At 47.0% G+C, this 230686-nt stretch carries 223 protein-coding genes, 4 riboswitches and 1 other annotated feature (1 of these 228 running past the window's edge); of the genes, 119 read left to right on the forward strand and 104 right to left on the reverse strand.

Annotated elements, in window-relative coordinates:
- Positions 1-233 precede the first annotated feature (233 nt).
- The 7 genes from EXG77_RS00095 to dnaA form a co-directional block, all read right to left on the reverse strand.
- The gene (locus EXG77_RS00095; RefSeq protein WP_023469869.1) at positions 234-1277 is read right to left on the reverse strand and encodes an HD-GYP domain-containing protein; all 1044 of its coding nucleotides are present in this window, start codon (positions 1275-1277) and stop codon (positions 234-236) included.
- Positions 1278-1379: 102 nt separating this feature from the next.
- Positions 1380-3992 carry a DNA gyrase subunit A gene (gene gyrA, locus EXG77_RS00100; protein WP_035395430.1) on the reverse strand — a complete coding sequence of 871 codons (2613 nt, stop codon included), beginning with the start codon at positions 3990-3992 and terminating at the stop codon, positions 1380-1382.
- A 27-nt stretch (positions 3993-4019) separates the two neighbouring features.
- Positions 4020-5933 carry a DNA topoisomerase (ATP-hydrolyzing) subunit B gene (gyrB, locus tag EXG77_RS00105; protein WP_200864062.1) on the reverse strand — a complete coding sequence of 638 codons (1914 nt, stop codon included), beginning with the start codon at positions 5931-5933 and terminating at the stop codon, positions 4020-4022.
- Positions 5934-5943: 10 nt separating this feature from the next.
- On the reverse strand, positions 5944-7098 hold the full coding sequence (gene recF / locus EXG77_RS00110; RefSeq protein WP_023469866.1) for a DNA replication/repair protein RecF: 1155 nt from the start codon (positions 7096-7098) through the stop codon (positions 5944-5946).
- A gap of 1 nt (position 7099) precedes the next feature.
- Entirely contained in the window at positions 7100-7321 is a 222-nt protein-coding gene (gene yaaA, locus EXG77_RS00115; RefSeq protein ID WP_023469865.1) for a S4 domain-containing protein YaaA, read from the reverse strand.
- Between the two features lie 162 nt (positions 7322-7483).
- The gene (dnaN, locus tag EXG77_RS00120; RefSeq protein ID WP_023469864.1) at positions 7484-8617 is read right to left on the reverse strand and encodes a DNA polymerase III subunit beta; all 1134 of its coding nucleotides are present in this window, start codon (positions 8615-8617) and stop codon (positions 7484-7486) included.
- 191 nt (positions 8618-8808) lie between these two features.
- Positions 8809-10200 (reverse strand): chromosomal replication initiator protein DnaA, encoded by a 1392-nt coding sequence (dnaA, locus tag EXG77_RS00125; protein WP_023469863.1) that lies wholly within the window; start codon positions 10198-10200, stop codon positions 8809-8811.
- 737 nt (positions 10201-10937) lie between these two features.
- On the opposite strand from dnaA, the gene rpmH reads away from it, so the two are divergent.
- From rpmH to EXG77_RS00165, 8 genes are all read left to right on the forward strand, one after another.
- A complete protein-coding gene (gene rpmH / locus EXG77_RS00130) occupies positions 10938-11072 on the forward strand; it encodes a 50S ribosomal protein L34 (RefSeq protein ID WP_012371910.1) in 135 nt (44 codons plus the stop codon).
- Between the two features lie 165 nt (positions 11073-11237).
- On the forward strand, positions 11238-11588 hold the full coding sequence (rnpA, locus tag EXG77_RS00135) for a ribonuclease P protein component (RefSeq protein ID WP_023469862.1): 351 nt from the start codon (positions 11238-11240) through the stop codon (positions 11586-11588).
- 104 nt (positions 11589-11692) lie between these two features.
- Entirely contained in the window at positions 11693-12547 is an 855-nt protein-coding gene (yidC, locus tag EXG77_RS00140) for a membrane protein insertase YidC (RefSeq protein ID WP_035395434.1), read from the forward strand.
- Between the two features lie 147 nt (positions 12548-12694).
- Positions 12695-14077, forward strand: coding sequence for a tRNA uridine-5-carboxymethylaminomethyl(34) synthesis GTPase MnmE (gene mnmE / locus EXG77_RS00145; protein WP_023469860.1), 1383 nt, complete (start codon positions 12695-12697; stop codon positions 14075-14077).
- A gap of 43 nt (positions 14078-14120) precedes the next feature.
- Positions 14121-16010 (forward strand): tRNA uridine-5-carboxymethylaminomethyl(34) synthesis enzyme MnmG, encoded by a 1890-nt coding sequence (mnmG, locus tag EXG77_RS00150; protein ID WP_029343026.1) that lies wholly within the window; start codon positions 14121-14123, stop codon positions 16008-16010.
- A gap of 5 nt (positions 16011-16015) precedes the next feature.
- On the forward strand, positions 16016-16732 hold the full coding sequence (rsmG, locus tag EXG77_RS00155) for a 16S rRNA (guanine(527)-N(7))-methyltransferase RsmG (protein WP_023469858.1): 717 nt from the start codon (positions 16016-16018) through the stop codon (positions 16730-16732).
- Between the two features lie 48 nt (positions 16733-16780).
- A complete protein-coding gene (gene noc / locus EXG77_RS00160) occupies positions 16781-17623 on the forward strand; it encodes a nucleoid occlusion protein (protein WP_035395437.1) in 843 nt (280 codons plus the stop codon).
- 38 nt (positions 17624-17661) lie between these two features.
- On the forward strand, positions 17662-18426 hold the full coding sequence (locus EXG77_RS00165; RefSeq protein ID WP_035395440.1) for a ParB/RepB/Spo0J family partition protein: 765 nt from the start codon (positions 17662-17664) through the stop codon (positions 18424-18426).
- 37 nt (positions 18427-18463) lie between these two features.
- Here EXG77_RS00165 and yyaC read toward each other — a convergent pair whose 3' ends face one another.
- Positions 18464-19081 carry a spore protease YyaC gene (yyaC, locus tag EXG77_RS00170; protein WP_034786343.1) on the reverse strand — a complete coding sequence of 206 codons (618 nt, stop codon included), beginning with the start codon at positions 19079-19081 and terminating at the stop codon, positions 18464-18466.
- Between the two features lie 183 nt (positions 19082-19264).
- Between yyaC and EXG77_RS00175 the strand changes: the two genes are divergently transcribed.
- The 21 genes from EXG77_RS00175 (at position 19265) to EXG77_RS00275 (ending at position 40021) form a co-directional block, all read left to right on the forward strand.
- On the forward strand, positions 19265-20194 hold the full coding sequence (locus EXG77_RS00175) for a mechanosensitive ion channel family protein (RefSeq protein WP_023469854.1): 930 nt from the start codon (positions 19265-19267) through the stop codon (positions 20192-20194).
- Complete coding sequence (locus tag EXG77_RS00180; RefSeq protein WP_023469853.1) at positions 20166-20354, forward strand: DUF951 domain-containing protein; 189 nt, start codon at positions 20166-20168, stop codon at positions 20352-20354. Before EXG77_RS00175 ends, EXG77_RS00180 begins: the two co-directional genes overlap by 29 nt.
- A 228-nt stretch (positions 20355-20582) precedes the next feature.
- Positions 20583-21683, forward strand: coding sequence for a redox-regulated ATPase YchF (gene ychF / locus EXG77_RS00185; RefSeq protein ID WP_023469852.1), 1101 nt, complete (start codon positions 20583-20585; stop codon positions 21681-21683).
- A gap of 120 nt (positions 21684-21803) precedes the next feature.
- A complete protein-coding gene (gene rpsF, locus EXG77_RS00190) occupies positions 21804-22091 on the forward strand; it encodes a 30S ribosomal protein S6 (RefSeq protein ID WP_023469851.1) in 288 nt (95 codons plus the stop codon).
- A gap of 23 nt (positions 22092-22114) precedes the next feature.
- On the forward strand, positions 22115-22633 hold the full coding sequence (gene ssb, locus EXG77_RS00195) for a single-stranded DNA-binding protein (protein ID WP_023469850.1): 519 nt from the start codon (positions 22115-22117) through the stop codon (positions 22631-22633).
- Between the two features lie 44 nt (positions 22634-22677).
- Positions 22678-22908 carry a 30S ribosomal protein S18 gene (gene rpsR, locus EXG77_RS00200; RefSeq protein WP_023469849.1) on the forward strand — a complete coding sequence of 77 codons (231 nt, stop codon included), beginning with the start codon at positions 22678-22680 and terminating at the stop codon, positions 22906-22908.
- Positions 22909-23042: 134 nt separating this feature from the next.
- Positions 23043-25028, forward strand: a complete 1986-nt coding sequence (locus EXG77_RS00205; protein WP_035395443.1) for a DHH family phosphoesterase — start codon at positions 23043-23045, stop codon at positions 25026-25028.
- The gene (rplI, locus tag EXG77_RS00210) at positions 25025-25468 is read left to right on the forward strand and encodes a 50S ribosomal protein L9 (protein ID WP_023469847.1); all 444 of its coding nucleotides are present in this window, start codon (positions 25025-25027) and stop codon (positions 25466-25468) included. The genes EXG77_RS00205 and rplI overlap by 4 nt, the downstream gene beginning before the upstream one ends.
- Positions 25469-25487: 19 nt before the next feature.
- Positions 25488-26840 carry a replicative DNA helicase gene (dnaB, locus tag EXG77_RS00215; protein WP_035395445.1) on the forward strand — a complete coding sequence of 451 codons (1353 nt, stop codon included), beginning with the start codon at positions 25488-25490 and terminating at the stop codon, positions 26838-26840.
- 210 nt (positions 26841-27050) lie between these two features.
- Positions 27051-28343 carry an adenylosuccinate synthase gene (locus EXG77_RS00220; protein WP_035395447.1) on the forward strand — a complete coding sequence of 431 codons (1293 nt, stop codon included), beginning with the start codon at positions 27051-27053 and terminating at the stop codon, positions 28341-28343.
- 440 nt (positions 28344-28783) lie between these two features.
- Complete coding sequence (yycF, locus tag EXG77_RS00225; RefSeq protein ID WP_023469844.1) at positions 28784-29491, forward strand: response regulator YycF; 708 nt, start codon at positions 28784-28786, stop codon at positions 29489-29491.
- Between the two features lie 2 nt (positions 29492-29493).
- Entirely contained in the window at positions 29494-31344 is a 1851-nt protein-coding gene (walK, locus tag EXG77_RS00230) for a cell wall metabolism sensor histidine kinase WalK (RefSeq protein ID WP_035395449.1), read from the forward strand.
- Entirely contained in the window at positions 31341-32657 is a 1317-nt protein-coding gene (gene yycH, locus EXG77_RS00235; RefSeq protein ID WP_035395451.1) for a two-component system activity regulator YycH, read from the forward strand. Before walK ends, yycH begins: the two co-directional genes overlap by 4 nt.
- A gap of 6 nt (positions 32658-32663) precedes the next feature.
- A complete protein-coding gene (locus EXG77_RS00240) occupies positions 32664-33500 on the forward strand; it encodes a two-component system regulatory protein YycI (protein ID WP_023469841.1) in 837 nt (278 codons plus the stop codon).
- A 10-nt stretch (positions 33501-33510) separates the two neighbouring features.
- Positions 33511-34302, forward strand: coding sequence for an MBL fold metallo-hydrolase (locus tag EXG77_RS00245; protein ID WP_023469840.1), 792 nt, complete (start codon positions 33511-33513; stop codon positions 34300-34302).
- Positions 34303-34408: 106 nt separating this feature from the next.
- Positions 34409-35698 (forward strand): S1C family serine protease, encoded by a 1290-nt coding sequence (locus EXG77_RS00250; protein WP_035395452.1) that lies wholly within the window; start codon positions 34409-34411, stop codon positions 35696-35698.
- A gap of 144 nt (positions 35699-35842) precedes the next feature.
- Complete coding sequence (locus EXG77_RS00255; RefSeq protein WP_023469838.1) at positions 35843-36004, forward strand: CxxH/CxxC protein; 162 nt, start codon at positions 35843-35845, stop codon at positions 36002-36004.
- Positions 36005-36076: 72 nt separating this feature from the next.
- Positions 36077-36556 carry a 23S rRNA (pseudouridine(1915)-N(3))-methyltransferase RlmH gene (rlmH, locus tag EXG77_RS00260; RefSeq protein ID WP_023469837.1) on the forward strand — a complete coding sequence of 160 codons (480 nt, stop codon included), beginning with the start codon at positions 36077-36079 and terminating at the stop codon, positions 36554-36556.
- A 58-nt stretch (positions 36557-36614) separates the two neighbouring features.
- Positions 36615-37571: a hypothetical protein gene (locus EXG77_RS00265; protein ID WP_035395454.1), complete on the forward strand. Its 957-nt coding sequence runs from the start codon at positions 36615-36617 to the stop codon at positions 37569-37571.
- Positions 37572-37634: 63 nt separating this feature from the next.
- On the forward strand, positions 37635-39269 hold the full coding sequence (dgt, locus tag EXG77_RS00270) for a dGTP triphosphohydrolase (protein ID WP_119182598.1): 1635 nt from the start codon (positions 37635-37637) through the stop codon (positions 39267-39269).
- 47 nt (positions 39270-39316) lie between these two features.
- Positions 39317-40021: a hypothetical protein gene (locus EXG77_RS00275; RefSeq protein WP_035395459.1), complete on the forward strand. Its 705-nt coding sequence runs from the start codon at positions 39317-39319 to the stop codon at positions 40019-40021.
- A gap of 75 nt (positions 40022-40096) precedes the next feature.
- Here the strand turns inward: EXG77_RS00275 and EXG77_RS00280 are convergent, their stop codons facing one another.
- Positions 40097-40336, reverse strand: a complete 240-nt coding sequence (locus EXG77_RS00280) for a hypothetical protein (RefSeq protein WP_023469834.1) — start codon at positions 40334-40336, stop codon at positions 40097-40099.
- Between the two features lie 15 nt (positions 40337-40351).
- Entirely contained in the window at positions 40352-40972 is a 621-nt protein-coding gene (locus EXG77_RS00285) for a DUF1524 domain-containing protein (RefSeq protein ID WP_029343013.1), read from the reverse strand.
- A 192-nt stretch (positions 40973-41164) separates the two neighbouring features.
- Between EXG77_RS00285 and EXG77_RS00290 the strand changes: the two genes are divergently transcribed.
- From EXG77_RS00290 to EXG77_RS00310, 5 genes are all read left to right on the forward strand, one after another.
- Entirely contained in the window at positions 41165-41362 is a 198-nt protein-coding gene (locus EXG77_RS00290; RefSeq protein WP_035395460.1) for a hypothetical protein, read from the forward strand.
- An 82-nt stretch (positions 41363-41444) separates the two neighbouring features.
- The gene (locus tag EXG77_RS00295) at positions 41445-42632 is read left to right on the forward strand and encodes a DUF4317 domain-containing protein (RefSeq protein ID WP_035395462.1); all 1188 of its coding nucleotides are present in this window, start codon (positions 41445-41447) and stop codon (positions 42630-42632) included.
- Between the two features lie 191 nt (positions 42633-42823).
- Positions 42824-43888 carry an alpha/beta hydrolase gene (locus EXG77_RS00300; protein ID WP_035395674.1) on the forward strand — a complete coding sequence of 355 codons (1065 nt, stop codon included), beginning with the start codon at positions 42824-42826 and terminating at the stop codon, positions 43886-43888.
- Positions 43889-43904: 16 nt separating this feature from the next.
- Complete coding sequence (locus EXG77_RS00305; RefSeq protein ID WP_035395464.1) at positions 43905-46664, forward strand: glycoside hydrolase family 3 C-terminal domain-containing protein; 2760 nt, start codon at positions 43905-43907, stop codon at positions 46662-46664.
- Between the two features lie 31 nt (positions 46665-46695).
- On the forward strand, positions 46696-47208 hold the full coding sequence (locus EXG77_RS00310; RefSeq protein ID WP_035395466.1) for a hypothetical protein: 513 nt from the start codon (positions 46696-46698) through the stop codon (positions 47206-47208).
- Positions 47209-47253: 45 nt separating this feature from the next.
- Here EXG77_RS00310 and EXG77_RS00315 read toward each other — a convergent pair whose 3' ends face one another.
- Together EXG77_RS00315 and EXG77_RS00320 are read right to left on the reverse strand one after the other, a co-directional pair.
- The gene (locus tag EXG77_RS00315) at positions 47254-48249 is read right to left on the reverse strand and encodes a tRNA-dihydrouridine synthase (protein ID WP_029343007.1); all 996 of its coding nucleotides are present in this window, start codon (positions 48247-48249) and stop codon (positions 47254-47256) included.
- A gap of 107 nt (positions 48250-48356) precedes the next feature.
- Positions 48357-49964, reverse strand: a complete 1608-nt coding sequence (locus EXG77_RS00320) for an FMN-binding glutamate synthase family protein (RefSeq protein WP_035395469.1) — start codon at positions 49962-49964, stop codon at positions 48357-48359.
- Positions 49965-50106: 142 nt separating this feature from the next.
- On the opposite strand from EXG77_RS00320, the gene EXG77_RS00325 reads away from it, so the two are divergent.
- Complete coding sequence (locus EXG77_RS00325; protein WP_035395470.1) at positions 50107-50601, forward strand: LURP-one-related/scramblase family protein; 495 nt, start codon at positions 50107-50109, stop codon at positions 50599-50601.
- A gap of 18 nt (positions 50602-50619) precedes the next feature.
- On the forward strand, positions 50620-51141 hold the full coding sequence (locus tag EXG77_RS00330; protein WP_035395473.1) for an NUDIX domain-containing protein: 522 nt from the start codon (positions 50620-50622) through the stop codon (positions 51139-51141).
- Between the two features lie 41 nt (positions 51142-51182).
- Here the strand turns inward: EXG77_RS00330 and EXG77_RS00335 are convergent, their stop codons facing one another.
- On the reverse strand, positions 51183-52406 hold the full coding sequence (locus EXG77_RS00335) for a sugar MFS transporter (RefSeq protein ID WP_035395475.1): 1224 nt from the start codon (positions 52404-52406) through the stop codon (positions 51183-51185).
- A gap of 222 nt (positions 52407-52628) precedes the next feature.
- Between EXG77_RS00335 and EXG77_RS00340 the strand changes: the two genes are divergently transcribed.
- The gene (locus EXG77_RS00340) at positions 52629-53603 is read left to right on the forward strand and encodes a PD-(D/E)XK nuclease family protein (RefSeq protein WP_052017071.1); all 975 of its coding nucleotides are present in this window, start codon (positions 52629-52631) and stop codon (positions 53601-53603) included.
- On the opposite strand, the gene EXG77_RS00345 is transcribed toward EXG77_RS00340, so the two are convergent.
- Complete coding sequence (locus tag EXG77_RS00345; protein WP_035395477.1) at positions 53595-54134, reverse strand: histidine phosphatase family protein; 540 nt, start codon at positions 54132-54134, stop codon at positions 53595-53597. The genes EXG77_RS00340 and EXG77_RS00345 overlap by 9 nt on opposite strands.
- A gap of 209 nt (positions 54135-54343) precedes the next feature.
- Positions 54344-54421: riboswitch (glycine riboswitch) on the forward strand.
- Between the two features lie 160 nt (positions 54422-54581).
- On the opposite strand from EXG77_RS00345, the gene EXG77_RS00350 reads away from it, so the two are divergent.
- Positions 54582-55949 carry an amino acid permease gene (locus tag EXG77_RS00350; protein WP_035395479.1) on the forward strand — a complete coding sequence of 456 codons (1368 nt, stop codon included), beginning with the start codon at positions 54582-54584 and terminating at the stop codon, positions 55947-55949.
- 40 nt (positions 55950-55989) lie between these two features.
- Here EXG77_RS00350 and EXG77_RS00355 read toward each other — a convergent pair whose 3' ends face one another.
- Positions 55990-57519 (reverse strand): cryptochrome/photolyase family protein, encoded by a 1530-nt coding sequence (locus tag EXG77_RS00355; protein WP_035395481.1) that lies wholly within the window; start codon positions 57517-57519, stop codon positions 55990-55992.
- 179 nt (positions 57520-57698) lie between these two features.
- On the opposite strand from EXG77_RS00355, the gene EXG77_RS00360 reads away from it, so the two are divergent.
- The gene (locus EXG77_RS00360) at positions 57699-59204 is read left to right on the forward strand and encodes a glycosyltransferase family 2 protein (RefSeq protein ID WP_035395483.1); all 1506 of its coding nucleotides are present in this window, start codon (positions 57699-57701) and stop codon (positions 59202-59204) included.
- A 193-nt stretch (positions 59205-59397) separates the two neighbouring features.
- A complete protein-coding gene (locus EXG77_RS00365) occupies positions 59398-60891 on the forward strand; it encodes a malate:quinone oxidoreductase (RefSeq protein ID WP_035395484.1) in 1494 nt (497 codons plus the stop codon).
- 45 nt (positions 60892-60936) lie between these two features.
- Here EXG77_RS00365 and EXG77_RS00370 read toward each other — a convergent pair whose 3' ends face one another.
- Positions 60937-61479, reverse strand: coding sequence for an ECF transporter S component (locus EXG77_RS00370; RefSeq protein WP_035395486.1), 543 nt, complete (start codon positions 61477-61479; stop codon positions 60937-60939).
- A 250-nt stretch (positions 61480-61729) separates the two neighbouring features.
- Between EXG77_RS00370 and EXG77_RS00375 the strand changes: the two genes are divergently transcribed.
- Complete coding sequence (locus tag EXG77_RS00375) at positions 61730-62299, forward strand: hypothetical protein (protein WP_023469817.1); 570 nt, start codon at positions 61730-61732, stop codon at positions 62297-62299.
- 43 nt (positions 62300-62342) lie between these two features.
- Here EXG77_RS00375 and ahpF read toward each other — a convergent pair whose 3' ends face one another.
- From ahpF to EXG77_RS00405, 6 genes are all read right to left on the reverse strand, one after another.
- Positions 62343-63872: an alkyl hydroperoxide reductase subunit F gene (gene ahpF, locus EXG77_RS00380; RefSeq protein ID WP_023469816.1), complete on the reverse strand. Its 1530-nt coding sequence runs from the start codon at positions 63870-63872 to the stop codon at positions 62343-62345.
- A 14-nt stretch (positions 63873-63886) separates the two neighbouring features.
- Positions 63887-64450, reverse strand: coding sequence for an alkyl hydroperoxide reductase subunit C (ahpC, locus tag EXG77_RS00385; protein ID WP_012371860.1), 564 nt, complete (start codon positions 64448-64450; stop codon positions 63887-63889).
- Between the two features lie 221 nt (positions 64451-64671).
- On the reverse strand, positions 64672-66072 hold the full coding sequence (gene gnd / locus EXG77_RS00390; RefSeq protein WP_035395489.1) for a decarboxylating NADP(+)-dependent phosphogluconate dehydrogenase: 1401 nt from the start codon (positions 66070-66072) through the stop codon (positions 64672-64674).
- Between the two features lie 20 nt (positions 66073-66092).
- On the reverse strand, positions 66093-67439 hold the full coding sequence (locus EXG77_RS00395) for a GntP family permease (RefSeq protein ID WP_035395491.1): 1347 nt from the start codon (positions 67437-67439) through the stop codon (positions 66093-66095).
- Positions 67440-67463: 24 nt separating this feature from the next.
- Positions 67464-69005: a gluconokinase gene (gntK, locus tag EXG77_RS00400; protein WP_035395493.1), complete on the reverse strand. Its 1542-nt coding sequence runs from the start codon at positions 69003-69005 to the stop codon at positions 67464-67466.
- The gene (locus EXG77_RS00405) at positions 68998-69714 is read right to left on the reverse strand and encodes a GntR family transcriptional regulator (protein WP_023469811.1); all 717 of its coding nucleotides are present in this window, start codon (positions 69712-69714) and stop codon (positions 68998-69000) included. The genes gntK and EXG77_RS00405 overlap by 8 nt, the downstream gene beginning before the upstream one ends.
- A gap of 182 nt (positions 69715-69896) precedes the next feature.
- Here EXG77_RS00405 and EXG77_RS00410 point away from each other — a divergent pair, with 182 nt between their 5' ends.
- The 3 genes from EXG77_RS00410 to mmuM all read left to right on the forward strand — a co-directional run bounded on the left by EXG77_RS00410 (position 69897) and on the right by mmuM (position 73343).
- On the forward strand, positions 69897-70814 hold the full coding sequence (locus tag EXG77_RS00410; protein ID WP_035395495.1) for a ketopantoate reductase family protein: 918 nt from the start codon (positions 69897-69899) through the stop codon (positions 70812-70814).
- Between the two features lie 36 nt (positions 70815-70850).
- Positions 70851-70952, forward strand: a riboswitch (SAM riboswitch).
- A 77-nt stretch (positions 70953-71029) separates the two neighbouring features.
- The gene (locus tag EXG77_RS00415; RefSeq protein ID WP_035395497.1) at positions 71030-72433 is read left to right on the forward strand and encodes an amino acid permease; all 1404 of its coding nucleotides are present in this window, start codon (positions 71030-71032) and stop codon (positions 72431-72433) included.
- A complete protein-coding gene (gene mmuM, locus EXG77_RS00420) occupies positions 72408-73343 on the forward strand; it encodes a homocysteine S-methyltransferase (protein ID WP_035395499.1) in 936 nt (311 codons plus the stop codon). Before EXG77_RS00415 ends, mmuM begins: the two co-directional genes overlap by 26 nt.
- A gap of 69 nt (positions 73344-73412) precedes the next feature.
- Here the strand turns inward: mmuM and EXG77_RS00425 are convergent, their stop codons facing one another.
- The gene (locus EXG77_RS00425) at positions 73413-73835 is read right to left on the reverse strand and encodes a MarR family winged helix-turn-helix transcriptional regulator (RefSeq protein ID WP_035395500.1); all 423 of its coding nucleotides are present in this window, start codon (positions 73833-73835) and stop codon (positions 73413-73415) included.
- 182 nt (positions 73836-74017) lie between these two features.
- Between EXG77_RS00425 and EXG77_RS00430 the strand changes: the two genes are divergently transcribed.
- Together EXG77_RS00430 and EXG77_RS00435 are read left to right on the forward strand one after the other, a co-directional pair.
- Positions 74018-74473: a CBS domain-containing protein gene (locus tag EXG77_RS00430; protein ID WP_035395501.1), complete on the forward strand. Its 456-nt coding sequence runs from the start codon at positions 74018-74020 to the stop codon at positions 74471-74473.
- A 26-nt stretch (positions 74474-74499) separates the two neighbouring features.
- Complete coding sequence (locus EXG77_RS00435; protein WP_035395502.1) at positions 74500-75738, forward strand: MFS transporter; 1239 nt, start codon at positions 74500-74502, stop codon at positions 75736-75738.
- 49 nt (positions 75739-75787) lie between these two features.
- Here the strand turns inward: EXG77_RS00435 and EXG77_RS00440 are convergent, their stop codons facing one another.
- On the reverse strand, positions 75788-76213 hold the full coding sequence (locus EXG77_RS00440) for a DUF1801 domain-containing protein (RefSeq protein ID WP_035395503.1): 426 nt from the start codon (positions 76211-76213) through the stop codon (positions 75788-75790).
- 85 nt (positions 76214-76298) lie between these two features.
- Between EXG77_RS00440 and EXG77_RS00445 the strand changes: the two genes are divergently transcribed.
- Positions 76299-76646, forward strand: a complete 348-nt coding sequence (locus EXG77_RS00445; RefSeq protein ID WP_035395505.1) for a hypothetical protein — start codon at positions 76299-76301, stop codon at positions 76644-76646.
- 66 nt (positions 76647-76712) lie between these two features.
- Here EXG77_RS00445 and EXG77_RS00450 read toward each other — a convergent pair whose 3' ends face one another.
- Positions 76713-77885: a M20 family metallopeptidase gene (locus EXG77_RS00450; RefSeq protein WP_035395507.1), complete on the reverse strand. Its 1173-nt coding sequence runs from the start codon at positions 77883-77885 to the stop codon at positions 76713-76715.
- Positions 77886-78024: 139 nt separating this feature from the next.
- Positions 78025-78855: an SDR family oxidoreductase gene (locus EXG77_RS00455; RefSeq protein WP_023469801.1), complete on the reverse strand. Its 831-nt coding sequence runs from the start codon at positions 78853-78855 to the stop codon at positions 78025-78027.
- 135 nt (positions 78856-78990) lie between these two features.
- Between EXG77_RS00455 and EXG77_RS00460 the strand changes: the two genes are divergently transcribed.
- Both EXG77_RS00460 and htpG read left to right on the forward strand, forming a co-directional pair.
- A complete protein-coding gene (locus tag EXG77_RS00460; RefSeq protein ID WP_035395509.1) occupies positions 78991-79860 on the forward strand; it encodes a hypothetical protein in 870 nt (289 codons plus the stop codon).
- An 82-nt stretch (positions 79861-79942) separates the two neighbouring features.
- Positions 79943-81805 (forward strand): molecular chaperone HtpG, encoded by a 1863-nt coding sequence (htpG, locus tag EXG77_RS00465; protein WP_035395511.1) that lies wholly within the window; start codon positions 79943-79945, stop codon positions 81803-81805.
- A 276-nt stretch (positions 81806-82081) separates the two neighbouring features.
- Here htpG and EXG77_RS00470 read toward each other — a convergent pair whose 3' ends face one another.
- From EXG77_RS00470 to EXG77_RS00485, 3 genes are all read right to left on the reverse strand, one after another.
- Positions 82082-83665 (reverse strand): Na+/H+ antiporter NhaC family protein, encoded by a 1584-nt coding sequence (locus EXG77_RS00470; protein WP_035395513.1) that lies wholly within the window; start codon positions 83663-83665, stop codon positions 82082-82084.
- Between the two features lie 110 nt (positions 83666-83775).
- Positions 83776-83954, reverse strand: a riboswitch (Lysine riboswitch).
- 92 nt (positions 83955-84046) lie between these two features.
- Positions 84047-84784 carry a hypothetical protein gene (locus EXG77_RS00480; protein ID WP_023469798.1) on the reverse strand — a complete coding sequence of 246 codons (738 nt, stop codon included), beginning with the start codon at positions 84782-84784 and terminating at the stop codon, positions 84047-84049.
- Positions 84785-84908: 124 nt separating this feature from the next.
- Positions 84909-85229, reverse strand: coding sequence for a heme oxygenase (locus EXG77_RS00485; protein WP_023469797.1), 321 nt, complete (start codon positions 85227-85229; stop codon positions 84909-84911).
- Between the two features lie 89 nt (positions 85230-85318).
- Between EXG77_RS00485 and EXG77_RS00490 the strand changes: the two genes are divergently transcribed.
- The 5 genes from EXG77_RS00490 to EXG77_RS00510 all read left to right on the forward strand — a co-directional run bounded on the left by EXG77_RS00490 (position 85319) and on the right by EXG77_RS00510 (position 90373).
- Positions 85319-85978: a cyclopropane-fatty-acyl-phospholipid synthase family protein gene (locus EXG77_RS00490; RefSeq protein ID WP_081637345.1), complete on the forward strand. Its 660-nt coding sequence runs from the start codon at positions 85319-85321 to the stop codon at positions 85976-85978.
- A 12-nt stretch (positions 85979-85990) separates the two neighbouring features.
- The gene (locus tag EXG77_RS00495) at positions 85991-86872 is read left to right on the forward strand and encodes an ABC transporter ATP-binding protein (protein WP_035395518.1); all 882 of its coding nucleotides are present in this window, start codon (positions 85991-85993) and stop codon (positions 86870-86872) included.
- Entirely contained in the window at positions 86869-87675 is an 807-nt protein-coding gene (locus EXG77_RS00500) for an ABC transporter permease subunit (RefSeq protein WP_035395520.1), read from the forward strand. The genes EXG77_RS00495 and EXG77_RS00500 overlap by 4 nt, the downstream gene beginning before the upstream one ends.
- A gap of 124 nt (positions 87676-87799) precedes the next feature.
- Entirely contained in the window at positions 87800-88873 is a 1074-nt protein-coding gene (gene rlmN, locus EXG77_RS00505) for a 23S rRNA (adenine(2503)-C(2))-methyltransferase RlmN (RefSeq protein ID WP_023469793.1), read from the forward strand.
- A gap of 63 nt (positions 88874-88936) precedes the next feature.
- Positions 88937-90373: a DEAD/DEAH box helicase gene (locus tag EXG77_RS00510; protein WP_035395523.1), complete on the forward strand. Its 1437-nt coding sequence runs from the start codon at positions 88937-88939 to the stop codon at positions 90371-90373.
- 21 nt (positions 90374-90394) lie between these two features.
- Here the strand turns inward: EXG77_RS00510 and EXG77_RS00515 are convergent, their stop codons facing one another.
- From EXG77_RS00515 to EXG77_RS00535, 5 genes are all read right to left on the reverse strand, one after another.
- Positions 90395-91711 (reverse strand): NAD(P)/FAD-dependent oxidoreductase, encoded by a 1317-nt coding sequence (locus tag EXG77_RS00515; protein WP_023469791.1) that lies wholly within the window; start codon positions 91709-91711, stop codon positions 90395-90397.
- Between the two features lie 76 nt (positions 91712-91787).
- Positions 91788-92423, reverse strand: coding sequence for a nitroreductase family protein (locus EXG77_RS00520; RefSeq protein ID WP_023469790.1), 636 nt, complete (start codon positions 92421-92423; stop codon positions 91788-91790).
- A gap of 52 nt (positions 92424-92475) precedes the next feature.
- Complete coding sequence (locus EXG77_RS00525) at positions 92476-93111, reverse strand: nitroreductase family protein (protein ID WP_035395526.1); 636 nt, start codon at positions 93109-93111, stop codon at positions 92476-92478.
- A 1-nt stretch (position 93112) separates the two neighbouring features.
- Positions 93113-93568: a MarR family winged helix-turn-helix transcriptional regulator gene (locus EXG77_RS00530; protein WP_023469788.1), complete on the reverse strand. Its 456-nt coding sequence runs from the start codon at positions 93566-93568 to the stop codon at positions 93113-93115.
- A gap of 154 nt (positions 93569-93722) precedes the next feature.
- Positions 93723-94388, reverse strand: coding sequence for a YitT family protein (locus EXG77_RS00535; protein WP_023469787.1), 666 nt, complete (start codon positions 94386-94388; stop codon positions 93723-93725).
- A 152-nt stretch (positions 94389-94540) separates the two neighbouring features.
- Between EXG77_RS00535 and EXG77_RS00540 the strand changes: the two genes are divergently transcribed.
- From EXG77_RS00540 to EXG77_RS00565, 7 genes are all read left to right on the forward strand, one after another.
- Positions 94541-95326 carry a DUF817 domain-containing protein gene (locus EXG77_RS00540; RefSeq protein WP_023469786.1) on the forward strand — a complete coding sequence of 262 codons (786 nt, stop codon included), beginning with the start codon at positions 94541-94543 and terminating at the stop codon, positions 95324-95326.
- 87 nt (positions 95327-95413) lie between these two features.
- Positions 95414-95812 carry a hypothetical protein gene (locus tag EXG77_RS16495; protein WP_035395528.1) on the forward strand — a complete coding sequence of 133 codons (399 nt, stop codon included), beginning with the start codon at positions 95414-95416 and terminating at the stop codon, positions 95810-95812.
- 5 nt (positions 95813-95817) lie between these two features.
- A complete protein-coding gene (locus EXG77_RS16500) occupies positions 95818-96516 on the forward strand; it encodes a DUF2325 domain-containing protein (protein ID WP_035395530.1) in 699 nt (232 codons plus the stop codon).
- A 63-nt stretch (positions 96517-96579) separates the two neighbouring features.
- Positions 96580-97218, forward strand: a complete 639-nt coding sequence (locus EXG77_RS00550) for a DUF975 family protein (RefSeq protein ID WP_035395532.1) — start codon at positions 96580-96582, stop codon at positions 97216-97218.
- Positions 97219-97331: 113 nt separating this feature from the next.
- A riboswitch (SAM riboswitch) is annotated at positions 97332-97434 on the forward strand.
- Between the two features lie 74 nt (positions 97435-97508).
- A complete protein-coding gene (locus EXG77_RS00555; protein WP_023469783.1) occupies positions 97509-98567 on the forward strand; it encodes an LLM class flavin-dependent oxidoreductase in 1059 nt (352 codons plus the stop codon).
- On the forward strand, positions 98564-99511 hold the full coding sequence (locus EXG77_RS00560; RefSeq protein ID WP_023469782.1) for a RimK family alpha-L-glutamate ligase: 948 nt from the start codon (positions 98564-98566) through the stop codon (positions 99509-99511). Before EXG77_RS00555 ends, EXG77_RS00560 begins: the two co-directional genes overlap by 4 nt.
- Positions 99512-99588: 77 nt before the next feature.
- Positions 99589-100056, forward strand: coding sequence for a hypothetical protein (locus EXG77_RS00565; protein WP_023469781.1), 468 nt, complete (start codon positions 99589-99591; stop codon positions 100054-100056).
- Positions 100057-100096: 40 nt separating this feature from the next.
- Here EXG77_RS00565 and EXG77_RS00570 read toward each other — a convergent pair whose 3' ends face one another.
- The 3 genes from EXG77_RS00570 to EXG77_RS00580 all read right to left on the reverse strand — a co-directional run bounded on the left by EXG77_RS00570 (position 100097) and on the right by EXG77_RS00580 (position 104159).
- Positions 100097-101977: a PhoX family phosphatase gene (locus EXG77_RS00570; RefSeq protein ID WP_035395534.1), complete on the reverse strand. Its 1881-nt coding sequence runs from the start codon at positions 101975-101977 to the stop codon at positions 100097-100099.
- A 114-nt stretch (positions 101978-102091) separates the two neighbouring features.
- The gene (locus EXG77_RS00575; RefSeq protein ID WP_052017072.1) at positions 102092-102472 is read right to left on the reverse strand and encodes an NUDIX domain-containing protein; all 381 of its coding nucleotides are present in this window, start codon (positions 102470-102472) and stop codon (positions 102092-102094) included.
- Positions 102473-102536: 64 nt separating this feature from the next.
- Entirely contained in the window at positions 102537-104159 is a 1623-nt protein-coding gene (locus tag EXG77_RS00580; RefSeq protein WP_023469778.1) for an ABC-F family ATP-binding cassette domain-containing protein, read from the reverse strand.
- 299 nt (positions 104160-104458) lie between these two features.
- Between EXG77_RS00580 and EXG77_RS00585 the strand changes: the two genes are divergently transcribed.
- The 4 genes from EXG77_RS00585 to EXG77_RS00600 all read left to right on the forward strand — a co-directional run bounded on the left by EXG77_RS00585 (position 104459) and on the right by EXG77_RS00600 (position 108678).
- Positions 104459-105328, forward strand: a complete 870-nt coding sequence (locus EXG77_RS00585) for a prohibitin family protein (protein WP_035395536.1) — start codon at positions 104459-104461, stop codon at positions 105326-105328.
- Positions 105329-105587: 259 nt separating this feature from the next.
- On the forward strand, positions 105588-106925 hold the full coding sequence (locus EXG77_RS00590; RefSeq protein ID WP_145981717.1) for a hypothetical protein: 1338 nt from the start codon (positions 105588-105590) through the stop codon (positions 106923-106925).
- A gap of 16 nt (positions 106926-106941) precedes the next feature.
- Positions 106942-107637, forward strand: a complete 696-nt coding sequence (locus EXG77_RS00595; protein WP_023469774.1) for a WxL domain-containing protein — start codon at positions 106942-106944, stop codon at positions 107635-107637.
- 21 nt (positions 107638-107658) lie between these two features.
- Positions 107659-108678, forward strand: a complete 1020-nt coding sequence (locus EXG77_RS00600) for a DUF916 and DUF3324 domain-containing protein (RefSeq protein WP_023469773.1) — start codon at positions 107659-107661, stop codon at positions 108676-108678.
- A gap of 38 nt (positions 108679-108716) precedes the next feature.
- Here the strand turns inward: EXG77_RS00600 and pepT are convergent, their stop codons facing one another.
- Entirely contained in the window at positions 108717-109952 is a 1236-nt protein-coding gene (pepT, locus tag EXG77_RS00605) for a peptidase T (protein ID WP_023469772.1), read from the reverse strand.
- Between the two features lie 109 nt (positions 109953-110061).
- Between pepT and EXG77_RS00610 the strand changes: the two genes are divergently transcribed.
- Complete coding sequence (locus EXG77_RS00610; RefSeq protein WP_023469771.1) at positions 110062-111060, forward strand: zinc-binding dehydrogenase; 999 nt, start codon at positions 110062-110064, stop codon at positions 111058-111060.
- Positions 111061-111144: 84 nt separating this feature from the next.
- On the opposite strand, the gene EXG77_RS00615 is transcribed toward EXG77_RS00610, so the two are convergent.
- On the reverse strand, positions 111145-112329 hold the full coding sequence (locus tag EXG77_RS00615; protein WP_035395540.1) for a class I SAM-dependent rRNA methyltransferase: 1185 nt from the start codon (positions 112327-112329) through the stop codon (positions 111145-111147).
- Between the two features lie 195 nt (positions 112330-112524).
- Here EXG77_RS00615 and EXG77_RS00620 point away from each other — a divergent pair, with 195 nt between their 5' ends.
- Positions 112525-113778, forward strand: coding sequence for a DNA cytosine methyltransferase (locus EXG77_RS00620; RefSeq protein ID WP_052017073.1), 1254 nt, complete (start codon positions 112525-112527; stop codon positions 113776-113778).
- Positions 113779-113821: 43 nt separating this feature from the next.
- On the opposite strand, the gene EXG77_RS00625 is transcribed toward EXG77_RS00620, so the two are convergent.
- Positions 113822-115540 (reverse strand): hypothetical protein, encoded by a 1719-nt coding sequence (locus EXG77_RS00625; RefSeq protein WP_035395542.1) that lies wholly within the window; start codon positions 115538-115540, stop codon positions 113822-113824.
- A gap of 40 nt (positions 115541-115580) precedes the next feature.
- Between EXG77_RS00625 and EXG77_RS00630 the strand changes: the two genes are divergently transcribed.
- Positions 115581-116399, forward strand: coding sequence for an HNH endonuclease (locus EXG77_RS00630; protein WP_052017074.1), 819 nt, complete (start codon positions 115581-115583; stop codon positions 116397-116399).
- 84 nt (positions 116400-116483) lie between these two features.
- Here the strand turns inward: EXG77_RS00630 and EXG77_RS00635 are convergent, their stop codons facing one another.
- From EXG77_RS00635 to EXG77_RS00650, 4 genes are all read right to left on the reverse strand, one after another.
- On the reverse strand, positions 116484-116930 hold the full coding sequence (locus EXG77_RS00635; RefSeq protein WP_119182619.1) for an OsmC family protein: 447 nt from the start codon (positions 116928-116930) through the stop codon (positions 116484-116486).
- 80 nt (positions 116931-117010) lie between these two features.
- Positions 117011-117943 (reverse strand): aldo/keto reductase, encoded by a 933-nt coding sequence (locus EXG77_RS00640; RefSeq protein WP_035395546.1) that lies wholly within the window; start codon positions 117941-117943, stop codon positions 117011-117013.
- A 13-nt stretch (positions 117944-117956) separates the two neighbouring features.
- Positions 117957-118847, reverse strand: a complete 891-nt coding sequence (locus tag EXG77_RS00645; RefSeq protein WP_035395548.1) for an aldo/keto reductase — start codon at positions 118845-118847, stop codon at positions 117957-117959.
- A gap of 86 nt (positions 118848-118933) precedes the next feature.
- Complete coding sequence (locus EXG77_RS00650) at positions 118934-119419, reverse strand: cupin domain-containing protein (protein ID WP_035395550.1); 486 nt, start codon at positions 119417-119419, stop codon at positions 118934-118936.
- 156 nt (positions 119420-119575) lie between these two features.
- Here EXG77_RS00650 and EXG77_RS00655 point away from each other — a divergent pair, with 156 nt between their 5' ends.
- From EXG77_RS00655 to EXG77_RS00665, 3 genes are all read left to right on the forward strand, one after another.
- A complete protein-coding gene (locus EXG77_RS00655) occupies positions 119576-119857 on the forward strand; it encodes a putative quinol monooxygenase (protein ID WP_023469763.1) in 282 nt (93 codons plus the stop codon).
- A 219-nt stretch (positions 119858-120076) separates the two neighbouring features.
- Entirely contained in the window at positions 120077-121480 is a 1404-nt protein-coding gene (locus EXG77_RS00660; RefSeq protein ID WP_035395552.1) for a YfcC family protein, read from the forward strand.
- A gap of 99 nt (positions 121481-121579) precedes the next feature.
- A complete protein-coding gene (locus EXG77_RS00665; protein ID WP_035395554.1) occupies positions 121580-122401 on the forward strand; it encodes a DUF1028 domain-containing protein in 822 nt (273 codons plus the stop codon).
- Positions 122402-122441: 40 nt separating this feature from the next.
- Here EXG77_RS00665 and EXG77_RS00670 read toward each other — a convergent pair whose 3' ends face one another.
- Entirely contained in the window at positions 122442-124079 is a 1638-nt protein-coding gene (locus tag EXG77_RS00670) for a glycosyl hydrolase family 28-related protein (RefSeq protein ID WP_035395556.1), read from the reverse strand.
- A gap of 141 nt (positions 124080-124220) precedes the next feature.
- On the opposite strand from EXG77_RS00670, the gene EXG77_RS00675 reads away from it, so the two are divergent.
- The 3 genes from EXG77_RS00675 to EXG77_RS00685 all read left to right on the forward strand — a co-directional run bounded on the left by EXG77_RS00675 (position 124221) and on the right by EXG77_RS00685 (position 127035).
- Complete coding sequence (locus EXG77_RS00675) at positions 124221-124988, forward strand: hypothetical protein (RefSeq protein ID WP_035395558.1); 768 nt, start codon at positions 124221-124223, stop codon at positions 124986-124988.
- Between the two features lie 128 nt (positions 124989-125116).
- A complete protein-coding gene (locus EXG77_RS00680; protein ID WP_035395560.1) occupies positions 125117-126100 on the forward strand; it encodes a YhdH/YhfP family quinone oxidoreductase in 984 nt (327 codons plus the stop codon).
- 68 nt (positions 126101-126168) lie between these two features.
- The gene (locus EXG77_RS00685; RefSeq protein ID WP_035395562.1) at positions 126169-127035 is read left to right on the forward strand and encodes a hypothetical protein; all 867 of its coding nucleotides are present in this window, start codon (positions 126169-126171) and stop codon (positions 127033-127035) included.
- Between the two features lie 105 nt (positions 127036-127140).
- Here the strand turns inward: EXG77_RS00685 and EXG77_RS00690 are convergent, their stop codons facing one another.
- The 3 genes from EXG77_RS00690 to EXG77_RS00700 all read right to left on the reverse strand — a co-directional run bounded on the left by EXG77_RS00690 (position 127141) and on the right by EXG77_RS00700 (position 130749).
- Positions 127141-128637: a M4 family metallopeptidase gene (locus tag EXG77_RS00690; protein ID WP_023469756.1), complete on the reverse strand. Its 1497-nt coding sequence runs from the start codon at positions 128635-128637 to the stop codon at positions 127141-127143.
- Positions 128638-128810: 173 nt separating this feature from the next.
- Positions 128811-129242 carry a GyrI-like domain-containing protein gene (locus EXG77_RS00695; RefSeq protein ID WP_023469755.1) on the reverse strand — a complete coding sequence of 144 codons (432 nt, stop codon included), beginning with the start codon at positions 129240-129242 and terminating at the stop codon, positions 128811-128813.
- 19 nt (positions 129243-129261) lie between these two features.
- Positions 129262-130749, reverse strand: a complete 1488-nt coding sequence (locus tag EXG77_RS00700; protein ID WP_035395564.1) for an HD-GYP domain-containing protein — start codon at positions 130747-130749, stop codon at positions 129262-129264.
- 256 nt (positions 130750-131005) lie between these two features.
- Between EXG77_RS00700 and EXG77_RS00705 the strand changes: the two genes are divergently transcribed.
- The 5 genes from EXG77_RS00705 (at position 131006) to EXG77_RS00725 (ending at position 136671) form a co-directional block, all read left to right on the forward strand.
- Entirely contained in the window at positions 131006-133396 is a 2391-nt protein-coding gene (locus EXG77_RS00705; RefSeq protein ID WP_035395567.1) for an immune inhibitor A domain-containing protein, read from the forward strand.
- A 274-nt stretch (positions 133397-133670) separates the two neighbouring features.
- Positions 133671-133871, forward strand: a complete 201-nt coding sequence (locus EXG77_RS00710) for a cold-shock protein (RefSeq protein ID WP_023469752.1) — start codon at positions 133671-133673, stop codon at positions 133869-133871.
- 119 nt (positions 133872-133990) lie between these two features.
- Positions 133991-134956 (forward strand): ring-cleaving dioxygenase, encoded by a 966-nt coding sequence (locus EXG77_RS00715; protein WP_023469751.1) that lies wholly within the window; start codon positions 133991-133993, stop codon positions 134954-134956.
- A gap of 78 nt (positions 134957-135034) precedes the next feature.
- Positions 135035-135334 carry a DUF3817 domain-containing protein gene (locus EXG77_RS00720; protein WP_023469750.1) on the forward strand — a complete coding sequence of 100 codons (300 nt, stop codon included), beginning with the start codon at positions 135035-135037 and terminating at the stop codon, positions 135332-135334.
- Between the two features lie 104 nt (positions 135335-135438).
- Positions 135439-136671, forward strand: coding sequence for a DEAD/DEAH box helicase (locus EXG77_RS00725; protein WP_023469749.1), 1233 nt, complete (start codon positions 135439-135441; stop codon positions 136669-136671).
- A gap of 66 nt (positions 136672-136737) precedes the next feature.
- Here EXG77_RS00725 and EXG77_RS00730 read toward each other — a convergent pair whose 3' ends face one another.
- The 3 genes from EXG77_RS00730 to EXG77_RS00740 all read right to left on the reverse strand — a co-directional run bounded on the left by EXG77_RS00730 (position 136738) and on the right by EXG77_RS00740 (position 139070).
- Positions 136738-137151 carry a DUF2231 domain-containing protein gene (locus EXG77_RS00730; protein WP_035395569.1) on the reverse strand — a complete coding sequence of 138 codons (414 nt, stop codon included), beginning with the start codon at positions 137149-137151 and terminating at the stop codon, positions 136738-136740.
- Between the two features lie 79 nt (positions 137152-137230).
- Positions 137231-138400: a cell wall metabolism sensor histidine kinase WalK gene (locus EXG77_RS00735; protein ID WP_035395571.1), complete on the reverse strand. Its 1170-nt coding sequence runs from the start codon at positions 138398-138400 to the stop codon at positions 137231-137233.
- Positions 138393-139070, reverse strand: coding sequence for a response regulator transcription factor (locus tag EXG77_RS00740; RefSeq protein WP_035395573.1), 678 nt, complete (start codon positions 139068-139070; stop codon positions 138393-138395). The genes EXG77_RS00735 and EXG77_RS00740 overlap by 8 nt, the downstream gene beginning before the upstream one ends.
- Before the next feature lie 101 nt (positions 139071-139171).
- Between EXG77_RS00740 and EXG77_RS00745 the strand changes: the two genes are divergently transcribed.
- The 3 genes from EXG77_RS00745 to EXG77_RS00755 are packed head-to-tail and all read left to right on the forward strand — an operon-like array spanning position 139172 to position 140948.
- Positions 139172-139480, forward strand: coding sequence for a hypothetical protein (locus tag EXG77_RS00745; RefSeq protein WP_023469745.1), 309 nt, complete (start codon positions 139172-139174; stop codon positions 139478-139480).
- 11 nt (positions 139481-139491) lie between these two features.
- Positions 139492-140382: an FAD:protein FMN transferase gene (locus tag EXG77_RS00750; RefSeq protein WP_035395574.1), complete on the forward strand. Its 891-nt coding sequence runs from the start codon at positions 139492-139494 to the stop codon at positions 140380-140382.
- Positions 140370-140948: a hypothetical protein gene (locus EXG77_RS00755; RefSeq protein WP_035395577.1), complete on the forward strand. Its 579-nt coding sequence runs from the start codon at positions 140370-140372 to the stop codon at positions 140946-140948. The genes EXG77_RS00750 and EXG77_RS00755 overlap by 13 nt, the downstream gene beginning before the upstream one ends.
- Positions 140949-140957: 9 nt before the next feature.
- Here the strand turns inward: EXG77_RS00755 and EXG77_RS00760 are convergent, their stop codons facing one another.
- The 4 genes from EXG77_RS00760 to EXG77_RS00770 all read right to left on the reverse strand — a co-directional run bounded on the left by EXG77_RS00760 (position 140958) and on the right by EXG77_RS00770 (position 144167).
- On the reverse strand, positions 140958-141743 hold the full coding sequence (locus EXG77_RS00760) for a S9 family peptidase (RefSeq protein WP_035395579.1): 786 nt from the start codon (positions 141741-141743) through the stop codon (positions 140958-140960).
- 132 nt (positions 141744-141875) lie between these two features.
- Positions 141876-143432, reverse strand: a complete 1557-nt coding sequence (locus EXG77_RS00765; RefSeq protein ID WP_023469741.1) for an ABC-F family ATP-binding cassette domain-containing protein — start codon at positions 143430-143432, stop codon at positions 141876-141878.
- Positions 143433-143463: 31 nt separating this feature from the next.
- Entirely contained in the window at positions 143464-143637 is a 174-nt protein-coding gene (locus EXG77_RS16385) for a hypothetical protein (protein ID WP_023469740.1), read from the reverse strand.
- An 86-nt stretch (positions 143638-143723) separates the two neighbouring features.
- On the reverse strand, positions 143724-144167 hold the full coding sequence (locus tag EXG77_RS00770; protein WP_023469739.1) for a hypothetical protein: 444 nt from the start codon (positions 144165-144167) through the stop codon (positions 143724-143726).
- Positions 144168-144314: 147 nt separating this feature from the next.
- Here EXG77_RS00770 and EXG77_RS00775 point away from each other — a divergent pair, with 147 nt between their 5' ends.
- The 4 genes from EXG77_RS00775 to EXG77_RS00790 all read left to right on the forward strand — a co-directional run bounded on the left by EXG77_RS00775 (position 144315) and on the right by EXG77_RS00790 (position 148229).
- Positions 144315-144644, forward strand: a complete 330-nt coding sequence (locus tag EXG77_RS00775; RefSeq protein WP_035395686.1) for a hypothetical protein — start codon at positions 144315-144317, stop codon at positions 144642-144644.
- Positions 144641-145864, forward strand: a complete 1224-nt coding sequence (locus EXG77_RS00780) for a glutathionylspermidine synthase family protein (RefSeq protein ID WP_023469737.1) — start codon at positions 144641-144643, stop codon at positions 145862-145864. The genes EXG77_RS00775 and EXG77_RS00780 overlap by 4 nt, the downstream gene beginning before the upstream one ends.
- Positions 145861-146496: an NAD(P)H-binding protein gene (locus tag EXG77_RS00785; RefSeq protein WP_023469736.1), complete on the forward strand. Its 636-nt coding sequence runs from the start codon at positions 145861-145863 to the stop codon at positions 146494-146496. Before EXG77_RS00780 ends, EXG77_RS00785 begins: the two co-directional genes overlap by 4 nt.
- Before the next feature lie 239 nt (positions 146497-146735).
- Positions 146736-148229 carry a peptide MFS transporter gene (locus tag EXG77_RS00790; RefSeq protein WP_023469735.1) on the forward strand — a complete coding sequence of 498 codons (1494 nt, stop codon included), beginning with the start codon at positions 146736-146738 and terminating at the stop codon, positions 148227-148229.
- A 44-nt stretch (positions 148230-148273) separates the two neighbouring features.
- On the opposite strand, the gene EXG77_RS00795 is transcribed toward EXG77_RS00790, so the two are convergent.
- Positions 148274-149530 (reverse strand): purine/pyrimidine permease, encoded by a 1257-nt coding sequence (locus EXG77_RS00795; protein WP_231681714.1) that lies wholly within the window; start codon positions 149528-149530, stop codon positions 148274-148276.
- Between the two features lie 173 nt (positions 149531-149703).
- On the opposite strand from EXG77_RS00795, the gene EXG77_RS00800 reads away from it, so the two are divergent.
- Entirely contained in the window at positions 149704-150399 is a 696-nt protein-coding gene (locus tag EXG77_RS00800) for an alpha/beta hydrolase (RefSeq protein WP_023469733.1), read from the forward strand.
- A gap of 108 nt (positions 150400-150507) precedes the next feature.
- Here the strand turns inward: EXG77_RS00800 and EXG77_RS00805 are convergent, their stop codons facing one another.
- The 5 genes from EXG77_RS00805 to EXG77_RS00825 form a co-directional block, all read right to left on the reverse strand.
- Entirely contained in the window at positions 150508-151443 is a 936-nt protein-coding gene (locus EXG77_RS00805; protein ID WP_035395581.1) for a carbohydrate kinase, read from the reverse strand.
- Positions 151430-152323, reverse strand: a complete 894-nt coding sequence (locus tag EXG77_RS00810; RefSeq protein ID WP_370448374.1) for a PRD domain-containing protein — start codon at positions 152321-152323, stop codon at positions 151430-151432. The genes EXG77_RS00805 and EXG77_RS00810 overlap by 14 nt, the downstream gene beginning before the upstream one ends.
- Positions 152324-152399: 76 nt before the next feature.
- Positions 152400-153812 carry a sucrose-specific PTS transporter subunit IIBC gene (locus tag EXG77_RS00815; protein WP_023469730.1) on the reverse strand — a complete coding sequence of 471 codons (1413 nt, stop codon included), beginning with the start codon at positions 153810-153812 and terminating at the stop codon, positions 152400-152402.
- A 169-nt stretch (positions 153813-153981) separates the two neighbouring features.
- Positions 153982-154785 carry an endonuclease/exonuclease/phosphatase family protein gene (locus EXG77_RS00820; protein WP_035395584.1) on the reverse strand — a complete coding sequence of 268 codons (804 nt, stop codon included), beginning with the start codon at positions 154783-154785 and terminating at the stop codon, positions 153982-153984.
- 86 nt (positions 154786-154871) lie between these two features.
- On the reverse strand, positions 154872-156482 hold the full coding sequence (locus EXG77_RS00825; protein ID WP_238987967.1) for a PTS transporter subunit IIBC: 1611 nt from the start codon (positions 156480-156482) through the stop codon (positions 154872-154874).
- Between the two features lie 314 nt (positions 156483-156796).
- Here EXG77_RS00825 and EXG77_RS00830 point away from each other — a divergent pair, with 314 nt between their 5' ends.
- Positions 156797-157078 (forward strand): helix-turn-helix domain-containing protein, encoded by a 282-nt coding sequence (locus tag EXG77_RS00830; protein WP_023469727.1) that lies wholly within the window; start codon positions 156797-156799, stop codon positions 157076-157078.
- 55 nt (positions 157079-157133) lie between these two features.
- On the opposite strand, the gene queF is transcribed toward EXG77_RS00830, so the two are convergent.
- The 9 genes from queF to EXG77_RS00875 all read right to left on the reverse strand — a co-directional run bounded on the left by queF (position 157134) and on the right by EXG77_RS00875 (position 163291).
- Entirely contained in the window at positions 157134-157622 is a 489-nt protein-coding gene (queF, locus tag EXG77_RS00835) for a preQ(1) synthase (RefSeq protein ID WP_023469726.1), read from the reverse strand.
- A gap of 13 nt (positions 157623-157635) precedes the next feature.
- Complete coding sequence (gene queE, locus EXG77_RS00840; RefSeq protein ID WP_023469725.1) at positions 157636-158352, reverse strand: 7-carboxy-7-deazaguanine synthase QueE; 717 nt, start codon at positions 158350-158352, stop codon at positions 157636-157638.
- Complete coding sequence (queD, locus tag EXG77_RS00845; RefSeq protein WP_023469724.1) at positions 158349-158804, reverse strand: 6-carboxytetrahydropterin synthase QueD; 456 nt, start codon at positions 158802-158804, stop codon at positions 158349-158351. The genes queE and queD overlap by 4 nt, the downstream gene beginning before the upstream one ends.
- Positions 158801-159457: a 7-cyano-7-deazaguanine synthase QueC gene (queC, locus tag EXG77_RS00850; protein ID WP_023469723.1), complete on the reverse strand. Its 657-nt coding sequence runs from the start codon at positions 159455-159457 to the stop codon at positions 158801-158803. Before queC ends, queD begins: the two co-directional genes overlap by 4 nt.
- Positions 159458-159628: 171 nt before the next feature.
- Positions 159629-160279, reverse strand: coding sequence for a bacillithiol biosynthesis deacetylase BshB2 (bshB2, locus tag EXG77_RS00855; protein WP_023469722.1), 651 nt, complete (start codon positions 160277-160279; stop codon positions 159629-159631).
- Positions 160276-160644, reverse strand: a complete 369-nt coding sequence (locus EXG77_RS00860) for a YojF family protein (RefSeq protein WP_023469721.1) — start codon at positions 160642-160644, stop codon at positions 160276-160278. Before EXG77_RS00860 ends, bshB2 begins: the two co-directional genes overlap by 4 nt.
- Positions 160645-160705: 61 nt before the next feature.
- On the reverse strand, positions 160706-161521 hold the full coding sequence (gene pdxK, locus EXG77_RS00865) for a pyridoxine/pyridoxal/pyridoxamine kinase (protein ID WP_023469720.1): 816 nt from the start codon (positions 161519-161521) through the stop codon (positions 160706-160708).
- A 131-nt stretch (positions 161522-161652) separates the two neighbouring features.
- Positions 161653-162657 carry an inorganic phosphate transporter gene (locus EXG77_RS00870; protein WP_023469719.1) on the reverse strand — a complete coding sequence of 335 codons (1005 nt, stop codon included), beginning with the start codon at positions 162655-162657 and terminating at the stop codon, positions 161653-161655.
- Positions 162658-162673: 16 nt separating this feature from the next.
- Positions 162674-163291, reverse strand: a complete 618-nt coding sequence (locus tag EXG77_RS00875; RefSeq protein WP_023469718.1) for a DUF47 domain-containing protein — start codon at positions 163289-163291, stop codon at positions 162674-162676.
- A 341-nt stretch (positions 163292-163632) separates the two neighbouring features.
- Here EXG77_RS00875 and cbpA point away from each other — a divergent pair, with 341 nt between their 5' ends.
- From cbpA to EXG77_RS00900, 5 genes are all read left to right on the forward strand, one after another.
- Positions 163633-164271: a cyclic di-AMP binding protein CbpA gene (gene cbpA / locus EXG77_RS00880; RefSeq protein WP_023469717.1), complete on the forward strand. Its 639-nt coding sequence runs from the start codon at positions 163633-163635 to the stop codon at positions 164269-164271.
- Positions 164272-164331: 60 nt separating this feature from the next.
- A complete protein-coding gene (locus EXG77_RS00885; protein ID WP_035395586.1) occupies positions 164332-165102 on the forward strand; it encodes a pyrroline-5-carboxylate reductase in 771 nt (256 codons plus the stop codon).
- Between the two features lie 210 nt (positions 165103-165312).
- Positions 165313-165870: a TetR/AcrR family transcriptional regulator gene (locus EXG77_RS00890; protein WP_023469715.1), complete on the forward strand. Its 558-nt coding sequence runs from the start codon at positions 165313-165315 to the stop codon at positions 165868-165870.
- Between the two features lie 14 nt (positions 165871-165884).
- Positions 165885-169136 (forward strand): efflux RND transporter permease subunit, encoded by a 3252-nt coding sequence (locus EXG77_RS00895; protein ID WP_035395588.1) that lies wholly within the window; start codon positions 165885-165887, stop codon positions 169134-169136.
- Positions 169137-169355: 219 nt separating this feature from the next.
- Positions 169356-170009: a C40 family peptidase gene (locus tag EXG77_RS00900; RefSeq protein ID WP_052017075.1), complete on the forward strand. Its 654-nt coding sequence runs from the start codon at positions 169356-169358 to the stop codon at positions 170007-170009.
- A 54-nt stretch (positions 170010-170063) separates the two neighbouring features.
- Here EXG77_RS00900 and EXG77_RS00905 read toward each other — a convergent pair whose 3' ends face one another.
- Together EXG77_RS00905 and EXG77_RS00910 are read right to left on the reverse strand one after the other, a co-directional pair.
- Entirely contained in the window at positions 170064-171017 is a 954-nt protein-coding gene (locus EXG77_RS00905) for a LacI family DNA-binding transcriptional regulator (RefSeq protein ID WP_023469712.1), read from the reverse strand.
- Between the two features lie 17 nt (positions 171018-171034).
- A complete protein-coding gene (locus EXG77_RS00910) occupies positions 171035-171295 on the reverse strand; it encodes a hypothetical protein (RefSeq protein WP_023469711.1) in 261 nt (86 codons plus the stop codon).
- Positions 171296-171466: 171 nt separating this feature from the next.
- Here EXG77_RS00910 and EXG77_RS00915 point away from each other — a divergent pair, with 171 nt between their 5' ends.
- Together EXG77_RS00915 and EXG77_RS00920 are read left to right on the forward strand one after the other, a co-directional pair.
- On the forward strand, positions 171467-171925 hold the full coding sequence (locus EXG77_RS00915) for a MarR family winged helix-turn-helix transcriptional regulator (RefSeq protein ID WP_023469710.1): 459 nt from the start codon (positions 171467-171469) through the stop codon (positions 171923-171925).
- 146 nt (positions 171926-172071) lie between these two features.
- On the forward strand, positions 172072-172704 hold the full coding sequence (locus tag EXG77_RS00920) for an NAD(P)H-dependent oxidoreductase (protein WP_023469709.1): 633 nt from the start codon (positions 172072-172074) through the stop codon (positions 172702-172704).
- A 403-nt stretch (positions 172705-173107) separates the two neighbouring features.
- On the opposite strand, the gene EXG77_RS00925 is transcribed toward EXG77_RS00920, so the two are convergent.
- Positions 173108-173833 (reverse strand): WecB/TagA/CpsF family glycosyltransferase, encoded by a 726-nt coding sequence (locus EXG77_RS00925; RefSeq protein ID WP_023469708.1) that lies wholly within the window; start codon positions 173831-173833, stop codon positions 173108-173110.
- 80 nt (positions 173834-173913) lie between these two features.
- Here EXG77_RS00925 and ung point away from each other — a divergent pair, with 80 nt between their 5' ends.
- Positions 173914-174573 carry a uracil-DNA glycosylase gene (gene ung, locus EXG77_RS00930; RefSeq protein ID WP_023469707.1) on the forward strand — a complete coding sequence of 220 codons (660 nt, stop codon included), beginning with the start codon at positions 173914-173916 and terminating at the stop codon, positions 174571-174573.
- Positions 174574-174623: 50 nt separating this feature from the next.
- Here ung and EXG77_RS00935 read toward each other — a convergent pair whose 3' ends face one another.
- Positions 174624-175454, reverse strand: a complete 831-nt coding sequence (locus tag EXG77_RS00935) for a Cof-type HAD-IIB family hydrolase (RefSeq protein WP_023469706.1) — start codon at positions 175452-175454, stop codon at positions 174624-174626.
- A gap of 139 nt (positions 175455-175593) precedes the next feature.
- Between EXG77_RS00935 and EXG77_RS00940 the strand changes: the two genes are divergently transcribed.
- The 6 genes from EXG77_RS00940 to EXG77_RS00965 all read left to right on the forward strand — a co-directional run bounded on the left by EXG77_RS00940 (position 175594) and on the right by EXG77_RS00965 (position 181365).
- A complete protein-coding gene (locus tag EXG77_RS00940) occupies positions 175594-176838 on the forward strand; it encodes a hypothetical protein (protein ID WP_238987903.1) in 1245 nt (414 codons plus the stop codon).
- 20 nt (positions 176839-176858) lie between these two features.
- Positions 176859-177551 carry a response regulator transcription factor gene (locus EXG77_RS00945; protein WP_023469704.1) on the forward strand — a complete coding sequence of 231 codons (693 nt, stop codon included), beginning with the start codon at positions 176859-176861 and terminating at the stop codon, positions 177549-177551.
- The gene (locus tag EXG77_RS00950; RefSeq protein ID WP_035395592.1) at positions 177548-178933 is read left to right on the forward strand and encodes a cell wall metabolism sensor histidine kinase WalK; all 1386 of its coding nucleotides are present in this window, start codon (positions 177548-177550) and stop codon (positions 178931-178933) included. The genes EXG77_RS00945 and EXG77_RS00950 overlap by 4 nt, the downstream gene beginning before the upstream one ends.
- Before the next feature lie 93 nt (positions 178934-179026).
- Positions 179027-179404, forward strand: a complete 378-nt coding sequence (locus EXG77_RS00955; protein WP_035395594.1) for a DUF1499 domain-containing protein — start codon at positions 179027-179029, stop codon at positions 179402-179404.
- Complete coding sequence (locus EXG77_RS00960) at positions 179401-180828, forward strand: NAD(P)/FAD-dependent oxidoreductase (RefSeq protein WP_029342906.1); 1428 nt, start codon at positions 179401-179403, stop codon at positions 180826-180828. Before EXG77_RS00955 ends, EXG77_RS00960 begins: the two co-directional genes overlap by 4 nt.
- Positions 180829-180831: 3 nt before the next feature.
- A complete protein-coding gene (locus tag EXG77_RS00965; protein ID WP_029342905.1) occupies positions 180832-181365 on the forward strand; it encodes a DUF420 domain-containing protein in 534 nt (177 codons plus the stop codon).
- Between the two features lie 42 nt (positions 181366-181407).
- Here EXG77_RS00965 and motB read toward each other — a convergent pair whose 3' ends face one another.
- The 3 genes from motB to EXG77_RS00980 form a co-directional block, all read right to left on the reverse strand.
- On the reverse strand, positions 181408-182175 hold the full coding sequence (gene motB, locus EXG77_RS00970; RefSeq protein ID WP_029342904.1) for a flagellar motor protein MotB: 768 nt from the start codon (positions 182173-182175) through the stop codon (positions 181408-181410).
- Positions 182150-182935 (reverse strand): flagellar motor stator protein MotA, encoded by a 786-nt coding sequence (gene motA, locus EXG77_RS00975; protein ID WP_023469698.1) that lies wholly within the window; start codon positions 182933-182935, stop codon positions 182150-182152. The genes motB and motA overlap by 26 nt, the downstream gene beginning before the upstream one ends.
- Before the next feature lie 98 nt (positions 182936-183033).
- Complete coding sequence (locus EXG77_RS00980; RefSeq protein WP_023469697.1) at positions 183034-183273, reverse strand: hypothetical protein; 240 nt, start codon at positions 183271-183273, stop codon at positions 183034-183036.
- A gap of 160 nt (positions 183274-183433) precedes the next feature.
- Here EXG77_RS00980 and EXG77_RS00985 point away from each other — a divergent pair, with 160 nt between their 5' ends.
- Positions 183434-184825 (forward strand): TrkH family potassium uptake protein, encoded by a 1392-nt coding sequence (locus EXG77_RS00985; protein ID WP_035395598.1) that lies wholly within the window; start codon positions 183434-183436, stop codon positions 184823-184825.
- 52 nt (positions 184826-184877) lie between these two features.
- Here EXG77_RS00985 and EXG77_RS00990 read toward each other — a convergent pair whose 3' ends face one another.
- Together EXG77_RS00990 and EXG77_RS00995 are read right to left on the reverse strand one after the other, a co-directional pair.
- Positions 184878-185942: an SDR family oxidoreductase gene (locus tag EXG77_RS00990; RefSeq protein ID WP_035395600.1), complete on the reverse strand. Its 1065-nt coding sequence runs from the start codon at positions 185940-185942 to the stop codon at positions 184878-184880.
- A complete protein-coding gene (locus EXG77_RS00995; RefSeq protein WP_035395602.1) occupies positions 185942-188077 on the reverse strand; it encodes an ATP-binding protein in 2136 nt (711 codons plus the stop codon). The genes EXG77_RS00990 and EXG77_RS00995 overlap by 1 nt, the downstream gene beginning before the upstream one ends.
- 342 nt (positions 188078-188419) lie before the next feature.
- On the opposite strand from EXG77_RS00995, the gene EXG77_RS01000 reads away from it, so the two are divergent.
- On the forward strand, positions 188420-188764 hold the full coding sequence (locus EXG77_RS01000; RefSeq protein WP_235147606.1) for a restriction endonuclease: 345 nt from the start codon (positions 188420-188422) through the stop codon (positions 188762-188764).
- 171 nt (positions 188765-188935) lie between these two features.
- Positions 188936-189412 (forward strand): hypothetical protein, encoded by a 477-nt coding sequence (locus tag EXG77_RS01005; protein ID WP_023469691.1) that lies wholly within the window; start codon positions 188936-188938, stop codon positions 189410-189412.
- Positions 189413-189458: 46 nt separating this feature from the next.
- On the opposite strand, the gene EXG77_RS01010 is transcribed toward EXG77_RS01005, so the two are convergent.
- Positions 189459-190082 carry a DUF1836 domain-containing protein gene (locus EXG77_RS01010; protein WP_023469690.1) on the reverse strand — a complete coding sequence of 208 codons (624 nt, stop codon included), beginning with the start codon at positions 190080-190082 and terminating at the stop codon, positions 189459-189461.
- A 116-nt stretch (positions 190083-190198) separates the two neighbouring features.
- Here EXG77_RS01010 and EXG77_RS01015 point away from each other — a divergent pair, with 116 nt between their 5' ends.
- Entirely contained in the window at positions 190199-190846 is a 648-nt protein-coding gene (locus tag EXG77_RS01015) for a diacylglycerol/polyprenol kinase family protein (protein ID WP_023469689.1), read from the forward strand.
- A gap of 3 nt (positions 190847-190849) precedes the next feature.
- On the opposite strand, the gene EXG77_RS01020 is transcribed toward EXG77_RS01015, so the two are convergent.
- The 3 genes from EXG77_RS01020 to EXG77_RS01030 all read right to left on the reverse strand — a co-directional run bounded on the left by EXG77_RS01020 (position 190850) and on the right by EXG77_RS01030 (position 194347).
- Complete coding sequence (locus EXG77_RS01020) at positions 190850-191710, reverse strand: M48 family metallopeptidase (protein WP_035395604.1); 861 nt, start codon at positions 191708-191710, stop codon at positions 190850-190852.
- Positions 191711-191883: 173 nt separating this feature from the next.
- Complete coding sequence (gene ald / locus EXG77_RS01025) at positions 191884-193008, reverse strand: alanine dehydrogenase (RefSeq protein ID WP_023469687.1); 1125 nt, start codon at positions 193006-193008, stop codon at positions 191884-191886.
- A 121-nt stretch (positions 193009-193129) separates the two neighbouring features.
- Positions 193130-194347, reverse strand: coding sequence for a CdaR family transcriptional regulator (locus tag EXG77_RS01030; RefSeq protein ID WP_035395605.1), 1218 nt, complete (start codon positions 194345-194347; stop codon positions 193130-193132).
- Positions 194348-194491: 144 nt separating this feature from the next.
- Between EXG77_RS01030 and EXG77_RS01035 the strand changes: the two genes are divergently transcribed.
- A complete protein-coding gene (locus EXG77_RS01035; protein ID WP_023469685.1) occupies positions 194492-195868 on the forward strand; it encodes a sodium:alanine symporter family protein in 1377 nt (458 codons plus the stop codon).
- 55 nt (positions 195869-195923) lie between these two features.
- Here the strand turns inward: EXG77_RS01035 and EXG77_RS01040 are convergent, their stop codons facing one another.
- The 4 genes from EXG77_RS01040 to EXG77_RS01055 form a co-directional block, all read right to left on the reverse strand.
- Positions 195924-196781 (reverse strand): sulfite exporter TauE/SafE family protein, encoded by an 858-nt coding sequence (locus EXG77_RS01040; protein WP_023469684.1) that lies wholly within the window; start codon positions 196779-196781, stop codon positions 195924-195926.
- Positions 196782-196895: 114 nt separating this feature from the next.
- Positions 196896-198452 carry a cation acetate symporter gene (locus EXG77_RS01045; RefSeq protein WP_023469683.1) on the reverse strand — a complete coding sequence of 519 codons (1557 nt, stop codon included), beginning with the start codon at positions 198450-198452 and terminating at the stop codon, positions 196896-196898.
- The gene (locus EXG77_RS01050) at positions 198449-198775 is read right to left on the reverse strand and encodes a DUF485 domain-containing protein (protein WP_035395606.1); all 327 of its coding nucleotides are present in this window, start codon (positions 198773-198775) and stop codon (positions 198449-198451) included. Before EXG77_RS01050 ends, EXG77_RS01045 begins: the two co-directional genes overlap by 4 nt.
- A gap of 263 nt (positions 198776-199038) precedes the next feature.
- Positions 199039-199686: a TVP38/TMEM64 family protein gene (locus tag EXG77_RS01055; RefSeq protein WP_023469681.1), complete on the reverse strand. Its 648-nt coding sequence runs from the start codon at positions 199684-199686 to the stop codon at positions 199039-199041.
- 238 nt (positions 199687-199924) lie between these two features.
- Between EXG77_RS01055 and EXG77_RS01060 the strand changes: the two genes are divergently transcribed.
- The gene (locus EXG77_RS01060) at positions 199925-200839 is read left to right on the forward strand and encodes a rhodanese-related sulfurtransferase (RefSeq protein WP_023469680.1); all 915 of its coding nucleotides are present in this window, start codon (positions 199925-199927) and stop codon (positions 200837-200839) included.
- A gap of 58 nt (positions 200840-200897) precedes the next feature.
- On the opposite strand, the gene EXG77_RS01065 is transcribed toward EXG77_RS01060, so the two are convergent.
- Both EXG77_RS01065 and EXG77_RS01070 read right to left on the reverse strand, forming a co-directional pair.
- Entirely contained in the window at positions 200898-201659 is a 762-nt protein-coding gene (locus EXG77_RS01065; RefSeq protein WP_238987904.1) for an alpha/beta hydrolase, read from the reverse strand.
- Between the two features lie 36 nt (positions 201660-201695).
- Positions 201696-203372, reverse strand: coding sequence for a GGDEF domain-containing protein (locus tag EXG77_RS01070; RefSeq protein ID WP_023469678.1), 1677 nt, complete (start codon positions 203370-203372; stop codon positions 201696-201698).
- 129 nt (positions 203373-203501) lie between these two features.
- Positions 203502-203719, forward strand: a binding site (T-box leader).
- 60 nt (positions 203720-203779) lie between these two features.
- Here EXG77_RS01070 and argS point away from each other — a divergent pair.
- Positions 203780-205462, forward strand: a complete 1683-nt coding sequence (gene argS, locus EXG77_RS01075) for an arginine--tRNA ligase (RefSeq protein WP_023469677.1) — start codon at positions 203780-203782, stop codon at positions 205460-205462.
- Positions 205463-205492: 30 nt separating this feature from the next.
- Positions 205493-206098, forward strand: a complete 606-nt coding sequence (locus EXG77_RS01080) for a hypothetical protein (RefSeq protein WP_035395610.1) — start codon at positions 205493-205495, stop codon at positions 206096-206098.
- 62 nt (positions 206099-206160) lie between these two features.
- Here the strand turns inward: EXG77_RS01080 and EXG77_RS01085 are convergent, their stop codons facing one another.
- The 3 genes from EXG77_RS01085 to EXG77_RS01095 form a co-directional block, all read right to left on the reverse strand.
- Positions 206161-206754, reverse strand: a complete 594-nt coding sequence (locus EXG77_RS01085) for a metallophosphoesterase (protein WP_035395612.1) — start codon at positions 206752-206754, stop codon at positions 206161-206163.
- 76 nt (positions 206755-206830) lie between these two features.
- The gene (locus EXG77_RS01090) at positions 206831-207244 is read right to left on the reverse strand and encodes a carboxymuconolactone decarboxylase family protein (RefSeq protein WP_023469674.1); all 414 of its coding nucleotides are present in this window, start codon (positions 207242-207244) and stop codon (positions 206831-206833) included.
- A gap of 91 nt (positions 207245-207335) precedes the next feature.
- Positions 207336-208214: a LysR family transcriptional regulator gene (locus EXG77_RS01095; RefSeq protein ID WP_035395614.1), complete on the reverse strand. Its 879-nt coding sequence runs from the start codon at positions 208212-208214 to the stop codon at positions 207336-207338.
- A 121-nt stretch (positions 208215-208335) separates the two neighbouring features.
- On the opposite strand from EXG77_RS01095, the gene EXG77_RS01100 reads away from it, so the two are divergent.
- Positions 208336-209121: a 3-hydroxybutyrate dehydrogenase gene (locus tag EXG77_RS01100; RefSeq protein WP_035395616.1), complete on the forward strand. Its 786-nt coding sequence runs from the start codon at positions 208336-208338 to the stop codon at positions 209119-209121.
- A gap of 109 nt (positions 209122-209230) precedes the next feature.
- Here EXG77_RS01100 and EXG77_RS01105 read toward each other — a convergent pair whose 3' ends face one another.
- Entirely contained in the window at positions 209231-209725 is a 495-nt protein-coding gene (locus EXG77_RS01105) for a YajQ family cyclic di-GMP-binding protein (protein ID WP_023469671.1), read from the reverse strand.
- Positions 209726-209836: 111 nt separating this feature from the next.
- On the opposite strand from EXG77_RS01105, the gene pulA reads away from it, so the two are divergent.
- Together pulA and EXG77_RS01115 are read left to right on the forward strand one after the other, a co-directional pair.
- Positions 209837-211843: a type I pullulanase gene (gene pulA / locus EXG77_RS01110; RefSeq protein ID WP_238987905.1), complete on the forward strand. Its 2007-nt coding sequence runs from the start codon at positions 209837-209839 to the stop codon at positions 211841-211843.
- Between the two features lie 182 nt (positions 211844-212025).
- Complete coding sequence (locus EXG77_RS01115; RefSeq protein WP_023469669.1) at positions 212026-212508, forward strand: site-2 protease family protein; 483 nt, start codon at positions 212026-212028, stop codon at positions 212506-212508.
- Positions 212509-212554: 46 nt separating this feature from the next.
- On the opposite strand, the gene EXG77_RS01120 is transcribed toward EXG77_RS01115, so the two are convergent.
- The gene (locus EXG77_RS01120; RefSeq protein WP_023469668.1) at positions 212555-212728 is read right to left on the reverse strand and encodes a YycC family protein; all 174 of its coding nucleotides are present in this window, start codon (positions 212726-212728) and stop codon (positions 212555-212557) included.
- A gap of 115 nt (positions 212729-212843) precedes the next feature.
- On the opposite strand from EXG77_RS01120, the gene EXG77_RS01125 reads away from it, so the two are divergent.
- The 3 genes from EXG77_RS01125 (at position 212844) to EXG77_RS01135 (ending at position 217006) form a co-directional block, all read left to right on the forward strand.
- Positions 212844-213638: a hypothetical protein gene (locus tag EXG77_RS01125; RefSeq protein ID WP_023469667.1), complete on the forward strand. Its 795-nt coding sequence runs from the start codon at positions 212844-212846 to the stop codon at positions 213636-213638.
- 69 nt (positions 213639-213707) lie between these two features.
- Complete coding sequence (locus EXG77_RS01130) at positions 213708-215798, forward strand: MMPL family transporter (RefSeq protein WP_035395620.1); 2091 nt, start codon at positions 213708-213710, stop codon at positions 215796-215798.
- Positions 215799-215890: 92 nt separating this feature from the next.
- On the forward strand, positions 215891-217006 hold the full coding sequence (locus tag EXG77_RS01135) for an NADH-dependent flavin oxidoreductase (protein WP_023469665.1): 1116 nt from the start codon (positions 215891-215893) through the stop codon (positions 217004-217006).
- Between the two features lie 420 nt (positions 217007-217426).
- On the opposite strand, the gene EXG77_RS01140 is transcribed toward EXG77_RS01135, so the two are convergent.
- The 8 genes from EXG77_RS01140 to EXG77_RS01175 all read right to left on the reverse strand — a co-directional run bounded on the left by EXG77_RS01140 (position 217427) and on the right by EXG77_RS01175 (position 225512).
- On the reverse strand, positions 217427-217993 hold the full coding sequence (locus tag EXG77_RS01140) for a 3'-5' exonuclease (protein WP_035395622.1): 567 nt from the start codon (positions 217991-217993) through the stop codon (positions 217427-217429).
- 108 nt (positions 217994-218101) lie between these two features.
- Positions 218102-219490: an MATE family efflux transporter gene (locus EXG77_RS01145; protein WP_035395624.1), complete on the reverse strand. Its 1389-nt coding sequence runs from the start codon at positions 219488-219490 to the stop codon at positions 218102-218104.
- A 150-nt stretch (positions 219491-219640) separates the two neighbouring features.
- A complete protein-coding gene (locus tag EXG77_RS01150; protein WP_035395627.1) occupies positions 219641-220714 on the reverse strand; it encodes a site-2 protease family protein in 1074 nt (357 codons plus the stop codon).
- 67 nt (positions 220715-220781) lie between these two features.
- Positions 220782-222053 (reverse strand): cell wall metabolism sensor histidine kinase WalK, encoded by a 1272-nt coding sequence (locus tag EXG77_RS01155; RefSeq protein ID WP_035395628.1) that lies wholly within the window; start codon positions 222051-222053, stop codon positions 220782-220784.
- A complete protein-coding gene (locus EXG77_RS01160) occupies positions 222050-222733 on the reverse strand; it encodes a response regulator transcription factor (protein WP_035395630.1) in 684 nt (227 codons plus the stop codon). The genes EXG77_RS01155 and EXG77_RS01160 overlap by 4 nt, the downstream gene beginning before the upstream one ends.
- Positions 222734-222752: 19 nt before the next feature.
- Positions 222753-223637 (reverse strand): hypothetical protein, encoded by an 885-nt coding sequence (locus EXG77_RS01165; RefSeq protein ID WP_035395632.1) that lies wholly within the window; start codon positions 223635-223637, stop codon positions 222753-222755.
- A 97-nt stretch (positions 223638-223734) separates the two neighbouring features.
- Positions 223735-224286 carry a maltose acetyltransferase domain-containing protein gene (locus EXG77_RS01170; protein WP_035395634.1) on the reverse strand — a complete coding sequence of 184 codons (552 nt, stop codon included), beginning with the start codon at positions 224284-224286 and terminating at the stop codon, positions 223735-223737.
- A gap of 341 nt (positions 224287-224627) precedes the next feature.
- The gene (locus EXG77_RS01175) at positions 224628-225512 is read right to left on the reverse strand and encodes an SDR family oxidoreductase (RefSeq protein ID WP_029342871.1); all 885 of its coding nucleotides are present in this window, start codon (positions 225510-225512) and stop codon (positions 224628-224630) included.
- A 131-nt stretch (positions 225513-225643) separates the two neighbouring features.
- Here EXG77_RS01175 and EXG77_RS01180 point away from each other — a divergent pair, with 131 nt between their 5' ends.
- On the forward strand, positions 225644-226126 hold the full coding sequence (locus EXG77_RS01180; RefSeq protein ID WP_023469657.1) for a VOC family protein: 483 nt from the start codon (positions 225644-225646) through the stop codon (positions 226124-226126).
- Between the two features lie 210 nt (positions 226127-226336).
- Here the strand turns inward: EXG77_RS01180 and EXG77_RS01185 are convergent, their stop codons facing one another.
- Complete coding sequence (locus EXG77_RS01185) at positions 226337-227686, reverse strand: FAD-dependent oxidoreductase (RefSeq protein WP_035395637.1); 1350 nt, start codon at positions 227684-227686, stop codon at positions 226337-226339.
- A gap of 411 nt (positions 227687-228097) precedes the next feature.
- Between EXG77_RS01185 and EXG77_RS01190 the strand changes: the two genes are divergently transcribed.
- Positions 228098-228715 carry a YitT family protein gene (locus EXG77_RS01190; protein ID WP_035395640.1) on the forward strand — a complete coding sequence of 206 codons (618 nt, stop codon included), beginning with the start codon at positions 228098-228100 and terminating at the stop codon, positions 228713-228715.
- Between the two features lie 99 nt (positions 228716-228814).
- Positions 228815-229381, forward strand: coding sequence for a GNAT family N-acetyltransferase (locus EXG77_RS01195; RefSeq protein WP_035395641.1), 567 nt, complete (start codon positions 228815-228817; stop codon positions 229379-229381).
- A 72-nt stretch (positions 229382-229453) separates the two neighbouring features.
- Here EXG77_RS01195 and EXG77_RS01200 read toward each other — a convergent pair whose 3' ends face one another.
- On the reverse strand, positions 229454-230686 hold the 3' portion of the coding sequence (locus tag EXG77_RS01200; protein WP_035395643.1) for a hypothetical protein. It continues 144 nt past the right edge of the window; 1233 of the gene's 1377 nt are visible here — the last part of the coding sequence; its start codon lies beyond the right edge, outside the window; its stop codon occupies positions 229454-229456.

Below are 230686 nucleotides of genomic sequence, written 5' to 3' on the forward strand. Positions count from 1 at the left end.
CGTCCGCGCCTGTTTTGGCGACTCAATTAGAATACCAAGTCTGAAACAAGAAGTCAACAACTTTTTTGAAATTGTTTTTTTCGTTTGTTTCAAGCGCTTGTCGTTGTTAAGGACATGTAATAATATATCATGCGTTTTATTATTGTGCAACACTTATTTTAAAATTGTTTTTAAAATCATGAACAAGCCTCTTGAACCTTACGATTCCGGCTCAAGAGGCTACGTATTTCCTATTAATCCATCAACTGAATGATGCTATGTTGCCGTTCTTCCATTAAATCAATGACTATCATCCGTCCTTGTTCTTCATATGAAATAACAGGTCGATCAAAAATTGTATTCTTTCGAACGATCGTTGCAATCTTTCCATTACTCATCAGGACACGATCACCGACTTCGATTGGTAAGAGTAACTGTCCGAGCAATAGGACATACTTCGAGCAATATTGCATCGGTCGTGCTTTTAAATGACGGTATGCATCAAACGGTGTATATGCTTCTCGATATGGACGCCAACTTGTCATCGCAGCAAAGACATCTGCCACAATAAAAAGTCGACTATGATCCGTAATCTTATCTCCCTTTACCTTTAAAGGATAACCCGTTCCATCTAGTCGTTCATGATGTTGAACAATCAAGCGATTGACCGTATCTGAAATGATCGTCTCCTTTTGCAATGCTTGATATGCCATTGCGGGGTGCCGGTGGAAGATTTCTTGTTGCATTGCTTCATAGCGTTTCGTATGACGCCATTCCATGATTCGCGCGAGACCGTAGTCAGCAAAATAAGAAGCTGTCCATAACTCATGGATTAATTTCCGATCTTTTCCGACTGCTTCAGCAAGCATTTGCGCAATTGCCCCTCGATAGATGGCATGTCGAACTGTATAAGCTTCCGTTCCTCGCTCGAGGAAGAATGGTAAGACATCTTGTCTCGTAATCCGTTCTGGAACGGACTGTTTGACCCAGCTCAATGCTTCATACACATTCGGCTTTATTCCCTGTTCCCATGACATGAAGACTTTATTGTAAGAACGAATGAATGCTTCAAACGGATTTTCTGTATGAGCCGCTACGGTTTCAGTTTGCGCCTCCTCGCTCTCGATTAAATCCGGTCGATCTTCGATGACGACTTCTTTAATCAAAAATCGTTGAATCCGCCGTAACTCATCCGTTCCTATCTTTTTACCTGCTTCTACGATTGGATGATCTGTATGTAAATAGATGGGTTCCGTTAAACGATCCCCGATGCGTAATTGATTACTTGCCACTCGCATATCGTTTCGTCTCCTTTTTTATTTTATTTTCTTTCTATACTATATATGTAGATAAAAGCAGCAGAGTAGTATCACTCTGCTGCTTCCTTGCTGATGTCTTACTTACTCTTCCGCTTCTTCTGAAGCATCCGATTCGACTACATTCTCTTCAGACACGATATCAGTGTCTTCTTCCATTTCATCAGTCTCTTCGCGTTTCAGTTTGGCAACCGTTGCAACACGGTCACCTTCTTCAATTCGAATGACCTTCACCCCTTGGGTATTCCGGCCGACACGTGAGATGTATTGCGAGTCTGTCCGAATGACGATCCCGCTCTCTGTCATGATCATGATGTCATCATCGACATCAACGATTCGCATGGCAACGATTTGACCGACGCGTTCTGTCACCTTACTCGCGATCAATCCTTTACCACCACGAGACTGGCTACGGAACTCGGTCATCGGTGTCCGTTTACCGAATCCTTTTTCCGTAATGACAAGAACATCTTGGGCATCACGTGCAAGTTCCATCCCGACGACGAAATCGTCTGGACGTAACGTCATCGCTTTGACACCACGAGCGCCACGTCCCATCGAGCGGACATTCGTGATTGGGAAACGAATCGCTTTCCCACTTGTTGAAACAGCAAAGACTTCATCGTCCGTCGATGCGAGACGAACCGATGTCAACTCGTCGTCTTCAAACAATCGAATCGCGATCAAACCGTTTTTGTTGATCCGTGCGTACGCAGACAACGGTGAACGTTTGACGCGTCCTTTACGTGTCATGAAGATCAATGATTTTTGCTCATCTTGAACGACTTCTTCCGTTTCGAGCGTTTCTTCCGTCTCTTCAATCTCTCCCTCAATCACCTCGACAGGTGCTTCAGTTGCTTGTTGCTCCTCGAGATAACGTTTGAAGTTGACTGGAATCATCGTCTCGACCTTTTCGTCGCGTTCGATTTGGATGAGGTTGATGATCGGTACACCTTTTGATGTCCGGCTCATCTCCGGTACTTCATATCCACGAATCCGGTAGACTTTTCCGCGGTTCGTAAAGAATAGGATCGTATCATGAGTCGAACAAGATAAGAGACGCGTGACGTAATCCTCGTCATTCGTTCCGATTCCTTGAACCCCACGTCCGCCGCGGCGTTGTGTCCGGTACGAATCCGTCGTCATCCGTTTGATATAGCCACTGCTTGTCAACGTGATGATGATATCCTGTTCCGGAATCAAATCTTCGTCTTCGAATTCGATGTGGTCCATGCGGATTTCCGTCCGACGTTCGTCGTTGAAACGTTCTTTCAACTCCTCGAGCTCTGTCCGGATTAAATCAAGCAAGACTTCCTCACTCGCAAGGATGCGGTTCAGTTCCGCGATCAATTGCATGATTTCGTCATACTCTGCTTCGATCTTCTCCCGTTCAAGACCTGTCAGGCGTTGCAAGCGCATATCAAGAATCGCTTGTGATTGTTTCTCGGATAACGCAAAACGCTCCATCAACTGTTCACGTGCTGCGTCTGCTGTCCGGTTCCCGCGGATGATTTGAATGACTTCATCCAAATGATCGAGTGCAATCCGTAGACCAGCGAGTAAGTGTTCACGTGCTTCTGCTTTTTCGAGATCGAACTGTGTCCGACGACGCACGATTTCTTTTTGATGCTCGAGGTAATGATAAAGCATTTCCTTGAGCGTCAATGTTTTCGGACGTCCGCCGACGATCGCAAGCATATTGACACCAAACGTCGTTTGCATCGACGTCTGTTTATACAAGTTATTTAAGATGACGCTCGCATTGGCGTCACGACGAACTTCCATGACGATGCGCATACCGCGGCGATCTGACTCATCCCGTAAATCGGTGATGCCTTCAATCTTTTTCTCGCGAACGAGATCGGCAATCTTTTCAACGAGGCGGGCTTTATTGACCTGATAAGGCAGCTCCGTCACGATGATCCGTTCCCGGTCTTTTTTCGTCTGTTCGATTTCAGCTTTCGCACGGACGATGATTGAGCCACGTCCTGTCTCATAAGCGCGACGAATCCCGCTCCGACCAAGAATTTCACCAGCTGTCGGGAAATCAGGTCCCGGAATGTGCTGCATCAGTTCTTGGATCGTGATTTCTGGATCGTGCGACAAGGCTAAGACACCATCGATGACTTCGCCAAGCTGATGTGGTGGAATGTTCGTTGCCATCCCGACCGCGATCCCGCTCGAACCGTTGACGAGTAAGTTCGGGAAGCGTGACGGTAAGACTTCCGGTTCGCGTTCCGAACCATCGTAGTTATCTTTGAAATCGACTGTGTTTTTGTTGATATCGCGAACGATCTCCATCGCGATTTTTGACATACGAGCTTCGGTATATCGCATCGCAGCCGCCGAGTCCCCATCGACAGACCCGAAGTTTCCGTGTCCATCGACGAGTTCGTAACGGTAGCTGAAGTCTTGCGCCATGCGGACCATCGTGTCATAGACGGCAGAATCCCCGTGCGGGTGATACTTACCGATGACTTCCCCGACGATACGGGCAGACTTTTTATGTGGTTTATCGGCACGAATACCGAGGTCGTTCATCGCATAGAGAATCCGGCGGTGTCCGGGTTTTAAGCCGTCCCGTACGTCCGGAAGAGCACGTGCGACGATGACGCTCATCGCGTAGTCCATGAAGGACGTACGCATCTCTTGACTGATATTAATATCCTTGATGATTCCGTGATTTTGTTCGGACATGCTTCTGGCCACCCTCTCTGTTCAGCGTTAAATATCCAGGTTCTTGACGTAATGTGCGTGTGATTGAATGAAGTCGCGTCGTGGTTCGACTTGATCTCCCATCAAGATATCAAAGACTTCATCTGCTTCGATCGCATCTTGAAGCTCGACACGCAACATTTGACGACCACTTGGATCCATCGTCGTTTCCCAAAGTTGCTCTGGATCCATCTCCCCAAGACCTTTGTAGCGCTGAATGTCGTACCGTGCGTTTTCAGGAAGCGCTGCAAGCGCCTCTGTCAATTCACGTTCGTTATGCACGTACGTGATGTTCTTCCCTTGTTTGATCCCGTATAGCGGTGGCTGAGCGATATAGACATACCCATGCTCGACAAGCGGACGCATGTAACGGTAGAAGAACGTCAACAAGAGTGTCCGGATGTGGGCACCATCGACATCGGCATCGGTCATGATGATGACTTTGTGATAGCGTGCTTTTTCGATATTGAACTCAGAACCGATGCTTGTTCCGAGTGCCGTGATGATCGTCCGAATCTCATTGCTTCCGAGAATCTTATCAAGACGTGCTTTCTCAACGTTCAAGATTTTACCGCGAATCGGTAAGATCGCTTGGAAATGACGATCGCGTCCGGATTTCGCAGAACCACCCGCCGAGTCACCCTCAACGATGTACAATTCGGAAATCGACGCATCACGTGACGAACAGTCGGCCAGTTTACCCGGTAGTGAGCTCACTTCGAGAACACCTTTACGGCGTGTCAGTTCACGGGCGCGTTTCGCTGCCATCCGGGCGCGCGACGCCATCATCCCTTTTTCGACGATTGCGCGTGCGTTCGTCGGGTTTTCGAGCATGAACTGCTCAAACGCACCAGAGAAGAGCGAATCCGTAACCGTGCGTGCGTCGGAGTTCCCGAGTTTCGTTTTCGTTTGACCTTCGAACTGTGGATTCGGGTGTTTGACAGAAACGATCGCGGTCATCCCTTCACGTACGTCCTCACCGGATAACGTACCGTCTGCATCCTTCATCAAACCGAACTTCTTCGCGTAGTCATTGATGACCCGTGTCAAAGCTGTCTTGAAGCCGGTCTCGTGCGTACCCCCTTCATGCGTCGGGATGTTGTTCGTGAACGAGTAGATGTTTGACGCAAATCCGTCGTTGTACTGAAGTGCGACTTCGACTTCGATGCCGTCTTTTGTACCGTGTACATAGACTGGTTCCGCATGAACGACTTCTTTTGAACGGTTCAAGTGTTCGACGTAGGACTTGATCCCACCTTCGTAGTGGAAGCTACGCGTCATCGGCTCATCCGCACGATCGTCCGTGATGATGATCTTCAGGCCTTTGTTCAAGAAAGCAAGTTCCCGCAGGCGTGTCGCTAGCAAATCATAGTCATACTCGAGCGTCTCTTGGAAAATCTCACCGTCTGGGAAGAAACGAATCGTCGTTCCTGTCTCTTCTGATGTTCCGATCACTTCGAGATCTTGCGCTGGTACACCGCGATGATACGCTTGGTAATACAGCTTCTCGTTCCGTTTGACGAATACTTCAAGTTTCGTCGACAGAGCGTTAACGACCGAAGCCCCAACACCGTGTAGTCCACCCGATACTTTATACCCGCCGCCGCCGAATTTACCACCGGCGTGGAGGACCGTTAGGATGACCTCAACGGCAGGACGACCCATCTTCTCTTGGATGTCGACTGGAATACCGCGTCCATTATCCTCGACTAAGATCGAGTTCCCTGGTTCGATCGTGACCTTGATCGTGTCACAGTACCCTGCGAGCGCCTCATCGATCGAGTTATCGACGATCTCCCATACGAGGTGATGGAGACCCTTTGATGCCGTCGAGCCGATATACATCCCTGGACGTTTACGTACTGCTTCTAATCCTTCAAGTACTTGAATCTGATCGGCACCGTACCCTTGTTCCAATTCCATATCTTCATGATTACTCATCGGTTTTCTCACCTACTGTTTCTTTATATGATGTCTCTTCCAAATCGACTGTCCCTTGTTTCACGTGGAACAACTTCGCTTGGTTGATCGTTTCATGCGCAATCCCGTCGACGCTTGTCGTCGTCAGGATCGTCTGGACCTTTTGTTGCATCGTATCGAGCAAATGTGTTTGACGATGATCATCAAGCTCGGATAAGACATCGTCGAGCAGAAGAAGTGGATATTCCCCTACTTCCTCGTGGATCAATTCGATCTCCGCAAGCTTTAACGAGAGAGCTGCTGTCCGTTGTTGTCCTTGTGAACCATACGTTTGGACGTTTCGTCCATTGACTTCCATCTCGAAGTCATCGCGATGTGGTCCAAACAACGTAACTCCTCTTCGGATTTCATTTTCTTTTATTTTACCAAACTTCCGCGTGTAGGACGCAGTCATTCCTTCGACATCGAGTAATTCGTCGCCGAATGTGTCCGAACGATAGATGAGCGCGAGTTCTTCCTGTCCACGACTGATTCCGTCATGAATCGGTCGTGCCCATTTTTCGAGCTGGGCCATGAAATGATGGCGGCGCTGAACGATTTTAACGGCTAGCGTAATCATTTGCTCCGTCAAGATATCAAGGAAGGTCTCGTCTCCTCCCTTCATGGACAGTTGTTTCAGCAATGCGTTTCGCTGCTTCAACACTTTCAGGTACTGGCTCAATTCATGCAGATAGACCGGACTGACTTGACCGATCTCCATATCGAGAAATCGCCGGCGGACTTGTGGACTGCCTTTGACGATATGCAAATCTTCCGGGGCGAATAAAACGATGTTCAGTGCCCCGACATAATCACTCAAGCGTCGTTGCTCTAGATGATTCAGCTTTGCTTTTTTCCCGCGACCCGAGATGACGATCTCTTGAACATGGGAGCCGGTCCGCTTGACGACACGTCCTTCGACGCGCGCTGTTTCCTGGTCCCAACCGATCAGTTCCTTGTCATGCGTCGTCCGGTGCGACTTCGCGAGAGCGAGGACATAGATCGCTTCCAATAAGTTCGTCTTCCCTTGTGCATTTTCACCAATCAGGACATTCGTTTTTTCGGAGAATGACAGTTCGAGTGCGTCATAGTTGCGATAATGACTGAGTCGGACTGAATCCAGCCGCACGTTAGTTGCCCTCGTTCTTGATGATGAACTGACCGTAGTCTTCTACATCAATGATGTCTCCATCCCGTAATTTACGACCACGTCGCTGATCGACCTCGCCGTTGACTAGAATCGGTACCTCTGCTAAAAACGGTTTGGCTTGTCCTCCGCTTGAGATGATATCCGATAGCTTCAGGAACTGCCCTAACGTGACGTATTCCGTTGTAATTCTGATTTCTTGCATGGATTGACTCCTCCTACCTACATATTATAAATGACGTACTCTTTATTGTACTAAACATTGAGCGATTTAGCAAAATCCCCGAACGTATATACGGTATACGAAAAAGACGGGTCCGATGTCGAAACGATCGAACCCGTCTTATCACGTATTTTGTGTTGATGCTTACGCCGTCCGGACTGGAAGAATCAGTTGCAGGACGTTATCTTGATCGACTGGGTGCAAGATGAATGGACGAATCGAACCCGTGAACTGGATTTCGATATCTGTTGCGTCAAGTGCCTTCAAGGCATCCATCATGTACTTCGAGTTGAACGAGATTTTCAGCTCTTCGCCTTCAAGCGACAGGATGCTGACTTGCTCCGAGACTTTCCCGACTTCTGGAGAATGCGAAGAGATCTCGACCGCTGTCGTTCCTTCAGCTGCGAACTTGATGACGTTGTTACGGTCCTCACGTGCTAGCAGTGACGCGCGATCGATCGCTTGGAGCAATTCTTTCGCGTTCATGCGGACAGCTGTCCGGTACTCTTCTGGAATCAAGCGTGATGTATCCGGATAGTTTCCGTCGAGTAGACGCGAGAAGAAGAGGACGTGCTTCATCTTGAACAAGATTTGTTGGTTCGTGATCGTGATATCCACATGACCATCCCCAAGCAACTTCGATAATTCATTTAAGCTCTTACCAGGAACGATGACGTTCTGGAACGAGATATCTGTATCTGTCTCAAACTGAGCACGACGAAGGGCTAGACGGTGACTATCTGTTGAAACACACGTCAAGATGCCTTTGTCAGCTGAGAAGTTCACACCTGTCAGAACAGGACGTGTTTCTTGAACAGCGACAGCAAAGCTTGTTTGGCGAATCATCGAACGTAAGAGATCAGCCGGTAAACGGAAACGTTGTCCCCCATCAACTTGCGGAAGGCGTGGGAACTCATCTGGATCAAGACCGTTCAAATGGAATTCCGCTGTTCCTGACTGGATCCGTGTCATGAAGTTCGGTGAGACTTCAAGTGTGACTTCGTCTTTTGGCATCTTTTTGACGATATCGCCGAAGAAGCGGGCATTCAAGACGACACTACCTGCACGGTGAACCGTGACATAAGATGTTCCATTCTCTTCTGCATAGATTGTCCGTTCAATCGAGATTTCTGTATCGCTTCCTGTCAGCGTCATACCATCTCCATGAGCTTCGAGTTTGATTCCTGTCAGAATCGGAATCGTCGTGCGGGATGAGACCGCTTTGGCTACATCTTGTACTGCTTGAATTAAAGCTTCGCGTTGAATGGTGATATGCATATCGTCGTTAGACTCCTCTCGAAAATAATGGGCATGCGCCCATCATAACATAATAATATATTTTTTTAATAATAGTCTTAGGGGCTGTGGATAGTGTGGATAAGTCGGTGGATAACTTGGTATAAAGCCAAAAACGGTGTGGATAAGTTGTGGATAACTACCCTACTTTATCCACATGTTTATCCACAGTTTTACGAATGCTTCAATTCATGTTTGATTTGTTCAATGACTTTCCCAGTTTCCCCGTCCGATTTGATCAACATACTGATCTTTTCATGGGCATGGATGACGGTCGTATGGTCGCGTCCCCCGAATTCTTCTCCGATTTTCGGTAAAGAGCTTTCTGTCATCTCACGCGAAAGATACATCGCGATTTGACGTGGGAAGGCAATCGATTTCGTTCGTTTCTTCGCCTTCAGATCATCAAACGGCAAATTGAAGTGCTTACTGACCGACTCCTGGATGTCACGAATCGTAACTTTACGCGGTTCAGCGACCGGCATGATGTTATGCAAGGCTTCCGCAGCAACATTTGGATCGATTGGTCGTCCGACGAGATTCGCATAAGCGATAACGCGGGTTAACGCTCCTTCGAGCTCCCGAATATTCGTATCAATTTGACTTGCGATGTAAAGCATGACTTCGTTTGAGACGTCAAGTTGCTCCGCATTCGCCTTTTTCCGTAAAATCGCAATCCGTGTCTCGAGATCCGGTGGCGTGATGTCGGTGATTAATCCCCATTCGAAACGAGAACGAAGCCGATCTTCAAGCGTTGGAATCTCTTTTGGTGGTCGGTCACTTGAGATGATGATTTGTTTTTGGTCGTTGTGCAAGGCATTGAATGTGTGGAAAAACTCTTCTTGCGTCTGTTCTTTGCCCGCAAGGAACTGGATGTCATCAATTAAGAGGACATCGATGTTACGGTATTTATTTCGAAACTCAACCGTCTTATTATCACGGATGGAGTTAATGAAGTCATTCGTAAAGCGTTCAGAAGAGACATAGGCAATCCGTGTCCCGAGATTTTGATCTTGAACGTACTGTCCGATGGCATGCATCAGATGGGTTTTGCCAAGACCAACGCCACCATAGATGAAAAGCGGATTGTATGCTTTAGCAGGCGCTTCCGCAACAGCAAGTGAAGCGGCATGCGCAAAACGGTTCCCCGATCCGATGACGAATGTATCGAACGTATACTTCTCATTCAATTGTCCGAGTTCACTCATCGTCAGTTCCTCTGTTGGTCTCCGCATGTTCGATGGACGCGATTTCGGAGTCGGTGTTGCCTCAACACGTTCCTCTTCTTGTCGATCGAGCATTTTCTTCGCTTGTCCCTCTTCAATGAACTGAATATCGAGTCGGCTTCCTGTTACTTCCTCAACTGTGTCTTCGAGTAAAGATAAGTACTGGCGCTCGAGCCATGTCACCGTAAACGCAGCTGGTGCTGAAACGAGTAGTGTCGTTCCATTTAGCGTGACGCCTTCTGTGGATTTTAACCACATATCATAACTAGCTTTCGGTGTTCGTTCCTCTTCCTCGATCACAGATAAGACATTATGCCAAAGTTCGGCAGCGTTTTTCATAAATACCCCCCTTTTTTTATCAAGATAGAAAATTTTTGTACACAGGCTTATACACAGACAAAGTTAATGAAGAAACTCGACTTATCCCCATAACGTAAAAACTGTGGATAACGTTATCCACAGGCAGTTGAATCTGTGTATAAAGTTATCCACAGGGTGTGTATAACTTGTTTTGTCCTGAACGATCAGGATCATGTTATGCACAATTAGTGTATCAAAAGAAATGAGCCCTGGCAATGGTTGGAATGATTTATCCACAAGTAAATTAAACCGTCCACAGGTAGTTACCCACAAGCTGTGGATAGTGTGGATAAATTGTGGATAAGAGGTGGATAACTTTTCGAAAGAGGAAGCGTTGAAAAAGAGTTATTCACAAAATACAAAAGAAGTGGAAAAAGGAAATCCAAAATCGAGGATTGACGTCGATTTTAAAAAATACTATCGTAGACAAAGTGAAGAGTTATCCACGGAAAGTGTGGATAATGTGGATAAGTCTGTGGATAGGTGGATAAGTCTACACACATCCCCTCTATGACCCATATGTATTCTATCGCGTAATAGAGTTTGCACAGTCGAATCCTATTGCCTGTTTTCAAACTAGAACTCCCTTAAGCAGGACAAGAAATCTTCTGAACTTTCATTGACAATGCCACAATCAGTTTATATAATGTACAAGACTGCCTTAAAGTAGAAAATAACAATTGGTTATAAAGATCTTTTAAAGGAGGTGCAGACGAATGAAACCAACTTTCAACCCAAACAACCGTAAGCGTAAAAAAGTTCACGGATTCCGTGCGCGTATGGCTACGAAGAGTGGCCGCCGTATCTTGGCTGCTCGCCGTCTTAAGGGCCGCAAAGCCTTGACTGTCTAATGCATTGATGCATCCATCACTTCGGGATGGTCCGAGGTGATTTTTTTTTATGTTTTTTCGTGTGTTCGTGCTTTTGTCACATGCGCCCTATCGCGTCGCATGTTTATTCTATGATATGATGAGAGACGACGAATTTTCGTAGTGTCAGGATGGAGTGTGAATAAGGTGAAGAAGGAATACCGCGTCAAGAAAGACAAGGAGTTCCAAGCGGTGTTTACTAAAGGAGCCTCTGTCGCAAATCGGCAATTTGTCGTGTATGCCTTGAAAAAGGAGCAACAGACTCACTTTCGGGTTGGTTTATCCGTCAGTAAGAAAATCGGGAATGCCGTCGTCCGGAATCAGGTGAAACGGTATCTTCGGGAAGCATGCCAGCAGCATGAAGCCTCGATTGCCCCGAATTATGATTTGGTGATCATCGCGCGCAATCCGGCCGCGAAGATGACCGCGCAAGAAGTGGCTGACAGTCTCCGTCACGTCCTCAAACGTTCCGGTGTCTGGATGCGATCAAAAAAATGAATCGTAGCAATGCATCCTGTTGATTTGTACGGCGCTCCCTTTCCTTGCCTTACTATAGAAGAAGATGGCGTTCGACAAAGCGTAAACAATTTCTAGGAGGAATTATGAACAAGAGAACTAAGATTTGGTTAACTCTCGGACTCATGTCCGTGCTCGCGATCGTATTATCCGGCTGTACACCTAGCACGTATGGTACAGGTGAACCGATCACAGCAGACACAGAAGGTTTTTGGAAACATTACTTCGTTTGGCCGATGGCGTGGTTGATTCGTGAGATTTCACAGTTCTTTAGCGGTGATTACGGTATCGGAATCATCATTACGACACTTCTCGTTCGTCTTGTCATCCTTCCATTGATGATCAAACAAACGAAGAGTATGGGTGGAATGCAAGTCATCCAGCCTGAAATGATGAAGCTTCGTGAGAAATACAGCTCAAAAGACCAAGAGACGCAACAGAAATTGCAACAGGAAATGATGAAGCTCTACCAAGAGCACAACGTCAATCCACTCGCAGGCTGTTTACCGATCTTGATCCAAATGCCGATCTTGATCGCGTTCTATAACGCCATCATTTATACACCGGCTATTTTCCAACACACATTCCTCTGGTTCGACCTTGGTAAACCGGATCCATTCTTCATCTTGCCGATCATGTCTGCGGTACTGACGTATCTGCAACAAAAGATCTCGATGGCAGGTCAAGAAGACAATCCACAAATGAAAATCATGCTCTACGTCTTCCCAATCATGATCTTCATCATGGGTGTTACACTCCCATCTGCCCTTTCGCTTTACTGGGTCGTCGGTTACATCTTCTCGATCATCGTCACGATCGTCATCATGAAGCCGATGCGTGAAAAGATTAAGTTGCAGACGGAAGCAACAATGGCTGCTAAACGTGAAAAAGAAGCAGCACAAGCAGCTCCGGCTCCTAAAAAATCGAAAAAGAAACGCTAATACGTGAAGAGCGACGCTTTGTTTTGACAGAGTGTCGCTCTTTTTCTTTTGCGTCATTTCGTGTATAGTTGTTTCGTTATACCCATTGCAACGATTAAGGATTAAATACTCATAAAAAGACAGAAGAAAAACGAGGTGGAAGAACGGATGATGGAATTTGATACGATTGCCGCGATTTCGACGCCGATGGGAGAAGGGGCGATTGCGATCGTGCGCTTATCAGGTCCTGATGCAGTCGCTGTAGCCGACCGTGTTTATAAAGGGAGCAACCGCTTGACGGAAGTACCAACCCATACGATTCATTACGGGAAATTGGTCGACCATGAGGCGGACCGTGTCGTCGATGAAGTGATGGTGAGTGTCATGCGCGCACCAAAGACGTTTACACGTGAAGATGTCATCGAATTGAATTGTCATGGAGGAGTCGTCGCGGTCAATCGTGTCCTCGAACTCATCCTCGCCCAACCGGAAGTCCGGCTGGCGGAACCTGGTGAATTTACGAAACGTGCGTTCTTGAACGGACGCATCGATTTATCACAAGCGGAAGCCGTCATGGATCTGATCCGGGCGAAGACGGACCGAGCGATGCATGTCGCCGTCAGTCAGATTGAAGGACGTCTCTCGAAACTCGTCCAAGACTTACGTCAACAATTGTTACAGACGATTGCTGCGATTGAAGTCAACATCGATTACCCGGAATACGATGCAGAAGAGATGACGCAACAGATCGTCGAACGTGATGCGGGTGCTGTCCGCGCGATTTTAGCAGAGTTATTAACAACGGCACGCCAAGGAAAAATCTTGCGCGAAGGGTTATCCACAGCGATCATCGGTCGACCAAACGTCGGAAAGTCGTCTTTGCTCAACACATTGGTGCAAGAAGCAAAGGCCATCGTCACGGATATCGCGGGAACGACGCGCGATACGATTGAGGAATATGTTAACGTTCGCGGTGTACCGTTGAAGTTGATTGATACGGCAGGGATTCGTGAGACGGAAGATATCGTCGAACGGATGGGTGTCGAAAAGTCACGTCAGGCTTTAAAGACGGCCGACTTGATCTTACTCGTCCTCAACGGAAACGATGTTTTGACGGATGAGGACGTCTTGCTGTTTGAAGCGATCAAAGGAATGAACGCGATCATCATCGTCAACAAGAGTGACTTGGCGCAACAGATTGATTTAGCGCGTGTCACGGAACTTGCTGATGGTCGACCAATCGTCACGACATCCTTGCTCGAGGAAGCAGGCGTCAACGATCTTGAAGCGGCGATTGCGAGTCTGTTCTTTGAACAGGGTGTCGAAAGTCAGGATATGACGTACGTCTCAAATGCGCGTCACATCCAGCTCATCAAACGCGCGAGTCAAATGATTGAAGATGCTCTCGGTGCAGCAGAAGCAGCGATGCCGATCGACATGGTACAGATCGATTTACGACGAGCATGGGATACGCTTGGCGAAATCAATGGTGATACAGCACAGGATAGTTTATTGGATCAGTTGTTTTCGCAGTTCTGTCTCGGGAAATAATTCGAGACGACTGCGTGTGGAATAAGAAGGAGGAACCAGTACTATGGCTTATCAAGCAGGTGAATTCGACGTCATCGTCGTCGGAGCCGGACATGCCGGCATCGAAGCCTCTCTTGCTGCGGCACGAATGGGCTCGAAAACGGTCATGTTGACAATGAATCCCGATATGGTCGGATTCATGTATTGCAACCCGTCGATCGGTGGTCCTGCAAAAGGAATCGTCGTCCGGGAAATCGATGCGCTCGGTGGCGAAATGGCACGCGCGATCGATGCAACGTATATTCAAATGAAAATGTTAAACACATCAAAAGGTCCTGCCGTGCGAGCACTACGGGCACAGGCGGATAAATTCGAATACCAAAACCGAATGAAAAAAGCGCTCGAGGATGAACCGAATTTGCTTTTACGTCAAGCGCTCGTCGAACGGTTATTGATTGACGACGAAGGACGTTGCGTCGGTGTCGTCACGAATACAGGGGCGGAGTACCGGGCGAAAGCGGTCATCATCACGACCGGAACGTTCATGCGCGGAAAAATCATCATCGGTGAATTGTCTTACGAGAGTGGTCCGAACAATCAGATGCCATCGATCAATCTATCGAAACATCTTGAAGAACTCGGATTTGAGCTCGCACGTTTCAAAACAGGTACACCACCACGAATCGACGGGAAAACGATTGACTACTCGAAGACGGAGATTCAACCAGGTGACGAAGTAGCACTTCCATTTAGTCATGAAACGACTCAGATGATCACGGAACAGATTCCATGCTGGTTGACGTATACGACGGAGTATACGCATCAGTTGATCGATGCGAACTTACATCGTTCACCGATGTTCTCTGGGATGATTAAAGGGACAGGTCCACGTTATTGCCCATCGATCGAAGATAAGGTCGTCCGGTTCAACGATAAACCGCGTCACCAAATCTTCCTTGAGCCAGAAGGTCGCGATACGGAAGAAGTCTACGTGCAAGGATTATCGACAAGTTTACCGGAAGACGTCCAACACGATATTCTCCGCTCGATTCCTGGGCTTGAGAATTCAGAAATGATGCGTCCTGGTTATGCGATTGAGTACGATGCCGTTGTTCCAACACAACTCTGGCCAACGCTCGAGACAAAACGGGTTCCTGGTTTATTCACAGCGGGTCAAATCAACGGAACAAGTGGGTATGAGGAAGCGGCAGGACAAGGGATCATGGCAGGGATCAATGCTGGACTACAAGTCCAAGGCAAAGAACCACTTATCTTGTCACGTTCACAAGGCTATATCGGTGTCATGATCGATGATCTCGTTACGAAAGGTACGAACGAACCGTACCGCCTCTTGACGTCACGTGCCGAGTATCGGTTGTTGCTCCGTCATGATAATGCGGATCTTCGTCTATCGGAAATCGGACATGAACTCGGATTGATCTCGGAAGAACGCCAAGCGAAGTTGCTCGATAAACAAGAGCAAATCCGTCTTGAGATGAAACGTCTTGAGAAGGTCGTCATCAAAGCGACAGCGGACGTGAATGCACAGCTAGAAGCAATTGGTGCATCACCACTCAAGGAAGCGCTGCATGCGATCACGTTGCTGAAACGCCCGGAAATCACGTATGCGATGATCGCGCAGATGACACCACCGGAAACACCACTGTCTGCAGAAGCAGCAGAACAAGTCGAAATCCAAGTCAAATATGCCGGCTACATCGATAAACAACTCGATCAAGTCGAAAAAATGATGCGGATGGAGCAAAAACGGATTCCGGATCGTCTCGATTACGATGCGATCAGTGGATTAGCGATTGAAGCGAAACAAAAACTAAACCAAGTGCGTCCGCTCTCGATCGGACAAGCATCCCGGATCTCAGGGGTTAACCCGTCTGATATCTCGATTTTGCTTGTCTATATCGAACAAGGCCAATACGCATTGACTGCGGAGTGAACGAGATGAACCAACAGCAATTCGTAACAGCATTGGCAGCACAGGGACTTGAGGTCTCAGAACATCAGTTGCATCAATTCAAACGGTATTATGAACTGCTCGTCGAGTGGAATGAAAAGATGAACCTGACGGCGATCACGGACGAAGAAGATGTCTATCTCAAGCACTTCTATGATTCGATCACAGCAGCATTCTATTTCGATTTCACGACGGTCACGACAGTTTGTGATGTCGGAGCGGGCGCTGGTTTCCCAAGTCTGCCGATCAAGATCATGTTCCCCCATCTCCAAGTGACGATTGTCGATTCACTGAACAAACGAATCGGCTTCCTCAATCATTTGGCGACGGAACTCGGACTCGAAGGTGTCGCGTTCCATCATGGACGCGCCGAAGAGTTCGGTAAAAATAAACAATTCCGCGAACGGTTTGATGTCGTGACAGCACGTGCGGTCGCCCGGATGTCCGTTCTCGCGGAATATTGCCTACCGCTTGCGAAAGTCGGGGGTCAATTCGTTGCCTTGAAGGCAGCGAAAGTCAGTGAAGAGCTCGAGGATGGTGCGATTGCCTTAAAAGTACTCGGTGGGAATTTACGGGAAAGTTTCCAGTTCCAATTGCCAGGCGAGGAAAGTGAGCGTAATATCGTTATTGTAGATAAAAAACGAACAACACCCGGGAAATATCCGCGTAAAGCGGGTACGCCTGCAAAAGATCCATTAAGCTAAACACCGTTTCACGTGAAACGATGACTGATAAAGGTGAGGTGCGCCAACGTGAGAAATGCAATTGCCAAGCTGCTCGGTAAGGGAGGGCAACCTGCTACGATCGAGCTTGACCCACAAGAGACGGTTCAGGAATTACCATTGACAGAACTTGTCGCAAACCAGTTCCAACCACGGACAGTGTTTGATGGGGACCGAATTGAAGAGCTAGCCGTTACGATCGAAGAGCATGGATTACTCCAGCCGATCGTCGTTCGAAAACAAGGAACAGGATACGAAATCATTGCGGGAGAACGACGATACCGGGCAGTGCGCTCGCTTGGTTGGGAAACGATTCCTGGCATCGTCAAAGAGATGACGGACGAGACGACTGCTTCACTGGCATTGATTGAAAATCTGCAACGCGAAGATTTGACACCAATCGAAGAAGCAGAAGCCTATGAGCGCTTGCTTGCGTTACAAGACATCACGCAAGAAGTGTTAGCTCGTAAGCTCGGACGTAGTCAATCGACGATTGCTAACAAATTGCGTTTGCTTCGATTGCCAACGGATGTCCGGGAAGCGTTGAAGCAACGGACGATCACGGAGCGTCATGCCCGTGCGTTATTACCGCTCAAGGATGAAGCGCTACAAGTAACGGTACTCGCTGAAATTCTGGAACGGGAATGGAACGTCAAGGAGACGGAGCGCCGGGTGGAACGATTGATGACACCACAGCCACCGAAGAAAAAACGTCATAAGAGCTTTGCTCGCGATACACGGATTGCGTTAAATACCCTTCGCGATTCCGTCGATATGATCGAGCAAACCGGATTGACGATTGAAAAAGAAGAAGTCGATTGTGAAGACTATGTAGAGGTGCGGATTCGCATCGTGAAGGCACGTCCGGAATAAGCGGTCGTGCCTTCCGCTACGTTTAGGAGAGAAGGCAAGTGAACGAATTACCTGTTCGGGCGATTCGCCCGAATCCGACTCAACCCCGGAAACGATTCAATGAAAAAGCATTAGAAGAGTTAGCCCAATCGCTCGTTCGGCACGGGATGATCCAACCGATCGTCGTCCGACCACGTGATGGCTATTATGAAATCATCGCCGGCGAACGACGGTATCAAGCAGCGAGTCGCGCAGGATTCGAACGTGTACCGGTCCTCGTGATCGAAGCAGACGAGACACGCGTGATGGAGCTCGCTTTGATCGAAAACATCCAACGGGCGGATTTATCCGCGATTGAAGAGGCGATGGCGTATGCGGAGATGATCGAGGAATTCGGCATCACGCAAGCAGAGCTTGCGCAGCGTGTCGGCAAAAGTCGTTCGCACATCACGAACAGTCTTCGGTTACTACAATTGCCGCTACTCGTTCAACAAGCGGTGATGGATGAGCGGTTATCGATGGGACATGCCCGTGCCCTGTTGTCGCTGAAGCATCCAAAGAAAATCGAGCAGATGGCAGAACGTGTCATGGCGGAAAATTGGAACGTCCGTCGATTAGAGCAGGCGCTTCGGGAACGGAAAGAATCCACGCGTCCGCAACAAGCGACCGCTGTCCAATTCGTCGAAGAGTCGCTTCGCGAAAAATACGGGGCGACGGTACGGATCAAACAAGGCAAACAAGCAGGGAAACTCGAGATTGATTTTGCAGATGAAGACGACCTCAATCGGTTGCTCGACTTGTTATTACCTGAATCGGATCAATGAAAAAGAAGCGTTCCGGTGACGGTTCGCTTCTTTTTCATTACATCGAACGGGGCGTGAAGGAAATCGTCGTCCGTGTCGATTCAGCGGATAGTTTCGCATCGAGCATGTGGAAACTGTTCGCGACGAGTTCTGCTAGTTCATAAACGAGATGTAACCGTGTATTTTGGAGAATCATCATCTCCATGAATCCACTGACGTTAACGACAGCCTTAATGTTGAAGTCACCGACCGCAGGCAATTCTTTTTGAACGCCGGCACCGGGTGCGAGTGGACCTTCCGAGAAGAAGACGTGCCCAACGCTTGAAAGTCGACCAAGACACGCATCAATTGCGATGACGAGCGGACGGTAATGGGTCGTTTGGATTGAGTGAATCGTTTCAGCGAGATTCAGTGCATGGACGGGTTTAGCGAGTGTACCGTAAACGTGGAGATGAGCAGGTGCTTGTTTTTCAAGGAATGTTCCGACAAGTGGACCGAGTGAGTCGCCCGTCGAACGATCAGAACCAATGCAAACGAGTACGATTGGTCGTTTTTCCTGGACTGCGGAGATTTGTTCGAATAATTGTTCGGCTAAGCGTTCTTTCGCGAACGGTTCCGTATATTCTAAAAAGAAAGAATAGGGCTTGGGCTCGTGCGAATGAAAGCGGAAATTCATCGAAATCATCCTTTCTTCTCTTGATGTCGGTGTCGTGGTGGATTGGCAAGAGTGAAGGGTTCTTAGATGATTTTCCTTTCCCGGTTTTTCCAAAAATCTAACGTCAAAATCGGCTCTATTGGTTGAAACTCAATTAAAATCACGTATACTGTCGTAATAGAGAGAACAAGAAAGGATGAGAGAATGGCTACCAATCAAGATGTACAAGAATCCGTCGCCCAAGTCGATAAACTAATCAATCAAGTAATGGATGCGGATATGTGGATTCGTTTTGGGATGAAACTACTGATTGCGCTCATCATCATCGCGGCGTTCTATGTGTTAACGCGCGTTTTGACTGGGGCAGTCTCGCGTCTCTTTACGATTAGGAAAATCAATGAACAGGACTACTTGGCGCAACGTCAGAACGAGACATTACTGAAGTTGCTCCAAAATGCGATTCGTTACGTGCTCGGAATCGTCATGTTGTTGACGGTACTCAGTCAGTTCGGAATCAACATCACCGGTCTTGTCGCCAGTGCGGGGATTGCCGGTCTTGCGATTTCGTTCGGTGCGAAGAACTTGGTGCAAGATATCATTACCGGAGCGTTCATCATCTTCGAACGCCAGTTCAAAGTCGGAGATTATGTACGCGTCGGTGTGATCGAAGGAGTCGTCACGGAACTTGGAATCCGGACGACGAAACTAAAAGGACTCAACGGGGAGATCCACATCATCCCGAACGGTCAGATTTTGCAAGTCACGAACTATTCGGTCGACAACAGTTTCGCGCTCGTTGATGTTCAAGTCTCCTATGACGAAGATCTCGAACGGGTCGAACAAGTCTTGCATGAGATCGCGGACCGGACAACGAAGAAGTATGTCGATATGTTCGTCGAACCGATTCAGATGCTTGGCGTCCAGACGCTTGGTCCTTCTGAAGTCGTCTATCGTTTGATGGCAGAAGTACCACCGATGCAACATTTCCAAGCCGGTCGTCTAATCCGGAAGGAATTGAAGCAAGGACTAGAAGAAGAAAACATCAAGATCCCGTATCCACGGATGGTCATGATGAATCCAGAACAAAAGAATGGTGGACAAACGGATGATTCCAAAAACGTATCAACTCCATGATTATGTTGAGATGAAGAAGCAGCATCCATGTGGTACGAACCGATGGCAAATCATTCGGGTCGGCATGGATATCCGAATCAAATGTCAAGGTTGCGGGGCAAGCATTTTGATGCCACGTCGTGATTTTGATAAACGATTGAAAAAAGTCTTACCAGAGTAATGAAAAGCGGATCTGATCCTCGTGATTAGATTCGCTTTTTTGTTGTCTTGCTTAAGTGGAGCGGTTGCGTTCGGTTAGGACGTGAGTAAAAAAGACGGTCGAGCTCCTTGCTTAAAAAAATTGAACTATCTATAATTGTGAAAGATGTGCTGACGTGGTGTAATCATTCTACCCACTGCGGCCGCTAGCACGGATTTCCTAGGAAATACCGAAAAGGAGGAATTCCAAGTGGGATTAACAGCAGGAATCGTTGGCTTACCAAACGTAGGAAAATCAACACTTTTTAACGCCATCACACAAGCAGGTGTAGAGGCAGCGAACTACCCGTTCGCAACGATCGACCCGAACGTCGGTGTCGTTGAAGTACCAGATGCACGTCTTCGGAAATTAACGGAACTCGTCAACCCGAAAAAGACGATCCCGACAGCATTCGAATTCACGGATATTGCAGGTATCGTAAAAGGCGCGTCTAAAGGGGAAGGTCTCGGAAATAAATTCCTCGCGAACATTCGTGAAGTGGATGCAATCTGTCAGGTCGTACGTTGTTTCGTTGACGAGAACATCACACACGTGGCCGGAAAAGTCTCACCGATCGATGATATCGAGACGATCAACCTCGAATTGATCCTCGCAGACCTCGAGCAAGTCGAAAAACGGATTCAGCGTGTCCAAAAACAAGTCAAGTCACGCGATAAAAACGCAGCGGCTGAACTCGAAGCACTTGAAATCGTGCAAGCATTACTCGAAGACGAGAAACCAGCACGTCTGGCTGAATTGAACGAAGATCAAGCAGCTCTCGTCAAACACTTCCAATTGTTGACGATGAAACCGATGCTTTACGTTGCAAACGTTGGCGAAGATGAAGTCGCAGACGCGGACAATAACGAAAACGTCCGTCTCGTACGCGAATTCGCAGAAAAAGAAGGTTCTGAAGTCATCGTCATCTGTGCTCGGATTGAAGAAGAGATTGCAGAGCTTGAGCCAGAAGAACGTCAAGAGTTCCTCGTCGATCTCGGAATCGAAGAATCAGGTCTTGATCAATTGATCCATGCAGCCTACAGCACGCTTGGTCTTGCGACATACTTCACAGCAGGTGAAAAAGAAGTCCGCGCTTGGACGTTCAAAAAAGGGATGAAAGCTCCGCAATGTGCGGGTGTCATCCACTCGGACTTCGAACGTGGATTCATCCGTGCAGAAGTCGTTTCGTACGAAGATTTAGCAGCAGCAGGCAACATGGCTACAGTCAAGGAACAAGGACGTTACCGTTCAGAAGGTAAGGAATATGTCTTCCAAGACGGCGATGTCGTCACATTCCGCTTCAACGTCTAATCGAAATCGAATCGTTATTGCATAAAGCAAAATACTTTGGTAGTATTAACGAATGTGAGTAATGAATTATTGCTCCTTGCTCGAACATTCGAGCCGCCAGTCCAAGAGGAGGTGACAGATATGCGTAAATACGAAGTACTTTACATCATCCGTCCGGAACTTGATGAGGAAGCACGCAAAGCAACAGTGGAGCGTTTCAACAAAGTCCTCACTGATAACGGTGGTACAGTTGATAAAACAACTGAAATGGGTAAACGTCGTTTCGCTTACGAAATCAATGACATGCGTGAAGGGTTCTACGTTCTTCTTAACGTTTCTGCTGAACCAGCAGCTACAAAAGAACTTGACCGTCTCATGAAGATCAGTGACGATATCGTTCGCTTAATGATCACAAAAGACGAGAAATAAGCTGAAACAGGAGAGTGATTCTGATGATTAACCGCGTCGTTTTAGTCGGTCGGTTAACTCGTGACCCGGAAATGCGTTATACGCAGAGCGGGATTGCGGTAACGCGATTCACACTCGCATGTGACCGTCCTTTCACAGGGCAAGATGGGAAGCGAGAAGCTGATTTCATCGATTGCGTCGTTTGGCGCAAGCAAGCAGAGAACGTTGCTCAGTATTTGAAGAAGGGTAGTCTTGCTGGTGTAGAGGGTCGCCTCCAGATTAGCAGCTACGACGATAAAGAAGGGCAACGCCGTTATCGTGCGGAAGTCGTCGCTGATAGCGTCCGCTTCCTTGAGTCACGTAACGCGAGCCGTTCTTCGGATGGTAGCGAAGGCTACGCTTCATCTACTGGTGGAAACGGGAATGCTGCAGGATGGGGTTCACAGCAACAGCAGAACAACTCTTCCTCGCCAGCACCCGCTTCATCGAATTCGGGCTTCGGCGCTGATCCGTTCAGCGGCGGTAGTTCGATCGACCTTTCAGACGACGATCTCCCGTTCTAAGGAAATCGTCCTGAAAAATCCAAGTTAAAAAGGAGGTTAATCACATGGCACGTCGTCCAGGTGGAAAACGTCGTCGTAAAGTATGTTACTTCACGTCGAACCACATCACTCATATCGATTATAAAGACGTAGAACTTCTCAAACGTTTCATTTCGGAACGCGGTAAGATTCTTCCACGTCGTGTGACTGGTACTTCAGCGAAATACCAACGTCCACTTACAATCGCAATCAAACGCGCACGTCAAATGGCTTTAATCCCATACGTGGCTGACTGATTTCGTAGCACCATCCTCATGCGTGAGGATGGTGCTTTTTTTCGCTTCCCTTTCATCCCCTCCTGCTTTTCGGTTATAATAAACAAGTTACTAAAAATTTAAATGAACCCTATAGAGCATATAAGGAGGACACGATGGAGTCAGGTCAACAAGTATCACCGGAACGAGAACGACGCATCGTTCGCTTCATTCCGTATCTATTAATCGTCGGTCTGCTTCTCGTCGTCGCTGTACGTGAACCGATCATCTCTGCTATCGGAGCCGTCGTGACTGCCCTCCTCTTCGGATTGCACCTATTCGAAGAACGCCGTGCACGCAGGGCATGGGAGGCATACGTCGCCGGAATCTCGATGCAAGTCGAGGAGACGGGACAAGATGCGTTGACGAACATGCCAATCGGGATTTTGTTATACGATGAGGAAACCCTCGTCACCTGGTTCAATGATCCGATGCGGGAGATCTTTGATGATGTAGCGATGGGACAGACGCTCAATGAGCTCGATCCCTTATTCATCGAAATGGTCGCGACGAACGAGGACCAAGCGACGCTTGAAATCGGTGATGCCGTATATCGCGTCTTTTCAAATCATGAGAATCGGACGTTCTATCTGTTCGATATGACAGAAGAAGCACAAGTCGAACAACAACTCGTCGATAATCAGACAGTCATCGGCGTTATCTATCTCGATAACTACGATGAGATGACACAAGGTATCGAAGATCAGTTGCGCAGTGAGTTGAACAGCCGAGTTACGCAACTGTTGAATCACTGGGCAGCCGAACACGGAACGTATATCAAACGAACCGCATCTGATCGATACTTCATCGTCACGACAGAAGAGAATCTTCGGATTCTCGAACGATCGAAGTTCACGATTCTCGATACCGTGCGCGAAGAGACGAGTCAGCGTGGTGTCCAGTTGACGTTATCGATCGGAATTGGTTGCGGAAGTGACCCGATTCCGGCGCTTGGTCTGATGGCTCAGTCGAGTCTCGATCTCGCATTAGGACGGGGAGGCGACCAAGTCGTCATCAAACGCGATGGAAAAGTCCGCTTTTATGGCGGCAAGACGAATCCGACAGAAAAACGGACACGTGTCCGAGCACGTGTCATTGCCAACTCGCTTCGTGACTTAATGCAGGAATCGAGCCGTGTCCTGATCATGGGGCATAAGAATCCGGATATGGATGCACTCGGATCAGCGATCGGTATTTTGAAGCTTGCGGAAATGAACGATAAGGAAGCGCATATCGTTTTACCGCCAGAAGAAATCGGTCGTGGGATTCGCCGGATGATGGACGAGATCGCTGAAGTACCACAACTCGAGACACGGTTCGTCAATGCGTTTCAAGCCGATCAGTTAATTGACGATCAGACGTTACTCGTCGTCGTCGATACCCACAAACCGTCGCTCGTCGTCGTGCCGACGTTACTCGATCGATTCGAGCATATGGTCGTGATTGATCATCACCGGCGTGGGGAGGACTTCATCGAAGATGCGGTCCTCGTTTATCTCGAGCCTTACGCATCGTCGACGTCAGAACTCGTCACCGAGCTGATCGAGTACCAGCCGACGAATCAGAAGCTATCGATGCTTGAGGCGACGGCGTTACTCGCCGGCATCATCGTCGATACGAAAGGCTTTGCGCTTCGGACCGGCTCGCGGACGTTCGATGCTGCCTCTTACTTGCGTTCACAAGGTGCTGACACGGTGCTCGTGCAAGAGTTCCTCAGTCAGGATCTTGAGACGTACGTTGAGCAGTCACATATCCTCGAGCGGTCCGAGGTCTATACGAAAGGGATGGCGATTGCGACAGCGGAACCTGGCGTCATTCACGATCAAGTCTTGATCGCACAAGCAGCCGATCAATTGTTGTCGCTCCAAGGCATTCGTGCTGCCTTCGTCATTGCGGAACTTCAAGACGGACGGACAGCGATCAGTGCCCGTTCACTCGGAGAAGTCAACGTCCAGTTGATCATGGAGACGCTCGGAGGCGGTGGTCACTTGACGAACGCGGCGACACAGATGTCAGAATCGGTCGTCACGGTCGCGGATGCGTTGCGTAAAGCGATCGATCAATATCTAGAAGATGAGACAAAAGGAGAGGAATCAGAATGAAGGTTATTTTCTTACAAGATGTAAAAGGACAAGGTAAAGCAGGAGACGTCAAAGACGTGGCCGATGCTTATGCAAATAACGTACTCTTCAAGAAAAAGTTGGCGCGTCCTGCGACGACTGGCAACTTGAAGCAACATGAAGCACATGAACGTAAAGCAGCAGAAGAAGCGAAACAGAACTTGCTTGACGCACAAGCGTTAAAAGAGAAAATCGAAAAAGAGACGATCGTCGTCTCGACGAAAGCCGGTGAAGGCGGTCGTGTCTTCGGTTCTGTCACAAGCAAACAGATCGCGGAAGCACTCAAGAGCATGGGCTACAAAATCGACAAACGTAAAATCGAGCTCGAGCACCCAATCAAGGCACTCGGCTTTACGAAGGTACCATTGAAGCTACACAACGAAGTGACAGCGACGCTGAACGTTCAGGTCAAAGAGGCGTGAGTAGAAAAGGGGAACGGTGATGAGTGAAGTCATACAAAATATGCCTCCCCAAAGTATCGAGGCAGAACAAGCCGTCCTAGGGGCGATCATGATTGATGCGGATCGTTTGATCAGTGCATCAGAACGTCTGTTACCGCAGGACTTTTACCGTGCCTCTCACCAACGGATCTTCGAAGCGATGCTCGTGCTGTCCGACCGAGGCGAAGCGATCGACCTCGTCACGGTCACAGCCGAGCTGAGTACGCTTGGCATCCTAGATGAGATCGGTGGTCTACCGTATCTAGCGGAACTAGCGGAAGGTGTACCAACCGCAGCCAACATCAATTACTACGTCAACGTCGTTGACCAGAAGTCGACGCTTCGGCGTCTCATTCGGACGGCGGGTGAAATCGTCACTGATGGATACGAGCGGCAAAACGAGGTCGATGTCCTGCTGAACGAGGCAGAACGGAAGATTCTCGAAGTATCACAAGGAAAAGGGAGCGCGAGCTTCATCCCGATCTCGGACGTCTTGACGAGTGCCTATGCAACGATTGATAAATTGCATAAGCAAAGCGGCGAGACGACGGGGATTCCGACTGGCTTCCAGGATCTCGATAAGATGACGGCCGGCTTCCAGCGTAACGATCTAATCATCGTCGCAGCACGTCCATCGGTCGGGAAGACGGCGTTCGCCTTGAACATCTCGCAAAACGTCGCGACACGCGCTGACGAGAACGTTGCCATCTTTAGTCTTGAGATGGGTGCCGAACAGCTCGTCATGCGGATGCTCTGTGCCGAAGGAAACGTCGATGCGCAGCGTCTGCGGACTGGTCAACTCGAAGAAGAGGACTGGGGCAAGTTATCGCTTGCGATGAGTAACCTGTCTCAAGCCGGCATCTACATCGACGATACACCAGGTATTCGGGTTAACGATATCCGGGCGAAGTGCCGTCGTTTGAAGCAGGAGCACGGTCTTGGGATGATCATGATCGACTACTTGCAGCTGATTCAAGGGAATGGTCGCTCCAGCGACAATCGTCAACAAGAGGTCTCGGAAATCTCCCGTTCCTTGAAATCACTCGCGCGTGAACTCGAAGTCCCCGTCATCGCCTTATCGCAGCTCTCCCGTGGAGTTGAGAGTCGTCAAGATAAACGACCGATGATGTCGGATATCCGGGAATCGGGAGCGATCGAGCAAGATGCCGATATCGTCGCCTTCTTGTATCGTGACGATTACTACAATAAAGAAACGGAAGATGCGAATACGATTGAGATCATCATCGCAAAACAGCGGAATGGTCCAACCGGAACGGTCAAACTCGCCTTCCGAAAAGAATTCAACAAGTTCGTGGATCTCGAGCCAAGTAACTCGTATGCGCCACCAGCTTAATCCAAGCTACGCTTTGTCTTCGATCATCGGAGACAAAACGTAGCTTTTTTTATTTTCACCTAAAGATTCTCAGTTTATTCATCAAAAACGATAATTAAACGAACGAAAGAGAATTGTAACAATTAATTGTTCGGTATTTGGTTGACTTCTTTTTTTTATCGCGTTACACTTAGTCGTGGTTTTGAATCGTACGTGGAGGTGGATGATAAGATGTCATCAGTAGTAGTAGTCGGAACACAGTGGGGCGACGAAGGAAAAGGGAAAATCACCGATTTTCTTTCGAAACAAGCCGACGTCGTAGCACGTTATCAAGGTGGAGACAATGCAGGACATACGATCGTATTCAATAACGAGACGTACAAATTGCACTTGATCCCATCAGGTATTTTTTACTCGGATAAGAAATGTGTCATCGGGAACGGTCTCGTCGTTAACCCGAAATCACTCGTCAAGGAATTGAAGTATCTGCACGATCGTGGTGTTTCAACGGATAACTTGTTAATTTCGAATCGGGCGCATGTCATCTTGCCGTATCATCAGTTGCAGGATCAGTTAGAAGAAGAAGCGAAGGGCGACGCAAAAGTCGGAACGACGCTAAAAGGAATCGGACCGTGCTACATGGATAAAGCCGCACGAATCGGAATCCGGATGGCAGACTTACTCGACAAAGAAACGTTCGCTGAGAAGTTGAAGATCGTTCTCGACCAAAAGAACCGGATGTTCACGAAGATGTATGACGCTGAACCAGTCGCGTTCGACGATATCTTCGAAGAATACTATGCCTATGGACAAGAATTCGCGAAATACGTCTGCGATACATCCGTCGTAGTCAACGATAGCCTTGATCACGGCGAAAAAGTGTTGTTTGAAGGCGCACAAGGTGTCTTACTCGACCTTGACCACGGAACGTACCCGTTCGTTACATCGTCGAACGCATCAGCTGGCGGTGTCGCATCAGGTGTCGGTGTCGGTCCAGCTCGGATCGACCACGTCGTCGGTGTCTGTAAAGCGTACACGTCACGTGTCGGTGACGGTCCGTTCCCAACGGAATTGTTCGATGACATCGGGCACCAAATCCGTGAAGTCGGTCGTGAATACGGAACAACGACAGGACGTCCGCGTCGTGTTGGTTGGTTCGACTCTGTTGTCGTTCGCCACTCGCGCCGTACAAGTGGGTTGACGGATCTTGCGCTCAACTCGATCGACGTCTTGACAGGACTCGACACGTTGAAGATCTGTACATCATACGAATTCAACGGAAAACAGATCGATGAGTACCCAGCAAGCTTCCGTGATCTCGAAGCATGTGTTCCAGTTTACGAAGAACTGCCGGGCTGGAAAGAGGACATCACAGGTGTCCGTCGCTTTGAAGATCTACCGTTGAACGCACAGAACTACGTTAAGCGGATTGCGGATCTCACAGGTATCTCGCTCGTCACGTTCTCGGTCGGACCGGGTCGTGAACAGACAGTCGTCTTGCGTGATCTCTACGAAGAAGCATAAGTCTCAACAGGACTGACTTAAAAAAGAATGACGCGTCTTTTCACGCCCTTTCCTCAGGCGAGACACAAGCCAGTTTTCCTGCTTCATTTAAGCAGGAAAGCGGGTCTTGTTTGTCTCTGACAGCGCATCAATGCGCTTTTCCTGTAGGAGTGGCGTGTGAGCGTCATTCTTTTTATTACGGAATAGGGGTGGCAGATCATCATTCTGCCACCCCTATCTTTGTCGAGACTGACTTTTGAGTCAGCACCGTTTTTTGTGCGAAATGGTTCACAAACGGAAGCAAAAACAGGTATACTAAATACAGTGTTTCACGTGGAACCTCTCTCGTGAGACGACGAACAGCAGAGAGAGTGGCGCCGGGAGTTTCCGTCGCCACCTTTCTATATGCCGAAAAAACAGGTAAAATAGATTGAATAGAAATTTTTAAGGGGGCACACCCAGTGACGGAACGCAAAATTCTAGTCGTCGATGACGAGTTACCGATTGCAGATATACTCAAGTTTAAATTAGAAAAAGAAGGCTACCAGGTCGCGATCGCAAACGACGGCGTGGAGGCATTAGAAAAATTCGAGGAGTTCAAACCGGATTTGATGTTACTCGACATCATGCTCCCGTTAATGGACGGGATGGAGGTCTGCCGGGAAGTCCGGAAGACGTCGAAGATTCCAATCATCATGTTGACAGCGAAGGATTCCGAGATCGATACGGTACTTGGTCTTGAGCTTGGCGCGAACGATTACGTGACGAAGCCATTTAGCTCGCGCGAGTTACTTGCCCGCGTGAAAGTCCACTTACGCAACACGAGTCCTGAAGCTACACCACAACCGGTTGGACCAGGTCCACTCAAAGTCGGAGAACTGTATATCGATACGAATTCGCATACGGTGACACGTAAGGATCAAAAGATCGAGCTGACGCAACGTGAGTTCGAATTGTTGCACTATCTTGCGAAAAACATCGGTCAAGTCATGACACGTGAGCATTTGTTACAGACGGTCTGGGGCTATGACTACTTCGGTGACGTCCGGACAGTCGACGTAACAGTACGTCGTCTTCGTGAGAAAGTCGAAGATAACCCAAGTACGCCGGTCTATATCATGACGCGTCGTGGGGTCGGCTACTATCTCCAAGACGGGGAGAATGAATAACGATGTTAAAAGGAACGAACTTCTTTAAATCCATCCAATGGAAACTCGTCGTCATCTATGCCTTATTGATCTTAGTGGCGATGCAGGTCATTGGCGTCTATTTCGTTCGTTCCCTTGAAAAGCAGTACATTACGAACTTCTCGAAGTCGGTCGAGGACCGGGCAGGTCTTGTCGCCTATAACGTCGGGAAGGAATTCGATAAAACAGGCGATGATGAAGCCTCCAAACGGCAGTTGTCCCAATCACTAGGGCAACTGCTGTCTGAGTTTAGTAATGGCTCCACCTCAAGGAACGACATCCTCGAAGTTCAAATCATTGATCAGGACTCGATCATCCAGGCGACATCGGATAACGAGAACCAGTCGGCGGTCGGACAACGAGCGACGAATTCATTGATTAAAAAAGCACAGGCAACGAGCTCGACCCGGACGGACACCGTGCTTGATCCGGAATCAGAGGATAAGATCCGGATCTTTGCCGTACCGGTCACCTCGGAACGAGACGGCGTCACGACCGGTATGATTTATGTCCGCGCCTCGATGGAGTCGATCTATTCGCAGATGCAACAGGTCACACGGATTCTCGCGACCGGAACGGTCATCGCTCTCGTCATCACGTCGATTCTTGGTGTCTTGCTGTCGCGGACGATCACGCGCCCGATTTCCGATATGCGGCGTCAAGCGATCGAGATGCGACGCGGGAACTTCTCGCGGAAGGTTAAGGTCTATTCGGACGATGAGATCGGGCAACTCGCTCGTTCGTTCAACGAATTGACGGATGAGTTGCTCGAAGCAAACGCGACGACGGAAGCTGAACGGCGGAAGTTGACGAGCGTCCTTGAGAACATGACCGATGGCGTCATCGCGACGGACCGGACGCTGCGCGTCATCTTGATGAACGATCAAGCGAAGGATATCGTCGGTGCGGATGATGCGAGCGTCGTCGGCACGAACTTGAAGGACTTACTGGCACTTGGTGACGATTTCATGATTCCGGAAGACGGTACGATGCCACCGCGTCTGCTTGATTTCAGTAGTGAGGACGAACTGTTCCTCGTCCGGGCATTCTTCTCGCCCGTCAAGAAACACAGTGGTCCGATTACCGGGATGATTGTCGTCCTGCATGACGTCACGGAACAGGAGCAAGTCGAACAGGATCGTCGCGAATTCGTCGCGAACGTCAGTCACGAGCTCCGAACACCGCTGACGACGATGCGCAGCTATCTTGAAGCCTTGGCAGAAGGAGCGTATCAGGACGAGGAACTCGCACCACGTTTCCTTGAGACGACACAAAACGAGACGGAGCGGATGATCCGCCTCGTCACCGATCTTTTACAGCTGTCGAAGATGGACAGTAAGGAATACAAGATGAACAAGGTCCGCTTCGATTACATTCAGTTCCTGAATGAGATTCTCGATCGCCATGAAATGACGAAACCGGAACGAATTCGTTTCCGTCGTAAGATCATGAAGCGGAAAGTCTATATCCGTGGGGATCAGGATAAATTGATTCAGGTCGCAGATAACATCCTGACGAACGCAATCAAGTACTCACCGGAAGGCGGAACGATCACTGTCCGGACGATGCTCCGGGCAAAACGGATCGTCATCAGCATCAAGGATGAAGGTGTCGGAATCCCGAAAGCGAATCTCCAAAAAATCTTCGAACGCTTCTATCGTGTCGATAAAGCCCGTGCCCGTAAAATTGGCGGCACCGGTCTTGGTCTGTCGATTGCAAAAGACGTCGTTTCGGCACATGGTGGCGACATCTGGGCAGAAAGTGAATGGGGACGCGGCACGACGATTTACTTTACGCTTCCGTATGAGGTGATCGAAGAGGTGGATGCCGGATGAAGAAACAACACTGGAGTTCGCTGTTACTCGTCCTGCTTGTCGCCGGTTCGATCGCTCAGACAGCGATGCTCTGGACCTATCATCCAAGCAGTGAATCAATCGAGCGGGAACAGGTCTCGTTCAACGAGATCGATGCCTCAAAGACGATTGAAAGCAACCAACTGATCAACCCAGAACTACTCGTCTATGCGGATCAGGAAGGGATCTATCAGACACAAATCATCGGTCGGACCTTCCTTAACCGCATCGGTGCGTCGTTTAACATCGGTGTCCTCGTCTTGACGGATAAAGCGAATAACATCCCGGTTGGTGACCGGAGTGTCGAGATAATTTTCCCGACACCGATCAGTGCGACGATTCTTGAAGAGTTACTCGGCGAAAAACAAATCGCCTTCTCGGAACCAATCAAACGGCTCTATTTACTCGATTATGATGGACCAATCCTCCGTCTCGAGTCGGCGACCGGTCGCCTGAAGGACTTCAAGCTCGTCGGCGATGAGACGGTTCTGAAGCGACTGTTCGCGCATGATAAGAAAAAACCGATGACACGCGTCGAACTCAAAGGTGGCGATTATACGTATGTCGCGAGCGGTACGACGCGACTAGAGCAAGTCTTCGTCTATGACGAGGTCGGGCAATCGCCGAAACCACTCGACCGCATCCGGAGTGCCTTTTTTGCCGAGAACTCGAACGTCCAGCAAATCAAGAGTCGGGATGATCTCGACGTCTTAACGGACGGCGTCAGCGTTTCGACGTATGACCGAAACTATAATGTGTATCGTTTCAATACATTATCGCCGAATACGCAAAGCTCGACGGTCGATTACAGCACGCTCGTCAGCTATGTCAACATTCATGGGGGCTGGCTCGATCAAGATACCCAACGCAGTGGTTTCCGGTATTACTTTGATCAGATGAGTAAAAAGAGTGAGGAACAGACGGCGACGTTCCGGTTGTACTTGAACCGGTATCCGGTATTTGGGGAGAGTGGTCCGCTACTCGAACAGACGAAGTTCGATCTTGCGACACTGAAGATCATGTATGAGGAAAATCAAGTCCGGTCGCTCAGTCGTAGCATGCTCCGAGCGAAGCGGAAGCTCATCCTTCGGGAAGAGACGGTGCCAGCCGTTGAAACGGTTCTCGAACGTCTGAGCCGTGCTGATCTCTTAAAAGAGATCAGTGGAATCCGGATTGGATATGAGATGACGTATAAGATTTCAACGAGCCGCTATGCCGTCTTTGAGCCGACGTGGTTCATTAAGATCGACGGTGTCTGGCAATCGATCAATCAAGCTGTCGGGAATGAGGGGTGAGGATAAATGGACTGGAGTAAAGCGAAGACCTTATTGATGCTGACCTTTTTGATCCTGAACGTCTACCTCGCCATTCAATTGATGGACCGGATGGTCGAGCCGCGGATCGTTGCGACGAGTGCGACCGGGAAATCGATCTTGAAGGATCGTCAAATCGACGAGAAAAAACTACAACCGGTTACGCGGGATATCGGCTATTTAACAGCCGAAGTCGACGCGCGGACGCTTGCGCCACTTGCGAGTTCACCGATTCGTGACGCGGTTGCCTCCGTCAAGAATGATGTCGAGTGGTCGGTCCGATTGACGAAACCGTATCGACTCGATGCGAAGACGATGCGGGATTCTGCTTCATCGTTCGTTCAAGCATCAGTTCGATATGGTGCCGAATATACATTTTGGAAGTATGATAGTAAGTATCAGGAGATGACATTCGTTCAGACGTATAAGGGACAGCCGCTCTATTCGACACCACAGCAGTCGCGTGAGGACGATGCGATGATCGGACCGTCCCTGCTCGTCTTGCAGCTCAACGATGCGAAGGAAATCGTCAGCTACAAACAACGCCACTTGAACAAGGTCGTCCGGCAAGCGCAGGACGTGACGTTGTTATCGGCAAGTGAAGCAATCGTCCAGTTGTCGGAGCAAGGCTTGTTCCCGGCATCGAAGCGGTTGACGAGTCACAAGCTCGGTTATTTCTGTCTCGTCACGGAAGGCACGGAATCCGTCCAAATCCTGCCGCCGACGTGGCAAATCGAGCTCGATAATGAAGAAGTCTACTTCGTCAATGCGATTGATGGCGGTGTCCAGACCGTCGAACGATTGGATACAGTCTCAGAGAAATGAGGAATGCACGATGAGCCTACACTACAGCGTCATGGCCAGTGGCTCGACGGGGAACGCCCTCTATATCGAAAGTGAACAGACCCGCTTGCTCGTCGACGCGGGATTGACCGGCAAGGCGATGCTCGCCTTGTTCGACCAGATCGACCGGTCGCCACATGGCATCGATGGTCTGTTCGTCACCCATGAGCACTCCGACCATATCAAAGGCGTCGGTATCATGGCACGGAAGTACAATATCCCGCTCTATGCGAATGAAAAGACATGGGCAGCGATGGAAGCGAAGATCGGTAAGATTGATCCGGCGCTGAAGTTCCTCTGGGAAGTCGGAGAGGTCAAGCAGTTCGGTGACATCGAAGTCGAATCATTCAACGTCAGTCACGATGCAGCCGATCCGATGTTCTTCCAGTTCGCCCATGAAGGAAAAAGATTGGCGCACATCACGGATACCGGATACGTCTCGGACCGAATGAAAGGTGTCATTCGGGGCGCTGATGCCTATATCTTCGAAGCGAACCATGATATCGGCATGCTCCAGATGGGACATTATCCGTGGAGCGTCAAACGACGGATCCTCGGGGATTACGGACACGTCTCGAACGAGGACGCCGCAATCGCGATGAGCGAGGTTCTAGATGACCGGACGAAACGGATCCACATGGCCCACTTGAGCAAGGACAACAACATGAAGGAACTCGCTCGGATGAGTGTTTCCCAGACGCTCGCAAGTCGTGACGTCGATCTGAGTAAGATTCAGCTTCTCGACACGGATCCGGTCATTCCGACACCGCTCCTAAAGCTTTGATTATGGGAAATTACTGAATATGCTCAAAAGACCCCCACATTTGGCTCACTTGCCACGTGATGGGGGTATACTTGTGTAAAGAGAGTCATAAAGGAGGCGTATGTCGATGGATCGACCCGAAGAACCACGGAACGAATCCGAACGATACGAACAGTCATCCGATGAGAGCGGCTTCCCGCCCCGTCAGCCGGCAACGAGCGAACCGGTCAGCCCTTATCGTGAACCATATGAAGAACAATCAGAACCACCGCGTCGTCGCGGTGCCGGAAAAGCCTTTTTCGTCGGTCTGATCGGCGGAATCGTCGGAGCCTTGTTGATCGCCCTCGTCGCGTGGCCGTTCGTCCGCGATGAGATGACGAGTCCGACTCCGGTTTCGTCGACGACAGCGGAACAGACTGCGACACAGACGACAGAGGATGAAGCCGATATCGTCGGTGCGGTCGGTAAGACGAAGGAAGCCGTCGTGAGCGTGACGAACCTTCAGAGCTCGTTCCAAGGAACCGATCAGGAAACGGGTGCGGGGTCCGGCGTCATCTATAAAAAAGACGGCAATAAAGCCTACGTCGTCACGAACTTCCACGTCGTTGAAGGGGCGAGCCGCTTGTCTGTCACGTTATCCGACGGAACAGCACTCGAGGCAAAAGTCCTCGGCGAAGATCCGACGTACGATTTAGCGGTCTTGTCGATTGATTCATCGAAAGTGACACAAGTCGCAAAACTGGGGGATTCGGATACGTTACGTGCCGGTGAAACGGTGCTTGCGATCGGAAACCCACTCGGAATCTTCGCGAACTCCGTCACACGTGGTGTCATCAGTGCGCAGGAACGGACGGTTCCAGTCGATACGAACAAGGATGGACAGCAAGACTTTAATACAGAAGTCATCCAAACCGATGCAGCGATCAACCCGGGGAACTCGGGTGGAGCGCTCATCAACACAGCTGGTCAATTGATCGGGATCAACTCGATGAAGATTGCGGAAGCAAGTGTCGAAGGAGTCGGATTTGCGATTCCGATCAACGAAGCGTTACCAATCATGCGTGATCTTGAGCAAAACGGCGAAGTCGTTCGTCCACAGCTCGGGATTCAGATTCGCGACGTGCAGGAATTCCCAAGCGGATACCGCGAAGATCGTCTGAAATTACCGAATGATGTCACGAAAGGAATCGTCGTCGTTGGTCTAACACGTAACAGCGGAGCCGAAAAAGCGGGAATGAAGGCAAACGATGTCATCGTCGAGATCAACGGAAAAGCGATCTCATCGTTCGCTGATCTGAAAAGTGTTCTCTACCGGGATGCAAAAGTCGGCGAAACGGTCAAAGTCACGTTCTATCGTGGCGGTGAAAAACAGACAGCAGATGTGAAGTTGTCAGCTCAGTCACCAACTGTTCAGTAAAGCATAATCTGAAAAACCATCCACAGGTCCGACCTGTGGATGGTTTTTTGAGTGAGGAAACCTGCGCCTTTTCCGGTCAGGAAGGTCGATATTTGTTATACTGGAAGCGGATAAATGTGGATAAGTGAAAGGAGGAGACTACCTGTGGATAAGTACGTTTGTTTAGAACATGTCGAGCTCGCGCTTGACGAAATCGTGGATGAAACAGAACAATACCCGATTCTCGATCAGCTAAATCCAGAAAAAAACATCACTTGTGAATACTGTGACGCACCGGCAACATATCTTGTGTCAAGCAAAAAATAAATATCAACATGTGGATTTGTGGATAACTCTGTGGATAACTCCTGAATTTTCTGTCAGAAAGCGAGAAAAAAGATGCAAATTACCATCATTACGGTCGGAAAGCTAAAAGAGAAGTATTTGAAGCAAGGTATCGCCGAATATACGAAGCGTCTCGGTGCGTACTGTTCAATCCAAGAAATCGAGGTCGCGGACGAAAAGGCACCGGAGCAGTTGAGTGAAGCGGAGATGGCGCAAGTGAAGAAAAAAGAGGGCGAGCGGATTTTAGCGAAGATTGGACCGGACGTTCATGTCCTCGCACTTGCTATCGAAGGAAAACAACGGACGAGCGAACAGTTCGCAAAAGAACTCGATCAACTCGCGACATATGGCAAGAGCAAGATTGCTTTCGTCATCGGTGGATCGCTCGGTCTTGCACCAGAAGTGATGCAGCGTGCGAATGATACAATCTCGTTTTCAAAGATGACATTCCCGCATCAATTGATGAAGATGATCCTCTGTGAACAGATTTATCGGGCGTACCGGATTAATCGAAATGAGCCGTATCATAAATAAAAGTTATTTGACCATTATTGCTTCAATTTATTAAAAATGATAATTGGAGGTAATTTTTTTGAAAGAAATTATTTATTTAGATACAGACAAAATTAATTCTATGCTTGCTCAATTAGACGAAGGACTTATTAGTAATTTTTCAATGGAAATGAGCGGTCAAGAAACTAAAACTAATTCGAACCAAATCTCCAAAGGAAAGAATTCAGGAATATCTGCAAATATTAAAGTTGATACTGGTCTATTTCCAGGAGGTAGCTTAGGAGCAGGAGCTTCATTTGGAAATAATGGAAGTAAAAATGAAATTTTCACTAAAACAATTTTAGAAGGACAAAAAGATATTTTAAATAAAGCTTTTCATGATTATGCATTAGAGTTATTAATTGAAAAGTTAGAAACGAAAAAATTATTCTCTGATGGTGAAGAATTTGAAGAGGGTGATTTGTATATCGAGAAATCAACATTTCGTTTTTATGATTTCAATTTATTAAAAGATTCTATGGACTTAGAGTCAATGAATAAGTTCATGCATTCAGAAATTGAAGACTTAGATATGAGTTATAATCAAGCAAAAAATTTATTAAAAAAAATTAATTTAAATGCTAAAGAAAGAGAAAAAATAGATGCAGCAAAATTAATTGTAAGTACTACTGAAAATACACAACCAATTTTAGGGATTTTTAAGCAAATCAATACTTTGGGCACATTAGCATCTAAGTTATTAAAAGATTTAACAATTATAAAATCAAATAATATGATTGGGTTATTGAAAAAAGAATATTTAAGAGAATCGACTGAATCGCTCTCATTTCGTACTGATCACAGTAGAGAAGTAAAAATGTTGATTCAAGTTATTGGAAAAAAGGATACAATATTTAATGGTTATAATATGGGAACTTTATCAGTAAATCGCTTAGATTTAATACCAAATATGATGTTAGATATCTTATTAGGTTCATTTGAGATAATTGAAATAGGTGATTTATTAGTTACTCCTATTGCAGTATATTATGAATAAATATTTAGTATATCTAATAGAAAATAAACATAAGTAATACAATTTTAAAAGGGGATGAAAAATATGGAAAAGGAAAAAGAAATGGAATGGAATAGTTTACTTAATGGAGATAGACGTAGAGTAAGTAAAAGAGATAAGAAACAAAAAGATGCTGAAATATATGATTTATTTTCCGACCATAGAAATGAATTCGAGAGAGATTATGATCGTATTATGGGTTCATCTTCTTTACGGCGTTTACAAGATAAAGCCCAAGTGTTTCCCTTACAAACGAGTGACTTTATCCGAACAAGGTTAACACATTCAATGGAGGTTTCAGCGATTGCTAGGTCATTTGGAGTGTGGTTAGATGATTGGTTATCAAAAAATAAAAAAATAGAGAAAGATGATTTACGAAAAATACCATCAATTTTGGCAACCGCGGGATTAGTTCATGATATAGGAAATCCTCCATATGGACATTATGGCGAAGATATAATAAAAAAATGGTTTAAAAATTACTTTGAAAAAATGAATAAAACTAAAAAAAACATGTTAAAAGAGTTATGCGTAATAAAAGTTAGAAAAAACAAAAAAAACAACATGGTTATAAGTAGTAAATTAAATGTTTCAAAGAGTATCAAAATAAGTTCCTTAGAAAGTAGTAAAAATATTTTGACTCCTGAACAAAAAAATGATTTTATCCATTTCGATGGTAATGCACAAGGATTAAGAATATTAACAAGACTACAAGTTTTAAACGACCAATATGGGATTAATTTTACTTATGGTACGCTTTCTGTACTTTTGAAATATCCTTATGATTCTTCAAATGAAATCGCTAAAAAGGAAAAGAAATTTGGTTATTTTCAACAAGATAAAGCTATTGGTGAGAAGATTATCAATGAAACCACAAAAATGTCGGGAAAAAGAAATCCGCTGACTTATTTTTTAGAGGCAGCAGACGATATCGCATATCTAGGAGCAGATATTGAAGACGGAGTAAAAAAGAAGCTAATACCATGGGAATTAGTATTTGAAAAACTTATTAAAAGTGTAACTGAAGAAGAATCTGACTTGTATAAGAGTAGTGAAGAAAGACTTTTATATAATGAGGTTTATAGTGCGTATCAAAATGATATAGATGAACTTTATGAAAAGCACAAACAAGTAAAAAAAGATGGCTTTCCTGATTATCTATTAACTAGTGCACAAAATTTTAAAGCATGGGTTCAGGGACAAATAATAAAAGAAGTTAAAAGTGTATTCATTAAAGATTACGAATTGATAATGCAGGGAAAACTAAAAAAAGACTTTATTTCTAAAACTGACAATGCCAAAAATCTAGATTCTTTATTAAGAAGCTTATTAAAAGATTATGTTTTTTGCAGTAGAGAAGTCCTTTCTTTAGAATTAGTAGGTGACTCTGTATTATCAGATTTATTAAATATGTTTATTAAAGAATGTATAACTGAAGTAGATTGTAGTTTTGAGACAGACTCAAGATCAAAAGCGGGTAAATTATTCAAAATGATTTCAGAGAATTTTGTATTTATTCACTTGATGAATGATAATTTTCCAGACGAAAAAATTAAAAAAACATTAAAAGATTTATCTTTGTATGAGAAACTACTACTGATTACAGATTTTATTTCAGGAATGACAGATTCATATGCTCTAGATTTGCATCAAAAATTAAAAGGTGTTAAGATGCCCTAAATTATAATATTGGATTGGTTCTAGGATAAAAACGAAGGGGGAACATCATGAAAAAAATAGATTCAAAAGATTATAATATAAAAAAAGATTTTTATGATGTTTTATCAAATCACCCTCAGGTCGAGAACTTAATCAAATATTTAGAGGCAAAAAGTAATATTCTACTTTTTGGTGGCAGTGTTAGAGACTATGGTGAAAATAGATTTAGTATAATACCTCGTGATTTTGATATGGTTGTTGCTGATTTAGATGAAAATTTAGAAGAAATCATTTTAATGTTTAGTTTAGTTCCTCAAAAAAATAAATTCAATGGCTATAAAATTAGAATGAATAACTTAAAAATTGACATTTGGAAAATTCAAGATACATGGGCATTTAAACACAATGAAGTAGTATATAGTTCAAAAAAAGATTTAAATAAAACAGTTTTTTTGAATATAGATAGTATTTTTTATGATTTAAATGAAGATAAATTAATTGATGAAAGATTTATCGATAGAGAAAAAATTAATACAATTGATATTGTATTATCCTCTAATCCTTTTCCAGAACTGAATTTAATGAGAGCTTTTAGATTTAAATATAAATATAAATTAACTTTTTCGAATAGACTCAATGAGTATTTGATTAACTGGATGAAAAATTTTGATAATGAGTATGAAGCAATTAATAATTTAAGAAAAACAGAACTAAATCGTTATAATAAGTCAATTATTGATTGGGATAAAGAACTACAAAAGTTTATAAATTAATCAATATTAATACTACATTTTTGAACATAACGAAAACAGACGCCGCCCATTAACTTGGACAGCGTCTGTTTTTCATTATGTTCGCTCTAGTACATTGACGAGCATCTGATGGATGACGTCATGATCCCGAACGTCATGGACACGGTAACTACCGGGTAACGTATAGACGTCTATCGCTCCGACGTAAGCAATCTTCAGTTCCAACGTTCCGTCCTCCTGACAGGTCGTCCGGAGTTCGAGTTCACCGCTGATGACACCGACTTCTTGCGTCATGACACCATGTGTGGCGGTAAAGGTAGAGGTTTTCGTTTCCATCGAATCGACTCCTTTTTAGTATGTACATGTGTTCAACATCGTTTGTAAGGCTGTTTTTTCACTCGACTGTAAGCTGAGGTTCCAGCGGCTCTTCGTATTGATCCACATCTTTGAGTAGGCACAGCTCGCACCTGCCCGTGTCGGCTTCCATGTCGACGGATCCTGATCCCCTTTTGAACGGTTCGAGCTTGCAGAGACAGCAATCAATTGTGGACCTGTCAAATCGTTTGCGAACGCTTGACGTGTTGTCGTCGTCCAGCTGCTTGCTCCTGAGCGCCATGCTTCCGCAAGCGGTACGACATGATCGATGTCGAGGTCAGACGGATTCGTGAATGTCAGTCCGTCATAGTAACTATACCAAGAACCAGATGTAACGGGGCACGATCCGACATATGAATCAGCGTCACGTTTTAAGACGACTTGTCGTGTATCACAGCCGCCTCCTTGACTGCTCCAGTGCGGGAACAAATCACGCGAATAACCGGTCATGCTGCCTTCTGTTTTAACCGTTAAGGCATCGAGTTGAGACTGGGCCGTCGCTTTCGATGAGATGCCCGATGGTAACGCGGAAACAGACGTCGTATCGAATTGGAAAGCGGTCAGGCAGACGAGCGTAGTGATGACGATGGACTTGATGGCTTTGAACACGTGTCATTCCTCCTATGTATGAGACGAGATGATGTGAAGACATCCTTCACAATTTTTAGTATGGCATCACTTATTTAGGAAAAAATGAATATCGTGTAAATGTTATTAAAATTAAACTTTTGTCATTATATAGAAGGGTCTGATGTTAGGATTTAGGTGGAGAAGAAAGGAAACTACATAATGAACGAACGAATTAGAGGATGGTTGATCGTGTGCGGTATCTTTTTAGTCGTAAGTGGCACGTTGACGGAAGCGCAACGTTATTTCAACACAAAAGAACTAGATAATTGCATCGCGCAAGCTCGCGCTGCCCACCAAGAATATGAATATGAGATCGTTAATCCTGTCACACGCGCGTATTCATTCCGTGCGCATTGATTTTCTAAAAGATGTCTGGTCATCTCGCATATGGTACGCTTTTCAGGAAGCAGGATTTTAATGATTCGAGGAGCTGGTATGCATGAATAAAAAAGACATCGCCGATATCCGTCGTCACTTCAAGATGGATGCCGATTTACTAAAAATCCATGAAATCTACAACGTCTATATCCGAAAAGAGACGAGCGAAATCTATCATGAGGAAGCCCGACCGTTTCCGTTGCTTGATCCGGAACAACAGGAGCTGTTTCTTGCGAACTTCAAGAAAGTACTAGGTGGAAAACTCGACGTCAAGCTGTTCGAGGTCAAGTTCACCCATCCGGAAGAAGGAGAGACGGGTCATACGCAACAGCTCCTTTATGAAGGACTGTATGCGGAAGAGCCGGAGGACTGGGTCGAGCAGATGCAGACGATGGCGTTGAAGATGGTTCAAGACGTCCAGTACGAGAATGACCTCGTCGTCACGTTCATTCGCGGACAATACTATAAAACGACGAAGCGCCAAGCGGATGAGACAGAGATCGATCCGAATGACGACGTCTATACGACGCCGTTCATCCTCGGTAGCCTTAACTTAACGGAGTTACCGAAACAATCGCTCGTCTTTGATTTTGTCGAACGGGAATTCAAGTCGAACTTATTCATCAATCCGGTCATCAAACTGGCGTCGCCAATTGGTGGATTCCTCTTCCCGACCTTCACCGACAATGCAGCAGACGTCAATCATGTCTTGTATGCGGCAGGTAAGCCGAATAAACCGGATTTCGGGTTCCTTGAAAATGTCTTGAACGGTCAACCGATCGTCACGGCAGATGAGGATAAAGCGATCTTCGAGGAAATCGTCAAATCGGTCGTCGGTGAATCAATGGATACGAAGACGTTAGCCGGTGTCTATGAAAACATCAACCAGTTGATCGTCGTCGAAGAGGATCAGGATGAGGAAGAAGTACCGATGCTCGACGTTCAGGAAGTCGAGCGTGTCCTCAAGGCAAGTGGTGTCGAAGATGTCAGCACGGAACAAGTCGAACGGGCGTTCAAGACGGTCGTTGACGATCCAACATACGAGATGAAGGCGAGTAACATCGTCCCAAACTATGAAGCGAAATCGATTAAAATCAATACGAAGGTCGCGAACATCGCAATCAGTCCGCAAGACTTGAAGTACGTCAAACAAGTCAACTATCAAGGGAAACGATGCCTGTTGATCGAGGTCGAGGAAGACACGGTCATTGATGGTTTTACGATCGTTTCACAAGAACAATTACGATGAGAATCAGCGCAGGCGACTGCGCTGATTTTTTTAGGTGAAATATTTGCTTCTCCTGTCAAAGACAGGTATATTGTGATGTAAGCGGTCTCTTTTTTGAAAAAGAGGCATTCGAAATTTTTTTAATTGTTATCGAAAGCGCTTTCGATAACGGTTTGACTAGAAAGGAAGCGATCCACTTGTCTACCGCATCGATGCAAGATTTACTGCGAACGTTACGAAATCGTTCATCCATCCATCAAGACGGACTCGAAATCGTCGATAAGCCAATTCCCGACGTCTCGACTCCAGGAACACTCGATCCGCGTGTCCGTGAGGTCGTCCTCACGCAGCGTCCATCGGTCTCGATTCCAGAAGGAGCGTCGCCAGTTGAATTGGCGCGTGCCGGCATGGGGTGGGACAACGAAGACGTGACGACACGACAGATTGCGACGGACGTCCTCGAGATCCCAAGACCCGGCACCACGATCGAAGCACGGCTGTATCGTCCGGAAGCGGCGCGTCCGCTCCCGCTCGTCGTCTATTTCCATGGCGGTGGTTTTTTCGGTGGCACACTCGAGACGGTCGAGAACCCATGTAAGGCATTAGCCGATAAAGCGAACGTCGCCGTCTTGTCGGTTGGTTATCGATTGGCACCCGAGCATCCGTTTCCAACAGGGCTTGAGGATTGTCATGCGGCAATCGATTGGGCAGTCGAACACGCTGATCGACTTGGGATTGATCCGGGTGCGATCGCTGTCGCCGGTGATAGTGCCGGTGGGAACTTAGCGACGGTCTGTTGTTTGCTCGACCGCGAGCGTCCGACGCCGTATATCCGCTATCAAGTCTTGTATTATCCGGTCGTCAATGTTGGTGAACATCCGAATTCGGAATATGACTGGACGCTTGAAGCGTATGACCGACAAACGGAACCGCAGTTACTCGAACGAATCATTTTGTCGCTTCAAGATAAAGAAGGTGTCCTCGAGCAATGGTACGTTCAAGCAAGTGATTCGATGGATCCACGAATTTCACCGTTGTTCGCGACGCTCGATGATCTACCAGAGGCACTCGTCATTACAGGAGAGTTTGATTACTTACGTCTTGAAGGGGAAGCGTATGCGAAAAAGCTCGCACGCACCGGCGTCAAGACTCGTTATCTCCATTACCGCGGGATGGAACATGCCTTTCTTGATAAACTCGGTCTGTATCCGCAAGCCGAGGACAGCTTAGACGAAATCGCGAAAGACTTAAAACGACTTTTTTCTCAAACTAACTAACAAAGGTGGATGACGCATGACATACACGCTCGATTGGCAAGCCTATACAAAACTCGCTCGACAAACCGTCGCGGAAGGGGCGGTCCTCTTACAAAATGATGGTGTGCTCCCGTTACAACCCGCATCGACGGTCGCTGTCTTCGGACGTAATCAGTTCAACTACTATAAAAGCGGTACGGGATCAGGCGGAATGGTCAACGTCACGAACGTCGTCAGTCCGCTCGATATGCTACGCGAAGACGTAACGCTGAATGCAGACGTCCTCAAGGCGTACGAGACGTGGCTTGAAGACCATCCGTTTGACCAAGGTGAAGGCTGGGCAGCCGAGCCGTGGTCGCAAGAAGAGATGCCGCTTGACGCGACACTCGTTCAGCAAGCAGCGCTTGACTCCGATGTTGCCTTGATCATGATTGGTCGTACGGCTGGGGAAGACCGCGACAATACAGCGGATCCAGGGAGTTATTTTTTAACGGAGACGGAACGGGAGATGCTCCGACTCGTGACGACACACTTCAAACAAACTGTGGTCGTCTTGAACGTCGGGAATATCATCGATATGCGCTGGGTCGAAGAGACAGCGCCAAGTGCTGTCCTTTACGCGTGGCAAGGAGGGATGGAAGGCGGAACTGGACTGAGTGATCTCTTGCTCGGCCGCGTCTCGCCGTCTGGGAAACTACCGGATACGATCGTCCGTTCACTCGATGATTATCCGTCGACACCATACTTCGGTCATGCCAATCGCGCGTTGTATCAAGAAGACATCTATGTCGGGTACCGTTACTTCGAGACGTTCGCACCGGAAGCGGTCTTGTATCCGTTCGGTTATGGATTATCGTATACGTCGTTTGACCTTACGACAGACGTGACGACGTCAGCTGATGCTTGGACGGTTACGGCGACGGTGACGAATACCGGTCAGACGAGCGGGAAGGAAGTCGTACAAGGATACCTCGAGAAACCACAAGGACAACTTGGGAACCCAACGCGTCAACTCGTTACGTTCGGCAAGACAAAAGAACTCGCACCAGGCGAACAAGAGTCTTTCACACTCGTCGTACCGTTCGCCTCGTTTGCGAGTTATGACGATAGTGGCGTTACCGGGCATAAGTCGTCTTATGTCGTCGAACCCGGCACGTATCAGCTCTATCTCGGAACGGACGTCCGGTCGGCGGTTCCAGTCGCAAGCTATTCCGTCGAGACGCTTGACGTCACGGACGTCTTAACGGAGAACATGGCACCGGTGACGGCGTTTGAACGCATCAAACCACAAGCGACCGAAACGGGATATACGGTAACATATGAAGCAACACCACTGCGGACAATCGAGCCGGAACAACGTCGTCAACAGGAGCGTCCCGTTGAACGGACGCAGACGGAAGATGCCGGTTGGAAATTACGCGACGTCAAAGAAGAACGTGTCACGCTCGAGACGTTCCTCGATCAATTAACGGATGCGGATCTCGCGGCAATCGTCCGAGGTGAAGGGATGAACTCACCGCGCGTTACACCGGGAACGGCGGGCGCCTTCGGTGGCGTGACGACAGAACTCGAAGCGCTCGGTATTCCAGCAGGCTGCTGCGCGGATGGTCCGTCCGGAATCCGGATGGATATCGGGACGAAAGCCTTCTCGTTACCGAACGGAACATTGCTTGCCTCGACGTTCAACACAACATTGATTGCCGATCTATTTGAGATGACAGGTCTTGAGTTACGGAAGAACGAGATTGATACGTTGCTTGGACCCGGGATGAACCTTCACCGCCATCCACTCAATGGACGGAACTTCGAGTATTTCTCGGAAGATTCGTATCTGACTGGAAAAATGGCAGTGGCACAGCTTGATGGGATGCACCGGGTTGGTGTGACGGGAACGTTGAAGCACTTCAGTGCCAACAACCAAGAGTTTCACCGACATGATCTGGATTCGATCGTATCAGAACGGGCGTTACGTGAGTTGTACCTGAAAGGATTCGAGATGGCAGTCAAGGACGGGAAAGCCTACTCGATCATGACGACGTATGGTGCTGTCAATGGCATCTGGACTGCCGGTTTGTACGATCAGAACACACGTATTTTGCGTGATGAATGGGGCTTTGACGGAATCGTCATGACCGACTGGTGGGCGAAGATCAACGCCGAAGGAACGGAAGCAAACCGTCAGCAAACGGCGACGATGGTCCGTTCGCAAAACGATCTCTATATGGTCGTCGGCGAACCGGGAACGAATCCGTTCGAGGATGATACGTTGACGGCTCTCGCTGACGGAACACTTCGACGTTCCGAGTTACTGCGGAGTGCCGCGAATATCTGTCAGTTCTTACTCCGCTCACCGGTCATGGACCGTGTGATGGGAACAGTATCACCGGTCGAAGTTCTCGGGGCACCGGTCGAAGAGGAGACGCTCGAAGAGCAAGCGGTCTCGCACCAACGCCTCGTCAGTGGAGATGCATTCCCGTTAACGGACGTCACGACGACGACAGGCAGCAGTCATGTCTTCGCTGTCACGGCGGAAGAGACAGGGATGTATCAGGTCACGTTGACGGCACGTTCGAATGCTGGTGAACTGGCGCAGATGCCAGTGACGTTGTTTGCGAACAACATGCCGGTCGCGACCTTCACCTTCAACGGAACGAACGGCGAGTGGGTCAGTCAGACGAAGGACGTCTTCGTCTTCAACCCACACAACTATCTGAAACTCTACTTTGCACTCGGTGGTCTCGAGTTAAAAGAGTTGACGTTTACGCTTGCGGAATCGTTTCATATGAAGAACGGCTGATTAGATTAGCCGGACGGAAAGGACGGATTGCGTGCAGTTTTCCATCATCAAAAAACGGGTCGAGCAACTGCTCGCCCCGTCGTTACAGGGACGGATTGCTTTTCATGCAGCCGTCTACCGGATTCAAGATAACCCCAGCCGAGTCTGGATGACGTTTGACGGAGAAGAGATTTTCGGAGCAGACGACTTTCACTTCGAGCGGGAAGTCGAGCGGCGTTATGCATTACAAGCTGCACAGTTACCGGAAAAACCAGCCGGATCGTTATGGCAGTCCGACTGGTTGAAGCAGTCGCATGCGTTATCCGCTGAGATCGAACGACAGGTCAAACAGGACGGGTACATGGAGAACTACGAGATGCAACAGGACTTGTTGCAGTACCCGAACCTTGCGTTTGAACAAGCGCTCGTTCATCCACATCCTTTCATCCGCGGCATCGCACGGCTCGACCGACGACTCGGTAAACGGCGCTTCCTGTTGCTGACGCATCAGTCTGACTTTGAACAGTGGTGTGCGGATACGCGGCAAACCGTCGAACACTGGTGACACGAAAAAGCACGCTTCCTCGAGACGAGGAGGCGTGCTTTGCTGTTAAATTGAAAACGAGTTGACCTCGTGAATTCCTTCTTCTTCAACGAAAGCGTCGAGTAAGGCACGTACTTCATCTGTTGAGTTCGTCTCCATCAATTTGACCCGCAGTTCACTCGCGCCGCGGAATCCGCGGACGTAAATCTTGAAGAACCGGCGTAATGGTTTGAAGAGACGTGGCTCGAATTGAGCCGAGTAATGATCGTGCAGATCAAGCTGGAGACGTAACAAATCGAGGAGTTCTTGGCTCGAATGTTCTTTTTTCTCGACTTCGAACGCGAACGGATTGTGGAAGATCCCGCGACCGATCATGACACCGTCGACACCATATTTCTCGACGAGTTCAAGACCATGTTGGCGATCGTTGATATCCCCGTTGATCGTCAGTAACGTCTGTGGTGCGATCTCATCGCGTAACTTCTTGATTTCCGGAATCAATTCGAAGTGCGCTGGAACGGCGCTCATCTCTTTACGTGTCCGGAGATGAATCGAGAGGTTCGCGATATCTTGCTCGAGGATGTGGCGCAACCAATCGTGCCACTCTTCGACCTTCGTATAACCGAGACGCGTTTTGACGCTGACTGGGAGACCGCCCGCTTTTGCAGCTTGGATCAGTTCAGCCGCGACTTCCGGACGATTGATCAAGCCGGAGCCTTTACCGTTCACGGCGACGTTATGGACGGGACAGCCCATGTTGATGTCGATCCCGCTAAAGCCCATCTCTGCCATGCCGATGCTCATTTCGCGGAAATATTCCGGTTTGTCGCCCCAGATGTGAGCAACCATTGGTTGTTCATCCTCCGTGAACTCGAGACGTCCGCGGACGCTCTGCTTGCCTTTCGGATGACAATAGCTTTCTGTATTCGTGAATTCCGTGAAGAAGACGTCCGGACGCGCCGCTTTCGCGACGACGTGGCGGAAGACGACGTCGGTGACGTCTTCCATCGGTGCTAAGACGAAAAATGGTCGTGGTAAGTCCTGCCAAAAGTTCTTTTTCATAGTATATTAAACCCTTTCCTTAAGGTAATGCACATGTGTGGTTAAAGAATTTCATCAACTATACACTTTAAGCGCTCTGGCTAAAAAGTGCAAGTGAGTGCTATTCGTTACCGTGAGGAAAGAGAGCGATCCATCATATGCCGTGCCATCCAGTCCGGTCCCGGAATCAGGTGTCCGGCTTCGTCCTTATAGATAACGTGTTCGGGTCGAAGTTCCGTCGGCGAGACGAGTCCTGCTGCTGCCGTCAGGTTATAAAGACCTTCTCGTAACGAAATGATGTAGTTCGTCACGCGGAAACTTTTTTCGTCGACGATCAGCGCTTTTTGCAGCTTCGGGTCGGTCGTCGCGACACCGACCGGACAGTGATTCGTGTGACAGACTTGCGCTTGGATACAGCCGACATTAAACATCAGACCACGTGCGATATTGACGAAGTCGGCACCGAGGGCGAGAGCGATCGCAATCTTATCGGCACTGATCAGCTTCCCGGACGCAAACACTTTGACCTTGTCGCGTAAACCGGCTTCCGTCAGGAGTTGGTGGACGAACGGTAAGGCGGAAAAGAGTGGTAGACCGGCAGCATCTGCGAGTTCCTGAAACGTCGCGCCTGTCCCCCCTTCGCCACCATCGACCGTCATGAAGTCCGGATGACGTCCAGATTCTTTCATATAAGCAATCAACTGCCGCATGTCTTCAAGATTACCGACGACGACTTTGATTCCGACCGGTTTGCCGCCAACTTCGCGAAGACGTTCGACCCAGTCGAGCATCGTCTCTGGTGTCGTGAATTCGTTGAAGCGGTTCGGACTATCGATGCCGACACCGACTTTGACCTTCCGGACAGCGGCAATCTCTTCTGTGACCTTTGATCCTTCGAGGTGACCACCGCGCGTTTTAGCTCCTTGAGCGAGCTTGAGTTCGAAGGCTTTGACTTGCGGTAACTCACTTTTTTTCTGGAACTCATCGAACGAAAAATCACCGTCTTCCGTTCGGACACCGAACAGACCGGGACCGATCTGACAGATGATGTCGACGTCACCTTTAAGATGAAAGTCAGACAGCCCGCCTTCCCCGGTATTCATCCAGCTCCCTTTGGCGCGACCCAGTCCGATCGAGAGCGCGGTAATGGCACGGTCACCGAGCGCTCCAAAACTCATTGCTGATTGACCAATCAGTCCTTGGATTTGATAAGGGTGTCGACATGTCGTTGCGCCAATGACTAGTGCATCCTCCATTTTCAAGAGATACGGTGAAATTTGCTTCGCAACGAGATGTTCTTTACGTGTAAATAGTTCATCGCGGTCAATCTGATAGATGTGTGTGTCGACACGTTCCGACTGGTCGATGCGTAATTCCTGACGATTCGTTGGAAAGAGGGCGTTTTGTACATAAAAACCAGCTTCTTCAAAATCACGTTCCGATCCAAAACCGAGAATCCGACTTTGATATTTGCCGGAAAGGACGGCCGTCTTGTATTCATTACGGGAGAAGGGTTTCCCTTCGTTATTGTTGAGAAATAAGTATTGGCGGAGTTCCGGTCCCATGTTCTCGAGGATATAGCGCATTTTTCCAAGGACAGGGAAGTTTCGCAGGACCGCGTGTTCTTGCTGGCGGCGATCGGCGCGCCAGACATGCCAAAGAAGAAGCGGTGGGACAAGGATGATCAACAGGGCGATGGCGAGTAAAATGAAGAGAACAATCGTATCGATAGACATCAAAATTCCTTCTTTCCCGTAGATTCGTGATATGTAAGTTGATACCACTGAAAGTCCGGACACAAACGACAATTTCCAGATATTGAATCTTTTCCGTCGATGATCGCGTAAATGAGACTATACACTAAAGGAGGAGACCGGTATGCATACACTCTATATGAAAGAAAAAGCGTTCAGTTTACGTGGACGATTCTCGATTCAAGACGAGGCAGGGCACGATGCCTATCACATCGAGGGTAGTTTTATGAAATTACCGAAGACCTTTACCGTAACGAACCGAAACGGAGAAGTCGTCGCCGAAATCGAGAAGAAAACGTTCAGTTTCCGACCGGTCTTTTATGTCGAAGCAGCAGGGCAATCATTTGAAATTATTAAAGAGCTTACCTTCTTCAAGGACCGCTATACGATCAACTCGGATCAGTTCGAAGTGACGGGTGACTGGTGGGATGTCGATTTTGAAGTTCTACAACAGGGACAACGGATTGGTCGCGTTCAGAAAAAATGGATTTCTTGGACCGACCAGTACATGATTGAAGTCGAAGATGAAGCGATGGAAGAATTGTTGATCGCTCTCGTCGTCGCGATTGATTGCGTCAAGGCGGAGGAAAGTTCGAACTCTACATCTTTCATTGATTAAAAAGGGGCATGATTTAGGATGGAACAGTGGGACGTATACACAGCAGATCGTAAGAAAACAGGACGGCTCTGGACACGGGGGACGCCACATACAGCCGGCGATTATCACATGACGATTCACGTCTGTGTCTTTAACGCCAAAGGAGAGATGCTCGTCCAACAACGGCAACCGTTCAAATCCGGTTGGCCGAACATGTGGGATGTGACGGTCGGGGGCAGTGCAATCAGTGGGGATACGAGTCAGATGGCAGCACAACGTGAGCTGTCGGAAGAGCTTGGACTCGATATCGATTTCACAGGCATCCGTCCCCATCTGACGATCCCGTTTGAAATCGGTTTTGACGATTATTATCTCGTCGAGCAGGAAGTGGATTTGACGACGCTGACGTTGCAGGAAGAAGAAGTTCAACGCGTCGCTTGGATGACAGAAGAAGCGATCGTTAACGGAATCGAAGAAGGCTGGTTCATCGGTTATCATGAATCATTGATTCGACTGTTGTTTACCCTTCGCCATAGTTACGGCGCGCATAACGAGGCATAAAAACAAGCCCTTCCGGTGATTCGGAAGGGCTTGTTGCTTGATTAAGCGGATTTTCGAAGTGCATCCGTCCGTTTTGGTTTTGTTTCTGGTAAGAAGAACGTGAAGAACAGATACACGGAACAGCAGAGGAAGAAGACGATCATTGAGACCGTATATCCAGCATGTCCGAGTGCGTAACTCCAAATGATCGTAAAGATCGTCTGCGTCGCATAAGCGATCGCCCAGAAGAGACCGAATAAGACGGTGATCTTTTGCGGTGTCATCCCTTTTCGTTCGTGTGCCAAGTTCATGAAGATCGGATACTGGATGTACATCGCAAATCCAGAAATGAACGCAAAGACATATGAAACGAGCGGCGAGATGTTTCCGAACAAGACCGTGACGAGGAAACTCGCGATCATGACCGTCCCGCTGATCAACAGAATCGGTTTACGAGGTGTTCCTTTGTTACCAATCCGTAGACCGACGAACGTACCGACGATTCCGGCACCGGAGACCAACAGGTTGACGAGCGAACCGTTCAACTGCGTATACGTATCGAACACAGGTTTCAAGCCGACGAGCGATAAGATATAGAGCGTCAAGAAACCACCGAAGGCAACCGCATATTTCCAGAGGAACGGATCGCGGACAGCATCTCCGTAACCGTAAGGCGTTTCGTCCGCGTCCGGAGCATCGTTCAACTCGAACGACTCACTACCGATCCACCATGCGAAGAAGAGAATCGCTGTCAGACTCGCGAAGATCGTCAACGTTAGTTTCCAGTCACTGACGAATTGATCAGCGAACAAGGTGAACAAGAGCGAAACAACGAATGCACCGACGTTATAGGAAACAGTGTTGAAGGCGTTGATCCGTAATTTTTCAGCCGGATCTTGGACGTAACGTGTCACGACCGGATTCATGTAGACGATGACCATTGAACCACCGAGTCCCATGACCATGCGAGCGACCGTATACGCCCAGTAGTTCGGTAGATAGATGGCGACGATCGACATCATCAGGAACAACAGTGCGAGCAACGGTGCTTTTTTCGGACCGAGCTTCATCAAGATGAGCGCGGCGAGAATGTTGGCGAAGACACGCGCCGTCGTAATCGAATAGTTGACGAGTTGTGAGATGAGGGGGTCAACGGTCTGATTACCGAAGAAATGCGCCGTGATTTGTGGCGTCAACGACGAACCCGCGACCCAGTTCATGGCGAAGGTCGCATAGGCGAACCAGAGGACGATCATCATGAAATAGCCTTTTTTTGTGGTAGACATAAAAATCCCTTCTTTTCTGAAGTTCCGCTTCATACCTGAATCGAAAACTACTTAACTTTATTATCAATTCATTCAATATAAAGCCGTTCCGAAGGGAAGTAAAATAGATAGTTCTTATGAAATCTATAAGCAAATTGAATGAGTAGAGTTCGTTATTATTCTTCAAAATGAATAATAAAAGGAAATTAAATGGTTATAATTGTAATAAAAGGAGGTATTCATTTGAAACCTAATATTTTTGATTATGCCACAAGTGAGCTATCACAAGATGCCTTTCTATGTTGGTTATTGAAGTGGGCGGAAGAAGGAGCACGAAATCACGATCCACAACTCCATGCGATTGCGAATGGATTCGTACGCGAAATGTTTTACCTTCATGATTGCTCATTGCCGGAGCCTATTCACAGTGTCCGTATTAGAAGACAGTTCAATAGTCTAGATATATTAGCGATCATTAATGAGACATATGCCATTTTGATCGAGGATAAAGTCTTTACGAAACATCATTCCAACCAATTAAAGCGATATCTTGATATGGTCAAAACGCATCCTGAAACATGGTATTTGGAGCCGATACCGATTTATTACAAAATCGTAGAACAAGGCGACTACTCCGGCGTGACAGGAGCAGGATATCAAGTATTTACGCGAACGAAGATGATTGAAGTACTGAGCGGCTTTCCTGCTTCGACGAGAAATGATATTTTGAATGATTATCTTCAGTATCTCAAGCAGATTGACACCTCGATCGAATCCTATAAATCATTACCTCTCACGGAATGGAGCAATTTCTCTTGGCAAGGATTCTTTAGAGATCTGCAAAAAGAATTGAAGCACGGAAACTGGGGGCGTGTGGAAAATGCCCGTGGTGGATTTTGGGCATTCTGGTGGAAAGGAGATGATAGTCAACCGCACTATTGGCAGTTAGAAGAATCAACGTTAAAAGCTAAGATAGAAGCTGCTGATAGTCAAGATATGAGAGCGTATCGGGATCAGTGCATGCAAGCATTATTCGCGTATTCTCAAAAGAATGACTTGAATTTAAGTCGACCGAAAAGTGTTCGTAGCGGAAAAACGATGACGATTGCACAACGTCCCGATTACATACAAGTCTTTGATGATCAAACAATTAATTTTGAACAAACCGTATTCGAGTTGAAGCGTTATGCACATTTTAGTCAGGCTCCGTTAGTGTAGATCGACTGGTTGAAAGGATACGACACCATCGATTTGCGTCACCTTAAAAAGAACCGGATTCTTCAGCTGTAAACTTTCTTCGAATCCGAACGTTGGATCGATCGAATGTAGATATAAAGATAGCAAGTTCCCATGCGTTACAAGAATGGCTCCATCATGCTGTTGCAACGCTTCTTCAACGACGCGTGTGATACGCCCCGTCGCTATCCGGCTGGATTCACCACCAGGACACGTATAATCGGGATCGATGAACGTTCGACGAAGATGGTCCTGCCAATCGTCAAGTGGAACAGCACTTAACCGTCGTTCTTTTAAGTCCTCTTCTTGTGCAATGGGTAGTTTCAAAGCAGTCGCAAGTGGTTGAATCGAGTCGAGCGCACGGCGATACGGACTCGAAAGAAGATGCGTGATCGGAAGCTCAAGTAACTGCGTACACAGTCGTTGCGCCTGTTTTTCTCCGCGAGGAGTTAACGGGGCTTCCGGTGCCTGACCGGTCGTTTCACAGTGGCGAATCAAGTAAATCGTCGACATGAATATTCCATCCTTTCGTGATCAAGTCGTGCTGTATGATTTCTGGAAAAGATGGTAAAGTCCTTTTCATAAGTTGAAAAATCATTTTGAAAAAGACGTTGACAAACGCTTTAGAGATTACTAGAATTAGAAACAATTCATCGATGCAGCGACGCATCGGATAATCAAATAAAGAGAAAGCTATGATTGTCATGGGTCACACTATGGCAGGAGCAGCTTCTGGAGAGACCGTGTCGACACGGCGCCGAAGGGTTCACAATCTCAGGCAAACGGACAGAAGAGTAATCACATGCAGCGACGGACATTCATGGAATGTCGTAGTGGCGTGTATGGGTTATTCCTTTGATTTTGTTGAGATTGGACATTCGTCCAGTCTCTTTTTTTCTTTTTCAGGACCGACAGAACGGTCTGAAGCGTAGAGAAGCCACCATAAGGAGGAGTTCAGGTTTGGAACAGCAAGGATTAAAACGAGATTTATCGAATCGTCATGTACAGTTGATTGCCATTGGTGGAACGATCGGAACGGGTTTGTTTTTAGGATCAGGTAAAGCGATTCAACTCGCCGGTCCATCGATCATTTTTGCCTACTTACTCGTCGGGATCGCGATCTTCTTCGTCATGCGCGCACTTGGGGAATTGTTATTGTCAAAAGCAGGTTATCAGTCACTCACGGATATCGCAGAAGATTATCTCGGACCACGTGCCGCGTTTGTGACCGGATGGACATATTGGTTCTGTTGGATCATGACAGCGATGGCGGACATCATCGCCGTCGGTGTATACGTCAAGTATTGGTTTGATATCCCGCAATGGATTCCAGCCGTTCTCGCGCTCTTGATTTTACTTGGTTTTAACTTATTAACCGTTAAATTGTTCGGTGAACTCGAGTTTTGGTTTGCCTTGATCAAGGTCGTGACGATCCTCGCCTTGATTGGTGTCGGAATCGTCCTGCTCGCAATCGGTTTTAAAACGGACGCTGGTCCTGTGACGGTATCGAACCTCTGGTCACATGACGGATGGATGCCAAACGGGATTTCTGGATTCCTGCTATCGTTCCAAATGGTTGTCTTCGCCTATGTCGGCGTAGAGCTCGTTGGGGTATCCGCAGCAGAAACAGCGGATCCGAAGAAGAACATTCCGTCCGCAATCAATAAGATTCCGCTTCGGATCTTATTCTTCTATGTCGGTGCCTTACTCGTCCTCTTGATGATCAACCCATGGACAGGATTAAGTGCAACAGAAAGTCCTTTCGTCAAGACGTTCAGTCTGATCGGGATTCCGCTCGCAGCAGGAATCATCAACTTCGTCGTACTGACGTCCGCTGCTTCTGCGTGTAACAGCGGAATGTTCTCGACGAGCCGGATTCTGTATAACCTGGGAAATCAACAGCAAGCATCGAAAAAGTTCTCGAAGTTGAACAAAAACCATGTTCCGGCAAACGCCTTGTTCGTCTCGACGATCGTCGTCTCAGTCGGTGCTTTGCTCAGTAAACTGTTACCAGGACAAGCATTTAGTATCGTCACGACGATTAGTGCGATCTGCTTCATCTGGGTCTGGGGTGTCATCCTCGTCTGTCATCTCCGGTACAAGAAACAAAATCCGGAACTGCATGCGGCGTCGACGTTCAAAGCGCCATTGACACCACTCGTCAATTACCTCGTGCTCGGATTGTTTGCGGTCATTCTCGTCGTCATGCTGTTTGCTGACGATACACGTCCAGCTTTGTTGCTGACACCGGTTTGGTTCCTTGGACTATTCGGACTGTATCACCTCCGGAAAAAGAAACAACAAGCAGCTAATCAAAAAAGTGCGTAAGCCAAAACAAGCCGGTCGGATCTAATCCGACCGGCTTGTTTCATGGTGTATCGAAAGCACCATCCTGTAATTGTTTCCGGAGTGCTTTCGCTTTCTTTCGAATATCGCGTTTGCTGTCCGCATCGCGCTTTCCCCATTGCCGATACATCATCGACATCCGCGGATTATCAGCGAAGCGTTTTTCGTGCCGGTCGATGAAGTCCCAGTACAAGGCGTTAAACGGACAGGCACCTTCTCCGAGCATGTCCTTTTGATGGAACGGACATCCCTTGCAATAATCGCTCATCTTATGGATGTAATTCGCCGAAGCGATGTACGGTTTAGTCGATAATGTTCCTCCGTCGGCATGAAGCGCCATCCCGAGGACGTTCGGTAAGACGACCCAGTCGTAGGCATCGATGTACATCTCGTTGAACCAATCTGCCGTCTGTTGCGGCGAGATCGCAAACAGATTAGCGAAGTTCCCGAGCACCATCAAGCGTTGGATATGGTGATTATGAGCATGCTCGACGACAGGACGTAACGATTCTGCGACACAGTTCATGTTCGTTTTCCCGGTCCAGAAAAAGTCCGGTAGATCCGCTTCGTGACGTAGCGTATTGACGGAAGCATAGTCCGGCATCTCGGCTAGGTAGACGGCACGCATGTATTCACGCCAGCCGAGGATTTGCCGAATGAAACCTTCGACTGCATTGAGCGGAGCATCTTGATCTTCGAGGGCGGATTCGACTTGACGAATGACTTCTTCCGGTGTCAGCAAGCCGAGATTGATTGCTGCTGACAAGAGTGAGTGCGATAACGTATCTTCACCGGTCAGCATAGCGTCTTGATATGTCCCGAACGTCTCGAGTCGTTCTTCGACGAAACGATGGAGAGCCCGCGTCGCTTCCTTTCGCGTAACCGGCCAATGGAAGGAATCAAGTGCTCCCGGATGATCGGAAAAATCACGCTCGACCTTGTCGATGACGTCCTTTGTGATACGATCGGGACGAAACTGAACGGGATCCGGAAACGTCGTTCCGGACTTCGCTGGTTTTCGGTTCTCGGCGTCAAACGACCACTTTCCACCAATCGGTTTAGAGCCGTTCATGAGAACGTTTCGTTCCTTACGCAGTTTGCGATAAAACCGATCCATCTTGTATGGTTTGTCGCCGATTGCTTCAATCGCTTCTTCCTGTGTCAGTAAAAACAACGGAACGTCAGAACAGACCTCGACCGTGATCTTCTTCGGTAAGGCGTCTTGCCACTTGTGCATTGCCTTGCGCATCGGTTCGTCCGTAATCGCCGTATAGAATACATGATCCGGATCATGATCTTTCCGGTGCGCCTTGAATGCCTGATCGAACGAGTCGGCTTCCCGGTAATCAACGGTGAAGCCTTTCTCGCGTAGTTCTTCAGCGAAATGCCGCATCGCCGAGAAGACGAGGACAAGTTTTTGTTTATGGTACGTCTTCCACTTGGAGCGTGAGGACGCTTCGACCATTAGGATGACGTCATCTTGTTTGTTTGCTTCCTGCAATAAGGGGAGATCGTGATTCAATTGATTACCGAATATCCAGCGTGTCGCCATGAGAGTCCCTCCTTTATCTTTGTTATATGATTACCGTTTTTGAATAAATTCATACGTTCGTGTGTGTTCCAAACGATACTTGCAGGACAATTAAATTTTGTTTATACTATAAGTATTTTACATTAAAAACCAATATAGTTGATAAATTGAATCACCTTTGAGGATGAGGAGTGAATCAAGTGAGGTCAAAGATTTCATCAGTACCAAAAGACTATGAGGTTTTAAATGCAAAACGTCTAAGACGTCATGTTGCTGTTACAGTCGTTATTCCAGTGTACAACGCGATTATCTATCTTGAACGAACGATTAACTCCGTTTTAGTACAGACGATCGGTATTCGAAACGTGACGATCATTGCGGTAGATGATAAATCCACAGATGGCTCACGCCGTCTGTTAAGACGCTTATCTTCCTTATATCCTCAACTTGTCAGCATACTGCTGAAAAACAATACGGGCACGCCTGCGATGCCACGTAATCTAGGTTTGGCTCTTGCACGATCGAAATATGTTACGTTTTTGGATGCGGACGATTGGTTAGCGCATGATGGATTACGAATTTTGAATGAGACGATGGATCGAACCGGAGTGGACTACGCCGTCGGACGTACGATTCAAGTGTCTACGAATCAACCGAACCGAATCATCGGTGTTCACGAATCAAATCGTAATCGTGATCACGTTTCTCCTTATACGTTAAAGCATGCGTTTTATCATCTCGGTCCACGTGCCCGTATGATGCGTCGAGACTTTCTGCTACGTCATGCGATTCAATTTCCTTCGATGAAATTCGCCGAAGATAAACAATTTTTTATCGATGTCTTAATACGAACGGATGCGATATCAACGGTCACTGCTCCCATCTATTATTTGAACCGTCTCGAGGAAAATGACTCATTAACGAAGCAGACTGATATCATGGAAAAGATGGAAACAAATCTTATCGTCTTACGACGTGTGTTGGAATATAAATTACCTGTTGAAAAGGAGCGTCTCATCCTCAATCGACTGATTGAGTTTGACTGCATCACACGCTTATATGATCGTAAGCACTTTCTCAAAAGTCATGATCCGTCAGCCTATCATCAAATGTTTGCGCGCGTCGTTGCCTTATTTACGCAACACCGTTCCTATCCCATCGATTCATTGATTGAAAAGCCGTTCAATCGTCTGTTGTATCATTACTGGAACACCGGACGTTTTGATGATTTCATGAATGCTGTCAAGTGGTCGAAATCGAAAGAAACAAAGGAAATCGAATGGGTGGATGATCAACCTTACTGGAGTATTCCATTAGGCAGTGGTCAGAAACAAATGCTAGCTCTTTCTCTATATGTGAAGGTGCACGAATTAGAACTGACAGAAAAGGGACTCGAGCTAACGGTTCAAACACTTGGAGATCGTCGAATTCGTGTAGAAGGGATTTCGTTACAACATCGTAATTGGATGGAAGAAACGCATCTTTTAAAGACAGATGTCACAGATCTTGAAAATCATTATTATCGCTTGCGGGTAGAGCTACCCAAACAAATGGAGCGGGGGAGTTATCTTGTTTATCTACGCTTTGATGACTATGGGCAGCAGGTCATGGCTATTTCGATGGAGGAGCCAGTGATTCAAAAAAGCTATCACACCTATCGTTGGTATGAAACCATTAAAGGAAACTTAGGATTACGCATCAAATGAGCGGAATCGTCTGCTTCGAAAAGAGGCAGACGATTTTGTAAAATCAGCTGCCTCGGCACATTTCTGAATGTAAAAGAAGTTCCTTTCTGCGCAAGCTATGATAGGGTTATAATGGAAAGGTAAGTTGTCGTCATGAGGGGGAAGTTTTTCATGACAGGTAGTCCATAATATCAACGGGGATAGGAAGGATATCATGAGCAGTATGCCTAAAAAAACAGACGTTATTTTAATTGGTGCCGGAGTCATGAGCGCGACGTTAGGGGTCTTATTAAAAGAACTCGCGCCTGAGATCAACATCAAGGTATTCGAGAAACTCGCGAGTGCCGGGGAAGAGAGCTCGAACGAGTGGAACAATGCAGGAACAGGTCACGCCGCATTATGCGAACTGAACTATACGACGGAAAATGCTGATGGTTCGATCGATATCAGTAAAGCGGTCAAAGTAAACGAACAGTTCCAACTATCACGTCAATTCTGGTCGCATCTCGTCAAGGAAGGTGTCTTGCCGAATCCGAAAGAATTCATCATGCCGATTCCACATATGAGTATGGTTGAAGGAACAGAAAACGTCGAATTTCTGAAAAAACGATTGGAAGCGCTATCAGCAAATCCGTTGTTTGCGGGAATGGAATATTCAGAGGATCCAGCGAAATTAGCCGAGTGGATTCCACTCATCATGAACGGTCGGACGTCACCCGAGCCGATTGCTGCGACAAAAATCGATTCAGGAACGGACGTCAACTTTGGTGCGTTGACACGAATCCTGTTTGAATATCTCGAACAGCACGATGTAGAGATCAACTATCAGCACGGTGTCGAGGATTTGAAACGTGTTGACGGAGGTTGGGAAGTCAAAGTGAAGAATGAGCGCGATCACCGGATCGAGCATCATACGGCTCAGTTCGTCTTCATCGGGGGTGGCGGCGGTAGTTTACCATTGCTCCAAAAAACAGGCATCGAGGAATCGAAGCAGATCGGTGGTTTCCCAGTCAGTGGCTTGTTCCTCGTCTGTAAAAATCCTGAAATCATTGAACAGCATCATGCGAAAGTCTACGGAAAAGCGAAAGTCGGAGCACCGCCGATGTCAGTACCGCACTTGGATACACGATACATCGATGGGAAGAAATCACTCCTCTTCGGACCGTTCGCTGGCTTTTCACCGAAGTTCCTTAAGACAGGATCGAATCTTGATTTGATTGCGTCCGTCAAACCGAATAACGTCTTGACGATGCTTGCTGCGGGAGCTAAAGAGATGGGATTGACGAAGTATCTGATCGAACAAGTCCTCTTGTCGACGGAACAACGGATGAACGAGTTACGAGAGTTCATTCCGAATGCGAAGACAGAAGACTGGGATGTCGTCGTCGCTGGTCAACGTGTCCAAGTCATCAAGGATACACCACAAGGAAAAGGGACACTCCAGTTTGGAACAGAAGTCGTCAGTGCGGCCGACGGATCTGTCGCTGCCTTACTCGGGGCGTCACCAGGTGCCTCAACAGCGGTTCCAGTCATGCTCGAAGTACTCAGAAAATGTTTCCCGTCCGAATTACCGGCGTGGGAAGCAAAAATCAAGGAGATGATTCCGTCTTACGGGATCTCACTCGTTGAACATCCGGAGCTGTTCGAACAGATCCATGCCGAAACAGCAAAAACGCTCGAACTCGAACAAGGTCAACCGATTCGCTAAACGAAAACCGTCCGACTCTACGAGGAGCCGGACGGTTTTTTTGATTTAGCGGAAGTTACGGAAGAAGCGTGTTTTCTTCAGTGCAATCCCGACTGGAATCGCGACAAGGATTCCGAGGACGTTTTGAATAATGTTTCCTGTAATGGAACCGAATGGTGCGACCCAGTTGCTGAACATAATCCCTTCATGTACGAAGTAGACGAGCAGCATGACAGGAGCGGAAGCGATCATCCCGATCAAGTTGAATGTGACATTCGTTCCGTTGCGACCACCTGACCACGCGATGTAACCAACAATCAGCCCTTGAAGTCCACGTGCGATGATCGTACCAGGGGCCCAAATCGTATAGCCCAATAGAAGATCAAATAAGCCCATTCCAACAGCACCGGCAATCAATGCTGTCCGTGGACCGAATAAAATGGCAACAAGAAAGAGCATCGCTGTTCCCATATGAATGAGACCACCGTTTGGAGCGATGGGTAATTTAATATTGATGAACATCGTTGCAACAAGAACAAGTGCGGTTGACATCGCAGTGATGACGAGCTGGCGGGTACGAGTGCTAGAATACGGTGCTGCTTTTTGCATGTGGCTAACCTTCTTTATGATAGATTTTAAGATATCTTCAATCTATCAGATGACTGGACTAGTCAAAAGTGTCAACTTTGAATTATTTATAGGGGTCAGTTTTGAATACAAATCTTGATCTGTTCTTAATTCCATAAGAGTACGATCTATTGATACACTCTTGAATGAAAAAATCCATAAAACGGTTGTCGTTTTCGAATCTATTCCTCGTTTTTTTCGTACAATGAACAGCGAAAGAGAGGGGAAGTCAGTGAAATATCAGATTGCGACAGCTGTTTTTTTATTCGCTTCATTGTCATCAGTCACATCAGAGGCAAAGGACCAGACGACACAACACCAACGTTATTACGCAGCATATGAAAAAATCGTGGAAAACATAAATCGGACACATGAAAATGCGGACGTCACGTTGCTTGCAGCAAATCAATTCGCAGACGAGGACTGGGTTTCGCCGGAACGTTTTCAAGAACGGGCACTCGAACGGTTGAAGCCGCTACGTGTCCAAACGAGCTTAGAGTGGGATAGTGAACGAACGCTTGAACGTACGGAACGTGGAAACGATGTCCGGATCATCGGAAATTTCGAGACGGAACTTTTGGAACAGAGTAAACGCCAACGATTATCCGATGTCTTTTCGATGACGTCTCTTGCGATCGATGGTGGAAAGTGGACGCAAACCGGATTCTCCGGTACTCCAATCGATGCTTTGCAAACGATGGTCGTAACGGTCAGTGGTACATACGCGAAGCAAGGCATCTTAACAAGACATCACATCACGAAAGAATATCATTGTTCATGGTACGGTGAAATCTACTATTGAGGCAGAAAAAGAGCGAAACTCGTTTGAGTTCCGCTCTTTTTCATTAATTCCGGATCAAGTGATCGAAAGCACCGAGTGCAGCTGTTGCACCAGATCCCATCGAGATGATGATCTGTTTATACGCGCTATCTGTGCAGTCTCCTGCAGCAAAAACGCCTGGTACGTTCGTTGCGCCGTGGCGATCGACTTGGACTTCACCGAACTTGTTACGGTTCACCGTTTCACCGAGCCAGTCTGTGTTCGGTACGAGACCGATCTGGACGAAGACACCCTCGAGCTCAACGTGACGTTCGACGTTCGTTTCGCGCTCGATGTACGTGATACCGTTCACTTTGTCCGTTCCTGTGATTTCCTTCGTCTGTGCGTTGACGACGACCGTGACGTTCGGAAGTGAAGCGAGGCGTTCTTGAAGAACCGCGTCTGCTTTTAATTCCGGTGCGAACTCAAGGACCGTGACATGCTTGACGATTCCTGCGAGATCGATGGCTGCTTCGATTCCTGAGTTTCCGCCACCGATGACTGCGACACGTTTTCCTTCGAACAACGGACCATCACAGTGTGGGCAGTAGGCGACGCCTTTGTTCTTGAATTCGAGTTCGCCTGGGACACCAACGTTACGCCAGCGTGCACCTGTTGAAAGAATCAAACTCTTCGTTTTCAAGACAGCACCATTCTCAAGCTCGAGCTCAAGGAGGTCCTTCTTCTCAAGGCGAGTTGCCCGTTGTAGGTTCATGACGTCGATGCCATATTCCTTGACGTGCTCCTCAAGACTTGCGACGAGTTTTGGTCCTTCCGTGTACTTCATGCTGATGAAGTTCTCGATGCTCATCGTATCCATGACTTGTCCACCGAAGCGTTCTGCGACGATTCCTGTCCGGATGCCTTTACGGGCTGCATAGATGGCAGCACTCGATCCAGCTGGACCACCACCGACGACGAGGACATCGTATGGATCTTTATCAGCGAAATCAGAAGCATCGGCACCTGTACCAAGCTTCGCCAAGATTTCTTCAAGCGACATCCGTCCGTTACCGAACGCTTCGCCGTTGACGAAGACCGTCGGAACAGCCATGATCTCTTTTTGTTCGACTTCTGCTTTAAATGCCGCGCCATCAATCATCGTGTGACTGATGTTCGGGTTGAGGACGCTCATGACGTTCAATGCTTGTACGACATCCGGGCAGTTGTGGCAGCTCAAGCTGATGTACGACTCGAAGTGGTACGTTTCTTGAATGCCTTGAATCTGCTTGATGACGTCCGCATCGACCTTCGGTGCTCGACCGCTGACTTGGAGCAGAGCGAGAACGAGGGACGTGAACTCATGACCGAGTGGGATTCCCGCGAACGTAATGCCGCTTGTCTCACCGACACGGTTGACTGTGAAACTTGGTGTCCGGGGAAGACTTGCCTGCTCGACGGAGATGCGTGGTGTCATGCTTGCGATCTCTTCGACGAGTGCGCTCATCTCAAGCGAGACGGCGTCTGTCCCAGCACTAACGGCTAGGACGAGATCGCCTTCGAGAAGCTCGAGGTATTGCGCGAGTTGTGCTTTAATGTCTGGTGCTAAAGCCATCGCGAATCCGCTCCTTAAATTTTTCCGACGAGGTCAAGGCTTGGTGTGAGTGTTGCAGAGCCTTCTTCCCATTTCGCTGGGCAAACTTCGCCTGGATTGTTACGTACATATTGTGCTGCTTTGATTTTGTTGACGAGCGTGCTCGCATCACGACCGATACCGCCTGCGTTGATCTCAACTGTTTGGATGACGCCGTCTGGGTCGATGATGAACGTACCGCGGTCAGCAAGACCATCTTGTTCGTTCAAGACTTCGAAGTTACGTGAGATGACGTGTGATGGGTCGCCGATCATGACGTACTCGATTTTACCGATTGTTTCTGATGTTTCGTGCCATGCTTTATGTGTGAAATGCGTATCTGTTGAAACAGAGTAAACTTCAACGTCAAGCGCTTTGAGTGTTGCGTATTGGTTTTGAAGATCTTCGAGTTCTGTCGGGCAAACGAATGTAAAGTCTGCAGGGTAGAAACATACGACACTCCATTTACCGCGAAGGTTGGCATCCGTTAGGTCAACGAATTCTCCGTTGTGGAATGCTGATGCACTGAATGGTTTTACTTCACTTCCGATTAAAGACATGATAAAAATCCTCCTCAAGGGTTCTATTTTTAGAATCTGTTCTAGTGCATACAAGGAATCTGTATTTATCACACTAGAATAATTCTAATCTAATACTAATTTCATATAGACCAACACTTTTGTCAAGGTATAATCGGCAATTTCTTATTTCAGGAAAGATTGTGTGAACAAAAAAAGAAATCCCGACTCCTAAATGAAACAGGAGTCGGGAGCTGTATTCTTTATTGCCAGTCCGTGTGGAAGATCCCTTCGCGGTCTGTTCGAGCATACGTGTGAGCACCAAAATAATCGCGTTGTGCTTGCAACATGTTGGCATTCGAATTCGCTGTCCGGTAGCTATCGTAATACGTCAGTGACGTCGATAGAGATGGGAGTGCAAAACCAGATAATGCACCCTCGGCAACGACGTGACGTAACGATTCTTGATACGCCTGTACTTTCTCAGCGAAGAACGGGGCGAGCATCAAGTTCGAGAGGTTCGCATCATTTTTGAATGCTTCACTGATGACGTTCAAGAAGTCGGCCCGGATGATACATCCACCACGGAAGATCAAGGCGATCTCCTCGAGGCGTAAGTTCCAGTCATACAACTCAGACGACGTTCGGTACTGGGTGAAGCCTTGCGCGTATGCGGCAACTTTCCCCATATAAAGCGCTTGACGAATCCGTTCGACCCACGCGTCTCGCTCAAGCGTTGACAAGTCTTCTGGTCCCTTTAGGACAGCAGACGCTGCGACGCGTTCTTCTTTGATAGCTGAAAGGTAACGCGCGAATAAGGCTTCCGTAATGATCGAAGAGGCGATCCCATTATCAATTGCTTGTAGGCTCGTCCATTTTCCAGTTCCTTTTTGACCGGCTTGATCGAGAATGACATCAATCAACGGTTGCCCTGTCTCGTCATCCGTTTTTCGGAGGATGTCTGCTGTGATCTCAATCAGATAACTTTTCAGTTCACCTTCGTTCCACTCAGCGAAGATGTCCGCGACTTCCGTGACGTCGAGTCCAAGACGGAAACGGAGGAAGCTATACGCTTCAGCAATCAGTTGCATGTCCGCATACTCGATTCCGTTATGGACCATCTTGACGAAGTGACCAGCGCCTTTCGGACCAATATAAACACAACATGGATCTCCTTCGACGTGAGCGGCGATCTTTGTCAAGATCGGTGCGACATGTTCGTAAGCTTCTTTCGATCCACCAGGCATGATCGCAGGACCGGTCCGCGCACCGACTTCACCACCCGATACACCGACGCCGATGTATTCGATCCCATGGCGTTGTAACTCGTCGAAACGACGCTCTGTATCGAGGAAGTGAGAGTTCCCACCATCCATGATGATATCGCCTGTTTCGAGATGCGGAAGCAACGATTCGATGACTGAATCAATCGCGCTACCAGCCGTGACCATCATGAAGATTTTACGTGGGCGAGCGAGTGATTGAACGAATGCTTCAATGTCGTAGTACGGATGAAGGGGTAGTCCTTCATCATGTGCGACGAGATCGTCTGTTAAATCACGTGTGTAGTTATAGATGGCGACTTCTTCTTGATGACTCGCCATATTCAGTGCCAGGTTGCGTCCCATGACGCCAAGCCCGATGACTCCGATAGAATGTTGCATAAGTAGAACGACTCCTTTTCTTAGACGACGAGGCTGAGGAGAAGAACGAACCCAAGTCCACAAACGGAAATGATCGTCTCAAGCACAGTCCATGTCGCAAACGTTTCTTTTAATGATAATCCGAAATACTCTTTAAACATCCAGAAGCCTGCATCATTGACGTGTGAAGCGATCAGACTACCTGCACCAGTCGCGAGAACGACGAGCGCTAAGTTGACGTCGGATTGCTCCAGTAACGGAATGACGAGACCTGCTGTCGAAAGGGCAGCGACTGTTGCGGAACCGAGTGAGATCCGCAGAATCGCAGCAATCAACCAAGCGAGTAAAATCGGGGATAACGCTGATCCATCAAATAAGTGCGCAACGTATTTCCCAACACCACCGTCAATCAAGACTTGTTTGAAGGCACCGCCACCACCGATGATCAATAGCATCATCCCGATTTGGGCGATCGCCGTCGTACACGATTCCATGACCGTTTGCATCGGAATCTGACGCGCGATCCCCATCGTGTAGACCGCGACGAGTAATGAAATCAACATCGCCGTTGAAGCGTTCCCGATGAACTCAATCGCCGAGATGACGCTGTTTTCACCCCAGCCGAGTGTTTCTTGTAAGAGCGTGAAGATCGTTGCGACCGACATCAAAAGAACCGGTAGCATCGCCGTGAAGACACTGATGCCGAAGCCTGGTGTCTCGTCTAAATCAAATTCTTTTTGTTCCCCGAGTGACGCGATGTTTCCTGTCCGTGTAAACGATTCAGGAACGAGTCGTTTCGCGATTTTCGTAAAGATAGGACCGGCAATGATGACCGTCGGAACAGCAACGATGAAACCATACAATAAGACTTCCCCGATATTGGCTTTATATTCCCCAGCGATGACGGTCGGACCTGGGTGAGGTGGTAAGAAGCCGTGCGTGACAGACAGGGCTGCGACCATCGGGATTCCGAGATATAGAATCGAGACACGAAGCTGACGTGAAATCGCAAAGACGATTGGAATCAACAGGACGAGTCCGACTTCGAAGAAGAGGGCGATCCCGATGATGAATGAAGCGACGACGACTGCCCACTGGATGTTCTTTTCCCCGAACCGGGCGACAAGCGTCATGGCGATTCGCTGCGCCCCCCCGGCGTCAGCGATCAGCTTTCCAAGCATGGCACCAAGACCAAAGATCAATGCGAGGTGACCAAGCGTTCCTCCGATACCAGCTTCGATCGTTTTGACGATCTGATCGAGCGGCATGCCGAGCAGTAGTGCAACGCCAAAGGAAACGATGATGAGTGAGACGAACGTATTTAATTTCAACCCCATGATGAGAACGAGCAACGCGACGATCCCAATTCCTACGATGACTAAAGGCATGATGACTTCCCCCAAAAGATTAAGTTAGTTTTCTTCTTGAATCAAGCTCCGTTGATACGTAGCGATTCGTTTATGATCCTCAGACAATGTTCGAGCCAAGCTAATGAAAATCGGTAAGAGCTGACGATATTCATGCATCGCTTCTTCATTTGGTACATGACGATGCGTTTCCCCGATCATCTCGGAGACGACTTCGAACGAATCGACTTCCCCCGTCGCATACAATCCGAGAATACACGCACCGAGACATGAACTTTCAAAGCTTTCCGGAATGACGACTTCTGATTCAAAGATGTCCGCCATCATTTGGCGCCAGACTTCGGACCGGGCAAACCCACCCGTCGCCTGAATCCGTGTCACAGGACCGTCCATACACTCAATCAGAGCAAGGAAGACGGTATAGAGATTGTAGATGACGCCTTCTAGTGCTGCCCGGATCATATGCTCTTTTTTATGCGAGAGCGTCAAACCGAAGAACGAACCGCTGACATCCGGATTCCAGAGCGGCGCTCGTTCACCGGACAAGTAAGGATGGAACAATAGCCCGTCGGATCCAGGACGGACGCGTTCGGCAATCTTCGTCAAAACAGCGTACGGATCGATGCCAAGGCGTTTTGCTGTCTCGACTTCTGCTGACGCGAGTTCGTCTCGGATCCACCGTAAGACCATTCCGCCATTATTAACGGGTCCGCCGATGACCCAGTGGTCCTCGGTCAGCGCGTAACAGAACGTCCGTCCCTTTTCATCGGTCTGCGGACGATCAATGATTGTTCGGATGGCACCGCTCGTTCCGATCGTGATCGCAATTTCCCCTTTGCGAATCGCGTTGACACCTAAGTTAGAAAGGACACCGTCACTGGCACCGACTAGGAACGGCGTATCGACGGAGAGTCCCATTTGTCGTGCGTAATCAGCATTCAGTCCAGTACATGACGTCGTCGTCGGTACGGGTTCCGATAAGTAGCTGGCATCGATTCCCGCGACGTGTAACGCGCCCGTATCCCAGCCTAATTCATGAATGTTGAAGAGACCGGTCGCTGAAGCGAGAGAGTGGTCGATGACATATCTGCCGAACAGTCTTTGGAACACGAATTCCTTGATCCCGATATATTTTTTCGTTTGAGCGTGGAGATCAGGACGATCTTCGACGAGCCAACTGATTTTGCTGAGCGGTGACATCGGATGGATCGGTGTTCCGGTCCGGTGATAGATCGATAGACCATATTGTTCCTTGATCTTGTTCGACCATGCTTCACTCCGACTGTCTGCCCATGTGATGCAGGCAGTCAATGGTTGATGTTGTGCGTCCATCGCGATCAAGCTGTGCATAGCACTACTGAACGCGACGAACTTCGGTGGCATGCTCGGATGACGTTTCGTGATCAAGCGGATCGATTCGAGTACAGCATCAAAAATTTCTTCCGGATCCTGCTCCGCCGTCGAGCGGTTTGGTGTATGGAGCGGGTAACCGACGTTCGTTTGTCCGATGACCTCTCCTTTTGTCGTAAATAAGACCGCTTTCGTACTCGTCGTTCCGATATCGACGCCTAACATGTATTCAGTCATGTGAATCGACTCCTTTCGACATCATTTGTTGCGTTTTCCAGAGATCTTCGACTTCCTGGACGTCATCAAAGTTCTGATGTAAGGAAGCGACCATCCGTTCACGATCCCCTGTCTCGATCGCTTCGATGTACAAGGCGTGGTTCGCGAGGATGCGTTCGAAGTCTTCGATGTCTTCCTCGAATCGTACCCGCATCGATAGGAGGATGAAACTTTCCATGACCGGTTTGAGATTTTGCCAAATCATGCTGACATATCCATGATCAATCGAGCGGATGATTGTTTCGTGAAACAGAACGTCCTGGAAGGAGAATTCATCGGCATCCTTGTATTTGATGGCAACTTTCATCATTTCGAGAATTTTACTGAGTTCACGGACGAGTTCTGCCCGTTCGATTTTGACGAGTCGTTCGAAGACGAACGTTTCAATGAGTAGCCGGACATCATAGATTTCCTGAATGTCGCGCTCAGACAAACCGACGACGACCGCGCCCATTCGTTCGAGACGAATCAATTGTTCGGATGCAAGAACCTTTAACGCATCACGGACGGGCGAGCGACTGACTGAAAAATCAGAGGCTAATTTGTTTTCGGATAAAATGGTACCGCTTTCAATCTTTCCTGAAATGATGCGCATCCGTAGCTCGTGTGCGACACGATCTCCAGCGGAAGCTTTTGCTAACCACTTCAAGGGGTATAACAGTTCTGACATGGAATCACCTGATTTCTAAAGTGAGTATACTTGTATACAAGTTAGTATAAACGTTTTTTTCTAAAATGCAAACGCTTAACTTACATTTTAGTGATTCAAGCAGGAATCAGGAAAATGGTTTCCGATATGTTAGGGTGAAGGAGTAAGTAACGAATCGATTAGTTAAAAAGGAGGTAATGCATATGCATGTTTTAGTCGTAGGTGCCGGAGCAGTTGGAGGTTATTTCGGGGGACGTCTTGCTGAGCAAGGGGAACAGGTGACATTCCTTGTTCGTCCGAAGCGCTATGAACAATTACAAAAGACAGGGTTACAGATCACTAGTCCTCATGGTGATGTTATGATCACGCCTCAGTTAGTGACACGAGACATGCGACTGAATCACACATTTGATGTCGTCTTACTTTCGACGAAAGCCTATCACTTGGATGATGTCCTACAGGATCTTGCGCCATTTGTTTCGAGCGAGACGTACATCATTCCTTTGTTGAACGGCATGCAGCATATACGACGGTTAACAGAAGTCTTCGGAGAAGATCGAGTACTGGGCGGGCTTTGCTTCATTGAATCGACGCTTGATGCAGAAGGGCGTATTGTACAGACAAGCCCGTCGCATCGGCTATTGTTTGGTTCACGAACCGGTAAACCAACAGCGCGTTTAGAGGAGATTGCAACACGTTTTGCGAAAGCGAAGGCACCGATGACGTACTCGATGCATATCATGGATGACATGTGGCAAAAGTACCTCTTCATTTCGACATTTGCGGGCGTGACGACACTATTTCGCTCTGCCATCGGTCCAATTCGCAAGGACCCAATTGGTCATCAGATGATTCAAGACGTCATGAAGGAAGCGAAGCAAGCGATGGAAGAACAAGGCGCAGTCTTTAATGACGATGTAGAAGCGGTCTTGCTGAAGCAGATGCATGCAATGGAAGACACGATGAAATCGTCAATGTTACGGGACATGGAAAAGGGTCAGCCCGTCGAAGTGAAACATTTCTTTAGTACGTTGCTCGAAACACGCTCTTCACGTCATCTTCAACTGATTGAATCTAATTTATGGATCTATCAAAAAAATCGGGAAATGCCTGTTGACTGAATTATCTGCATTCTGATATGGTTAGGAACAATTACATACTTATCCAGAGAGGTGGAGGGACTGGCCCTATGAAACCTCAGCAACAGGTCGAAAGATACTGTGCTAATTCCTGCGGGTGCTGCACCCGATCGATAAGATTTCCGAATTGTCGACCGACGCATCCGTGAGGATGCGTTTTTTGTTTGAAATAGGTGGAACGAGGAGGAAATGGATTCATGAAAACGAGCGGAGCATTTCGACGCAAGATGGAATCACGTCATCTGATCATGCTGTCGTTAGGTGGTGTCATTGGAACAGGATTATTTTTAAGTACAGGTTATACGTTGGAACAAGCAGGACGTGTCGGAACGATTTTATCGTATTTGATCGGAGCCGTCGTCGTTTACTTAGTCATGTTAAGTCTCGGTGAACTCGCCGTGCACATGCCGGAAACCGGATCATTCCATAAGTACGCAACGAAGTACATTGGACCCGGCACCGGTTATACAGTAGCCTGGCTCTACTGGCTGACGTGGACGGTCGCCCTTGGTTCAGAATTCACGGCAGCAGGCATTTTGATGCAACGTTGGTTCCCGTCGATTCCGGTTTGGGTGTTCAGTGCCTTGTTCGCTGCGATGATCCTTGGTATCAACGTCTTGAAGGTTCGTGTGTTTGCTGAAGTCGAGTTTTGGTTCTCCGCCATTAAGGTCGTGACGATCATTGCGTTCATTTTACTCGGTGCGGGAGCGATCGTCGGCTTCATTCCACTGCAAGATGGTAGCCCGGCCCCATTCTTTTCTTCGTTAACCAAAGGCGGGTTGTTTCCAAATGGTGCTTTCGTCATCTTCATGACGATGCTTGCCGTGAACTTTGCTTACTCGGGAACGGAACTGATCGGTGTCGCAGCAGGTGAAGCGGTCGATCCGAAACGGACGATTCCGCTTGCGATCCGGACGACGATCTTGCGACTCGTCCTCTTCTTCGTCGGTACGATCATCGTGTTAGCCGTCTTATTGCCAACGGATGGGAAAGGTGTACTCGAAAGTCCGTTCGTCGCCGTGTTCGAACGGATCGGAATTCCCTACGCAGCAGACGTGATGAACTTCGTCATTTTGACAGCGATTTTGTCGGCAGCGAACTCTGGACTTTACGCCGCCTCTCGGATGCTCTGGTCGCTTGCGAACGAACGTATGATTCCACGCTTCTTCGCCCAGGTGACACCAAGTGGGGTTCCACTTCGAGCTGTATTGTTCAGCATGCTTGGCGGAGGACTTGCCTTGCTGTCTAGCATCTATGCAGCAGGAAGTGTCTATATCGCGCTCGTCTCGATTTCCGGTCTCGCTGTTGTCGTCGTCTGGATGAGTATCAGCATTGCCCAGTATCGCTTCCGGAAACAATTTCTACGCGAAGGGCATACGGTCGACGAATTGGTCTATCGCACACCACTCTTTCCATTCGTGCCGATCGCCGCTTTCGTTGTCTGTTTGATTTCCCTGATTGGTATCGGATTTGATCCGACACAACGAATCGCCTTGTACTGTGGTATTCCATTCATCGTGATCTGTTATGTCGTACATGCGTTCACGAATTCTTCTCAGAAACGGAGTGTTGAAGATGTCCCGAATCAAAAATCCAGTTGATCAACGATTACAGGAAGTTCCCTTTCTCATTTTAGATGGTGCCCTTGCAACCGAACTTGAACAGAAGGGATTCGACCTGAACGACCCGCTTTGGTCAGCACGTCTCTTGATCGAAGCACCGGAACAAATCGAACACGTCCATCGTGACTACTTTGAAGTAGGTGCCGATGTTGCCATCACTTCAAGCTATCAAGCAAGTATCGAAGGCTTCAAACAACGTCATATCACGACAGAGGAAGCACAGGCGCTGATCCGACAAACGGTCACCTTGGCGCAAAATGCACGCACGCGTAGCGGAAAGAGTGACGCATTAATCGCGGGATCAGTGGGTCCTTATGGTGCCTACTTAGCAGATGGTTCTGAGTATCGCGGTCATTATGGGGTGTCAGCAGATGTGCTGGAAGCCTTCCACAGACCACGAATCGAAGCATTGATTGAAGCGGGGGCTGATCTGCTGGCATTCGAGACGATTCCGTCGCTCGAGGAAGCTGTTGTGTTGTTCCGGATTCTCGAAGCGTATCCGGAAGTGTCCGCTTGGCTAACGTTCTCGCTTCAAGATGCGACGCACATTAGTGAAGGAACGGCACTTGCGACGTGTATTGAAACAGTTGGACAGCATCCGCAACTGGCAGCAATCGGTGCAAATTGCTTTCCGGCATCTTACGCGACCGACTTTATCCGTCACGTCAAGGCGTTGACGAGTGTTCCAATCATCGTCTATCCGAACTCCGGTGAGGTCTATGATCCGGTCGCAAAAACGTGGTCGGGTACGAATCAATGTACGTCGTTCCAAACTGTCGCGAAAACGTGGTATGAGGCAGGGGCACGATTGATCGGTGGTTGTTGCCGAACGTCACCCGAACACATCGCACAAATTCGTTCGGTTTGTCAGGTTTCTCATACATCATGAATAATGACGAAAAAACGGACGCGAAATCGATTGATTTCGCGTCCGTTCTTTTAATATGGTGTGATTCCGTTATCGTTCGCGCAAAGCACGGTTGAATTGTTGCAATAGACGTCCGAAATCTTCGGCATCATCCGATGGCCAGTCCGTCAGTAGACGTTCGATGCTCGCGAGGCGCGCTGTTCGGTAAATCGTGAGTTCTTCTTGTCCTTTATCCGTAATATGATAGAAGAAGGCACGACCATCTGTTGGATCTTTTACTTTTTCAACAAGTTGCTTCTGATCGAGTGCTGCAGCTTGGCGACTGACGGTCGAGACATCGAGCTGGAGTTCACGGGCAAGTGTTTTGACACCGACGTTGCCGGAATCCGCTAGTTGTCGCAGTAAGAGGTAGGAAGCACGATCCAAATTACGATTATCTGCCGTCGCCGTCGTCAATCGTCGTATTAGGATTGCTAACTCCAATTCAATGGTTTCGAGTGCTTGTTGAGACATCGGGTATCTCCCCTTTCAATAAGGTCTCTCTGTCCCTCATGATTACCCAATGTGGATAAGCTGTCAATGCGAAAAGCAGGAGGCTTGACAGAGTTGTAGTTGTATTATACAATCATTTTTGTTCTTTTAATTGTATCATACAACTTTTCCATATGAGAAATGAACGACAAAGGAGAATTCAGATGAAAGCTTATGAGTCGATGAAACAAGAGGTCATCACGGTAAACGATACAGATTTGATTCGGACGGTCATCGAACGATTCATTCAATCTGGTATTAGCGGCGTACCTGTCATTAATGCTGAGCAAGAGGTAGTCGGGTATATCAGTGATGGAGATATCATGCGCGCGATTGGAAAACACAAGGACATCATAGTCGATACATTCTTATATGTAGATGTCATCAAAGGAGACGAAGAAGATTATGAAGACCGGATTCGTCATATCTTGAATCGACCTGTCATGGAACTGGCACGCCGAAAAGTCGTAACTGCGGACGCTGACACAGAAATGGAAGAGATTGCAGCAACGCTCGGCGCAAAACGAATCAAAAAGCTTCCAATCCTTAAAGCAGGACGACTTGTTGGGATCATTAGTCGAGGCGACGTCATCCGTCATTCGTTTAAACAATTCATGTAACACACTCAATAGAAAGAAGGGACACTATGGCACTTGCTGAAAAAACAACGACGCTTGAGCCGGAAACGGTATTAGCAGAAAGCAAACATGGATTATTCCATCAATCGGTTGCTGTCTGGGCAGTTTTTTTCGCCAGTATTACAGCATTCATGGGAATGGGTCTCGTCAATCCCGTCTTACCGACGATTGCCGAGAATTTAGAAGCGTCAAAAAGTGAAGTAACGCTCTTATTTACAAGTTATAACGCCGTCATGGCATTCGCGATGTTAATTACAGGCGCGATCTCATCACGGATTGGTCAAAAAGGAACATTGATGCTCGGGATCGCCGTCATCGCAACCGTTGCTGGTTTTGCTTCACAAGCAGATAGCATTTGGACGCTCGTCGCGTTACGCGGTGGATGGGGACTTGGGAACGCTTTGTTCGTCGCAACGGCACTTGCTGCGATTGTTTCGCTGTCGTCAGGCGGAACAGCAAAAGCCATCATTTTGTATGAAGCAGCCGTTGGTCTTGGGATTTCGATTGGACCACTGTTAGGCGGAACGCTCGGTTCAATCACATGGCGCGCGCCATTCATGGGTGTTGCGACGATCATGGTCATCGCATTCCTCGTCTTGCTCTTCTTGATGCCAAAACCAGCAGCATCTGCTGCACCGAAACAGAAGTTATCATTAAAAGCACCGTTTCAAGCGATGAAGCATCGTTCACTCTTGACGCTCGGGATCGTGGCGGCACTTTATAACGTTGGGTTCTTCACGATCATGGCTTATGCACCATTCGTCATGAAACTACCAGCTAAAGGACTCGGATTCGTCTTCCTCGGCTGGGGAATGTTGCTTGCGATCACATCGGTCTTAACAGCTCCGAAACTGAAACAATGGTTCGGAACGATTAAAGCGATGATCATGATGTTGATCACATTCGCGATCTTGCTTCTTTTAATGGGGATCTTTACGGAAACGCCAGCCGTCGTCATCGTCTGTGTCATCTTGGCGGGAGCTGTGCTTGGGAATAACAACACGCTCATCACGACAGCAGTCATGGACGCAGCACCTGTCGAACGTTCGACAGCGTCTGCGGCATACAGTTTCCTACGTTTTCTCGGGGCAGCCATCGCGCCATTCATGGCCGGTAAATTGGCTGAAATCTTCAACGCAAACCTACCGTTTTATGTCGGAAGTGGCTTTGTCCTCTTATCCGTCATCATCATCGGGGTCAATCTCAAACACATTCGCCATATCGATCGGACAGAAGGCGGACATTAATTTCAAAAAACAGCCGAAGCGAATCCGCTTCGGCTGTTTTTGATTGAAATCAAGACGGGTACATGTCTTTTAACGTGCGGATTGAGTGCTCGATCATTTTCCGAAGGACGTCTAAGTCGATGTCAGTCAGTCGTTTTACGTAGAGGCAGGACTTACCGCGTCGATACGTACCGAGAGTGGCAAGCAGTCGTTCCGATACATCGTCTTCACCAAGCGCGAGGTAAAGGACGAGGTTCGTCTTGCGCGGAGAAAAGCCGACATAAAAGCTGTCGCCCTCGTGACCAGAGGCATAGCGATAATGATAGGCACCAAAACCAATCAAGGAAGACCCCCAAATGACGGCTTCGTATCCCGTGACATCTTCGAAGAACTGACGTAACGTGATACCATCTGCTTGACGTAGTGGCGGTTCGACTTGTGCCAGAAAGGCATCAACGGACTGTTCAGTAGGACCTGTCTTTGGCGTATCAGACATAAGCAGACTCCTTTCGGATGAAGAAGATACCGGTTACTTTCGAGAAAAGAAAGCGAAAATCCTTGTACATAAAGGAGGAAATCGAATGAAGCATCGCATCGTGTTTCGAGGAGAAGAAAGCAGCGTATCGTGGGACATCTTACACGTATATCCAAAGCAAGAGGAACTAACGATTCAAATGACGGGAGAAGATAGTGAACACGAGTTTTCAGTTACATTTAATCAATATGATGCGTTCATCCGTAACTTTGCTCGCGTCCATGAGTCGTTATACGGTGAAGTCGTATTCGAGCAGGGCGTGATTCGTCTCCGTTTACGATATGACCGGCTTGGTCGTGTCTTCATCAGTTGGTCTGACGGACAAACGAGTCATCAGTTTCGCAGTGATCAAAGTTATTTAAGTGAGGCGTTGGCACAGCTTGGTGTGTACTAAACTAAACACAGTAAAAGTAGAAGGGACGACTCTGGGTATTGCACCCGAAAGTCGTCCCTTTTTTATTTAAAGTGATGGAAGCGATTGATGTAATGATGTGTTGATCAAGTTAAAGCAAAACGCAATCGTTTGTTCATACTCGGATAACAGAATTGACTCATCGACTTGATGCGCAAGGCGGAAATCATGGAAAGAAGCGATTGCAATCGGAAATGACTTTTTCGCTTGGCTGAACATCGCACCATCCGTTCCACCTGGGATGGCGATTTTTCGTGGTGTCACGCCGCTGACCTGCTCCATCGTATCTGCGACCTGTTGCAAGAAAGGCGCTTGTTCATCGGTTTCACAAGAAGGAATATCCTTGATGACGGTCACGCTCATGTCAAAGTTAGGATCTTCTGCAACAAGTCGACGCTCAATATCCGTAAAGGCAGCAAGAACGTCCGCCCGACCGAATCCAGGAATCGTCCGAATATCCATATAGAACGAGGCTTGACTCGGAACGATGTTCGGTCCTTCGCCTCCTTTTATGGATGTGATTGACGCGACGACCGGACCGAGTGCTGGGTGATGATTCGTCGTGATCGAGAAGCGTTCCGACTTCACTTCCTGGATGACACGATATACGTCATCAATCGCATTACGTCCGAGTTGTGGAGCAGAACTGTGCGCACTTTTTCCGCGGCACGTCACTTCAATCCCAACGACCCCTTTTTGTGCATACCCAATCATCCCACTCGTCGGTTCTGTGATCAGTAGAGCATCTAAATCATCCGCATGCCCTTGTTCGGTCAAATGACGAGCTCCTGTCATGCCATTCTCTTCATCGGATGTAATCAGAAGTTTGACGGTGTTCGGACGGTCTTGACGTTCCTTGTATTGAATGAGCGCTTGCAACATCGCCATGACACCTGATTTCATATCCGAAGCCCCACGACCATAAATGCGCCCGTCTTCGATTTCACCACCGTATGGATCTTTCGTCCAACCGTCTCCTTGGACCGGAACCGTATCGAGATGACCAGATAATCCGAGTACAGCAGGACGTGAAACCTCCTCGCTCGCAGGAACGGTCGCGACGAGACAGATTCGTTTTGGTGAAACTTCAATCCGTTCAGTCGAAATCTGATGATCGACCAGTACATCGTACACGTAACGTGCGACGGCTTCCTCTCCGTCCGTCGGATTAACGCTTGGAATTTGAAGACATCGTTGTAAGTAAGTAATTGCTGTTTGCATAAGTATTTCCCCCTTTACCTATCCTGTACCCTGATAAAAATACTTCAGGGAGGTAAACGAATTCGGAAAATAATTTACGGAGCTGAACGTCTTGAGATAAAAGAAAACGGTGCAACCAGAAGGTTACACCGTACCTTACTCATTCACTTTTTTCTGCTTCGTCTTTCCACTTCGAATCGATTAACATCTCTCCCGGCCATGTATAAGCCATGATGCCGCCGTCTGCTGTGATATCCTCACCTGTAACATATGAGCTGTCGTCAGAAGCGAGGAAGAGGGCGACTGTTGCCATCTCGCGTGGTTTACCGAGTCGTCCGAGTGGTGTAATCCAAGCGTTCGCATCGCGGAACTGTTTGCCTTGCTCTTTTTCTTTTTCACCGACAAGTGTATCGATGAGTGGTGTTTCGATTGTTCCTGGCGACAACGAATTGACACGAATGCCATGACGCGCATAATCGATTGCCATCGCGCGCGTGAAGTTCGCAATCCCACCTTTCGCTGCGTTATAACCGGATCGGTTCAAGTCAGCTGCGCGACCAGACATCGATGACGTATTGATGATTGAACCACCGTTATCAAGCATGAGTGGAATCAAGAATTTACTGACGAGGAATGTACCGCGCAAGTCGACCGCGATGATCCGGTCGAAGAGATCGATTGGATACTCGTGGACTTTCCCGCCTTGTTCATCGATTCCGGCATTGTTGAAGAGGACGTCGATCGTACCGTATGTCTCTTTGACGTGCTTCGCAAGTTGCTCGACACTCTCGACGTCTGAAACGTCGACATGGACGGCTTCCGCTTTCCCACCTTGTTGTGTAATCTGTTCTACTGTTTGTTGTGCTTTTTCAAGTGAGACATCGGCACAGACGACCGTTGCTCCCTGTTCTGCGAAGACAAGTGCAGTCGCTTGTCCAATCCCTGTTGCCGAGCCGGTAATGACAGCTACTTTTTGATCGAGTCTACCCATTATTAAATCCCTCCTAAGTCGTATCGTTCACCTTATGAAACATTCCCGGAGAAATGGAGATTAAACCCATCGATGCGTCTAGTGTTAGAGGATAGGGGGTACATCTACAACAGCACAATCGCTGTATAGAGGGAGATGAGAACGCTGACATCCGATCAATGCCAACTTGCCAAAAAATTATTACACGAAGCCGTCCAGTACCAAATGACACTCGAGAAGAGTGCATTTGCAAGTGAATTGATCGACCAAACGACACCTGTCCTCTGGTTTGGTGATGCGACGCGTAGCAGTTGGGTGACGATCGCGACGAACCCATCCCGATCGCAGTTTTTAGACCGAACAGGTGCATTACGATTTGACGAGCACGGTCCACTTTTCATACGTCCACAATCCATGACGTGGAATGCGTATTTACAAGAAGAGACATTGACGGAATCGATCCGACGCTTCAATCGTTACTTCAAACAACCAAATGTGTACCGAACCTGGTTCGGTCGACCAGGTGGCGGTAAGCTCGAAGGATTCTTGAACGGACTCGGTGCGTCGTTTTACGAGACGACGTTTGATCCGGTCATTCATCTGGATTTTTTCCCGTTTCCGACACACCACTACATGGGAGCGATCAAAGAACGCAGCGTGTTGGAAGATAGTCCGTTCGGTCAGACATTTTTGTTACGCCTGCTTGAACTGTTCTCGATAAAAGGAATCATCCTGCTCGGTAAGGAACACACGGAACGATTTGCGAAGCTCGAACCAGACATCGCTTGGACGACCTATCGACCAACGGATTATCCGGACGCGATTTTTCAAATCGGCTTCTCGTCACGATTTCAGGTATCCGTCGTCGGACTCCACTTCAAACCGAGTGAGCAGTTCATCGGTCTCGGTAATCGAAAGGATGAAAACGGTGTCAGCCATGGCACCTATGGGTCAGCAGAACACTTACGTCAAATCGGAAAAATCGTCCGTGAAAAAGTCGTGACATACAGTGAAGAAGGTGATTGACAGATATTTCGAACTCCCTAATAATAGGAGATGAATTAGCACTCTGTATGATTGAGTGCTAAAAAAGGGAGGCAGAATGAGCATGGAAACGAAACAATTTAAGGCGGAATCAAAACGATTGCTGGAGATGATGATTCATTCCATCTATACGCATAAGGAGATTTTCCTGCGCGAATTGATCTCGAATGCAAGTGACGCCATGGATAAGATGTACTACAAAGCATTGACGGACGAGACGATTTCGTTCGAAAAGGAACACTACAAAATTACGATCGAACCAAATAAAGAAGCGCGTCAACTCATCATTCGTGATACGGGAATCGGAATGACGAAGGAAGAACTAGAAGAAAATCTCGGTACGATCGCGAAGAGTGGATCGCTTGCCTTCAAAGCAGAAAACGAAGTACAAGATGGTCATGATATCATCGGTCAATTCGGTGTCGGATTCTATTCTGCATTTATGGTCGCAGACGTCGTCACTGTTGTTACGAAACCATTCGGCGGTGCGGTCGCTTATAAATGGGAATCGCGTGGTGTCGAAGGTTATACGATCGAGGAAGTCGACAAGGAAACCGTCGGAACGGAGATTACACTCCACATCAAGGCGAACGAGGAAGAAGAATCGTATGATGAATACCTCGAGACATATCGTCTGCGTAGCATCATCAAAAAATACTCGGATTTCATCCGTTATCCGATCGAGATGAAGGAACTCGAACGTCAGCCGATCGAAGGCAGTGACGAGACGGAAGAGGTCGAAGTCGTCAAGACGATCAACAGCATGGTGCCGATCTGGCGGAAGAATAAACGGGAATTGACAGACGAAGACTATACGAACTTCTACCAAGAGAAGCGGTATGGTTTCGACACACCGGCGAAACATATTCATATCAGTGTCGACGGCGCTGTTCGTTATCAATCGATCTTATTCATTCCGGAGCAAGCACCGTACGATTATTATTCGAAGGAATTTGAAAAGGGTCTTGAACTCTATGCCAATGGTGTCTTGATCATGGAAAAATGCAGCGACTTGTTGCCGGATCACTTCAGTTTCGTCAAAGGGATGGTCGATTCGGAAGACTTATCGCTCAACATCTCGCGTGAGTTACTGCAGCACGATCGTCAATTGAAATTGATCGCGAAAAACATCCAAAGTAAGATCAAGACACAACTCGAAGCACTTCTGCGCGAGGATCGCACGAAGTACGAAACGTTCTATCAAGCGTTCGGACGTCAGCTGAAGTTCGGTATGTACAATGATTACGGCATGCATAAAGAACAGGTGCAGGACCTCATCCTCTTCTACTCAGCGAAGGAGAAGAAGTTGATCACGCTTGCGGAATACGTCGCAGCGATGCCGGAAGATCAAGCATATATTTACTACGCCGCTGGTGAGAGTACGAATCGTTTAGACAAGTTACCACAATCCGAACTTGTGCGTGATAACGGGTACGACATCTTGTACTTCACCGAAGAGATCGATGAGTTCGCGATCCAGATGCTCGTGACATATAACGAGAAGACGTTCAAGTCAGTCACGAGTAGCGATCTAGGGATTGAAGCAGAAGCGGCAGAGACGACGGACGCACAAGCGGAGATGTTCCAAGCAATGCAGGAAGTGTTAAGTGGACAAGTCAAGGAAGTCAAAGCATCAACGCGTCTAAAATCGCATCCCGTCTGTTTTGCGACGGACGGCGCCGTCTCGATCGAGATGGAGAAAATCTTGAAGGCGATGCCGAATAACGAAGGGGTAGAAGCGGTCAAGATTCTTGAATTGAATCCGTCACATGCGGTGTTCCAATCTCTTGAAGCAGCGTATCAAAACGATCGTTCGAAATTCGAGCGCTATACCAAACTAATGTATCAACAAGCATTACTTGTCGAAGGACTTCCACTCGAGGATCCAGTAGCGTTCGCGAATGATGTGTGTGAACTTATGGTATAAGACATGACATGAAGTCGAAAAAAAGGGGCTGACTCAAAGTTGGTCTCTACAAAGATAAGGGTGGCAGAATGATGATCTGCCACCCTTATCTCGTAACAAAAAGAATGGCGCGTCACACGCCACTCCTACAGGAAAAGCGCATTTATGCGCTGTCAGAGACGAACGAGACCCGTTTTCCTGCTTCATTTAAACAGGAAAACAGGCTTGTGTCTCGCCTGAGGAAAGGGCGTGAAAAGACGCGTCATTCTTTTTTGAGTCAGTCCCTTTTTCATTTCATCAATCCGTTTGTAAATCCGAAGCAGTTTCGCCTTTTTTCGAGAGAACGTTCAAGACGACGACGAAGAGTACGAATGTGACAAGAGCTCCGATGAAACCGAAGACCGAAGACTCCGTGAAACCGATGACTAAATAACCGACTGCCGCAGTGACGGCACCGACTAGCGCATACGGTAACTGTGTCGTAACGTGATCGATATGATGGGATCCAGCCCCTGTCGAACTGAGGATCGTCGTATCGGAAATCGGTGAACAATGGTCACCGAAGACAGATCCAGCAAGAACAGCAGCAAGCGTCGGTAATAAGAGTGAGGCATCGACAGCCATGACGAGATCCGCACCGATTGGCAACATGATCCCGAATGTGCCCCAACTTGTTCCTGTCGAGAATGCCATCAAGCCGGCAATCAAGAATAATAAGAACGGCAAGTACGAAGCAGAAATCGAGTTGCTGATGAAGCTTGCGAGATAATCGCCTGTTTTCATATCACCAATAACAGCGATGATCGTCCAAGCAAATAATAGAATCACGACTGCTGGCCACATCGAACGCATACCAGCGACGATGCTTGCCCGGTAATCGCGACCCGGAATTTTTCGTCCGATCAGCATCAAGAAAGCGACGATTAAACTGATGACGACACCTGCGACAAGTGAGCGTGTGACGTCTGTTGCCTCAAATGCTCCAATTAAAGTAAACGGACGGTTGTCGGCTGCAAGTGCCTGAGCACCTGTTCCGAGTAACGCACTGATCGTAGCAATGACAAGAACGACGATCGGAACGACGAGATCCCGGACTTTTCCGTTCGTATGTTCGTTGACCTCTTTTGCCATCCCCATCGGTGTTCCTTTTGACGCATCAAAAAGTTCACCATTCGCGGCACGGCGTTCATGCTGTTTCATCGGTCCGACAGAGACGCCAGAGTAAGCGATGTAAAGTGTTAAAAGTAACGCGAAAATCGCATAGAAGTTCATCGGAACGATCATCATGAAGGCACTAAACGCTGAGTAATCCGTAATCGAGTGCGTCGTTAGGATACCAGCGATGATGGAAATGATGAATGCACCCCAACTCGAAAGGGGACTGATGACACAAACAGGTGCAGCTGTTGAGTCGATCAAATAGGCAAGCTTCGCACGTGAGACACCACGGCGATCCGTTAGCGGACGACTGACATTGCCGACAGCAAGACTATTGAAGTAATCATCGATGAAAATCAAGATACCGAGTCCGAAGGCGACTAAGCGTGCACCACGCGCTGTCTTGACGTGCGTAGAAGCCCATTCACCGAAGGCGCGAGCGCCACCGGATGTCTGAATCAATGTGGAAAGGACACCGAGCAATAACAAGAAAACAAGTAATAAAACGTTCCACTCATTCAAGGCACCATCCGCCCAAAAGAGGCTAAAGATATTCTTGCCGAGATAGGTTACCGTATCAATCGGGTTAAAACGGTGAAGTAACAGGGCACCGACGAGAATGCCGACACCTAACGAAAGAACGACCTTTCGGGTAAAGATGGCTAATAAGATAGCTAGTAAAGCAGGTACAAGGGCAATAATGGAATCTGAATAGTTGACCATGAAAAATATCCTCCTCTTTAAAAATGGCTTAAAGATGAGACCCCGCGGCACAAAAAAAGCAAGGGCACCGGCAACAAAGCCGACACCCTCGCTGGATGCGTCTTTCTTAGCCGAATTGGAGCGCTCCATACAACTGTTATGTATGGCAATCGATCGGGTATTTCCCGAATCGACCAACGACGGCATGCTCGACGCATACTGTCATTTCGGCGATGTCACCTTTCCTGTAGTCGTCTTCGTTGTCATCCTCGGACCAAGTACTGATTGAAATCGCGCCTCTACCTCATCGATAGAATAGTCATATTCTGTTCTTATGGACACTTTATCACGTATTTCAAAAAAGATTCAACCATATATTCTGATAATTTAAGACAAAGTTGCTCATTCGGCAAAATGTTGAATGAGCTGTTTCATCAAATAGGCTTGGTTTTCTTCGAATTGTTTTTTTCGATGACCGTTCGCGCCAGATGGATGGGGGAAGTTGGAAAGAAGCTGATGCTGTTCGATTCGTCCATCCTGAATCAATCCACGGACTTGCGTCTCGACGACCCGACCGAGTGGAATTAATAACGCTGGTTTTTGTAACTGATTGATCTCAGCGACGAAGTGTTCTTCCGCGTAGTGCCTCAATAAAGGACTGCGATTGATCTTCGGTTGATGACCCGAGTAATTCTTTTCGCGATAAAAGACGGGTTGCTTTAACAGCGACGTCGGATGTAACAATTCCTGGTGTTGATGAAATAAGCTAGCTGTTGTCTCGATTCCGAGCAATGCTGGAAGCTCGAGTGTATCAAGCATCTGGACGAGGTTACGTCGCATCGTTCCGGCAAAACTGGCTGCATATTTGACGATGCGTGCCGTCCCTTCTAGTGAAGCCCCATGATGGAGGGCATCCGTTGCTTCTTCGAAAGCGATTCGCATCTGTTCAAAACCTGGTGTGATCCCGATGATGACGACTTTTGCTTCAGTATTGACATATTCGCCAATCGGAGAGTAATAGACGGTCAGCTCGTTCTCCTGTTGCAATAAAAAATCGTCCGTCCATAATTCATCACGTCGTAACGTACGATCATCAGGTAAGCTACGAATGGCTTGTTCAAATATAGTTAATGAATTCATGAAGAACCCTCTCTCTCTGTATTGGCACTATAATAACAAATAATACCATTTGAGACAATTACACCCTTTCACTATTTGTGTATAGGTATATAAAAAAGGACTCGAGACGAGTCCTTTTCGTGCATCATGCGCGTTCTTTGACCGAAGCAACTTCATATGTCAGAATCTCGCTGCCGAGCATTGGCGATTCTCCTGCCTCACTACTCGCAGGTCGACTATGTGACGCTTTGAAATCGTCACTCTCCCGCCATGCTTGAAAACTCTTCATGTCTTCCCAATACATGTTGACGTTCATTTCATCATGTTCTTCGATGTTTTGCGTCAATAAGACCTCGACGCGGATGAATCCGTCCATCGTATCAAGTCCACTTGGACGCGTAAAACGAGGAGCGAGAGCTGCAGCCATCCCTTTTTTGACTTTAATCCGGTTCGTAACGACGATCATCATAAAATCCCCTTTCAAAAAACGAGTAACGTACTTCTTCAGTATAGTACGATGAAGGCAAGAATGCCGGAAAGAAGGAACAAACGACAATGAATGAACAGGAATACGATCAACGATTACGAATCGAGACCATTGAGATGCAACACCTCTATGGTGTGTTTAGTCACTACAATCGATATGAACCAACGCCTTATGCGGCACTAGACGAATTATGCGAAACGTATTTGTTTCAAAAACAGGACACGGTCATTGATTTCGGGTGTGGGAAAGGGCGTTTGAACTTTTACTTACACGACCGATTCGATTGTTCCGTCATCGGAATCGAGATGAACGGACAATTTTACGAGGACGCACTCCGGAATATGGCGAACTACCAAAGTCGACGGAAGCGGCGTTCCGGAAGTTTGCGATTTGAACAGACGTATGCCGAGCAGTATGCCATTCCGGATGAGACGAATAAGTTTTATTTCTTCAATCCATTCTCTTCACAAATTTTCATGAAAGTGATCGATCACATTTTAAGTTCGGTCGAACGTTCCCCACGTTCGGTTGATCTCATCTTGTATTACCCGACCGATGAATACCGGGAGTACCTGGAGCGTCATACCGTATTCGAGCAAGTCGATGAGATTCGATTACGAGACCTCTATGAAAAAAATCATGACGAGCGGTTCGTCATCTATCGCTTTGATCCGAACAAACTGCTTCAAAACGGGTATGAATACAGTGAGGAAAGAAATAAAAGATAAGGAGGTCGGATGATGATCCGTTTAGAGCATGTCACGAAAGAGTTTGCACCGGGGCGTGGAATATTCGATGTCAGTTTTACAGTTGATCCGGGTACGATATTCGGTTTCATCGGACCAAATGGATCTGGAAAATCAACGACACTCCGACATTTGATGGGACTATTGGCTGCGGATGGTGGAAAGGCGACGATCGGTGGTTTTGATTGCTGGAAGCAAAGTAAAGAAGTGAAGAAATTGGTCGGTTATTTGCCGGGGGAGATTAGTTTACCTGGAGACATGACGGGAGCAGACATGCTGGATTTGATGCAACGACTACACGGTAGCGATCCGGCACGGCGACAACTGTTGTTGAAACGATTTCCTTTTGAGACGAAGACGAAAATCCGCAAAATGTCAAAAGGGATGAAACAAAAACTGGCACTAGTCGGTTGCTTCATGAAGGATGCACCCGTCTATCTACTTGATGAGCCGACCAGTGGACTCGATCCTTTGATGCAAGAGCGTTTTTTAGAGTGGATCGAACAGGAGAAACATGCTGGAAAAGCGATTCTGATGAGTTCACATCACTTTCCGGAGATGGAAAAATCGTGCGATCGAGCGGCTTTAATCAAAGCAGGACGCATTATCGTCGAATCGGATATTCATGAGTTGGTTCGATCGAGTCGAAAGACGTACACGATCTTCTTCCGAACAGAGGTGGAGGCGGCACAGTTCGCGATGCAAGTCGGTGTTGAACCGAAGCGGCTGGAAGTCAGTTTTCAAACGGACGAGACGCTGAGCTTAAATCAGGTGATCGCTTATTTAACCCAGTATGATGTACGGCTGATTCGTCCGTCAGCAGATGATTTAGAACAGGTCTTCTTGCATTATTATGGGGAGGAGGAATCGTCGTGATATTGCTGATCCGCTCTTTATTCAAGCAGGTCAGAAAGCCCGTGCTTGCTTATGCGATTGGAACGAGTCTCTACTTATTGATGCTTGCGTTGCTATATCCATCGATGATGAAGACCGGTTTACTAGAAGCAAAACTAGAAGCGTTACCTCCGGAAGTCTTAAAAGCATTTCAATACGATAAGGTGACAGGGTTCGAGAATGTACTGGATCTGCTCGGGGGAAACTATTACGGACTGATTTTTCAAGTCATTGCGAGTCTATTCTTGCTCTCATTAGCAGCGCGACTCGTTGCGCGACCAATCGACAATGGAGAGCTGATTGTCTATCTCGCAGCCCCGATCACCCGGAATGCGTATACGTTTGCTGTCGCGATCGTCATGGGTATCGCAAGTATAGTTCTCGTAGGACTGAATGGACTTGTCTTGATGGTATCCGACTGGTGGATGACAGATATTTCGATCAATGACGTCATCTTATGGCGGATTCAACTCAATGCGCTATTGTTACTCTTGGCGATCGGTGCCTTTACGTTATTCGTTGCGACGTTATTTGACGAAGAACGTCGTGCTTTTTCGCTTGCCGGTAGTGTGCTTGTCCTATCGATCGTCTTGACGATTCTGTCGGAACTAAGTGACAAGACGGAGTGGCTCCGTTATCTATCCGTCTTCTCCTTATTTAACACGACGCAATTACTAGAAGGAACGAATCATTTTCTTCTTCATTCGATTCTTTTACTTGTCCTCTGTCTCGTGTTCTTGACTGGAGCAGTCGTTCAATTCGGGCGTCGGAGTCTGTCGATTTGATCGAAAGTGGCGCAAAAACTTTACAGAAAGTGAACATTTAGGATTTGAACGTTGCGTCACGCGCTGATTTTTACTAAGATAAAGGAATGTTGTAGTTCTGGAAAAAGAAATGAGGTCTTTCGAAATGAATAAACCATCCATTTATGGATTAACGCTTGAGCAGATGACAGAATGGTTATCGAATCAAGGGCACAAACCATTCCGTGCCAAACAAGTATGGGATTGGCTCTACCGTAAACGTGTCACGACTTTCGCGGAAATGACGAATGTCAACAAGGATTGCCTTGAGTTGTTAGATCAGAGTTTTACGATTGACTCGATGACAGAAGCGGTCAAGCAAGAATCAGCAGACGGAACAATCAAGTTCCTTTTCAAATTATATGATGGCAACTTGATTGAAACGGTTCTAATGCGTCATAAGTACGGTCTTTCTGTCTGTGTTACGACACAGGTCGGCTGTAACATCGGCTGTAGCTTCTGTGCAAGTGGTCTAATCAAAAAGAGCCGCGACTTGTCAGCAGGCGAAATCGTTGAGCAAATCATGAACGTCCAACATCACCTCGATGCAGTCGGTAACGAAGAACGTGTCAGCCACGTCGTCGTCATGGGTATCGGTGAACCGTTCGATAACTTCGACAACATGGTCGATTTCTTGAACGTCATCAAGGACCACAATGGTCTTGCAATCGGTGCACGTCACATCACGGTTTCAACAAGTGGTTTGGCAGACAAGATCTACAAGTTCGCTGACTTGAAACTCCAAGTCAACTTGGCGATCTCGCTTCACGCACCAAACAATGAATTGCGTACGCAAATCATGAAAATCAACCGGGCGATCCCGCTTGAGAAATTGATGCCAGCAATCGACTATTACGTTCAAACGACGAACCGTAAAATCACGATCGAGTACATCTTGCTTCGTGGCGTCAACGACCAAAAGGAACACGCAGTCGAACTCGCAAAACTGTTCGAAGACAAACGTCACCTGACGTATGTCAACTTGATTCCGTACAACCCAGTCGATGAGCACGGTCAATATCAGCGCAGTACGTCTGAAGATATCACGACGTTCTACGATACGTTGAAAAAGAACGGCTTGAACTGTGGTGTTCGTCTCGAGCACGGAACAGACATCGATGCGGCATGTGGTCAATTACGTAGTAAGCAAATCAAAAAAGATAAAGTAGCATCCAAATAATTCGTTGGGCTTCTCATCGTTTCGGTGGGAAGCTTTTTTTACGATAAGAAATGAGGACATTCTATGACACGTACACGATTCAATGATTTTAACTTAAGCACACCGATTCTCGATTCAATCGAGCAACTCGGCTACACGATACCAACCGAAGTCCAGCAATCCGTCATTCCGGTCGTACTATCTGGAAAAGATGTCATCGTCAAATCACGGACGGGGAGCGGAAAGACGGCATCGTTTGCGATCCCACTGTGTGAACTCGTCGAGTGGGAAGAAAACAAACCACAAGTCTTAGTCTTGACGCCAACACGTGAGCTGGCCTTGCAGGTCAAAGAAGATATCATGAACATCGGACGTTATAAGCGGATCAAAGCGACAGCTGTCTTCGGCAAGCAACCGTTCCGCGGGCAAGTCACAGAGCTCAAACAAAAGACGCACGTCGTCGTCGGAACACCGGGACGCGTACGCGATCATATCGAGCGGGGCACGTTATCGCTTGAGAAAGTCCGTTACGTCGTTTTAGATGAAGCGGACGAAATGCTGAACATGGGCTTCCTCGATCAAGTCGATGCCATCTTGTCTGAGTTACCGAAGGAGCGGATGACACTATTGTTCTCTGCGACCTTCCCAGAAGACATCGAACAGTTGAGTGACCGTTACATGGAGGCACCAAAACGGATCGAAGTGGGTGAAACCGTCGTCTCAACGATTACGCATAGTTATATTCCGGTGACGGATAAGACGAAGTTTGCCATTTTAAAAGATGTCCTGGTCGCTGAAAACCCGGATCGTTGCATGATCTTCTGTCGGACGAAAGAACACGTTGATTTCGTCGCGAATGGTCTACGCGCACATGACTATCCGGTTGAAGCGATCCATGGTGGGATGGAACAAGACGATCGACTCGATGCGATGAAAGCCTTCCGTGCCGGGAAGTTCCGAATTCTTGTCGCAACAGATGTCGCGGCACGTGGGATCGATATCGAGAACATCACGCACGTCATCCAGTATGATCTCCCTGTCGAACGAGAAAGCTACGTTCACCGGACCGGTCGGACGGGGCGTGCAGGAGCAGCAGGACAAGCAATCAGTCTCGTCACGCCGGCAGACGAACGTCTCCTAAAGGAAATTGAGCAGTATCACGGGAAGCTGACACGTCGCCAAGCACCGACAGAAAAGGACTTGATGCGGACAGCGGATGCATTCGAGGAGAAGATGGCGACGGAAGATACGCGTTCTTCGAAAACGGAACAGCTTGATGCGGACATCATGAAATTGTTCTTTAACGGCGGGAAAAAGAAAAAACTCCGTGCCGTCGACTTTGTTGGAACGATTGCTAAGATTGAAGGCGTCACGGCAGACGACATCGGTATCATCTCGATTCAGGATACGTTGACGTATGTCGATATCCTCAACGGGAAAGGTCCGCTTGTCCTCCGGGCGATGAAGACGACGAAGGTCAAAGGGAAACAATTGAAAGTGTACGAAGCATTCAAGAAATAAGACAAGCCGGTCATTCTCCGCTTAAGCGAAGAGGGACCGGCTGTTTTGCGTCAAGGCATGGCCAAGATGGAGTCCGCTAGCAGCTGCTTGGGCAAGCGAGTGTGTCGCACCGGAACAATCACCAATCGCATAGACACCGGGACATGTCGTCTCAAACGTCTCTGACGTCTCAAGCATCGGTGCGTAAAACTTGCCATCTAATCCGTAAAGCAACGTATCTCCTGGAAGTTCCACTTCAAGGAGTTGCTCAAGGCGCTCTAAAAACGCTTCTAAGACAAGCAGGTCTTCTGCAGGTACTTCTGCATGCAAATTACCGGGAGACGCGGTTAGGGAAGGGATGACCGTGTTACGACTCAATTGATCGTGTGCCGTCGCTCGCGATGTTCGGAAATCACTGAGTCGCTGAATGAGAATGCGATCACCACCTTGGTTGATTCCGCCAATGATGCGCGCGGCATATGCATTCGCTTTCGCTAGTGTCGAAAAATACCGCGGGAGAAATAGTGTAAAGTTCAGATTCGTCGAGCCGTCTGCCGTCTCGTGGACGTTTTGACCGTCCGGCATGACGAGTCCTTCTTGATATTTGCGGATGATCCGTCCGCGCGGATTCATGCAATAGGTGACTGCTTGACCGTAAGGCGAGTCGTAACCGAGCTTCGTCTCGAACGTCTCCTGTAACAATGTCCGAAATAGTCCCTCATCCGTCTCAATTCGCACCCCGAGATCGAGTCGAGTTCGCTGTGGGGTGACACCAAGCGTCGCTAACTGGTGCAACGTAAAGTCTGCACCTGAACGACCTGTCGCGAACACGATCCGTTGACTGACGAAGGTCTCGTCCGCTGTTTTGATCGTAAACGACTTCGACTTCGTGATCTGCTCGATTGTCGTTTCGAATCGGGCATCGAGACGCGGTAATAAGGCGTCCTCAAACGCCGTGAAGACAGCAGCTGTCCGTACTGTGCCTAAATGACGGACGGTCGTCTCGACCGAATGTAGACCGGCGCGGCGGGCGCGAGACGCTACAATAGGGGAATGCGTCGAATAGGTCTCAACTGTACCTCCACCATATGTACATAAAAGATCATCGACTTCTTGGAACAGTCGTCGAGTCGTCTCTTCACCGATTTTTGAGACGAGTTCTCCACCGAATCCCGTCGCATAATTAAACTTTCCTTCTGATTTGCCAAGCCCTGCGAATCCAAGATACGCATCTTCTGCTGTTCGTTCGCGAATCGGTTTTCCGGCATCGAGCAGTAGGACGCGTTGTCCGTCTTCAACGAGCTGATGGGCGAGGAAAATTCCTGCTACACCAGCTCCGATAATCGTCACATCATACATCGCTGACACCTCCTTTTCTTTGAGTATACAAAAAAGCCGGATTCCTATGAAAGGAATCCGGACTAGGTGAAATCGCTTATTTCCACTCTGCGATGTCAGCGATTGGTAGACGAACCGATGGGTATCCTGCGTCCACTGCTTTACCGATTGAAAGCAACATGACTGGGAGGTAACGTTCTTTTTCAAGACCGAATGCTTCTGCGATTTGGTCTTTTTCGTAACCACCGATTGGGTTTGTATCGTAACCGTGTGCACGAGCAACGAGCATCAATTGCATCGAAACGAGACCTGAGTCGATCAAGATGCTATCACGTAATGTTTCAACGTCTTCTGGACGGTAGAACCCTTTGATAGCTGGTACTTGGCGATCACGTACTTCTTGCGGCATAAGACCTTTTTCCACAGCCATATCATAGATTGTCTCGATGCTATCGACTGCGTTCATGTCACCGAAGACGGCGATGACAGCAGAAGATGTCTCGACTTGAACTTGGTTGAATTTTGCGAGTGGTGCGAGTGTCGCTTTACCTTCTTCGCTATCGATGACGAGGAAACGCCATGGTTGCATGTTAACTGAAGATGGTGCAAGTGTTGCTTCTTCAAGGATTTGTGTCATTTCTTCTTTTGAAATTTTTACGTTTGTGTCGTAGTTACGAATCGAGCGGCGTCCTTTGACGATTTCCATGAAGTCCGTTGTTGTTTGAGTAGTCATAATTATTCAATCTCCCTTGTGTGTGTTTTCTTTTTTTATAGTGTAAAAAAACTTATTTCCAGTCTGCGATGTCGTTGATTGGTAGGCGAACTGATGGATATCCAGCGTCCACCGCTTTACCGATCGATAGCAACATGACCGGTACATAACGATCTTTTTCAAGACCGAATGCTTCCGCGATTTGATCTTTCTCGTAACCACCAATTGGATTTGTATCATATCCGTGTGCACGAGCGACGAGCATCAATTGCATCGAGACGAGACCCGAGTCAATCAAGATGCTGTCTTTCAAATCGTTCGCCGATACACTGCTGTACATCCCTTGGATCGCTGGTACTTGGCGATCGCGTACTTCTTGTGGCATGAGTCCTTTTGCGACAGCTGTATCGTAGATGTTCTCGAGTTGATCAACAGCGTTCATGTCACCGAAGACCGCGATGACAGCAGAAGATGTCTCGACTTGGACTTGGTTGAATTTCGCGAGTGGTGCAAGTGTTGCTTTGCCTTCTTCGCTATCGATGACGAGGAAACGCCATGGTTGCATGTTGACAGAAGAAGGTGCGAGTGTTGCCTCTTCAAGAATTTGTGTCATTTCTTCTTTTGAGATCTTCACGTCTGTATCGTAGTTACGGATCGAGCGACGTCCTTTGACGATTTCCATGAAGTCTGTTGTTGTTTGCGTTACCATATTAAATCGACTCCTCTTTTAATTTAGGTAATGTGTCGGCGTTCGCTTCGATGCGTTGAATCATCTCAGCTAGCGTCCGTTGTTCTTCAGCGGAGAATCCTTCGAGTAAGTTCTCGAGGAACTCATCTTTTTGTTCGCGTAATCGTGCAATGCGCGTCGCCCCTTGTTCCGTTAAGGAAACAAGAATCACCCGATTGTCAGCGGCTGACCGCTCGCGAGCAATCATCCCGGTCGATTCCAGATGTTTGAGATGACGGGTCACTGCTGCATGATCGACATTGACGCGTTTTTGCAATTCTTTTTGACTGATCGTTTGATCGACTTGTAGTTGAGCAAGTAGGTCCATTCGAGTCTGACTGAAACCATCCGTACAGAGATCGAATTTTTGAGCAATCGTCTTATTGACGGAGACGAGTGCATAGATCAAACGTCCTTTTTCGGTGCAGGAAATACTCAATCCATCACATCCTTCCCTTCGTTCGAAGAAACCTTTGACGTATCAAAGATTGATATGTAAACGAATATAACTTGTTTATTTTGATGGCGCAACTTATCTGCTTCTGACATAAAAAAAGATATCATTCACGCAGAATGATATCGAGTCAGGCGACTTAGCTAATTTGGCGTTCAGACGCTGGAATTCCTTTTGCATCAATCGCTGCAATGATCCGGCGGAAATAAAACAACCAAAATTGCAGAAACGGTCCAATCAGGAAAATCGAGAGGATCGTACCGAAGAAAACAGGTCCCCCAAGCAACCAACCGATGCCGCATGCCGTGACTTCCATGATCGTCCGCATCAGACGAATCGACGTTCCGAAGCGCTCTGCAAGTGTCAACGTTAACCCATCACGTGGACCAGCCCCGTATCCGACAGCGACATACAGACCAGCGCCCATCCCAATGATGAAGATACCGAAAATCAGCCAGAGCGTATTCAACCAGATCGATTCAAAAGAGGGTAAGAGATGAGAACCAAGCACAAGATTCATGAAGACACCAACGAAAATCGCGTTGACGAGCGTTCCGATTTGCGGTGTGACGCGGTCTAATGCGTACTTAACGAAAACGAGTAATAGACCGACAAGCAAGATGATCGTTCCGACGGATAGCGGCGTCTTTTTTTGGAGACCGAGATGCAATACATCCCACGTCGAGACACCGAGTTCAGCTGTGATCATCATCGATGAGCCAAGGGCGAGTAAAAATAAACCAAGTAGGAAGAGCCCCCACTTTAACGTAGCGCGTAACAACCAGGAAGCACGATGACGCGTCATGTCTGGCACCTCATTTCTTAAAAATAATTGATTTGTTAACTGTATCATGAGGAAAGTGGAAGAAGAAAGACGAAATTTTCCGTTTTTTACATCCTAAGTAGGAGGGGAAGGATAAAAGAGAAACGTATACTGAAGAAAAAGGAGGGAGAAAAATGAAAGCGATCCGGCACCTGATTCGTTTTACATACATAGAAGCCATCTGTTGCGTCTTTCCCGTGATGATTTTTGCGGCGCTTGCTCTTTCACGTTATCTTCCTACTGAACCGGTTGCTCGATATGATCTTTTGTTGCTTTGGTGTATTCTCGTCCAAATCGTCTTACTCGTCACGCGTTATGAAACGATGGAAGAATTCAAACTGATCTTATTGTTTCACGTCATTGGTCTAGCCCTTGAACTGTTTAAAGTGAACGTCGGATCTTGGAGTTATCCGGAAGACGCTTTGACGAAAGTGGCTGGTGTTCCCTTGTATGCAGGATTCATGTACGCAAGCGTTGCGAGTTATGTCTGCCAGGCGTTTCGGCGATTTCATTTACGATTTATAGCATTTCCACCACCTTGGCTTGCGATCAGCGTCGGGAGTCTCGTCTATCTCAACTTCTTCACCCACCACTGGATCTTCGATGCACGCTGGCTATTGATGGTCCTCGTCGTTCTCGTCTTCTATAAGTCATGGGTTCATTTTACGATCGAGCAAACGATCTACCGGATGCCGCTCGTCCTGTCCTTTTTATTGATCGCCTTTTTCATTTGGATCGCGGAGAATATCGTAACGTTCTTTAAAGGCTGGGTCTATCCGCATCAAGAAGGCGGATGGGCAGTCGTTGATCTTGGAAAATTGTCTTCTTGGTTCCTGCTTGTGATCATCACGGTTTTGATCGTCATCGTCGCAAAATACAAGCGTCAGGATCCGGCTGTGGAAATTCAACAACGTACCTAAGCAAAAAAATAACCAGGCTGTTTTTTTGAACTACTTCCGCGTTTTTTCGTTGCTATAGTGAAAAAAACGCAAAGGAAGTGGTCATGGATGATGCAACAGGTGATGGAACGAGCAACTGAATTGGTACAGATGAAATTAGCGGCCGTGGAGCGGTATGAAGATTGGCAACTCTGGCTCGACGAAGTAAACGGAATCGATGAATGGGTCAAGATGTCAGCGTATTATGCACCGCGCGACGTTCAAGAAACATTGGTCATAGATGAAGCAATAGAGCTAGAGCAGACCATCGTCATGCCACCGCAAGTACAGGTCGAGCCAGTACGCAAGCAACGTTATGCCTATACGTTTCAGCGGGGGTTAAAAGGCGGTACTTTACTAGAATGGTCGGGCAGTCATATTTCTGAACGAGACGTCCGCGATTGGAATCTCGAGCACGGCATGGAAGTCCGGGTCCGTGTCGATCGTTCTATTATGTTGTACCGGTAGAAGACATGCGCTATTTCCGACTAGAAGCAGGGCAACTTGTCGATCTCGTCATGTGGCGGGGACGGAAGGATACATTAACGATTGCTTGGAAGCATCCGTTCACGTATGAAGAGCCGATCGTCAACGCATCATCCAACCGTCCGTCAGCGATAGAACAACAGGTAGTGAAGACGCCTGTGACAACAAAAAAGTCAAATCGGTATGCACGAAAAATGAAACGGCAACCGGTGCCGAAAGCTAAAAAAGCGCAGCGTCGCGTCCGTATGCCAAAAGAGCAAACGATTGAACCGATCGTAACAACAGCCGTACCGGGACAATTGATGGATTTCGTTGATAAGACACCGTTAGATTTCACGCGCTTCACAGGCATGCGTCTTGTTATCGTTGGAAACGAACAACAGACCGCTGTCTATCGTGAGTTCTTTGCGCCGACGGGGATCGAATTAATTCATCTAGCAGGGGACGCACAGTCCGCGAAAAAGATTGCTTGTCTCGCCAAAAAGTCGGACGCGATTGTCGTCGTGACGAGCCGTGTCTCTCATGCAGCGAGTGCACATGTCATCGCTCAGGCGAAAAAGCATGGTATTCCATTCGCGATGGAACGGCTCGACGGTCGACGCTCGTTATACACGGCGTGTGAGCGGCAACTTGAGCGCGCTTGGTTGAAACAGAAACAAGAGGGGAAATTATTGAAAAAGCAGTGAAACATTAGAAGTTATTAGCCGTAGAGTAAGGTGAGAACTTATTTTTCAAGGAGGACCTTACTCATGTCATCTCAATTAAAAAAAGCAGCGAAGGATTCGCTCAGCGGTCGTTGGGGATTCGCAGTCCTAACAGTTATTCTGTTTAGTATCATTCAAGGTGTGCCTGGATTATTTGGATCAGATATAGATGAACCAGCTAATACGATGGATCTCGTCGTATCGTTGGTATCGATTTTATTGATCCCGGTCGGAGTCGGTTGGACTTGGATTGCGATGTCGATTGCTCGCGGAGAAGAAACGAAAGTGACGGATTTATTTGAACCATATGGTATGTTTTTCAAAGTGATTGGTCTAGCCATCGTACAACTCTTTTTTATCTTCTTATGGTTACTGCTATTAGTCGTACCGGGAATCATTAAATCATTTTCTTACATGCTAACGTTCTATATTTTGCGAGATGAACCATCGATTGGTATCTTAGAGGCCATTACACGCTCCCGAAAAATGATGGACGGGCATAAAATGGAAGCATTCCTTCTGCTACTGTCGTTTATTGGTTGGGCTCTTTTAGGGATCGTTACCCTCGGCCTAGCATTCTTGTGGATTACACCATATTTCAGTGTTACCTTTGCAAAATTTTATGATCGTGTTCGTGGTGAACAAACGCCAGAGCCAACATCAGATTTCGTCGCACCATATTAATACCGGATCCCGACACTACGTCGGGATTTTTTTATGTGCGAAATAATTCCGATGGGAAAAGACGGTTTAATAGTTGCTTTAGTTCAGTGAATTTTGTACGATGAATGCAACACATCTTATCTAGAGAAGTCGAGGGACTGGCCCGAAGACACTTCAGCAACCCCGCCGTGGCGGAAGGTGCTACTTCCAGGAAGGGATACCTTCCGAAGATAAGAGCGGACAGGACAAGATACCGTCGCTCTTTTCGAACTTCGAAAAGAGCGTTTTTTTATGATAAGGGGGACGATGGAGTGGAGTATGGTTTTTGGTTACCGATTTTTGGGGGATGGTTACGTAATGTCGAGGATGAACAGATGCCACCGACCTTCGATTATGCGAAACAAGTCGCACAAACAGCAGAACGGATCGGCTTCTCGACGACGTTGATCGCGGAACTGAACTTGAACGATATTAAAGGCATCAAGGAACCGAGTCTTGAGGCATGGACGACGGCAGCAGCGATTGCTGCAACGACGGAACGCCTTGAGATCATGACAGCGGTTCGTCCCGGGTTCCATAATCCAGCGACGACAGCGAAGATGGCGGCAAACATCGATCAGTTGAGTGGTGGACGCTTTACGCTCAACGTCGTTTCAGCGTGGTGGGCAGAGGAAGCGAAACAATACAACGGTATCTTCACAGCGCACGATGAACGCTATGCTCGGACGGAAGAGTTCGTCACGGTCATGAAAGGACTATGGGCAGATGCGTCACCGTATAGCTTCTCCGGTCATCACTACACGATCGAGCAGGCGGAACTCCATCCGAAGCCAGTCCAGCGTCCAGGCATCAAGCTCTACGCTGGTGGAGAGAGTGAAGCTGGAAAACGAACGATCGTCGAACACTGTGATGCTTATGTCATGCATGGGGGTACTGTTGAAGAAGTAGCCCATAAAATCAATGATATGAAAGTACGCCGGGAAACGACGGGACAAACGCCGCTCGAGAGCTTCGGTCTTGCGGCCTACATCATTTGTCGGGATACGGAAGAAGAAGCACTTCTTGAATGGCAACGCATCACGGACGTTAAGGAAGACAGCGCCGGTTATGCCGGTTATCAGGATTTCATCAGTAAATCGCAACTGGAGCAACAGGTCGAACGAAACGATTATTCCGTCTCGAACCGTGGTCTACGTCCGAATTTAATCGGAACACCAGAACAAATCGCTGAACGGATTCTAGCATTCGAAGCTGTTGGTGTCACGTTACTCTTATTACAATTCTCACCACAACTCGAAGAAATGGAACGCTTTGCTCGTGACGTAATGCCACTGGTCGAAGCGAAACGAAAGGTAGGTCAACAATCATGACAAAAATTCATATTCTCCACGAAAATCAAGAATGGACGGACCATCTCATCAAACGTCTCGAAGAACTCGAGTTACCGTATGAAGAGTGGCACTTGAATGAAGGGATCGTTCCGCTGGACGAACTGCCGCCAGAAGGCGTCTTTTACAGCCGCATGAGTGCCTCTTCGCATACGCGGGGGCATCGTTACGCGCCGGAGTTGACGGAAGGGGTCCTCGCTTGGTTAGAAGAGCATGACCGGACTGTCTTTAATGGAACGCGTGCGCTTCGTTTAGAAGTCAGCAAAGTCAATCAATACACGGCGTTGCGTAAGGCTGGGATTCGTGTACCGAAGACGACGGCTGCCGTCGGACGCGATCAAATCGTACAAGCAGCAAAAGAAATTGGCGTTTCGTCATTCATCACGAAACATAACCGGGCTGGGAAAGGTCTCGGCGTCCAGCTGTTCCACTCGATTGAAGCACTTGAAGCTTATCTCGACGGTCCGACATTCGACGAACCAGTCGATGGCATCACGTTGATTCAAGAGTATATTCAAGCACCAGAACCGTACATCACACGTTGTGAGTTCGTAGGTGGAAAGTTCGTCTACGCGGTTCGAGTCGATACATCAGAAGGTTTTGAGCTTTGCCCAGCGGATGCATGTGTAATCGACGACTTGTTCTGCCCAGTTGGTGAAGAAGCACCGCAAACACCGATGAAGTTCCAAATCGTTGAAGGCTTCGATGACCCAATCATTGAAAAATATGAAGCATTCCTCCAAGCGAACCAAATCGCGGTCGCCGGTATCGAGTTCATTAAGGATACGTCAGGTACGATCTATACGTATGACGTCAATACAAATACGAACTATAATTCGGATGCTGAGGCAGCTGCAGGACGCTACGGTATGCTCGAACTAGCGAAGTTCCTCGGTGCAGCCCTTGAAACAAGCACAGTAAAATAAGAATCTGCTCTCGCCCTGTCGCCGGACGTTACAAGACCGGATGACAGGGTATTTCTATAGAAAAAGGGGGCAGGTGTATGATTACGTGGAGAGAAGAACGACAGCTCGATATTCCGATTGAAGAAGCATGGCACTTGTTTGATCACACGCGACTGCAGCGTTTGATTCCAAATGTCGTCCAGCACGAGGTGATTGAACGAAAACCGGGTGTCGTCGGTTCGACCTATCGCCAAACGTATATGCAGGGCAATCGACTCGAAACCTATATCGTGACCGATTTAGCCTATACGAACGAGCCGGACTTCAAGCAAAATACGATTGGATTCACATTGGCTAAAATATTCAAGATCGAGATGACCTTTACGCTCAAACCGATCGACCATGATCGCTGTCTGTTGATCTATACGGGAAAAAATGAGGGGGCGAACTTTGTTGGAAAAAGTCTCTTGTCACTCGGTGGCGAGCGGGAGAACGAGAAAATCGTTCATGGACTGCTGCAACGTGTGGAAGAAGAGGCAGCAAAACAAAAGAAGAACAACGCATAAAAAAACGGATTCCCGCGCTTGGGAATCCGTTTTTAGTATCTTATCGATGCGTATACGATTTATGACCGCTCGGTAAACCAGAGAGGTAACCGACACCACCTGTTTTTTGAATCCCGATGCCGTCTTTCATCGCTTGTTCGAGCGCTTTTGGATCGACGGCCGTGATTTGTTTCCCTGTCAATGCTTCACCTGGGTGCTGGTAGTTGCTCAAGAGATAGCTATACCCACCAACATGATCGAGTGAACGGAGACCAGTTGCTTCCGCTCCGACTGGAACGGACAGAATCCGTGAAAGCTTCTTCGTCTTCAGATTATAGGCCCAAACGAAGTTATTCGTATGCAAGGAGCTATCTTCACCGATAAAGAGCGTATTAGATGTCGCGGAATAAGCGAGGTTATCTGGATTCGCGACGAGATCCGGATTCGCTGTGTTGCCGTAAGCATCCGGCTTCTTCAAATCTTCACCAATGACGAGTGCCTGCATATTCGTTGGTACGTAACGGCTGTCGATGCCTGTTGCACGGCCAAGATCGATTTCGAATGTTGCACCCGATTCGCGTTTTTCAAGCTGGATGTCGTCTTGGACAGCACCTTCTTGTTTTTCGGTACTGCCTGACACATAAGACAAGGCGATGTAGGCTTTTTTGTCTTGCTCGTTGACCGTGATGCCTTCCATCTTGTTGAATTCTGATGTTGCGCCAAGCAACGCACCATAACGGCGTGATTCAAGGAAGGCAGCTTCTTTTTCCTTACCAGGCTTGAGCTTCAAGTATTCGACTTTTTTGCTAGCAGCTGTTTTGACCGCTTTAAAGCCCGGAGTTGGCGCATCGGCTGTCTCAAAGATGTCGCTGAACTTCGTCCCTTTATCAATCAAGCGTTTGACTTCTTTATCGGAAGCATGACCAAGCTTGATCCATTCGATATCACCCGCTCCGCCTTCTGTTGCGCGTGTTTGTTTGAACTTCGCCGCGTAAAGTGTTCCTTTTGAGAAATCACGTTTTTTGTCCGCGACGTACATGAACATCATCGTATTGTTTCCGTCGTCACCGAAGATCGCTGTCTTTTGATCCGGCAGAATCTGCATCATCTCGTGCGAGAAACGACCTGTACTGTAGTGTTTGACTGCTGTCGCTTTCCCTTTTCGGTCGACCGAGATTTCCGGTGTGAAGCCGTAGAAGTAAGGATTTGCTTTTTCGGTCGTTCCGAAATAGTGCTCAGCGAAGGCATTTACTTCTTTATAAGCAGCTGACGTTTTGTCTGACTCAAACGCACGAGCATCTGGTTCATATTCCTCTGACCCAAGGTGCGTTCCCCATGGCGTCGTCGAACCGTTACATGGTGTCCAGAGTCCATTGACGTTCTCAAAATCAATCTTGCTGGCTTTTTTGACAGCAAGTTTCCCTGTCTTTTTATCTTGTACGACTTCTGTTAATGTCATCGATGCTGGAAGTCCCTTGACTTCATTACCAGCGTTGTCGATCGAGTCATACTCGAAGTGAGAAACCATGTATTTTTTTCCGTGGACTTCAAGCAGACTGTTCGAGTCGGGTGCATCTGAGACGAAAGCTTCCGGTTTGTCCGGTACACTGCGGTCGATGATCGGATTACCTTTAGCATCGATTGGTGTACCTGCTGCAATCATCTCTCCTTTGTTTTCGACGATTTTATCTTGCGACAGGAACAGTTGATTATAGTTCAACGGTTTCACTTCTGTTTTACCATTCGTATACGTGACTTTAACTTTTGCTTCTGTATAGGTTTTTACCATCTGATCGATTTTCGTCGGTGCATCCATCGACAAGAATTCGACCTTCTTAATGTTGCGTGTACTATGAGAAGAACTATGGGCATCCGCGAACATCGGGACCATACTTGATGACAAGACCGCTGCTGATAGACCAACCATGAGTGTTCGTTTCATTTTTGTTTCCCCCAAATGAGTTTGTGTTGTTACTACATTTCCATTTAATCAGTCGATTATGTAGAGGGTGTAAAGAAACCTAGTCAGTTATATCTCAGTTAGTTAATCTTTCCTTTACAGTAAGGTCAGCAAACGAGCAATCTGTGGATCATCGTGAAGTTCCTTTAATGGTCGGAAACGGACGGTTCGTAATTCTTGTTGGTCAAATGGGAGTTCGGGATCAATCCCGAGTCGAGGTGCAGAACTGCCTAAGGCACGTCGGACGAGAAAGCATGTCTCTGTTCCTTGATCAATTGAAATCTCGTAGAGTTGTCGTTCAATCGTGACGTGAAGGTTTGTCTCCTCTAATACTTCCCGCATGACGGCTTGTTCTTTTGTTTCGCCACTCTCGACACCTCCGCCCGGTAACGTCCAAAATGTCCGGGAAGGCGTGTGTAATTCGACCATTAGGATCTGTTTCTCTTCGATCAACGCAGCGCATACGCGGTGCCTCATGTCGCATTCCTCCTTCAACGTGTTCAAAAAAGAGACCGAAACGACAGTTCCGGTCTCCTCAAAATCATTGCGCGTATAACGCTGTTAGTTGCTGTTGGATCGTATCATTGTTCAAGTACTCATCGTATGTCGTTTCTTTATCGACGATACCGTTCGGCGTCAACTCGATGATCCGGTTCGCGATTGTTTCGACGAACTGATGGTCATGCGAGCTGAAGAGCATCGCGCCTTTGTAAGCAATCAAGCCATCGTTGAGTGCTGTGATCGATTCGAGATCCAAGTGGTTCGTTGGATCGTCGAGGACGAGGACGTTAGCACCACTGAGCATTGCTTTTGAAAGCATACAACGGACTTTTTCGCCCCCAGATAAGACAGAAGCTTTTTTCATGACTTCTTCTCCTGAGAAGAGCATCCGACCGAGGAATCCACGGAGGAACGTATCGCTCTCATCTGCCGGTGAGTACTGACGGAGCCAATCGAGGATCGTCTTGTCCGAGCCTTCGAAGAATTCCGAGTTATCTTTTGGCAAGTACGACTGCGAAGTTGTTACGCCCCATTTGAACGTACCGCTATCCGGTTCCATCTCACCCATAAGGATCTTGAAGAGAGTCGTGATTGCGATATCGCTCTGACTGATGAACGCGACTTTATCCGTCTTGTTCAACGAGAAGCGGACGTTATCAAGGACTTTGACACCATCGATCGTCTTCGAGATGCCGTCGACCATCAAGAGGTCATTTCCGATTTCACGTTCCGGTGTGAAACCAACGAACGGATAACGGCGTGACGATGGACGAATGTCGTCGAGTGTGATTTTATCAAGCAATTTCTTCCGCGACGTCGCTTGTTTCGCTTTTGAAGCGTTTGAGCTGAAACGCGCGATGAAGGCTTGAAGTTCTTTGATTTTCTCTTCTTTTTTCTTGTTTTGGTCACTTGCCATACGCGAAGCAAGCTGACTTGACTCGTACCAGAAATCGTAGTTTCCGATATACAGTTGAATCTTACCGTAATCGAGATCCGCCATGTGCGTACAGACGTTGTTCAAGAAGTGACGGTCGTGGGAAATGACAATGACCGTGTTCTCGAATCCGATCAAGAATTCTTCGAGCCATTTGACGGCTTTCAAATCAAGTCCGTTCGTCGGCTCATCGAGTAAGAGAATGTCTGGTTTACCGAACAACGCTTGCGCAAGCAAAACTTTGACCTTTTCCGATCCTGTCAGCTCAGCCATCGTCTTCGAGTGAAGGTCTTCCTTGATGCCGAGTCCTTGAAGAAGCATTGCGGCTTCCGACTCCGCTTCCCAACCATTCATCTCAGCGAATTCACCTTCGAGTTCAGCAGCACGCATGCCGTCTTCGTCCGAGAAATCTTCTTTCATATAGATGGCATCTTTTTCTTTCATGACTTCATAGAGACGTTTGTGTCCCATCATGACCGTTTCGATGACTTGGAATTCTTCGTATTCGTAATGGTTCTGACGGAGAACGCCTAAACGTTCGCCTGGTGTGATGATGACATCGCCTTGTTGTGCTTCGATGTCACCAGCGAGAATTTTCAAGAATGTCGATTTACCAGCGCCATTTGCACCGATCAGACCGTAACAGTTACCTGGTGTGAACTTAATGTTGACGTCTTCGAATAATTTTCGATCTGCAAAGCGAAGACCGACGTTTTGTACTGTAATCATATAGAGATGAACCCTCGTTTCTAGTAAGTGATGTGCTCATTCGAGTGTACCACAAATCGTGATCTGTCGTAGAGCAGGCAAAGTTCCCTCCATATTAGGACAGAAATTAAAAATAAGCAACCGGACATTTAAAAAAATGAAACATTTTCCAGATGGATACGTAGAACAAAGTAAGGAATTCGTTAGAGGAGGGGTTAGATGGCCATCTTTTTCACATTATTGTTTTTCGCCCTCATCGTTTTGCTTGGCATGGAACTCTACCGCTATATCCAAGAAAAGATCGATAAAGGAGATTCAGAATGAGAGAAATCAAACCGAAGAAAAAAATTCGCCCATCGATGATCATCGCAGGTGTGCTCGTACTAGCGTTGCTTGCAACAACGCCATTCATCGTCGAACAAATCGAACCTGGACAAGTCGGTGTCGTCTATACACCGTCAAGCGGTGTCAAAGATGAGACGTTATCGCAAGGTTGGCATGTCGTTTCACCGATCACACGGGTGACAGAGTATCCGATTCGGACACAGACAAAAGCGCTTGAGAACATGACGCTTGCGACCAAGGACGGAAAGAACATCGTCGTCGACTTTACATACAGCTTCTCCGTCTCACCGGATAAGGTGACGAAAGTCTTCAATAAGTTCGGACCGATCGAAATCGATGAGATCGCAAAAGGATATCTGAAACAACGTCTCTATGATGCATCGCGTGAGCAAATCTCGAAAGTCACCGTCCTTGAACTATTCGGTGAAAAATCAGGGAATGTCTCAACGAGCATTCAAACGCAGTTTGCAGAAGACGTCAAGGACATCGGTTTCATCATCGAGGATGTCGCACTCGGTGCACCGAAACCAGATGAAAAGACACAGGAAGCGATCGATGCGCGTGTCAAAGCGTCGCAGGAACTCGATAAAAAGAAGACGGATCTTGAAATCGCTAAAGCAGAAGCAGAGCGTCTTCGCGTAGAAGCAAAAGGAGCAGCTGATGCCCGTTTGATCGAAGCTCAAGGGTTGGCAAAAGCTCAAAAAGAACTACAGAAGACATTGACGGAAGAAATGATTCAATACGAAGCCGTCAAGAAGTGGGACGGGAAGTCACCACTCGTCAGTGGATCGGGGAGTATGGTTCAATTACCGATTCCAGATGCTACAACAGAAGAAAAGAAATAAAGTAGACCTAATTTATAGGTCTATTTTTTATGCTGTAATAATAAATCAGTAGATTAAAGATAGATGTATTATTTAATTTTAGTATAGAGATAAAAAAACTTTTATTTTATATCTTTTAAATGTAAAATTTATGGTTTAATTCCCTTATTTAGAAGGGAAACGAACGTAAAAGAGGATTATTCAATTGAAAATAAGTATCAAAAAATAGGGGGGATAATTTTTGTATAAAAATCGATCACCAAATACATTTATTATCTTCATGATTCTATTTGCGACAAGTTTTTCGATTCCGCACAGTCATGCGACGACCGACGAGCTAGAAATACCAGACCCTTTGACGTCATCGTTTTGTGAAGAGACGTTGAATGATCCAACGAAAGAGGACTTGCTAAAAAAAGAAGAACGGATACAATGCGAAGAACTCTTGGAACTAGAGCAGACAACCCCACCTGAGAGCGAAAATCCACTAACATCCGAGACAACCCCACCTGAGAGCGAAAATCCACTAACATCCGAGACAACTCCCCCTGAGAGTGAAGACCCACCAACATCCGAGACAACCCCACCTGAGAGTGAAGATCCACCGACATCTGAGACTTCGTCAACTGAAGAAGATGAAACAATAGTAATTGAGCAACCTCAGTCAGATGATAACGAAGAAAGTACACCTAATTCTGAAACATCGAATTCAGACAAAGGAAAAAATACAGCAGTTCCTAACTTACTTTCCATAAGCTTATTAGGTACTTCAAGCTTAAGTGCAAGTTATCAAGAGGTTCAAATTGAAAATGACGGTACTAGAAAAACGATTGAATTAACGAATCGATTTTCCGCATTTCTAGGATTGGGGCTTTCTAATAAACAATATATTGTTTTTATCATTCCACCAAGTATCATGGATAAAATTAAAGCAGAGAGTGTTTATTTAGAATATTCCAAGTCGGGAAATATTGTTAAAAAGGAAAGTGTTACCATTGATAAAACAAATAATTTGATTTATTGGAATACGTCTTCGATTATTTCAGTAGGGTTGCTAGGGTTATTAAACAATATCGAATATAAACTTGTTTTCGAAATAAATAATTTACCTATCAATTCTACAAATCAATACACTTTCAAAAGTGCTGTCATCGATGAAGCGATTGATTTAAATATTTTAAGTAATAGTACAGCATCAGCAGATTTAATGATTGGCTCAACACTTCGTTTGACGACTCCGACCACTCTTGATTTTGGTAGTCATGAGTTGACGGGGCGAGAGAAGATTATTCCTCGTGTATCCCCAATGACGATTGCGATTTCTCACGAAAATGCCACAGGATATAACTGGAAGTTACAAGCGAGTCTCAGTCGCCCTTTGACGAGTACGACAGGTGATGTCTTAACCGATGTTCTTTATTTTAAGACCGCTTCGAAAACCCAATTACTGCAAACAACCGCAATTGAAGTGGCTACGGGAACGATGTCGGCGAGTTCAAATCAGACACCGTTGACGTACGCTGAAAATGAAGGCATCGTTCTCGATTTAACAGGAAAATATCCGAAACCTTTATCGTATAGCGCAGACATTCAATGGAGTTTAGTCGATGCACCGTGAAAAGGGGAGAACAAAGATGAAAAAACGCTTTGCTTTTTCAACGATCTTGATAAGTACTGCTTTAATATTAGGAACGACCTCTGCGTGGGCTGCGAATACCTCAACGGGAACATCCAAGGCTGAAATCACATTTACGACGAATGCAGCACCGATCATCGTCGATCCAGACTCACCTAATCCGAATACTCCCTATAGACCTCAGGATAACGGAGGAAATACGCCAACCGGAAACACAGGACCACTCACACTCGATTATGCACCTAACTTCAATTTTGGCTCGAACGAAGTACTTGTTAATAAAGCACTCTTCAAAGCAAAAGATCAAAAGCCCTTTTTACAAGTAACGGATCGACGTATTCTCCCTACGAAATGGGATGTTAAAGTAAAACTCAGTACCTTTAAAGATAGCGGTGGGAAAGATTCCTTGGCTGGATCCACGTTGACGATCGATGCGGGTGATGTACAAACCTTGATTGGATTACCAATTAATGCAGCACCTACGACAGGAAATGTTACCTTAACACCTGGAAATCCGGGAGATGCAAAAGTTATTTTAGCATCAGCTGCTGGAACGTTTTCAACGTGGCAAATTTATTGGAAGGGAAACGGGACAGATAACGATCGCATTACGCTGAACGTTCCTGTCGGTGTTCAAGTCGAAGGAAAACATACCGCTACGCTCGATTGGACGCTCTCTGACGTCGTGAATTGATGAGAAAATGGGGGGAGAGAGATGAAACGATGGGGAGTCGGTTGTCTAATCGTTTTGCTTTATGGATTACTTGTCTGGATGACACCTTCAGACAGTTTTGCAGAAGATCGTGTTAATTTTTCGGTCGAAGCGGTTCCGAATGCGTATCAGGTCGATTCCGGTGTAACCTATTTCGATTTAAGGATGCCAGCGCAACAAAAGACGAATCTTCAAGTTCGAATCTATAATCACGGACCCGCTGATCATACGTTTTTAACTTCAATCCGAAATGCCACAACGAATAATAACGGTTTGATCGTCTATGATCAGAAAAAATCCGTTCCATTAGCGTCGACTTCGTTGACGGATCTCATTAAACCGAATACGCAATCAACATTCATTAAAGGCGGAGAGTCGAAAATCGTTTCTTTACCACTTGAAGTGTCAAATGAGTTGGATGGGACATTGCTTGCCGGTATTCGGATTGAGAGCAAGCCGGAAGGTGAAACGACTAACGACAATACCATCGGCATTCAAAATCGTCATGCCTACGTCATTGGATTAAAAGTTCGTTCTTCAATCAAAGAGACTGCACCCGTCATCACATATGAGGGGGTGCAGGCAAAGTCCTCTTTTTCAAGACCTACTGTTTTCGTTAAATTAGCAAATCAAGCACCGACCATTAGTAAAACGATGAAATTCGAAGCGATCGTCACGAAAGGAAAAAAAGTCGTGGTTCGAAAACAAATGGACGTTCGATTCGCACCATCGATTTATATGAAAACACCGATTGAAACGACAGGAATCTTAGAACCCGGCACGTATCACATTAAGATCCGCGTTAAGGGAGAAGGCAAGACGTGGAAGTGGAAAGACAGCTTTAAGATTACGAAGCGTCAAGCGAATCAGATGAAAGAGCAGATACCCAATCGGGATATCGAAAAAAATTCGAACTCCTTTGTCGGAGAATGGTCAAAGGAACTTATGATGGCATCGACCTTAATCATCTTTTTATTAATCGGTTATATCTACCGTTTGAAAAAACAGCAACGCCAAGCATAAAAAAAGCAGATTCTCAGCGCTGAGAATCTGCTTTTTGATTAGCGAGCGGCTTGTTCAAACCCTTGAACAATAGCGATGATGACTTGCGTCGCTTTTACCATGTTATCAACGGAGATGAATTCAAACTTGCCGTGATAGTTCTCGCCACCTGTAAAGATGTTCGGTGTCGGAAGACCCATGTACGAAAGTTGTGATCCATCCGTTCCACCACGGATCGGCTTAATGATTGGCTGGATATCAAGAGATTCCATCGCGGCATGAGCGATATCAACGATGTGCATGTGAGGTTCGATTTTTTCACGCATGTTGTAGTACTGGTCATGCAAGTCGATTTCAACGCTGCCTGCTCCATACTTTTTGTTCCACTCCTCAACGAGAGCAGATAAGAAGTGTTTCCGTCCTTCAAATGCTTCACGATCGAAATCACGAATGATGTAGTCGAGCGTCGTTTTTTCAACAGAACCGTCAAACGAAATCAGATGGAAGAATCCTTCAAAACCATCTGTGAATTCAGGAGACTCTTCTCCAGGAAGACGATCGTGAAATGCCATCGCATGTTTCTGCGAATTGACCATCTTGTCTTTTGCTGTTCCCGGGTGAACGTTCGTTCCGTGGAAAACGATTTTAGCAGCCGCTGCATTGAAACTCTCGTATTCGAGTTCACCCAGCGGACCGCCGTCGACTGTATAAGCATACGTTGCATCGAATGCTTCGACATTGAAATGATGTGGTCCACGACCAATTTCTTCATCTGGCGTAAAGGCAACACGAATGCGACCATGTTTGATTTCCGGATGTGAAATCAAATGGTGCATGGCTGTCATGATTTCTGCGATTCCGGCTTTATTGTCGGCACCGAGTAATGTCGCACCATCTGTCGTCATCAATGTATGACCGATATAGTTGTGAAGTGCAGGAAAATCAGTGGGCGATAGGATGACAGACGGTGCTTCACGCAACGTGATCGGATTTCCGTCATATGCTTCCACGAGTTGCGGACGGACATTCGTGCCCGTGAAATCAGTCGCTGTATCCAGGTGAGCAAGAAAACCAATTGTCGGAATGTCTGCATCTGTATTAGCAGGTAACGTCGCCATGACATACCCATTGTCATCGACTGTGACTTCCTCCATACCGATTGCATTTAATTCTTCTACAAGCAAACGAGCCAGTGTCCATTGTCCTTCAGTTGTTGGAACAGTCGTACTCTCGTAGTTCGATTGTGTATCGATTTTCACGTATGTAGTTAGACGATCAATCAATTCTTGTTTCAAATCAAAAACGTCCCTTCTCGTCATAAGATACCTTCATCATAGCATGAAGACCTAATGTGAGAGAATTCTGAATCATGATAGACTAATAATGAAAAAGGGGGAATTCTTCATGAGAGCATTCGTAGTCGATCAGTACGGAAAAGACGCATCACTTATAGAAAAAGACGTCACACCTGAAAAAGCGGGGAAGTACGAATTACGCATTCAAGTCGAGGGGTCGAGTATCAATCCACTTGATACGAAGATGTTCTTCGGACACGTGGCAGCAGCATCGACGACTGGAATTCTCCAGGGCGATGTAACAGGGAGAGTCATTGAAATCGGCGAGGGTGTGACGTCTTTTTCTATCGGCGATCGCATCGTCGCATTCGGCGGTGGGCTTGGAACACGTGCCGGTGCGCTAGCGGAGGAAATGCTTGTGCCCGAACAGATGGCAGTCTTACGACCAAAAGAGGTCTCAGCTGAGATTGCTGGTTGTTTACCGGTGATCGGGTTAACGGCGATGGAGATTTTAAAAGAACGGATCGTAATTACACCAGGAATCCGTGTGTATGTAGCAGGTGGAACGGGCGGAGTGGGACACCTGACTGTTCAACTCGCGCGTCATTATGGGTGCGACGTCACAGCGAGCGCCTCTTCGGACGAGAAGGCAGCTTGGTTAGAAGCGAGAGGGATTCGCGTTCATCGGTATAAGGAAGAATCAGCTGAAGCATTGCTCAAACGACTGGATTTTGACGGATTCGATGTCATCATTGATACGGTGGGTGGCGATCATTTACAAGAATCGTTCATACTCGCTAAAGAACGCGGACGCATCATTTCGATCGCGACACGGACGACACAAGATTTAACGATGATGCATAGTAAAGCCTTATCACTTGAGGCTGTGTTCGTCGCACTTCCTTTGCTAAAAGGAAAAGTAGATGAGATGAAGCGACAGCAACATCACTTAGCAGAACTTATTCATTTAGTGAAAGAAGGCACAATCGAGATTCGGATCGAAGAGCAGATTCCTTATGAGCGCGATGTGTTAAATGATCTCTACCAACGATTTGATCAAACATCACATTTTGGTAAAGTGAGTGTGCGTCCAAGTCTTAAAAAATGATTCTTCATTTATTTTACATTTCCTGTTAAAAACATAAAAAATCCGCTACTGAAATTTTCGGTAGCGGATTTTTTAGATAATACGTCATTTGCGACGAATGAGAATACTTTTTTGAGCGAGTTGCGGCATAGAAGGAGGAGTCGGGAAATCTTTCTGCTCCGGTTGCTCCCATACGACTTCAAATTTTTGACGCAACTTGTTGAATGCTTGCTCAACAGCTTTTTTCAATTGTAACGCATCAAGAGCAGGGCTATCTGTCGTGATCGCAAGGAGTCCTCCACGATTCGTCAGATGAATGACTTTTTGGATCCAAGGAGAAAGATCCTGTTCCGTTCGAAACTGACGCGTCCGTGTATTGACGTGTACCGGCGGATGGAACAAGACGACGTCAAAACGAGTCTTCTTATCCGCTTGTTCGATATAGTCGAACGCATCTTGAACCAAAATTATCTGTTCTTCAGGAGTAAAATGGTTCAACGTAAGATTATCTGTCGTCTTATTTCGACTACGTGTCGAGAAATCAACACTCGTCGTGTGAGTAGCATGACCTTGAAGTGCAGATACTGTCAAAGTTCCTGTATCAGAAAAGAGATTCAGTACGTTCTTTTCTTTAACTGAATCCATCAGAACTTTACGAAGTGCGCGTTGCGCGATATCGAAGCCAGTCCGCATGCCAGCGTCAAGGTCGTATGCATACCGTGCACCATGTTCCTGCAGCATTTCTGGAAAATCACCGCGTTCACCCATTAAAAAATCGTCGCCTTTGACGGGTTGAAGATCGATAAGAAAATCTCGTTTTTCATAAATGCTCTTATAGTGAACGAGCGATTCAAGCGCCTCGAGAATCATCGGACGAAAAGTATAGATGCCTTCATTTTCGAAGAGGATGAGGTAATGATGGTCATAACAATCAATCGTCAGTCCACCAATACCATCACCTGCACCATTAAAAATACGGAAAGCTTCGGACTCTTCTTCAAAAAAGTCGTTTCTTTTGTCTAGAGCTTGTTCGAAAAGGCGTTTGAAGAAAGCAACATCGATCGTGTCTTGTTCATCCATCGAGAGTGTCCAACCGACACCCTTTTCTTGCTTGCCAAAATAGCCAGTTGCAAGGTATTCTTTATGTTCTGTCATCAGATGAAGCAGTCCACCTGCTTCTTTAATATGTTGCAAGGATTCAAACATTTCTTTACGTAACGCGGGATAACCGCTTCGAATCAATTCAATCCATTCGGATTTGACGACAATCGGATAGAGTTCACGGGGCATCTAATTTCCTCATTTCTACTTGTGGATAAGTGTGATTAGTATATCATAAACAGAGTTATCCACATGTGGATAACTGGAAATCATATAAGATGATACCTTTAATATCAATCATTCCACGATTTTATTAGAACGCTGGCCTTTTAACGGATGCTCGCTTATAATAAAGGCAAGAGGATGTTGCCAGGAGGTAAACCTATGAAATTAAACGAACGAGGACGAGCAAAATACCGTCCTTTAACTGAATATGAAGAGATTGATGTCAAAAATGTACTATTCGAAAAAATCCAGGAAGAAACAAATCGTATTTTTGAAACAGACGATACCGCTTTTTTTTCTGATATCAAACGCTCAACAAAAGCACATAGTGTAATTAGTCTGTTTTCTGGAGCGGGAGGATTAGATTTAGGATTAGAACTTGCTGGACTTGTTAGTCTGTACGGAGAAGATGTCATTGAACAAGTTTTTCAATCAAAAGAAGCTTTTGAGAAATTAATATCAAAAGGAAACGTGACAGAGACGATTTTTTCGAATGACATGTTTCGAGAATCTGCCGTCACATATAAGATGAACTTTTCGACAGAGGTCTTTCAAGACGGTCGAGACATACGGAAAATCAAACACTTTCCTGAATGTGATGTCATACTTGGTGGATTTCCTTGTCCTGGATTCAGTTCAGCGGGTCCACGCTTGATTGATGACGAGCGAAATTTTTTATATATCCATTTCATTCGAGCGATCATGCAAGCACGACCTAAAGTATTCGTTGCTGAAAACGTAAAAGGATTATTAACCTTAGGAAAAGGAGAAGTGGCGCGTCAAATCATTGAAGACTTTGCTGCAGCGGGATATGAAGTGAATTATCAACTGGTCAATGCTCGAGACTATGGGGTGCCACAACTTCGGGAACGTGTCTTTATCATCGGTGTACGAAAAGATGTTTCATTCAGATATACATTTCCAGATCCTACTCATGGTCCCTTAGGAAAATATCCTTACGTGACTTTAGAAGAGACGATTGCAGATTTACCGAAGGAACCAACTGATGTGTATAGTGGTGGTTTTTCTCCGATGTATTTATCTCGTAATCGTAAAAAGAAATGGACGGAGCAAGCCTTTACGATTCAAGCATCTGGTAGACAAGCACAATTGTGGCCAGGCGGAGAGGCAATGAAAAAAATAGGAAAAGATGAATGGAGCCTAGTGGGTTCCAATCGTCGTATGAGTGTTCGGGAATCGGCCCGTATCCAGACGTTTCCGGATTGGTTCGAATTTTACGATGGTGGCAATACGAAAACGCAGCTAAACAACCGGTTAGATAAGCAGTATAAGCAAATTGGAAATGCTGTACCTGTACTCTTAGCGTTACGTATTCTGCAACCCATCGTAGACTGGTTGAAATCAGAGGAGTTAGTTGCAGAGCGATCAGAACAACAATTGAAGCTTTTTTAAACGTGAAACGGATCTGCTCTTTGATGAGTAGATCCGTTTTGTTTTATAAGACGGAACGTTCACATGACAATTTTAGGGACGACCATCCATGAGAAGCACCAGCACTGAACTTAACTCGAAAGTTCAAGTATTCGTTACCGTTGGACCAAGTCAAGCGTGTCGTAGTCGATGAATGTTGAGATACATGAATATGCCCTCCGACTTCAATCGGCGGATGAATGGAGCACGTTAAACTTTGATAAAAAGAGACGATCGATAAGTTCGTTCCAATCATTTTTTTCAATCCAGAAACAAGAGACGTTTGTGAAGCGGCGGAAAGGTGTCTTGTGATTTCGTTCGATACCTCAGAGAGAACTTCCTGACGTGAGATCAAACCGACCAAATACTTTTCTTTTATCCTTGCAATGAACTCCTGCATTTCGTCGAAAACATCAAAATATTGATAGGAAAGAATCGTACCAGCACCTGGATTTTTAATTGTCATGACAGAATTATGAGCTTTTAGTGCTTTTAAGGACAAGGGAAGCTCAATCAAGTTTTGTTCGTATCGAAGAGTGAGTAAGATATCTGCTGTTTCTAATTTATTCGCGACATAGCTATCTGATACGAGTTGAACTTGTTCAATTTGAGACTGACCATATACATTTTTTAAGTAATCAAGTAACACGGAAGTTGTAACGTCAGCACTATCAATCAGCTGTTGCAATACGTTTGGTTCAAGATACGAATAGTAAACTGTTAATGTCTGATGAACTTGAGTAGGATCGACTAAATGAATTGTTGAATCGTGTTTGATGAATTGATATAGCGTAAGGACTTCATGACAGCGACCGATTGCATTACTTTTATTTGAATGAGCAAGTAATGTGTGGGTATGTAGAGAATCTTCAAAAGCATTTAACCACTTTGCATTGAGTTGCTTCGTTTTTTGTTGAAATTGATTCGTTAGTTCACGAGTATGCGATAGTTTTGTCGCTACTTTAATGGAAGACGTTAAAGAAGACTCGAATTTAAACCGAAGTTCGAGCTCATAGTTATCCACTAAGATATGAATCGATGAATTATTCTTTTTTAATAGATGTACGGATTCGAATGTTTGGATCGTCTGTTGTTCTAGTTTGATCTCAGAGGTTTCTTCGATGAATATGACTTTATATTCTTCAATCATCGATAGATGCTTGAAACCTCTAAAAAAATCAGATTGATGCTCATTTAGACTCTTAAGAAGGAGCGAATAACAATGATCCCGAATACCTTCTAAGAATCGTCTACGATAGGCTTTAAGTATGGTCTCATCTAACTGCAATGCATGAATTGATTTCTTTAACTTTGCCTCTGATACATATAAATCGGTGATTCCATGGTGAAACGCAATATCTTGAAAAAGTTTAGAACGCGCCTGATCCAGTAATGCATTAAAGGCGTGTTGGGATTCCGTTAAACCAAAATACTTATGTAAGAAGGATTTAGCACCAGGATTTTTAGGTTGAATCGTTGTATTTTTCTTGAGGTAAAATAAATGAATCGGATAAATGTGTTCGTCTTGATAAATATATAAATCAGCATGATGATCAGCACGTTTAAAATCAAATTTAGTTTTGACTTCACTCGTTTTTGGAAACTGGGTGAATAGAAATTGAGCAACGATTGTTGCGGGATGTTGTTCTTGTGAAAGAGATGATTGCTCTTGAATCAATTGTTCTAAATACATTGCAACATCTTTCGTATGTTGGTCTCCTGATTTTTTCTGTTTTTTGATCATACATGCAATCCTCCAAATGAAACGAGAGTAGGGATAGATCTTGCAAAAAGACATTGTAGGTGTAATGAAAAAGTTAACAAAAGAGTGGTTAAAATCGTTGTCTGATCAATATAATGTATCATTTAAATCAGAAAAGAATAAGCAAATTTTAGATGGGAAACGTATCGGAATAAGAGGAGCAACGGGTGGAATGTATGGCATCCGAGATACGAAAGTAACCGAATATGATTACCTTATTTTTTGTATTACCAATGAGGAAGAATTAGTCAGAATAAACGATATACAATTTGTATGGCTAAATCAAAATGAAGTAATCAACTTAAAAAAAGATCTGAACGGATCAGATAAATCATTTAAACTGGAAAAATTTCATCCCTTTATGACCTTTGATACTTTCGAAAGTAAATTTAAAGAATACTTTGCTTTTTCAACAGAGTACTATACAGACGAAAGTGAAGTACTTAACTCGCATATTGCTGAAAGTCTATTGGAAGATGAGCGTTATACAGAAGGTGAAAAGCGACTCGCCACGCATTATATAACAGAACGAAATGCAAAAGTAGTTAAAAAAGCAAAAGAACAGTTTGCAATTAACCACGCCGGACAATTATTCTGTGATATTTGTGAGATGAATTATGAGGAAGTTTATGGAGTCATCGGGAAAGGTTACATTGAAGCGCATCATAAAAATCAATTAAGTATAAGTGGCATAACAGATACTCAGACTGAAGACTTAGCTTTGTTATGTGCAAGTTGCCATCGAATAATTCATAAATTAATGAGACAAGATGAGAGTGTCTCTTACGAGATGCTAAAAAGAAAGATACAAGGTTCTTTGAAAACTCCTTATCGATATTGAATTCAGTAAAAAATACTCCTTTAACTGTGATTTAGAAAATACATAGTTAAAGGAGTATTTGATTTTTAACTGTTGAAAATTAACTTATACGCGTTCCACAACAGCCTCAAGCGATACTTTGACATTACCAGCCAGTGCCCGCGTAATCATACACGAACCTTCCGCTTTTTCAGCAAGACGTTGCGCCTTCTCCAGATCACGATCCGACAGATCGGATGGCAATAAGAGTTTCGGACGATGAATGATCGCGTCGTACGTGAAGACACCGTTCGTGACATCCACGATGCCTTCAGACTCCATTGTTAACGAGACTTTTGGAATGTGACTACGCTCAAGCATCGCGGCAAGCGTGATGATATAGCACGTAGCAGCTGCCCCAAGTAACATCTCATCTGGATTCGTACCAACTCCTGGACCATCCATGGCGTCCGGAATTGAGATTTTTGTTTTTAGTTCACCCGTCTCGATCTGACCAACATCATTGCGATTGCCCGGCCAGTCTGCGGTTAAATGAAAATGGTGTTTCATGATCAATCGCCTCCATGCCTCCATCATACGAAGTTCAGCATGATTTTTCGCCTATTCTGCTCATGTACATACGAAGAGAACAATCAGCTAAAAATCTGGTCGATTTTTTCGATATCCTCTTGTGACAACTGAACATCTAACGTACGCAACGTATCCGTCACCTGATCCGGTCGTTTCGCACCAGGGATGATGGCATCGATACCTTCCTGTGCCAAATACCACGCGAGTACGACGTGTGCGACTTCCGCATCATGTGCTTCTGCGATCGGACGCAGTTGATCGACTTTTGCGAGGTTTTCCTCGAAGACATCTTTTTGAAACAAAGGATCGTTTTTTCGTAAATCATCAAACGTCGTCTCTTTTGTATATTTCCCTGCCAATAATCCAGCAGCGAGTGGGAAGTACGGGACGAAGGACATACCGTTCTCAACGATATACGGGAGTAATTCTTTTTCCGCATCCCGTTTGAATAGGTTGTATTCCCCTTGGTAGACGTCGACATGTCCGTCTTTGTTCGCTTCCTTCAGTTGTTCGAGTGAGAAATTCGAGACACCGATTGCGCGAATCTTTCCTTCTTTTTTCAGTTCTGCGAGTGCAGCGACGGCTTCATCCTTTGGTGTTGATTCATCCGGAAAATGAATGTAATACAAATCGATATAGTCTGTCTGAAGACGTTTTAAACTCTCTTCGACCGATTGACGGAGAAAGTCTGGTGAATTGTTCATGACGACGTTTCCGTCAACGAACTGATGCGCACCTTTCGTCGCGAGGACGACATCTTCTCGAGCGACTGTGTCTTTCCAGACCTCACCAACGAGTTCCTCCGAACGTTCTGGTCCGTAGATGAAAGCGGTATCAAGGAAATTGATTCCTTGCTTCAAAGCGACACGAACGAGATCGCGTCCGGCTTGCTCATCGAGATTCGGATACAAGTTGTGTCCACCGACAGCATTCGTACCGAGACCGATGGGGTGAACGAATAAGTTAGATTGACCAAGTTGAACATGTTTTGTCATGAAAATGACCTCCTTAAACGATATCGAGTGGTTCTTTTTTCGTTGGTGCTGGGAACGCTTGATCAAGTGCAGCGAGCTCTTCCTCTGTTAAATTCAGAAGCGCAGCGCGACCATTGGCTTCGACATGATGTGCCTGACCAGCCTTAGGAATCGCGATGACATCACCTTCACGAATCGCCCATGCAAGTAGAATCTGTGCCGGTTCAACGCCATGTGTCTCAGCGAGTTCCTCGACGGTCGGATGATTCAGAAGTTGATCACGTAATGAACCACCTTCTGCTAGTGGGCAATACGCCATCACTGGTATACCATGCTCACGTAGTAACGGTAATAGTTCATACTCGATTCCCCGTGATCCAAGGTGATAAAGTACCTGATTGACAGCGCATTGATCACCACTTGGCAGTGCCAACAGTTCCTTCATGTCTGATACGTCAAAGTTAGACACACCCCAACGGCGAATCTTGCCTTCTTGTTTTAAAGCTTCCAGTCCTTCGACGGTTTCTTTCAGTGGAATGTCACCACGCCAGTGAAGAAGGTACAAATCGAGATAATCGGTACCAAGACGTTCAAGTGTGTTGGAACAAGCCTGCTTCAATGCTTCTCCGCCAGCATGATGCGGATACACTTTCGAGACGAGAAAGACTTCCTCTCGTCGACCTGCAATCGCGTCGCGAATCAATTCTTCAGAAGCACCTTCCCCGTACATCTCTGCCGTGTCGATGAGTTCCATTCCACTATCAAGACCGACACGGAGTGCTTCGATTTCTGCCTCGTGCTTCTCCGACTCTTCTCCCATCCGCCATGTGCCTTGTCCGAGTGCCCGAACATGCGTCTGATCGGGAAACGTCACCGTTTTTTGCTTTAATGCAGCAAGTATCAACGTCTTTTCTGTTGCGTTCATCGTTCTTCCTCCTTTAGTAGAGAGACAATAGTAGGGTTTACCACGCGAACTCCGAACAAAAACGTCTTCTTCAAGAGAAGGAGACGTCACCAATGCTCAAACAAAGGACCGCGATCACCGAATACAGGATCTTGAGTTGGGCGCATCACCTGACGAATACGTTGAAGATTTTCCGGGCGTTCACTTGTTTGACCTGTCAGCGTATCGTAGTCTTGACCATCCGGATAGGCACCGATCACTCGAAAGTGTCGACTTGTATCAAGTGCTTTATGTCCCGTACCTGCAGGAAGTAAAAGAATATCTCCGCTCGTCAAAGTGAAGGTCTTACCGAGCGGACCACCCAGCTGAACGGTTGCATGCCCTTCAAGAATCCCGATCACTTCATGAGCGATACTATGATAATGATGAAAGTCAAAAATCCCATCCACCCAGCTGTTACGCCAGTCATGTGCATGGAAGGTCTGTTCGATGTGTGATGGCTCTGCAAATGCGTGCCGATAAATCAACACGGGGAATGTCGGGTTGTTCGGAATGTGCCCGTCATCCTCAAAATAAAATACCTCAACGCGCATCTTCGTTGCTCCTTTCTCTGGTGTGGCACAAAGTAATAATTACATCTGTAATTACCCGTAATTAAATATCATCAATCGTCCGAGCATCTTTATGGCGTAACGAATTCGGAGGTGCTAAGATGCTTAAGTTAACGAAATTACAAAGGAGGCTTTCCGATGATCGCCATCGAAGCAAAATTAGAAGTACAACCCGCAAAACGAGAAGAATTTTTAGCAGCAACTAAAACACTAGTTGCAGGATCACGTGCTGAAGCAGGAAACATCAGCTATGACTTATTCCAAAGCACAGAAGACGAAAATGTCTTCATGATGATTGAAAAATGGGAAGACCAAGCTGCAATCGAAGCACACAACACGAGTGCTCATTTCGGACAATTCGTTGCGTTTGCACAAACGGCTCTTGCTAAACCGTTAGACGTTCAATCGTTCCAAGCATAATCATAAGAGATTGACGTAACACATAAGGAAGGTATTCTAGGTTCGTGACCTAGCATATCTTCCTTTTTTGTTTCATGCGATATGATCGATTAAAGCCTCTATTTAAGTTAGAAGTATTCCACTTTTCTTTTACAATCGTATGACATTTCATTGAAACTGTTAGTTTTTCCCTGATTAGGGCATTATTCTTATAATGACACAAAAAAGGAGGCCTTTATCATGAATGAACGAACGAATGCATCAGAGTCGAAGCGATCATTCTTCAAGATGCCTCATACATATGCCATCATCATGGCGATTCTCATCATCTCAGTCATCTTGACGTATACACTTCCAGCAGGGCAATTCGACCGTGAAAAACAAGACGGACAAACCGTCGTCATCGATGGCACATATCGCGCGGTAGAGTCTGCACCTGTCAATCTCTTTGGTTTATTTGAAGCAATCCCGCAAGGCATGGAAGCGGGTGCTGCGATCATCTTCTATATCTTTCTTGTCGGTGGTGTCTTCGGCATCATTCGTCAAACCGGCGCCATTGAAGCAGGAATCAATCAATTGATTCGCCGATTCGGTCAAAAAGGGCACATCATGATTCCGATGACGATGTTCGTCTTTTCGATTGCCGGGGCGACGATCGGGATGGCAGAGGAAACGATCATCTTCGTGCCGATTGGGATCATGTTAGCGCGTGCCCTTGGATATGATGCGATGACAGGAGCCGCGATCGTCAGTCTAGGGGCGGCGGTTGGTTTTGCCGGCGGGATGTTGAATCCGTTTACGGTAGGTGTCGCTCAATCAATTGCGGAAGTACCGCTCTTTAGTGGTCTTGGGTACCGAACGGCTGTGTATATCGTATTTTTAGCAGTGACGATTCTTTATGTCATGAACTACGCACGGAAAGTCAAACATGATCCGGCGCGCAGTCTGGTTTATGATCTTGAACAACGTCGCTCGGAAGAAGCAGCGACGACGATTTCACGCTTTTCGAAACGTCATGCTTTCGTCTTACTGGTTTTAATCGGTGGAATTACGCTCAATGTAATCGGAATCTTTGAATGGGGATGGTATTTGACGGAATTAACCGCATCCTTCTTGATCATCGGGATGATTGCGGGAATCGTTACGCTTGGTGTAAACGGAACGTTCGAGAGTTTGATTGACGGTGCGAAAGCTGTGACGTTCGGCGCCTTGATTGTTGGGTTTGCTCGAGCAATCGTCGTCATTCTCGAAGAAGGACGTGTTATCGATACGGTCATTTACGGCTTATCGAATGCCGTAGGACATTTACCGACGTTCTTTGCTGTCATCGGGATGTACGCCGTGCAATTGATTACGAATTTCTTCATTCCATCCGGGAGTGGACAGGCGGCAACGACGATGCCCATCATGGCACCATTGTCCGATTTACTCGGGATCGAGCGTCAAGTAGCTGTTTTAGCATTCCAATACGGAGATGGATTGACGAATATGATTTTCCCGACGAGCGCGCATTTGATGGCATTTCTCGCAATCGCAGGCATTCCGTATGAAAAATGGCTTCGTTTTGTCTGGAAGCTTTTCGCGATTTGGATTGCCTTGGCATGTGCTGCCTTATTACTTGCCGTGACGCTTGGTATTCAATGAAGTCGACCTTTCGGACAGGTGTCCGGAAGGTTTTTCAGTTGCAGGAATCGGGAAGCGTTATCACGAACGGAATAGGTAATGACTAAAGGGGGAACTGAAGTGACATATTCAATCGTTGGGTATTGTGAAAAAGAACAAGCGTGGGGCGTTGCCGTTCAGTCGAAGTTTTTAGCGGTCGGGAGTGCTGTACCATTTGCAAAGGCGGGAGTGGGTGCGGTAGCAACACAATCGTTTGCAAACACGACGTATGGTCCTGAAGGATTGCGGATGATCGAACAAGGCGCTTCAGCGGACGAAGTACTACGTCGATTAACGGAAGCAGATGAAGGACGAGCGGATCGCCAGGTCGGTATCATCGATGCGAATGGCAAGAGTGCGACATTCACGGGTGAGGGATGTAACGACTGGGCAGGTGGGATTGCCGGTAAACACTTTGCAGCGCAAGGGAATATTCTTGTAGACGGCAATACGGTAAAAGAGATGGCACGTGTCTTTGAATCAACGCAAGGTCCGCTTGCAGAACGTTTGTTGCGTGCGTTAGCAGCTGGTCAAGCAGCAGGCGGGGACTCACGCGGAATGCAATCAGCGGCACTGCTCGTCGTCAAGGAGGGTGGCGGATACGGTGGATTCAACGACCGCTATATTGATTTACGCGTTGACGATCATCCGAGTCCGATTGAGGAGCTCGAACGTATCTATCAACTGCATACACTGTATCTGCAACCGAGTAAGCCGGAAGAAATCAAGCCGATCGATGATGTCTTAGAGTCAGAGTTGATGGATAAATTACTAGCGCTCGGCTACCGGGGTGATTTCGAAGACGCGTTTCGGACATATCTGCATACGGAAAACTTCGAGATGCGCGAACAAGCGGATCGTGCGATTGATACACGCGTTCTCGCGTATATTCGATCCCAATGAAAAATGACAGGGTGGACCGCGGTCCATCCTGTCATTTTGTTCATACTTGTGACGACTGGGCGCGAATTGGTATTTTGAATCCGGTCGCGATGAACCGTTCCATTTCCGGTTCCGATTTAGCGTTTAAGCCAACTGTTCCGTCTCCTTTTAATGCCACGTTCGTCAGCTTGACATGCGTGATGTCTGGACCGATCGTAATTCCGTGTTTAGCGGAATCCTCGATCCGAATATCACGAAGGCGTATATCCTCAGCCCCGTTTTCTCCACCAAAGATTTGAATATCCGTTTTCGCTTGACGGAATCCGCTCATCTTCAACTGACTGAGCGTGACGTTCCGTGCCTTATATTGAATCCCGATCATCGGTTGTTCTTGATAGTCATAATACGGATCACCGAGCACCGTAAAATCATGTATGACGACATTACGGTAAGCGGAAACGACGAGCGCACGCGGTTTTGAATTCGCATAGAGTTCCGTATATTTGGGGGTCTGAGCGATCAAACGCGTTGCGATGATATTATAAGCCGTCTGAGACGTCGGATCAGTCGCTTGATGGTGACCGATATGTCGGAAGTTAAAGGCGCGATGATCATCAATCGATAGGTGACCGACGATTTTGACGGTTGAGGCAGCAGAAGAGGTCGCATGTGCCTTGATTTCGAGTCCACCGAAACACCGACTTGTTGCGTTGTTGAACAACCAGACGTCGCGTGATCCATCATCGATCTCGATTCCATTTGAATTGGAGAAGCCTTCTGCATGGGCACGTCCACTTGGGTCATGCATGAAGCAGTTCGAGATGAAAAGATGGTCACTGTGGTGCGTCGTGATTCCGTCATCGCCGAATCCGGAACCGGTCAATCCGTCGAACCAGATGAATGAACTACTTAAGTTCGCGCGGGCGCCGTCCCCGTTGTAATTGTAATAGGGCGTCGAGATATCGAAACAGTGAAGCCCCGGGTTGACGGCCTCGACATCAAAGACCCAGGCATAGGTGACATGCGCGTATGTGAGACAACTGGAGTGGTTGCCCCATGTGCTACTTTTTTTCGCGTCACCGATGCGTTTGATGTTCCAATCGAGCGTCATTTTCTCGACAAGAAGATGATGATTGCCGAGAAGATAATTTTGATTCGTCACGAGACGACGGCCTTTTGGTGCCTTATCGTGCATCTTTAAGATTGTCTTCCCTTTGCCTGCCCCCGTTAAGATCGTGTAACTAGGTAAGCGAATCCCCTGAACGACGTACGTACCGGCCGGGACATGGACTTGTCGATGTCCATCACCAAGCGCGTCGATGAACGCTTGTGTATCATCCGTCTGTCCATCACCGACTGCGCCAAAAGCAGTAACATCGACGGTTTCGACATCGCTGATCAAACGTTCGAACTCATGATTGAGACGACCGAACCAACTCGGTCGAACCTCATCGCTTGGTGTTACGAAAGCGGGTGTCAGCGGTAGAATATGTTTATCACGGTTCGTCAAAAATAATGGTGAAATCATCGAACGAAGCGTTCGACTGAGGTTAGGATTGCGTCGTGGTGCAATGAATGCACTATCGTGTAGCAGTTGCTCCGCTTGTCGAACTGCTTGTTCGTTGGTTGACGTTTCAACGTATTCCTGAATCAACGCCGCATTTTGATACGGATCATGCGTGTGATCGAGTTTTAACATGAAATGGTTCCCCTCTCTGAATAGGTCTGTCTACCTTTTCCCCTCTCCTTACACAATCATTCCTCGTTTCAAAACATCCATAAAAATACACAAAAATTTTTAATATGGATTATAATGGTATTTAAAAGAGGGGGTCTTCTGATGTCACTTCGAAAACGACTCGTAATTGGTATCGGACTGATTTTGCTAATCTTAGGAATCGGTAAGCCACTGACAGAAGCGGCTGTTCAAGCACTGAAGCCAAAAGCGGTTCAGACGTCTGGAATCGAAATGAATAGATCATGTAAACCGAACTGCAAGAAAAATGGAAAATTGTTAAACATTCCGTTTCTTTCGTGGTTGCCGAAAAAGAAGATAAAAAATGATGAAGATTTGCGTGTTTGGGACACGAAGGAAAAGCCGAAAAAGCAGAAAGATCTTAAACCGAAAAAGAGTAAGGTGGTTGTTGTAGGGGTTAAAAATGCTAAGAGAGGTGCGAATGAAAAAGGAGGATCGTCCTCATCGATGTTACTGATGAGTCTGCTTGTTCTCCCTCTATTCATCATAAGCTATATCGTTTGGCGGAAACGTCGAAAGACCAAGAAGCACAATGAAGAACTGATAAAAACTGATCTCCAAGTACAGCCTCCACATAATGACTTTATTTTGACAGAGGAACAAATTGATTTACCAGATTCCTGGATTCGCAAACAGCTCATCCAGTTCAATCGGATCCTCCCAGTCCGTTTACAGCGGCATAATACAGAAACGTTTCAGGAATGGTTCCTGCGAATCGGATTTCAACCTTCCCATCTCTTAATAAAAGCCTATCTCTTAGAACGGTACACAGAAAATGCTACAACGTTATCGGAGAGGGACAAGAAAACGATTCAGGGAGAATTCGGAGCATTTATGCATCAGTTTGATTGAAAACGCTCGAGACTTGCTGTTGTATATGATCCTCAAGCCCTGTCGCTTCTTTGAAAAACGGCAGGGATTTTTAGTGTGTCGATGGAAACAACAGGGTATAGAGAAGCACAAGCGAAAGGAGAGAGATCATGGAACACACTTTTTCAGCATTCGTCGTCCGAGAAGTCGACGGATCGTATGAGGGGAACATCGAGACAAAGCACGTCGATGATTTACCAGAAGGAGACGTCCTGATTCGTGTCACGCACTCATGCGTCAACTATAAGGATGCTTTATCGATGTCGGGTAATCGTGGGGTGACGAAATCCTATCCGCATACACCGGGCGTTGACGCAGCAGGATACATCGAACAAACGACAGATGAACGATTTCAAACCGGTCAAGCCGTCGTCGTCAATGGCTTTGATTTCGGGATGAACACTTCGGGCGGATTTCAAGAATACATACGTGTACCAGCCGATTGGGTGACGCGACTTCCAGAATCCATTCATCCATTAGAAGCGATGCAATATGGAACGGCTGGATTGACGGCAGCGCAATCGGTTGATGAATTGTCGCGAGTTGTCTCGAAGGATGCAGGACCGATCCTCGTGACGGGAGCGACGGGTGGCGTTGGTACGATTGCGATTGCTTTACTGATTCGCTTAGGGTACACGGTACATGCCGTGACCGGAAAACGAGTAGAACAAGAACGGTTGCTTGAAAAGGGAGTGGCTGAGGTACTAGATCGTGCTACGTTCCTAGAAGAAACCGATCGTCCTCTAAAAAAGGGGCTTTATGCCGGTGTCATTGATACGGTAGGGGGACCATTGCTCGCGTCCGTCATTCGCTTCGTACAATATGGTGGTGTCGTCACGACGTGTGGGAACGTCGGTGGGGCAGAAATGACGTTGACAGTTTATCCTTTCATCCTACGTGGCGTCCGCTTGATCGGAATCGATGCGGTGCAAACACCAATTACCTATCGCGAAGAGCTATGGCAACGTTTAGCGAGTGACTGGCAGGTCGATCTTGCGTCAGAAGTCGACGTCAAAACACTAAACGACTTACCTGAAGTCGCAGAAGCCTTGCTGACTTCACGTCATCGTGGTCGAACTGTCATCGAAATTTAAATATTTCGAGTAAACATTGGTGGTATAGTGGGGAAAAACTGTGTCGACTTTTTCAGGAGGAACCATACATGAGTGAACACCAACAAGAACAAGAACGACAGTCGCGTCGAGAAAGACGGAAACAAAAACGAAATCGTCGAGGGATTGCCTTTGGTGGTATTCTCGCGACGGTATTCATCGTCGGTGGTTGGTTATATATGTTGACGAACAACGACGCCTCTCAAGCAACATCGACGCTCGAGAAGCCGAAAACGACCGATCAAGCAACGAAAAACGATGAGTCGAAGAAAGAAACAGCAGCGTCGAAAGATAAAAAAGAAGCGAAAAAAGAAAAGAAAAAATCAAAGAAAAAAGCAGCAGAGTATGCGCAAGCGGCTTGGGTGACACGTCCGTTCGCGAATGTCTATAGCGATGCGAGTCGTAGTAGTGTCATCTACAAAGCAGATTTAGGTGATGTCTATGAGGTGTTAGATGCGAAGGACGGCATGGTTCATCTCAAACTCAATGACAGTATCGAAGGGTACTTACCGGAAAGTGAAGTTCGTTTAGAAGCACCAAAAGGGACATCAGACAAAGCCGTTCTTGCGGCGCTCTCACAAGCAGTCGCCAACCAACCGATCGACAAGCCGGAGCAGTATCTCGGAAAACCGATCGCTGAATTCGAAAAGAAGTACGGTGCCGTCGGTAATACACAAAAGGATGCCGTCAATACGTACTACTTCTCGAATGCTGGATATCTGCTCGTTGTCTCGGACGGAATCATTGAAGCAATCGACTGGACGAATGCGTCGACTGGTGGATTATCGACACTGGGTGAACCCGTCGTCGATACGAGCTATGGTACATGGTACGAGGGAGAATCCTTACAACTAAAAGTGTTCCCGGACAACGGCAAGATGCGTCTACGTCTTGCGCGTGATCCTGGACAAGAATGAATGAACGGCGGATTCGCTTCAAGCGAATCCGTCTTTTTTGCGCAAAAAACCTCCCGAGTCCGACACTCGGGAGGAAATATGAAAATCCTTTGGGAGGAGATTTTCTTAGTAGACGCCTACTGCATCAAATGATTTCGCTGCAGCTGTTGCTTCCGCACTTGTTGAACCGTAAAGGTCTTTTGCCGATTGAATGACTGCTGCACGGAGTGAGCTGAAGTTCGAGTTCGGAGTCAAGTACGTGTTGAGGGCACGGTAGTAGATCGCACCGAGTTTCGGTACACCGATTCCTGTGACAGATACGTTGTAGAACGTTCCACCGTTACCGAGGAGGTAAGCAGCTTTGTTGATGATACCAGAGTTGATATGGACACCACCGTTATCTTGTGTACCTGTGTAACGTTTTGAGTAGTGATCAGGATCGCCGTAAGCAGCTGGGTTCGACATCGAACGGAGTGCGTCACCGCTAACTCCAGGTGTGTAGATGTCTTCTCCTACGAGCCAGTCGAAGTTCGATCCGACTGTATACTCAGCTACTGTACCCATGATATCTGAAACGGCTTCGTTGATCGCACCAGATTCGTTTTGGTACACGAGACCAGCTGTGTATTCTGTGACAGCGTGTGTCAATTCGTGAGCGACGACGTCAAGTGCGCCCGAGAGTGCGACGAATGTCGTGCCATCTCCGTCACCATAGACCATCTTCGTGCCATCCCAGAATGCGTTGTTGTAGTTCGTTGAATAGTGAACTGTTGAGTTCAAGCGTGCACCAGCGTTGTCGTAACTGTTACGACCATATGTGTTTTTATAGAAATCATATGTTTTTGCAGCGTTGACGTGTGCACTGACAGCAGCGCGGTCATATGTCGCGTTAAAGACGTTATCTGCATCTGCCCAGAGTGTTCCTGGGAGTGATGTCCGGTTTTTCGCGTCGTATGTGTAGACACCTTTACCACGCGTCGTATCTTGAAGATAGTACGTTGAACCGCTCAACGTCGTATTGAATGTTGCGCTTGTACCAAGTACTGTCGTACCTGTTGCGTGAGCGAGTTGGTCAAACTTGTTAAGTACTTTACCTGAGTTCGCATCGATGAAGTATGTCCAACGTGATGGCTCTTTGCCCGCGAGGACAGTCGATGTGACTTTGTATGCATACACAGCATCATCTTTTACTGGATAGATGACGAGTTCTGCTTTTGGAGCGACTTCGAATTTAGAAGCCTTGATTGCTTTTTGATAAAGCTTGATCGCTTTCTTTTCAGAGAGCGTTGCTTTTTTCGCAAGACCTGGTTTTCCTTTAACGTTGATCGCATCGTTTACGACTGCTTTCAAAGTACCGTCTTTCGCGACGTTCCCGACGACGACACTACCAAAGACAGGGACGCCATCCACTTCTTGTTGGAGACGTACGATCTGTGAAGATCCGTCTTTTTCGACGTTCTGAACAGCAAAGTCACCTTTTTTGTTCACGAAATCTTTAACGATCGTTGCAGCTGGTTCTGACGAAGCTTTCGTGAGTTTACCAGACTGAAGACCTTCTGCACCTACGACTGTAGGAACAACAAGTACACTTGCGACAAGCGATGTAGCGAGAAACTTTTTCAAAATAAATCGCCTCCTTGTTTGGGTTGAGTCTAACTATGCCAAAGAATGAAGAAAGCGAGAATAAGTCATTCGAATTAAATCGAATTTTCTGAATATAGTCCGTAGTACCTGGACTGAATTATTAACTGTAAAAGATATTTCAAGACGAAAAAAGAACCATTCAAGAGAATGGTTCAGCGAATGCGTTGGTAGAGATGGTGGACGTCATCTCGGGTCTCATCAATTTTAAAATCATGTGGATCAAGCTCGATTCCTTGCTTTGAAGCAAAGCGTTGGATTTTCTCGAATGATTTCCAAATTTCGATATCCGGTCCTTCGTGCTTCCAGAAGACATAACGCGCAGCTGGAATCCGGTGACCTTTCATTCCTTTTGGGATGCCATCGAGTGAGGAGACGGGATACCCGACACATTGGGAGTATTTGGTTCCATTTCGTTCGAGTGAGATATCAAGCGGATAGCTATCTGGCTTTGCAGGAATCTCATGTGAACGTCTTGAAAATTCACGCCAGAGTTCCGGCATCAACGTATGCAGTTCGTTTTCTTCGCAAGTCAGTCCAAGACCAACAAAATAAAATTCATGACGTTCCACGATTTTCGGATGCATGAGAATCTCCTTTCCGTATTTATGACACGTCTTTGATTAGCGAACGTTTCAAGTCTAGAAAAAGACGCGTAAAGGTAGCATCCCATTGTGTACCCATGCCTTCTTCTAAGATAGATAAAGCTTTCTCAACAGGCATTCCCTTACGATAGGGACGATCGGATGTCATCGCATCGTAGGCATCGGCAATGGCCATGATTCGACCGAACAGTGGAATGTCTTCTCCTACGAGACCTTCCGGATACCCCTTTCCGTCGTAGCGTTCGTGATGGTACTTTACCCCAGGAAGAATCGGTTGTAACGTCTTTGGGAGCTGAACTTGCGATAGAATGTGCACACCGATGACAGGATGTTGTTGGATGATCTGAAATTCTTCGTCAGTCAAGCGTCCTTCTTTCAACAACACATCATCTCGAATCCCAATCTTTCCGATATCATGTAACAGCGCTGATTTACGTAACAACTCGATTTGTTCGTGCGGCAGGTTTGCAGCAGTAGCGATTTCGACGGAATAGGCAGCAACGCGAAGCGAGTGTCCGGCCGTGTAAGGATCCCGGGCATCGAGTGTTGCCGCAAATAACGTAAACAGACTATCGAGCAATTGCTCATTTTGTTCATCGCGTTTTTTGATTCCTTCCATCATCAGGTTAAAGCCGGAGACGAGATGAGAAAATTCATCAGAATAGGGATTCGGTAACGAGATGAGTCGATTATTTTCGACATCTTGAATCCCTTGCTGGAGAATCGCAATCGGCTTTCGGATGTTTTCATAAAGAAGAAGACTACAAAACGTCGCGACGGACAAGATGACGACTAAGATGAGTGTCGCCCAACTCCAGTAGGAACGAAGGCTCTCATTTTCCGTTAGTTGTACAGCTGAGGCGAGAACGAACAGCATGACCGGAAAAACGCCGATGATCAAGGTGCTGATGAGCATCTTGTGTCTTAACGTGACAACCGTCGTTTTTTTCGGAACATCGAATCTGCGATCAAGAGCATGTTTCTCTAAAGTAAGTAGCATCTGCTCCGTGACACGATAAGTCAGAAAAAACTCGATCAAAGCGTGGAGAATTGCGACGAGGACAGCACCAAAACAGGCGAGACCGATCAAATAGTACGGCATTCGTAACCATCCTTGAGAGATCGCGAGTGCCGTTAAAAGTGACGAAGGAACCGAGAGACCTAAGAAGTGTGGTCCCATGATTCGCTGAACTGTCAGAACCGGAAACCGATGCGCTGTCCGATAAGCATTTTGAAAAGAAGACAGCGAAGGAAAGTCAGTTTGAAAGAAGTATCGTAAAGCGCGAACATGCCTTGAGTAGACGAGATATTCTAATAAAACCATTAAACTAACAGAAAAAAACATGATACCAATTAGAATGAGTTGTTCTGTCCCGGTAAAAGTCAGTGTCTCAAAAATAAATAGACATCCGACGCCGAACACAGCGACAAATGAACCAATTAAATAGTTTCTAAGCAAATGACGTTCAAAACGTTTTATAGCGCTCATTGTATCCTCCTTATGTAATCATCAGAGTGTTTTCAGCGTACCGTGAAACAAAAGAAGAAATCCGGTCATTTTTACAAAAAAGGAGAGTAATTTTTAAAATAACTGATTAATTTAAATTCCAAAAAATAGGTATGGTCGAAAAGAACTAATTATCTTAAAAGCGATTGATTAACGAAATAAAATAACCTATGATTTGAATATTCAGAAAAGTATAGTAATCACATGCTTTTCACTACTACATAGGGGGTCAATTCACGTGGGGAAAAAGAAACAGCTTAGCCTAGCCGTTCTATCTGGAATTACGGCAGCTGCTTTTGCTGTTGGTCCGGTGTTACCTGGTGGGCAGGTAACGTCCGTACAAGCAGCCGAAAAAGTAGCACCTGGTGCACCGATGGATTTAAACACGGTCGATCAGGATCGATTAGCAAAAGTGCTTGAAAAACGTGGGGTCATTTCAAAAGCAGCTTCAACAGAAGCAAAACAACAAGCCGTTCAAAAGTATCTGGACAAAAAGGCGAACGGAAAACCGGCTGCTGATCACGATCATGATCATGAATCCAGTAAAGAAGCAGCATTTGATAAGAAGACAAAAGACTTCTTAACAAAGCAAAAGGAAAAACTTGCTAAACAATTGAAGAAAAAACACGGAAACTACAAAAAAGGCAACCCAAACGGCTTCGTCAAAGTAGATAAAGCGAAACAGGCAGCCTATAACGGTGCAACACGGACGGATAAAGTCCTTGTCCTCCTCGTCGAGTACAGCGACTTCAAGCACAACAACGTCGTTCAAGAACCTGGATATATGTACTCAGATGACTTCAATCAAAAACATTACCAAGATTTAATGTTTGGTGATAAAGAATTCGAACTTTTCAATGGTGACAAAGTAAAGACGTTCAAACAATACTATGAAGAACAATCAGGTGGTAGTTATTCAGTCGATGGTACGGTATCGAACTGGTTGACGGTTCCTGGTACAGCGAAGGATTACGGTTCAGATAATCCTGCTGGTGGAAACGATAACTTACCGGGATCAAAAGGACCACGTGGTCTCGTCAAGGATTCGTTAGCGGCAGCTGTTAAAGCTGGCATTAACTTAGCAGATTACGATAAGTTCGACCAGTACGATATGGATGGAGACGGTGACTTGAACGAACCAGATGGTCTCGTCGATCACTTGATGATCATTCATGCGGGTACGGGACAAGAAGCAGGTGGCGGTACTCTTGGTGACGATGCAATCTGGTCACACCGCTGGACGTTAGATGGTGTTCATCCGGTAGCAAATACGACAGCAAGTGTTGATTACTGGGGTGGAAAAATGGCTGCTTATGATTACACGGTGCAGCCTGAAGATGGTGCGGTTGGTGTCTTCGCGCACGAATTTGGTCATGATCTTGGATTACCTGATGAGTACGATACGAAGTACACGGGTCAAGGTGAACCAGTCGCTTCATGGTCCATCATGAGTGGTGGTAGCTGGAATGGAAATATCGCCGGAACAGAACCAACAAGTTTCTCACCACAAAACAAAGAGTTCTTCCAAAATGTGATGGGTGGAAACTGGGCGAATATCCAACAAGTTGATTTTGATTCCTTAGATAAGCTAGGAACAGCTTCGTACCTCGATCAGAGCGTCACGAAATCGAAAAATCCAGGAATCATCAAAGTCAACTTACCGAAAAAACCGGTAAAAGGCATCGCACCGGCATTTGGTAAAAAGTATTACTACAGCACAAAAGGGAACGACTTGCATACATCCATGACATCCCCGGAGTTTGATTTGACGAATGCGAAAGAAGCGAAGTTCGACTTCAAAACATTGTATGATATTGAATATAACTACGACTTCTTGACTGTTACAGCGACGGCGGATGGACAATCAAAAGTCATCGATACAATCGGTGATGAAGATACAGATGGAGATCAGCGCGCTGATTCTACTAAAGGAGCATGGGTAGATAAATCGTACGATCTCAGCGAATTCGCGGGTAAAAAAGTGACATTGAAATTTGATTACGTCGGAGACGCTGGTCTTGCGCTAGATGGATTCGCACTTGATAACGCGAAGCTAACGGTTGACGGTAAAGTCGTCTTTGAAGATGATGCAGAAGGTACGCCGAAATTCACGCTTGACGGTTTCGTCGCATCAGACGGTTTCTCTTACGCAGATAACGCATACTACCTCGAATGGCGTAACTATGCAGGCTCGGATAAAGCACTCGAGCATGCACGCGGCGTGAAGTATAACACAGGGCTTGTCGTCTGGTACGGTGATTCGAGCTTTGACGATAACTGGGTAGGTGTTCACCCAGGTGAAGGATTCCTTGGAGTCGTTGACTCACATCCTGAAGCAATCGTCGGAACACTCAATGGTAAACCGGTCACGACAGGAAGCACACGTTACCAAATCGCAGATGCTGCGTTTAGCTTTGATAAAGCACCTGCATGGTTGATTGATTCGCCATCACGTGGAACATACGATTATAAAGGTCTCCCAGGTGTGACAAAGTTCGATGATTCGAAATCGTATATCAACCAGTTGATTCCGGATGCAGGGAAACTACTCCCGAACAATGGTTTGAAGATTGAAGTCATCGGTGAAGCAAAAGATAACTCTGCTGGAGCTGTCTGGATCCACCGTTAAAACAGAAGAACAGGTTCAGTTTCGGCTGAACCTGTTTTTTGTTTTAGTTATGTAGAAGAAGTGGAATCAATTGGAAAAAACATTGGTCTGACAACTTGACTTTTAAAGCGCATCCATTCTATACTTACGTTAGCTTAATATTGTTATTGTCATTACGGATTCACATCGTGTCACGAACAATCTTTTCGTTGCTCCATGTATTTCGGGACAATAATGAATTCTTTTCATATGCCCAGCATATGTATTAAGTAATTTATTTTTGGAGGTTGTTCCCATGAACACAGGTAAAGTAAAATGGTTTAACGCAGAAAAAGGTTTCGGTTTCATCGAAGTTGAAGGCGGAGAAGACGTATTCGTACATTTCTCAGCAATCACTGGTGAAGGCTTCAAAACTCTTGACGAAGGTCAAGAAGTTGAGTTCGAAATCACTGAAGGCGCACGTGGAGCACAAGCTGCTAACGTCGTAAAACTTTAATTTCAACTATTCAATCGTCCCTTTTCGGAGGGGCGGTTTTTTATTAGACTAATATCTTGAATTCAAGATAAATGTGAGATATACTCCAATTACCAAATCATTGACAAGGAGTGAGGAAGATGGAATTACTCGGAATTCATCATGTATCGATCTTAACAGGCATGGCGGAACGCAATTATCAATTCTACACACAAATACTTGGCATGCGTCTGATCAAAAAGACTGTCAATCAAGATGACACGACATCGTATCATTTGTTTTATGGAGATGCGGAAGGGAATCCAGGAACGGACTTGACGTTTTTTGATATTCCGCATCTTGGAACGGGCGTACCGGGGGCATCGAGTATCTCTTCGACATCGCTTCGTGTCAAAACAACGGCTGCACTTCATTTTTGGAAACAACGTTTTGAAGCGAAAGGTGTGGATCACGATGAAATCGTCGAGCGAGCAGGGCGTCGAACACTCGCCTTTCGTGATCAGGAAGGAACACGTTTGATTCTCGTCGCAGAAGATGGTGAGGTAGGTGTCACAGGTGGTGTACCATGGCCGCAAGAAGAAATTCCATCGGAGCATGCAATCGTTGGACTAGGAGCCGTCACATTGACGGTCAACGATCCGACGTTGACGATCCGTGTACTGACGGAAGTCATGGGATTCCGAAAAGTAGGTTCTTATCCATCTTTAGCAGGTGACTTTGCACCGATTGAAGTCTATGCAACGGGAGAAGGTGGTATCGGAGCAGAGGTTCATATCGAGGCACGTCCAGATCTCGACCGAGAACGTCTTGGTCGTGGTGGCGTCCATCACGTCGCGTTCCGAGTACCGAACAGTGATGAATATGAAAAGTGGGTCGAACGCCTGAATGCCTATCACTTACCGAACTCTGGTAAAGTCGATCGTCACTATTTCCAAGCTCTTTACTTCCGGGAACCGAACCATATCTTATTCGAACTCTCGACAGATACACCGGGATTCGCGACGGATGAGTCGGTTGAAACGTTAGGGGAGACGCTTGCGTTACCACCATTTCTTGAACCAAAGCGAGCTGCCATCGAAGCGCGGTTACGTCCACTTGAAATCTGACAATCCTGTGACACAGGTCACAGAAGGATCGTCCATCCCGTATACTAAGAACAGGAATCAAGAAAAAGGAGTGACGGGATGTTAAGAACTACGCTTGGGCAATTCCGAATGATTGCGATACTAGAAGGAATCTCGTTTTTAGTCTTACTGTTGATTGCGATGCCGTTGAAGTATATGGCGGATATTCCGCAAGCTGTTTCGGTCGTGGGTGCACTTCACGGTGTCTTGTTCGTCATGTATGCACTCTGGCTCGCGGTCGTGAAATTCAAATACGATTGGTCGATCGTCAAAGCGGGGATTGCGTTCATCGCATCATTCATCCCGTTTGGTACGTTCGTGCTCGACTGGAAGCTAAAACAGGAAGCAACAAACGCGTAAATTGTGTATACTGAATAGAGCACGGCTGTGGATAACTGTTTTTGTCTATGCGAAGCAGGTTATCCACAGCTTTTTTCTGTGGATAATTTTTAGGAGGATATATCATGTCAACATTTGAAACATTACACATCAGTGACCTGTGGATAAAAAAATTACAAAAACAAGGCATCAAGGAACCAACACCGATTCAAGAACAGGCGATTCCGTCATTACTCGACGGACGCGACTTGATTGGTCAAGCGCAAACGGGAACAGGGAAGACATTAGCGTTTCTCTTGCCAATCCTTGAGCAAATCGATGTCGAATCACAAACAGTACAAGCATTGATCGTCGCACCGACACGCGAACTTGCGCGTCAAATTGCCGATGAGACGCATAAACTGATTCGGAACACGGAACAGTACCGTGCGCTTGCTGTATACGGTGGACAAGACGTCTTTAAACAGATTCAACGCCTCGGTCGGATGCCACAAATCATCATCGGGACACCAGGACGAATTCTTGACCACGTCGGTCGCGGTACACTTGATTTAAGTGAATTACGGACGCTTGTCTTGGATGAGGCTGACCAAATGCTACAAATCGGTTTCTTGCCAGAAATTGAAGACATCATCGAAGCAGCACCGGTTGATCGTCAATTCGTCATGTTATCTGCAACGATGCCACCGAAAGTAGAGGAACTGGCGAAAACGTATTTGCGTAATCCAGTCGAAGTACAGGTGGAGGCGGAAAGCATTACTGTTGAAGCGATCGAACAGTTCGTCGTCGAAACAACGGATCGCCGCAAGCAAGCGACACTGCGGACGATGCTTGACGAGATGCGTCCGTACGCAGCCATTATTTTCTGCCGTACACAACGTCGCGTTAGTAAATTGAACGAAGAAATGCAGATGCAAGGGTATCCGACGGATGAATTGCACGGTGGACTAACGCAAGGGAAACGTGAAAAAGCGATGGCGAAGTTCTATCAAGGAAAAACACAATTCCTGATCGCAACAGATGTCGCTTCGCGTGGACTTGATGTGACAGGTGTGACACACGTCTTTAACTATGATTTACCGGATGATGCGGAAAGCTACGTTCACCGGATTGGTCGGACAGGACGTGCTGGGAACGACGGAATTGCCGTTTCCATCGTAACACCAAAAGATGGTCGGACGTTCCGTGATATGGAACGGGAATTGAACATCTCGGTCACGCCGATCGTCGTCGAATTGTCTGAAGAAGCGATTCGCGCACAGCACGATCAAAGTAAAGGATCACGGAAGACGACAGAAGGACGTGGAAATACACGTCGTTCGAATAACCGTCGCCCGGGACGTGCACATCGTAAATAAACAGAAACAAGATAAAAGAGCCGGTCTACTTCTCTCATCAAAAGAGAAAATAGACCGGCTCTTGTTTTATTTGGCGTAGACCATCTGACCACCGAGATGACCAGTATAAGCAAGTAGTCCGCTACCGACGATGGCAACAGCGAAACTGAGTAATAAAAACATTTTTTTGTTCGAGCGGTAACCTAACAAAAGAAATAACAGCGAGACACCAAAGGCAACAAGACTGAACAGTGCAAAATGCTCATGATTTTCGATGGCAGCATGGGTAACGCTGCTTAAATTCGCTTCCGCATACTCTTCTGCTCCGTCTCCAGACAAATAGGCAGCGACTCCGGAAATCAGACCGACGACTAACGTAAAAAGGGCAAACAGTTTGAATTGTATCCACTTCAGACTGATGAGTAATAGGATCGTCGCAAATAATAAAAGTGCAATCGGTGCATGGACAAGAAGTGGATGAAGCGGTACGTTCCCCAACATATCAAAAACCTCCTTGGATAAGTATGGTAAAGCATAATTTCACTTTACCCTGCTTATCTGACAGTTAACTGACACCGTTTTAAAGAGTTGGGAAATGAATGATGAACCGTGTACCTTCACCTAATGTGGAATCAATGGAAATCGTTCCGCCATGTTGCTCCGCAATGGATTGAGCGATTGATAACCCAAGACCGGTTCCTGTTCCGTGACGCGAATGGTCCCCCCGGTAAAAACGCTCGAATATTTTAGTTTGTTGATTGGAAGCGATACCGATTCCGCGGTCCTGTATCGTCAACTGGCGTTCTGTAGTAGTTTCTTCGAGAGAGACATCAATGACGTCATCGCTGTAGACAAGAGCATTCTCAAGAAAGACCGTCAATAAGCGGTTCAATTGATGGGTATCTCCCTTCATGCGTAAGTCAGGCATTATCGAAGCGTGGATGACGCGATCCGAGTAGGCGTGCTGAAAACGTTCGACGGTCTTTTGAACGAGCGAACTAAGGTCAACTTCCTGTTTCGGTGAAGGTTGTCCTTCTCGCGCAAGCAATAATAAATCAGAGACTAAATACTGCATGCCTGCCGTTTCTGCTTTAACGTCCTCTAGAATCGTACGCCCTTCATTCGAAAGTGATTCCGCTTCTAGCAATTCAATCCCGCTGTAGACGATTGTCAGAGGTGTCCGTAGTTCATGTGAAGCATCGGACGTAAAACGACGTTGACGATCGAATGCTTGTTGCACCGGAATGACGGCTCGACCAGCAAGGATATATCCGACTAGCGTCAGGACAATCGTTGCGAGCACCGCGATCCCCGCCAGAACGGCAATCAATCGCTGTAAGGTGTCTTCGGTCGGAGAGATGTCCTTCATCAGTAGTAGCCGTCCTTCTTCGGTACTCCGTTGATACAGCAAGAAGTGTCGATCATCCCATTCCACTTGTTGCGTCGTATCATTCGAGCTTAAAAAACGGCGCAGTGTTTTGGACTCGACGTCTGGCGGCAGACTTGCATAGCGTTCGTTTCCTGAACCATCGAGTAACTGGAAGTAGATCGGATTTCGAATGAAGTGATCCTCCCCATGCTCGATCCGTTCGAAGATATCTCGATCAGATACGCTCTTCAATTGATTCAATTCCATTCGATTCAGCAATTGAGCGTTCGTGACATACACACCAATCAGGATAAGGACTAGTACAAGAAAAAACGAGCCACTGAATAACAAGGTCAGTCGTTTTCGAATCGATTCAAGCATGCGGATCACCTAAACGATAACCGAATCCGCGAACTGTCCGAATCAAATTAGGAGCACCGACCGCATCTAATTTTTTTCGAACGAGTCGGACGAGCGCATCGAGCGCGTTATCCGTAATATCCGCCCCGATCCCCCACACGACTTCGATGATCAATTCACGACTCATCACCTGTTCAGGTCGTCTTAACAGTAAGGAAAGGAATTCAAATTCACGTCGTGTTAAATCGATTGGATGTCGCTCGTAAGAAATCGTTTGTGAGGACAGATCGAGGAGTAGTCCATTGAAAGAAACCGTCGACACGAATGCCTTTTGTTGACGACGACTGAGCGCGCGCAGTCGTGCCAGTAATTCATTCGATTGAAACGGTTTAACGAGATAGTCATCGGCTCCACTATCGAGACCATGAACGAGATCGATTTCCGTATCGCGAGCAGTCAGCATCAAGATGCCGCCTTCAAACTGTTCTTGCCGTAAGGTAGCGGCGACTTCGACTCCGCTCTTACGAGGCATCATCCAATCGAGAACGAGTAAGTCATAGCGATACGTCTGACATTGGAGGAGCGCTTCCACTCCATCCTGCGCAACATCTACCTGATATCCTGCCCGCTCCAAATGGAGGCGTAACATCTTCGCAAGACGCTGATCATCTTCTGCTACCAAAACGCGCATGCACATCGCTCCTCTTTTTTTCTCATTATCCCATAGTTGCCGTCAGTTAGTTGTCAGTTTTTTTCGATACAGTAAACGTAACAAGAAGGGAGAGGAAACAGATGAAACCAAAACCATTTGCGAAATGGCTCGTCGGGCTTAGTAGTTCCGTCTTCATCGGACTTGCGATTGGTCAGTTGAGTGTCAGTTCGAACGATTCCTCTACGACACCTGTTTCGACAGGCGATACGTATTCGAACGATACGACGCTACCATCTCAAGGGAATCAGTATAGCGATGATGAAGGCGAATACGAAGGGGATGATGGATATTACGAAGATGACGATGATGATCAATGGCAAGGTGATGAATCGTCTGGCTTCAGTCAACCCGGTGGATCAAGTGACGGTCAGTCTAGCCATTCGAGGTAAGGAGGAGGAAGATGGAGCGACAATTGTATGCGATGCATAATCAGGTGCGGTTCGTGACGGATCAGCCGATCGATGAAGCAGAATGGGAGGAACTTGTCCGATTCTTTCATTATGTGGATCGACAGTGGTCACGCTTTGATAAGCAAAGTGAAGTCAGTCGATTGAATCGCTTACGGATCGGCGACACGTTATCTGTGTCCTTACCGTTAGCCCGCTTACTGGCCCGCGCCACGCGATACTTCGAGCAGACCGAACGTTATTTTTCCCCATTCCTGCTGGCGCAACAACAAGCCAATGGCTATCGCCAATCATTTCCCTTCACACAAGCTGTCGCTTATGAAGAGGTTGCTCCACCAGAGATCGCCCCGTTCATCATTGAAGGATGTGACGTGACGCGAGTCGGAGGCGGTTTTATCGACCTAGGTGGAATCGGAAAAGGAGCTGCCGCGATGATCGCAGCGCAGCGACTACGAAAAAGCTGGAGTCGTGGATTGATTGAAGCGGGAGGTGACGTCATCGTCTGGTCCGAGGAGGAACCATGGAATATCACGATCACGCATCCCGAGACCGAACAACGCGTCGCTGACATGCAATTACGACAAGGTGCGATTGCGACATCGAACCGTGTCTATCGATCGTGGAAGACGGACGGACAGACGCATCATCATTTGTTAGATGGACGAACAGGACGTCCGACGAGAAGTCCGATTCTTCAAGTGACGGCATCTGCGCCACAACTCTATGAAGCCGAAGTCATGACGAAGCTTGCCTTTCAGATGACAGAGACAGAACGTCAAGAAAAGCTGTTTCGTTGGTTTCCAAAAGGACGATTATTGATTTTGGATACTGCTGGGGAATGGCGAAGTGAACAGAAGGGAGTGAGTGAGACATGGACTGGATGAAATGGTTGTTCTCAACATGGACGATGATCCGGTTGAGTGGATTAAGTGGGCACTTCTTCATGACGATTTCTGTCTTAGCGGGATTGCTCGGTTCCTACCCGGCACTCAAAAAACAAAAAGCACGACTGCATCACGTGCACTTATATAGTGGCTGGGCAGGTTTGCTCGCAATCGTCCTTCATGCGACGCTCATCATCGTCGATTCATACGCACCACTGACGATCTTTGAAGTCCTGATTCCGGGCCAAGCTTCTTATGAACCACTCTGGAATGCGCTAGGAACGATCAGTCTCTACTTATTCGGATTCGTTCTCGTGACTTCGGATTTCTTAAAGGAGACGTTAGGCAAGACGCTTTGGAAATTGACACACTGGCTGGTCTTACCTGCTTGGCTATTAATGACGGCACATGGTCTTTTCATCGGTACGGATACCGGAACCCTGTTCACGACGATCTGGTACGCTATCTCAACACTGACGATGTTTACGCTCGTCCTTTATCGGATACGGATCCGTCCTGTGCAACGGACTCGAACTTCAGCAAAAGAGCGCTCAGTCGTACGCTGAGCGCTCTTTTCATTGTCGGGCGAGCCAAGCTGTCCATTCGTTAAAGGCAGCGTCCCGATTCTCGATATAGTTGTGATCACTATCGACAATCGCTTCCTCGAACGGACTGTCGGATAGCAATAAGTCATGATGGAGTGCTTTGATCGATGTTTCGTCCCTTTCTGACGTCATAAGCAACATCGAGCGATCGGCTAGACGTTCTTTTAGCGTCAGTAAATTCCAAGTCGTATGATGGTGCTTCAACTCATCGAGTAACGCGTCAGCAACGGCACCATTTAGGAAACCAGCTCCTCGTTCGAGTACACCGTGTAGCGCAGCTTCGTATTCCGGATGTTCGAGGACGAGCTGACCGACGAGACCAAAATTAAACGGAGAGATTCCGACATAATGTGCAGCCTCTGGTGTCTCAGCAAAAGCATGTAGACCGGCGAAACCGCCCATGCTATGACCAACGACGGTAATCTGATCCGCCTTGATGCCATGTTCGGCAGTGAAAGACTCTGAGCAGACGTGCTGTAGTGTCGCGGTCGCGTCTTCCAAAACATGTTGGAATCGGAAGGTTCCAGGGCTCCCGATCGTTCCACGATACGACGTGACGAGTACATGGTACCCTGCACTTTGAAGTTGAACTGCCCAGTCCATGTTCAACTGTTTCCCGGGAAATCCGTGGAAGAGGACAATCAGTGGAGCATTCGCTGTATGTTCAGGTGAATAGAGACGGGCAATCAACTGTTCTGAACCACCGCTTGGAACATGGAGATAGGATAGTGTTGCCTTTTTCGTGATCGTTTCCAAAAAAACACGCTCCTTCATAATCATTTTCTAAGTCTTAGTGTGCGTGAAGATGCACGATCATGCAATGATTAAGTGTATGAACTAAAAAGATGGGATACCCTTCTGGGCATCCCATCTTTTGTATGGTGTAGCTTAGAATACTTTTGTCGTCCATGATTCACAGTTCCATAAGTCTGTCGCAACAGCTTCATAGAATTCTGGTTCGTGTGAGATCAACAGGACGGTTCCTTTGTACTCTTGTAACGCACGTTTTAATTCTTCTTTGGCTTCGACGTCCAAGTGGTTCGTCGGCTCATCGAGTACGAGGATGTTCGATTCCGTATTCATCAATTTACAAAGACGGACTTTCGCTTTTTCCCCACCGCTGAGCACTTCGATTTTCGATTCGATGTGTTTCGTCATCAAACCACACTTCGCGAGCATAGCACGGACTTGTTGTTGTGTCAGAGACGGGAACGTATTCCAAATCTCTTCGATACACGTATTCGAGTTCTTCTCTTTAACTTCTTGTTCGAAGTACCCGATATGCAAGTTCTCGCCTCGCTCAACGACACCCGAGACAGCTGGAATTTCACCGAGCAAACTCTTGAGCAACGTCGATTTCCCGATTCCGTTCGCACCGTGCAACGCAATCTTCTGCCCACGTTCGATCGTCAGATCAAGAGGGCGCGAAAGTGGCTCATCGTATCCGATGACGAGACCTTTTGCTTCGAACATCAATTTACTTGGTGTCCGTGCTTGGAGGAAGTGGAACTCTGGTTTTGGACGCTCTTGCGCAAGTTCGATGACATCCATCTTATCGAGCTTCTTCTGACGCGACATCGCCATGTTCCGTGTCGAGACACGGGCTTTGTTCCGGGCAACGAAGTCCTTCAACTCAGAGATTTCCTGCTGTTGACGCTTGAACGCGGACTCGAGTTGCTTTTTCTTCGCTTCATGGATCGTGACGAAGTTGTCGTAATCACCGACATAACGATTCAATTCTTGATTTTCCATATGATAAATCAAGTTGATGACGCTATTGAGGAATGGAATATCGTGCGAAATCAAGATGAACGCATTCTCATATTCATTCAAGTAGCGTTTCAACCATTCGATATGCTGGACATCGAGATAGTTGGTCGGCTCATCAAGTAAGAGAATGTCCGGTTTTTCAAGAAGGAGTTTGGCGAGCAGGATTTTCGTCCGCTGTCCACCACTGAGCTCTTGTACATCCCGGTCGAGTCCGATCTCATCGAGCCCAAGACCGCGCGCGATTTCTTCGACTTTTGCATCGATCGTATAGAAGTCGTTATTCGTCAGAATGTCCTGCAAGACGCCGACTTCTTCGAGCATCTTTTCCAGTTCTTCTGGCTCGACTTCGCCCATTTTACCGTACAAATCATTGATTTCCTGTTCGATGTCGAACATGTACTGGAATGCACCTTTAAGTGCATCGCGGATGGTTAATCCTTTTTCAAGGACAGCGTGCTGATCCAAATAACCAACGCGTACATGCTTCGCCCATTCGACTTTTCCTTCATCCGGCTCAAGTTGCGACGTAATGATGTTCATGAACGTCGATTTTCCTTCACCGTTCGCACCGACGAGACCGATGTGCTCGCCTTTTAACAGGCGGAAGGAGACATTTTCGAAAATGGCGCGGTCACCGAATCCGTGACTTAAGTTAGATACCGTTAAAATACTCATAATTACTCCTTATTTCATGAATTCCTGTGACTTAGACGCCTGTCCGTTTTTTCTGGTTGTTTGCTTTTTTCGTCTGTTGGCTCGTCAATTGTTTCGTTTGTGTTCCTTGTAAGCCAGTCGGACGTTTTGTTTGCGCTTGTTTTTTTGCTTTCAAGCGTTCGATCATTGCCTCTTGCAATGATAGTTTTTTTGGTTGTTCACTCATGTTCGTTCACCTCGATTGATTCGTTCTTACTTTCTAGTATGCCAAAAAAAACGTCTCTTGGAAATGAAGAGACCTGATTTTACATCTCAAAGTGTATCAGCAAGATAGACGACGTAACAATTTCGGTCGATATCGATTTCACAGCTGTCACGCTCAAACACACCGTGTCCTTCGACTTCAATTTTGTCCTTGATCAAAAAACGCATCGCTTGGACGTGATTCGGAACCGTTGATGTCTTTAAGAGCGGTTGCGCGCTGTCAGATAAATACTCTCTGAACTCGATATGAATTTGATGCGGTGGATAAACGCGTTCTTCTGTCGCACGCGGTGATGCCTTGATATGATCGACAATCAATTGATCGTAATCACCTGCCATCTCATTGGAACGAAGCTCGTATTGATGTCCTTCGATGATATGAAATTCGCAGAGTTGGTGGGCGATGATCTCTTCCGGTTCAATCGCATAACGATCATATTGATAGATCGGATGGAATTCACCATTTTCTTCAACGTAGTAGGCAAGTGACATGCGTAAATCCTCCTTTTCGTTCTATAGATACTATTACCACATTGAAGGAAAAAAAGTTCCGACAGAACAAAGAAACTTTTCTCTCCAAAAAAGCGTATACTATCCATAACGAGAGTAAAAGGAAAGGGGACTGAGACGGTGAATTGGATGAAACAAGCGACACTAGCTGCAACACTGTTGATCGGAACGACACTGAGTGGGTGTGGATCGGATGATGCACGAGCGGAACGACCAGATGATCCGGATTGTGATGACTATGAGTATGATAATGATGAAGGCGTTTGGTACTGTGATGATAGTTCATCAACCCATTCAGGATACTATTACTGGGGTGGTAGTTATTTCGCATCACGTGCCTTGATGCATAGTGCGATGCGAACGAAAGGGTATACGCCGAAATCAAAAGAAGTAAAGAGTTATAACACGAAGACAAAGGGATTCGGAACAGGCTCATCTTCCGGCTTTTTCGGCGGATGAATAGACGACAAACCTTTTATGGAGACATCGATCGTTTTTGGGATGTGCTAGACGGGGAACCGTACGCTGTGACGGAAATCATGCCCATCTCGGAAGAACGAATCGACCAACTGCATATCGCGGCGCAAGAAGTTTACAAGATATTTGAAAAAGTACTTCCGATTCTTCGATCGATGGATGATGAGGCACTGCTCGAGCTGGGCTTTCCAGTTGAAAGTCTCGCTTTTTTACGACTCGAGACGATGCGACCGTTGACCGTCATCGGACGCTTTGATTTCATTGCGACGGCAGATCGTATCTCACTCATGGAATGGAACGCGGATACGCCGACTTTCATTAAAGAAGTATTTGAAGTCAATGATGTCGTAGCGGAAAAACAAGGTTTTGAACGGGTCAACGATGGGGAAAACAAATGGCTGAAGGCAACTGTCCGTCGTGCGATCGAAGCCGCGATACATCGGACGAAACAGCATCCGCATGTCGTCTTCACCTCACATGGTGACCACATCGAGGATCGATTGACAGCTGAGTATTTGCAGTCGTTTTGGAGTGATGCGACCTATTGTCCACTTCATGCATTAGAGATTCGTCCGGAAGAAGGTCTGTACGATGAGGCTGGTAAAAGAATCGATATCTTATATCGTCAAACCTTTCCGATCGAGATGGCCTTACTTGACCGGGATGAGGACGGAAGAAATTTAGGACAATTACTCCTGCAACTCGTCGAGACGGGTCGACTCGAAATCATCAATCCACCGTCTGCCTTTTTAATGCAAGCTAAGTCGGTTCTTGCATTGATCTGGATGTTGCATGAAGCCAATCATCCGTACTTGAGCGAAACGGACCATATGACGATTACGCGTTACTTTTTACCGACGTACTTATCCGCTGATCCATTCATTTCAAGCCAGCGATCATTCGTTAAAAAACCAATCTTCGGGCGTGAAGGAGATACCGTGACGGTCCATGATGGACAAGGACATATCATGCTAAAGAATGAACAGCATACGTTTCGTGATCAACCGGCTGTTTATCAAGCGTATCAAGAATTACCGACGTACTCACTTCAGGAAGAGGGAGAAGTCGCGTATATGTATGGTGTCTTTATTTTAGGAGGAAGACCAAGTGCGATTGGTGTACGTGCCGGAGAACGGATTACCGGAAACCGTTCCTATTTCGTACCAATTGGTCGACAGCATGAAGGAGGGAGAAACGTATGAGAGCAGCAATTTTAGGAGCATCTGGTCTAGTCGGACAAGAACTCGTCGATCGTTTGTTGGCAGAAGATGCGTATAGCGAGGTACATGTTCTCGTTCGCCGCCCGATGCGCCGTTTTCATCCGAAATTGGAAGAATGGGTGATTGATTTTGATCGTGTGACAGAAATTGAACTACCTGTCGTCGACCATGTCTATTGTGCACTGGGCACGACGATCAAACAAGCAGGATCGCAAGAGGCATTTCGTCAGGTTGACTACACATATCCGATTGAACTTGGTCGTGAATTGTTAGACCTCGGGGCGACACGATTTGCCTTGATTTCGGCGCTCGGTGCCCATCCGAATGCGAAAACCTTCTACAATCGCGTAAAAGGGGACACGGAAAACGGATTACGTGTACTCGGATATGACGCGTTATTGATTTTTAGACCGTCATTGTTGCTAGGGGATCGAGATGAATTCCGCTTAGGCGAACAAGCGGCTGCGAAAATTTCGACGGTTTTACGCCCCTTGTTGAAGCGGAGTGCCATTGCTCCGATCGAAGCTGGTCAAGTCGCTGCGGCGATGATCCGTGAAACGTTACATGCACCGCCTGGAATTACAATCATTGAATCGAAACAGATGCAATCCTGAGCAGTCGAGTAGTCGACTGCTCTTTTTGTTATTCTTGTAACGTAAATAATATTTGACTCGTCAAATGATTTGCGGTTGAATGGTAAAGTGCTGTCTCATATATAAAAAAAGAAGTGAGACAATTCAGGCAAAACAGTGTATTCGTATCCTATCTGTTTCGTCACGCTTATCGTTTGGGGAAAGCGGGAAAAGATGATGGATTATGCACTTATTTAGGATTGATGAAAGGAGCCGATCATATGGCAGAGTTTGATCGCGATCAGGTCTACAAGACCGTTCCGCAAAAAGGATTCTTTGGGAATCCGAAAGGGTTGTTCACCCTCTTCTTCACTGAGTTTTGGGAGCGTTTCTCCTACTATGGCATGCGTGCCATCCTTATCTTCTACATGTACGATTCAGTTGCCAACGGTGGTCTAGGTATCGATAAGACGACAGCTGCGTCAATCATGGCCGTTTATGGTTCGCTCGTCTACATGTCAGGGATCATTGGGGGATGGGTAGCTGACCGTTTACTCGGTACGTCACGCACCGTCTTCTATGGTGGTATCTTGATCATGCTAGGGCATATCGTCCTTGCTTTACCAGCAGGCATTACAGCCCTCTTCATCTCGATGGGACTTATCGTCATCGGTACTGGTTTCTTGAAACCGAACGTATCGAATATCGTCGGTGATTTGTACAGCAAGACGGATAACCGCCGCGATGCTGGTTTTAGTATCTTCTACATGGGGATCAACGCTGGGGCATTCCTCTCACCACTCGTCGTCGGTGAAGTGGCTGACCGCGGTGGATATCACGCTGGTTTCGCACTCGCTGCCATCGGGATGTTCGCAGGACTTGTCGTCTTCGTCTTGACGAAAAAGAAAAACCTTGGTCAAGCGGGTACGTATGTCTTGAACCCATTAAAAGGGGACGAGAAAAAACGCTTCATTACGATCGCATCAATCGTTGTCGTCGTCGTTGCGGTACTCGGTGTCGTTGCATCGATGACAGGACTGTTGACGATTTCTCGTTTTACTTTAATGGTCACGATTCTCGGGATCTTGATTCCGATCGCTTACTTCACAGTCATGCTTCGTAGTCCAAAGATCACGGATGATGAGCGCTCACGTTTGATTGCGTATATTCCGTTGTTCATCGCAGCAGCGATTTTCTGGGCAATCCAAGAACAAGGTTCATACGTCCTCTCCATCTTCGCAAGTGAACGGACGAACCTTTCATTCTTAGGATTTGAGATTCAACCGGCATTCTTCCAATCGTTGAATCCGCTCTTCATCATCGTATTAGCACCTGTTTTTGCGAGCTTCTGGGTCAAACTCGGTGACCGTCAACCAACGACGATGCAAAAGTTCTCGTTTGGTCTTCTGTTCGCCGGACTTTCGTTCATCGTCATGACACTACCAGGTATCCTGTTCGGTGTGGAGACGTCAGTTAGTCCACTCTGGCTTGCACTGAGCTTCTTCCTCGTCGTCATCGGTGAGCTCTTCTTGTCACCAGTCGGTCTATCGGCAACAACAAAATTGGCGCCGGCAGCCTTCTCAGCGCAAACGATGAGTCTGTGGTTCTTGACGAACGCAACAGGTCAAGCGGTCAACGCACAAATCGTTAAATACTACACGAATGATACGGAGATTTTGTACTTCGGTATCACAGGTATCGTTGCCGTCATCTTCGGATTACTCTTGTTCGCTTTCGCACCAAAACTTCAAAAATACATGCGCGGTATTCGCTGATGCATGAAAAAAGACGCTTTCTCAATCGAGAAAGCGTCTTTTTATTAATCATTCGTCCGAATATGGCGTAACCCTTCTGCGAGCAAGGCGACCAATGTTCCGAGGACGAGACCGTTTGACATCAAGGTCGTCACGAGTGGCGGTAAATCAGCCGTTGCCCCTTTTGGTAGTAACAACGCACCGATGCCGACGAGGACCGGGAGACCGACCGTGATCATCGCCGTTTGACGATTCAAGTCGCGGGCTGCTTCCGTGACGCCGATGATCGCCATCCCGGCAACAATCGGTGCGACCATCGCATAACCGACAGCGACGGGGATTTTAGCGATCAACCCGACGAATGGTGTCACGATACTGAGGAAAAGGCACGTGATGTTCGCGTAGACGAACGCTTTGCGGTCCGTGTTATCTGTTGAGGCAATGAAACCAGCTGTTCCGGAAATGGCGACAGGACCGACCGTACCGAACAGACCAGCGAAGAGTTGCCCGATACCAGCCGTGATACCAGCTGTTCCGACTTGTCCTTTGACGGTTTCACCACGCTTGGCACTGATAATCCGTTCGATGACCTTGATGTTTGCTAAGACGTTTGTCATTAACAACAACGAGATGATGAGAGCTGTCGGTAATAAGCTCCAGTCGACATGAATACCGCCGAACGGCAACAAGCTCGGTAAAGTGAACAGTGGACCGTCGAAGCTTGGCATCTCGGCACGACCAATCAATGCAAACATGCTCCAACCGACGAGTAACGTGATTAATAAAGCGTACTGGCGTAAGCGATCGCTTCGTTCTAAATAAAGTGAGATCAAGACCGTCAGAATCGAGATGACGGCAGGTAATACTTGAATTCGTCCATCCTCGATATTGAGTAATCCTTTCATGACGGATCCGGACAGCTGTGCCGACAGCAACAGCATGTAGACTCCGATGACTTGCGGTGTAAAAAGGGGGACTAAGCGCCGTAAGACACCCGTCATCGTCAAGACGATACAGATGATACCGCTGAGTAGGAGTAAGAATCCAAGCGACTGTAATGTGTTTGAATAACTGCCGTACAATGTGACACCAATCGACGAATAAAGAGCAAATACACCCCACCAAATTCCAGCAGGACCTTCCATGATCGGTAGACGGTGTCCGAGCAGGACTTGAAAGAGACTTAAGATGGCAAATACGAATAGACAACGAGATAAGAAGGAAAGCGTCTCGGCACCCGAGAGTTCAAACGATGCTGCGATGGCAAGGGGCGGGGCAATGTTAGTACAGATGATGAATAAAAACCATTGAATCGTAGACACAAGGGTACGCGGCAAAACGTAAATCTCCTTTCGAAAAAACAATATTGGTTTCATCTTAAACCAATTCATGAAAAAGCGATAGGGATGCTTACAATGACTGAAAATTCTAATATTTGTTTTCATATGTGATTTAACACATAATATTGGGTATAACGGTAACGGGAGGGAATGAAATGAAAAAATGGAGTATAAGAATCATTGGAACGATTGCTGCGCTGTTGGCACTGCTCGTATTTGCCTTCATGATCTGGGCGCAGTTCGATTATGATGCATCTCCCCAAGCGATATCTTACGTGGAGACAGCTACACCACGTGAAGTGACATTTGGAAAAAAGACGAGTGACGTTGGATTCATCTTTTATCAAGGGGCAAAAGTTGATGCAGCGGCCTACAGTTATTACGGCAAGCAACTAGCGAAAGACGGGCACTTCGTCGTCATCCCAAAGCTACCGTTTCGGATTGCGTTGCTTGACTCAAGCGAAGGACTCGATATCATCGAGGATTATCCCCAAGTCAAAAAATGGTATCTGATCGGGCATTCGCTCGGTGGAAGCGCAGCTTCGACGATCGTCGAACAACATCCGAAAATTAAGGGGATCGTTTTCCTCGCGTCCTATCCGATTGATTCGATTGATGTGCCCTCGTTGACGATTTATGGTGGACGAGATGGTGTCTTACCAGTCGCTGATATCGAAAAAAGTAAACAGGACGTTCGAAAAGATGCGGTATTCCATGAAATCAAGCAAGGGAACCATGCGAACTTTGGTATGTACGGTCGACAAAAAGGGGATAACAGCAGCCCATTAACGCCAAAAGAACAACAGGACGAGTCGTTAGATGAAATCAAACGATTTATCGATACACCTTAATCAATTCTCTTAGTGAATAAACGACTCATCAATCAAATGCAAAGGGGGGGAGAGATTCTGGCACTGGGTCCGGAATCTCTCCATCCTTATTTCTACTGAGTTATCGATTCAACTCAAGCGATGAGCGACTTCGTCGAGCGTTGGCAAAGCAGCCATCGCTCCTTTGACGGAAGCAGCAAGTCCGCCTGAAATCGCTGCGAATCGACCGATGTCGCGAAGTTCATCTTCAGACCAATCAAACGAAAAATCGCGTAACGCACACTGGTAGAGTAAACCGGACATGAAGGCATCTCCAGCTCCTGTCGTATCGATTGCGTCGACCGTAATCGCATCGATGACAGCCATCGCACGATCCGTATAGAGAATCGATCCTTCACTTCCTCGCGTGATGGCAAGAAGACGAATCGGATATTCAGCTAACAATTCAGCAGCCCCGTCATCAAGATTCGTTTGTCCAGTTAGAAACGTCAATTCTTCCTCAGCAAGTTTGACGATTTGTGCATCCGGTAGGACAGACCGGATCGTCGTCCGCGCTTCGTCAAGATTCGGCCATAACGACTCTCGTAAGTTCGGATCGTAAGAGACTGGTACTTGGTGCGCTTTTGCACGTGCGATGGCTTTTCGTGTCGCGTTGACGGATTCTCCAGTAATCAAAGAGATCGAACCGATGTGTAATAAATCGACGGACGTGAAATCCTCCGGTACATGTGTTTCGTGGAATTGCATATCAGCGCGCTCCGCGTTGATGAACTCGAACGACCGCTCTCCATCCTGACCGTTTGTAACGAGCACAAGTCCTGTTTTTTGCGTCGAATCGTGGACGAGATGATCGGTACGAACACCATAATGATGTAACGTATCTTTCAAGAAGTGTCCCATCGAATCATCACCGACAGCTCCAAGAAAATAACTATCAGCGCCTAATCGAGCGAGTCCGACAGAGACATTGGCAGGAGCACCTCCAGGATTTTTTTGAAACGTCATGTTTTCAGCATCAAGAGGAATCAAATCAATCAATGCTTCCCCTAAACTAAAGATTTTCATACGTAGAACTCCTTTCAAGATCCGGACGAATCCGTTCGATGTGTAAAGCCATATAGCCGATTTCTGATTCAGGTACACGTGTATCGAGTTCGACAGTCAACCAATTGCCCATTTGACTCGCACAGGCATAAGCCTCAGCATAACGTGTTTTGACGGCAGATAAAATTACATCATCCATGTCGTGTAAGATTTCTCCTTGTTCAATCCGGGCGAGGACCAATTTCATGTGCGTAAAGAAACGATAATACGTCATTGATGAGGTCTCGATCGTTTGTCCAAAAAAGACTTCGATCTGTTCACGTAGTTCATTGAGTAACGTAACCGTCTGCAAAGCAGTGGCCATATTCGGATGCGTTTGGCGTGCATTGTATAAGTGAAGCGCGATGTTCGCAGCTTCTTCTTTCGGTAGCGTAACTTGTAAGGCACGCTCGATCTCAAGAACTGCCCATTCTCCAATCGCATACTCTGATCCATACAAAAGGCGAATCTCTTCTGCCAATCGATTATGCACGACGAGTTGTTCACGTGCTAATCGTACGGCATGAGCAAGGTGGTCCGTCAGACTGACGTGAATATAGTCATGAAACGGCGTTTGGAGCTCACCTTCTGCATGTGAGATGATGCGTTCCGATAAATCAATGATCTCAAGTGGTGTCGTTGTCAGAATCTCTTTGAACTGTTCTGCATTTTCAAATGAAGGGATGAACATTTTTTCGATCTTCGTCGCTTGAATCGGATCTTTTTTCTTTTTTCCAAAAGCAATACCTGGTCCCATGACGATGCGTTCCTGTCCATTTTCTTTGACGACAACAGCATTGTTATTGAGGATCTTATGAATAATCAGCCTGACGTCCTCCTTTCCGATCTTTTCTTTTATTATAAAGCGAACTTCAGCGCTTTGCGAACCGACAAATGCGACCACCGAGCCCGAGGACTCGGTTTGGTCGCATGAAGGATTAAGCAGCAACGTCCGTTTCTTTTTGTTTCCGTGCATCGAGACGCATCAAGACGACAGTCGAGATGAAAGCAGTGACGACTGCAATGGCGAACCCGACGAGATAGTTGATCAAGTTTGACGCACCGAGTGGCGCGACGATCGCAATCATCGGAATTCCAGTTAATCCATAAGCGTTCGCAGCGACTTGTGTCAAGACGACATAACCGCCACCGATCGCACCACCAATGGCACCACCGATGAATGGTTTTCCAAGACGTAAGTTGACACCGTAGATGACGGGTTCTGTGATTCCGAGAAATGCTGAGAACGCAGACGGTAGGGCGAGTGCTTTGAGTTTAACGTTCTTCGTCAAGAAGTAAACGGCAAGTCCGGCACCACCTTGAGCGACATTCGCCATCGACCAAATCGGTAAGAGGAAGTTCTTTCCGATACTCTTATCTGCAAGTAATCCTGCTTCAATCGCATGGAAACTATGGTGCATCCCTGTGATGACGATTGTCGAATACAGTCCACCGAAGAGAAGACCGGCGACGACTGAGAACTGTTCATAGAAGAAGACGAGTACGAATGAAATGCCTTTTCCGAGTAACGTTCCGATCGGACCAATGACGATCAATGCCAGGAATCCAGTGACGAGAACCGTAACGAACGGTGTCACGAGTAAGTCAAGCGTTTCGGGTGTCCGTTTCCGGACTTGTTGTTCAATCTTTGCCATGACCCAAACGGTTAAGAGAACCGGGAAGACCGTTCCTTGATAACCGATCAACTCGATGTTCATTCCGAGGAACTTCATGACTTCCGGATCGCTATTACCGAGCGTCCAAGGGTTTAAGAGGGACGGGTGTGTCATGATCCCCCCGATGACGGCACCGAGGTACGGGTTCGCACCGAATTCACGGGCTGCCGAGAAACCGATCAGGATCGGTAGGATGATGAAGGCAGAAGACGAGAACATATCCAGTAGTTGGACGATCGGTGAATCACCGTCAACCCAACCGAAGGCCTTGATCATACCGAGTAATCCCATCAAGAGACCAGCTGCGACGATTGCCGGAATGAGTGGAACGAAGACGTTCGAGAGCGAGCGGGCAAGACGGGCGAACGGATTTAATTTTTGCGATGCAGCCTTTTTAACGTCAAGTGGTTCTTCTCCATCGACCTTTACACCGGCAAGTGGTGCAAACGCAGCAAATACCTTGTTGACGGTACCGGTTCCAAAGATGATTTGGTATTGACCAGAACTTGAGAAGGCGCCGCTGACACCATCTAAGTCTTCAAGTGCTGCTTGATCGACCTTTGATTCATCATGCAAGACAAGACGTAAACGCGTCGCGCAATGAGCAGCAGTGATGATGTTCTCGCGTCCGCCGACGAGTTCAAGCACACGTTTAGCAGTTTGTTGATAATCCATCGGAAAAGTCCTCCTTTTTCATGAAACGTGCTGAATGAGACAAAAAAAGGCAAGACCGAACAACACCTCTCCTAAGGAGGTGTCATTTCGGTCTTGCCAGCCGTACTGTCACAATCCGCACTATTGATTTGATTTCATCTTAAAGGAGGAAAGAAAGCGTTGTCAATACTTAATGTTCATTTTTTTGAATCTGAATATCGACCTCAACACCGTAGTGGTCTGAAACGACGGGACCGTGAATCCCATCAAACACGACACCGACGCGTTCAACGTCAATTTTCCGATTCGATAAGACGAGATCGATCCGCAATCCTTGTTGATTGTCTTCCCATCCATCGATGTTGCCATTGATCGTCTCAATTCCGACCGTTTCCTTAGCTAGCAGGAAGACGTCGTGTAATCCCCGTTGCATCATATAGTCATAACCTGTATTTCGTTCTAAGGCATCGTTGTTGAAATCACCGAGGAAGAATGTCCATTCGAGTGGATCCATCCGAGCCATCAAATGATTGAATTGTTCCTGGAACGGTTCGACTTCATCTGCCCACCAGCCAAGATGGCATGTATTGAACGTAATCGGTGTACCGTCGACTTGGATTGTCGCACGGACGATTTTTCGCGATTTCCAATCGAATGTATCTTGACTGCGGCTGACATAATAACTGTCCGATTTTAAGATTGGATGTTTCGTCAAAAGAGCGAGTCCTTCTTCATACTTATCATAGCCGATATGAGCAAAATCCCAGACGAGGGAGTAGGTTTGACCTTGTTCTTTTAACGCTTGCTGGATCAAATAGGCAAAGTTATCGTTGCGCACATCGTCATAGACGATCGGTGTGTCCATCAATTGACTCACTTCCTGCAACGCAATGACATCATAATCTTGAGCAAGAATTTGTTGAACGATCTGGTTTAATTTTTCGAGTGGCTGTTCTTCCTGCCATGAATGACAGTTTAGTGTGAGTAGACGCATGAGTGGTCCTCCTGATTTTTCAAATAAGAAAGGTGAAACTCTTATAAAAGAGCTTCACCTTTAGGTAGTTCCCTAATCTCGCAGGTTTATGCGCCGATCCGATCTTGGATATCTGATTTTAAGATATCGGCTTTTGGACCGTAGATGGCTTGCACGCCATTGTTCTTAAGGATCAGACCAAGTGCACCGTTTGCTTTCCAGTCTGCTTCTTTTGCAACAAGCGCTGGATCTTTGACAGTGACACGAAGACGCGTCATGCAGGCATCGACGTCCTCGATGTTTTGCTGTCCACCAAGCAAATCGATGATTTGTGAAGCTTGCGAACCGTCGGCAGGAGCTGATGTCGCAGCAGCCTCACCTGAAGCTTCAGTTGTAGATACGTTGATATCGTCCAGATAGTTCCCGTTACGACCTGGTGTCGCATAGTTGAACTTCTTGATGACGAAACGGAACGTGAAGAAGTTCAAGAAGAAGAAGAACACACAGACACCGATGAAACGAATTAAATCACCAATTAATCCAGCTTTTGCAATCAATGGAATCCGCGTCAAGAGTTCGATCGCACCGAATGCGTGAATCCGAAGATGCATGACATCTGCTAGTGCGAAAGCAACACCTGTTAGTACAGCATAGATGACGTAAAGAACAGGAGCGATGAACATGAACATGAATTCGATTGGCTCCGTGACACCTGTCAAGAAGACCGCAAGTCCAGCAGATAAGAAGACAGGTTTGTATGCTTTCTTCTTATCTTCATCAACTGACATGTACATTGCGACAGCGATACCGATCAATGAAGCAAGTGATGTGACGACTTGTCCTTCTTTAAAACGAGCAGGAACGACACTGTTGATCAAATCATTGTATCCTTGTGTGTTGCCGGCTTGTTTTAAGTTAACAAGGTCAGTGATCCAAGCTAACCAAAGCGGGTCTTGACCAGCAACTGTCGATCCTTGAGCAGCACCTGTCAGGATTTTGTACGTTCCACCGAGTTCCGTGTAGTTCATCGGGACAGTCAACATGTGATGGAGACCGAACGGAAGTAATAGACGCTCGAGTGTACCGTATACGAACGGTGCAATGATCGGTGCAGAATCACGTGAAGAGGCAATCCAGCGACCGAAGTCATTCAATAAGCCTTGAACGAACGGCCAAACGAGTGATAAGGCGAATGCTGCAACGACTGATCCACCAATGACGACGAATGGTACAAAACGTTTTCCGTTAAAGAAGGCAAGCGCATCTGGCAATTTACTGAAGTTATAAAATTTATTAAAGAGAACGGCACCAAGGAAACCAGAGATGATTCCGACGAATACGCCCATGTTGAGAGCAGGTGCCCCTAAAACTGAAGTGAAATAATCTTTTACGATGAGCTCAGAACCAAGCAGTGAATCGACCGTTGCTTTTGGATCCGCAATCATGTCAGTGTTGACTCCGAAGATAGCTCCTGTGACACGGTTGATCAAAATGAAGGCGAGTAACGCTGCGAACGCACCACCAGCACGTTCTTTTGCCCATGACCCACCAATCGCGACGGCGAATAAGACGTGAAGGTTCGTAATGATGGCCCAACCTAAATCTTCAACGATTCGAGCAATCGTTTGCATTAACGCGATATCGCCTCCATACATGCCGATCAGTTTCCCGACCGAGATCATGATTCCTGCAGCAGGCATAACCGCGATGACGACCATCAACGCTTTACCGAGTTTTTGCCAAAAATCGAACGAAATAGCATTTTTCAAGATCATTCACTCCTTTTGTATCTCTTTTTCTCTAATATGTGTGTAAGAACAGTGCAATAATGTAAGCGATTAATGCAACCGTTTGCATATAGAATTGTAAGCGATAACTTTTTAAAAAGCTAGTGTTTTACAAGAAAAATATTTGAAATTTAATTTTGATTAGAAATTGTTAGTTCAGATTGGTATTTAGATTTAAAAAAAGTGGGAATAAGACTACAGTGAACGTTGTCTGGTTTTAAAAGAAGAAAGGATGTTTGAAGCGGATGAAAGAAGGGATTCAACCGATCGGACAGTACGGACAGCGGATTCGTACATTAAGAGAACGTCATCAGTTAGATCAAAATACATTAGCAGAGTTAACTGAGACGACACCTGAGATGATCCAGCGTATTGAAAGTAGCATTGCCCATCCCTCATTTTCAATGATTGAGCGACTGGCCCGTGTCTTACATGTCCCTTCGGATCACTTAATTCGGCATATCTGGCCACCTGAGGTCATCCGTCAGCATGATAGCCCGTCCTTGATCGACCTTCCATCTAGTTGATGAGCATCAAAAAAGAGGAACAAGGGGATTTCCCCTTGTTCCTCTTTTAGTCGTCTTAACGATTATCGATCGTTTCAGGATAGAGATCGTGATTGAATAAACGGTGCTCTGCCATTTGTTCGTATTTTGTACCAGGCTTCCCGTAATTGTAGTACGGATCAATTGAGATTCCACCGCGTGGCGTGAATTTGCCCCATACTTCAAGATAGCGAGGTTCCATCAATTTCACGAGATCCTTTCCGATGACGTTGATGCAGTTCTCATGAAAATCACCGTGGTTACGGAAGCTGAACAAGTACAACTTCAGTGATTTTGATTCGACGAGTTTTTCGTCCGGGATGTACGAGATGTAAATCGTCGCGAAGTCCGGTTGATTCGTGATCGGGCAAAGACTCGTAAATTCTGGTGCATTGAATTTCACGAAGTAATCATTTTCCGGGTGACGGTTCGGGAATGCTTCGAGAACTTCAGGTTGGTATTCAAAAATGTATGGAACGGCTTTTTGGCCGAGTAACGATAAGTCGTTTAAATCTTCAGGGCGCATAAATCATTTCTCCTTAGACGCCACGATCGTTCGCGAAAACGAGGGCGTGTAGTTGTGGTAGGACGCGCGCATGATTGAAGCGCTCATCACGGGCGACGCGTTCCCAAAGTGTTTTTAAATCGTGTAGCATGCGTGGAGCGATCGTTCCTTCTTCGTGCGGATCAGGATTACCGAGCGATAGATAAAGCGTCTTTAGCGCATATCGTTCTGAAATCATCGCCGCGAAGTCGAGGTCTTCCTCATTAAAGATGACGATTTTAACGGCACGCTGTTGTTCCGGTAAACGTTTAAAAAAGACATCCAAGCGATCGAAATCAATCTTCATCCCACTTGAAGGTGGTTTAGGGCTAAGTGTGACGTCATCGATATCAAGCAACCAATTTTGCCAGTAGGAGCCTTGTGTCTCGACGGACATCGTGATGTTTCGTTCTTTTAGTGCCGCAACCAGTGTGCCGATTGAAGCATGAAGTAACGGGTTCCCACCAGAAATCGTGACATGTCCGTAAGAGCCGAGTGCATCAAGACGTTCTATGATCGTCTCTGCCGTCAAGAGTTCAGGTTTTTCAGAACCATCCCATGTGAAGGCGGAGTCACACCACGAACAGGAGTAGTCGCAACCGCCGGTCCGGACAAACATCGTCTTTTGACCAATCGATCGTCCTTCTCCTTGAAATGTTGGTCCGAAAATCTCGAGAACCGGAATTTTTGGTGTTTTCGTTAAAGCACTCATGCTTCGTTCATCCACTCACGACGGACTTCAGCAAAAGCAGTCGGTGTCTCATAGAGCTTGACGAATTCGACACGAAGTCCACGCTCATCCGGAAGGTGTTGTCCGAGCGTCTCGAAAATCCAAGCCGCCATGTTTTCAGCTGTCGTATTCATGTATGGTAACGATTCATTCAGGTAGCGGTGATCCAATAGTGGTTCGAGATGTGTTTTGAAGATTTTTTTGAGATCACCAAAATCGAGTGTCATACCGCGGTGATCCAGAAAACCACTGATCCCCATATCGACATGGTACGTATGACCGTGAAGGGCACGGCATTTTCCATCATAATCATATAGGTGGTGTGCTGCGTCGAACGTTAATTTTTTTACGATCATAACGCGGGATTTCGTATAGATAAGCGAGTCGCCAGTCGGGCGCTCGACCGTTTCAGGTGCTTCGTAATTGAATGTCATGTGTGTTGAACCTCCTTGATGTATGCATCTAAGCCATTTTTCCGTAATTCACAGGCCGGGCATTCGCCACAACCATCTCCAATGACGCCGTTGTAACACGTCAACGTGCGATTTCGAACGAAATCAAACGCACCGAGCGAATCGGCAAGCGCCCACGTCTCTTTTTTGTCGAGCCACATGAGTGGCGTGTGAAGTACGAATGGATAGTCCATCGCAAGGTTCAATGTCACGTTGAGTGACTTGATGAAGGCATCACGGCAGTCAGGGTAACCGGAAAAGTCCGTTTCACATACGCCAGTGACGATATGACGGATTCCGCGTCCTTTCGCAAGGACGGCTGCGAACGAAAGAAACAGGTGATTTCGTCCATCTACGAAAGTAGAAGGAAGACCATCTTCATTCGTCGTGATGGTTTGGCTGTGGTCAGTCAAGGCGTTACTCGTCAGTTGACTGAGAAGAGAGAGATCAAGCTCATGGTGTTTGACACCGAGCTCAGAGGCGATGTCGCGTGCGACTTCAAGTTCTTGTGCATGACGTTGTCCGTAATTAAACGTCACGACTTCGACTTCTTCGTATTGTTTCAGTGCCTGAAACAAACAAGTCGTTGAGTCTTGGCCGCCACTAAAGACGACAAGAGCACGTTCGTTTTTCATAATGTACACTTCCATTCCTAGTTTTTGTAACGGAGGAGGTTACGAACTCCGGAGACATAGTCTCAACTATTCACACTAGCAGAAGCCATTGAAAAAGTCGACGTTTTCTGATGAAGACAAAAAAAGAGATGCGTATCGTCGATCGGACGGTACGCATCTCGTGTAAGAAGATTAAAGCGGATAGTGATAGTAGCGTTCTTTGACGAGTAGATCTCGAATGTTCGAATCTTCCGAGATGACTTTCATCAGACCACCTGTTTGTGAAGCGTGCGCTTCGAGTGCCTTGATCTTTTGATCCGTATAGGCACTGACATCATGAATGAACGTTCCTTCCCCGAGCTCTTCTTTCGTATTGTTCGCAAAAGCGACCGCAAGGAACTCTGGACGATCAGCAGGATCCATCATCCGAAGGGCACGAACGACGGCACGAGCTGTCGCTTCATGATCGGGATGGACCGCGTAACCCGGATAGAACGAAATCAAACGAGTTGGTCGTGTCTGTTGAATCAAGGCAAGAATACGGTCGGCAAGTGCCGCTTCATCCTCAAATTCAACAGTCTTATCACGAAGTCCCCACATTTGGAGATCCGAAATCTTCATTTTTGCAGCAGCATCGATCAACTCACGTTTACGAATCGTTGCGAGCTGTTCCCGGTTCGTAAAGACAGGACGTCCCATGTTACGTCCCATCTCACCAAGTGTCAGACAAGCGTACGTGACAGGACCACGGTTTTCAGCGTGTTCGATGATCGTACCGGCAGAACTGAAAGCTTCGTCATCCGGGTGAGGGAAGACGACGAGTAAATGATCTTCGTGTGTCATGCGTCTACCTCCTCTGCACCTTGAGCGAATGGTGTCGGGCTAAGTTCAAAAGCAATTGCAAGACGTCCTTCGATATCGTGACCGGCAATCAACAATTGTTCCCCAGCAAATTCGAAGTCAGTCAATCCTTCACCGTATAACCAGCCGTGGGCAAGTTTCAAACCGATCCGGTAAGGTCCGTTTCCTGTGATCAGACCACGTTCGTAAGTGATTTCCGCATTACGGAAAAACATCCCTGCGCTATGGAAAGTTGGATCTTGGTGTGTCGCGTAGGCACCGTTCGTCGTCTCGACGTGTACATATAACGGTGTATTCGCATGTTCGTCGATATAACGCTGTATTTCTTGTACATCAATGGCTTGCATAAACTTTTCTCCTCTCCTATACAGAAAGAAGTCCGCGGATATCGCGGACTTCTTAAGCGGATCAAGACTGGACTGTACGATGTGCAGCGTGATCAGTTGGTCCGACGTATTCATTCAAACGGAATGAATGACGAATCGCGGAAGTGATGAAAGATTTTGCTGTACGGACAGCAGCTTCTACCGATGCACCTTTTGCGAGTTCGGCCGTGATTGCTGCAGAGTACGTGCAGCCAGCACCGTGCGTGTACGGTGTCTCGATTCGTTCGTCCTCAATCAGGATAAACTCTTTTCCGTCATAAAGCACGTCAACTGCTTGTGGATGGTCAATCTTGCTGCCACCTTTGACAAGAACGTATTGCGCACCTTTTTCGTGAATCCGTGCTGCTGCAAGTTTCATCTCGTCGATCGTTGCTGGTGTTTTACCAAGGCCTGACAGTTGTCCGGCTTCGAAGACGTTCGGTGTGACGACCGTCGCAAGTGGTGTCAAGACATCACGAAGTGCGTTTGCCGTATCAGGGTTCAGTACTTCGTCTTCGCCTTTACAGACCATGACAGGATCGATCACGACGTTTTGAACGCCGGATGATTTGATTTTCTCAGCTACGGCTTCAATGATTTCGACAGTCGGGAGCATACCCGTCTTCATCGCATCAACACCAATACCTCCAAGGACCGTGTGGATTTGTGTCCGGACGAGTTCTGTGTCGATTGGGTAAACCGCATGGTGCCAAGAGTGATCAGGGTCTTGGGCGACGATGACCGTCAAAGCATTCATTCCATAGACACCAAGTTCTTGGAATGTTTTCAAATCAGCTTGAATACCAGCTCCACCGCTCGTGTCGGAACCAGCAATCGTTAAGGCTTTACGTTTTGTCATGGGGCATTCCTCCTAAAGAAATAGACAATCCTTCTTGTTCTTCATCATAGCGAATTATGGGAAAAACAACAACTATCGACGCTTCTGACGTACACAAAACCCCACCTCTCTTGAGTAGGCGGGGCAAGTACTTATTTAATGAATAAGAAGTCTAGAATATAGTAGATCAAGGCAGCGAAAGCCATCGAAATCGGCAATGTGATGACCCATGTAATGAGCATGCGTTGTGCTGTTCCCCACTTTACACCTTTCTTACGGTGTGATGTACCTACACCCAAGATGGCAGAAGAGATGACGTGTGTCGTCGAAACCGGAAGATGAATCGCTGTCGCTCCAAAGATGATTGCTGCTGATGTTAAGTCAGCTGCAACCCCGTTGACTGGACGGATTTTCATGATTTGACCACCAACGGTCTTGATGATCCGCCATCCACCGACAGATGTTCCGAGACCCATCGCGATCGCACACGAGAGTTTAACCCAAGTCGCAACTTCGTGATCTGTTTGATAACCAGATGAGATCAAAGCAAGCGTGATGATCCCCATCGCTTTTTGTGCGTCGTTCGTACCGTGTGTATACGACTGCAAAGCAGCGGTTGCAATTTGAACATGACGGAAGCGACGATTCGTCTTCGCCAAGTTTCCTTTTTTGAAGATGACTTTAAAGATTGCATAAACGATGAAACCGAGTGTGAATGCGAGCACTGGTGAAATGAGCAAGGCTTGAACGATTTTCAAGAAGCCTTTTGCTTCGATTCCTCCGAATCCGACAGAGGCAACAGCAGCACCAGCAATCGAACCGATCAGTGTATGCGAAGAACTTGACGGAATACCGAAGTACCAAGTCAAAAGGTTCCAGGCAATGGCTGAAATCAAGGCAGCGATAACGACGTAGCTACCATGTTCAAGTGTTGACGGGTCAACGATGTCACCAGAGATCGTTTTTGCGACTCCAGTGAACGTGATTGCACCTAGGAAGTTCATCGATGCAGCCAAGATGATGGCATGACGTGGTTTCAACGCACGAGTCGACACCGAAGTCGCGATCGAGTTCGCTGTATCGTGGAAACCGTTGATGAAGTCGAAGCTAAGTGCGAGAATCACGATTATGGCGGTGATGATAAACAGGCTATCCATCTCGTTAGCTCCTCACTTAAGCGTTTTTCATGATGATCGTTTCAATGACGTTAGCTGCATCTTGGCAGTAGTCCGCGATTGATTCGAGCGATTCATAGATTTCTTTATATTGGATGATTTTAATTGGATCTGTTTCTGTTGCGAACAATGCTTTGATCGATTTACGGCGTAGGTTATCACAAATCGTCTCTTGTTCTTTGATTTTGATGACGTGTTCACGCATCGGTTGCAATTTACGTGCAACAAGAAGATCCATTGACATCGCGAGTTCTGTGACAGCGATGTTGATTTCATCGACGAACTTTATCATGTGCTCGTCTGCTTGAACGATATTGTAGATTTCGAAGATCGCTGAACATTCTTCAAAACCGTCTAAGACGTCATCAAGTGCGTTAGCAAGTGCGAGTAAGTCTTCACGGTCGATCGGCGTGATGAACGCATTGTTCAAGTCGATGATCAACTGGTGCATCAAATCGTCCCCAGCTGTTTCGAAGTCTTTTACTTTATGTGCAAATTCTTTTACATCCGCGATGCCGTTGATTTTAAAGTCAACGAAGAATTGCGAAGTCGTTTTTAAGTGTCCTGCGATTTCGGATAATTTCACTGCGAATGGATCTTGTTTTTTACTAAACATTTCTTCTGCCTCCATATTAAGAACAAGAATAGAATAGTGAAGTAACTTCACGAGTTCGATTGTAGCAGACGGTATTGTAAAAGAATACATTTATGAAGCGTCTTTACGAAATCTTAATAAATCTTAATACGGAAGTGATTGTAGATTTAATAAATTGTCTGACAATGGTAAAAGTGAAGTGTACTTGATTGAAATGAGTTGGATTACGTTGTGATTGCAAGAGATTGTCTTGTGATTGTAAGAATAAAAGCGCATCAGAAGTGGGAAAAGAGGATATGGCGCATGAAAATCGAATGATATGATTAAGTCTGCGTAATTAGGTAAAAGAGGAGGATTTTATTATGCTCGTACAAAGTTTATGTATTCCGAAGCATCAATGTGTCACGATTTCCGAGACAGCGACGATTCGTGAAGCACTCGACACACTTGAAAAAACCGGATACCGCTGTGTCCCGGTCCTTGACCAATCAGGACAGGACTTTAAAGGGAACATCTATAAGATGCACATCTATCGGCATGGGATGAATGGTGGCAGCTTAGACGACAACGTCATGTCGCTGATTAAGAATACATCCAAATACATCTATACAGGAAGTAATTTCTTTGAAGTCTTCTTCTCAATCAAGGAATTACCGTATATCGCGGTCTTAAATGATGACGGCCATTTCTTCGGTATCCTGCCACACGGAAAAATGCTTGGAATGCTTGAAGAAGCATGGAACCGTGATTCTGGAAGTTACGTCCTGACAGTAGCCCTAAGTGAACAAAAAGGGGCACTTGAGAAGATCTCGAAGATCGTCAACAAATATTCAACGGTCGCGAGTCTGATGACACTCGATGCGAAGAGTAGCGTCATGCGTCGTGTATTGATTACATTACCGACGGATTGTGACGAGAAGACAAAGAAAAAAATCGTTAAGAAACTTGACGATAAGGGACTTCGAGTCGTTGCTGTCGAAGATTTAGCCGTTCGTGTATAATGGACCCGCACAAGACCAGTTCATGACTGGTCTTTTTTTGAGGGAAAGGAAGGATAGATGATGAAACTATTAATAGTAGGAGCCGGTGCGATGAGTGAGGCACTCGTTCAAGGATGGGTCGCTTCTGGATTTGCACGAGAAGATATCACGATGACGAATCGGAGTGGCGGGATACGCTTGACAGAAGTCGCAGCGCGACACGGCGTTCAAACGGTCGAGCAGGAGGACGTCTCCTTATACGATCTCGTCATGCTGGGCATGCAACCCGATGGTGTACTCGACTATGTAGCGAATCAACAATGGACGAATCAGACGATCGTTTCGATTGCTGCACATATTACACCATATGAAATCGAACAGTTGGCAAAACGTCCGACAGTTGCTGCCATGCCAAATACCCCAGTCGCACACCGTTTAGGAATGACTGGACTATGGTTCGGCTCACGCGTGAATGAAGAGATCCGAAGTGTAGTCGAGGCATTATTTGGACGTGTCGGAGAAATTGCGGAAGCAAATGAATCGACGATGCCTGCATTCATGGCGGCAGCTGGATGTAGTCCTGCTTTCTTTTATGAAATCGTAGCTGGCATGGTGCCGGTTTTGACGGATGCTGGTTTTGAAGAAGAAAATGCACGTCGAATCGTTGCTCAAGCGATGAAAGGTTCGGCTGAAATTCTCATGCGCTCCGACGCAAGTACGGATCGTCTCATTGCTGATGTTGCGGCACCTGGTGGACCAACGGATCGTGGTGTTCAAGTGCTACGGGAGCATCACTTATTTGATACGATGCAAGCGGCACTACGAGAGAGTGCACGCGAAGCAGACGAATAATGGATTCAAAAGAGGCTGACTCAAAAAGAATGACGCGTCTTTTCACGTCCTTATCTTTGTAGAGACTGACATTTGAGTCAGTCTTTTTTTCGTTCACGAAAGTTTCACGTGAAACATAAACAAAGCGATTGCATCTTCAAATAAGAATTCGTACACTGTAAAAAGAAACCGTCCAGACGGTACAGTAAATATGAGGGAAGGGGGAGACTATTGGCCAGTGCAAAAGCGCAAGAGACTCGTCGTCGGATTCTTGAAGCCACGACGACGATCATTTTGCAACAAGGATTCACCCAATTGACGCTTGAAGAAGTAGCGAAACAAGCAAATGTCTCAAAAGGTGGACTATTGTATCATTTCGCTTCGAAGGAAGCTTTATTAATGGGGGTCATCGAGGCGCAAGAAGCACGACAATTTGAACTATATGAACAGCATCAGTTGACGATGGGACCGATGGAAGCGTTCGTGACGTTGCAAATCCAGCAACAAGAGGAGTTCCATCTCGACATGGATGCGCTTCTTTACTTGTTGTCCTTACTAAAGGATCATGCGACGTTCGTCGAGGAACGAAAGCGACAAGCGGAGCAGTTCTTTCGCCAACTGACAGAACAGATGGATCCGGTTGAAGTATTGTCGATTCGCTTTACATTAGACGGTTTGAAATTGTCGGAGCATTTTCAGTTCGGTGCACCGTCTCCAAATGTGCGACAACGATTAATTCAGCAATTAATAGAACGTGCACGACGACTAGATAAACAAATTGAAGAGTGAGGGAGAACCATACGATGAAAAAGATCATCCAATTTTCGGTGAACAATAAGTTTGCCCTCTGGCTCATGACGATCATCATCACGGTTGCTGGTATTTATGCGGGAACATCGATGAAGCTCGAGACATTGCCAGACATCACGACACCGACCGTGTCGGTGACGACGATTTATCCAGGTGCTACACCAGAACAAGTTCTAGATGAAGTCAGTCGAGAACTTGAAAGTAAGGTCGAAAATTTATCAGGAGTCGATACTGTACGCTCGACGTCCTTCCAAAATGCATCGAACCTACAAATCGACTATAACTTCAGTACGGATATGGAAGAAGCCGAGCAAAAAGTAAAAGAAGCTCTTTCAAACGTCGAATTACCGGAAGGTGTTCAGGAACCACAAGTATCACGGATTTCCTTTGATGCATTCCCGGTCATCGGTTTTGCCGTTTCGGATAAGGAGCGTTCCCTGTCTGAGTTGACGAAACTCGTTGAAAACGAACTTCAACCGAAGCTTGAAGGAATCGAAGGGGCGCAGACGGTTCAAGTCGCGGGTCAAGAGATTCGCCGGATCGAAATTCGCTTCGATGAGAAAAAACTCGAACGTTACGGTTTAACCGAAGAGAATGCGAAACAATTGATTCAAGCTAATGATTCCCGTTTAGCGCTTGGCTTATACGAGTTGGGGGATAAGGAACAAGCAGTCGTATTAGATGGAAAAGCAACGACGGTCAAGGAATTAAAAGATCTTCGTCTTCCCTATACACCACCAGCATCGAATACTCCTGAAGCAGGACAAGCAGGACAAGCAGGACAAGCAGGACAAGCAGGACAAGCAGGACAAGCAGGACAAGCAGGACAAGCAGGACAAGCAGGACAAGCAGGACAAGCAGGACAAGCTCCATCGTCAGCCCCTGCGGCTTCCCAAACGACACCATCGACAAGTGCGGCGTCAGATCAGGCAACACAGACGGCACCAACGCAAGTACCAACTGTCACGTTGTCACAAGTCGCGACGATTGAAGATAAAGGGATCGAGGAATCGATCTCGCGTTCGAATGGTGAACGATCGATTGGGGTTCAAGTAACGAAGTCGCAAGATGCGAATACAGTCGATGTCGTCAATGCAGTCAAGCAGATAATCAAAGACTTTGAAAAAGAAAACGGTTCGGTCAATGCATCTGTGACACTTGATCAAGGAAAACCAATTGAGGAATCTGTTTCGACGATGATCAGTAAAGCATTGATTGGTGCGTTATTTGCGATCGTCATCATCTTGCTGTTCTTACGAAACATTAAATCAACGATCATCGCTGTTATTTCGATTCCATTATCGCTTCTGATGGCCATTCTTGTGTTGAAGCAGATGGATATTTCCTTAAACATCATGACACTCGGAGCGATGACGGTCGCGATTGGTCGAGTCGTTGATGATTCCATCGTCGTCATCGAAAATATTTATCGCCGTTTGACGGATCCGACGGAAAAGTTAAAAGGAAAAGAACTGATCATCAGTGCAACACGAGAGGTATTCATTCCAATCGCTTCGTCGACAGTCGTTACGATCGCGGTCTTCTTACCACTCGGGTTCGTTACGGGATTCGTTGGTGAGCTCTTCTTACCATTCGCTTTGACAGTCGTCTTTGCACTGTTCGCGTCCTTGATCGTTGCGGTTACGGTCGTTCCGATGTTCGCTGATTCGCTCTTTAAGCGTGGTAAAGCACCAAAACCGGAAAAAGAAGAGGGCGGAAAGTTGGCGAATGGATATCGCCGTATGCTGAATTGGTCTCTCAACCATAAACTCATCGTCTTTGGTCTTTCAGTCTTGCTATTGATCGGTAGTTTTGCTCTCGTACCAACGATTGGTGTCAACTTCTTGAATCAAGAAGGAGAAAAGACACTCTACGTCACGTACAATCCAAAACCTGGTCAAACGCTGGATGATTCGTTAAAAGCAGCTGATCAAGCAGAAGATTATTTCAACAAACAAAAAAATATCGATAATCTTCAATTTACCGTCGGTGGAGAAAATCCATTGAATCCAGGGAATACGAAACAAGGGGTCTTCATCGTCCAATACGATCCAGACACGGAAGATTTTGCAGATGTTAAACAGACAGCCATCAAACAGCTGAATGCTGACATTCCGACAGGAGAATGGAAAGAGCAAGACTTTAGTGGTGGCGCAGCTTCGTCAGGCGTCTCGTACTCTATCTTTGCGAATAATATTGAAGATTTAGAAGCAGTAACACCGAAATTCGTCGATGCGATCGAAGGTGAGTCGAAGTATGTTCGAAAAGTAACGACAGATTTAAAAGAAGCGTATACGCAATATACGTTCGAAGTCGATCAGCAAAAAGCGGCTGAATTCGGCGTTTCAACAGCACAACTTGCGCAGGGCATTGCTAATGTCCAAGGAGAAGAAAAACCACTTTCTACTATTAAGGTAGATGGGAAGGAACTCGATGTCATCGTTCCAAACGAACAAACGACATACGATTCCGTTCAAGATTTGGAAGAGACGGATGTCGTGACACCGCTTGGCGTGCGCAAACTGTCCGATTTTGTTGAAGTGAAGAAAGGAACGACTCCTGATTCGCTCAACGAACGTGATGGAAAACTCGTCGCTACCGTTACAGCAGAACTAAAAACGGATAAAGCAACCGAGGCTTCTCAAGCGATTGAAAAGTCCGTCAAAAACATTGATCGTCCGACAGGCGTCTCGTATGAGCAAGGCGGAGTCACGGAGCAGATCCAAGAGTCGTTCACACAACTTGGTCTAGCAATGGCAGCAGCTGTAGCGATCGTCTATCTTGTCCTCGTCATTACGTTTGGAGGAGCATTGACACCACTCGTCATCTTGTTCTCACTTCCATTCGCCATCATCGGTGGACTGGTTGCCCTGTTGATTACAGGAGAGACGATTTCTGTGTCATCCTTGATTGGTGCGTTGATGTTGATCGGAATCGTCGTGACGAATGCGATCGTCTTAATCGACCGTGTCATTCATAAAGAAGCGGAAGGTTTATCGACGCGTGAAGCACTACTCGATGCAGCAGGTACACGTTTGCGTCCGATCTTGATGACGGCACTTGCGACGATTGGTGCACTTGCACCACTTGCGCTTGGACTCGAAGGTGGCGCATTGATTTCAAAAGGGTTAGGTGTGACGGTCATCGGTGGACTGACGAGTTCGACGTTGTTGACACTCCTCATCGTGCCAATTGTCTATGAATTCTTAGCACGTTTCCGTAAAAAGAAGTCAATTGATTCTTGAAAAAACGATTAAATGACTCAAACTGACAGGTATGTAGAAATGGCTATCCTAAGCCGTTCTACAGCCTGTTTTTTTATTTTGTTACAAAAGTATTACGAAAAAGAATTAGCGTTAAAGAACTGTAACATGATGAAAATCTGGAACATGATAGGATAAATACAGAAATTATCTGACAATTCAGACGTAAAAAACATTCATACATAAGAGGAGAATGAATCGATGAAAGCTGTCACTCGTGTTTTGTTAACCTTAACGTTACTCATCAGTAGTTGGACACTCGTCCCAGCATCAACGCAAGCTGCAACAAGTAAAAAAGTAGTGGTGTCAGTGGATGTGCTAAATATTCGTGCAAAAGCTGCTGTATCGAGTAAACGAGTCGGGCAATTGAAACTTGGACAAGCTGTAACCGTCGTAGGTCAGGTCAAAGAATGGTATCAAATCCGTCATCAAGGAAAATCAGCATATATCGCTTCTACATACACGAAAGCATATAACGCTAAAGCGACGAAAGGTCTTAGTAAAACAGGATCAACGATTGTTTCGGTAGCAGAAGGTCTCAAAGGACGTCCTTATGTTTTTGGTGCGACAGGTCCTGTTAGCTTTGATTGCTCTGGATTTACACGCTACGTTTATCAAGCACTAGGAAAATCACTCCCACGTACGGCAACGGCTCAATACTCAGCAACAAAACGTACGGCACCAGGCGCTGGTGATCTCGTCTTCTTTACACATGGAAGTGGGATTCAACACGTTGGAATCGCTGTCGATGGTGGTACGATGATCAATGCGAACTCGTATTATGGAAGAGTCGTCAAAGAATCGTTCCGTGGTGGCTACTGGGGATCACGGTATGTAGCGGCAGGAACTCTTTAAACAAAACGAAGCGACGAATTCAAATCGATGAACTCGTCGCTTTTTTATATGGATTCAAGTGTGAGGAAGAACAGTCGTTCCAGCAATGAATGTCGAGGGTACTTCGATTTGTGGACGAGCAACGAGATCTTCGCGGACGGTTAATTGAAAAGCATGTCGCCCGATCGTGGCATAAGGGATCGCGATCGTCGTCATCGCTAAGACTTCAGCGAGTTCACTTCCATCAAAACCAATGACAGACAGGTCTCCAGGAACCTGATAGCCTTGTTTTCGGAGTTCTAAGATGAGACCAGCTGCCACGTGATCACTTGCGGTCAAGATAGCGGTCGGTCGTTGTTTTTGTTGCATCCAGCGTCTTGCGACGGTCGCACCGTCTTCAATCGTCAAGGTCTGTTCATAGACGAATTCGTCACGTACGACCTCTTGATACGCATGTTTACGCGCCAAGCTATTCGTACTGTCCGGTCGTCCGAGACAGATGCCGATGCTCGTATGTCCCTGTTGTCGTAGATGTGCAAGTCCTTGTTGAAAGGCCGTATAGTGATCGATATAGACGGCAGCGACATCTTCATGATGTTCACAAAAGACGATCGGACCATATTGTTCATACGATAAAATCGCTGATAAGGGAAGACTGTGCGACACGACGATGAGTGCGTCGATTTCCTGTTGCGCCAGCGCATCCAGTGCCAGTTGCTCATGCGTTTCCACATAATTCGTTTGCCACGTCAAGAACCGATAGCTCGCGTCAAAGGCGGCTTGCGCGATGCCTTGAAGAATGGCAGCGTGATATGGATGATCAACGAACGGAAGCATGACTCCGACCGTTTTTGTCATACCCGTCGATAGATGGACAGCAGTCTGATTACGGATATATCCGAGTTTTTCGATAGCTTCTCGAACAGCTTGTCGCTTCTCGTTCGCAACGTAAGGATGATCATTTAGTACACGTGAGACTGTCGTAACGGACACGTTGGCTTCACGTGCCAAGTCTCGGATGTTCGTCATCGCGCATCCCTCCTGGATTACATCTTACGAGATAATCGTCGTTCAAGTCGGCGCCAATCCTGTCGAGAGACGGGAGCCGAGAATGGAGCTGTCTGCTCAGCCAATTCATTGATTTTTGAGAGTAGTCTTATTTTTTCTTGAGGAGACAAATCAGGGTATTGATCGACCAACGTGTGCTGACACAAATAATAGCCTGCTGGTGTATGCAATTGTTCGATGGCCCACTCAAAAGCAACATTTCGTTTAAACAGTTGTGTTAACCGTGTATGAATCGACATGATGATTACCTCCTTTTTAGTGTATATCAAGACGATAGGCTATGAAACGCGTTTCACGGCAAGAACTATTTTTGAGCAGTGGATCGATTGGAAAAATTCAGCAAGAATTGACCAGTTAGACAAAGAAGTCTATGATTGTGACGATACAACACAAAGAGGGGCGAACGTAAAATGGAATCGACAGACTCGAAGCTGGCATTAAAAATGCTCGTTGTTCTATCTCGGACGATGCATGCGGTGACGGAGCAAGTGAAGGCAGACATCAAAACACATCAGTTGAATTTATCGGAATTCGGAGTTCTTGAATTGCTGTACCACAAAGGGGACACGCCTCTACAACAAATTGGCGATAAGATTCTATTAACGAGCGGAAGTGTGACGTATGTCGTGGATAAACTTGAAAAGCGTGGGTTGATTGCGCGAAAATCATGTGCGACGGATCGTCGTGTCACGTTTGGGACATTAACGGAAGCTGGACGCGAACTAATGGAAGAGACATTCCCGAAACATGAAGCCTTTTTAGCAGACTTATTTAACGATTTGTCGGTTTCTGAAAAGGAACAGTTGATTGATCAGTTGAAACGAATCGGTTTACGAGCCGAACATTATACGCCGCTCGAAAATGTGTAAGAATTAGCACTCATAAGATCAAGAAAGCTCAGGTCACGGACTTGAGCTTTTTTTTATTCGTTTGGAAGTCAAACTAATTGACAAACGAAAAGGTGGTTGGTATGTTTAGTTACAGAATTTACTTTAAATAAAAGGGAGAAATAATAATGACTAAATTACTTTATGTAACTGTTAACCCGAAAGCTACAGAACACTCTTTCAGCCTTCAAGTCGGTGAAGCATTCCTCGAAAGCTACAAAGCAGCGAATCCTTCAGCTGAAGTAGAAGTTCTTGATCTATATAACGAAACAGTCCAAGAAATCGATACAGATGTTCTAAGCGCATGGGGCAAATTCGCAACAGGCGAAGAGTTAACAGAAGTGGAGATTGCAAAAGTCGGTACGATGACAAAACATCTCGAGCAATACATGGAAGCAGATGAGTATGTCTTCGTCACACCAATGTGGAACTTCTCTTTCCCAGCGCGTCTCAAAATGTACATCGACAGCGTTCTTCTTGCAGGTAAAACATTCGCTTATACTGCAGAAGGTCCAAAAGGCTTGATGGAAGGCAAAAAAGCACTCCACATCCAAGCAACAGGTGGCGTCTACACAGGATCTGGTCTCAACTTCGGTGATGACTACCTCCGTCAAGCGCTTGCTTTCACTGGTGTAACAGACTACGATGCACTCTTCATCGAAGGTATGGCAATGAACCCAGAAAAAGCAGAAGAAATCAAAGAAGCAGCAATCGCTAAAGCGAAAGAACTCGGTCGTTCATTCTCAACTGTCAACGCATAAGATAAGCGTCAAAAAGGCTCCCGCCGTGTCGGGAGCCTTGAGACTGCAGACAAAGCGTAATTTTTCTCTTAACGAGAAAGATTGCGCTTTTTTGTTCATCTCGCATCGTTTTCCTGGGACAAGCATCGCGCCGCTTCACTTCGTTGCAGGGTCGCTCTTGCTTGTTTTCCCTAAGAAGCGATGTCGAGTGAACAAAACGATTCTCTGATTATCCTTTTTCCAGAGATAAAAAGAATGACACGTCATACGCCACTCCTACAGGAAAAGCGCGATTTTGCGCTGTCAGAGACAAACAAGATCCGTTTTTCTGCTTGAATGAAGCGGAAAAACTGGCTTGTGTCTCGCCTGAGGAAAGGGCGTGAAAGGACGCGTCATTTTTTAAGTCAGCCCTTTTTGTGTGCATTCAAGAGAGCGTTGATTTTTTGCGAAGTACAAGCGTTACGAAGAACAACAAGTCTTTAAGTTTCTCAAAACCACGAGGATGCGTCGAGATGCGATACAGCCACTCTAGCTTCAGTCGACGAAATAATTTAGGCGCACGTTTACTGTGTCCTGACCAAACGTCGAACGCACCACCGACACCGATGAAGATGCCATGATCGACGTGATCATAGACGGAAGCGATCCATTCTTCTTGTTTCGGTGCACCGAGTGCGACGAGAACAAGATCAGCGTCTGCTTCTGTAATAGCTTGCGTTGCTTCTTCTGTCTTTCCAAAACCATGAAACGTTCCTACAAAGTGGATATTCGGAAACCGAATCGATAACTGACGAATCAACGATTTCATGACTTCCGGACGTCCACCGAGTAAAAAGACACGCTTCTCGAGTGCGTCTGCCGTCCGCAATAGTTCACGTGCGGTCTCGATTCCTGGCAATGTCGCAGTGAGTGGTGCGCCCATCCGTTTACTGGCAGCCGTCACACCGATTCCGTCTGGTGTAATGAACGTCGCCCGTCGTAAGATGGCATCGTAAGAAGGTTCGCGCAATGCACGCAACACGAGCTCTGGGTTCGCCGTGACAAGAAAGGCTTTTCCACGTTCGTGTAAGATTGTTTTAATATGGGTATACCATTGCGAAGGTGTCGCATCGACGAATGGTAGTCCGAATACTTGTTTTGTCTGAATCATAGTTTTCCACCTCATCATCCATCATAGCAGAATCAAGACGGACGAACAGCGACTTGAGACTGAAAAAGGAGCGGATTCACGTGCATCCATCTTGGCAAACCGTGTTAAAAGAAGAAAAGGAAAAACCCTATTTTCAAGAACTGTGGGCTTTTTTGAAGGAAGCCTATCAAACGACGACCGTCTATCCTCCGAAAGAGCGGATCTTTCATGCGTTCGATGCGGTCGCTCCAGAAGATGTCCGGTGCGTCATCTTAGGGCAAGATCCCTACCATGGTTCACGTCAGGCGAATGGACTCAGCTTTTCCGTGCATGACGGAGTGCCGATCCCTCCATCCCTTCGAAACATGTATAAGGAACTCGTCTCGGATATCGGTTGTCCGACTCCGACATCCGGTAATCTCGAAGCATGGTCACGACAAGGAGTCTTCTTACTCAATACGTCGCTTACGGTTGAAGAAGGGAAAGCGGGATCCCATGCTAAAAAAGGTTGGGCACCGTTTACGGATCGGGTCATCGAAGTATTAGGAACGCAGACACAACCAATCGTATTCATCCTCTGGGGAAATCATGCGAAGAGTAAAAAAACGCTGATCGATACGGATCGTCATCTTGTTCTTGAAGCTGTCCATCCGAGTCCCTTGTCCGCAAGTCGTGGATTTTTCGGTAGTAAACCGTATTCGCAAACGAATGCTTGGCTGAAAGAGCAGGGAAGAGAGCCGATCGACTGGTGTTTGTCGTAAATTAAAAGCGTGTGTCCCGTTGAATGCGGAACACACGCTTTTTGAGTTACTTAGCGGCTTGAGATCGCCGGTTCCTCATCCATCATGAATTTTTCGACGACGAGAGCAACACCATCTTCATCGTTCGAAGCGGTCATATACTGTGCTTTTTCTTTGACGGTATCGGCTGCATTCGCCATCGCGACACCAAGACCTGCCCATTCAATCATCGATAGATCGTTGTTACCGTCTCCACAAGCAATGACTTCTTCTTGAGCGATTCCTAGTTTTTCAGACAGTAAGGCAAGGCTTGTTCCTTTTGTCACACCGTCTTCCGTGAATTCAAGGAAAAATGGCTTCGAGCGAGCTACTGCAAGTTCACCCGCAAGTTCCTGTTGAAGCGTCTGTTCGACGCGCGCGAGGTGCGTCTCTTCTGCCATCATCAAACACTTGACGACAGGTGTTTGAATCGCGGCTTTAAAATCAGCGACAGGGATGACTTCCATGCCTGTCAGTTGTCCTTCAAGCGTCGTATACTCGTTTGGTTGTTCTGTCAGGATTTCATCTCCGATATACGTGTGGATGTAGACGCCTTCCCGTTTACTCAAATCGTCGAGGCGGTGGACCGTCTCCGGGGAAAGCGTGCTGAGGAAGAGCGATTCGTTCGTTTTACAATCAATGATTGAAGCGCCATTAAAGCTCAGGATGTAACTGCCATAGCGAGCGAGTTCCAGTTCTTTTGCGAGGTCGAGCATGGCAAAAGTCGGACGACCGCTAGCGAGCACGACCTTCTTCCCGCGTCGCTGCGCAGCGAGTAAAGCTTCTTTCGTACGTGGTGAAATCGTATGGTCACTTGTCAACAAGGTATCATCTAAATCGAGAACAATCATTTTATACGTCATACATTCAAACCCCTTTCAATTATCTGTATATCGTAACAACTTGTCCCCCGTTCGACAATATACTCTCCTCGAAGAGAGTATGATAAAGTGGAAACAGAGCCCGTACGGAAAGGATTCCAACTTTATGAAATATCTCTTCATGATCATATCAAGTCTATTATTAGCAGGATGCAGTACGATGTTTCCGCATCCCGCCTCTTTACTCGAACATCCGTCCCTTCCGGCATGGGAGCAGTCGTTGAAAGAACGGATTGACCGCGATTTGCCGAAACAGGCAGAGATCGTGGCGCCACGAAATCAAGCGGTATCCCGCCTATACGAACTCGTCGACTTAGATCGAAACGGTAAAGATGAAGCGATCACCTTCTACCGTAGCGAGCAGGACGGGCGCTTCACGATTCATCTGCTCGTCCATGAACGACAAGGCGAAAAATGGCGACTCGTGGCGCGACAGACGGTAGCTGACGGTCGAGCCATCGATCGACTCGAAGTCATAACTGACGCACGACATAAACAAAACCATCTGGTCATCGGTATTACCAGTTATGGTGAAAATACGTTATACATCATTGAACAGTTACTATCGAAGCAACGAGACGTCACGAAAGTCGATCGGTATGATCGTCTGTCGGTAGCTGATTTGAATCAAGATCGAGAGCGGGATATGGTGCTTCTGCAAAAGGGCAGTCCGTCTCGTTTGATCTATTATAAAGACATCCTGTCGAAAGAGCACCAAGAGACGACGCTTTCGACGCAGGATGGCGATTTATTCGCAGAACATGATTTATTTGAAGTCGATACGATCAATGCCGCTCGGAATAAAGGCTTGATCGTCTCGTATACACGAGATGCAAAAATGCACATCGCATTATTCCGTTTAGCGAACGATACGTTGGAACAGGTCCGTTTCGGTCAGGTCGATGAGATCGTCGAACCGATGTATACATTCCCGAAAGACGTTGATCAAGACGGAATCGTCGAGTTTGGTCATCAATACACGCCAGCAGGCAGTAAAGGGCGTGAGGGTGAACCAAAACCGCGCATCACGGCATACTACACATGGAATGGATCAGATAATCCACCATTTCTCGAGAGTGGGTTCGAACTGCGAGAAGAGCAGTACATCGATCAAGAATACAATTTTGTCATGCGGTTCCCTGCCAACTGGGCGACGCGTGAAACGATCGAAAAACGCGAAAATCGTGTTCGGTTCATCAATCGAGAAACGAAGCAGATTGATTTCGAATTAGAGGTCATTCCGAAGAATCAATACATTGCTAGTGACCAAAAACGAAAAATCAAAGAAGGTATCGATTATGTCTATGTGATTGATGCGACGAAGGATTATGAAGTGTTCGTCAATCGTGTCACACTCGTGGAATAAAGAATCAGGGGGAGAAAAGAATGACCAAAATACTAGTAGCCGAAGATGAACATGCGATTCGCAGTTTCATCGTCATTAACTTGAAACGGGCAGGCTATGATGTCATCGAGGCGGAAAATGGGAAAGAAGCGCTTGCGCAATTTGATCAACAAACCTTCGATATTTTGTTACTCGATATCATGATGCCGGAAGTCGACGGTTTTGCCGTCTGTGAACAGGCGCGAGCAAAGGATGAAGTCGTCGGGATCATCATGCTGACGGCACGGACACGAGAAGAGGATAAAGTCATGGGACTAAGCGTAGGCGCGGACGATTACATCGCGAAGCCGTTCAGTCCAGCAGAGCTTCTTGCGCGCATCCAGTCACTGTTACGACGGGTAGAGACGTTACGCCGCAGAAAACAGCCACGTGAACTCGTCTCTGGACCGTTCCGGATTGATTTAGGGGCGAAGCGCGTGCAAAAAGAAGGTGTCGACGTCGAAGTGACACCAACTGAATACGATTTACTTTGCCACTTCATCAAAAACGAAGATCAAGTCATGTCGCGAGATGAATTACTCGATGCGGTATGGGGTGAGAATTACTTTGGTGATCGGAAGACGGTCGATGTCAACATTCGCCGTCTTCGTCAAAAAATCGAAGAGAATCCAGCGGAACCGAAGTTCATCGAGACATTGTGGGGACATGGATACAAGTGGCGTAACGAAGAATGAAGCGCCAGATATTGATGCGGTTCATGACGATCATCACGGTGACAGTCTTACTCGTCATCGGAATCCTTTCGTTCGTGACCTATAACTATTACTACGTGACGGCGACAGATGTCTTAAAACGTCATGCGAATGCGAGTGCTGTCTTATTTGCGAATAGCGGCCTCGCTTATGATTACGCTGATTCAGAAGCGACGATTCATGATGTACTCGATTCTTACGCTTATCCGGACGCCGAGATCGAAGTGTTGGATGCAACAGGGATTCCGCGTTACTCTTCGACCGGATTCATCTCGGAACGTAAGTTGACGCGAGCAGCGGTCAATCAAGTAAGGGCGGGACAGACCGTCACGAAACGATATGACGATGAAGCGACGGGAGAACATTTACTGGAAGTAACAGAACCTGTCGTATCGTTCGGTCAGACGACGGGAGCGCTTCGTTATACGACGTCGCTTGAGCGAATCGATCGACGTGTGATCGAAATTTGTTTAGCGATCGTCCTCCTGGGTACAGTTATTTGGGGACTTGCCTTCATCTATTCCTCGCGTCTCGTCTCGTCGATCGTCCGACCGATTCAAGAAGTCATCGGTGCATCGGACCAAATCGCGAAACAGCATTACGACGTCAAGGTGAACGAGGAATACTCGTTCGAGCTTGGAGAACTAGCGCGGACGATCAATTATATGGGGCAACAGATCAAACAGCAGGAAACGTTGAAAGATGAATTCATTTCTGGTATCTCTCATGAATTACGGACACCGCTGACATCGATCAAAGGCTGGAGTGAAACGTTACTCGTCGAACAGGATCAGTTGCCGGAAGAGGCGTCGCTTGGGATGGGCATCATTCATTCGGAGACGGAGCGTTTGATTTCGCTCGTTGAGCAGTTACTCGATTTCTCGAAACTCGAGACGAGTCGCCTCGTCTTATACCGTCAGGAAGTCAACTTGACGGAAATCATCGAGACCGTAACAGCGCAACTTCGTCAAAAGCTGGAAGAAAAAAATGTCCAGATCGTACAGAAGTTACCGGCGCAAGTCGTCGGTCTATACGACGAAAACCGATTGAAACAAGTCTTCTTGAACCTGCTTGATAATGCGATCCGCTTTTCTCCAGTCGGTGGCACGATCACCATTCGACTCGTTCGTTCAGAGCGTGTGTTGTTCCTCTCCTTCAGTGATGAAGGACCTGGCATTCCGAAAGAGCACTTACGTCACGTCACAGAAAAGTTCTATCAAGTGCAAAAAGGAAAGGGCGGAACAGGGCTCGGACTATCGATTTGCCGAGAACTCGTCGAAGCACATGAAGGCAAGCTATTCATTGATAATCAGCCGGAAGGCGGCGTCATCGCGACGATTCTGCTACCTGTCACGAAAGCGTAAACACTGAGACGGGCAGAGTGAAACAGAAACTGGTAAAGTTAAGTGGATTATAGTACGAAATGGATCAGATGATAGGAAACGGAGGAATCAGTCATGGCACTTGGTGTTTCAAATGGTACGCTTCAACCGCTCTCCGGAAAACCGAACGCGGTATCTACTCAAACCGATCTACAGGATATGAAAATGCGTCCGCTCCCGTTCAAAGGAACGCTTGCAGATTCAAAGTTTCAATTACTACGTATCCTACAAAGCCTCGACCGCGTCAAAGTCGTCAAGGAGGAAGGGATATACATCCACGCCATCTTCACAAGTAAAGTCTTTCGCTTCAAGGATGACGTCGAATTTTACTTCGATGAAGCTGCACAGGTGATTCATTTCCGTTCGGCATCACGTGTCGGGTACTCCGACTGGGGCGTCAACCGTAAACGAATGGAAGACATTACGCGTCGCTACGAGGAGGGCTTACGATGAAGACCTATCAATTAGTTGTCATTGGTGGTGGGGCAGCAGGGATGACGATTGCTGCCGGTGCAGCAAGTCTTGGCGCGCACGTCGCCCTGATCGAACGGCATACGCACCTAGGCGGAGATTGTCTCCATTATGGTTGCGTTCCTTCAAAGGCTTTGATCGAAGCGGCGCACGATGTCCATGTCATGAAGCGAACGGCTGAAAAGTACAACGTGACGCTGAACGGGGACGCGGTCTATTCGAAAACGAAAGCAAGCGTCGATCGGGCACGTAACATCATTCAATCACACGATGGCACGAAACGATTCGAAGACCTTGGTGTCGATGTCTATATCGGAGAAGCGACATTCCTCAGTGCTCATGAAGTGGAAGTGGCGGGACAGCTTGTCGTAGGTGAGAAGTTTGCGATCTCGACGGGATCTCAACCCATCATTCCACCGATTGACGGACTCGATACGATTGATTATTTAACGAACGAGACGATTTTCGAATTGACGGAGCGTCCGGAGCGACTGCTCGTCATCGGTGGTGGTGCGATTGGTCTTGAGTTATCGCAAGCGTATGCGCATCTTGGAACAGAAGTCACGGTCATCGAGGGTATGAAGACGTTACTCGGAAAAGAAGATCGCGACATGGTCGAAGTCATTCAACGTCAGCTCGAACAAGAATTGACATTACATCTCGATACGAAGGTCACGCACGTCCGCAAGTCGGCGGGGGGCATCGAAGTGACGGTCGAAGCAAACGGCGAATCACGTGTCATCGAAACGGATGCCGTGCTTGTAGCGGTCGGTCGTAAGCCACGCATCGAAGCACTACGTCTCGATCGAGCCGGTGTACACGTCGAAAAAGGATTCGTCCAGGTCGATGGTTCACTTCGCACAAGTCAACGACACATCTTTGCGGTCGGAGATACGATCAACTCGCTCCCATTTACGCATGTCGCAGGGCTTGAAGGAAAAACGGTCGTCACGAATGCTTTATTCGGTCTACGGACGAAGCCGGATTATCGGGCGGTTCCATGGGTCACATTTACGACGCCTGAATTATTCCATCTCGGATTGACGGAAGACGAGGCACGCAAGAAACATGGGGAGATCAAGGTCTATCAGACCGGTCTCGATGAAGTCGATCGTTTTGTCATCAATGGTCAGACAGAAGGGCGCGTCAAGCTCATCGCCGATAAGCGTGGAAAACTGATTGGAGCACATGCAATCGGAGAACAAGCGGGTGAGTGGATGCAAGAAGTCGTCTATGCGATGGCACGTAAAGATAAGGTCGGTCAATTGTCGCGTGTCGTCCACCCATATCCGATCCGTGGTGCTGCTGTTCAGCGTGCTGCTGATGTCTACTGGCGTGAACGTCTATTCGCTGGTCCGATCCCAAAATGGTTGAAACGTTATTTCGACTGGAAACAAGGAGAATGATTCATGCAACAACCTGCTACTAAACGGAATTTCGTTCCGCTCGTCATCCTGCTGACGCTTGTCATCAATTTGCTCGTGGCCCTTTTATTCTTTGCGCCACCAGTACAAGTTGATTCAGGATTCGATTGGACATTGCTTCCTTTTTTGAATGCCATCTTCAATAGTTTTACCTTCATGCTGTTGCTCGGCGCTTGGATTTCCATTCGTCGTGGCAATCGGGTGAATCATCGTCGCTTCATTGGTGGTGCGATGATGACGACGACTTTATTCTTAATTTCGTACGTCACGTATCACGCCGTCAGTGAATCGACGAAATTCGGGGGCGAAGGTTTCGTTCGCCCTGTCTATTTCTTTATCCTGATTACGCACATCATCCTAGCTGCAGTCATCGTTCCACTTGTCTTGATGTCACTCGCGCACGCTGTGAATCAAAACTTCGAGAAGCATAAAAAGTGGACACGCTTTACGATGCCGCTTTGGTTATACGTCAGTTTGACCGGTGTCATCGTCTATATCATGATTCGTCCGTATTATTAAAAAAAGCTCCTTCGTGGCAACCACGAAGGAGTTTTTTTACGTTCAGGATTCGACTTTTGTTTCGTCGAGTACATTCGCTTTTAAGTCGATCAATGGTCGAATCAACACTTCGACGCGTCGATTCTGACTGCGACCTGCTTCCGTTTGATTGGACGCGATTGGTTGGAATTCACCGTAACCGCTGACGGTGAAGCGTTTTGGTTCAAGCTTTGGATTCCGTTGTAAGGCACGCATGAAACTGATCGCCCGGTCCGCACTCAGTTCCCAGTTCGACGGATACTGTGCTGTGTTGATTGGAATATTATCTGTATGTCCAGACACTTGAATCTGACGTTGCCCTGCTTTGACGAGTAGTGCACTCATCCCCTCTGCGATTTGAAGCGAGCGTCCTCTTACTTCTGCTTGAGCTGGTGAGAACAACGCGCGGTCGCGAATCGTAAAGACAAGTCCTTCATTCGTGATTTCGACCTTGATGTCTTTTTCAAGTTTTTCATTCTTAATGTATTGATTGGCTTCTTCTTTGATTTTTTCGAGTTCTGCGATTTCATAGCTTTGTGCCTTCGTCCGGGCATCGAGTTTTTTTGAATCCTCTTCTTCTTGAGTAGAGAGTGAGCTATTTGTAATCATCCCTGAACCACCATTGAAGACGGAGCTAAACGACTGGGACATTGCTTTTAGTTTCACAGCATCGACATTACTCGAAGCAAACAGAACGATGAAGAGCGCGAGAAGCAAGGTCAATAAGTCGGCGTAGGGAATTAACCAGCCTTCGGAGATATGTTCGTCATGCGGCTTCTTTTTCCGCTTCATAGTTCGCACGCTCCTTCGGTGTCAGGTACACGAGTAGCTTATCTTCTAAGTTCTTCGGGGATTCACCGTTTTGAATCGAGAGAATCCCTTCAATCATCATTTCATATAACTGAATCTCGCTTGCTGATTTTTGCTTCAGCTTTGTTGCGAACGGGAACCACAGGACATATCCGGTGAAAATCCCGAATAACGTCGCGATGAAGGCACCTGAAATCGCGTGACCTAATTTTTCGATATCCGATAAATCGGATAGGGCGGCAACAAGACCGACAACGGCACCGAGAACCCCAAGGGTCGGAGCATAGGTTCCAGCTTGCGTGAAAATGTTCGCATTGGCATGATGGCGTTCCGTCATGTTTTCGAGGTCACGTGTCATGACGTCCTCGACATATTCGGATGGCTGCCCATCGATGACCATCATGACGCCACGCTTCATGAAGGCATTATCGACTTCTTCAAGTGCTGACTCGAGAGATAATAGACCTTCTTTACGTGCTTGCGTCGAGAGTGTCAAAAATTGTCCGAGCAACACCTGCTTCGTCATCAGCTTTTGTTCGAATAAGATGACTTTAAACAAGGCAGGTAAGACTTTCAATCGTTCCTTCGGGAAGGAAATCATGATGGCAGCTGCCGTTCCGACAAAGATGATGACAAGGGCTGCAGGGTTGAGTAGAGCGACTGGAGGCGCACCTTTTAAGATCATACCTCCGACTAATGTGATGAGACCAAGAATGATCCCGATGATCGACACGATATCCATGATTGATGTGTGCCACCTTTCTTTATGTAATCCGTATAGGAACGAAAAATAAAAGAGCAGAAGACACTTCTTCTGCTCGGAAATCCAAAAACCGAGAATCAAGCGCCGTTTTCGTCGATTAGCATTTGAATGCTTTCGTTTCGTTCGTCACGCTCTATATCGGTCAGTACGTCGTATTTTTTTAACACTTGATACAATTCATTTAGAATCGGTTGCTCCAAATGTAATGATAAGAGTTCCTCGAATTGATAATACAATTGCGCAGGCATCCATTGTGATTGTCGTTCCAGCCTTCGCCAGACATCCTCAATCGAATGATCAGCCGTCTTAGGGTCCACTGTTTCCCTCAACCTCCTTTAATGATTACACGTCCACTTTTATCTAGTTTACCAAAAAAATACGAAAACGTTTAGTCGATTGCATATTTCGATAGAACTTCTTAATTCGAGGGAGTATGATAAAGACAATTCTGTCTGAAAACAATCTAGGGGGAGTAAGATGTTCTCGCATAAAAGACGTTCACGACTCGCACGCTTCGGGCGTTTAGGTGAATTGATGTATCATCAGCTGTTCGATAAACCGGCACGTTTCATCGCAACTGGCTTTACATTGACGATTTTACTGGGTGGTTTTTTATTGTGGCTTCCGATCTCGCAGCAAGAGGGGCAAGATGTATCATTCATCGATTGCCTATTCGTTGCGACATCGGCAGGAACCGTCACAGGACTGTCACCGATTAATATTGCCGAATCCTATAATTTACTCGGTCAAATCATCATGATGCTCTTAATTCAGGTCGGTGGACTTGGATTCATGACAATCGCGCTCGTCTTGCTCAGCGTCACGGGACGAAAAATCGGGATTCGTCAGCGGATCATTATCCAAGAGATGTTTAATCTCGATAGTCCGGGCGGAACGATTCGTCTCGTTCGTAATATCATCGTCACGACGGTCCTCGTTGAGATCGTCGGCATGTTTTTGATTGCGCTTGATTTGTTCATTCAATACAAATACAGCTTCGGAAAAGCACTCTATTACGGTTTGTTCCACGCCGTATCTGCCTTCAACAATGCAGGATTCGCACTTTGGGGGGATAATCTAATCGGTTTCCAACAAGATACGACATTCATTCTGACGATTGCAGCGCTCTTGATGATTGGTGGTCTTGGTTTTACGGTCATCGCGGATATCGCTGGTAAACGAAACTTCAAGAAAATTTCGCTCCATTCTAAATTGATGGTGCTATCACTACTCGTCATCAATGGACTAGGTGTTTTAGCAATGATGCTCTACGAGTGGGTTTCGAACTTGGGTTCATTAAAAGATGAATCGTTCTTCAGTGCGCTCCATATCGTGTTCTTTCAAGTCGTCACGACACGAACGGCTGGTTTCCAGACTATCGATTTAACGACGATGGTGCCGCTCTCGATCGGTTTGATGATGGTTTTGATGTACATCGGGGCAGGTTCCGCATCAACAGGTTCCGGGATCAAGGTCACGACGGCAGCGGTCATCTTGAAGAATGTCTGGACGTATATACGCGGACAGCGTGAAACGGTTCTGATGCGACGGACTGTTCAGACGCAAGCGATTCAAAAGGCATATGCGATTGCTGTCTTCAGTTTATTGTTCATCGCTTTGATCACGACGTTCCTGGCATTGACCCAGCCGAATATTTCCTTTATTGGTTTATTTTTTGAGACCGTTTCGGCATTTGGAACAGTTGGTCTTTCTTTGAACGTAACAGCTGAGCTCAATAGCTTTGGTAAGTTTTTGATCATGTTCATGATGCTACTCGGACGTGTCGGCTCCTTGACGATTCTGTTCACGTTCGCGACGCAACGAGACCGGACGATTCGTTATCCAAAAGAAAATATGTTGATCGGGTAACCGATTTAAAAAGTCCAATCGACTTCCCTTGTGGAAGAACGATTGGACTTTTTTAGTGTGTTGCGTGTGTTTGGTAATACTGGACGAGTCGAGGCATCGTTTCTGCAAGGTCTGGACAAATAATACCAGTGTCTCGTAAGTCACGTAAGGCATGTGTCGTGTCATATTGAACGGGATGAATGAAGTAGTCAAGTGTCTGCCGTTGCATCTGAAGTCGTTTCGCGACAGCTGGAGTCAATGCCGTGCTAACGAGTCGAAACGGAACGATTCCGCGCGGATAACGGCCATAATAGGCGACGTGTAACATCTCAAAAATCGCGCGTGCGCCGTGTGGGAATGGATCCGTCAGATGATAGGTCTTATTTCTTCCGACCGGTGCATGGCTGAGATAAGCGGTCGCTTCAATGACGTAATCATAGGGCACGAGATTGACGAGTGCATTTGCTCGACCTGGGTATGGAAGAGGAGCGAAGGATTGCAGGAGACGCATTGCGTTCAAAACGAAATACACCCCGTCCCATTTCGGTGTTTCGCCCGTTTCGGAATGACCGACGACGATTCCAGGACGGATGATCGTATAGGGGATCGTTCCGATTTCTTTACGGAAACGTACCTCTGCTAAATATTTCGTTTCTTCATAAGCATTTTTAAAGGTACTTGCTTGTAACTCATCTTCTAGAACCATTCCAGAACGAAGACCCGAGACATACGCTGTACTGAAGTAGATGTAACGCTCTAAGGTTCGACACGTATGAGCAAACTGTGTCACGTTCGCGGTACCGATCACATTGATTCGAAAGGCGGGTTCATATGCTGTTGCTAAATCATATAGCGCCGCGAGATGAAAGATGTGTGTGACGTCTTGTTGCAACATCATCCGCGCCTCTGATGATAAAGCAAGCTGTTCGACCGTGATATCGCCTTCGTGCAATACAAGTTGCTCCGATCGTAAGGATGTACGTTCTAGAAGATCCTGGCGTCGCTTAACAGCTGCGTTTCGCTCTGACGGTAAATGAAGCAAATGAAAACAAGCGATTTGATCCGGTACACGTGCCAGTTGTTCGATCAGTTTGGTCGCTAAAAAACCGGGGAAACCAGTCATGAAGTAGGTCCGCATCAATTCCATTCCTTTCTTGGATCACGTTCGAGTACAACGGTGAAAGTCGAACCATCATTGATTTCTGATTCAACGGAAATTGCACCTCCGTGTGATTCGATGATTTCCTTACAGATGGCAAGTCCGAGGCCGGTTCCGCCGATTTTCCGGATGTCTGAGTTATCGACCCGGTAAAATTTCGTAAAGAGCTTTTCAAAAGCATTTTGTGGAATGCCGAGTCCATGATCAGTCACAGAGAACGTTGCTTGTTCCGGATTGGCTGAAAGAAGGACTCGAATATGATCCGCCTGTGGAGAGTACTTAATGGCGTTTGAAAGCAAGTTCAAGATCACCTGCTTGATTTTGTGCTCGTCCGCAAAAATCAGAACAGGATCTTCTGGTAGTTCTAGATCAATTCGATGCGTCTCGACGGTCTCGCCATAGGCATCGACGGTTGATGCGAGAAGATCGCGTAACGAGAACGATGTGAAGGTATACTCCTGTTTTCCACCTTCTAGACGCTGAATGTCTAAAAACTCATTTAATAGCGTCGTCAATCGTTTCGTCTCTTCGTGGACGATCTCAACATACCGTTCGATTCGATCAGCCGATTGTTTTTTATATCGTAGTAATTCCATATAGCCAAGAATGGAGGACAGTGGCGTGCGCAACTCATGCGATACTGTACTGACGAGTTCGTCTTTTACTTGATCCATCTTCGCTTCCTCTGTCCGGTCACGGAAAACAAATAGGAAGCCATGACGAGAAATGCGGCTCTTCTCCTTTTTGATCGCAGTCGCATAAAATTCGAAATAAAGTGGACTGGACTCATTTGGTCGCTGTAACGTGAAACGAAACGATAGTTCAGAATGTTTTCCGGCGAGTAATTCTTCTACTTGTCGGAGCATCTCGAATCGAGTGTTCAAATCGAGATTCGGAATCAGACTGATTCGTTCTTGAATCTTACTTGGTGCAATGCCTGGGACATCGAGTAATTTGCGTGCTTTGACGTTCATGAAGATGAAACTTCCATCCTCTTCTGTCAGTAGGAAACCTTCATTGGATGCTTGAAGAATCGATTGTGTGATATCACGCTGACGCATGATGGCATTTTTTTCGCGTTCAAGCATTTTCTCAATCTTTTTTCGTTCGGTAATATCACGAACGACGGCGACACGCATCCGGATATTGTTGTAGATGATTTCACGCGGGAAGACTTCGATTTCGACAGAGGTTCCATCGGCACGTTGACCGAGAACTTCGTATGGTTCTTCTCGATGCTCCTCGATGCGTTGCAAGACACGCGCGTGATGATCCGGATGAATCAATTCAAGCGTCGTCTTGCCTTTCATTTTCTCGAGTTTCGTCCGGAAAATGACTTCTGCTGCGCGATTGGCATCGATGATGATTCCGTGGTCATGAAAGATGACGGCTTCAACGACGGATTCCGAGAAGAGTCGGAAGCGGCGTTCGCTTTTCGTCAGATGCCATTCGATTTGTTTTTGCGGTGTGATGTCCTGAATGAGCAGGAAGTACGTATCGTTTGGTAACCGTGTCATATAAAGGCGTCCATGGAACGTTGAGCCATCCAAACGATGATAGGTCCATTCATTTTCGGCTTCCCGTCCATGCAGTAAAAAAAGTTGCGCGTCCGATAAGTCTTTTAAGTTCAATTGTTCGAGATGTTGACGGCGGGTAGTGATTTCCTTCGCATCATGTAGAACCGTCGCTTGGAGACCCATGATGTCTTCGGCATGCTCGAAACGAAATAAGGTGCTTGCCACCTCGTTACAGGTTTGAATCCGAAACTCGGAGTCGGTGATGAATAGAGCAGTATCTAGTGTTGAATTGAATAAGTCCTCGATTTTCAGGGGAGCGACATGGACAAGAAAATAGTCCGTCGCTTCAATCGCTGTGACTGTTAATTGATATGTCGTTGAAATGACGGCTTCCTTCTGTAATGGAAAGAAATCATCCGTGATGGGAAACAGCTCCTGAATGGTTTCGATATTCGGAGCGTTCATGAACTGGTGTTGAAACGCGTCATTATGAAATTGAATCTTTCCATTTGCATCGACTAGAAGAACGGGGTCTTTCATAGCACGTATCGTCGCGTGAATGATTCGTATCGATGAAGGGGATGAATGTTCTGCCATGAGCTACCTCCTGACTGGTCTTCGACCATGGATTTTAAGACAGTCTTTCCTCAGCTTACTTCTGCAAGATGAGGCGTGTTTCCTGTTGAAGGAAGCAACCGACGAAGAATTTTAGTATAGTGAAAAAAAGGTCACGACGAAGTAGAGGAGAAAAGCACGATGAAACGATTGAAACGAAAACGATTGTTACTAGCAGCTTTGTTTGCAATGATAGGAATTTTCGGAACTTATTTTTTTTCGAGTTCTTGGGAACCTTTAATCTTAATCATCAGTATAGTAGGGTGTATCCTTTTTCTTCTTTTGTCCATTTTAACGCCGTCGCTTGAAAAACGACTCGATCGAATGGAAGGACGAGAATTTGAAGAATGGCTTGCCGATTTATTTGAAACAGCAGGATATCGAGTCGAGTTGACACCTGCTTCACGCGACTTCGGAGCAGATTTGTTGATAGAGGATGAACGAGGGTATAAGATTGCCATCCAGGCAAAGCGATATAGTGCGGCTGTAGGGCTCGAAGCGGTTCAACAGGTCGCTGCCTCGGTTCCATTCTATGGGATGGACGAGGGGTGGGTCGTTACGAATTCGACCTTTACGGAAGCTGCATATCAGCTAGCGGAACCAAATCAGGTTCGCCTCATTGATCGGGAAGAATTGCTCGCATTTGCAAAGGAGATGAACCTGCATTGAACATGTCGAATGATTGTCGACAAAAGGGGGTTGTCAATTTGGAGAAACGGTGCAATAATCATTTTCGTTAACGAAATATCATACAGATAAAGAAAGTTAAACTATACAGGATGTCTAAATAAACTGGGGACGAAAAACCAGCACGTTTTAGCAGTGAGAGGAGAATTTCTGTTGCGCAAAGTTGTCTATGTGCAGGGTTGCGTTTTTTCGCAAGGTCATGCCGCGATTTATGATGAAGCGCACCAAATGATCGGTGCGGTTCAACACGACGAGAATGGTCGTGTTCAAGTAATGAATGGTGAAGGTAGAGGGGTAGCGTTTGGTAAGTTCATTCCGACGTGTAAGAAGTGGGTCGTGATGAACCATGATGGACAAGAGGTAGGTCAAATGCGTGAGAAGTTTTCGCTCTTCTCGAAGAAATGTGAGTACAACGTGTATGAGCGTGGTACATTCACGATTTCCTTCGACCTGACAAAAGGAAAATTCTCCGTACGGAGTGCAGCTGGAGAAGTCGTTGCTGAATTGTTGCAAGACGGTGATGAGTACCGTCTCGTCAAGGATGCTGACAAACTCTCGATGTACGAACTACTCTCTGTCTTGAAAAGTCTGACGAACAACGTCCACTATAAATCACTGACAGCCGTCTAAATAAAAAAAAGATGCCTTCCATGACATGGATGGCATCTTTTTTTCATCATGTCGTTTGCAGAACATGATGGAGACGTTGTTTCGCTTCGTGCGTTAAATGCGATACACGACGGGCATAGAGACACAGTTGGAGAACGTGGACAGTTTCAGGGCGATAAGCGTTAATGCGCTCGAGCGAGCGTCTGAGACGCTTCTCCGTCAATTCGATCGGACCACTTGTCTCCGCGTGTTGCGTGTAGACGAGATAAAAATTAAGCGGACTGATTAAATCATCCTCATCAATATTCGGATTCTTGAAGACGATCGTCAGCAGTTCTCGTGTTTCTTCTAACGAGAAGAGGTGTTTTAAATCATCCAGTAGATAGATGATCGAAGCCTGATTGATCGAGTACTTCTTTCCGCGATGCGGTACGCCGATGATGTCCCGGACTTCACGTTTCGTCCAGTTCTGGATCGTCGTCGCTGACATATGTTCGCCGATCAGGGCATTTGCCAAATGAACGATTTCATTGATGGATAGACCATTTTTTAATGGATCGAATTGCTTCAAGCGATTGATGACCTTCGGCAATTCTGTACCTTCCGTTGCGACGAGGGGTTCGATTCCTTTTCCTTCGTTCAAGCGTTGCAGACAACTTGATAATGTTTGGACTGCTTGAGCATCATACATTTCCAAAACTTCCTCTCTAGGACGTCATTTGACCTTATGTTATCAAATGAAGGTTCAATAGGGCAAATGGCAACTGAAACAACGTACAATAATAGGAAAGAAAGGGGGGAATGACGATGGAATGGATAGCTGCTCTTGGCACGATTGGAATCGTCGGGCTAGTTCTCGTCATCCTGGAAGTCATTGGACACCGTTTCGGCTTTTCTCCCGAGACGGTTCGGAAATGGATTCATATTGCTGTCGGTCACTGGGTATTTCTTGCGCTGCTCTGGCTGGATCACTGGTACGTTGCGATCGTACCGTTGTTATTCTTTGCTGTCGTGAATCTAGTGACACTACGAAGAGGAATCGGTCAGATGCACGATGTCGATCGTCCTTCTTACGGAACGGTCTATTATCCACTCGCTCTAGCGGGACTTGTCCTGTTCTTCTTCGAGCGACAGCCGATGGCGCTTGTTGCGGGAAGCATGGTGCTTGCTTGGGGCGACGGTCTCGCGGCTCTCGTCGGAAAACGCTTCGGGAAGACGTTTTACGTCCGTGGTGAGACGAAACGATCCTTTGAAGGAAGTATCGCCCTGTTTTTGGCGTCATTCCTCGTGTTGACCGTGACGTTCTTGTTTTACGGACAACCGATTTGGCTCGCTGTCAGTTATGGTTTCTTGCTTGCGAACATCGCAGCCTTGATCGAAGCGATCTCATATCGCGATCTCGACAACTTGATTTTGCCATGGACGATCGCAGCACTCGTCGCGTTTGCTTTTTAACGTTCAGTCGCGTAACAACAATTGTTTGAAATAGAGAAAGCGTAATCGAATATAGTCCGGGTACGCACGCCAACCTGCATGACGGATGGTCATATCCCGACACATATCCCGAAAAACATGGCGATAGATCTTTTCTTCGGAATCGTCGTAAACAGCTGCGTACAATCCGTGCTCGAGCATGTTGGAAAGGCATTCATCGAGCTTGGCGTAGAGGGTCTCGTCGCTATCTTCGCGCAATGTAGCATGCAACTTCTCATATTGAATACTTTGATTGACAGAAGCTGTCGCATGAAAGACGGTGGTTTTGTCGAGATGAGATACGCCAAGAATTAATGCATAGAGTGCTTCCAACATGTCGATCGAATGACCGTCTAATTGTTGGATGGAATCAATGGCCATCAGCGTATCGATTCCAGATGCGCCAACCTTCTTTAAATATGTAAACGCATGAACGGCTGATTCCCCATAAAATTGACGATGATTGTAATGGACGGCAAGGAAACGATGTCCTGCTGGCTCTTCAGGGAACCGTGTGATGGCTGAAAGGAAAAGCTGTTCTGCTTCGTGCATATATCCTTCATCCTCACTGATGATACCGAGGAGTATGTATCCTTGCACATGTTCGCCGAGTTGCTGATGTGTCTCTTCGATCAGCCGGCGCGCTTGAGTGTGTTCGTTCTTGAAATAAAGGGAATGGGCTGTAGCAATGTTGAGCAATGGATGAGATGGGACAAGAACACGTAAGCGCTCGGTTGCGGCAATGCGTACGTTCTCTTCTGTATCGGATGTCAGTGCTTCGAGTAACGCCACTTCAGCGACGTGGCTCTGGAGTTCATGAGAATGGGCGGTTATGGTTTGTGTCATGTAATGAGATCCCCTCTACTAGTTCAAAATCATAAGTCTTCGTTTCTCATCATATGACAAGCCGGGTGGTGCCTCAAGAAGTAATGAAGAGATTCACCTGGGATTCCTTCTTTTCATAAAAAATAGTCGATGGTTCCTCGAAAAGGAATCATCGACTATTTCTACGTTCAAGATCATGCGTGTAAGTGAAGCACATCTTCAACGGATTTGTACGTGTATCCGAGATCGCGTGCGACCGCTTCGTACGTGACGAATCCTTGTGCGACATTCAATCCTTTTTCGAGAGCCTCGTTTTCAGCAAGCGCACGGTGTGTGCCTTTGTTCGCGAGTTCAAGGACATACGGGAGCGTTGCGTTCGTCAATGCAAGTGTAGACGTGCGTGGAACGGCACCCGGCATGTTCGCGACTGCGTAATGAACGACACCGAATTTTTCATATGTTGGGTCATCATGCGTCGAGATACGATCGACCGTTTCGAAGATACCACCTTGGTCGATGGCAACGTCAACGATGACAGCGCCCGGCTTCATGCGTTTGACCATGTCGGCAGTGACGAGTTTCGGTGCTTTTGCACCTGGAATCAAGACAGCACCGATGACGAGATCACTTTCAGCGACAGCTTCAGCAATCGTGTACGGGTTTGAGATCAATGTGTTGATCGAGTTACCGAAGATATCATCGAGCTGACGAAGGCGTTCTGGGCTGACATCGATGATCGTGACATCCGCACCGAGACCAACCGCGAGTTTCGCAGCATTCGTTCCGACGACACCGCCGCCGATGACTGTGACTTTTCCACGACGAACCCCAGGAACACCAGCAAGCAGGATGCCCATACCACCGTGTGGTTTTTCTAAGAACTGTGCACCGATTTGTGATGCCATGCGTCCTGCGACTTCACTCATTGGTGTTAACAATGGAAGTGTGCGGTTCTTTTCAACCGTTTCATAAGCGATTGCTGTGATGTTCGAATCAACAAGCGCACGTGTCAATTCTGGCTCAGCCGCTAGGTGAAGATACGTGAACAATGTTAAATCTGGACGGAAGTATTGGTACTCTGAAGCGATCGGCTCTTTGACTTTCAAAGCAAGTTCGGCTGTTGCCCAGACTTCAGCAGCAGTCGCGATGATTTCAGCACCGGCTTTGACGTACTCTTCGTTCGTGAAGCCACTCCCCATACCTGCCATCGATTCAATGATGACACGATGTCCTTGTGCATGTAACGCTGCTACCCCGGCAGGTGTTAATGCAACACGGTTTTCGTTGTTTTTGATTTCCTTTAATACTCCAATGATCATGTGAACGCGATCCCCTTTCGCAAATAAACAAATCAATTTCTCTTCTTCTTCAGTATACGAGAAATGAAAGCGTTCTACTTTATCGGCGTTTTCAAAAATAACCGATATCCTTTGTGTAAAATCACAAAGGATATCGGTCTGCTTTTAGGTACAAATAAAGTAAGGAGCGTTCAGGTAAAGATTCCATTCGAATGCCCGCTTCTTCCTCGATCCGTCGCATCCGATAAAGGATCGTATTCGGATGAACATGGAGATGGGAAGCGACTTGTTTGACGTTCCCATCGTAGTGCAGGAACCACTCTAGCGTCTCACATAAGGAGGAGGCATGTTTCACATCGTAAGCACGCAGACGTTCGATTTCTTCCAAGCGAACCGTCCGCCGTCGCAGACGCTCCGAGAAAATCGGTAAGAGCTGGAATAAACCGAGGCGTTCGTAACGGGTCACATTCTTCAGCTCAAATGGAAAGGCGTCCTTTAAACGTAAGACGATGCCAGCTTCTTCATAGCGCTCCGGAATCGCTTGGACGCCCGTGAAGACTTCACTACTTGCTGCGACGAAGTCCGTATAATCGAACCGCTCCGCGAGCAATTGTCGAAACGACTGGATGAAGGCGTCGAACTGCAGACGCTCTTGTTCTGCGTCGCGGTCGTTTGTGCTGATCCACAAGATGAAATCTGTTTCATCATACGCGTAAAGTAACGGACGAACTGTCTGCTGAATCGTCAATAAATAGCGCAGGCGATCCGCAAGTCGTGGTGTGATCGCTTCCGAAAAACGAATGACCGTCAAACGACTGATGCCGGGTGGTGCGACATGGAGCTTAGAAAACATCTTCAGAATCTCTGACTCGGATAATTCTTCATGTAATAACTCGAAGAAAAATTGTTCCGTCTGCTCTTCCTTCCGTTTTTTCTGCATGTCGATCGCCAGTAACTGACGTTGGGCAAGCAACGCTCCTTTCTTTAAATCTGCAAGTTCCGATGGAGTAAACGGAGTGCTTCGAGCAATCGACCAAATATAGCCGAGAATTTCTGAATCTTGCTTGATCGCAATGGCGACACGATCGTTCAATCCGACATCCGTGCGTGCGGAAATAATGAGTGGATCATCTTGTGTAGCAAGGCTCTGGATGACTTCGTCTTTCCAGAGTTGGTCGATGACCGATTCCGGTACCCGGCGACCAATGATCGTTGCGACACGGGCAGGGTCTGTATCAGCCGTATGCGTACTATACGCAAGAAGGCGGTGATTGCGATCTTCAATCGTAATCGGGGCATTCAAGGCAATACCGATCGCTTCTGCTAAGTCGTCTAAGGAATGATATGAAGCTTCTAACATGGGATTTCCCTTCTTTCTCTTTCGCTCGATAGTTTTAGTATATCTTCTGTTGTGTAAAATCACAAAAAGTATTCTTTTGTATTGTAAGAAAACACAACTACATGCTACGGTAAGCCTCGGAAAAGACAGAGAGGATGAAATGGCATGGAAGTATTACGTCTGATATCGGCTTGGGTCTGGGGGATTCCGAGTATGATGTTGTTGGTAGGAACAGGAGTATACTTTACGATCCGCTTACGTGGTCTTCAGTTTCGACGTTTAAAACAAGCGTTTCAATTATCTGTTCAAAAATCAGGGCAAGGTGAAGGTGAAATCAGTAGCTTTCAGATGTTGATGACGTCCCTCGCAGCGACGATCGGAAACGGAAACATCGCAGGGATCGCAGTCGCCTTGACGATGGGCGGACCGGGCGCAGTTTTTTGGATGTGGGTCATCGGTTTAATTGGAATGGCGACGAAATATGCAGAAAGCCTCCTTGCCATTCTCTTTAGAAGTCGAAACGAACGCGGCGAAGCCGTCAGTGGACCGATGTATTATATCGAGAAGGGACTAGGACCTAAATTTAAACTACTCGCCATCCTGTTTGCGGTATTTGGTTTGATCGCATCGTTTGGTGTCGGGAACACGGTGCAAGCGAATGCGATGGCAACGGTGCTTGAGCAATCGTTCCGTGTGCCGCTGCTATTGTTCGGCATTCTGCTCGCGATTGCGGTCTATGTATCGATTCGTGGTGGACTTGAACGCGTCAGTGCGATCTCGACGATCTTTGTTCCGATCATGAGCTTACTTTATATCGGTGCCGCTTGTGTCCTTTTAATATTGAAGGCGGATCAGATTCTACCAGCCTTTGGTTTAATCTTTGAGTACGCCTTCCAGCCGCTTGCGCCTGCAGGAGCCTTCACCGGTGTATCGATCATGATGGCGATGCAAGTCGGTGTAGCACGTGGTATTTTCACGAACGAAGCAGGACTTGGGACAGCAGCCTTGATTGCCGGATCTGCGAAAAGTGAGCGTCCGGTCGAACAGGGATTGATTTCGATGACGAGTACCTTCATCGTGACCTTGATCGTTTGTACGATGACGGCACTCGTCCTTCTGACGACAGGCTTTTGGGATCCGTCAGGCGGGCTACATTCAGGTATGACGCATGATGCGAATCTTTCCGGGGCAGCACTGACAGCAACCGCCTTTGCGAGTGTCCTTGGATCATTTGGAGAATGGACTGTCGCCTTCTCCGTCTTCTTCTTCGGTTATTCAACGATCATCGGTTGGTATGTCTATGGAGAGAAGTGCTTGGAGTACTTGAGCGGCACGACACGTTTCAACGAAGGATATCGTGTTTTCTTTGCGCTCGCAGCCTGTTATGGTGCGGTCGCGCAATTAGAACCGTTGTGGCTTGTCGCAGATATCGCGAACGGGCTGATGATGATTCCGAACTTGGTTGGAATGTTGTTCTTGTCGCACTTAGTCATTGAACAAACGAGAGACTATGAACGAGCCGGTCACAAACGAGTGGCTTAACGGAAAAAAGCGGTGATGCCTGATAGGGGCATCACCGCTTTTCTGATGAGACGATTCATCCATTCGTTCGACGACGGCTGTAGATGAGGAGTGTCAGTAAGAAAATCAAACTAAGCGCAACGAGAACGGAGAGTGAAGCGACGTTCCAGCCGATGATCTCGAGTAACACACTGACCGCAACCGTCAAATAGAAGATACCGAGGTACTTTTTGACGAACGGACTTTCGAAATGCGTCAACTGCTTCGCGCCAATCGGTGCTCCGAGCAAGGCGCCGACAATTAGCATGATACCGACGAGGATATCGATATTCGTGCTCGCGACCGTATAGTTGACGAGACCCGATAGGACGATCAGTAACGCAGAAGCAATACTCGTTCCGACTGCACGTTTCAACTCATAGCCAACGATCCCGACAAGTAACGGTGTGATGATGAATCCACCGCTGACACCGAGAAGCGAAGAGATGAATCCAGCGAACAGACCAGTGAAGGCAAGAGCAAGATATCGATTTTTCCAACCCGTCTGTTCACCGGTCGTCGCTTTCGGACGTAAGAACTTATTCGCGAAGTAGAGTAAGAGTCCGATATAAACGATCGAGATGACGAGATGGGCACCGTTGACTTCCTCTAAACGAAGGACGAGTGGTGTCGCGATCGTCGAACCGATGATTCCAACGCCCCCGACGACAAGACTATCGCGCCAGACGACATTTTTAAGACGTAAGTGAGAGATCGTACCTGAAACCGTTGATCCGAGAGTCAACATGAGACTGGTCGCGATCGCAACGCTTGGAGCATATCCTAAAATGAGTAGTAGGGGCGTCAAGATGATACCGCCACCGATTCCGAAAAAGCCGGAGATGATTCCAATGAAAAATCCGAGGATTAAGAAATAATAAAAAGCGAGATCCATGTACAGTCTTCCTTTCCTTTTCTTCTCTATTATCCACTTAGTATGGCAATGAATGAGAAGAATGTAAAAGGGGACGGCTCCTTCAAGGGGGTTGAAGGAGCCGTTAAGGGGAACTTATTCTTTTGACGCGGCGACTTCTGCAGCAGCATCGATACCGGTATTGGCCTTGACTAAGATACGTTCGAAGTTACCGGCAACTTCGTTCGATTTCGTCAACAATGTCCCGACGATGGCTCCGAGGAAGCCAAGTGGGATGGAGACGATTCCTGGATTCGTCAGCGGGAAGAGGGCTTCCCCGACGAACAAGGCTGAACCGTCGACTGCCCAAAGATTTGGACTGAGTGCGACGAGAATCAGTGAAGAGAATAACCCGACGACCATACCTGTGACAGCTCCGCCAGTATTGAAACGGCGCCAGAAGATCGTCAAGAGAATGACTGGCAAGTTGGCACTTGCCGCGACAGCAAAGGCAAGCGAAACGAGGAACGCGACGTTCATCGTTTGTGCGAACAATGCCAGTACCATCGAAATCAAGGCGACGGCGATGGAAGCGAGTCGTGCTGCCGTCATCTGTTCTTTTTCCGTTGCTTGTCCTTTGCGAAGAATATGACTGTAGAAGTCATGGGCAAAGGCGGATGCTGCGGATAAGACGAGTCCCGCAACAACGGCGAGGATCGTCGCAAAGGCGACTGCAGCAACGAACGCAAAGAGTAAATCACCACCGAGCGCCTGGGCGAGAAGTGGTGCCGCCATGTTACCAGCAGCATTGGCAGCAATGATATCTTCAGAACCGACGAAAGCAGCGGCACCAAAGCCGAGGAAGATCGTCAAGATATAAAAGGCACCGATGATCCACGTCGCATATACGACGGATTTACGAGCAGTCGGAGCATCCTTAACAGTAAAGAAACGAATCAAGATATGTGGTAATCCAGCCGTTCCGAGAACGAGTGCGAGATTCAATGAAATCGTATCGAGCGGTAATTTGAACTTGTTTCCGGGATTCAAGAATGAATCACCGAGCGGTGTCGCTTGTTTGACTTCTGCAAACATCTTGAAGATCGAAAAATCGAACTTCGCGAAGACCATGAATGAGATGACAGCTGTTCCTGCCATCAAGAGGATCGCTTTGATGATTTGGACCCATGAGGTCGCCGTCATACCACCGAAGACGACGTAGACGGTCATCAAGATACCAACGATGATGACACTTGTCGTGTAAGGAATTCCTAATAACAATTCAATCAAGGCACCCGCACCAACGAGTTGGGCAATCATATAGAAAATCGAGATCGCGATTGAGTTCATGGCAGCAACTCCACGAACTTTTGATGCGTTAAAACGAGCAGCGATCATATCCGCCATCGTGTATTTCCCGAGGTTCCGAAGTGGTTCGGCAACGAGATACAAGACAACGAGATAGGCAACGAGGAAGCCGATCGAGTAGAAGAATCCGTCGAATCCGGCTAAGGCGATCATCCCGGCAATTCCGAGGAACGAGGCAGCGGACATATAGTCGCCGGCAATCGCCATCCCGTTTTGCGCACCAGTGAGACCGCCATCCGCTGTATAAAAATCGTTAGCAGTTTTTGTTTTACGAGCAGCAAAGTATGTAATGACGAGCGTCAAACCGACGATCGCCGCAAATAAAGCAACGGCAGTATAATTCATTTCGACTCCTCCTTGATTTGTTCGACGAGTCGATCAAAGGCACGTGCTTTTTTGCTATACATCATGCAGAACGTCCACGTCATGATGAACTGAGCAAAAGCGAAGATCCAAGCACCCGTAATATCACCGAATACCGGCTGATTTAAAATCGTAAAGTAGCTTGTCAAAATCGGAAGCGTAAAATAAAAAATAAGACAGAAACTGATGGCTGGAAGAATGAAGCCATTCTTTTGACGCATCAATTGTTGAAAGGTAGCACTCTCGACGATTGATGGAGCGGGTTGAGTCGCTTCATTTTTTTGAACTTCGGACACTTGATGCATGAGGCCGCCTCCTTTAAGGAATGAATGTAAATTCATTATAAGGATGTCGTTTCTGGAAAAGCTATCCTAATTTTTATAAGGAAAAGCTCATTATTATATTAATATTGGTCATACCAATTTAATGTAAGCGTTTGCAATATTGAACATTGTTTGAACGTTATTTTTATATATTAATCACATTGGAAAATGATTCAAAAGACCTAGTCCGCAAAAAATGAGAACAGCTTAAAAAGCCTGTCTATGGAATCATAGACAGGCTTGAGTCATTTTTCAGATGGACGTTCGATCTTATCTTCGATTTCTCGTAAATGATCCGCACGTTTTGAGAGCGCACGACGCTTCAACCATTCTTCCGTCCCGCGACTGACTCCCCAGATGGCGAGTAAAATCAAAAATAGAAGGACAAGACGCATCGGACGTTCAAGGAACGTGGACCATTCCTTTCCGATTAGCGAGAAGATGATGACGACGATCAGACGACCGGCACCAGCAGCAATCAAATACGTCCGCAGCGATAGTTGAATCATGGCGGAAATGGACGTGATGATGAACGCAGGCATGAACGGAAGCGAGAAAAAGAATCCGAGTGAGATGGGACTCATGTGACGAACACGTTCGATCCACTGTTGCGCGGCATGGTGTTTTTCAAGCCAACGCGTGACCGGACGACGAAATAGATATCGAATACAAGCGAAGACGACGAGTGATCCAAGCATGCTCCCGACCCATGATACGAGAACACCCATACCAAAACCATAGGTTGCCGCATTCGCGGAAATGATCAGGACGAGTGGCAGGAAAGGAAATAGAGACTCAAGAAACGGGGCAATCAAACCGGTGGCAGCTCCTCCAGGTAAGTCTTGGAGAAAGAAAATCATCTGCTCGATCCAGTCACGAAGTGTATGGAGCATTCGGAATCCTCCTTGCGAGATGTACTACTGTGTTTTATTTTACCTCTTTCTGATTGAGAAAGGGAATGAAATTCCTTGAAAGGGATTCAGGAATTGTAGATTGTACATTCGAAAGGGAGTTGGTATTATACTTAAATGGGTGCGTTTTGCAGGCGTTCCCAGCTAGTCAATAGCTAGACGCTTCGTTTGCCAACGTTCGTTTTACTGCAAAAAACTGACATGGGGGCTAATGAGGAATATGAAACCTTATCGCGTACTATTATTTTATAAGTATGTTCCGATCGAAAATGCGGAACAGCTAACGAAAGAGCATCTTGCTTACTGTAAAGAGCTCGGTATCAAAGGTCGGATTTTGATCGCACCAGAAGGAATCAACGGCACACTCTCTGGAACGGTCGAACAAACGGAACAATACATGAAGGACTTGACGGCGGATCCACGATTCGCTGACATCGAATTCAAAATCGATGAAGTCGAAGAGCACGCCTTCAAAAAGACGTTCGTCCGTTACAAAAAAGAACTCGTCACATGGCGTTTTGAGGATGAATTCAACGTACCAGAAGAACACGCTGCGTATCTTGAACCAGCAGAGTGGAAAGAAATGATGAAACAAGATGACGTCGTCATTCTCGATGTACGCAACAACTATGAATACGACCTCGGACACTTCAAGAATGCTGTAAAAGTGGATGTCGATGCTTCACGGGAATTCCCAGAGTGGCTTGACGAGAACGAGCATTTGTTTGAAGGGAAAAAGGTTCTCACATACTGTACAGGTGGCGTTCGTTGTGAAAAATTCACGGCGTACTTCCGTAAACGGCAACAGAGTGATGATATCTTCCACCTTAAAGGCGGAGTCGTCATGTACGGAAAAGATGAACAGACGCAAGGAGAAGACTGGGAAGGCGAACTATACGTCTTTGATGAACGTGTACAAGTTCCTGTCAATGCCGTCAATCCTTCTGTCGTCTCAGAATGTTACTACTGTGGAAAACCGGAGACGCGCTACGTTAATTGTGCAAACCCGGAATGTAATCGACAGCACTTCTGCTGTGAAGAATGCGAACCAAAAGTCATGCGTTCGTGTTCCGATGAATGCCGGGAGCATCCGCGCAATCGTTATGAAAAAGAGCAACAAGAAGAATTAGTATAAGGCACGCGTAAAAAGCCGGAGGATTTCTTTAATAGAAATCGCCCGGCTTTTTGTGTATTCAGGAGGAAGGAAACAAGTAACGTAAAATATCCGGTAAACGCTCGGCCCAGGCCGTTTCATGATGGATTGCTTCCGGGATGATCGTATAGCGACTTTGAGTAAGTTTCTGTTCGACCGCTCGCGCTAAGACATCATTTGTGTGTAAATAATCTGTCTCCGTCATCGGGCCACTCACTTCTTTTGTCCCGACATCCATATAACAGCGATGGGCAGTAGACAGCGACGGACTGCGCTCGATGAATTCAAGGAGTGAGGAGAAGTTTGCCCATCCGGCCGTCGACAGGGCAGCGACGCGCGTGATGACTTCCGGATATGCGAATAATCCATAAAGCGAGATGACGCCACCCATCGAGCTGCCGATCATCGTCGTATCGTCAGGGCGTGTCGCGTAGTTGGCATCAATGTATGGTTTTAACTCGCGGATGATCCAGTCCATGTAGACCTTACCGTTTCCCCCGATTGATTTCCGGTACGAAGGATAAGCAGTCCGCATCAATAAAGCTTCATCACTCCAAGGAGCGTAGTCATCGTAACGATCCATTCCGTCTTCTGGACTGTCGATCGCGACGACCATTGCCGGAATCTGTGTCTGTTGTAGCGCAAGATGAATCTCCCAGCCTTTTCCGAACGAGGCGGTTTCTCCACTGAAGACGTTTTGTCCATCGTGCATATAAATCACTGGTAACGCTTCAGAAGGATCCAAATGGGGCGGACGATGAATCCGAATCGTCCGGTGAGTTTGTGATGTCGGTAGCGTCATTTCAATTTCCGTAATCGACAATAGAGTCACGACCTTTCAAAGGTTTGCATAATGCGCGGTACAATTGCGTCCATTGTGTTTTCCGCCGACATAGAGTGCATGGTCGGCTTGACGTAACGATTCTTCGAACGTCCGTTGATATCTTTCCTCCACTGTATCAATTCCGAGGCTGACGGTTAAGGACAGTCGGTGACCATCGACGAGGAAGGGACGATCCATGACCGCATGGCGGACTGTCTCGGCAATCTGGATAGCAGCCTCTTGACTACCATTTCGCAACAGAAGTACGAATTCCTCCCCACCATAACGAGCAGCAAAGACATCATCATATTGCAATTGGATCGCCTGGATACGTCGACCGAGTTCACGAAGGACGAGATCGCCCACTTTATGACCGTACGTATCATTGACACGTTTGAAATGATCGATATCGAACAGGATCACGGAGAGCGGATAGCAGTCAGCCGCAAATTCCTGCCGACCGTGTTCATAAAAAGCACGACTATTCGGTAATTCGGTCAAGGCATCGGTCCGACTTTCCGTATAGAGTTGGACCGTTTCACGTGAGCGTTCTAAGACGCGACAAAAGATACGGAGCAAACGAGATAATTCGTCGGCATTTGTCGCATCATAGGCGTCTGCGACTTGATGGAATAGGATGATCGAAACATCGACCTCTCCGCTCGTAATCGAAGGAATCGCTAGCATCGAGTGACGATCGACAGGCAATCCGATCTGAATATCGTTTCCCCAGTCACAACGAAGACCATAGATGATTGGGGTATGCAAATCGTCGGCTGACAAGGAATGAAACAGTGGTAACACGTCGATCGGTTGTTTCGTCCGGATGTTATAGATGACTTGTTTCCGCTGTTGTTGAATCGAGATCCAACCTTCAGAAAACGGCAATAGATGCGGTAAATCGAGGAGCAACGAATCGATCGTCTCGCGCTCGAAGCGGGAAATCAACAAGTGTTCCTTCGCATCATCAAATCGCTTAGCATTATCGTTTGCTTCAAGGGAGTCACCACGCTCTTGCAACAGACGTTTGAACAAAAAGAGAATCAAGACGGAAACTGTAGCCGCGACGAGCGGACTTTCATCGTAGAACCAGATTCCAAGTAGAGCACTTAACATGCTAATCCCGTAGACGAGGGACTGAAGCTTTACGAGACGTTGCCAGTCGTATTTCAAGTAGAGGAAGCGATTGACGAATAGACATTGGAAGTAAGAGACAAGGAAGACGGTGATCAAAAAGCCGATGAAAGGGAGTAAGGCTTTCGTATACGTAAAGTTTGAGCCGATTGGTCCGCCGAGCGCATAATACGCAAAGGCCGGAAGCGAGATGTAGACTAAATCGAACAAGGCGTTGATCGGGTAGAGATAAACGAAACGTTTCCAACGAATCGCTTTTCGGTGAGACATGAATTGAAAGACGAGAATACCGACTTGGCTTAAAATCAAGGCGTACGTTAAACCATAATTGAGGAATAAAAATAAGATGATGCCTTCTTGGAATGTATAGTAAATGCCACCACGACGGACATTATCGAACTGAAACAGGAGAACGAGTCCGAATAAATAAAGAGTGTTGATGATGGAGACAGAAGGATGGAAGGTTGGTGGATGAACGATGCCGATCACTAATAATGTCAAGGCGACGAGACCGAAGACGATCCAGCTCGTCCGGGCTACATGTTGGTAGTAGCGCATGAAACATCCCTCCCCCTGAGAAGTATCTTTTATTCCTATACCCGAATTGTGGAAATTTTGATAAGCCATTTACCAAAAAAATAAGGTTGAGAGAAAAGAAAGAATTGCGTATAATGTGAAAGATATCGAATACAGTCGATGATGAAGAGAGTAACGGTTGATATTCGTCAACTAGCGAGTCAGGGAATGGTGGAAGCCTGAGGACGAACCGGTCGTGAAACGCACTTCTGAGACGCTGCCCGATTCCTGATGGAAAAGGCGTAGCCGGGGGAACCCCGTTATCCCCGAACAAGGTGGGTGTCGAGTGACACCAAGAAGAGTGGTACCGCGGTCATTCCGTCTCTTTGCGCGTGGCGCAAGGGGCGTTTTTTATTGCCAAAAAATCAGTAAAGCAGGAGGAAATAAAGATGAGTTATAAAGCGCAGTATGCAGAAGTATTACATCACGTCATGGAAGGTGCCTTATCGGTTGAACAAATCGAACAACTGATCGAGCAACCGAAACATGAAGATCATGGAGATCTGGCATTCCCATGTTTCATGCTCGCTAAAGCATTCCGTAAAGCACCGAACATGATTGCTTCGGAGCTCGCAGAAAAAATTGACGCGCCGTTGTTCTCGAACGTTCAAGCTGTTGGTCCTTACATCAACGTCTTCTTGAACCGGGAAGTCGTCTCGCAAGAAATCGTCAACCAAGTCCTGACGGAGCAAGAGGCGTTCGGATCAAGTGAAGCGAATGGAAAAACGATCGTCACTGATTTTTCATCACCAAACATCGCGAAACCCTTCTCGATGGGGCACTTGCGTTCGACGGTCATCGGGAACGCGCTCAACCAAATCTCACGTAAAAAAGGGTACGACGTCGTCGGTGTCAACCACTTAGGGGACTGGGGAACACAGTTCGGGAAATTGATGGTGGCTTACACGATGTGGGGTGAGGAAGAAGCGGTCCGTGCAGAACCAATCAAGGAATTGTTGAAATTATACGTCCGGTTCCACGAAGAAGCGGAAACAAATCCGGCACTTGAGGATGAAGGACGTCTCTGGTTCAAAAAACTCGAACAAGGTGATGAGCAGGCAACGACGCTTTGGACGTGGTTCCGTGAAGTCTCACTCGTCGAGTTTAACCGTGTCTATGAGATGCTCGGTGTTAAATTCGATAGCTTGAACGGAGAAGCCTTCTACAACGATAAGATGCAACACGTCATCGATTTGCTCGAAGAAAAAGATCTCCTCGTCGAATCAGAAGGGGCAATGGTCGTCGACCTCGAAGCAGAAGGTATGCCACCTGCTTTGATTAAAAAGAAAGATGGCGCAACGCTTTATGCGACACGTGACTTAGCAGCTGCTGTCTATCGTCTCGAAACGTACCGCTTTGAGCAAGCGTTCTACGTCGTCGGTGGGGAACAAGCGCTTCACTTCAAGCAATTGTTCGCAGTCTTGAAGAAACTTGGATTTGAGAACGTCGACGGAATGCACCATGTGCCGTTCGGTCTGATCATGAAGGACGGAAAGAAAATGTCGACGCGTAAAGGTCGGATCGTCTTACTTGAAGAAGTACTACAAGAAGCGATCGACGTTGCGAAGCAAAACATCGCGGAAAAAAATCCGAACTTAGCGAATGCCGAAGCCACGGCTCGTCAAGTCGGTGTCGGCGCCGTCATCTTCCACGACTTGAAGAACGAACGGATGAACAACATCGAGTTCGATCTTGAGCAGATGTTGAAATTCGAAGGCGAAACAGGACCGTATGTCCAGTACACGAATGCCCGTGCGCACTCGTTGCTCCGTAAAGGTGGCTATGATGGCACACCATTCGCTGGTAGTGCCGATGATCATGCATGGGGTGTCGTCTCGATGCTAAACCAATTCTCGACGGTCATCGATCGCGCGTTCACACGTCGCGAGCCATCAATCATCAGCCGCTACGTCTTAGATCTTGCACAAAGCTTCAATAAATACTACGGACACGTCCGTGTTCTCGAAGATGACGCAGCAAAACAATCGCGTCTTGCACTCGTCAAGTCGGTCACGATCGTCTTGACAGAGGGTCTTCGTTTACTCGGTGTCGGCGCTCCAGAAGAAATGTAAGACCAATCCACGAATAAGAAGAGGTAGATTATGAAGACTGAGACGAAAGAACGATTACAGCAAGCTGCTTCACAGATGAAGCAGGAGCCTTTGGCAGAAACGGTCGCCTTTATGGCTGATTTTCACGGGAAAGTCGCTGCTTGGTTACCGGGAGAGTCTGTCGATTTCGTTCACGATTTCGTGACGGCGCCGGAAGCCGATTTGATTGCTCCGATTGAAGGAGACGCATTACGGACGAAAGATAATTTTGAATTCTTCATGCGTAAGAAACAGACACGAAAAAAACTGGGTGAACTGTTGACGCTTTGGAAGTCGGCACGTACGACAGAGACGTTGAGTCAAATCGATGCGATCGGATTGAAAAAATGGCTCGCTCGTAATGAATTCCGTTCGGAAGACAAACCATGGGATTATTTGAACCGTCTGCATGTTCTCCTGTTCCTTGATTTGATGACGACGATCATCGATGATCATCGATTGACGAGTCTGCATGAGCAACTTGTCGGTACGACACCAGTCCCGACGAGCTTCGTACGTCGTCAAGGGGATGTCCGTCAAGTCATCGAAACATTCGCGGAAGAGATGAACTTCACACAAGTGGATGTCGTCAAGGCATCGCTTGTCCGTTATCTCTGATCAATAAGATGCATGAACAAAAGCCGTCGAGCCCTGTGCCCGACGGCTTTTGTCGTATCCTCTTACTTCGCCTGATAGAATACGATCGTTTGTTGCTCTGAATCGTAAAGACACCATTCTCGTTCGAAGACGACGGGACCCAGATTGACGGCATATCGTTTTCCTTTGATGGATAAAGTTTGACCTAGTGGGCTCGATTTGGCGATACCATTTCGAAACAAACCTCTGATATGACTATGACCAAAAAAGAGTAACGGTTCGCGTTGTTGTGACAGGTCGGGTAGAAAATCCCGCGACCAACTGAGTTGATCTCCATGAATCAATAACGCCCCCTCGATCCGTTGTTTTCGAGGGCAATCGCGTAATGCATCGATGACAGGAGACAGATGTGGTGGAACGAGAGACAGGATGCGCTCTTCTTGATTACCCAGTAACGTCTTAAAATCAATCAGCTCTATAAAATCATCATCGAGCGTCACGACGAGGGAGAGCGATTCGAAAGAATAGCGCTTCGCTCGCTTTTTACCGACATGGCATTCATGAACATCACCGAGACAAAACAAATGCGCATCGGGAGCGATCCGCCGTATGTCAGCTAGGACAGCCGCTGTGTCGGCTACTGAACTGTGAAGATCCGCAAAAAGGGCATAACGCATGATCGACCACTCCTTTGTTAAGGAGATACCCGAAAATGCGTCATGCCCATCTTTTTTCAATCAAGTCATGCGTATCTTATTCTGTTTCGACTGTGACGCCACGTTCTGCGAAGACGACTTTTGCGACTTCGAGTGCGTTCAAGACACGTGGGAATCCAGTGTAAGGAACAAGATGCATGATAGCTTCGACGATTTCGTTTCCTGTCAAACCAGCTGTCAATCCAGTATTGATGTGGAGAGCGAGCTGTGGTTCTGTACCTTGTGTGACGAGGGAAGCAATCGTCACGATTGCGCGGTCACGATTGACGAGACCATCACGGCTGTAAACTTCACCGTATGCGAAATCCGTGATCCACTCACCGACTGCTGGAGCGATATCTTTCAGGGATTCAGAGATTTTGTCATGCGTCGATTGTGCAGCGTTTGCGTCTGTGAATTCGCTGAGTTTTTTAACGCCTGTTTCGTGACGTGATTCAAAATGAGTTGCCATGGTAAAGGACTTCCTTTCTTTTTTAACGATGTTCTCATCGTAAAGGAAGAATTTCCATTCTACAAATACATGGTTTTTATGAAAGGTATGCTTATTTGGAATACATATCGCTGACGAATTGAATCCATTTCCGCGTCACGTACGATTGGTAGCGACCGGTTGGAACGGCGATTCCTAAGTGCCACGGGACTCGTGTTTCAAGTGGGATCGTTTTGACGCCACGAATCGAAAAGCGATCCGCGATCGAACGCGGAAGGACGGTCACGGTATTTCCTTCTGCGACAAGTAAACATAAGAAGTCCCACTGCGAGCTCACCCGAGACACGTTAGGCGTAAATCCGGCATCTTGGCAGGCGTTCAAGACAACATCGTGGAGTGAGAACGTTTCGTTGAACAAGACGAACGGCATGTCGGAAACTTCTTCTAACGCAATCATCGACCGATCAGCGAGTGGATGATCACTCGGTAAGAATAAATGGAGTTCTTCTTCAATGAAGGGGTGTGTCGTTAAATGCTCATCCGAAGGCAGCACCGTTGCGATCAAATCGACTTCACCGGCGACGACCGCTTTTTCTAACGCATGTCCACCGGCTTCGATTAATTCGATTTGAATCATCGGATACATCTCTTCGAAGCGACGCAGTAGACCTGGGAAAAACAGCGAACCAATTAGTGGGGGTACGCCGAGACGAATCGTTCCCTTCGTCAGATGCATGACATCATAGAGATGAGAAGGCAGATCAGATAACTGTCGCAGAATCTTTTCACCTTCAATCAATAAGGTCTCGCCGGCATCCGTCAGGACGATTTGTCGTTTGCTCCGGTCGAACAATTCCATCTCAAGTTCTTCTTCTAAGTGACGGACCATTTTACTAAGCGTCGGTTGCGTGACGTGGAGATGTTCAGCGGCACGAGTGAAGCTTTTGAAGCGTGCCACTTCCGTAAAGTATTCCAGTTGGCGGAAATCCATTAGTATTCTCCTATTCTTTTGAGTTATAGATGTCATAACAAGTATTCATTTTTATTATTCTTTCAATCAGCGTACAGTAAAGAGACCGAACACGTAAAGATAAAGAAAGAAGGAATCCATCATGATGAAACAACTCGAAGGAAAAGTCGCGTTAATTACAGGAGCAGCAAGCGGAATCGGTCTTGAGATCGCTGAAGAATTCGCTCAAGAAGGTGCGAAGGTCGTCATCGTCGATCTTCAGGAAGAAGCTGCAAAACGCTCTGCTGAAACGCTTCGTGAAAAAGGCTTCGATGCGTTTGCTGTCGCAGGTGATGTGACAAGTGAAGAGGCAATCAAATCAAGTATCGATCAGACGGTCGCACATTACGGAACGATTGATATCGTCATCAACAACGCGGGAATGCAACACGTCTCACCAATCGAAGAGTTCTCGACTGAGAAATTCGACTTGCTTCAAAGCATCATGCTTCGTGCACCATTCCTCTATACGAAATATGTCTTCCCGATCATGAAAAAACAAGGCTCTGGACGGATCTTGAACATGTCATCGATCAACGGATTGATTGGTTTTGCAGGGAAAGCTGCTTATAACAGTGCGAAACACGGCGTCATCGGTTTAACGAAAGTCGCAGCATTAGAAGGGGCAACTTCGGGTATCACGGTCAACGCGATTTGCCCAGGATATGTCGATACACCACTCGTCCAAAACCAATTGTCTTCGCTCGCTGAAACACGGAATGTACCGCTCGAACGTGTACTAGAAGAGGTCATCTATCCACTTGTTCCGCAACAACGGTTACTCCAAGTCAAAGAAATCGCGAATTACGCTATTTTCCTTGCAAGTGACAAAGCGGCAGGTGTCACGGGTCAAGCTGTCGTTCTCGATGGTGGTTATACAGCGCAGTAAGCAACGATATAAATGAAGGGAGGTACTTTTTGGATACAATCCAGAAAGCACCTCCCTTTTTTGTTTGATGGACTGAACAAAAACGTTCAGCTAATTTGACGTGAGTGGATTAACGGAAGTTAATGAACTGAACATCGACCGATAACGGAAGTTCACGAACGATTTGCATGACTTGTTGTAGGTCGTCACGTGATTTACCTGTGACACGGATTTGATCATCTTGGATTTGTGTCTTCACTTTTAATTTCGATTCCTTGACGGCATTGTTGATCTTTTTCGCATCGTCACGATCAATTCCGCTCTTAAGGATGACACGTTGGCGAACCGTATTCCCAGCAGCCTGTTCGACTTTTTCGTACTGCAGGTTTTTGGTCGGGACTTCGCGCTTGATCAATTTTGCTGTTAAGACATCTTTGACTTGATCGAGTTTGAAATCGTCATCTGAGATTAGAATCAAATCCTCTTTTTCGAGCTTCATGTCGCTCTTTGAACCTTTGAAGTCGAAGCGGTTCGTGATTTCCTTCAATGCGATCTGGACGGCGTTCTTGACTTCCTCGATGTTGATTTGTGACACGATATCAAATGAATTATCTTTTGCTGCCATGTTAATCTCCCCTTTCATTCCACTCTCTATTTTAGAGAGGAATACCGGAAGCGTCCACTGCTTTGAAATTTTGTTATAATAAAAACCATGAAATGAAAGGGGTGCTTAGCTTTGAAACAAACAGCAGACATGTTGACGCTCACACCGCAAGAACTGGATGAGCGATTTGCCTATAGTGGAAATGATTTAGGAGCGACCTTCTCAGAGACAGCGATTCGCGTGCGCTTGTGGGCGCCGACGGCAGAACGTGTCGTGATTCGTCTCTACAAGACACTACGCGCACGAAAAGTCGAAGAGGTCGAGATGATGGCAGGCGAACGGGGAACGTACGTCGTTGAACTCGATCGAGCAGCATATGAAGGTTATTTCTATACGTTTCAAGCGAGCATCAACGGACAAAAAGTCGAGGCGGTCGATCCGTATGCGAAAGCCGTCGGAACGAACGGAAAACGCGGTGCGTTAATTGACCCGACAAGTGTGACACCTGAACGATGGATCGAAGAACGCCCACTGTTCCATTCTTCGCAAGACGCAGTTGTGTATGAATTACATGTACGCGATGCAACGAGTCATCCGGCTAGTGGTGTCGTCGCACGTGGTACGTTCGCTGGGCTGACGGAAGCAGGGACACGGACACCAAATGGCGGATTGACAGGACTTGATTATTTAGCGGATCTTGGTGTGACGCATGTCCAGTTACTGCCGATCTATGATTTTGGCTCAGTCAATGAGACAGCGCCGAACGACCCGGATAACTATAACTGGGGGTATGATCCGGTGAATTACTTTGCGCCGGAAGGTTCGTACTCATCGAATCCGGATGATCCACGAACGCGGATCCTTGAGTTAAAGCAATTAGTACAAGCGTTACATGATCGCGGGATCCGTGTCATCATGGACGTCGTCTTCAATCATACGTATGATGCAGCAACGGTTCCGCTTGGTCAATTCGTTCCTGGCTACTTCTATCGTCAAGAGGCGGATGGTAGCTTGTCGAACGGTAGTTTCTGTGGAAATGATACGGCATCTGAACGTTTGATGATGCGGAAGTTCATTCTTGATTGTGTGACGTACTGGGCGAAAGAGTACCATCTGGATGGTTTCCGATTCGATTTGATGGGACTGCATGATGTCGAGACGATGAATCAGGTGCGCCATGCACTTGACCGGATCGATCCGTCGATTCTAATCATTGGTGAAGGCTGGGATCTCGATACGCCACTTGATCCGGAAGAAAAAGCGAACTACTTCAATGCACCGAAGATGCCAGGAATCGCTCATTTCAATAACGGCTTACGGGACGGGGTCAAAGGCGATGTTCAAACGCCGGAAGACCGCGGTTTCATCAGTGGGGCATTCGACCGGACGAGTGAAGTCAAACGGGGAATCGCTGGTAACGTCTCTTCGCAAGGATTTGCCGATGAGCCAAATCAGGTTGTCTCGTATGTCGAAGCGCACGATGATTTGACGATTTGGGATAAGTTAACGGTGTCTCGCCCTGAGGATACGGAAGAGACTCGTCGGAAACGGCAAATGCTCGCAAATGCCATCATCTTGACGGGACAAGGCATTCCCTTCCTCCATGCCGGACAAGAGTTCTTCCGGACGAAGGACGGAATTCGTGACAGCTTCAATGCCGGAGAGGTCGTCAATCGTCTCGATTATGAACGGGCAGAAACAGAGCGTCCGGCCGTCGAGTACGTCAAAGGATTGATTGCCCTTCGTCGTCAGTATCCGATGTTCCGTCTCGCAAACGCATCGATGATCAAGAAGCATCTTCGTTTCCTCGAAGAAGGGGAAGGTGTCATTGCCTTTGAACTGAAGCGCACCTATGAAGGATACATCGAACGGCAGCGTGTCTACCATAATGCAACGGAAGAGGATATCACGATTGAATTGCCAAACGGTGAATTCGAGGTGTTGGTGGAGTCGGGTGCCGTTAAGTTGCACGCACCACGACTGCATGAAGAGAAACAGTTGGTCGTCCAAGCATTGACGACGACGGTCATCGCCGAACGAAAAGCGGATTACAAGAAATATGCGGTAGCAGGCGGTGCAGCACTGACGATCATCGGATTGTTGTACGCAGCGAACAAACGTCGTAAGAAAACCGATTAAATCAAAAAGGACGAAGCGCTATAAGGCTTCGTCCTTTTTTGCGTGGATGACAGTCCGATGTCAGCCTGTCATGAAATTGACTTGCCTGAATTCATCGAAACCTTGTTTGAAGCGTCACCTTTCGGGAAAAAACCTCTTAAGTAGTATATGGGATGTTGTTTTTATGAAAGGATGTACGGCGTATGTTTGGTTTCGAGGATTTATGGAAATTCTTTTTGTCGTTCTTTTTATTGTTGCCTATCGTGACATTGATTCATGAGATGGGGCATTACTTTTTTGCCCGATTGTTCGGTGGAAACATGGAGATCAATATCGGTTCTGGAAAATCGTTACTCCGTGTCGGACCGATTCGTTTAAATCGTATCTATTTTTGGGATGGATGGTGTCAATATGAGGCACTACGTCACGAAACGAAGTTTGCTAATATCATGGTCTACGCTGGTGGATCGATCGCGAACTTAGTGAGTATCTTAGTCGTAAATGGTCTTATTTATGCCGGCGTGTTCGAGGCATCGATTTTTACGTACCAATTTGCGTATTTCTCGTTTTATTTCGTCTTTTTCTCCCTCTTCCCGATCGATCATCCGAATGGTTATCCGAGTGACGGAAAAGCAATCATCAATGTCTTCCGTTACGGTAAATCCGACTATCATCCACAATCTTAAACGAAGATTAAAGCCTCCTTCCATCATTGGAAAAGAGGCTTTTTACTCAAGATTCCGATTCGCTAGACGAATCAGATTCCGTTTTCGCTTGTTCTTGCTCGAGTTCGACGAGCTTTTGAATCAAGATATGGCGCGGCATATGCATCAGTTGTTCAAGTGGTACGTTCAGACGTTTTGCGAGTTCGACAGCCGTCTCTGCTGATAATTGTAAAGGTTTCATCGTGTTCGTCCTCCTTTTTCCATGAGGCTAGTATAACAGGAGGTGCAAGTCGAGCGCATCAATAGTAGCGAGAAACTGAGAAGGTTGATACCGTATGAAGTAGGAAGTGATGCATATGTATAAACCTGCTGCAGAGCTGTTACTCCATGAATCCGTCTCACTGTTCGATCGAATCGGGGAGGATTTGCTTCTTTTTCGAGATCGCCACGGATTTATGAAATGTGATGCGGATTTAAGACCACTATGGGAAACAGCATGTGCGTATGTTCCATTCTCCTGGTACATTGAGCCAGGCGGTGGGCGATTGTTCATCGTATTTGAAGAGTCAGCTTATTTTGGTTTACTAGATTTAGAGCAAGGGCATTTAGATTATATCAAGCGACCCGCTGCTTTTTCCGAAGCGTGGTTCAGTAATTTATTCTTGTGGCAAGACGATGAGATCTTCCTATATTCGGCAGAAACGGATGTTGTCTGCGTGAACGTTCAAACAGGGGACTGGCGGTACTCAAACTATGAAGAGGCACCGTTGTTCGGACGCTTGATTGAGCGAGGATATGATACACGTTTGACGTTCGAACGGTTCATCGCACCTACGACGATCATCTCCTATGATGATCTACAAAAACGGTATGTGATTTGGGATGCCGCGACGAATCAGGAATCGATTATTCCTTTTTCGGATTACGCGGAGTACTCGCTCGTTGACCACCGGCACCAATTGTTTTCGATCACCGATTCATCTCGCTTTTACTTGTATGAGAAGAGTCAGCTGAAATATAAGTTCGAGGGATGCCATTCCTCCGTTTTACTCAAAAGTGTGTTACTCGATGAAGAGGCGCGACGTCTTGCGATCGTGTCGACATCGGCGACATTCGGCAACACATGGGTTCAAATTTTTCAAAAGACGTAATGAAACATCCTTTTCGCTTTTCAGCAAGAAGGATGTTTTTTGTACGTTTATACAGAAAGGGGACGCATCATGCAACGGCTTGGTCATCTGATGAGTACGTATTTTCGAGGAGTGTTGATTGTTTGGGCAATCCTGCTCGTCGTGCTTGGATATTTCGCTTATCAACTACCCGATCGGCTAGAAGGAAACGGATTTACGCGTGACGGTGATTTTCAACGCGTCGAGACAGTACTCGATCAAGACTTCGGTCAGGATCCGCATACGATCATCGTTCTATTTGAAAATCAAGAGAATCTACGACAAACGATGATGCAACATGTCGAGCGCTTCCGTGATATTAATGGCGTCGGGAACGTCATTGGTCCCGTCGAAAATCCGCGAGCGATTCGTGACGATAAGGGATACGTGACGGTCGGTGTACCAACACTTGATGCGAAATGGGCAGCTGCGGTCACGCGTCAACTGGATGATACCGGGACGATTCGACTAACGGGTGAACCAGTCGTCGTCGATGATTTGAATACAGCGTCAAAAAATGACCTCATCCGAGCTGAGTTGATCGGAATTCCGGCAGCCTTGATCGTCTTACTACTTGTTTTCGGTACACCCGTTGCCGCCATCTTACCGTTGATCATGGGACTCGTCACTTTTGTCTTTGGTGCCGGTGTTCTTTATTTCGTTGCCGGACAACAAGAGTTATCGATTTTCGTCTTAAATGCGGTTGCGATGATTTCCCTAGCACTCGGAATTGATTTTTCATTGCTATACGTCAATCGATTCCGCGAAGAACGGCAGGACGGGCAAGATATTCGGAAGGCGGCGATTCGTTCGGTCGAGACGGCAGGACGCTCGATTTTATTTTCTGGAATCTGTGTATTCGTCGGACTTGCCGGATTGTTATTGATTGATGTTGATGTCTTCCGTGCTGTCGCGATCGGGACGCTCGTTTCGGTCCTTGGGGCCGTCATCAGTGCATTGACATTGTTACCGGCACTATTGATCGTTTTCGGGAAGGTGCTAGAAAAAGGGCGACTCTTCCGGCAACGAGCAGGTCGTAGTGAAGATCGTTGGCGCCGCCTCGCTCGTTTCGTCATGAAGCGCCCGGTCGCAGTAACGATTCTATCTTTATTGCTTCTTTTACCTTGTTTATTGCCGTTACGTGACTTGACGTTAAACATTCCGCAAGCGACCGCTTTACCGGAATCCTATCCGTCGCGTCTCGCTTTTGAGTCGTGGGAAAAAACATTCGGGAACGATGGAACGGATGCCGTCCTCATCTTGTCTGCTGATGCTTCCTCAGAGGTGGGACGAGAAAAAATCGAAGATGTGACGATTCGACTCGAGTCGGATCCCGATGTACGCTCCGTCGTATCCGCCGCAACGATCGCCGAACAGCAACAGATTCCGCTCGAGCAGTTAGTCGCTGTTCCGGCCGGGCGCGAAGCTTTGACGGCATTTCTATCAGAGAACGACCAAGCACGAATTGATGTTAACTTAAAAGGAGATCCCGGCGATGCTGCTTCGCAAGACTGGGTGCGAAAGATGCAGGCGGACGGTTATCTTGTCGGGGGACCGGCAGCCTTCAATCAGGAAATTTATGATGCCATTGAATCGAAACTCCCACTAGCAGTCGGTGTCGTCGTTTTGGCGACATTCATCATTCTGCTGATTGCGTTTCGGTCCATCTTGATTCCAATCAAGGCGATTCTAATGAATTTGCTTAGTCTAGGAGCGACATTCGGATTACTCGTCATCTTGTTTGAGTCCGGCGCAGTTCTTCCGCAGGAGACGATCGGCATTTTGACACCGGTCTTCATCTTCTCACTCGTCTTTGGTTTATCGATGGATTATGAAGTGTTCCTCGTCTCGCGAATGGAAGAATATTATGACGAGACAGGCGATAACGATTATGCGACCGAGATGGGGCTTGCGAAGACGAGTAAGATCATTACGTCTGCTGCCTTGATTATGATCGTCGTCACAGGGGCGTTTGCCTTCACGGGCGTCAGTCCAATTAAACAACTTGGCGTCGGTATCGCGCTTGCGATTTTTATTGATGCCACAATCGTCCGGATGCTACTCGTCCCCGCACTGATGAAACTATTTGGTCACTGGAACTGGTGGTGGCCGGGTGGTCGTCGTAAAGCGATTCGCAAGTGACACATCGCGTAAGCACATCAGTAGCTATTCGGAGGAAGACGAGCGTATACTGTCGATATTCAATTCAAGAAATTAGAGGAGGCACTTCACTCATGGCAACTCAAGCAATGTTTGAACCATTTACATTACCAAACGGTGTGACGCTGAAAAACCGCGTCTTGATGGCACCGATGACGAACTATGCAGCACAAGAGAACGGCGAAGTATCGGATGCGGAACTCGCGTACTATGCAGAACGTTCAGGCGGCGTCAGTGCGGTCATTACAGCATGTGCGAATGTCACAGCAGACGGTCAAGGATTCCCGAATGAGTTCGGTGCGCATCGTGACGATCTCGTTCCAAGTCTGAAGCGACTCGCAAAAACGATTCAAGATAAAGGCGCAAAAGCGATCTTACAAATTTTCCACGCTGGTCGTATGGCACCACCAGAACTCGTCGGTGGGCAAACAGTCAGTGCAAGTGCTGTCGCACCTGTACGTGAAGGAGCAATGACACCTCGTGCGCTAGAGGCGGAAGAAGTTGAAGCAATCATTGAAGCATTCGGTCAGGCGACACGTCGTGCGATGGAAGCTGGATTTGACGGTGTTGAGATTCATGGTGCGAACACGTACTTGATTCAACAATTCTTCTCACCACACTCAAACCGTCGCGAAGACAAATGGGGCGGTAGCTTAGAAAAACGTCTCGCCTTCCCATTAGCGGTCGTGGATGCAGTCGAAGCTGTCGCGAAACAGGATCCTTCGTTCATCGTCGGATACCGTTTCTCTCCAGAAGAGATCGAAAATCCAGGAATCACACTCGATGATACGATGCGCCTCGTCGATGAGCTGGCGAAAAAAGACCTCGATTACTTGCACGTTTCCGTGATGGACTTCTTCGCAGGTTCGATTCGTGACGAAAATGCAACGACATCACCAATCACGCTCGTCCAAGAACGTGTTGGCGAACAAGTACCTGTCATCGGTGTCGGATCGCTGCACACAGCGGACGAAGTCGAACAAGGTTTGGCTGTCGTTCCAATGATCGCTCTCGGTCGTGAACTGATCATGGAACCGAAGTGGGTTGAGAAAGTCGAAGCGGGTGACCTTGCGTCAATCCGGACAGAACTTGATCCAGAAGCACAAGCAGAACTCGTCGTTCCAGATGCATTATGGGCAGGCATCACAAGTCGTCCAGGCTGGTTCCCGATCAAACAAACAAGCAAATAATAGAACAGCATCAAAAAACACTCTAGATCTCGTGTCTAGAGTGCTTTGAGACTGAAGGTAAAGTGCAATTTTTCTCTAACGAGAAGGATTGCGCTTTTTTGTTCGTCTCGCATCGTTTTCCTGGGACAAGCATCGCGCCGCTTCGCTTCGCTGCAGGGTCGCTCTTGCTTGTTTTTCCCTAGGAAGCGATGTCGAGTGAACAAAACGCGTCTCGGATCCTTCTTCTAGATAAAAAAGAATAACGCGTTTACACGCCACTCCTACAGGAAAAAGCGCATTTATGCGCTGTCAGAGACAAACGAGACCCGTTTCCTGCTCGAATAGAGCGGGAAAACTGGCTTGTGTCTCGCCTGAGGAAAGGGCGTGAAAAGATGCGTCATTTTTTGGAGTCAGCCCTGTTGTCTACAATTTTTTTGTTTATTAATAGGCAACCTGTCCCATCCGAACGCCACAAAACGTATGCAAGGAGACCGGATCCTGTAGATTCGTTCGTTCCAACATATCGTTTAGGAGCAAGGCACAGACGTAGGCATCCTCTTTCGCGTCATGGTGCTGGAAAGAGACGTTGAGGAATTCAGCCATCGTATTCAATCGATGGTTCGGTAACCACGGATACAGTTTGCGGGATAATTTGACCGTGCAGCCGTAGGTGAAAGCGGGCATCTGGTACATATCGTATTTTTGAATCGCTTTTTGGAGCGCCCCCATATCAAATGATGCATTGTGGGCAACGACCAGTTGAGCACCTGCGATTAAATCGTATAAGCCCTGTGCTTCCATCGCTTCAGGTAACGTCGGTGCATCGAAGACATCACTCGGACGAATTCCATGGACCCGGATGTTTCCAGCATCGAAGTTCTCTTCTGGATTGATTAAGACCTGTTTACTCTCCGTGACGCGACCGTTGGAGAGAACGGACCAACCAAACGCACAAATGCTTCGGCTATTCCGATTTGCCGTTTCAAAGTCAATCGCTAATGTATACATGCAGCAGACTCCTTTCTGTCATTCACTAGTAACAGAATACATGTTCGTATTATAGAAGTCCATTAAAAAAGACCATCTGCAAGGCAGATGATCTGATATCCATTCCAGTCACTTCGCGGTGGCGACTTTTTGTTCCTCTGCGACGTACTCCTCCGGTTTAAATAATAGAACGCGATCTTTATAGGCGAAGACAAGGGCCGTCAAGACAGCCATCGCATCAGCGATCGGGAAAGCGAACCAGACACCATTGACACCGAAGAACAGGGGTAAGATCAAAACGAGTGGAATCGTGTATAACGTTTGGCGTGACAAGGATAAGAATAAAGCGACTTTCGCTTTGGCGAGCGATTGATACATCCCGTTGACAATCATTTGAATCCCATAGACGAACGATAAAGCGAATAAGATGCGCATCGCACTCGAGCCTTCCTGCAGCAGTGCTGCTTCTTCCGTGAACAAGCCGACCCAGAAGCGAGGGAACAATTGAATCAGTAACCACAAGCTGATCGATAACGATAAGCCGTAACGGATTGCCAACTTGATGGCAAGTGACATCCGGCTAAATTGCCGAGAACCGAAATTATACCCGACGATCGGTTGCATCCCTTGCACGATCCCCATGATTGGCATACCGACGAGCGCCATGAACTTATTGATGACCGCAAACGTCGCTAGTTCCGTCGTACCACCGTACCGGACGAGCATGTGGTTGACGGTGATGAACAAAATCGATTGGGAGACTTGCATGATGAACGACGATGATCCGATTTGCATCATCCGAAACGTTAAACGGAAATCGGGTTTGAAAGCATTCCGATTGAGTGTTAACCCCGTTTGCCGACGTTTCGTAAAGAAGAATCGGAAAACAAGTGCAGCACCGACGATTTGCGCAACGACTGTTCCGAGTGCAGCACCTTGGATGCCCCAATCAAGACCAAAGATGAACAGAGGTGTCAGGACGATGTTGATGGCAACTGTCGTCAGCATGACGCGCATCTGATAGTTCGCGCGTCCTTCTGCGCGGAGCATTGCACTCGACGCCATCGTCAACATGAAGAACGGAGATCCGATCAAGAGGACGCGTAAGAAATCGATGCTATACGGCATGATTTCATCTGTCGCTCCAAAGAGACGAAGTAACGGTTCGACGAAGATGAAAGCACTGATGATGGCGAGCATACTGATGAAGAAAACTGCTATCAAGACGTTCGCATAAGCACGACTGGCACCATCCGTCTGTTTTTGACCAAGCCGTTGTGACGCAATCGCAGCCCCCCCGATACCGATTGAGTTAGCGATCGCCATCAATACGAGCTGGACGGGGAAAGCGATTCCGACAGCGGCAACGGCAGCCGTACCGATGCCTTGAGCGACGAAAATCGTATCGACGATATTATAGAGTGCCGTGACGAGCATCCCGACCATCGCCGGTAAAGAGAGACTAAGTAAGAGCTGGTTGATAGGTGCTTCACCCAAACGGGCAGTATTTTTATTCATGGAAGGAGAGCCTCCTTTTTTAGACAAGTGGTAAGTAGGGTTTTACTCAGAGTAGTCGCTTCTATGAAGAGATGCAAGAAATCACTCTAGTCAATGTGTTCGTCTTATAAAAAAAGGATGCGCCATGAAGCGCATCCGATGGAACTCGTTTTAAGATGGTGTAGGCAAGTACCCTTTCGAGTACTCGAAAGCAATGAATAAAATGGCACCGAGCGCCAAGTAAGCGAGTAAGGTGATCGTTTGTTGTTTTTTCGGCATCTGGTGATACTGGACCGACTCTTCAGCGAGTCGGAGCGGTTCGATCCGCTGATCGATTCGTCGCAACAACGCATCGTAGTCGTTCGCAGCATCATATTGATACCGTAACAGATCGTCCGCTTCCTGACGTGCCTCTTCCGGACTCGCTTGTCGCAAATCTTGTAAATCGAGACGAAGCGACCAAGCGATCGGGTCGTACGTACTTTCGACCGTTTGTTCTTCCTCCACTTCCGGTGCAAGAGCGACTTCCGCGTTTGCACGTTCTTGTTCCGCCTTTGCGCGTAAGACGCGTTCGCGTGCAGCACGGTATAACATCAAGGTCGATCGGTTCGCCTCATATTGTTTTGCGAACTTATACCGTTTCCAGACAGCACTGCCGCCGAAGAAAGCAATCAAGAGCAGAATCAGGCTGAAGTTCGTGATGCCGTAAGCAATCAAGGCAGCAAGACCTGCAACCCAAACGATGATCGGAAGTCCCGCAAGAATCCGTCCGCCGTCAAGCGGACTGACGGGAAGTAGGTTGAAGAGATTCAATAGAGCTCCGAGATGGAAGATGACGAGCCAAAAGTCATTTCCCGTCACAGTGTATCCAATCGCAAGCGGAATCAGGGACACGAGACCCGCGAGTGGTCCACCGTACGCAAGAATCGCTTCTTGTTTTGGTGTCCGGAACGTATCTTTGATCCCGATGACGGCTCCCATGAACGGTACGAAAATCGCGGGACCCGTTTTAAAACCGAGTCGTTTCGCAGCGAGTAGATGTCCCATCTCATGAATGAATAGGAGATAGAGTAATCCGACCCCGAACCAGACACCGAATACTTGAGCGTAAAAGAGAAGCGAAACTCCGAACGAAATCAGAGTGCCTCCAAACTTCGAAAATTTTAATAAGGCAAGGATGACCTTTCCTTTCGTTAAGAGAAAGGCGCCGGCAACAGCAAGTCCACCCCAACGTTTTTTAGCCATCGTGAAATTCCTTCTTTCATCATGTGACGTTCTTCCTTAAGTGTACGACACAAATGTAGAAAAAGTTTCATTTAGACTGCTCGGGAATCAGATAGAAACAACTGCCATCTGGTTGACGGGCTTCACTACCGACCTGAAAATGATGCGTCGTCGCTAGAGCTGCAGCAATCGACAATCCGAGTCCACTTCCTGAACGATCGCGTGCTGCATCAAGTCGGTAAAACCGGTCAAATAACCGGGTACGTTCTTCGTTCGTTAGAGATGTTCCTCGATCAAGAACAGCGAGTCGCTCCTTGCGCAGATGCAATTCAGGAGAAGTGGCATATTTCAGGGCATTATCGATATAAATCGTCAAGATGCGTAGCACCGCTTCGCGATTCGCCAGGATCGTTCCAGAGGCATCAACAGGGATGATCGTCCCTGTCGCGTGATACATCCGATCAGCGAGTTCGCTCCCAAGCTCGGCTAAGTCAATCTCTTCGACAGACGTTTCTTCATAACCGAGACGAGACAGTTCGAGCATGGGCTCGATCAAGGTCGTCCGCATCGCATGCGTCTCCTGTAAGATATTTTCAATCGATTCATCGAGGACGTCCGGCTTCGTTTTGCCCCATCGCTTCAATAATTGCGCATACCCTTCGATGACGGTCAGCGGTGTCTTCATCTCATGCGAGACATCGGCGACGAACTGCCGTTGTTGTTCCATCGTCTGATCGACACGCCCAATCATCTGATTGAAGACGCGACCGAGGCGACCGATCTCATCATCACGTTCGGTCTGCACGGTCTCAAGCGTTCCAGAAGACGAGATCCGTTGCATCGTATCATTCAGTTGCCTGAGCGGGCGGAGCGTCTGATACGCAATCCAGAAGCTACTGATGAACGCGATGACGATTCCAACGACCAACACGATGGTGAAGGTCAAGACGAGTGTCGAGACCGTATCATCGACGCTTTCATCTTCGAATAAATAGGCTTGATCCTGATAGACGATACCGAACCAATCACCAGATTTGAAAGGTTCGTTCGAACGCGGGATACCGGGTAGGTCACTTGCTTGTACGTCTCCGTTAACGGTAGACGAGTCGTCGTCATCTTCATCATTTGAAATGACCCATCGTCCATCTTCGTTCGATAAGACGACGGAATCCTCATGAAGCGTCAACAATGCCCGGACCGATGAATCATCCTCCATCAATTCCTCCGCCTGTTCCAGTTGGGTATAACGCGATTCAATCAAATGATTGCGGACGACGAAGGTCACGACGATGAACGAAAGCAACAATAAAAGTGTCGTAAAGGCGGTGACGGATAAAGCAAGTTTCGTTCGAAGCTTCATGGGTTCGCCTCCCTCAGTACATAACCAACCCCACGAACGGTCTGGATCAAAGCAGGAGGGTGAGCATCGACTTTTTTTCGAAGGTAACGGATGTAGACGTCGACGATATTCGTCTCGCCGAAGTAATCGTATCCCCAGACGCGATTTAAGATTTGTTCGCGTGTCAGGACATGTTCTTTGTTTTCCAGTAAATACGTCAGGAGTTCGAACTCCCGTGGTGTCAAATCGAGTCGCAATTCATCGCGAAATGCTTCATGTCGATCAAGATCGAGTACAAGATCTGCGAACTGTAACGTGCGCGATGCGTTACTAGTTGAAGTCGGAGTGCGTAGTAACGCACGGATCCGGGCAAGGAGTTCCTCCATCTCGAACGGTTTCGTCACATAATCATTCGCACCAAGATCGAGTCCTGCGACCTTATCGTAAACTTCCCCACGTGCTGTTAGCATAATGACGGGGATATGAATACCTTTTCCACGGAGCCTGCGCAACACCTCGAAGCCGCTCAGCTCCGGCATCATCACGTCGAGTAAGACGAGATCAACCGAATGCTCAGCGGCAGCGAGACCATCTTTTCCGTTGGGGGCGACACGTGTCGCGTACCCGGCATATTGGAGTTCGAGTTCAAGGAGGCGTGCGATTTTCGCATCGTCCTCAACGATTAAGATGGTAGTTGGCATAAACATCCTCCTTTAATGATCATTCATCGATTTCTTTCACTTCGTCTGACGCGTTTAACTCAAGTTTAACGGAACCACCGACTCGGATGTCATCATCTTGTTCCATGTTTGATGCACGAGAGTACGATTTTTGCGTACCATTCTGTTCGATGATGATTTCTTGATTCGTTATTTTAGCGAGCGTGCCGCGGACTTCTTGTTCCCGTGCATCGTCACCGTCTTCGTCGCGTGTAGCATTACGATTCTCGTCGTCATCTTCGCGGTCGATTTCACGGACTTGACCGTCTGCATTCAATTCGATTTTCACGATATCCCCAGATTTCGCAGCGTCGCGTTCCGCACGATCCGCAATCGCGTAGACCGTCTCTTGTCCATCTTGTTCGAGTGTCAATTCACTTTGTGATAGGGCACGAAGGATGCCGTACCGTTCATTCGCATCGTCTGATGAATCATCTGAGCGATTGCCATCGTCCTCTCGGTCATTCCGATCGTCTTGATCTTCTCGCTCCAGTTCCGTGATTTGCTGATTCGCATTCAGATCGATTTTGACCCAATCGCCTTCTTGCACGGCTTCGCGTTCGACTGACGAAGCAAAGTCATACGTCTGAGTGTCACCGTTGACGTCGATCGTCATTGAACGATCCGATAGTTTTTGTAATGTGCCTTCGATTTCTTGATCGTCACGCATCGAAGCAGGAAGCTTTTGTTCGACTTGGCGCGAAGCAGCTTCGACTTTTTGCTCTGCCTGCTGTGAAGTGGTGACCGTCGAGTTGACGAGAGAGTGTCCCGGACCTGTGAAGAGTAGGAACGCACCGGCTCCTGTTAAGACTGTACCCGTTACGGCAAGTGTAGCGATTCCTTTTTTGAAACGTTTATTCCCTTTATCTGTTCGTTTTTCAGTCATGATGATGTCCTCCTTTAGTAGTGGCTGTTGTTCTTATACATAGAATAACCAGACCATGTGAAAGGAAGCTGAGGAACAGATTAGAATTTGATGAGAATTAGATTGTTTTGATGACTCGGGCTGGATTTCCACCGACGACGCTGTTTGCCGGTACATCCTTGACGACGACACTACCTGAGGCGATGACAGCATTATCTCCGATCGTCACACCGGGATTGATGACCGCGCGTCCACCGATCCAGACGTTATTCCCGATGACGACCGGTTTCCCGAATTCATAACCGCTGTTGCGCTCGACAGGATCGAGTGGATGGGTCGCAGTATAGATATGTACTCCTGGAGCAAGCATGCAGTTGTCACCAATCGTGATCGGACAAATATCGAGCAAGACACAGTCGTAGTTGGCATAAAAGCGAGCCCCTAACGTAATGTTGTAGCCATAGTCACATTTAAAGGTCGGTTCAATGTAAAAGTCGGCTTGCTCCGTCTGGAATAATTGTTGAAGAAGTGCCTTCCGTTTAGTCCCATCATGAACACTCAATTGATTGAACTCATAACAGAGCGATTGTGCCCGGATACGGTCAGCTACGAGTTCCGGATCTTGTGCTAAGTAGAGTTCCCCTTGAATCATCTTTTCTTTTTCAGTCATCTGATTCACTCCTTCATCGTTATTACTTTCATTAGACTAAATGGTACCCGGTGATGCAACTGATATCCCGTTAAGATATACGTAAAGGGGGCTGACTCAAAAAAGAGTGACTCGTCTTTTCACGTCCTTTCCTCAGGCGAGACACAAGCCAGCTTTCCTGCTTTCTTCAGCAGGAAAGCGGGTCTTGTTTGTCTCTGACAGCGCAAAAATGCGCTTTTTCCTGTAGGAGTCGCGTGTAACGAGCACTTCTTTTTTTACGAGAAAAGGGTGGCAGATTATCATTCTGCCACCCTGGTCTTTGTAGAAACTGACTTTTGAGTCATTCCCGTCAAATACAATTCTTATGCTAATTCGATTCCGCCTGTGACACCATAGATTTGCGCCGTAACATAGCTCGCAGCGTCTGAAGCGAGGAAGACATAGACATCTGATAGTTCGACAGGTTGACCACTGCGTTTCAGTGGTGTTTCCTGCCCGAACTCTGGAATGTTCTCGCTTGGCTGACCACCCGAGATTTGAAGCGGTGTCCAAATCGGACCAGGTGCGACGGAGTTGACACGGATTCCTTTTGGCGCGACTTGTTTAGCAAGTCCACGCGTGAAACCGTTGATAGCAAACTTCGTCGATGCATAATCCAAGAGGTTCGCGCTTGGGTTATATCCTTGAACGGATGTCGTCGTAATGATCGAAGCCCCTTCTTTCAAGAGTGGCAAGGCTGCTTTGACGACCCAGAAGAGGGAAAAGACGTTGATTTCGTATGTTTTGCGTAGTTGCTCCGTCGACAAGTCGAGAATATCTTCGACGGCTTGTTGTTTACCAGCGACAAGTGCCAAAATGTCGAGCCCGCCGAGCGATTCGTGTGCTTCTTTGACGAGTTGTCCACAGAACGCTTCATCACTTAAATCACCAGGTAAGAGATATGCTTTTTGTCCCGCTGCTTCAACGAGTGCTTTGACCTCTTCAGCATCCTGTTGTTCTTCTGGTAAGTAGTTGAGCACGATGTCAGCCCCTTCACGAGCGTAGGCGATTGCTGCTGCTCGGCCGATGCCGGAGTCGCCACCCGTAATCAGTGCTTTTTTGCCGATCAATTTGCCAGAGCCTTTATAACTCTCTTCTCCACAATCGGGAACAGGTTCCATTTTTGCTTGAACCGCTGGTGCGTCCTGATATTGTTTTGGGAAATCGTCATTGAAGTATTGGGTTAACGGATTTTTCGATGCAGCCATGTAAACATTCCTCCTGAAAGTTGGTTTTGGTATAGGGTGTATGTTCCCTCAACAGGTCGGATTAAACGTTTCTGATGGTAGCAAATTTGGAAATTGATGGTTTACACTAGAAAAAGAGGAGTGTGAAGAAGATGATTGCTGGACTGTATGAAGCTCATTTACCGGTTAAAGAACTCGAACGATCGATTGCCTTTTATGAAAAATTGGGACTTGCATGTGCGTTCCGAAATGAACGCGTCGCTTTCTTTTGGATCGAGCACGGTAAGAGTTGGTTGGGGCTATGGAAAGCTGGTCAAGCTGAGTTACCGTATCATCCGTCGATTCGACATGTTGCGTTTCGGATGGAGCAAGAAAATATCGATAAAGCACAGGACTGGTTAAAGGAGAGGGGCATTACCGTTCGATCTGCGTTTGGTGTAGCGGCAGCCGATCAACCGCTTGTTCTCGATAACCATCCACATGCGCACGCGGCGATCTACTTCGAGGATCCGGATGGCAATTCGCTCGAATTGATTGCACCGTTACGCTTTGACATGAAAACGGTGAATGGCACAATGCCGTATCAGGACTGGCAGCATCTATTTGAGACTGAATCGGAGAAAAAGACGACATAACTGGGGTTTTCATTCGAAATCGCTTCCTAGGAAAAAACAAGCAGGAGCGACCCTGCAGTGAAGCGAAGCGGCGCGATGCTTGTCCCAGGAAAACGATTCGAGACGAACAAAAAAGCGCAATCCTTTTCGTTAGAGAAAAATTGCGCTTTGTCTTCAGTCTAAAACTAGCAACGGTGATCCGTTGCTTGTTTGATTTATCGTGTAATGCGCTTAGACACGAGCGGATTGACGCTCATTCATTGCTTGCAGAGCTGCTTGGTTCAGCAAGTTCCATGGTTTGTTATAGTGCGGTTGGAAGAAGAAGTCGACGAAAGCGAGTTCTTCAAGTGTCATATCATTTTGAATGGCGACAGAAAGTGTGTTCATCGCTTGTGTCAAATCAACTTTTGAGATGATTTGTGCACCGACGACACGATGGGTTGCTGTCTCGAAGACGAGCTTCAATTGGACGTCTTCTGCTGTTGGCATGAACTCTGGGCGATACGCATCTGTGACTGTCGTGCTACTCACTTCAAGTCCGAACAAGGGTGCCGCTTCTTCTGTCAAACCAGTCGATGCGATATTCAAATCATATAAGCGAAGACCTGATGTGCCTTGTGTTCCTTGGTAGCGAATTTTTGGTGCGCGCAAGTTTTTACCGATCAATGTTCCCATCCGGACAGCATTCGTTGCGAGTGGAATATAGGCATGTGTCCGAGCTGGATTATAATAGACGGCACAGCTGTCACCAGCAGCAAAGATGTTCGGGTTGCTTGTGCGCATATAATCGTCAACGATGATGGCACCGTTCGGTAGCATGTCGACCTGTCCTTTTAAGAGTTCCGTACTTGGGCGGAAACCGACACAGAGAATGACGAGATCCGTTTCGAACGTTCCTTTGTCTGTGACGACGTGTGTCACAGCGCCGTTTTCCCCTTTGAAGCTTTGGACGGTTTGCCCGAGTTCGAGACGAATACCACGGTCTGTCAATTCACGTTCGATGACGTCAGTGAATGAGCGGTCGAGGTATTTGTTGAGAATGCGATCCGCACTATCAATGAACGTGACGTCTTTTCCGTATGCTTCAAACGCTTCGACGAGTTCAGCACCGATATACCCTGCACCAACGACTGTGATCCGTTGTGCTTCTGTCGCTTTTTCAATGATTGTTTGAGCATGGTGATAGTTTTTACAGAGCTCGATTTGATTCAACTCGATGCCAGGAAGCATCGGAATGATTGGCCATGATCCTGTCGTCATGATGAGTTTATCGTACGTATCGTAAACGACTTCACCAGTCATGAGGTTTTTCGCAACGATCGTTTGGCGTTCACTATCGATTTCAAGCACATCATGTTTCAGACGCATCTCAGCGCCGAGTTCAGCGAGTTCACTTGGTGATGAGTAGAAAAGTGATTCCGCATGTTTGACGACACCACCGACGTGAAGCGCGATTCCACAAGAGAGAAACGATACATTGTCATTCCGCTCATAAACGGTAATCTCGACGTCTTGTTGCGAAGCGAGTTCTTTGACTGCTGCTGTTCCTGCGTGTGTACATCCGATGACTGCTACTTTCATGGGTAAAGTCTCCTTTGTGTTTTGTTTGTGATAAATATCACATTCATTTGATATACTTAGTGTAATCCTTCACAAGGTCGTTTTCAAGTAGTTTGTTCAATGTTGAGCATAATCTTGTCTAAATTGTGAATGAGTGAGCAAAAGTGTTTGGATTATGTGAAGAATGCGTAAAACTGTTTTAGTTACTGAAATTCGGGTTATAATGAATGTAGATTTTTAATGAAGGGGTGGAAACCGATGGATACCGAGAGGACCAATCATCTATTCAGCTTACCTGATTTTTAGCAGTACCGGTCAAAACGAACAAGACGGTAATGGCTTATAAAAATCAGGGAGAGCGAAAATAGATGAATACCCAAACGGGACGTATAAAACCTCTCCCACGATGTAAACGGGAGAGGACAATAAAACATGAAACGAATCGCAACCATCTTAACCGGTACGCTCATCATGGCGTTCGGTTACTACACATTGAATGAACAGTTCGGATTAGCAGAAGGCGGCTTCATCGGATTATCGTTGCTCGGTCGATACTTTTTTGATATCAATCCTTCGATCTCAATGATCGTGCTCGATATTCCATTTTTCATTGGTGCCTTGTACTTCAAAGGGAAACGTTTCGTCAGTGAAGCGTTACTTTCAGCAGGTGCGTTATCAATCTTTTATGAGATGTGGCACCGACTCGATTTGTTCCACTTTCCAGAACAGACTTGGCCAGCGACGCTCATCGCAGCAATCGCTAGTGGCATCGTGACCGGATATGGTCTCGGACTTGTTTTGAAAAGTGGAGCGGCAACAGGTGGAGACGATTTGTTATCGATGGGACTCAGCAAACTGACAGGTCTATCGATCGGGACGATCTTGTTCGGACTCGATGCCATCGTGTTAGTCATCTCACTCGTCTATCTGCCGCTCAGCTTAACGTTATATACGTTACTGGCTGTAGCGATCGCTGGACGTGTCGTTGCTGTCATGACACGGGAGCCTGTCATCGTACCGGCACCTGTCGTACAAAAAGTCACGCAGTGAAATGGATGAATGTCTAAAAAAATCATGTATCGGATTCGACATCGTCGAGTCCGATTTTTCAGGTTTATGGATGAGAAAAATTCAAAGGAGAACGACTAAATGATTCGACAAGCACATGCTTCTGAAGCACAACAGATTGCCCCCTTGATTGAGCAAGCAATTCATGAGATCGCTGAGACATTGACGGGAACGACAAAGCGGGAGGACATTTTAGAGAGACTCGCGTACTTCGTCGCTGAAACAGGAAACCGACTGAGCCATGAGAACATCCTCGTGAAAATCATCGAGGGTGAAGTAGCGGGAATCGTCATTGCGTATGCCGGGACGGATGCCGAACAACTCGACGAACCGATCAAAGACCAACTGAAGCGCTGGACGGGTCAAGACGTCCAGATTGACGTCGAGACGGAAGGTCCGGTCTATTACTTGGATACTTTATCGGTTGACGCGCGTCATGGCGGAAAAGGAATTGGTACGGAACTGCTTCAGGCAGCAGCGGAAGAGGGCGAGAAACGAGGACTACAAGCGTTCACCTTAAACGCTGATCAAACGAACGCCGGGGCACAGCGCCTGTATCGTCGTCTCGGCTTCGAACCGATTCGGACGATTGAAATCAGCGGTGGTACCTTTGATTATATGGAACGTCGTTACGATACGCAGCAATGAAAAAAACCATGTCGATCTCCACGATGTCATTCGGGAATCGACATGGTTTTTCGTATGCATGCAATTGTGCCATCAAGGCGTTAGTTGATACAGCATCGCTTGCGCGTCTTCTGGTTCGTAGCGGGCATCACTCGTGAAGCGAACGATTTGTTTGACGTTTGGTCGCACGCCTTGAGCGTGGAGGCGCTCGAGCAATCGACCAGTCACGTAACTCTGATCGGATTTTGGTTCTGCGTTCCATTTACTGACCGAACCGATCGGAACGATTGCGGCATCCGGTCGTTCGGACTGGAATTGGCGAGCTTCCTCGTCGGTAAAGACTGTCGCGCCGATTGGAAGAGTCGTTACGTAACGCGCTAGTTCAATCGTCGCCGGAGGACGCGTTGCTTGTTCGTTCAACGCGAGGCTACCGATCACCAACTGAACGACTAAAAACGGCAGATACATCCGCAACGGAAGCTGACGAATTGACCAGATGAGTAGCAATAGGACAAGCGGTAAGACGTGACGGGGTTTATCGATATTTTGTCCGAGCCAGACCCAGACGAAATAGAGGCCAGCCGTCGCTCCCCAAGCGACATCGACCGTCCAACGTCTGCGTAAAAACAGCATCAGTCCTGACACTAGTCCGATCCACGTGCCATAACCGATCCCATGCCAGAAGAGTTGCTGAAGCGTCTGAACAAATCGTTGAACGATAGAAGCATCATCGGTCTGAACAGAACCACCCCAATCGGAAAAATGACCGCTGACGAAGCGGAGTGATAATTGAAGAAACGAGTAGGGTCCACCGACAGAAAAAGCGACCGGTAGCAACCAAGCCAGCTGTGCGAGAACAAGAAGGGCGCACTCGGATAAGAGTTGCCAGTAATCCTTTCGTACCTGCCACAGCAGGACAAGCAACATGAAACCAAACGGCGCATAGGACAGTCGAGTCGCCATCAGTAAACCAAATAGAAGATACGGGAGCCAGCGACGAATCTGATGCCGTGCGCGTTCGATGCTCCAGCCGTACCAGACGAGTAGTCCGAGGGCGAGCCCATCCGACATCCCTGTCGCAGCGAACGTCACGAGTGAGGCAGTGGAGAGAACGGTAAAGGCAGCGATCAGCCGAGTCGTATCATACGCATGACGGCGAAAGAGCGAGTAAAGTGGCAAGAGCGCACTTGCCAGTCCTAGTGTGGAGACGAGTCCGAGCGCTTTGACAGGTATCATCAGTGGCAGAAACAGGTTGGCAAATAAGATGAAAAAGGGATAACCCGGAAAGTGCGGACGTAAATCAGCCAAATCATAATCGGTCACAGC

Origin of the sequence: Exiguobacterium sp. OS-77, from assembly GCF_000414195.2 — a bacterium.
Taxonomy (GTDB): Bacteria; Bacillota; Bacilli; order Exiguobacteriales; family Exiguobacteriaceae; genus Exiguobacterium_A; species Exiguobacterium_A indicum.

Coding starts and splice junctions, on each gene's coding strand:
- EXG77_RS00585 (WP_035395536.1), top strand. CDS start 104,459: ATGAGAGAAATCAAACCGAAGAAAAAAATTCGCCCATCGATGATCATC.
- EXG77_RS00715 (WP_023469751.1), top strand. CDS start 133,991: ATGGAATTACTCGGAATTCATCATGTATCGATCTTAACAGGCATGGCG.
- bshB2 (WP_023469722.1), bottom strand. CDS start 160,279: ATGACACACGAAGATCATTTACTCGTCGTCTTCCCTCACCCGGATGAC.
- EXG77_RS01180 (WP_023469657.1), top strand. CDS start 225,644: ATGATTGCTGGACTGTATGAAGCTCATTTACCGGTTAAAGAACTCGAA.
- EXG77_RS00490 (WP_081637345.1), top strand. CDS start 85,319: ATGAATGAACAGGAATACGATCAACGATTACGAATCGAGACCATTGAG.
- EXG77_RS01010 (WP_023469690.1), bottom strand. CDS start 190,082: ATGTATGATGCTCAAGCAGTCCAAACATTATCAAGTTGTCTGCAACGC.
- EXG77_RS00430 (WP_035395501.1), top strand. CDS start 74,018: ATGAAAGCTTATGAGTCGATGAAACAAGAGGTCATCACGGTAAACGAT.
- EXG77_RS00560 (WP_023469782.1), top strand. CDS start 98,564: ATGACAAAAATTCATATTCTCCACGAAAATCAAGAATGGACGGACCAT.
- gyrA (WP_035395430.1), bottom strand. CDS start 3,992: ATGTCCGAACAAAATCACGGAATCATCAAGGATATTAATATCAGTCAA.
- EXG77_RS01020 (WP_035395604.1), bottom strand. CDS start 191,710: ATGACACAAACCATAACCGCCCATTCTCATGAACTCCAGAGCCACGTC.
- EXG77_RS00640 (WP_035395546.1), bottom strand. CDS start 117,943: ATGACAAAACATGTTCAACTTGGTCAATCTAACTTATTCGTTCACCCC.
- EXG77_RS00425 (WP_035395500.1), bottom strand. CDS start 73,835: ATGTCTCAACAAGCACTCGAAACCATTGAATTGGAGTTAGCAATCCTA.
- EXG77_RS00695 (WP_023469755.1), bottom strand. CDS start 129,242: ATGCATCCGAAAATCGTGGAACGTCATGAATTTTATTTTGTTGGTCTT.
- EXG77_RS00655 (WP_023469763.1), top strand. CDS start 119,576: ATGATCGCCATCGAAGCAAAATTAGAAGTACAACCCGCAAAACGAGAA.
- EXG77_RS00825 (WP_238987967.1), bottom strand. CDS start 156,482: ATGGTCGTCATCGCGGTTATGCCTGCTGCAGGAATCATGATCTCGGTC.
- EXG77_RS00730 (WP_035395569.1), bottom strand. CDS start 137,151: ATGTTGGGGAACGTACCGCTTCATCCACTTCTTGTCCATGCACCGATT.
- EXG77_RS01045 (WP_023469683.1), bottom strand. CDS start 198,452: ATGAATTATACTGCCGTTGCTTTATTTGCGGCGATCGTCGGTTTGACG.
- EXG77_RS01015 (WP_023469689.1), top strand. CDS start 190,199: ATGGAATGGATAGCTGCTCTTGGCACGATTGGAATCGTCGGGCTAGTT.
- EXG77_RS00965 (WP_029342905.1), top strand. CDS start 180,832: ATGCAACAACCTGCTACTAAACGGAATTTCGTTCCGCTCGTCATCCTG.
- EXG77_RS00540 (WP_023469786.1), top strand. CDS start 94,541: ATGAAAGCGATCCGGCACCTGATTCGTTTTACATACATAGAAGCCATC.
- EXG77_RS00660 (WP_035395552.1), top strand. CDS start 120,077: ATGAATGAACGAACGAATGCATCAGAGTCGAAGCGATCATTCTTCAAG.
- EXG77_RS01090 (WP_023469674.1), bottom strand. CDS start 207,244: ATGGCAACTCATTTTGAATCACGTCACGAAACAGGCGTTAAAAAACTC.
- EXG77_RS00925 (WP_023469708.1), bottom strand. CDS start 173,833: ATGATTCAGACAAAACAAGTATTCGGACTACCATTCGTCGATGCGACA.
- EXG77_RS00750 (WP_035395574.1), top strand. CDS start 139,492: ATGGAGCGACAATTGTATGCGATGCATAATCAGGTGCGGTTCGTGACG.
- EXG77_RS00700 (WP_035395564.1), bottom strand. CDS start 130,749: ATGAGCGCTATAAAACGTTTTGAACGTCATTTGCTTAGAAACTATTTA.
- EXG77_RS00470 (WP_035395513.1), bottom strand. CDS start 83,665: ATGGTCAACTATTCAGATTCCATTATTGCCCTTGTACCTGCTTTACTA.
- EXG77_RS00460 (WP_035395509.1), top strand. CDS start 78,991: ATGAGAACGCTGACATCCGATCAATGCCAACTTGCCAAAAAATTATTA.
- EXG77_RS01030 (WP_035395605.1), bottom strand. CDS start 194,347: ATGTTAGAAGCTTCATATCATTCCTTAGACGACTTAGCAGAAGCGATC.
- EXG77_RS00175 (WP_023469854.1), top strand. CDS start 19,265: ATGGCTACCAATCAAGATGTACAAGAATCCGTCGCCCAAGTCGATAAA.
- EXG77_RS00570 (WP_035395534.1), bottom strand. CDS start 101,977: ATGAAACGAACACTCATGGTTGGTCTATCAGCAGCGGTCTTGTCATCA.
- EXG77_RS00485 (WP_023469797.1), bottom strand. CDS start 85,229: ATGATCGTCGTTACGAACCGGATTAAAGTCAAAAAAGGGATGGCTGCA.
- queF (WP_023469726.1), bottom strand. CDS start 157,622: ATGCGCCCTGAAGATTTAAACGACTTATCGTTACTCGGCCAAAAAGCC.
- EXG77_RS00995 (WP_035395602.1), bottom strand. CDS start 188,077: ATGGCAGAACATTCATCCCCTTCATCGATACGAATCATTCACGCGACG.
- EXG77_RS01080 (WP_035395610.1), top strand. CDS start 205,493: ATGAAGACTGAGACGAAAGAACGATTACAGCAAGCTGCTTCACAGATG.
- cbpA (WP_023469717.1), top strand. CDS start 163,633: ATGCTCGTACAAAGTTTATGTATTCCGAAGCATCAATGTGTCACGATT.
- EXG77_RS00860 (WP_023469721.1), bottom strand. CDS start 160,644: ATGCAAGCCATTGATGTACAAGAAATACAGCGTTATATCGACGAACAT.
- EXG77_RS00830 (WP_023469727.1), top strand. CDS start 156,797: ATGAAAGAAGGGATTCAACCGATCGGACAGTACGGACAGCGGATTCGT.
- EXG77_RS00780 (WP_023469737.1), top strand. CDS start 144,641: ATGAATAGACGACAAACCTTTTATGGAGACATCGATCGTTTTTGGGAT.
- dgt (WP_119182598.1), top strand. CDS start 37,635: ATGGAAAAGGAAAAAGAAATGGAATGGAATAGTTTACTTAATGGAGAT.
- EXG77_RS01165 (WP_035395632.1), bottom strand. CDS start 223,637: ATGACTGAAAAACGAACAGATAAAGGGAATAAACGTTTCAAAAAAGGA.
- EXG77_RS01085 (WP_035395612.1), bottom strand. CDS start 206,754: ATGCGTTATGCCCTTTTTGCGGATCTTCACAGTTCAGTAGCCGACACA.
- rplI (WP_023469847.1), top strand. CDS start 25,025: ATGAAGGTTATTTTCTTACAAGATGTAAAAGGACAAGGTAAAGCAGGA.
- gnd (WP_035395489.1), bottom strand. CDS start 66,072: ATGCAACATTCTATCGGAGTCATCGGGCTTGGCGTCATGGGACGCAAC.
- EXG77_RS00955 (WP_035395594.1), top strand. CDS start 179,027: ATGGCACTTGGTGTTTCAAATGGTACGCTTCAACCGCTCTCCGGAAAA.
- EXG77_RS00625 (WP_035395542.1), bottom strand. CDS start 115,540: ATGATCAAAAAACAGAAAAAATCAGGAGACCAACATACGAAAGATGTT.
- EXG77_RS00990 (WP_035395600.1), bottom strand. CDS start 185,942: ATGCGGACCTACTTCATGACTGGTTTCCCCGGTTTTTTAGCGACCAAA.
- EXG77_RS00615 (WP_035395540.1), bottom strand. CDS start 112,329: ATGCCCCGTGAACTCTATCCGATTGTCGTCAAATCCGAATGGATTGAA.
- rpsR (WP_023469849.1), top strand. CDS start 22,678: ATGGCACGTCGTCCAGGTGGAAAACGTCGTCGTAAAGTATGTTACTTC.
- EXG77_RS01160 (WP_035395630.1), bottom strand. CDS start 222,733: ATGCCAACTACCATCTTAATCGTTGAGGACGATGCGAAAATCGCACGC.
- dnaA (WP_023469863.1), bottom strand. CDS start 10,200: ATGAAAAACGCTGCCGAACTTTGGCATAATGTCTTATCTGTGATCGAG.
- EXG77_RS00450 (WP_035395507.1), bottom strand. CDS start 77,885: ATGCAAACAGCAATTACTTACTTACAACGATGTCTTCAAATTCCAAGC.
- EXG77_RS00940 (WP_238987903.1), top strand. CDS start 175,594: ATGATCATATCAAGTCTATTATTAGCAGGATGCAGTACGATGTTTCCG.
- EXG77_RS00670 (WP_035395556.1), bottom strand. CDS start 124,079: ATGTTAAAACTCGATCACACGCATGATCCGTATCAAAATGCGGCGTTG.
- EXG77_RS00680 (WP_035395560.1), top strand. CDS start 125,117: ATGGAACACACTTTTTCAGCATTCGTCGTCCGAGAAGTCGACGGATCG.
- EXG77_RS00515 (WP_023469791.1), bottom strand. CDS start 91,711: ATGTATGATGTGACGATTATCGGAGCTGGTGTAGCAGGAATTTTCCTC.
- EXG77_RS01065 (WP_238987904.1), bottom strand. CDS start 201,659: ATGACGCTACCGACATCACAAACTCACCGGACGATTCGGATTCATCGT.
- EXG77_RS00240 (WP_023469841.1), top strand. CDS start 32,664: ATGGACTGGAGTAAAGCGAAGACCTTATTGATGCTGACCTTTTTGATC.
- EXG77_RS01100 (WP_035395616.1), top strand. CDS start 208,336: ATGATGAAACAACTCGAAGGAAAAGTCGCGTTAATTACAGGAGCAGCA.
- EXG77_RS00480 (WP_023469798.1), bottom strand. CDS start 84,784: ATGAATTCATTAACTATATTTGAACAAGCCATTCGTAGCTTACCTGAT.
- EXG77_RS00720 (WP_023469750.1), top strand. CDS start 135,035: ATGTTAAGAACTACGCTTGGGCAATTCCGAATGATTGCGATACTAGAA.
- EXG77_RS00600 (WP_023469773.1), top strand. CDS start 107,659: ATGAAACGATGGGGAGTCGGTTGTCTAATCGTTTTGCTTTATGGATTA.
- EXG77_RS00520 (WP_023469790.1), bottom strand. CDS start 92,423: ATGACTACTCAAACAACAACGGACTTCATGGAAATCGTCAAAGGACGC.
- EXG77_RS00870 (WP_023469719.1), bottom strand. CDS start 162,657: ATGGATAGCCTGTTTATCATCACCGCCATAATCGTGATTCTCGCACTT.
- EXG77_RS00905 (WP_023469712.1), bottom strand. CDS start 171,017: ATGACGAACATCCGAGACTTGGCACGTGAAGCCAACGTGTCCGTTACG.
- EXG77_RS00495 (WP_035395518.1), top strand. CDS start 85,991: ATGATCCGTTTAGAGCATGTCACGAAAGAGTTTGCACCGGGGCGTGGA.
- rlmH (WP_023469837.1), top strand. CDS start 36,077: ATGCAAATTACCATCATTACGGTCGGAAAGCTAAAAGAGAAGTATTTG.
- EXG77_RS01155 (WP_035395628.1), bottom strand. CDS start 222,053: ATGAAGCTTCGAACGAAACTTGCTTTATCCGTCACCGCCTTTACGACA.
- EXG77_RS00815 (WP_023469730.1), bottom strand. CDS start 153,812: ATGGATTATCAACAAACTGCTAAACGTGTGCTTGAACTCGTCGGCGGA.
- EXG77_RS00205 (WP_035395443.1), top strand. CDS start 23,043: ATGGAGTCAGGTCAACAAGTATCACCGGAACGAGAACGACGCATCGTT.
- argS (WP_023469677.1), top strand. CDS start 203,780: ATGAGTTATAAAGCGCAGTATGCAGAAGTATTACATCACGTCATGGAA.
- EXG77_RS00415 (WP_035395497.1), top strand. CDS start 71,030: ATGAAAACGAGCGGAGCATTTCGACGCAAGATGGAATCACGTCATCTG.
- dnaN (WP_023469864.1), bottom strand. CDS start 8,617: ATGCATATCACCATTCAACGCGAAGCTTTAATTCAAGCAGTACAAGAT.
- EXG77_RS00645 (WP_035395548.1), bottom strand. CDS start 118,847: ATGAACGCAACAGAAAAGACGTTGATACTTGCTGCATTAAAGCAAAAA.
- EXG77_RS00410 (WP_035395495.1), top strand. CDS start 69,897: ATGCATGTTTTAGTCGTAGGTGCCGGAGCAGTTGGAGGTTATTTCGGG.
- EXG77_RS01115 (WP_023469669.1), top strand. CDS start 212,026: ATGTTTGGTTTCGAGGATTTATGGAAATTCTTTTTGTCGTTCTTTTTA.
- EXG77_RS00355 (WP_035395481.1), bottom strand. CDS start 57,519: ATGGCGACACGCTGGATATTCGGTAATCAATTGAATCACGATCTCCCC.
- rpsF (WP_023469851.1), top strand. CDS start 21,804: ATGCGTAAATACGAAGTACTTTACATCATCCGTCCGGAACTTGATGAG.
- EXG77_RS01170 (WP_035395634.1), bottom strand. CDS start 224,286: ATGACTGAAAAAGAAAAGATGATTCAAGGGGAACTCTACTTAGCACAA.
- EXG77_RS00550 (WP_035395532.1), top strand. CDS start 96,580: ATGTCATCTCAATTAAAAAAAGCAGCGAAGGATTCGCTCAGCGGTCGT.
- yaaA (WP_023469865.1), bottom strand. CDS start 7,321: ATGCAAGAAATCAGAATTACAACGGAATACGTCACGTTAGGGCAGTTC.
- EXG77_RS00900 (WP_052017075.1), top strand. CDS start 169,356: ATGAAAGCTGTCACTCGTGTTTTGTTAACCTTAACGTTACTCATCAGT.
- EXG77_RS00295 (WP_035395462.1), top strand. CDS start 41,445: ATGAATAAAAAAGACATCGCCGATATCCGTCGTCACTTCAAGATGGAT.
- EXG77_RS01040 (WP_023469684.1), bottom strand. CDS start 196,781: ATGGATCTCGCTTTTTATTATTTCTTAATCCTCGGATTTTTCATTGGA.
- EXG77_RS00405 (WP_023469811.1), bottom strand. CDS start 69,714: ATGTCAGAACTGTTATACCCCTTGAAGTGGTTAGCAAAAGCTTCCGCT.
- EXG77_RS00935 (WP_023469706.1), bottom strand. CDS start 175,454: ATGACGTATAAAATGATTGTTCTCGATTTAGATGATACCTTGTTGACA.
- EXG77_RS00330 (WP_035395473.1), top strand. CDS start 50,620: ATGGAACAGTGGGACGTATACACAGCAGATCGTAAGAAAACAGGACGG.
- mnmE (WP_023469860.1), top strand. CDS start 12,695: ATGATGGAATTTGATACGATTGCCGCGATTTCGACGCCGATGGGAGAA.
- gntK (WP_035395493.1), bottom strand. CDS start 69,005: ATGACTGAATACATGTTAGGCGTCGATATCGGAACGACGAGTACGAAA.
- EXG77_RS00620 (WP_052017073.1), top strand. CDS start 112,525: ATGAAATTAAACGAACGAGGACGAGCAAAATACCGTCCTTTAACTGAA.
- EXG77_RS01095 (WP_035395614.1), bottom strand. CDS start 208,214: ATGGATTTCCGCCAACTGGAATACTTTACGGAAGTGGCACGCTTCAAA.
- EXG77_RS00325 (WP_035395470.1), top strand. CDS start 50,107: ATGCATACACTCTATATGAAAGAAAAAGCGTTCAGTTTACGTGGACGA.
- EXG77_RS00455 (WP_023469801.1), bottom strand. CDS start 78,855: ATGGGTAGACTCGATCAAAAAGTAGCTGTCATTACCGGCTCGGCAACA.
- EXG77_RS00805 (WP_035395581.1), bottom strand. CDS start 151,443: ATGAAAATCTTTAGTTTAGGGGAAGCATTGATTGATTTGATTCCTCTT.
- EXG77_RS01050 (WP_035395606.1), bottom strand. CDS start 198,775: ATGCATCAAGTGTCCGAAGTTCAAAAAAATGAAGCGACTCAACCCGCT.
- EXG77_RS00770 (WP_023469739.1), bottom strand. CDS start 144,167: ATGTCACTTGCCTACTACGTTGAAGAAAATGGTGAATTCCATCCGATC.
- EXG77_RS00735 (WP_035395571.1), bottom strand. CDS start 138,400: ATGCTTGAATCGATTCGAAAACGACTGACCTTGTTATTCAGTGGCTCG.
- EXG77_RS00945 (WP_023469704.1), top strand. CDS start 176,859: ATGACCAAAATACTAGTAGCCGAAGATGAACATGCGATTCGCAGTTTC.
- EXG77_RS01105 (WP_023469671.1), bottom strand. CDS start 209,725: ATGGCAGCAAAAGATAATTCATTTGATATCGTGTCACAAATCAACATC.
- EXG77_RS00575 (WP_052017072.1), bottom strand. CDS start 102,472: ATGAGGCACCGCGTATGCGCTGCGTTGATCGAAGAGAAACAGATCCTA.
- EXG77_RS00510 (WP_035395523.1), top strand. CDS start 88,937: ATGACACGTACACGATTCAATGATTTTAACTTAAGCACACCGATTCTC.
- EXG77_RS00440 (WP_035395503.1), bottom strand. CDS start 76,213: ATGTCTGATACGCCAAAGACAGGTCCTACTGAACAGTCCGTTGATGCC.
- EXG77_RS00320 (WP_035395469.1), bottom strand. CDS start 49,964: ATGTCTATCGATACGATTGTTCTCTTCATTTTACTCGCCATCGCCCTG.
- queE (WP_023469725.1), bottom strand. CDS start 158,352: ATGAGTGCTTTAACGAAAACACCAAAAATTCCGGTTCTCGAGATTTTC.
- EXG77_RS00590 (WP_145981717.1), top strand. CDS start 105,588: ATGATTCTATTTGCGACAAGTTTTTCGATTCCGCACAGTCATGCGACG.
- EXG77_RS01125 (WP_023469667.1), top strand. CDS start 212,844: ATGTATAAACCTGCTGCAGAGCTGTTACTCCATGAATCCGTCTCACTG.
- EXG77_RS01000 (WP_235147606.1), top strand. CDS start 188,420: ATGGAAGGACGAGAATTTGAAGAATGGCTTGCCGATTTATTTGAAACA.
- EXG77_RS00820 (WP_035395584.1), bottom strand. CDS start 154,785: ATGCGTCTACTCACACTAAACTGTCATTCATGGCAGGAAGAACAGCCA.
- queC (WP_023469723.1), bottom strand. CDS start 159,457: ATGAAAAACGAACGTGCTCTTGTCGTCTTTAGTGGCGGCCAAGACTCA.
- EXG77_RS01135 (WP_023469665.1), top strand. CDS start 215,891: ATGGCAACTCAAGCAATGTTTGAACCATTTACATTACCAAACGGTGTG.
- ssb (WP_023469850.1), top strand. CDS start 22,115: ATGATTAACCGCGTCGTTTTAGTCGGTCGGTTAACTCGTGACCCGGAA.
- EXG77_RS01190 (WP_035395640.1), top strand. CDS start 228,098: ATGAAACGAATCGCAACCATCTTAACCGGTACGCTCATCATGGCGTTC.
- EXG77_RS00220 (WP_035395447.1), top strand. CDS start 27,051: ATGTCATCAGTAGTAGTAGTCGGAACACAGTGGGGCGACGAAGGAAAA.
- EXG77_RS16495 (WP_035395528.1), top strand. CDS start 95,414: ATGATGCAACAGGTGATGGAACGAGCAACTGAATTGGTACAGATGAAA.
- EXG77_RS00710 (WP_023469752.1), top strand. CDS start 133,671: ATGAACACAGGTAAAGTAAAATGGTTTAACGCAGAAAAAGGTTTCGGT.
- EXG77_RS00675 (WP_035395558.1), top strand. CDS start 124,221: ATGTCACTTCGAAAACGACTCGTAATTGGTATCGGACTGATTTTGCTA.
- EXG77_RS00435 (WP_035395502.1), top strand. CDS start 74,500: ATGGCACTTGCTGAAAAAACAACGACGCTTGAGCCGGAAACGGTATTA.
- EXG77_RS00535 (WP_023469787.1), bottom strand. CDS start 94,388: ATGACGCGTCATCGTGCTTCCTGGTTGTTACGCGCTACGTTAAAGTGG.
- EXG77_RS00740 (WP_035395573.1), bottom strand. CDS start 139,070: ATGCGCGTTTTGGTAGCAGAAGATGATCAGCGTCTTGCGAAGATGTTA.
- EXG77_RS16385 (WP_023469740.1), bottom strand. CDS start 143,637: ATGAGTGAACAACCAAAAAAACTATCATTGCAAGAGGCAATGATCGAA.
- EXG77_RS00335 (WP_035395475.1), bottom strand. CDS start 52,406: ATGTCTACCACAAAAAAAGGCTATTTCATGATGATCGTCCTCTGGTTC.
- EXG77_RS00915 (WP_023469710.1), top strand. CDS start 171,467: ATGGAATCGACAGACTCGAAGCTGGCATTAAAAATGCTCGTTGTTCTA.
- EXG77_RS00960 (WP_029342906.1), top strand. CDS start 179,401: ATGAAGACCTATCAATTAGTTGTCATTGGTGGTGGGGCAGCAGGGATG.
- EXG77_RS01130 (WP_035395620.1), top strand. CDS start 213,708: ATGCAACGGCTTGGTCATCTGATGAGTACGTATTTTCGAGGAGTGTTG.
- EXG77_RS00790 (WP_023469735.1), top strand. CDS start 146,736: ATGGCAGAGTTTGATCGCGATCAGGTCTACAAGACCGTTCCGCAAAAA.
- rlmN (WP_023469793.1), top strand. CDS start 87,800: ATGAATAAACCATCCATTTATGGATTAACGCTTGAGCAGATGACAGAA.
- EXG77_RS01150 (WP_035395627.1), bottom strand. CDS start 220,714: ATGGCTAAAAAACGTTGGGGTGGACTTGCTGTTGCCGGCGCCTTTCTC.
- rpmH (WP_012371910.1), top strand. CDS start 10,938: ATGAAACCAACTTTCAACCCAAACAACCGTAAGCGTAAAAAAGTTCAC.
- yidC (WP_035395434.1), top strand. CDS start 11,693: ATGAACAAGAGAACTAAGATTTGGTTAACTCTCGGACTCATGTCCGTG.
- EXG77_RS00370 (WP_035395486.1), bottom strand. CDS start 61,479: ATGCAAAAAGCAGCACCGTATTCTAGCACTCGTACCCGCCAGCTCGTC.
- ald (WP_023469687.1), bottom strand. CDS start 193,008: ATGATCATTGGAGTATTAAAGGAAATCAAAAACAACGAAAACCGTGTT.
- EXG77_RS00950 (WP_035395592.1), top strand. CDS start 177,548: ATGAAGCGCCAGATATTGATGCGGTTCATGACGATCATCACGGTGACA.
- ahpF (WP_023469816.1), bottom strand. CDS start 63,872: ATGGCTTTAGCACCAGACATTAAAGCACAACTCGCGCAATACCTCGAG.
- EXG77_RS00765 (WP_023469741.1), bottom strand. CDS start 143,432: ATGAGTATTTTAACGGTATCTAACTTAAGTCACGGATTCGGTGACCGC.
- EXG77_RS01060 (WP_023469680.1), top strand. CDS start 199,925: ATGAAACCTTATCGCGTACTATTATTTTATAAGTATGTTCCGATCGAA.
- EXG77_RS00250 (WP_035395452.1), top strand. CDS start 34,409: ATGGATCGACCCGAAGAACCACGGAACGAATCCGAACGATACGAACAG.
- EXG77_RS00895 (WP_035395588.1), top strand. CDS start 165,885: ATGAAAAAGATCATCCAATTTTCGGTGAACAATAAGTTTGCCCTCTGG.
- mmuM (WP_035395499.1), top strand. CDS start 72,408: ATGTCCCGAATCAAAAATCCAGTTGATCAACGATTACAGGAAGTTCCC.
- dnaB (WP_035395445.1), top strand. CDS start 25,488: ATGAGTGAAGTCATACAAAATATGCCTCCCCAAAGTATCGAGGCAGAA.
- EXG77_RS00785 (WP_023469736.1), top strand. CDS start 145,861: ATGAGAGCAGCAATTTTAGGAGCATCTGGTCTAGTCGGACAAGAACTC.
- EXG77_RS01070 (WP_023469678.1), bottom strand. CDS start 203,372: ATGCGCTACTACCAACATGTAGCCCGGACGAGCTGGATCGTCTTCGGT.
- EXG77_RS00800 (WP_023469733.1), top strand. CDS start 149,704: ATGAAAAAATGGAGTATAAGAATCATTGGAACGATTGCTGCGCTGTTG.
- EXG77_RS00315 (WP_029343007.1), bottom strand. CDS start 48,249: ATGAAAAAGAACTTTTGGCAGGACTTACCACGACCATTTTTCGTCTTA.
- rsmG (WP_023469858.1), top strand. CDS start 16,016: ATGAACCAACAGCAATTCGTAACAGCATTGGCAGCACAGGGACTTGAG.
- EXG77_RS01140 (WP_035395622.1), bottom strand. CDS start 217,993: ATGTATACATTAGCGATTGACTTTGAAACGGCAAATCGGAATAGCCGA.
- EXG77_RS00755 (WP_035395577.1), top strand. CDS start 140,370: ATGGACTGGATGAAATGGTTGTTCTCAACATGGACGATGATCCGGTTG.
- EXG77_RS00595 (WP_023469774.1), top strand. CDS start 106,942: ATGAAAAAACGCTTTGCTTTTTCAACGATCTTGATAAGTACTGCTTTA.
- EXG77_RS01035 (WP_023469685.1), top strand. CDS start 194,492: ATGGAAGTATTACGTCTGATATCGGCTTGGGTCTGGGGGATTCCGAGT.
- motB (WP_029342904.1), bottom strand. CDS start 182,175: ATGAAGCGGAAAAAGAAGCCGCATGACGAACATATCTCCGAAGGCTGG.
- EXG77_RS00885 (WP_035395586.1), top strand. CDS start 164,332: ATGAAACTATTAATAGTAGGAGCCGGTGCGATGAGTGAGGCACTCGTT.
- EXG77_RS00275 (WP_035395459.1), top strand. CDS start 39,317: ATGAAAAAAATAGATTCAAAAGATTATAATATAAAAAAAGATTTTTAT.
- yycH (WP_035395451.1), top strand. CDS start 31,341: ATGAAGAAACAACACTGGAGTTCGCTGTTACTCGTCCTGCTTGTCGCC.
- EXG77_RS00180 (WP_023469853.1), top strand. CDS start 20,166: ATGATTCCAAAAACGTATCAACTCCATGATTATGTTGAGATGAAGAAG.
- EXG77_RS01055 (WP_023469681.1), bottom strand. CDS start 199,686: ATGCTCCATACACTTCGTGACTGGATCGAGCAGATGATTTTCTTTCTC.
- EXG77_RS01185 (WP_035395637.1), bottom strand. CDS start 227,686: ATGAAAGTAGCAGTCATCGGATGTACACACGCAGGAACAGCAGCAGTC.
- EXG77_RS00525 (WP_035395526.1), bottom strand. CDS start 93,111: ATGGTAACGCAAACAACAACAGACTTCATGGAAATCGTCAAAGGACGT.
- EXG77_RS00300 (WP_035395674.1), top strand. CDS start 42,824: ATGCAAGATTTACTGCGAACGTTACGAAATCGTTCATCCATCCATCAA.
- EXG77_RS01120 (WP_023469668.1), bottom strand. CDS start 212,728: ATGAAACCTTTACAATTATCAGCAGAGACGGCTGTCGAACTCGCAAAA.
- EXG77_RS00345 (WP_035395477.1), bottom strand. CDS start 54,134: ATGTCGACGATTTACTTGATTCGCCACTGTGAAACGACCGGTCAGGCA.
- mnmG (WP_029343026.1), top strand. CDS start 14,121: ATGGCTTATCAAGCAGGTGAATTCGACGTCATCGTCGTCGGAGCCGGA.
- EXG77_RS00395 (WP_035395491.1), bottom strand. CDS start 67,439: ATGCCTTTAGTCATCGTAGGAATTGGGATCGTCGCGTTGCTCGTTCTC.
- EXG77_RS00365 (WP_035395484.1), top strand. CDS start 59,398: ATGAGCAGTATGCCTAAAAAAACAGACGTTATTTTAATTGGTGCCGGA.
- EXG77_RS16500 (WP_035395530.1), top strand. CDS start 95,818: ATGCGCTATTTCCGACTAGAAGCAGGGCAACTTGTCGATCTCGTCATG.
- EXG77_RS00775 (WP_035395686.1), top strand. CDS start 144,315: ATGAAACAAGCGACACTAGCTGCAACACTGTTGATCGGAACGACACTG.
- EXG77_RS00985 (WP_035395598.1), top strand. CDS start 183,434: ATGTTCTCGCATAAAAGACGTTCACGACTCGCACGCTTCGGGCGTTTA.
- EXG77_RS00245 (WP_023469840.1), top strand. CDS start 33,511: ATGAGCCTACACTACAGCGTCATGGCCAGTGGCTCGACGGGGAACGCC.
- EXG77_RS00745 (WP_023469745.1), top strand. CDS start 139,172: ATGAAACCAAAACCATTTGCGAAATGGCTCGTCGGGCTTAGTAGTTCC.
- EXG77_RS00305 (WP_035395464.1), top strand. CDS start 43,905: ATGACATACACGCTCGATTGGCAAGCCTATACAAAACTCGCTCGACAA.
- EXG77_RS00445 (WP_035395505.1), top strand. CDS start 76,299: ATGAAGCATCGCATCGTGTTTCGAGGAGAAGAAAGCAGCGTATCGTGG.
- EXG77_RS00920 (WP_023469709.1), top strand. CDS start 172,072: ATGACTAAATTACTTTATGTAACTGTTAACCCGAAAGCTACAGAACAC.
- EXG77_RS00910 (WP_023469711.1), bottom strand. CDS start 171,295: ATGTCGATTCATACACGGTTAACACAACTGTTTAAACGAAATGTTGCT.
- EXG77_RS00290 (WP_035395460.1), top strand. CDS start 41,165: ATGAACGAACGAATTAGAGGATGGTTGATCGTGTGCGGTATCTTTTTA.
- EXG77_RS00095 (WP_023469869.1), bottom strand. CDS start 1,277: ATGCGAGTGGCAAGTAATCAATTACGCATCGGGGATCGTTTAACGGAA.
- EXG77_RS00725 (WP_023469749.1), top strand. CDS start 135,439: ATGTCAACATTTGAAACATTACACATCAGTGACCTGTGGATAAAAAAA.
- EXG77_RS01195 (WP_035395641.1), top strand. CDS start 228,815: ATGATTCGACAAGCACATGCTTCTGAAGCACAACAGATTGCCCCCTTG.
- EXG77_RS00685 (WP_035395562.1), top strand. CDS start 126,169: ATGAGTGAACACCAACAAGAACAAGAACGACAGTCGCGTCGAGAAAGA.
- motA (WP_023469698.1), bottom strand. CDS start 182,935: ATGGATATCGTGTCGATCATCGGGATCATTCTTGGTCTCATCACATTA.
- htpG (WP_035395511.1), top strand. CDS start 79,943: ATGGAAACGAAACAATTTAAGGCGGAATCAAAACGATTGCTGGAGATG.
- walK (WP_035395449.1), top strand. CDS start 29,494: ATGTTAAAAGGAACGAACTTCTTTAAATCCATCCAATGGAAACTCGTC.
- pdxK (WP_023469720.1), bottom strand. CDS start 161,521: ATGACAAAACGTAAAGCCTTAACGATTGCTGGTTCCGACACGAGCGGT.
- gyrB (WP_200864062.1), bottom strand. CDS start 5,933: ATGGAATTGGAACAAGGGTACGGTGCCGATCAGATTCAAGTACTTGAA.
- EXG77_RS00565 (WP_023469781.1), top strand. CDS start 99,589: ATGATTACGTGGAGAGAAGAACGACAGCTCGATATTCCGATTGAAGAA.
- yyaC (WP_034786343.1), bottom strand. CDS start 19,081: ATGAATTTCCGCTTTCATTCGCACGAGCCCAAGCCCTATTCTTTCTTT.
- EXG77_RS00650 (WP_035395550.1), bottom strand. CDS start 119,419: ATGCGCGTTGAGGTATTTTATTTTGAGGATGACGGGCACATTCCGAAC.
- EXG77_RS00580 (WP_023469778.1), bottom strand. CDS start 104,159: ATGATTACAGTACAAAACGTCGGTCTTCGCTTTGCAGATCGAAAATTA.
- ahpC (WP_012371860.1), bottom strand. CDS start 64,450: ATGTCTTTAATCGGAAGTGAAGTAAAACCATTCAGTGCATCAGCATTC.
- EXG77_RS00610 (WP_023469771.1), top strand. CDS start 110,062: ATGAGAGCATTCGTAGTCGATCAGTACGGAAAAGACGCATCACTTATA.
- EXG77_RS01145 (WP_035395624.1), bottom strand. CDS start 219,490: ATGAATAAAAATACTGCCCGTTTGGGTGAAGCACCTATCAACCAGCTC.
- EXG77_RS01175 (WP_029342871.1), bottom strand. CDS start 225,512: ATGGCTGCATCGAAAAATCCGTTAACCCAATACTTCAATGACGATTTC.
- queD (WP_023469724.1), bottom strand. CDS start 158,804: ATGACATTCAATTACGAAGCACCTGAAACGGTCGAGCGCCCGACTGGC.
- EXG77_RS00875 (WP_023469718.1), bottom strand. CDS start 163,291: ATGTTTAGTAAAAAACAAGATCCATTCGCAGTGAAATTATCCGAAATC.
- EXG77_RS00280 (WP_023469834.1), bottom strand. CDS start 40,336: ATGGAAACGAAAACCTCTACCTTTACCGCCACACATGGTGTCATGACG.